The 230,686-nt window shown below is 37.2% G+C and carries 163 protein-coding genes, 1 tRNA gene and 16 pseudogenes (2 of these 180 only partly in view); 108 read left to right on the top strand and 72 right to left on the bottom strand.

Annotated features, from left to right (window positions below; translation table 11 throughout):
• Both BWD162_RS07520 and pncB read left to right on the top strand, forming a co-directional pair.
• Positions 1-6,675: the 3' portion of a GH36-type glycosyl hydrolase domain-containing protein gene (locus BWD162_RS07520; RefSeq protein WP_078706078.1), read on the top strand. 1,917 nt of this gene lie to the left of the window's left edge; 6,675 of the gene's 8,592 nt are visible here — the last part of the coding sequence; its start codon lies beyond the left edge, outside the window; the stop codon is at positions 6,673-6,675.
• 115 nt (positions 6,676-6,790) lie between these two features.
• Positions 6,791-8,101, top strand: coding sequence for a nicotinate phosphoribosyltransferase (gene pncB, locus BWD162_RS07515; protein ID WP_078706077.1), 1,311 nt, complete (start codon positions 6,791-6,793; stop codon positions 8,099-8,101).
• A gap of 373 nt (positions 8,102-8,474) precedes the next feature.
• Here the strand turns inward: pncB and BWD162_RS07510 are convergent, their stop codons facing one another.
• The 10 genes from BWD162_RS07510 to nth form a co-directional block, all read right to left on the bottom strand.
• A complete protein-coding gene (locus BWD162_RS07510) occupies positions 8,475-8,891 on the bottom strand; it encodes a YbaN family protein (protein ID WP_078706183.1) in 417 nt (138 codons plus the stop codon).
• A 387-nt stretch (positions 8,892-9,278) separates the two neighbouring features.
• Positions 9,279-10,190: a metal ABC transporter permease gene (locus BWD162_RS07505; protein ID WP_078706076.1), complete on the bottom strand. Its 912-nt coding sequence runs from the start codon at positions 10,188-10,190 to the stop codon at positions 9,279-9,281.
• Entirely contained in the window at positions 10,187-11,041 is an 855-nt protein-coding gene (locus BWD162_RS07500; protein ID WP_078706075.1) for a metal ABC transporter permease, read from the bottom strand. The genes BWD162_RS07505 and BWD162_RS07500 overlap by 4 nt, the downstream gene beginning before the upstream one ends.
• Positions 11,038-11,868 (bottom strand): manganese/iron ABC transporter ATP-binding protein, encoded by an 831-nt coding sequence (locus BWD162_RS07495; protein ID WP_078706074.1) that lies wholly within the window; start codon positions 11,866-11,868, stop codon positions 11,038-11,040. The genes BWD162_RS07500 and BWD162_RS07495 overlap by 4 nt, the downstream gene beginning before the upstream one ends.
• The gene (locus BWD162_RS07490) at positions 11,865-12,773 is read right to left on the bottom strand and encodes a metal ABC transporter substrate-binding protein (RefSeq protein ID WP_078706073.1); all 909 of its coding nucleotides are present in this window, start codon (positions 12,771-12,773) and stop codon (positions 11,865-11,867) included. Before BWD162_RS07490 ends, BWD162_RS07495 begins: the two co-directional genes overlap by 4 nt.
• Positions 12,774-13,077: 304 nt before the next feature.
• Positions 13,078-15,492, bottom strand: a complete 2,415-nt coding sequence (pheT, locus tag BWD162_RS07485; protein ID WP_078706072.1) for a phenylalanine--tRNA ligase subunit beta — start codon at positions 15,490-15,492, stop codon at positions 13,078-13,080.
• Positions 15,493-15,523: 31 nt separating this feature from the next.
• Positions 15,524-16,609 carry a phenylalanine--tRNA ligase subunit alpha gene (gene pheS, locus BWD162_RS07480; protein WP_078706071.1) on the bottom strand — a complete coding sequence of 362 codons (1,086 nt, stop codon included), beginning with the start codon at positions 16,607-16,609 and terminating at the stop codon, positions 15,524-15,526.
• A gap of 91 nt (positions 16,610-16,700) precedes the next feature.
• Positions 16,701-17,102, bottom strand: a complete 402-nt coding sequence (gene rplT / locus BWD162_RS07475; protein ID WP_078706070.1) for a 50S ribosomal protein L20 — start codon at positions 17,100-17,102, stop codon at positions 16,701-16,703.
• A gap of 33 nt (positions 17,103-17,135) precedes the next feature.
• Positions 17,136-17,339 carry a 50S ribosomal protein L35 gene (rpmI, locus tag BWD162_RS07470; RefSeq protein ID WP_078706069.1) on the bottom strand — a complete coding sequence of 68 codons (204 nt, stop codon included), beginning with the start codon at positions 17,337-17,339 and terminating at the stop codon, positions 17,136-17,138.
• 136 nt (positions 17,340-17,475) lie between these two features.
• The gene (gene nth / locus BWD162_RS07465; RefSeq protein ID WP_078706068.1) at positions 17,476-18,216 is read right to left on the bottom strand and encodes an endonuclease III; all 741 of its coding nucleotides are present in this window, start codon (positions 18,214-18,216) and stop codon (positions 17,476-17,478) included.
• Between the two features lie 534 nt (positions 18,217-18,750).
• Here nth and BWD162_RS07460 point away from each other — a divergent pair.
• Positions 18,751-19,002, top strand: a complete 252-nt coding sequence (locus tag BWD162_RS07460; RefSeq protein ID WP_078706067.1) for a DUF1150 family protein — start codon at positions 18,751-18,753, stop codon at positions 19,000-19,002.
• Positions 19,003-19,348: 346 nt separating this feature from the next.
• On the opposite strand, the pseudogene BWD162_RS07455 reads toward BWD162_RS07460, so the two are convergent.
• Both BWD162_RS07455 and BWD162_RS07450 read right to left on the bottom strand, forming a co-directional pair.
• Positions 19,349-19,935: pseudogene (locus BWD162_RS07455) on the bottom strand (transglycosylase SLT domain-containing protein).
• A gap of 113 nt (positions 19,936-20,048) precedes the next feature.
• The gene (locus BWD162_RS07450; protein ID WP_078706066.1) at positions 20,049-21,215 is read right to left on the bottom strand and encodes a DNA recombination protein RmuC; all 1,167 of its coding nucleotides are present in this window, start codon (positions 21,213-21,215) and stop codon (positions 20,049-20,051) included.
• Between the two features lie 89 nt (positions 21,216-21,304).
• On the opposite strand from BWD162_RS07450, the gene def reads away from it, so the two are divergent.
• Genes def through truA form a run of 3 tightly spaced genes read left to right on the top strand, consistent with a single transcriptional unit; the run spans position 21,305 to position 23,509 of the window.
• Positions 21,305-21,835, top strand: coding sequence for a peptide deformylase (gene def / locus BWD162_RS07445; RefSeq protein ID WP_078706065.1), 531 nt, complete (start codon positions 21,305-21,307; stop codon positions 21,833-21,835).
• Positions 21,835-22,764, top strand: a complete 930-nt coding sequence (gene fmt, locus BWD162_RS07440) for a methionyl-tRNA formyltransferase (RefSeq protein WP_078706064.1) — start codon at positions 21,835-21,837, stop codon at positions 22,762-22,764. Before def ends, fmt begins: the two co-directional genes overlap by 1 nt.
• Position 22,765: 1 nt before the next feature.
• Positions 22,766-23,509: a tRNA pseudouridine(38-40) synthase TruA gene (truA, locus tag BWD162_RS07435; protein WP_078706063.1), complete on the top strand. Its 744-nt coding sequence runs from the start codon at positions 22,766-22,768 to the stop codon at positions 23,507-23,509.
• A 27-nt stretch (positions 23,510-23,536) separates the two neighbouring features.
• On the opposite strand, the gene BWD162_RS07430 is transcribed toward truA, so the two are convergent.
• A complete protein-coding gene (locus BWD162_RS07430) occupies positions 23,537-24,352 on the bottom strand; it encodes an LOG family protein (RefSeq protein WP_442855931.1) in 816 nt (271 codons plus the stop codon).
• A 157-nt stretch (positions 24,353-24,509) separates the two neighbouring features.
• On the opposite strand from BWD162_RS07430, the gene dapD reads away from it, so the two are divergent.
• Entirely contained in the window at positions 24,510-25,358 is an 849-nt protein-coding gene (gene dapD / locus BWD162_RS07425) for a 2,3,4,5-tetrahydropyridine-2,6-dicarboxylate N-succinyltransferase (RefSeq protein WP_078706062.1), read from the top strand.
• A gap of 86 nt (positions 25,359-25,444) precedes the next feature.
• Here dapD and lepA read toward each other — a convergent pair whose 3' ends face one another.
• The 5 genes from lepA to dnaK form a co-directional block, all read right to left on the bottom strand.
• A complete protein-coding gene (lepA, locus tag BWD162_RS07420; protein WP_078706181.1) occupies positions 25,445-27,250 on the bottom strand; it encodes a translation elongation factor 4 in 1,806 nt (601 codons plus the stop codon).
• A 262-nt stretch (positions 27,251-27,512) separates the two neighbouring features.
• On the bottom strand, positions 27,513-28,427 hold the full coding sequence (locus BWD162_RS07415) for a DMT family transporter (protein ID WP_078706061.1): 915 nt from the start codon (positions 28,425-28,427) through the stop codon (positions 27,513-27,515).
• Between the two features lie 35 nt (positions 28,428-28,462).
• Positions 28,463-29,368 carry an acetylglutamate kinase gene (gene argB, locus BWD162_RS07410; RefSeq protein WP_078706060.1) on the bottom strand — a complete coding sequence of 302 codons (906 nt, stop codon included), beginning with the start codon at positions 29,366-29,368 and terminating at the stop codon, positions 28,463-28,465.
• Between the two features lie 1,201 nt (positions 29,369-30,569).
• Positions 30,570-31,700 carry a molecular chaperone DnaJ gene (gene dnaJ / locus BWD162_RS07405; RefSeq protein ID WP_078706059.1) on the bottom strand — a complete coding sequence of 377 codons (1,131 nt, stop codon included), beginning with the start codon at positions 31,698-31,700 and terminating at the stop codon, positions 30,570-30,572.
• A 159-nt stretch (positions 31,701-31,859) separates the two neighbouring features.
• Positions 31,860-33,755, bottom strand: coding sequence for a molecular chaperone DnaK (gene dnaK, locus BWD162_RS07400; protein WP_078706058.1), 1,896 nt, complete (start codon positions 33,753-33,755; stop codon positions 31,860-31,862).
• A gap of 773 nt (positions 33,756-34,528) precedes the next feature.
• Between dnaK and BWD162_RS07395 the strand changes: the two genes are divergently transcribed.
• The 4 genes from BWD162_RS07395 (at position 34,529) to thpR (ending at position 39,933) form a co-directional block, all read left to right on the top strand.
• A complete protein-coding gene (locus BWD162_RS07395) occupies positions 34,529-35,041 on the top strand; it encodes a copper chaperone PCu(A)C (protein WP_078706057.1) in 513 nt (170 codons plus the stop codon).
• A gap of 900 nt (positions 35,042-35,941) precedes the next feature.
• Positions 35,942-36,664 (top strand): response regulator transcription factor, encoded by a 723-nt coding sequence (locus tag BWD162_RS07385; RefSeq protein WP_078706055.1) that lies wholly within the window; start codon positions 35,942-35,944, stop codon positions 36,662-36,664.
• Between the two features lie 39 nt (positions 36,665-36,703).
• Positions 36,704-38,488 carry a sensor histidine kinase gene (locus tag BWD162_RS07380; protein WP_078706054.1) on the top strand — a complete coding sequence of 595 codons (1,785 nt, stop codon included), beginning with the start codon at positions 36,704-36,706 and terminating at the stop codon, positions 38,486-38,488.
• A gap of 905 nt (positions 38,489-39,393) precedes the next feature.
• Positions 39,394-39,933: an RNA 2',3'-cyclic phosphodiesterase gene (thpR, locus tag BWD162_RS07375; protein ID WP_078706053.1), complete on the top strand. Its 540-nt coding sequence runs from the start codon at positions 39,394-39,396 to the stop codon at positions 39,931-39,933.
• A 137-nt stretch (positions 39,934-40,070) separates the two neighbouring features.
• On the opposite strand, the pseudogene grpE reads toward thpR, so the two are convergent.
• Positions 40,071-40,709: pseudogene (grpE, locus tag BWD162_RS07370) on the bottom strand (nucleotide exchange factor GrpE); the annotation flags it as partial.
• Between the two features lie 121 nt (positions 40,710-40,830).
• Complete coding sequence (hrcA, locus tag BWD162_RS07365; protein ID WP_078706180.1) at positions 40,831-41,901, bottom strand: heat-inducible transcriptional repressor HrcA; 1,071 nt, start codon at positions 41,899-41,901, stop codon at positions 40,831-40,833.
• 611 nt (positions 41,902-42,512) lie between these two features.
• On the opposite strand from hrcA, the gene rdgB reads away from it, so the two are divergent.
• Together rdgB and hemW are read left to right on the top strand one after the other, a co-directional pair.
• The gene (gene rdgB / locus BWD162_RS07360) at positions 42,513-43,157 is read left to right on the top strand and encodes an RdgB/HAM1 family non-canonical purine NTP pyrophosphatase (protein ID WP_078706051.1); all 645 of its coding nucleotides are present in this window, start codon (positions 42,513-42,515) and stop codon (positions 43,155-43,157) included.
• Positions 43,157-44,356, top strand: a complete 1,200-nt coding sequence (gene hemW / locus BWD162_RS07355; protein ID WP_078706050.1) for a radical SAM family heme chaperone HemW — start codon at positions 43,157-43,159, stop codon at positions 44,354-44,356. The genes rdgB and hemW overlap by 1 nt, the downstream gene beginning before the upstream one ends.
• 92 nt (positions 44,357-44,448) lie before the next feature.
• Here hemW and dapE read toward each other — a convergent pair whose 3' ends face one another.
• The 3 genes from dapE to BWD162_RS07340 form a co-directional block, all read right to left on the bottom strand.
• On the bottom strand, positions 44,449-45,621 hold the full coding sequence (dapE, locus tag BWD162_RS07350) for a succinyl-diaminopimelate desuccinylase (protein ID WP_078706049.1): 1,173 nt from the start codon (positions 45,619-45,621) through the stop codon (positions 44,449-44,451).
• A 1,077-nt stretch (positions 45,622-46,698) separates the two neighbouring features.
• Positions 46,699-47,427, bottom strand: coding sequence for a M48 family metallopeptidase (locus tag BWD162_RS07345; protein WP_078706048.1), 729 nt, complete (start codon positions 47,425-47,427; stop codon positions 46,699-46,701).
• A 3-nt stretch (positions 47,428-47,430) separates the two neighbouring features.
• A complete protein-coding gene (locus BWD162_RS07340; RefSeq protein WP_078706179.1) occupies positions 47,431-48,240 on the bottom strand; it encodes an alpha/beta hydrolase in 810 nt (269 codons plus the stop codon).
• A 208-nt stretch (positions 48,241-48,448) separates the two neighbouring features.
• On the opposite strand from BWD162_RS07340, the gene infC reads away from it, so the two are divergent.
• Entirely contained in the window at positions 48,449-48,967 is a 519-nt protein-coding gene (gene infC, locus BWD162_RS07335) for a translation initiation factor IF-3 (RefSeq protein WP_078706047.1), read from the top strand.
• A gap of 213 nt (positions 48,968-49,180) precedes the next feature.
• Positions 49,181-50,947, top strand: a complete 1,767-nt coding sequence (locus BWD162_RS07330; RefSeq protein ID WP_078706046.1) for an ABC transporter ATP-binding protein — start codon at positions 49,181-49,183, stop codon at positions 50,945-50,947.
• A 27-nt stretch (positions 50,948-50,974) separates the two neighbouring features.
• On the opposite strand, the pseudogene BWD162_RS07325 reads toward BWD162_RS07330, so the two are convergent.
• Together BWD162_RS07325 and BWD162_RS07320 are read right to left on the bottom strand one after the other, a co-directional pair.
• Positions 50,975-55,620, bottom strand: a pseudogene (locus tag BWD162_RS07325) (translocation/assembly module TamB domain-containing protein).
• A complete protein-coding gene (locus BWD162_RS07320) occupies positions 55,620-57,584 on the bottom strand; it encodes an autotransporter assembly complex protein TamA (protein WP_078706045.1) in 1,965 nt (654 codons plus the stop codon). The pseudogene BWD162_RS07325 and the gene BWD162_RS07320 overlap by 1 nt, the downstream one beginning before the upstream one ends.
• 404 nt (positions 57,585-57,988) lie before the next feature.
• On the opposite strand from BWD162_RS07320, the gene BWD162_RS07315 reads away from it, so the two are divergent.
• The 14 genes and pseudogenes from BWD162_RS07315 to trxA all read left to right on the top strand — a co-directional run bounded on the left by BWD162_RS07315 (position 57,989) and on the right by trxA (position 83,990).
• Positions 57,989-59,521: a YifB family Mg chelatase-like AAA ATPase gene (locus BWD162_RS07315; RefSeq protein ID WP_078706044.1), complete on the top strand. Its 1,533-nt coding sequence runs from the start codon at positions 57,989-57,991 to the stop codon at positions 59,519-59,521.
• 658 nt (positions 59,522-60,179) lie between these two features.
• Complete coding sequence (gene gyrB, locus BWD162_RS07310) at positions 60,180-62,609, top strand: DNA topoisomerase (ATP-hydrolyzing) subunit B (protein WP_078706043.1); 2,430 nt, start codon at positions 60,180-60,182, stop codon at positions 62,607-62,609.
• A gap of 116 nt (positions 62,610-62,725) precedes the next feature.
• Complete coding sequence (gene ubiE / locus BWD162_RS07305; RefSeq protein WP_078706042.1) at positions 62,726-63,508, top strand: bifunctional demethylmenaquinone methyltransferase/2-methoxy-6-polyprenyl-1,4-benzoquinol methylase UbiE; 783 nt, start codon at positions 62,726-62,728, stop codon at positions 63,506-63,508.
• Positions 63,509-63,511: 3 nt separating this feature from the next.
• On the top strand, positions 63,512-65,107 hold the full coding sequence (gene ubiB / locus BWD162_RS07300) for a 2-polyprenylphenol 6-hydroxylase (protein ID WP_078706041.1): 1,596 nt from the start codon (positions 63,512-63,514) through the stop codon (positions 65,105-65,107).
• 63 nt (positions 65,108-65,170) lie between these two features.
• A complete protein-coding gene (gene coaBC, locus BWD162_RS07295; RefSeq protein WP_078706040.1) occupies positions 65,171-66,565 on the top strand; it encodes a bifunctional phosphopantothenoylcysteine decarboxylase/phosphopantothenate--cysteine ligase CoaBC in 1,395 nt (464 codons plus the stop codon).
• Between the two features lie 219 nt (positions 66,566-66,784).
• Positions 66,785-67,504, top strand: coding sequence for a sulfate transporter family protein (locus BWD162_RS07290; RefSeq protein WP_078706039.1), 720 nt, complete (start codon positions 66,785-66,787; stop codon positions 67,502-67,504).
• 933 nt (positions 67,505-68,437) lie between these two features.
• The gene (accD, locus tag BWD162_RS07285) at positions 68,438-69,358 is read left to right on the top strand and encodes an acetyl-CoA carboxylase, carboxyltransferase subunit beta (RefSeq protein WP_078706038.1); all 921 of its coding nucleotides are present in this window, start codon (positions 68,438-68,440) and stop codon (positions 69,356-69,358) included.
• Between the two features lie 3 nt (positions 69,359-69,361).
• A complete protein-coding gene (locus BWD162_RS07280; protein ID WP_078706037.1) occupies positions 69,362-70,669 on the top strand; it encodes a bifunctional folylpolyglutamate synthase/dihydrofolate synthase in 1,308 nt (435 codons plus the stop codon).
• Positions 70,670-70,711: 42 nt separating this feature from the next.
• On the top strand, positions 70,712-71,713 hold the full coding sequence (locus tag BWD162_RS07275; RefSeq protein WP_078706036.1) for a complex I NDUFA9 subunit family protein: 1,002 nt from the start codon (positions 70,712-70,714) through the stop codon (positions 71,711-71,713).
• Positions 71,714-72,439: 726 nt separating this feature from the next.
• A pseudogene (locus tag BWD162_RS07270) lies at positions 72,440-74,904 on the top strand (PAS-domain containing protein).
• 54 nt (positions 74,905-74,958) lie between these two features.
• Positions 74,959-76,452 (top strand): tRNA (adenosine(37)-N6)-threonylcarbamoyltransferase complex ATPase subunit type 1 TsaE, encoded by a 1,494-nt coding sequence (gene tsaE, locus BWD162_RS07265; protein WP_078706035.1) that lies wholly within the window; start codon positions 74,959-74,961, stop codon positions 76,450-76,452.
• A 521-nt stretch (positions 76,453-76,973) separates the two neighbouring features.
• Positions 76,974-80,104, top strand: a pseudogene (addB, locus tag BWD162_RS07260) (double-strand break repair protein AddB).
• Positions 80,101-83,556 (top strand): double-strand break repair helicase AddA, encoded by a 3,456-nt coding sequence (addA, locus tag BWD162_RS07255; RefSeq protein WP_078706034.1) that lies wholly within the window; start codon positions 80,101-80,103, stop codon positions 83,554-83,556. Before addB ends, addA begins: the two are co-directional and overlap by 4 nt.
• A gap of 110 nt (positions 83,557-83,666) precedes the next feature.
• On the top strand, positions 83,667-83,990 hold the full coding sequence (gene trxA, locus BWD162_RS07250; RefSeq protein WP_078706033.1) for a thioredoxin: 324 nt from the start codon (positions 83,667-83,669) through the stop codon (positions 83,988-83,990).
• A 90-nt stretch (positions 83,991-84,080) separates the two neighbouring features.
• Here the strand turns inward: trxA and BWD162_RS07245 are convergent, their stop codons facing one another.
• From BWD162_RS07245 to BWD162_RS08180, 3 genes and pseudogenes are all read right to left on the bottom strand, one after another.
• Entirely contained in the window at positions 84,081-85,658 is a 1,578-nt protein-coding gene (locus tag BWD162_RS07245; protein WP_078706032.1) for a peptide chain release factor 3, read from the bottom strand.
• A 9-nt stretch (positions 85,659-85,667) separates the two neighbouring features.
• A pseudogene (locus BWD162_RS07240) lies at positions 85,668-87,315 on the bottom strand (lysine--tRNA ligase).
• A 350-nt stretch (positions 87,316-87,665) separates the two neighbouring features.
• Positions 87,666-88,879, bottom strand: a pseudogene (locus BWD162_RS08180) (argininosuccinate synthase).
• 198 nt (positions 88,880-89,077) lie between these two features.
• Between BWD162_RS08180 and BWD162_RS07230 the strand changes: the two are divergent.
• Positions 89,078-89,716 carry a LysE family translocator gene (locus tag BWD162_RS07230; RefSeq protein ID WP_078706031.1) on the top strand — a complete coding sequence of 213 codons (639 nt, stop codon included), beginning with the start codon at positions 89,078-89,080 and terminating at the stop codon, positions 89,714-89,716.
• Between the two features lie 2 nt (positions 89,717-89,718).
• Here BWD162_RS07230 and rlmN read toward each other — a convergent pair whose 3' ends face one another.
• From rlmN to lptC, 6 genes are all read right to left on the bottom strand, one after another.
• Positions 89,719-90,936, bottom strand: coding sequence for a 23S rRNA (adenine(2503)-C(2))-methyltransferase RlmN (gene rlmN / locus BWD162_RS07225; RefSeq protein ID WP_078706030.1), 1,218 nt, complete (start codon positions 90,934-90,936; stop codon positions 89,719-89,721).
• A 53-nt stretch (positions 90,937-90,989) separates the two neighbouring features.
• Entirely contained in the window at positions 90,990-91,493 is a 504-nt protein-coding gene (locus BWD162_RS07220; RefSeq protein ID WP_194284883.1) for an invasion associated locus B family protein, read from the bottom strand.
• 875 nt (positions 91,494-92,368) lie between these two features.
• Positions 92,369-92,833 carry a PTS IIA-like nitrogen regulatory protein PtsN gene (gene ptsN, locus BWD162_RS07215; protein ID WP_078706028.1) on the bottom strand — a complete coding sequence of 155 codons (465 nt, stop codon included), beginning with the start codon at positions 92,831-92,833 and terminating at the stop codon, positions 92,369-92,371.
• A 1,139-nt stretch (positions 92,834-93,972) separates the two neighbouring features.
• The gene (lptB, locus tag BWD162_RS07210) at positions 93,973-94,767 is read right to left on the bottom strand and encodes an LPS export ABC transporter ATP-binding protein (protein WP_078706027.1); all 795 of its coding nucleotides are present in this window, start codon (positions 94,765-94,767) and stop codon (positions 93,973-93,975) included.
• A 13-nt stretch (positions 94,768-94,780) separates the two neighbouring features.
• Positions 94,781-95,383: an LptA/OstA family protein gene (locus BWD162_RS07205; protein ID WP_078706026.1), complete on the bottom strand. Its 603-nt coding sequence runs from the start codon at positions 95,381-95,383 to the stop codon at positions 94,781-94,783.
• Positions 95,384-95,466: 83 nt separating this feature from the next.
• A complete protein-coding gene (lptC, locus tag BWD162_RS07200) occupies positions 95,467-96,111 on the bottom strand; it encodes an LPS export ABC transporter periplasmic protein LptC (RefSeq protein WP_078706025.1) in 645 nt (214 codons plus the stop codon).
• Positions 96,112-96,305: 194 nt separating this feature from the next.
• On the opposite strand from lptC, the gene BWD162_RS07195 reads away from it, so the two are divergent.
• From BWD162_RS07195 to BWD162_RS07165, 7 genes are all read left to right on the top strand, one after another.
• The gene (locus BWD162_RS07195) at positions 96,306-96,584 is read left to right on the top strand and encodes an integration host factor subunit beta (RefSeq protein WP_078706178.1); all 279 of its coding nucleotides are present in this window, start codon (positions 96,306-96,308) and stop codon (positions 96,582-96,584) included.
• A gap of 8 nt (positions 96,585-96,592) precedes the next feature.
• Entirely contained in the window at positions 96,593-96,904 is a 312-nt protein-coding gene (locus BWD162_RS07190; protein WP_078706024.1) for a LapA family protein, read from the top strand.
• Positions 96,905-97,056: 152 nt separating this feature from the next.
• A complete protein-coding gene (locus BWD162_RS07185) occupies positions 97,057-97,989 on the top strand; it encodes a class I SAM-dependent methyltransferase (protein WP_078706177.1) in 933 nt (310 codons plus the stop codon).
• A 2-nt stretch (positions 97,990-97,991) separates the two neighbouring features.
• A complete protein-coding gene (locus BWD162_RS07180) occupies positions 97,992-98,828 on the top strand; it encodes a TrmH family RNA methyltransferase (RefSeq protein ID WP_078706023.1) in 837 nt (278 codons plus the stop codon).
• A gap of 9 nt (positions 98,829-98,837) precedes the next feature.
• Positions 98,838-99,326, top strand: a complete 489-nt coding sequence (gene lspA, locus BWD162_RS07175; RefSeq protein WP_078706022.1) for a signal peptidase II — start codon at positions 98,838-98,840, stop codon at positions 99,324-99,326.
• 950 nt (positions 99,327-100,276) lie between these two features.
• Positions 100,277-101,050 (top strand): Bax inhibitor-1/YccA family protein, encoded by a 774-nt coding sequence (locus BWD162_RS07170; RefSeq protein WP_078706021.1) that lies wholly within the window; start codon positions 100,277-100,279, stop codon positions 101,048-101,050.
• Between the two features lie 133 nt (positions 101,051-101,183).
• Positions 101,184-102,104 carry an endonuclease/exonuclease/phosphatase family protein gene (locus BWD162_RS07165; protein ID WP_078706020.1) on the top strand — a complete coding sequence of 307 codons (921 nt, stop codon included), beginning with the start codon at positions 101,184-101,186 and terminating at the stop codon, positions 102,102-102,104.
• On the opposite strand, the gene polA is transcribed toward BWD162_RS07165, so the two are convergent.
• The 6 genes from polA to BWD162_RS07135 all read right to left on the bottom strand — a co-directional run bounded on the left by polA (position 102,058) and on the right by BWD162_RS07135 (position 108,892).
• Positions 102,058-104,964 (bottom strand): DNA polymerase I, encoded by a 2,907-nt coding sequence (polA, locus tag BWD162_RS07160; RefSeq protein ID WP_078706019.1) that lies wholly within the window; start codon positions 104,962-104,964, stop codon positions 102,058-102,060. The two genes, BWD162_RS07165 and polA, sit on opposite strands and share 47 nt — an antisense overlap.
• Positions 104,965-105,281: 317 nt before the next feature.
• On the bottom strand, positions 105,282-105,986 hold the full coding sequence (gene dnaQ, locus BWD162_RS07155) for a DNA polymerase III subunit epsilon (protein WP_078706018.1): 705 nt from the start codon (positions 105,984-105,986) through the stop codon (positions 105,282-105,284).
• Between the two features lie 4 nt (positions 105,987-105,990).
• On the bottom strand, positions 105,991-106,593 hold the full coding sequence (coaE, locus tag BWD162_RS07150) for a dephospho-CoA kinase (RefSeq protein ID WP_078706017.1): 603 nt from the start codon (positions 106,591-106,593) through the stop codon (positions 105,991-105,993).
• The gene (locus tag BWD162_RS07145) at positions 106,590-107,468 is read right to left on the bottom strand and encodes a shikimate dehydrogenase (RefSeq protein ID WP_078706016.1); all 879 of its coding nucleotides are present in this window, start codon (positions 107,466-107,468) and stop codon (positions 106,590-106,592) included. The genes coaE and BWD162_RS07145 overlap by 4 nt, the downstream gene beginning before the upstream one ends.
• Positions 107,461-108,057, bottom strand: coding sequence for a Maf family nucleotide pyrophosphatase (locus BWD162_RS07140; RefSeq protein ID WP_078706015.1), 597 nt, complete (start codon positions 108,055-108,057; stop codon positions 107,461-107,463). The genes BWD162_RS07145 and BWD162_RS07140 overlap by 8 nt, the downstream gene beginning before the upstream one ends.
• Positions 108,058-108,067: 10 nt before the next feature.
• Positions 108,068-108,892, bottom strand: coding sequence for a pyruvate, water dikinase regulatory protein (locus tag BWD162_RS07135; protein WP_078706014.1), 825 nt, complete (start codon positions 108,890-108,892; stop codon positions 108,068-108,070).
• A 706-nt stretch (positions 108,893-109,598) separates the two neighbouring features.
• Between BWD162_RS07135 and rho the strand changes: the two genes are divergently transcribed.
• From rho to BWD162_RS07105, 6 genes and pseudogenes are all read left to right on the top strand, one after another.
• Positions 109,599-110,864, top strand: a complete 1,266-nt coding sequence (rho, locus tag BWD162_RS07130; protein WP_078706013.1) for a transcription termination factor Rho — start codon at positions 109,599-109,601, stop codon at positions 110,862-110,864.
• 32 nt (positions 110,865-110,896) lie between these two features.
• Positions 110,897-112,204 carry a tRNA uridine-5-carboxymethylaminomethyl(34) synthesis GTPase MnmE gene (mnmE, locus tag BWD162_RS07125; protein ID WP_078706012.1) on the top strand — a complete coding sequence of 436 codons (1,308 nt, stop codon included), beginning with the start codon at positions 110,897-110,899 and terminating at the stop codon, positions 112,202-112,204.
• 45 nt (positions 112,205-112,249) lie between these two features.
• On the top strand, positions 112,250-114,118 hold the full coding sequence (mnmG, locus tag BWD162_RS07120) for a tRNA uridine-5-carboxymethylaminomethyl(34) synthesis enzyme MnmG (RefSeq protein WP_078706011.1): 1,869 nt from the start codon (positions 112,250-112,252) through the stop codon (positions 114,116-114,118).
• Positions 114,118-114,765: a 16S rRNA (guanine(527)-N(7))-methyltransferase RsmG gene (rsmG, locus tag BWD162_RS07115; RefSeq protein WP_078706010.1), complete on the top strand. Its 648-nt coding sequence runs from the start codon at positions 114,118-114,120 to the stop codon at positions 114,763-114,765. Before mnmG ends, rsmG begins: the two co-directional genes overlap by 1 nt.
• A 6-nt stretch (positions 114,766-114,771) precedes the next feature.
• Positions 114,772-115,568, top strand: a pseudogene (locus tag BWD162_RS07110) (ParA family protein).
• Between the two features lie 50 nt (positions 115,569-115,618).
• Complete coding sequence (locus tag BWD162_RS07105) at positions 115,619-116,527, top strand: ParB/RepB/Spo0J family partition protein (RefSeq protein ID WP_078706009.1); 909 nt, start codon at positions 115,619-115,621, stop codon at positions 116,525-116,527.
• Here BWD162_RS07105 and BWD162_RS07100 read toward each other — a convergent pair.
• The 5 genes from BWD162_RS07100 to dapF all read right to left on the bottom strand — a co-directional run bounded on the left by BWD162_RS07100 (position 116,524) and on the right by dapF (position 121,599).
• Positions 116,524-117,042 (bottom strand): hypothetical protein, encoded by a 519-nt coding sequence (locus BWD162_RS07100; RefSeq protein WP_236824114.1) that lies wholly within the window; start codon positions 117,040-117,042, stop codon positions 116,524-116,526. The two genes, BWD162_RS07105 and BWD162_RS07100, sit on opposite strands and share 4 nt — an antisense overlap.
• 498 nt (positions 117,043-117,540) lie before the next feature.
• On the bottom strand, positions 117,541-118,224 hold the full coding sequence (locus BWD162_RS07095) for a septation protein A (protein ID WP_078706008.1): 684 nt from the start codon (positions 118,222-118,224) through the stop codon (positions 117,541-117,543).
• On the bottom strand, positions 118,221-119,450 hold the full coding sequence (ftsY, locus tag BWD162_RS07090) for a signal recognition particle-docking protein FtsY (RefSeq protein ID WP_078706175.1): 1,230 nt from the start codon (positions 119,448-119,450) through the stop codon (positions 118,221-118,223). The genes BWD162_RS07095 and ftsY overlap by 4 nt, the downstream gene beginning before the upstream one ends.
• A gap of 14 nt (positions 119,451-119,464) precedes the next feature.
• Positions 119,465-120,748: a tRNA (N(6)-L-threonylcarbamoyladenosine(37)-C(2))-methylthiotransferase MtaB gene (gene mtaB / locus BWD162_RS07085; protein ID WP_078706007.1), complete on the bottom strand. Its 1,284-nt coding sequence runs from the start codon at positions 120,746-120,748 to the stop codon at positions 119,465-119,467.
• Positions 120,748-121,599, bottom strand: a complete 852-nt coding sequence (gene dapF, locus BWD162_RS07080) for a diaminopimelate epimerase (protein ID WP_078706006.1) — start codon at positions 121,597-121,599, stop codon at positions 120,748-120,750. The genes mtaB and dapF overlap by 1 nt, the downstream gene beginning before the upstream one ends.
• Before the next feature lie 303 nt (positions 121,600-121,902).
• Here dapF and BWD162_RS07075 point away from each other — a divergent pair, with 303 nt between their 5' ends.
• The 8 genes from BWD162_RS07075 (at position 121,903) to lpdA (ending at position 132,915) form a co-directional block, all read left to right on the top strand.
• A complete protein-coding gene (locus BWD162_RS07075; protein ID WP_078706005.1) occupies positions 121,903-122,436 on the top strand; it encodes an AprI/Inh family metalloprotease inhibitor in 534 nt (177 codons plus the stop codon).
• A 77-nt stretch (positions 122,437-122,513) separates the two neighbouring features.
• Positions 122,514-123,692 (top strand): cell division protein ZapE, encoded by a 1,179-nt coding sequence (gene zapE, locus BWD162_RS07070; protein ID WP_078706004.1) that lies wholly within the window; start codon positions 122,514-122,516, stop codon positions 123,690-123,692.
• A 273-nt stretch (positions 123,693-123,965) separates the two neighbouring features.
• The gene (gene mdh, locus BWD162_RS07065; protein WP_078706003.1) at positions 123,966-124,931 is read left to right on the top strand and encodes a malate dehydrogenase; all 966 of its coding nucleotides are present in this window, start codon (positions 123,966-123,968) and stop codon (positions 124,929-124,931) included.
• 81 nt (positions 124,932-125,012) lie between these two features.
• Complete coding sequence (gene sucC / locus BWD162_RS07060) at positions 125,013-126,209, top strand: ADP-forming succinate--CoA ligase subunit beta (protein ID WP_078706002.1); 1,197 nt, start codon at positions 125,013-125,015, stop codon at positions 126,207-126,209.
• 3 nt (positions 126,210-126,212) lie between these two features.
• Positions 126,213-127,115 carry a succinate--CoA ligase subunit alpha gene (sucD, locus tag BWD162_RS07055; protein ID WP_078706001.1) on the top strand — a complete coding sequence of 301 codons (903 nt, stop codon included), beginning with the start codon at positions 126,213-126,215 and terminating at the stop codon, positions 127,113-127,115.
• Positions 127,116-127,254: 139 nt separating this feature from the next.
• Entirely contained in the window at positions 127,255-130,245 is a 2,991-nt protein-coding gene (locus BWD162_RS07050) for a 2-oxoglutarate dehydrogenase E1 component (RefSeq protein ID WP_078706000.1), read from the top strand.
• Positions 130,246-130,278: 33 nt separating this feature from the next.
• On the top strand, positions 130,279-131,475 hold the full coding sequence (odhB, locus tag BWD162_RS07045; RefSeq protein ID WP_078705999.1) for a 2-oxoglutarate dehydrogenase complex dihydrolipoyllysine-residue succinyltransferase: 1,197 nt from the start codon (positions 130,279-130,281) through the stop codon (positions 131,473-131,475).
• Positions 131,476-131,508: 33 nt separating this feature from the next.
• Positions 131,509-132,915 (top strand): dihydrolipoyl dehydrogenase, encoded by a 1,407-nt coding sequence (gene lpdA, locus BWD162_RS07040; RefSeq protein WP_078705998.1) that lies wholly within the window; start codon positions 131,509-131,511, stop codon positions 132,913-132,915.
• A 135-nt stretch (positions 132,916-133,050) separates the two neighbouring features.
• Here lpdA and BWD162_RS07035 read toward each other — a convergent pair whose 3' ends face one another.
• Together BWD162_RS07035 and BWD162_RS07030 are read right to left on the bottom strand one after the other, a co-directional pair.
• Positions 133,051-134,289: a saccharopine dehydrogenase family protein gene (locus tag BWD162_RS07035; RefSeq protein WP_078705997.1), complete on the bottom strand. Its 1,239-nt coding sequence runs from the start codon at positions 134,287-134,289 to the stop codon at positions 133,051-133,053.
• Positions 134,290-134,346: 57 nt separating this feature from the next.
• On the bottom strand, positions 134,347-135,444 hold the full coding sequence (locus BWD162_RS07030) for a carboxynorspermidine decarboxylase (protein ID WP_078705996.1): 1,098 nt from the start codon (positions 135,442-135,444) through the stop codon (positions 134,347-134,349).
• A 798-nt stretch (positions 135,445-136,242) separates the two neighbouring features.
• Between BWD162_RS07030 and BWD162_RS07025 the strand changes: the two are divergent.
• From BWD162_RS07025 to mnhG, 6 genes and pseudogenes are all read left to right on the top strand, one after another.
• A pseudogene (locus BWD162_RS07025) lies at positions 136,243-139,162 on the top strand (monovalent cation/H+ antiporter subunit A).
• Complete coding sequence (locus BWD162_RS07020; RefSeq protein WP_078705995.1) at positions 139,162-139,503, top strand: Na+/H+ antiporter subunit C; 342 nt, start codon at positions 139,162-139,164, stop codon at positions 139,501-139,503. The pseudogene BWD162_RS07025 and the gene BWD162_RS07020 overlap by 1 nt, the downstream one beginning before the upstream one ends.
• The gene (locus BWD162_RS07015; RefSeq protein WP_078705994.1) at positions 139,500-141,125 is read left to right on the top strand and encodes a monovalent cation/H+ antiporter subunit D; all 1,626 of its coding nucleotides are present in this window, start codon (positions 139,500-139,502) and stop codon (positions 141,123-141,125) included. The genes BWD162_RS07020 and BWD162_RS07015 overlap by 4 nt, the downstream gene beginning before the upstream one ends.
• On the top strand, positions 141,122-141,604 hold the full coding sequence (locus BWD162_RS07010) for a Na+/H+ antiporter subunit E (RefSeq protein ID WP_078705993.1): 483 nt from the start codon (positions 141,122-141,124) through the stop codon (positions 141,602-141,604). Before BWD162_RS07015 ends, BWD162_RS07010 begins: the two co-directional genes overlap by 4 nt.
• Positions 141,604-141,885: a K+/H+ antiporter subunit F gene (locus tag BWD162_RS07005; RefSeq protein WP_078705992.1), complete on the top strand. Its 282-nt coding sequence runs from the start codon at positions 141,604-141,606 to the stop codon at positions 141,883-141,885. Before BWD162_RS07010 ends, BWD162_RS07005 begins: the two co-directional genes overlap by 1 nt.
• Positions 141,882-142,274, top strand: coding sequence for a monovalent cation/H(+) antiporter subunit G (gene mnhG, locus BWD162_RS07000; RefSeq protein ID WP_078705991.1), 393 nt, complete (start codon positions 141,882-141,884; stop codon positions 142,272-142,274). Before BWD162_RS07005 ends, mnhG begins: the two co-directional genes overlap by 4 nt.
• Before the next feature lie 31 nt (positions 142,275-142,305).
• Here mnhG and BWD162_RS06995 read toward each other — a convergent pair whose 3' ends face one another.
• The 4 genes and pseudogenes from BWD162_RS06995 to BWD162_RS06980 form a co-directional block, all read right to left on the bottom strand.
• The gene (locus BWD162_RS06995) at positions 142,306-142,710 is read right to left on the bottom strand and encodes an MliC family protein (protein WP_078705990.1); all 405 of its coding nucleotides are present in this window, start codon (positions 142,708-142,710) and stop codon (positions 142,306-142,308) included.
• Positions 142,711-142,794: 84 nt separating this feature from the next.
• Complete coding sequence (locus BWD162_RS06990) at positions 142,795-142,995, bottom strand: hypothetical protein (RefSeq protein ID WP_078705989.1); 201 nt, start codon at positions 142,993-142,995, stop codon at positions 142,795-142,797.
• 131 nt (positions 142,996-143,126) lie between these two features.
• A pseudogene (aroB, locus tag BWD162_RS06985) lies at positions 143,127-144,261 on the bottom strand (3-dehydroquinate synthase).
• Positions 144,227-144,863, bottom strand: a pseudogene (locus BWD162_RS06980) (shikimate kinase). Before BWD162_RS06980 ends, aroB begins: the two co-directional pseudogenes overlap by 35 nt.
• 255 nt (positions 144,864-145,118) lie before the next feature.
• Between BWD162_RS06980 and BWD162_RS06975 the strand changes: the two are divergent.
• The 3 genes from BWD162_RS06975 to BWD162_RS06965 all read left to right on the top strand — a co-directional run bounded on the left by BWD162_RS06975 (position 145,119) and on the right by BWD162_RS06965 (position 147,885).
• The gene (locus BWD162_RS06975) at positions 145,119-146,057 is read left to right on the top strand and encodes a site-specific tyrosine recombinase XerD (RefSeq protein WP_078705988.1); all 939 of its coding nucleotides are present in this window, start codon (positions 145,119-145,121) and stop codon (positions 146,055-146,057) included.
• 74 nt (positions 146,058-146,131) lie between these two features.
• On the top strand, positions 146,132-147,088 hold the full coding sequence (locus BWD162_RS06970; RefSeq protein WP_078705987.1) for an acetyl-CoA carboxylase carboxyltransferase subunit alpha: 957 nt from the start codon (positions 146,132-146,134) through the stop codon (positions 147,086-147,088).
• A gap of 47 nt (positions 147,089-147,135) precedes the next feature.
• Positions 147,136-147,885 carry a L,D-transpeptidase family protein gene (locus BWD162_RS06965; RefSeq protein ID WP_078705986.1) on the top strand — a complete coding sequence of 250 codons (750 nt, stop codon included), beginning with the start codon at positions 147,136-147,138 and terminating at the stop codon, positions 147,883-147,885.
• Positions 147,886-148,118: 233 nt separating this feature from the next.
• Here BWD162_RS06965 and BWD162_RS06960 read toward each other — a convergent pair whose 3' ends face one another.
• From BWD162_RS06960 to BWD162_RS06950, 3 genes are all read right to left on the bottom strand, one after another.
• A complete protein-coding gene (locus BWD162_RS06960) occupies positions 148,119-149,201 on the bottom strand; it encodes a D-alanyl-D-alanine carboxypeptidase family protein (protein WP_078705985.1) in 1,083 nt (360 codons plus the stop codon).
• A gap of 97 nt (positions 149,202-149,298) precedes the next feature.
• On the bottom strand, positions 149,299-150,105 hold the full coding sequence (locus BWD162_RS06955; protein ID WP_078705984.1) for a lysophospholipid acyltransferase family protein: 807 nt from the start codon (positions 150,103-150,105) through the stop codon (positions 149,299-149,301).
• Between the two features lie 548 nt (positions 150,106-150,653).
• Positions 150,654-150,728: transfer RNA gene (locus BWD162_RS06950), tRNA-Gly, on the bottom strand.
• 760 nt (positions 150,729-151,488) lie between these two features.
• Here BWD162_RS06950 and holA point away from each other — a divergent pair.
• On the top strand, positions 151,489-152,532 hold the full coding sequence (holA, locus tag BWD162_RS06945) for a DNA polymerase III subunit delta (protein WP_078705983.1): 1,044 nt from the start codon (positions 151,489-151,491) through the stop codon (positions 152,530-152,532).
• A gap of 534 nt (positions 152,533-153,066) precedes the next feature.
• Entirely contained in the window at positions 153,067-153,909 is an 843-nt protein-coding gene (locus BWD162_RS06940; RefSeq protein WP_442855930.1) for a YihY/virulence factor BrkB family protein, read from the top strand.
• Positions 153,910-154,416: 507 nt separating this feature from the next.
• On the opposite strand, the gene BWD162_RS06930 is transcribed toward BWD162_RS06940, so the two are convergent.
• Positions 154,417-155,106, bottom strand: coding sequence for a TlpA disulfide reductase family protein (locus BWD162_RS06930; RefSeq protein WP_078705980.1), 690 nt, complete (start codon positions 155,104-155,106; stop codon positions 154,417-154,419).
• Between the two features lie 59 nt (positions 155,107-155,165).
• Between BWD162_RS06930 and argH the strand changes: the two are divergent.
• The 5 genes and pseudogenes from argH (at position 155,166) to BWD162_RS06905 (ending at position 161,632) form a co-directional block, all read left to right on the top strand.
• A pseudogene (argH, locus tag BWD162_RS06925) lies at positions 155,166-156,491 on the top strand (argininosuccinate lyase).
• A 98-nt stretch (positions 156,492-156,589) separates the two neighbouring features.
• Entirely contained in the window at positions 156,590-156,769 is a 180-nt protein-coding gene (gene lptM, locus BWD162_RS06920) for an LPS translocon maturation chaperone LptM (protein ID WP_078705979.1), read from the top strand.
• Positions 156,770-156,777: 8 nt separating this feature from the next.
• On the top strand, positions 156,778-158,052 hold the full coding sequence (gene lysA / locus BWD162_RS06915; protein ID WP_078705978.1) for a diaminopimelate decarboxylase: 1,275 nt from the start codon (positions 156,778-156,780) through the stop codon (positions 158,050-158,052).
• 113 nt (positions 158,053-158,165) lie between these two features.
• Positions 158,166-160,595 carry a TIGR02302 family protein gene (locus tag BWD162_RS06910; RefSeq protein WP_078705977.1) on the top strand — a complete coding sequence of 810 codons (2,430 nt, stop codon included), beginning with the start codon at positions 158,166-158,168 and terminating at the stop codon, positions 160,593-160,595.
• Between the two features lie 272 nt (positions 160,596-160,867).
• The gene (locus BWD162_RS06905; protein WP_078705976.1) at positions 160,868-161,632 is read left to right on the top strand and encodes a class I SAM-dependent methyltransferase; all 765 of its coding nucleotides are present in this window, start codon (positions 160,868-160,870) and stop codon (positions 161,630-161,632) included.
• A gap of 38 nt (positions 161,633-161,670) precedes the next feature.
• Here BWD162_RS06905 and BWD162_RS06900 read toward each other — a convergent pair whose 3' ends face one another.
• On the bottom strand, positions 161,671-162,354 hold the full coding sequence (locus BWD162_RS06900; RefSeq protein ID WP_078705975.1) for a response regulator transcription factor: 684 nt from the start codon (positions 162,352-162,354) through the stop codon (positions 161,671-161,673).
• Between the two features lie 66 nt (positions 162,355-162,420).
• Between BWD162_RS06900 and BWD162_RS06895 the strand changes: the two genes are divergently transcribed.
• Positions 162,421-162,984, top strand: coding sequence for a L,D-transpeptidase family protein (locus BWD162_RS06895; RefSeq protein WP_078705974.1), 564 nt, complete (start codon positions 162,421-162,423; stop codon positions 162,982-162,984).
• On the opposite strand, the gene BWD162_RS06890 is transcribed toward BWD162_RS06895, so the two are convergent.
• Positions 162,976-163,410, bottom strand: a complete 435-nt coding sequence (locus BWD162_RS06890; protein ID WP_007476384.1) for an EVE domain-containing protein — start codon at positions 163,408-163,410, stop codon at positions 162,976-162,978. The two genes, BWD162_RS06895 and BWD162_RS06890, sit on opposite strands and share 9 nt — an antisense overlap.
• Before the next feature lie 83 nt (positions 163,411-163,493).
• A complete protein-coding gene (tsaD, locus tag BWD162_RS06885) occupies positions 163,494-164,588 on the bottom strand; it encodes a tRNA (adenosine(37)-N6)-threonylcarbamoyltransferase complex transferase subunit TsaD (RefSeq protein WP_078705973.1) in 1,095 nt (364 codons plus the stop codon).
• Between the two features lie 665 nt (positions 164,589-165,253).
• Between tsaD and BWD162_RS06880 the strand changes: the two genes are divergently transcribed.
• The 3 genes from BWD162_RS06880 to BWD162_RS06870 all read left to right on the top strand — a co-directional run bounded on the left by BWD162_RS06880 (position 165,254) and on the right by BWD162_RS06870 (position 168,824).
• A complete protein-coding gene (locus tag BWD162_RS06880) occupies positions 165,254-166,441 on the top strand; it encodes a COG4223 family protein (RefSeq protein ID WP_078706174.1) in 1,188 nt (395 codons plus the stop codon).
• Positions 166,442-166,453: 12 nt separating this feature from the next.
• Positions 166,454-167,986, top strand: coding sequence for a heme biosynthesis protein HemY (locus tag BWD162_RS06875; RefSeq protein ID WP_078705972.1), 1,533 nt, complete (start codon positions 166,454-166,456; stop codon positions 167,984-167,986).
• A gap of 112 nt (positions 167,987-168,098) precedes the next feature.
• Positions 168,099-168,824 carry a glutamine amidotransferase gene (locus tag BWD162_RS06870; protein ID WP_078705971.1) on the top strand — a complete coding sequence of 242 codons (726 nt, stop codon included), beginning with the start codon at positions 168,099-168,101 and terminating at the stop codon, positions 168,822-168,824.
• Between the two features lie 822 nt (positions 168,825-169,646).
• On the opposite strand, the pseudogene BWD162_RS06860 reads toward BWD162_RS06870, so the two are convergent.
• Positions 169,647-174,358, bottom strand: a pseudogene (locus BWD162_RS06860) (NAD-glutamate dehydrogenase).
• A 257-nt stretch (positions 174,359-174,615) separates the two neighbouring features.
• On the opposite strand from BWD162_RS06860, the gene BWD162_RS06855 reads away from it, so the two are divergent.
• From BWD162_RS06855 to rpsP, 4 genes are all read left to right on the top strand, one after another.
• Positions 174,616-175,275 (top strand): carbonic anhydrase, encoded by a 660-nt coding sequence (locus BWD162_RS06855; protein WP_078705969.1) that lies wholly within the window; start codon positions 174,616-174,618, stop codon positions 175,273-175,275.
• A gap of 241 nt (positions 175,276-175,516) precedes the next feature.
• Positions 175,517-177,079 carry a signal recognition particle protein gene (ffh, locus tag BWD162_RS06850; protein WP_078705968.1) on the top strand — a complete coding sequence of 521 codons (1,563 nt, stop codon included), beginning with the start codon at positions 175,517-175,519 and terminating at the stop codon, positions 177,077-177,079.
• 22 nt (positions 177,080-177,101) lie between these two features.
• Positions 177,102-177,380: a chorismate mutase gene (locus BWD162_RS06845; RefSeq protein ID WP_236824113.1), complete on the top strand. Its 279-nt coding sequence runs from the start codon at positions 177,102-177,104 to the stop codon at positions 177,378-177,380.
• A gap of 59 nt (positions 177,381-177,439) precedes the next feature.
• Positions 177,440-177,856 carry a 30S ribosomal protein S16 gene (rpsP, locus tag BWD162_RS06840; protein WP_078705967.1) on the top strand — a complete coding sequence of 139 codons (417 nt, stop codon included), beginning with the start codon at positions 177,440-177,442 and terminating at the stop codon, positions 177,854-177,856.
• Between the two features lie 136 nt (positions 177,857-177,992).
• Here rpsP and BWD162_RS06835 read toward each other — a convergent pair whose 3' ends face one another.
• The gene (locus BWD162_RS06835) at positions 177,993-178,223 is read right to left on the bottom strand and encodes a DUF1674 domain-containing protein (RefSeq protein ID WP_078705966.1); all 231 of its coding nucleotides are present in this window, start codon (positions 178,221-178,223) and stop codon (positions 177,993-177,995) included.
• 81 nt (positions 178,224-178,304) lie between these two features.
• Between BWD162_RS06835 and htpX the strand changes: the two genes are divergently transcribed.
• From htpX to BWD162_RS06810, 5 genes are all read left to right on the top strand, one after another.
• Positions 178,305-179,360, top strand: a complete 1,056-nt coding sequence (gene htpX, locus BWD162_RS06830) for a zinc metalloprotease HtpX (RefSeq protein ID WP_078705965.1) — start codon at positions 178,305-178,307, stop codon at positions 179,358-179,360.
• 32 nt (positions 179,361-179,392) lie between these two features.
• A complete protein-coding gene (locus BWD162_RS06825) occupies positions 179,393-180,760 on the top strand; it encodes an RsmB/NOP family class I SAM-dependent RNA methyltransferase (RefSeq protein ID WP_078706173.1) in 1,368 nt (455 codons plus the stop codon).
• 49 nt (positions 180,761-180,809) lie between these two features.
• Positions 180,810-182,534, top strand: coding sequence for a heparinase II/III family protein (locus BWD162_RS06820; RefSeq protein WP_078705964.1), 1,725 nt, complete (start codon positions 180,810-180,812; stop codon positions 182,532-182,534).
• Between the two features lie 161 nt (positions 182,535-182,695).
• Complete coding sequence (gene purH, locus BWD162_RS06815) at positions 182,696-184,312, top strand: bifunctional phosphoribosylaminoimidazolecarboxamide formyltransferase/IMP cyclohydrolase (protein WP_078705963.1); 1,617 nt, start codon at positions 182,696-182,698, stop codon at positions 184,310-184,312.
• Positions 184,313-184,471: 159 nt separating this feature from the next.
• Entirely contained in the window at positions 184,472-184,624 is a 153-nt protein-coding gene (locus BWD162_RS06810; protein WP_078705962.1) for a DUF1127 domain-containing protein, read from the top strand.
• 297 nt (positions 184,625-184,921) lie between these two features.
• Here the strand turns inward: BWD162_RS06810 and BWD162_RS06805 are convergent, their stop codons facing one another.
• Positions 184,922-185,692 carry an SURF1 family protein gene (locus tag BWD162_RS06805; protein WP_078705961.1) on the bottom strand — a complete coding sequence of 257 codons (771 nt, stop codon included), beginning with the start codon at positions 185,690-185,692 and terminating at the stop codon, positions 184,922-184,924.
• Positions 185,693-186,038: 346 nt separating this feature from the next.
• Between BWD162_RS06805 and rpmB the strand changes: the two genes are divergently transcribed.
• Entirely contained in the window at positions 186,039-186,332 is a 294-nt protein-coding gene (gene rpmB / locus BWD162_RS06800) for a 50S ribosomal protein L28 (RefSeq protein ID WP_078705960.1), read from the top strand.
• A 120-nt stretch (positions 186,333-186,452) separates the two neighbouring features.
• The gene (locus BWD162_RS06795) at positions 186,453-187,103 is read left to right on the top strand and encodes a VUT family protein (protein WP_078705959.1); all 651 of its coding nucleotides are present in this window, start codon (positions 186,453-186,455) and stop codon (positions 187,101-187,103) included.
• A 161-nt stretch (positions 187,104-187,264) separates the two neighbouring features.
• On the opposite strand, the pseudogene cobT reads toward BWD162_RS06795, so the two are convergent.
• The 3 genes and pseudogenes from cobT to BWD162_RS06780 all read right to left on the bottom strand — a co-directional run bounded on the left by cobT (position 187,265) and on the right by BWD162_RS06780 (position 191,000).
• Positions 187,265-189,171 (bottom strand): annotated as a pseudogene (gene cobT, locus BWD162_RS06790) (cobaltochelatase subunit CobT).
• A 34-nt stretch (positions 189,172-189,205) separates the two neighbouring features.
• Positions 189,206-190,195 carry a cobaltochelatase subunit CobS gene (cobS, locus tag BWD162_RS06785; RefSeq protein ID WP_078705958.1) on the bottom strand — a complete coding sequence of 330 codons (990 nt, stop codon included), beginning with the start codon at positions 190,193-190,195 and terminating at the stop codon, positions 189,206-189,208.
• Between the two features lie 194 nt (positions 190,196-190,389).
• Positions 190,390-191,000: pseudogene (locus tag BWD162_RS06780) on the bottom strand (J domain-containing protein).
• Between the two features lie 123 nt (positions 191,001-191,123).
• Here BWD162_RS06780 and BWD162_RS06775 point away from each other — a divergent pair.
• Positions 191,124-191,402, top strand: a complete 279-nt coding sequence (locus tag BWD162_RS06775; RefSeq protein ID WP_078705957.1) for a BolA family protein — start codon at positions 191,124-191,126, stop codon at positions 191,400-191,402.
• On the opposite strand, the gene BWD162_RS06770 is transcribed toward BWD162_RS06775, so the two are convergent.
• Both BWD162_RS06770 and BWD162_RS06765 read right to left on the bottom strand, forming a co-directional pair.
• Positions 191,399-192,397: a tyrosine recombinase XerC gene (locus BWD162_RS06770; RefSeq protein ID WP_078705956.1), complete on the bottom strand. Its 999-nt coding sequence runs from the start codon at positions 192,395-192,397 to the stop codon at positions 191,399-191,401. The genes BWD162_RS06775 and BWD162_RS06770 overlap by 4 nt on opposite strands.
• Before the next feature lie 2 nt (positions 192,398-192,399).
• The gene (locus BWD162_RS06765; RefSeq protein WP_078705955.1) at positions 192,400-193,227 is read right to left on the bottom strand and encodes a SapC family protein; all 828 of its coding nucleotides are present in this window, start codon (positions 193,225-193,227) and stop codon (positions 192,400-192,402) included.
• Between the two features lie 131 nt (positions 193,228-193,358).
• On the opposite strand from BWD162_RS06765, the gene rimM reads away from it, so the two are divergent.
• The 7 genes from rimM (at position 193,359) to BWD162_RS06730 (ending at position 199,736) form a co-directional block, all read left to right on the top strand.
• Entirely contained in the window at positions 193,359-193,886 is a 528-nt protein-coding gene (gene rimM, locus BWD162_RS06760; RefSeq protein ID WP_078705954.1) for a ribosome maturation factor RimM, read from the top strand.
• A gap of 57 nt (positions 193,887-193,943) precedes the next feature.
• A complete protein-coding gene (gene trmD / locus BWD162_RS06755) occupies positions 193,944-194,642 on the top strand; it encodes a tRNA (guanosine(37)-N1)-methyltransferase TrmD (protein WP_078706172.1) in 699 nt (232 codons plus the stop codon).
• 235 nt (positions 194,643-194,877) lie between these two features.
• Complete coding sequence (rplS, locus tag BWD162_RS06750; RefSeq protein ID WP_078706171.1) at positions 194,878-195,315, top strand: 50S ribosomal protein L19; 438 nt, start codon at positions 194,878-194,880, stop codon at positions 195,313-195,315.
• A gap of 970 nt (positions 195,316-196,285) precedes the next feature.
• Complete coding sequence (sdhC, locus tag BWD162_RS06745) at positions 196,286-196,687, top strand: succinate dehydrogenase, cytochrome b556 subunit (RefSeq protein ID WP_078705953.1); 402 nt, start codon at positions 196,286-196,288, stop codon at positions 196,685-196,687.
• Between the two features lie 18 nt (positions 196,688-196,705).
• A complete protein-coding gene (gene sdhD / locus BWD162_RS06740; RefSeq protein WP_078705952.1) occupies positions 196,706-197,092 on the top strand; it encodes a succinate dehydrogenase, hydrophobic membrane anchor protein in 387 nt (128 codons plus the stop codon).
• Between the two features lie 5 nt (positions 197,093-197,097).
• On the top strand, positions 197,098-198,942 hold the full coding sequence (gene sdhA, locus BWD162_RS06735) for a succinate dehydrogenase flavoprotein subunit (RefSeq protein WP_078705951.1): 1,845 nt from the start codon (positions 197,098-197,100) through the stop codon (positions 198,940-198,942).
• Positions 198,943-198,956: 14 nt separating this feature from the next.
• Positions 198,957-199,736 (top strand): succinate dehydrogenase iron-sulfur subunit, encoded by a 780-nt coding sequence (locus tag BWD162_RS06730; protein ID WP_078705950.1) that lies wholly within the window; start codon positions 198,957-198,959, stop codon positions 199,734-199,736.
• 287 nt (positions 199,737-200,023) lie between these two features.
• Here the strand turns inward: BWD162_RS06730 and BWD162_RS06725 are convergent, their stop codons facing one another.
• Complete coding sequence (locus tag BWD162_RS06725) at positions 200,024-201,256, bottom strand: ubiquinone biosynthesis hydroxylase (protein WP_078705949.1); 1,233 nt, start codon at positions 201,254-201,256, stop codon at positions 200,024-200,026.
• Positions 201,257-201,478: 222 nt separating this feature from the next.
• Between BWD162_RS06725 and BWD162_RS06720 the strand changes: the two genes are divergently transcribed.
• From BWD162_RS06720 to BWD162_RS06695, 6 genes are all read left to right on the top strand, one after another.
• Positions 201,479-203,965, top strand: a complete 2,487-nt coding sequence (locus BWD162_RS06720; protein ID WP_078705948.1) for an FtsK/SpoIIIE family DNA translocase — start codon at positions 201,479-201,481, stop codon at positions 203,963-203,965.
• Positions 203,966-204,115: 150 nt separating this feature from the next.
• Positions 204,116-204,751 carry a LolA family protein gene (locus BWD162_RS06715; RefSeq protein ID WP_078705947.1) on the top strand — a complete coding sequence of 212 codons (636 nt, stop codon included), beginning with the start codon at positions 204,116-204,118 and terminating at the stop codon, positions 204,749-204,751.
• Positions 204,751-205,566 (top strand): exodeoxyribonuclease III, encoded by an 816-nt coding sequence (locus BWD162_RS06710; protein ID WP_078705946.1) that lies wholly within the window; start codon positions 204,751-204,753, stop codon positions 205,564-205,566. The genes BWD162_RS06715 and BWD162_RS06710 overlap by 1 nt, the downstream gene beginning before the upstream one ends.
• Positions 205,567-205,625: 59 nt before the next feature.
• Positions 205,626-207,128, top strand: coding sequence for an efflux transporter outer membrane subunit (locus BWD162_RS06705; protein ID WP_078705945.1), 1,503 nt, complete (start codon positions 205,626-205,628; stop codon positions 207,126-207,128).
• Complete coding sequence (locus BWD162_RS06700) at positions 207,125-208,333, top strand: efflux RND transporter periplasmic adaptor subunit (RefSeq protein ID WP_078705944.1); 1,209 nt, start codon at positions 207,125-207,127, stop codon at positions 208,331-208,333. Before BWD162_RS06705 ends, BWD162_RS06700 begins: the two co-directional genes overlap by 4 nt.
• A gap of 3 nt (positions 208,334-208,336) precedes the next feature.
• Complete coding sequence (locus tag BWD162_RS06695) at positions 208,337-210,319, top strand: MacB family efflux pump subunit (protein ID WP_078705943.1); 1,983 nt, start codon at positions 208,337-208,339, stop codon at positions 210,317-210,319.
• Between the two features lie 489 nt (positions 210,320-210,808).
• Here BWD162_RS06695 and BWD162_RS06690 read toward each other — a convergent pair whose 3' ends face one another.
• From BWD162_RS06690 to BWD162_RS06675, 4 genes are all read right to left on the bottom strand, one after another.
• Positions 210,809-211,504: a YdcF family protein gene (locus BWD162_RS06690; protein ID WP_153301018.1), complete on the bottom strand. Its 696-nt coding sequence runs from the start codon at positions 211,502-211,504 to the stop codon at positions 210,809-210,811.
• Complete coding sequence (locus BWD162_RS06685; protein ID WP_078705942.1) at positions 211,491-212,465, bottom strand: cell division protein FtsX; 975 nt, start codon at positions 212,463-212,465, stop codon at positions 211,491-211,493. Before BWD162_RS06685 ends, BWD162_RS06690 begins: the two co-directional genes overlap by 14 nt.
• Complete coding sequence (ftsE, locus tag BWD162_RS06680; protein WP_078705941.1) at positions 212,458-213,117, bottom strand: cell division ATP-binding protein FtsE; 660 nt, start codon at positions 213,115-213,117, stop codon at positions 212,458-212,460. The genes BWD162_RS06685 and ftsE overlap by 8 nt, the downstream gene beginning before the upstream one ends.
• Positions 213,118-213,335: 218 nt before the next feature.
• A complete protein-coding gene (locus tag BWD162_RS06675) occupies positions 213,336-214,025 on the bottom strand; it encodes a YggS family pyridoxal phosphate-dependent enzyme (RefSeq protein WP_078705940.1) in 690 nt (229 codons plus the stop codon).
• Between the two features lie 159 nt (positions 214,026-214,184).
• Here BWD162_RS06675 and leuS point away from each other — a divergent pair, with 159 nt between their 5' ends.
• The 11 genes and pseudogenes from leuS to BWD162_RS06620 all read left to right on the top strand — a co-directional run bounded on the left by leuS (position 214,185) and on the right by BWD162_RS06620 (position 229,674).
• Positions 214,185-216,809 carry a leucine--tRNA ligase gene (leuS, locus tag BWD162_RS06670; RefSeq protein WP_078706169.1) on the top strand — a complete coding sequence of 875 codons (2,625 nt, stop codon included), beginning with the start codon at positions 214,185-214,187 and terminating at the stop codon, positions 216,807-216,809.
• The gene (lptE, locus tag BWD162_RS06665; RefSeq protein ID WP_078705939.1) at positions 216,796-217,419 is read left to right on the top strand and encodes an LPS assembly lipoprotein LptE; all 624 of its coding nucleotides are present in this window, start codon (positions 216,796-216,798) and stop codon (positions 217,417-217,419) included. Before leuS ends, lptE begins: the two co-directional genes overlap by 14 nt.
• A gap of 1,268 nt (positions 217,420-218,687) precedes the next feature.
• Positions 218,688-220,889: a primosomal protein N' gene (locus BWD162_RS06660; protein WP_078705938.1), complete on the top strand. Its 2,202-nt coding sequence runs from the start codon at positions 218,688-218,690 to the stop codon at positions 220,887-220,889.
• 72 nt (positions 220,890-220,961) lie between these two features.
• Entirely contained in the window at positions 220,962-221,618 is a 657-nt protein-coding gene (locus tag BWD162_RS06655; protein ID WP_078705937.1) for a hypothetical protein, read from the top strand.
• A gap of 185 nt (positions 221,619-221,803) precedes the next feature.
• Entirely contained in the window at positions 221,804-222,388 is a 585-nt protein-coding gene (gene atpH / locus BWD162_RS06650) for an ATP synthase F1 subunit delta (RefSeq protein ID WP_078705936.1), read from the top strand.
• Positions 222,388-223,923, top strand: coding sequence for a F0F1 ATP synthase subunit alpha (gene atpA, locus BWD162_RS06645; RefSeq protein WP_078705935.1), 1,536 nt, complete (start codon positions 222,388-222,390; stop codon positions 223,921-223,923). The genes atpH and atpA overlap by 1 nt, the downstream gene beginning before the upstream one ends.
• Positions 223,924-223,945: 22 nt before the next feature.
• Entirely contained in the window at positions 223,946-224,857 is a 912-nt protein-coding gene (locus BWD162_RS06640) for a F0F1 ATP synthase subunit gamma (protein ID WP_078705934.1), read from the top strand.
• A gap of 19 nt (positions 224,858-224,876) precedes the next feature.
• Positions 224,877-226,486, top strand: a pseudogene (gene atpD / locus BWD162_RS06635) (F0F1 ATP synthase subunit beta).
• Positions 226,487-226,578: 92 nt separating this feature from the next.
• Positions 226,579-226,995, top strand: coding sequence for an ATP synthase F1 subunit epsilon (gene atpC, locus BWD162_RS06630; RefSeq protein ID WP_078705933.1), 417 nt, complete (start codon positions 226,579-226,581; stop codon positions 226,993-226,995).
• A gap of 22 nt (positions 226,996-227,017) precedes the next feature.
• Positions 227,018-228,694 (top strand): MFS transporter, encoded by a 1,677-nt coding sequence (locus tag BWD162_RS06625; protein ID WP_078705932.1) that lies wholly within the window; start codon positions 227,018-227,020, stop codon positions 228,692-228,694.
• Positions 228,691-229,674 (top strand): HlyD family secretion protein, encoded by a 984-nt coding sequence (locus BWD162_RS06620; RefSeq protein ID WP_078705931.1) that lies wholly within the window; start codon positions 228,691-228,693, stop codon positions 229,672-229,674. The genes BWD162_RS06625 and BWD162_RS06620 overlap by 4 nt, the downstream gene beginning before the upstream one ends.
• A 192-nt stretch (positions 229,675-229,866) precedes the next feature.
• Here the strand turns inward: BWD162_RS06620 and BWD162_RS06610 are convergent, their stop codons facing one another.
• Positions 229,867-230,157, bottom strand: a complete 291-nt coding sequence (locus tag BWD162_RS06610; protein WP_078705929.1) for a hypothetical protein — start codon at positions 230,155-230,157, stop codon at positions 229,867-229,869.
• 256 nt (positions 230,158-230,413) lie between these two features.
• Here BWD162_RS06610 and ispG point away from each other — a divergent pair, with 256 nt between their 5' ends.
• Positions 230,414-230,686 carry the beginning of a flavodoxin-dependent (E)-4-hydroxy-3-methylbut-2-enyl-diphosphate synthase gene (gene ispG, locus BWD162_RS06605; protein WP_078705928.1) on the top strand. 969 nt of this gene lie beyond the right edge of the window, so 273 of the gene's 1,242 nt are visible here — the first part of the coding sequence; it begins with the start codon at positions 230,414-230,416; its stop codon lies beyond the right edge, outside the window.

Here is a 230,686-nt window from a genome sequence, read left to right as displayed (position 1 = left end):
GTTGGTAAGCTCAACCACCCACTCAATCATCCCGTTTTTGACCCCAACAATGGAACAATTGTAAAAGGCTACAGCATTTTACAACCACGTATTACACCTTCTCTTACAACAGGAAAAGAAACATCAATTTTTCAACAAATTTTTTCTACTAATCGTGGAATTGATCCTTATGTCTTTGCTGTCTCTGATACTTATCAAGACCTTTGGGGAGAAGGAACTTTTACCGGCAAAGGTCTTTATAATATCAATGCATTTGAGCAAGCACTTAATGGAAAAATCAAAGAAAATACTGTTCTTAGCCATGATCTTTTAGAGGGTAGCTATGCACGTGCAGCACTCGTAAGTGATGTGGAAGTAATCGAGGATTATCCAACAGCCTATAACATTGACGTTGCTCGTCATCATCGTTGGATTCGTGGTGATTGGCAATTATTACCTTATCTTTTTAAGCGCTGTCAAATTAATCTTATGAATCGCTGGAAGATCCAGGATAATCTACGCCGTTCTCTCACACCACTTATATGGCTAATTGCAGCAATCATGGGATGGTCTATTTTATCATTAAAGATAGCAACCATCTGGCAAATATTTTTGCTGATCAGTCTATTTATCTCTCCAATTCTAAGTATGCTTCAGACATTCATGCTATTCAGTCTTGATCATTCTTTGCGTGGACAGCTGCAATTAATTTTGAGCAGTATTACTTCAACGACAGCAGAAATACTTCTTAAAACTACTTTTATTGCTCATTCAGCTTATTTTACAACCGATGCAATTATCCGCACTTTCTATCGTATGCTGATTTCAAAACAGCATCTGCTTGAATGGAAAACCTCTGCTGCAACAAAATTAATTCCTAATAGTTTAAGCTTCTATATCCTCACAATGTGGCCAGCATCATTGATTGGTTTAATTGCCATAGCGCTACCTATATCCTTCTGTAGCCCAACAATCTTCATTGCTTTGCCCTTTGGACTAGTTTGGTTTTTCTCACCACTCATCGCGTGGATTGTGAGTCAACCAGCAACATTTCAAGATATGCTTGATATATCCTCAGAAGATGAAAAAGCACTTCGGTGTATTGCACGACGAACGTGGCTTTATTACGCAACTTTTGTCAATGCGCAAAACAATTATTTGCCACCCGATAATTTTCAAGAAGATCCCGAACCCCTTGTTGCTCAGCGTACATCCCCTACCAATATTGGAGTTTATCTTCTCTCTACTATTGCCGCACGTGATTTTGGTTGGATTAGTTTTGAAGATGCTATTACACGCATCAAGCGTACATTAAGAACCCTTGAAAAAATGGAAAAATTCCGTGGTCATCTCTATAATTGGTATGAAACAGACACACTTAAACCTCTATTGCCAACTTATGTTTCAACAGTTGATTCAGGTAATCTCGCCGGTCATTTAGTGACACTCTCTTCGGCTTTAAGTGAATGGGCTGAAACACCTGACATGTTTTTACAAAGTGATCCAGAAGGTTTACTTGATGTTAGTGATATTCTTGAAGAAACTTTAAAAGAGATTCCTGATAATCAGCATTTTTCACGCTCCCTATACCAACAGATCGAAGAACGCATTGCTCACTTTCGTCGTGTTATCAATATTTTCAAAGAAAAGACAGAAACTGTAACTCTCCGCACTACTAATCTTCCACTCTTAGCTCGTGATATTATGTTCTTAACAGAGGAACTTGATAAAAAAATTCAAACTGTAGAATCTGCCCACGCGTTGTCTTGGGCTAAATGTCTTGTAGAAACCTGTGAAGCACATCACCACGATATTACCTATAACTATGATATAGAAAAACTGCGCAAACAATTAAATACTTTAGCGACAAAAGCACGACAAATAGCTTTTGATATGAAATTTGACTTTTTAGAACAACCTGAACGACAACTTTTGTCTATTGGCTATCGTGTTCAGGAAAATAAACTTGATGAAAGCTGTTATGATCTTCTAGCTTCAGAAGCACGTCTCTCAAGTCTTTTCGCCATTGCCAAAGGCGATATCAAATTCAAACATTGGTTTCATCTCGGTCGTTTACTCATCCCAATTGGTTGGAAAGGTGCTTTATTATCATGGTCGGGATCTATGTTTGAATATCTTATGCCTTCTTTGGTCATGCGTGAACCCCTAGGATCCATACTAGATCAAACCAATCGATTGATTATTCGTCATCAAATACAATACGCCCATAAACGGGGACTGCCATGGGGTATTTCAGAAGCTGCATTTAATGCACGCGATCATTTAATGAATTACCAATACTCCAATTTTGGAGCTCCAAGCCTTGGACTTCAACGCGGTTTATCACGCAATGCCGTTATTGCTCCTTACGCTAGCATTTTAGCTGCGCAATATATGCCAACTCAAGCTCTCATAAATTTAAAACGTTTACGTGATCTTGGTGCTTTAGGAGCCTATGGATATTATGATTCTATTGATTTTACTCCTTCGCGTATACCAAAGGGAGAACAATATGCTATCGTGCGTAATTATTATGCGCACCATCACGGCATGTCAATTCTTGCAATTAATAATGTCATTTTTGAAGGACGAATGCGTAATCGTTTTCATTGTGATCCCGTCATTGAAGCAGCACAATTATTGTTACAAGAAAGAGCCCCCCGTCAAATTCCTATCATTCACACCAAAGTTGCCAACCCAATGCGCAGTGATTCTGGAGAATTTGATGATGCCCCTTTGCGCATTATCACAAACCCGCTTCTCAAACCCCGTGAAACTTTGCTTTTATCTAATGGTCGTTATTCCACAATGCTAACAGCCAATGGTTCCGGCTATAGCCGTTGGCATGATTACGCTATCACACGCTTTATCCCTGATGCATCAGAAGATCAACAAGGTACTTTGTTTTTCCTACGTGATACCCAAAATGGGCGCTGGTGGTCTGCCACCGGTGAACCAACACGCATTGTTGAAGAAAAATCAGTCACCATTTTTACAGATGAAAAAGCTGAATATACAAAAACGGTTGATGGTATAAAATCAACTCTTGAATGTCTTGTAGCATCTGAAGGTGATGGTGAAGGCAGGCGCCTTCAGCTTATGAATACAACCAATAAAGATCATCTGATTGAAGTGACATCTTATGGTGAACTAGCATTAGCAACCATGGATAATGTTTGTGCTCACCCTGTTTTTTCACACATGTTTGTAGAAACAGAAATTGCTGATTCAGGTGGAACGATTTTTGCTAAAAGGCGCAAACGCGCCCCTAGTGACGTGGATATTCATATTGCCCATTTTGTCACTGACCCATCTGGAACTATTCCAAAATCAGAAGCTGAAACTGACCGTTATATTTTTATTGGTCGTGGTCGATCTATTCATCGTCCAGCTGCATTTGATCAAAATGCCCACTTTAGTAACCGGCAAGGCTGTGTTCTTGACCCGATTATCTCAATCCGCTGTTATTTAAAAATTCCAGCACATGAAAAAAGAGAACTTATTTTTTGGACATTTGCAGCTCATTCAAAAGAAACGCTGCAAAATCATATTGAACGTTATCGACAACCTAATATGTTTCAGCGGGAATTTTCTATAACATGGACACGCTCGCAAGTTTCACTATTTCAAAACAATATCCGTCCCAGAGAAGCTATTGCTTATCAAAAATATGCAACACCACTTATATATCCCGACCGAACATGGCGTCTTCCCTCTAAAACGCTCGCTAATACTCTTGGAAAACAATCTGATCTTTGGCCAATGTCCATCTCAGGAGATTATCCTATTTGTCTTCTCAGAATTGATAGTAAAACGAATATAACTGTACTACGCGACCTGCTTAAAGCACATGAATATTGGCGTATGCGAGGGTTAATTGTTGATATGGTTGTTTTGAATGAACAGGCATTTTCTTATATACAAGACACTCAACGCGCTATTGAATGGACATGTGAATCCTATCGTCGTCATGCCAACGAAATAAATGAAAATAAACACATTTTCACCCTTCAACGTGATCAAATGAATGAGCAAAGTTTCAAGACACTTCTTGCATCAGCCCGCATCATACTTCATGCCCAAAATAGTTCCTTATCTGAACAGCTTAAATGTACAGAAAATATTGATTCCGATCTAATAACTCGCAATAGTAGGCAAAATTTTAATCACAAACTAAATCACAGCAAACATGACAAAAAAAGACAAGTAGAAACGCAAAATGAACAAAATTCACCCACTTCTATTGGTCTTATAGCTCAACAAAAACAATCATTTCCTCTTATTAATGGAAAAGACCTGCGTTACTGGAATGGTTATGGAGGGTTTAATCAGCATAATCATTATGTGGTGCATCTCAATGGACATACCACCACACCACAACCGTGGATTAATGTAGTTGCTAATCACAGTTTTGGCTTTTACGTATCAGCTGAGGGCGCAATTTTCACCTGGGCTAACAATAGTCGTGATTATCACTTAACCCCTTGGACTAATGACCCCGTTTCCAACCGCCCAGGAGAAGCATTGTATCTTGTTGATCGTCTTTCCTTTAAACGTTTTTCTCCAGTCTCTGCTGTTGAATGTAATGATAGTGTTGTTTACGAAGCTTGTCATGGTTTTGGATTTTCAACTTTTAAATCCACACATTCCAATATTGCATTAGAACTTACCCATACACTCGATCGAGAAAGGCCTGTTCGTTTTTCACGCCTTATTATTAAAAATGAAAGCAAAAAACCACGCAGCTTACGTCTTTATAATTACGCTGAGTGGGTTTTGGGTAATGCACGTACAAAATACACTCCCTTTATCATCCCCTCTTACGATCCCAAACGTGGTGCACATTTTATTCAAAATCCTTATCATATAGAAAGATCTCAACAGGTCACTTTTTTATCAGCATCCGAAATACCAACCAGTGTTACGACTGATCGCACTGAGTTTATTGGTTCAATAGGAACAGTTAAACACCCTCATGCTATTTACAAAGCTGAAGAACTTTCAAATACAGTAGAAGCAGGTCATGATCCTTGCTCAGCATCAGCTTATGATATTTATCTATTACCGGGTCAAACAAAAGAGATTACCTTTTATCTTGGCAGTGCTGAAAATAGACAAGAAGCTGAAAAATTGCTGGACCAAGTGCGTATGAATGATTTTCAAGTTATTCTTGCGCAACAAAAACAGCAATGGAATGATTTTGTTTCTCCTTTGCAAGTTAAAACTCCTGATCCCTCTTTTGACATTATGGTCAATCATTGGCTTCCTTATCAAATTTATGCATGCCGTATGATAGCACGTGCAGCTTTCTACCAAGCCAGTGGTGCATTTGGCTTTCGCGATCAGTTACAAGATAGTTTATCTTTGTTACTACTTAAACCACAATTAGCGCGTGAACAATTGTTAAGCGCTGCAGCCCGTCAATTTGTTGAAGGTGATGTACAACATTGGTGGTTTCCTGATACTAAAGCTGGTGTTCGTACACTCATTTCTGATGACGTAGTCTGGCTTGCTTATGGAACAGCCCTTTATGTCAATACTACTGGTGAGCATACATTTCTTGATACTCCTATTGCTTTTATTGAAGGAGCTCCTCTCAAAACAAGGCAACACGATGCTTATTTTCACCCCACACAATCATCAAAAATTGCAACACTTTATGAACATTGTGCTCTAGCTTTAGATCTTACTATCAAACGTTGTGGTCCACATGGCCTCCCACTTATTTTAGGTGGTGATTGGAATGATGGTATGAATTTGGTGGGCGTGAAAGGAAAAGGTGAAAGTATTTGGTTGGGCTGGTTTCTTGGTACCACATTACAAGCATTCATTCCCATTGCTAAAAACCGCGGTGACGATAACCACGTTAAAGCATGGAGCACACACCTTAAACGTTTAACAAAAGCTCTGGAAAAAAATGGTTGGGATGGCGCTTGGTATCGACGTGGTTATTTTGATGATGCAACCCCTCTTGGTTCTCAAATAAATACTGAATGTCAAATTGATACCATCGTTCAATCTTGGGCTGTAATTTCTAAAATGGCATCTCCCAACCGCCAAAAACAAGCAATGATGTCAATGCTTGATCACTTATGCGATGAACAAAGTGGGCTTATTCGTCTTTTCTGGCCACCTTTCAATAAAAGCACTCTCGAGCCCGGCTATATTAAAGGATATCCACCGGGAATTCGAGAAAATGGTGGCCAATATACTCATGGTGCTATTTGGAGCATTATAGCACTTGCAGAAATAGGTGAAATAGATAAAGCATACAACTTATTTTCCATGATAAACCCTATCACCCATGGTCAAAATCCTGAAGTTTACCGTGTTGAACCTTATGTCATGGCCGCAGATATCTATGCTGTTGAACCACATCGAGGACGAGGTGGTTGGACATGGTATACGGGTTCAGCAGGTTGGTTTTATCGTGCAGCGACAGAAACTATTCTTGGGATTCACATCCAAGCCAATCAGTTATTTTTACGTCCACATTTGCCTTCTTGCTGGCCTGAATATGAAGTAAAAATTAAATTTTATGAAGCTGTTTATATTATTAAAGTTAAATGGGCTTCAAAAGATACACTCAGTGTTAACAGCAAAGAATATGCTAACATTGATACAGGTATAGAACTACAAAAAACAGGTGTTCATGAGATCATACGTACTCTTAAATCCCCAACTCCAAAAAAATGAAAAACTTTTTTACACTATTCACAGTTATAAAGCTGTTATAGTTTTTGCATCTCTTTTGATGACTATATTGATACACAACAGTTTTAGATTTCACTCAGCTTGAAAGAAAAGGGTTATGAATCATACAGATATTGCTAGACGCGTTTATAACCGCACATGGAAACTTGACCCTATTATTCGCTCGCTTCTTGATACGGATTTTTATAAGCTTCTTATGGTGCAAATGATTTGGGGACTTTACCCAAATATTCATGTCACCTTTTCACTCATAAACCGTAGTAAAACAATTTGCCTTGCTAATGACATTGATGAAGGTGAGCTACGCGCGCAGCTTGATCATGCCCTTAGTTTACGCTTTACCAAAAAAGAAATAATCTGGCTTGCTGGTAATACATTTTATGGTCGCAAACAAATTTTTAAACCGGATTTTCTTCATTGGCTTGAAAAATTTCAACTGCCCGAATACGAATTAACCCACAAAGACGGCCAATATATTCTACATTTTCATGGTCCATGGGCTTATAGTTCTATGTGGGAAATCCCTGCCCTTTCTATTATCAGTGAATTACGTTCACGCGCTGCAATGAAAAACCTCGGTCGTTTTGCACTCGATGTCCTTTATGCCCGTGCTAAAGCAAAAATGTGGAGTAAAATTGAACGCCTTAAACAATTGCCTGACCTTAACATCGCTGACTTTGGCACTAGACGTCGTCATTCTTTTTTATGGCAACGTTGGTGTGTAGAAGCGTTAAAAGAAGGAATTGGCACCTCCTTGGTGGGATCTTCTAATATCCTTCTAGCAATGGACACAGACTTAGAAGCTCTTGGAACAAACGCACATGAACTACCTATGGTTATCGCAGCCCTTACCAACAATGATAATGATTTGAGCCAAGCACCTTATAAAGTTCTACAAAATTGGAACCGCTATTATGGTGGAAATCTTTTGATTGTTTTACCCGATGCTTTTGGAACAGAAGCATTTTTACGCAATGCACCAGACTGGGTAGCAGACTGGACAGGTTTTAGAATTGACAGCGCTCTACCCATTGAAGGAGGTGAACGCATTATAAAATGGTGGCAAGAAAAAGGAAAAAACCCACGAGAAAAATTATTGATTTTTTCCGACGCGCTAAATGTAGACACAATTGAAAAAACCTATCATCACTTTCATGGTAAAATACGCATGAGTTTTGGGTGGGGAACAAATCTCACCAATGATTTTGAAAATTGTGCGCCTCAAAGCATTGCAAACCTTGCAGCTGCTTCCCTTGTTTGCAAAGCAACCCACGCCAACGGTAGACCAACTGTAAAACTTTCAGATAATCCTGAAAAAGCCATTGGAGATGCACAAGAAATACAACGTTATTTGAATTTTTTCAATCCTGAAATATCCGTTTCAAAGCTATCAAAATTTAATCGTTAACTGATTAAATAAAAAAGAAACCAACTATGAAATAAATCATTACCCAACTCAAATAGTGGGTATTATTTCTATTTCTCTTAATATGCAAAAACAATATCATTAAACGAGTGCCTCTTATTGCTTATAAAACGATTTGGTCAGCACCCAATAAAGCATTTATGCACATTCCACCAATAATAAATGATTTTAACTAGCGTATCATTCTATCTAGCGGACATACCATTTACTACTTTAGAAAATCCGACATACTGGTGTGCGTATTGATATTGATAGATGAAAACCTTATCTTAAATATTTTTTAACTAGACAATTCTCTGAAAATAGCCTCAATAAAATAAGAAAAATGCAAGACAGACTCAATTAATAAAATTTTTTATTTTGGTAATGATGAAGATGACGACGTAGATGAGGATGGGCGCGTCATAATATAAATAGCGATTACCAGCAAAATAATTGCAGCTGATAAAGCGAACCATAAAGCAGGATGTACAATTATTAAAAATGATAAAAAGCCACCGGTCATACTTACCACTGCAAAAATTTTAACAAAAGGCGAGATGATTCTCTTTTCTTCCCATTGCTTAATGGGTAGACCAAAAATTCGATGATTATGCAACCAACAATGAAACCGCGGTGATGAACGGGCAAAACACCATGAAGCAACCAACAGAAAAGGTACGGTTGGCATAATAGGTAAAACCACACCTATCAAACCTAATAAAACCATCACCCCACCCAATATAGAATAAAAAACTCGTAAAGGGCGAGATATCTTAAAATTTTTTTCTATCATTTATCGCTGTTTCTTTTCTCACTTAAATACCATGACGTGAAATTTTGCCTTTTATATATTTAGCACATAATCTTACTGAATACTCTCCATCAACAAACATATTTTCAAAAATGACCATTGCCTAAAATGTAGAACAATTTATGCAATATGATGATCATTTAAAAGTTTTCAAGAAATGAAAATAAGCTTTTAGGACATTCAAAAATAAAAAGGCTGCACGATAAATCAATGCAGCCCCTTAATTACGAATGCAGTGTTGGGAGGAGAAAATACTGCATTCATTGGCTAGATATTAGGAGGAAAATAACCCAGCACTCTTCCATTTAATAAAAAGAAAAATTTAAAACAACATATAAAAACGCATGGCTGCTATGCAAGGATTTATTATACTTGTGTTTCCCGAATTGCAGCCTGTTGAACAAAAATCCATATAAAAACAGCAGCAAAGATTAGTGTCAAAATCAATACAATTGTAGAAGCAGAATCAGAACCAATGAATAAGCTTAGATAAATTCCTAAAAAACTAGAAAAAACAGCAATCAATACAGCAATCAAAAGCATAGAAAAAAAACGCTTAGTAATAAGATAAGCAATTGCTCCTGGTGCAATCAACAAAGAAATAACCAAAATAATTCCAACTGCTTTTAAAGCCGCAACAATCGTGAGAGAAATCATTGTCAACAGAGCATAATGGAGCACTGATATCTGTAATCCTATTGCACGTCCTTGAATCGAATCAAAAATATACAGCATAAAATCACGCCATTTTGTCCCCAAAATTAAAGTGACGATAATAGAAATTATTGCTGTCTGCGTAATATCAAGCCAATTAACGCCCAAAAGATTACCGAATAAGATGTGATTTAAATCTAAATTACTATAAATTGCCGTTGCTAAAACAAGCCCCAAACCAAACATAGACGAAAAAACAACACCCATGACCGTATCCTGTTTTATACGGCTATTGCTCCCTAAAAAACCTGTCGTGATGGCACAAATCATACCAGCAATAAAAGCACCAAAAACAATTAAAATCATCGTAACATTAGCGGGATGTAGATGATGAAACCAAGAAAACGGCAAAGAAGCTAAAAATGTTATCACCCACGGTGTTGTCATATAACCAACAACCACACCAGGAAAAACTGCGTGAGAAATCGCATCTCCTAAAAGCGCCCACCCTTTTAAAATAAGAAAACAAGAAAGCATAGCCATTGGAATGGACAGAATAACGGTAATAGCCATACCCTTAATCATAAAAGAAAGCTGAAAAGGGAGTAGTAATTGATCTATCATATTTTTTTTGCCACTCTCACACGCAAACGGGCAGCGAGAAAACCGTATTTTGGAGAAAAAATAAAAGCTATAATAAACAGAAACGCCTGAAAAAGCACAACAACACCACCGGTATGCGCATTTAAAAAATAACTCACATAAACACCCAGTACACTCGTAAATGTTCCAATTACTACTGCAATTATCAAAAGATTTAAAAAGCGATCATTTAAAAGATAAGCCGTAGCCCCTGGTGTCACCACAAGACAAATAACCAAAAAAGCTCCTACCGTTTGCATAGCAGCAACAGTACAAGCAGCAAGCAGCGTAAAAAAGAGAATTTTCAATAGCTTTACATTCAATCCAAGAGCACGTGCATGACTTTCATCAAATAAAGAAACTAATAAATCTTTCCACTTCGCACATAATATCAACAAAGAGAAAACACTAATACAAACTAACTGCATAATATCTGATGAACTAATTGCTAAAACATTTCCAAGAACAATCGTATCAATGTTAACAGCCATTGGTTTTAATGACTTTAAAAACAATCCAAGAGCAAAAAAGGAGGAAAAAGTTAAACCAATAATCGTATCTTCTTTCAGTTTTGTTCGATGGTTAAGAAATAACATCGCGGCAGCCGCAGCCCCACCAGAGAAAAAAGCTCCAAGCGAAAAAGGCAATCCTAAAAGATAAGCCCCAGCAACCCCAGGCACAATCGAATGAGAAAGTGCATCACCAATCAACGACCAGCCCTTTAACATTAGAAAAGCCGAAAGAAACGCACAAACACACCCAACTAACCCCGAGACCCACATTGCATTGACCATATATTGATAGTTGAATGGCTCAAGTAACCAAGATATCATGAAACGTGCTTTCGCTCTTGATTGTAGTCAAAAAATAAAGGTTCTTCACCATCTGCAAAAATATTATCTTTTTTTCCACCTTGGAAATCAATATTATGACGGTGTAATGCACCACCAAAAGTTCGTTCAAGATTTTTCTGCGTGAAAACCATTTGTGTCAATCCAGAAGCTAAAACAGTTCCTTTTATTAAAACCGTACGATCACAAAATTCAAAAACAGAACTTAAATTGTGGGTAGAAACTAATATTATCGCACCTTCTTTACGCAGGTCTTGCAACAAAGCAATAATTTTATCTTCCGTTTTGACATCAACCCCCGTAAACGGTTCATCTAATAAAATAGCTTTTGCCTCCTGTGCTAAAGCACGGGCTAGGAAGACACGTTTTTTCTGTCCGCCAGAAAGCTCCCCAATTTGGCGCTTAGCAAACGCTAACATATCAACACGCTCTAAAGCAGAACGAACGGCTTCGCGATCTTGCGCGCGCGCATAGCGAAAAAAATTCATATGGCCGTACCGCCCCATCAATACAACATCCTCAACAAGAACGGGAAAATCCCAATCAACATCTTCACTCTGAGGTACATAAGCAATGAGATTTTGTTTCAAAGCCTTTTTAACTGGCAAACCTAAAATACGAATTTTCCCCTTTGAAGGCTGTACAAATCCCATAATAGCTTTAAATAACGTTGACTTTCCTGATCCATTAACTCCGACTAATGCTGCAATCGAACCAATTGGATTCTCAAAACTTACTTCGCGCAAAGCCATATGCCCATTGCGATAAATCACTGTTACATCTTGAACAGATATTCCAGATTCACTCATTGACCTTTCACCCCATCAGATAACCCCTGGGCAATACGTGTACTCGTAACACGTAACAAATCAATATAGGTTGGAACCTCACCGCTTTTTTCACTTAGTGAATCAACATAAAGAACACCGCCATACCGAATGCCTGTTTCTTTTGCAACTTGTTTGGCGGGTGCAGCAGAAATGGTGCTTTCAGAAAAAATGACTTGAATATGATATTTACGAACCATATCAATAACATGCTTAACTTGCTGTGGTGTTCCCTGTTGATCAGCATTGATTGGCCATAAATAAAGCTCTTTTAGACCAAAATCACGAGCCAAATAGCTAAACGCACCTTCACTGGTTACAAGCCAACGCTTATCTTCCGACAATGCTTCCAATTCAGCTTTGATCGGGTCAAGACTTAAACGAATTTTTTGCTTATAGATTTCAGCATTTTCCTTATAAATACTAGCATGCTCAGGGTCATATTTTACAAAAGCATCGCGAATATTATCAATGTAAATCAACGCCAAAGTCGGTGACATCCACGCATGAGGATTTGGTTTACCACTAAAAGGCCCCTCACCAATTGCGATCGGTACAACACCTTCTGAAACAACAACACTTGGAACATTTTTAATATTTTGAAAAAATTTTTCAAACCAAAGTTCTAATTCTAGTCCATTCCACAATATAAGATTGGCACCTTGCGCACGCATAAGATCGCGCGGTGTAGGCTGATATTCGTGAATTTCAGCACCTGGTTTAGTAATGGATTCAACATCAGCAACATTACCTGCTACATTACGTGCCATATCAGCAATAATAGTAAACGTTGTAACAGCTTTAAACTTGTTAGCACTCAAAGCTAAGTTAGGAATTAAAAGGATTAAACCTAAAAAAAATGCAGTAAAAAACGCTTTTACTTTCATCGATCTACTTTCTATTGCAAATGATTTGCATTATCAATTAACAGTTAATTTCTACCTTTGCAATGAAAAATTATCCAAAATAATGGTTTTTTTCTGTTATTTTCAGTTATTTAAAAAATTCTCTTTTACACCTAAAAATGTTTATAATTTCAATTAATAGCCTACTGATATGAAAATCAATTTCGAAAAATTCTAGTTTAATGGCCATGTTTACTGCTCTAATACTCAAAAAAAATACTTAAAAAGCGCTTATTATAAAATAATTCATACAACAGAATAGTAACAAACTCTGCAAACCATAAGATCAGCAACGCAAATATGCACCCGTCGCTTTAATAACATTTTCCACTACCTTCAAAGCAAGTTCTTCGAGATCTTCATCTGTTAAGGTTCGTTCAACGGGTTGAATAGCAACTTCAATCGCTACAGACTTTTTATCCTCACCAAGACTTGGATCTTCAAAAAGATCAAAAATCTGTACTGAATGAATAAGTTTTTTATCTGCCCCACGTGCAGCATTAACAATTAGAGAAGATGTTATTGTTTTATCAACCACAAATGCAAAATCGCGTCGTACCATTTGAAAAGGCGATAGTTTTAAAGGAGAACGAATTTTTGTTGCTTTTTTCTTTGGTTCCGGAATTTGGTCAAGGAAAACTTCAAAACCGCATAAAGGATCGCTAACATCTAATTTTTCTAATGTATCAGGATGAAAAACACCAAAAAAACCAAGAATAACCTTTGGTCCAAGCTTAATAACACCTGAGCGACCAGGATGATACCAATCAGGTGTTTCAGTCCCAATTTGTACTTTGCTAATATCTACACCACACGCTTCTAAAACAGCCAATACATCTGCTTTGGCATCAAAAACATCAACTGCCTTTGCATTTCCACTCCAAAAACGTCCAGAACCTTCAAATTTTGCTGTACCACGGCGAATACCACCAGCAACACACTGTTGTTCATCAGATGCATTACCTTTATAGATGCTTGAAACTTCAAACAAGGCAAAATCCGGGAAACCACGATCAACATTTCGCTGTGCAGCAATAAGCAAACCAGGCAAAAGAGAAGGGCGCATCACCGACATATCAGTTGCAATAGGATTTACCAATTTAAGCTGCGCTTGACCACCTCCAAAAGTAAGCGCCTGATTTTCAGAAATAAATGACCAAGATACAGCTTCCACCATGCCTCTACACGCTAAAGCCCGACGAGCAACACGTGAAACAATTTGCGAAAACGTTAGAATTTTATTATTTCCCCCAGTAAAATCTTTCAATGGTATAGGTTTAATTTTATCCAGCCCATAAATTCGTATCACTTCTTCTACTAAATCAGCTTTGCCCATAATATCAAAGCGCCATGTTGGCACTTCAACCGTAACGACATCTCCTTCCCCTTTAATACCAAATCCAAGCTGTTTTAAAATAACAACGGCTTTTCCACGTTCTATTTCTAAATTAGTTAAACGTTTAATTTCAGAAAATGGAAAGCTGATCTGTTTAACTTCTGGCTTCTGATAGCCAACAACCTGCGCTTTTGATACCTCACCACCACAAAGATTCAACACCAACTGTGTGGCAATCTCAAGCCCTGATTCCATAAAAGCAGGATCAACACCCCGTTCAAACCGATAACGTGCATCGCTAACAAGGCCTAATGCGCGACCGGTCTGTGCAATACTGCGTGAATTCCAAAGAGCTGATTCAATAATAACACGGCGTGTCATTTCATCACAACTCGTTCTGACACCACCCATAATACCAGCAATAGCAACAACCCCTTCTTCATCCGCAATGACACAATCCTTAGTACCTAAATTATAGATTTTACCATTCAGAGCTTGAAGTTGTTCACCTTCACAACCACGACGTACTCTTAAAGCCCCTTTAACCTTATCCGCATCAAAAACATGAAGTGGACGACCAAGATCAAAACTTATATAATTTGTTGTATCAACCAGCGCATTAATCGGTCTTAAACCGATTGCATTCAAACGTCTTTGCATCCATTGTGGTGATGCATTATTTCGCACATTACGCACTTCACGCCAAGAAAAGCCTAAACATAGTGAGGTACTTTGAAAAAAATCCAAAGTAACTTGGACCGATGTTCCAAAAGAGGTATCAAATTGCGGTATCGATAATTCTTTTAATCGCCCAATGCCAGCTGCAGCTAAATCACGAGCAATCCCACGAACACCCGTGCAATCAGAACGATTAGGCGTCAATCCAATATCAATCACAGGATCATTCAAACCTGCATAATCTGCATACGGCACTCCAAGAGGAGCGTCCTCTGGCAATTCAATAATCCCATCATGTTCATCTAACAACTTAAGTTCTGCTGATGAACACATCATACCAAAACTATCAACACCACGGATTTTCCCCACAGATAATGTCACATCAAGCCCCGGTACATAAGTGCCTGGCAATGCAAGAACACTAACAAGCCCAACACGTGCATTTGGTGCTCCACACACAACTTGCACAGGTGCACTAGATCCTGTATCTACTGACAAAATTTGCAATTTATCCGCATCAGGATGTTTTACAGCTGTTAAAACCTTTGCATTCACAAAACCCGCTAAAAAAGCGTAATCTTCAACATGATCAACCTCAAGACCAATAGCTGTCAGTTTATTACAAATTTCATCTAAAGATACATCTGTTTCTAAGTGATCTTTCAACCAAGACAATGTAAATTTCATCTTAAAACCTCACATGAAAACCGTGACAAAATTATACACTGCTCAAGCCAGTAAAAAGGGCAGGCACATCAAAACAACGAAAACCATAATGATTTAACCAACGTAGATCAGTCTCAAAAAAAGCCCGCAAATCAGGCATGCCATATTTTAACATAGCCATACGATCAATCCCCATACCCCACGCAAATCCTTGATATTCATCCGGATCAAAGCCAGCATTCTTTAACACATGAGGATGCACCATGCCACATCCTAAAACCTCCAACCAATCACGACCTTCTCCAAACTTCACTTCTGAACCGGAACGATTACATTGAATGTCTACTTCCATAGACGGTTCAGTAAAAGGAAAAAAAGATGGGCGAAAACGCATTCTTACCGAAGATACTTCGAAAAAAGCTTTACAAAAAGTTTCATGAAGCCACATCATATGTGCAATAGTAGAAGTTTTATCAACCACCAATCCTTCCACCTGATGAAACATTGGTGAATGCGTTGCATCAGAATCCATACGGTAAGTTTTTCCAGGAATAATGATGCGTATTGGTGTTTGTTGCTTTTCCATCACGCGAATTTGTACTGGCGATGTGTGCGTACGCAATAATTTCCGATTTCCCGTTTCATCCACATCAAAAAAGAAGGTATCGTGCATTTCGCGCGCTGGATGATTTTCAGGAAAATTCAATGCAGTAAAATTATAATAATCCGTTTCAATATCTGGCCCCTGCGCAATAGAAAAGCCCATATTCGCATAAATAGCTATGATTTCATCAATCACTTGCGAAATAGGATGGATACGACCACGCTCTATAGGTGAAGAACGAACAGGCAAAGTTACATCAATTGTTTCCTTAGAGAGACGTACAGCTGTTGCGTGACGTTTGAGAATATCGCGCTTTTGCGACCATAACTCTAAAATACGATTTTTTAACCCATTAAGTATCGGTCCGACTTTGTGGCGTTCATCAGCATCCATCTTCCCTAATGCTTTTAATTGTTCAGAAATGCTACCCTTTTTACCCAATGCCGCAATACGTATCGCTTCAAGTGCCTGTTCATCATTGGCTGCTTCTAAAGCTAAACAAATTTCTTGTTCTAGACGTTCAATATCGTTCATATTTCTGCCTATTTTACATTAAAAAAACCGCACCAGTAATAACCAGAGCGGAATCTCAAATAAATAAATGCTTTAAGAAAACGCAACTGGCTTACTTGACAGCGCCTTCAAAAGCATTAGGCGTCGTATCTTTTAAATATTCTAAAGCTTTCTTTGCAGAAACCACTAAAGCAGCAAATGCTGCGGGCTCATAAATAGCTATATCAGACAGAACCTTACGATCAATTTCAATACCGGCCTTTGATAGACCGTCAATAAAACGTCCATAAGTTAAACCTTCTACACGAACAGCTGCATTGATCCGCTGAATCCATAAAGAGCGGAAAGTACGCTTGCGGTTTTTACGATCACGATAAGCATATTGCTTTGAACGATCAACCGCTGCTTTAGCTGCACGAATGGTATTTTTACGCCGACCACGAAAACCTTCAGCTTCTTTAAGAACTTTTTTATGTTTAGCGTGAGCTGTAACACCTCTTTTTACACGTGCCATATGATAATCTCCTATGAATCAAAAGTGCAAAGCTTAAATGCCATTCGGTAAATAATACTGAGTAATTTTTTTAGCATCTGATTCAGCTAGAATCATTGTTCCACGTGCATCACGAATAAACTTATTAGAGCGTTTAATCATACCATGACGTTTGCCTGCTGCTGCTGCTTTCACCCGACCTAGTGCAGTAACCTTGAACCGTTTCTTAGCAGATGATTTGGTCTTCATTTTGGGCATTTTGCTACTCCATATGTTTAAATTTGATCAAACTGATCAAAACTTGAATAAGCTATTTAAACAGCCACGGCATGCCCTGCCGGGCGGTTCTAACCATGTTTTCATAAGCCAGTATACATAAAATAGCAAGGCCGTATTAAAAAAAAACAGGAGCTCTATTTCCTTTAACCTCAACCAAGGGTGCTGGCATGGCATTTGTTTTGATTACTGCTTTGCAAAGATCAGCAATAATGCACTGTGTACAGAGTGCTTTACGCGCCTTGCAAATGTAACGCCCATGTAAAATGAGCCAATGATGAGCATAATGCATATAACAAGCTGGTATAATTTTCACTAACTTCTCTTCAACTACCTCTGGTGTTTTACCTGGTGCTAAACCAAGACGGTTTCCAAGGCGCAAAATATGCGTATCTACAGCTAGAGTAGGTTGACCAAAAGCAACATTCAAAACAACATTAGCCGTTTTGCGCCCTACACCAGGTAATGCCATAAGTGCTTCGCGACTATCAGGCACCTGTCCATCATATTGATCAATTAAAAAACAACAAAGTGCGTAAATATTTCGGGCTTTTGCACGCCAAAGACCAATGGTTCGGATATAAGATGCGATCCCTTTTTCTCCTAATGCAACCATTTTTTCCGGTCTATCCGCAAGGGGAAATAACTCTTGTGTAACCTTATTAACACCAACATCTGTAGCCTGAGCTGAAAGAATAACTGCAATCAAAAGAGTAAAAGCATTCGTATATATAAGATCGCTTTTGGGAGTAGGGCGTTGAATAGAAAAACGGCGAAAGATTTCTGCAATTTCATCTTTTCTATATAATGTTTCGACAACTTTTTGCGCTTTTCTCAATTGCCTTGTCTTTTCAGTCATTAACCTTCTTTCTCATTTCCTTTGAAGTTATTGCTCACGCTTTTAGCCCACATAAGAGAAATATGAAAAATGCTTTTTAAAGATTTGTCAATTAATCACTTTAAAGTATAATTATTACAATGATACATATTCTATCCTTTTCTTTTTGAATTTGAAAAAAATAAAACATCACAATACATTGATATAACTAATAAGTTATAAATAGTGAGTATTTTCATAAAAATAATGAGAAGAATTATACGTGCAAACTCTAGCTATTATCGCCACTAAGGCTTAATAAGCTTAAACTTCCTCTGGAAGGAATTAACCGGCTATTCACAGTAAACAAACAGTTAAAGCTATATCAATATTTCTATCATGGTATAACTTCGCATAAGCTCCAACACGCTTTTCCTCTCATTAAAGATATGTATAGCATAAGTACTAAGTTGAAAAATAATCTTTTATCAATTATTCTTTATTCATTAAATGCAATAGATCTAATTCAAGTCAGCAGCGAAAATAACAAAAGTCAATGCATAAAGGACCAATGAAATGAGTGAGCATAAACAAATCTTGTCGTTACAAGACACTGCCTCTTCTAATGAAGGACAGATTGCTTATTTAAAAAAAGTTTGTACAGACGATCTAGCTAAAAATTTTCCAGATCTTCCGCCAATGACTCCAGGAATTACAATATGGGCTCTCTTTGGCGAAACAGGTCATCCAATCATTTTGTCCGATGAACGCTCTATCGCTCTTGCAGGTGCCAATGAACACGAGTTACAAATTGTCACACTGCACTAAACTATTTTAAGAAAAATTATGAAATCATCTAATCTATGAATTTAGTATTGTAGCTATTTTATAATCTTAAATCCTACTACAAAGATTATGTAGATATATTATCTCTTTTAGAAATGAGAAAAATGAACTTATTTTTGTAATATTATATTACTGTGGCATCAGGGGATATAACTGTATTTTCCCAACTAAGTATGAGCTTTAAAACTTAAAAAGCTTCAACTAAACAAAATAAATCTAACCTACAGAAACAGAAGTGATCAATCATTTGCTCGTACATCATCCGCAACAAATACAAATTTCCCAAAATATTTAATGACTCTTTTGTCCGTTATTTGCGCAACCCTTTCTAGCGCCATCCACACGTTCTTAATTGCTGATCATAACGTCTCGCCATTTTATCCATACGTCGTGCAACTTCTGTAATTGCTGGGGTAGAACGACCTCTATTGCGGGCATAAGCACCATGCCCCATGTAATAATTTAAATAAAGATTATACGCATCATTGGGTTTAACACCATTGCGTCTAACACTTTGGCGGTGATACCAAGCAACAAAATCAGCAGAATCAGCAAAATTAGTCCGTCGTGCAGAAGATCTTCCTGTAGAGCGGATATAGACTGCCCATGTATTATCAAGCGCTTGAGCATAACCGTAAGCTGTTGAACGACGCTTCCACGGAATAAAACCAAGAAGTTTTTTACGTTTAGGACGCGCATTATGACGAAAACCCGATTCTGTATTAATCGTTGCAAGAATAATAGATGCAGGAATTCCATGACGCATTTCTGCATTTCTAGAAGCTTTTTTCCAATTATCAAAAAAGCCATTTTTTGAGCTAAAATAGCGCAAGCATTATCTGTATATGTGGGAGGCTTTGTTGCACAACTGCCCAAAAACAATGCAAATGTCCCCAATAATAAAAGGTGCCGCATCACCCTTTGTCCCCTTATAAAAAGATAAAACGTAATATAAATACTCCCAAATTCTTACTAAATTAATAAAGGATAAAAAATTATCCTATATTTACTTGAGTAACTTTATTTTACTACTCATCACCCAAACGCAATGTTTGCGACTGAACGTGCGCTGTTACTGGTTTTGATATAAAATCATCTTCTTTTAATTCGAAAGCTTCAATTCGACTAGCACGTCTCATAATTTTAGAAGACGATGTTAAAATTGCCTCAATATCTTCACCTGTTTTGTAAAAATGTTTTTGCAAAGCGCGAATACGCATGTCCATCCGCCCAAAGTCTTCCATCAATTTTGCTACCTCTGATTGAACCAAATGCGCTTGTTCACGTATTTTTGCATCTTTCATAATGGTTTGTACAACTTGAACAGATAACATTAACAAAGATGGCGATACAATAATTACATGCGCACGATTGGCTTTTTGTACCAATTGTTCAAAATCTTCATAGATTGTTGCAAAAATTGATTCCGATGGCACAAAGAGAAAAGCTGTATCATGTGTTTCTCCGGGAATTAAATATTTTTGTGCAATATCACGAATATGTACATCCATATCAGTGTGAAATTGGCGTTCAGCTCTTTTTCGTTCTTCAGAAGATGACGCCTTACGCATAGCATTCCAAGCTTCTAAAGGAAATTTAGCATCCACAACAAGAGCTGGTGCTTTATTAGGCATATGAATGAGACAATCTGGTTGTTTTCCATTTGAAAGAACCGCCTGAAAAACATAAGTATTAGCTGGTAAAGCGTCAGAAATAATAGCTTCCATTCGTCCTTGACCAAAGATACCGCGTGTCTGCTTATTATTTAAAATAGCTTGCAGCTGAATAATCTGCCCAGTAAGCGATTGAATATTATTTTGTGCCGCATCAATTACTGCTAAACGTTCTTGCAAACGAGTCAAATTTTCATAAGTAGATTTGGTCTGCACCTGAAGTGTTTGACCCAAATTAGTTGTCATCCCATTGAGCTGTTCGCGAATAGACTGATTTAATTCAGCCTGTCTTTGACCAAAAATTTCTGCCATTGTCTGCATACGCCCTTGCATTTCGGCTTGGGTTTTTAACAATGCAGCCATCTGCATTTGCATTTCATGCGCATGTGTAGTCGCTTCAATAGCCTTTTTCCGGTTACTGCGCATAATCATCATAAGCACAAAACCGGCTAGTAAAAATAAAACTATAAATTCATAAAAACGCTCATTTAAGAGTATCAAAGAAAAAAACGAATCAAACATAACAGCAATATAGCGATTTTATTACGAAAAAGCGCGTAAATCTCCCATTCAATATTGACCAGTAATAAACCATTGATTAATTTATTTCTATGTCAATGAAATCTTTAGTTACTTTACCTGACCCTATTCTACGTGAAGTTTCAAAACCTATCGAACATATTGATCTAGCCATTCAAAAGCTAGCGGATGATATGTTGGCAACCATGTATCACGCTCAAGGCATTGGTCTTGCTGCTATTCAAATTGGTGTACCATTACGTATGCTGGTTATAGATATTGCTGAAAACAATACCCCTAAAAATCCGCTTGTTGTGATCAACCCAGAAATCTTATGGCTATCAGATGAACGCAATATTTACAAAGAGGGTTGTCTTTCTATTCCTGAATATTACGCACAAGTTGAACGTCCTAAACGTCTTCGTGTTCGTTATAGAGACCGTGAAGGAAAGCAAACAGAAATTGAAGCAGATGATCTCTTGGCTACTTGCCTGCAACATGAAATCGATCATTTGAATGGCTGTCTTTTTATTGATCACATTTCAAAAATCAAGCGCGATATGGTAATTCGAAAATTAAAAAAACGCGCAAAAGAAAAAAACACACAGAAAGTAATTGTGTGATGGTATTACGATTAGGTTTTATGGGAACACCTGATTTTTCTGTACCCATTTTACATGCTTTATTAGATGCTGGTCATGATATTGTAGCAGTCTACAGCCAACCTCCCCGTCCAGCAGGACGGCGTGGTCTTAAATTAATCCCTTCTCCTGTTCAAAATGCCGCACAAGCAAAATCCATCCCCGTTTTCACCCCTCAAAGTCTCAAAACATCTGAAGAGCAAGATCGGTTTGCAGCATTGTCTATTGATGTCGCTGTTGTTGCAGCTTATGGATTACTTTTGCCAAAAGCTATTCTCGAAACACCGCGTTTTGGTTGTTTAAATGTTCATGCCTCATTATTACCGCGTTGGCGTGGTGCAGCCCCTATCCAACGTGCGATTATGGCTGGTGACCAAGAAACTGGAATAATGATTATGAAAATGGATGAAGGACTAGATACAGGGCCTATCGCTTTGTCTCGCTCAATCGCTATTACCGATAATATGACAGCTCATGAACTTTCAAATAAGTTGTCACACATCGGAGCAAAGCTCATAGTAGAAGCTCTATCAGATCTTGAAAGAAACCAACTCAAACTTACCCCACAACCCTTGGAAGGGGTAACCTATGCCGCTAAAATTAAAAAAGAAGAAACCCGAATTGATTGGGCGCAATCTGCACAATCCATCCACAAACGTATCTGCGCTCTGTCTCCCTTTCCTGGTTGTTGGTGCGTCATGGATATTGGTGGAAAACAAGAACGGGTGAAAATTCTTGGAAGTCGCGTAGTGGAAGACCTCTCACTTGAAATTGGCCGGATAGAAGAAAAAGATCTGATTATCCATTGCGGAAAAGGACAAATAGAAATAACTCACCTCCAACGATCTGGTGGTAAAATTCTTGACAGTCCAACATTTTTGCGAGGAACCAACATTTCTGCAGTTTTTTGATATGGTACGCTTTAAACTCACTCTTGAATATGATGGTTCCAATTATGCTGGCTGGCAACGTCAAGCAGGGCTTCGCACTATCCAAGGTGCTATTGAACAAGCTATTTTTAACTTTAGCGGCCAAAAATTAACCATCGTTACAGCTGGTAGAACCGACGCTGGTGTTCACGCTATAGAACAAGTTGCGCATGTTGATTTTACAAAAAACTGGCACGCTAATACTATACATAATGCACTTAATGCTCATTTGCAGCAACAAGGTGAAAATATTGCCGTTTTAAATGTACAAAATGTCCCAGATAATTTTCATGCACGATTTTGTGCAACCAAACGCTATTATCTCTTTAAAATTCTCAATCGTCGCTCACCACCAGCTTTAAACGTTAAACGTGTGTGGTGGCTACCAAAACATCTTAATGCCGATGCTATGCATGAAGCAGCCCAAAAGCTTGTAGGACAGCATGATTTTACTACTTTCCGCTCAGCTCACTGCCAAGCTAAAAGCCCTATTCGCACCCTTGAACGCTTAGATGTGCACAGAAAAGGAGAAGAAATTTTCCTTTATGCACAGGCTCGCTCTTTTCTTCACCATCAGATCCGTTCATTTGCAGGAAGTCTTGTGAAAGTTGGTATTGGACAATGGACAGCTCAAGATCTTGAAGCAGCTCTCCATGCCAAAGACCGTGCACGCTGTGGTATGGTCGCACCTCCTTCAGGCCTTTATTTAATGAAAATTGACTATTAACTATTTTAAAAATGTATTCTTAAACTATCAACCCAACTTATAAAAAGAACGAATTATTTCAAAAGCTTGTTCTGCTGTATTGACAAACGTAAAAAGATCAACATCAGAGGGAGAAATCATACCTTGAGCGGACAAATAATCAAAATTGATAACATTGTTCCAAAATTCCTTCCCAAATATTAAAATAGGAACCCGTTCCATACGACCTGTTTGCATTAAAGTTAATGCCTCAAACAGCTCATCCAAAGTGCCAAATCCTCCAGGGAAAATTGCTAATGCTTTTGCACGCATTAAAAAATGCATTTTTCGTATTGTTAAATAATGAAAATTAAAACACAAATGCGGTGTCACATAAGTATTAGGCCATTGTTCATGAGGCAAAACAACATTCAAACCAATCGTTGGTGCACCAACATCACCTGCACCACGATTTCCTGCTTCCATCACCCCAGGTCCTCCCCCTGTAACAATTACAAATTCGCGATATTTTGTGGTGGCAGAATAGCGTGAGCATAAACGTGCAAACTCTCTTGCCTCATCATAATAATGAGATATACTTTGCAAATTCTTTTTTTGTTGTTGATTTTTCGCTGCCCATGCTTCTTGTCCAGGCTCAGGAATACGTGCTCCACCAAATAAAACAACAGTTGATTGAATGCCACATTCCTGAAAAACTATCTCCGGTTTTAAAAACTCAAGCCCAAGACGCTGTGAACGTAATTCAGGGCGCATCATAAATTCTTGATCCATATAAGCTATACGGTAAGTAAGTGAACGCATCTGTGGTGTCTTAGATATTGCATTCACCTGTCGTTCAACTTCCTTTGCAGAGGAAGATAGCATATAATTTTTTTCTTCCCTTTTTACCATGCTCCTATAGCCTTTTTCTATATACCTATTACACTTTTTTAAAATCCTTTTATTGACTACACACATTTCTTCACGTAGGCCATAAACAATAAATCTTTATGCTTTTAACTTGCTTAATGGAACTTTGGCAATGAGCAATCTCACACAACTTGAAACAATTATCGAAAAAGCATTTAACAATATCGATTCTATTAATACCTCTACAAAAGGTGAAATTCGTGACAGCGTTGAACACGCATTAAATCTTCTAGACAAAGGTGAAATCCGCGTAGCAAAACGCCAAGAAGATGGTCAATGGCATATTTATCAATGGTTAAAAAAAGCTATTCTTCTATCATTTAAACTCAATCCTATGCGCATCATTTCTGGTCAAACAAATGAATCGTGTTGGTGGGATAAAATACCTTCAAAATTTTCTGGATGGCAAGAAGCTGATTTTAAACAAGCCAATTTCCGCTCAGTTCCTGGAGCGATTGTACGCCACTCTGCTTATATTGCGCCCAACGTTATTTTAATGCCATCTTTTGTTAACCTTGGTGCTTATATAGATGAAGGAACAATGATTGATACGTGGACCACTGTTGGTTCCTGTGCCCAAATTGGTAAGCATGTTCATCTTTCTGGTGGCGTGGGCATTGGAGGTGTGTTGGAGCCACTGCAAGCAGGTCCAACAATTATTGAAGATCATTGTTTTATTGGTGCACGTTCTGAAATAGTTGAAGGTTGCATTATTCGTGAAGGTGCTGTTTTAGGCATGGGAGTTTTTATTGGAAAATCTACAAAAATTATTGATCGTACAACAGGCAAAATTTTTATAGGTGAAGTACCGGCCTATTCAGTTGTTGTTCCAGGCTCACTCCCTGGAAAACCGCTACCCAACGGTGGAATAGGTCCCAATCTTTACTGTGCTGTCATTGTCAAACGAGTAGATCAAAAAACAAGAGAAAAAACATCCATTAACGATCTCCTACGCGACTAAAAGTGCTGTTTAAGGATCTTTCTTTCTCGGTAAGCATTACTATCAAAGCTAAAATAATCAAGAAGGCAAATATTTTCCTTTTTAAATTATTTACTCATTTTAAGTGCTTGAATAAAAGCTGACTGCGGAATTTCTACCTTCCCAAACTGACGCATACGTTTTTTGCCTTCTTTTTGCTTTTCTAACAACTTGCGCTTACGGGTAATGTCACCACCATAACATTTAGCTGTCACATCTTTGCGTAAAGCACGAATTGTTTCACGCGCAATAATTTTACTACCAATTGCTGCTTGAATTGGAATCTGAAACATATGTTGAGGAATAAGATCTTTAAGTTTTTCGCACATAGAACGCCCACGCTTTTCTGCTATAGTGCGATGTACAAGCATCGACAATGCATCAATAGGTTCTCCATTGACTAAAATAGACATTTTAACCAAATCACCCTCAGAATAATCAATCATCTGATAATCAAAAGAAGCATATCCCTTTGAAATTGACTTTAATCGATCATAAAAATCGAAAACTACCTCATTTAGGGGTAAATCATACGTTACTATGGCACGTGTCCCAACATATGACAAACTAACTTGTACCCCACGCCGTTCTTGGCAAAGTTCCAAAATCGCTCCAAGATAATTATCAGGTGTCATAATTGTTGCGCGAATCCATGGCTCTTCAATGGAAACAATTTTAACACTATCAGGCATATCAGCTGGATTGTGCAATTCCTCAATAGAACCATTAGTCATATGCATACGATAAACAACAGAAGGTGCTGTTGCAATTAAATCTAAATTAAATTCACGCTCCAATCGTTCTTGAATAATTTCAAGATGAAGCAGCCCTAAAAAACCACAACGAAAACCAAAACCCAAAGCAGCCGATGTTTCCATTTCAAAAGAAAAGCTCGCGTCATTTAAGCGCAATTTCCCCATAGCTGCACGTAAATCTTCAAAATGAGCTGCATCAATTGGAAAAAGACCACAAAAGACAACCGGTTGAGCAGGTTTAAAACCAGGTAACATATCTTCACAAGGGTGGCGTTCCTCAGTAATAGTATCCCCAACACGTGTATCAGCAACTTCTTTAATAGAAGCGGTTATAAAACCAATCTCTCCTGGCCCTAATTCATCAACCTGTATCATTTTTGGAGTGAATACTCCAACTCGCTCAACGGGATATTTTGCTCCCGTGCCCATCATACGAATGATTTGACCTTTTTTTAACACACCATCAATTACCCGCACCAAAACAACAACACCAAGATAAACATCATACCAACTGTCAACTAGCATTGCCTTTAATGGTTTTGTAACATCGCCAACGTGGGGAGGAGGTAGTTGCATAACAATTGCTTCTAAAACATCCACAACACCTAAACCTGTTTTTGCCGATATTTCCAACGCCTCAGATGCATCGATACCCATCACATCTTCAATTTGCTCTTTAATTCGTTCAGGCTCTGCTGCTGGAAGATCTATCTTATTAAGTACAACAACCAATTCGTGATTATTATCAATGGCTTGGTAAACATTTGCTAACGTTTGCGCTTCTACCCCCTGACTTGCATCCACTACCAATAATGAACCCTCACAAGCCGCCAATGAACGCGATACTTCATAAGCAAAATCAACATGTCCAGGTGTATCAATAAGATTTAAGATATATGTGTCACCATTCTTTGCTTTATAGCGCAAACGTACTGTTTGCGCTTTAATAGTAATCCCACGTTCGCGCTCAATATCCATAGAATCGAGCACTTGATCTTTCATCTCTCGTGTTTCAAGACCACCTGTCATTTGAATCAAGCGATCAGCCAAAGTTGACTTTCCATGATCGATGTGTGCCACAATGGAAAAATTACGAATATAATTGCGATCTATTGTCATACAGGGCGATTTAGCAAAGAATAGCACAAAACGCAAAGACCAATTATATACTCTTGAAAACCTTTAAAAGAACAGAGATGAAGATCGTTCGTAAAACCCCATTAAACTTGAACAAAGATTAAATCTTTATTTGCTTAATCACAATGACAATCAATATGAAATTCTCTATTTTGATTTTTACCAATTAATAAGATTCTAAGCATTTTCAATAACCTAGCTGTATTAAGCAAAATCGTCATAAAAAATTGTTAAGAAGAAAAAGTTAATTGATTTTTTTATTCACTATGCCTTTTTTACACCATTGTGCAGGCTGTAATTCAGCTATCACAATCCCAATTAGAATAAGTAAACCACCTAATAAAGCTGAAGCAGATAAACGCTCGCCAGCCAAACGTCCAACAATACCAGCCCAAACAGGTTCACCTGCATAAATGAGTGTTGCACGAGTAGGTGAAACAGATTTTTGTGCCCAGTTCATAGTCAATTGGATTACCGCACTCATCAAAGCTAAACTTAAACCCACATTTAACCAAACCCATGAAAATTCAGGAATATTTTCCCCCATTAAAGGCATACAGAGAAATGAAAAAACACCACCAAAAAATAATTGTATAACCGTTATACGCCGACTATCCACCTTATTTGCAAAAAAACCAATAAGAATAATTTCCCCAGCAATCGCCAAAGCTCCTAGCAAAGTAAAAATTTCACCTTTTGAAAAATTAACACCTTTAAACCCTTGTCCAGAAACCAGCAAAAGCCCAACAAAAGCAAAAATAATACCAATCCAACTGGCAAAATGAGGCGGCTTTTTAAAAAAAATCCATTGCAATATTGGAACCATCGGCACATAAAGTGCCGTGATAAATGCTGACTGACTACTGATAATAGTTTGAAGTCCCGCTGTTTGCAGAGCGTAACCAAAAAACATTCCCAAACCAATACTCATACCAGCAAAAATTTCATAAAAAGTTATGCCTTTCATAGAGCGCAAAAAAATCAGACCAGATATGAATGCTGCAACAATGAAACGAAATCCCACAAAAAAAAGCGGTCCACTATATTGTACTGCAATATGAATAATTAAAAATGTAATACCCCAAAGTATTGTCGCAGCAAATAATGCCAATTCTTGCTTACTGAACAAAAAGCGTCTTAACTGCTGCATTTCAGCCATGAAAGGTTCCATCCCTAAATTGATTCCGATACATTTTATGAAACGATAAGCGTCCCAACTCCATGTTCGGTAAATAATTCAAGCAAAACAGAATGAGGTGTTTTACCATTTAAAATAACTACACCTTCCACGCCATTTTGAATAGCTTCAATACAAGTTTCTACCTTTGGAATCATACCATCTGAAATTATTCCATCTTTGATAAGATGTTCAGCCTCAGAAATTGTCAATTCTTTTAAAATCTTACCCTCTTTATTCAACACACCAGAAACATCAGTTAGAAATAAAAGGCGTTTAGCTTTTAAAGCACCAGCAATTGCGCCAGCAAAAATATCAGCATTAATATTATAGGTTTTGCCGTCACGGCCCGGAGCAACCGGAGCAAGTACCGGAATCATTTCAGAACGTGCTAACAGATCCAACAATGTCCGATCAATTTCAACAGGCTTACCAACAAATCCTAAATCCAAAATACGTTCAATGCGCGAATCAGGGTCAATTATAGTCTTATAAGCTTTTTCAGCAAAAACCATATTGCCATCTTTACCACAAAGACCAATTGCCCATTCTCCTTCAGCATTGATGAGAGCTACAATCTCCTTATTGATGGAGCCTGCTAAAACCATCTCAACTACTTCAACGATTTTTTCATCAGTTACGCGTAAACCATTTTCAAATCGCGATTCGATACCCATTTTCCTCAAAATATCAGCGATTTGAGGACCACCCCCGTGAACTACAACAGGATTAATGCCCGATTGTTTCAGTAGAGCAATATCACGTGCAAATGCCTGCCCCAAAGCAGGATCACCCATAGCATGTCCGCCATATTTTACAACAACCGTTTTATTTTCATATTCTTGCATGTAAGGCAAAGCAGATGACAAAAACGCTGCCTGTTTTTCGAAAATATCTGCGGCAGTATTTGCAATATCACCCATCAAAAGAATCTCCTCACCATTTTTTGCCCTCTTTTATAAAGTTTAGGGAAAGTGAAAACAGATTTGAAATACATTTTCTCTATTCAACTCCTTAAAAATCATCTGATTTTTTCAAAATTGCGTTTAAAACAAATGAAACTAGATAAATACACCTTAAAGCAATTATTGACACTGGAGTACTTAAAAAAGAGAAACAAAAAATATCACTGCTTTATAAGCTTACTTTATCAAAAGTGCTAGGATAGTATAAAAAATTTTTTGGGGAATGCTATAAAATTACTGATTAAACTATACAATAACGCTTTAACAAAATAGGTTTTAAAAGATCAACGGTTTTATGGAAAAAATATTTTTCTATAATATAATTAATTGCCATATCTCTAGTAAATGGAACAATTTAGTAAGTTGTAATAATCGTCTAATACATAAATGCATTATCATTACTAATTAAACATTGTTTAATAGAATCCAAGCCTTAGCAATTTCTGCGTAAAAGTTAAGCACTCATAAAAGCGATTGTATTTTGATCTCTATGTCTATCTTTTAAGGTTTTTACTTTTATCACGATCTGTACCATATTGGACCAATCCGTTCTATTTTTTTTGAAGAACTAACTATCAAAAATTTCACCTTAATAAGTTTCCAATAAAATTAATTATCATCACAGTGCAATATCGAAACTTGTTCGTTATTTTTCCTTCACAATCCATAGCTTTACAAACTACTGAAATTTAAACACTAATTCATTACTCAACTATCATTGCTGTAAAACCGAAGCTATAAAACAAAAATTTGCTTTCAAATACAAAAATTAAATGTGATTTGAGTTTTTCTACTAATATCTTACAATAAATATGATAAAAAACGTTGAATATATTGAAATTTATGCAACCAATTCACAACCCTTTCATACTATAGAAACTACAAAAAACTGAAAAACAAATACATGAAATCTATAGTTACTGATTACTCTGATTGCGCCCAATGGAAAATATTTTATACATAAAGCTTAAAAAACTATGTTGATTATCCAATCTTAGGCAGAGAATTGACCATTCTGATACTTTCTACCACAATCTTCTATAAGTATTTTAAAGATTATACTTTAAGAAGAACCTGTTAGGCTATTTGATTTAAGAATATTCTGATAGATTTAGCAGATATTCATGTGTACTTTTTTTCATTCCTTGCTGTGTCTATTTTATGAATTTTGACCAGCAATATTTTCAAAAAACTCTTTCATACGCGAAAAAAAACCGTGTGATTGCGGTGAATTTTCATGATTGGAAAGTTTATCAAATTCTTGCAATAATTCACGTTGTTTTTGCGTCAATTTTTGCGGTGTTTCAATAGTGATATGTATATAAAGATCACCTCTTGTTTGTTGGCGTAACATAGACATTCCTTTACCTCTAAGGCGGAATTGATGCCCATTTTGTGTACCTTCTGGAACTTTTACTCGCGCTTTGACACCATCAAGATCAGAAACTTCAAACTCTCCTCCTAACGCAGCCGTAATCATCGAAATAGGCACACGACAATGAAGATCTGCCCCATCCCTCTGAAAAAATTCATGCGGTTTAATGGAAAGAAAAATATAAAGATCACCCGCAGGACCTCCACGAGTTCCAGCATCACCTTCACCAGAAAGACGAACACGGGTACCATCTTCAATACCTGCTGGAATATTGACACGCAACGAACGATTTGCTTCCACCCGTCTTGTACCAAGGCATTTTGAACATGGATCTGTAATGATTTCACCACGGCCATGACAGAGTGGACATGTTCGTTCAATAGAAAAAAAACCTTGCGCAGCACGCACACGCCCAGCCCCATAACAAGTTCCACAAGTTTGTGGTTTGGAGCCTTTTTTTGCACCCGATCCCTCGCAAACATCACATACAATGGAACTTGGAATATTAATTTGCGCCGTTTTACCTGCAAATGCTTCTTCTAATGTCACTTCCATATTATAACTTAGGTCTGCACCACGTTCACGGCCATCACTACGTTTACGATGTCCACCGCCCATGATTTCGCCAAAAAAATCTTCAAAAATATCAGCAAATCCACCACCAAACGGACTAGCCCCCTCACGATTACCACTTTCAAAAGCGGTATGACCAAATCGATCATAAGCAGCCCGCTTTTGAGGATCTTTCAGAACTTCATAGGCTTCACCAATCTCTTTAAATTTTTGTTCTGCTTCTTTATCCCCTGGATTACGATCAGGATGATATTGCATTGCCAGCTTACGAAAAGCAGATTTCAGCTTTTTATCATCACATCCACGCGTTACGCCGAGAATTTCATAATAATCAACTTTCATCATGTATTCCTGATAAATTTTCCGTCATCCATCTCAAGATAAATTTGTTTTAATCTATATTCTTTAAGCAACAAAGTTATAAAATTGTTCCTAAGTAACAAAACCCAGCCTTATATTTCACAGGCCGGGTTTATTAACTTATAAATACATTTGCTTCAACTATTTCTTTTGATCATTAACTTCTTCAAAATCAGCGTCAACAACATCATCATTTTTTGTATCTGTTTTAGCATCAGCCTTTGCTGCTGTTTCTGAAGCTTCATACATAGCTTGCCCAAGCTTCATGCTAACTTCTGCTAATTTTTGCATCTTTACTGTTACCTCTTCAGTATCAGTACCCTCAAGTGCAGTTTTTAAATCAGCCATTGCTGTCTCAATCTGACCTTTATCCTCAGGTGATACTTTATCACCATATTCAGCTAAAGATTTTTCAGTTGAATGGACAAGAGCTTCTGCTTGATTTCTCGTTTCAACACTTTCACGACGCTTTTTATCTTCAGCAGCATGTGCTTCTGCATCTTTAACCATATTTTCAATGTCAGCATCACTCAAACCACCTGACGCTTGAATGCGAATCTGATGTTCCTTACCAGTACCTTTATCCTTGGCTGAAACATTCACAATACCATTTGCATCAATATCAAAAGTGACCTCAATCTGAGGAACACCACGTGGTGCCGGTGGAATACCAACAAGGTCAAACTGAGCTAATAACTTGTTATCATTAGCCATCTCACGTTCACCTTGGAAAACACGAATAGTGACAGCATTCTGATTGTCATCAGCCGTTGAAAAAGTTTGCGATTTTTTAGTTGGAATAGTGGTGTTGCGTTCAATTAGACGTGTAAATACTCCACCTAATGTTTCAATACCTAAAGATAAAGGTGTAACATCTAAAAGCAATACATCTTTTACATCACCTTGCAACACACCCCCTTGGATAGCAGCACCCATAGCTACAACTTCATCGGGATTAACGCCTTTATGTGGATCTTTACCAAAAAAGCTTTGTACTACTTCTTGAATTTTAGGCATACGGGTCATACCACCCACCAAAACGACTTCATCAATTTCACCAGCGCTTAAGCCAGCATCTTTTAATGCAGCTTTACAAGGCTCAATAGTGCGCTGAATCAAATCTTCTACTAACGATTCAAATTTTGCTCTGGTTAATTTCATCGTTAAGTGTTTAGGACCAGATTGATCAGCTGTGATAAATGGCAAATTAACCTCAGTCTGCTGTGAAGAAGATAACTCGATCTTTGCTTTCTCCGCTGCTTCTTTCAAACGTTGTAAAGCCAGCTTATCATTTTTCAGATCAATCCCATGTTCTTTCTTGAATTCATCCGAAAAATAGCTAACCAAGCGCATATCAAAGTCTTCACCACCTAAGAATGTATCTCCATTGGTTGACTTAACTTCAAAAACACCATCCCCAATTTCAAGAACAGAAATATCAAATGTACCACCTCCAAGGTCATAAACTGCAATAGTTTTACCGTCCTTCTTATCTAAACCATAAGCTAAAGCAGCAGCTGTAGGTTCATTAATGATTCGTAAAACTTCAAGCCCAGCAATTTTACCAGCATCTTTGGTCGCTTGACGTTGTGCATCATTAAAATAGGCAGGAACAGTAATAACCGCTTGTTCAACCTTTTCACCTAAATAAGATTCTGCAGTTTCTTTCATTTTTTGCAAAATCATTGCTGAAATCTGCGATGGAGAATATTTCTTACCCGCTTCTTCAACCCATGCATCCCCATTGTCACCTTTAACAATTTTATAAGGTACAAGCACTTTATCTTTTTCAACCATAGGATCATCAAAGCGGCGTCCAATCAGACGTTTAACCGCGAAAACTGTCCCTTCAGGGTTGGTAACCGCTTGCCGTTTAGCAGGTTGCCCAACAAGCCGTTCACCATTATCGGTAAATGCAACAACAGAAGGTGTTGTCCGTGCTCCTTCTGAATTTTCAATGACCTTTGCATTTTTGCCATCCATGACAGCAACACAGGAGTTGGTCGTCCCCAAATCAATACCAATTACTTTTGCCATATTTTAATCTCCATTCAGCAAGCTGCCTAAACCTTTATCAAGCATCTTTCCAAGACAGCTCCTTATCACATTTAAGCCTGCTTTTGATTTCAACACTATAAACGATAACTTGAGAATCATAACAAGTCTTGTTAGTTGGTATATAAGAACAGCTTTTTACCCCTACAAGAGAATAACGAAAGAAACATTTTCTAAAATAAAAATTTTCTTTAAAATAAGCATTCGTACTTTATAATATCTTTGTTAAAATATATTTCTAAAACTAAGCAAGTACAATAGCATATCTCCCACAAAGCTGTAAATTACGCCTATAAAACTTGAAGGAATAAGAATAATTGTTTCCCTTTTCCTTAACTTTTATTTCTCACAATGACTAAAAATATTCAAGGCAAAGTTTGTAAAAATATCGTTCGCGCACAATAAGTTTATCTAAATATTTCCAATCGCACTTAAATAGACTTTATATTGGCTGCAATAGAGCAACTTAATTTCTAAACATAAGTATTTCTACATCGCTTATAAAATTAAACCCATCTTTGAATGGAGCAAAACTCTTAATTCTTATGTACTCCCTAAATTATTTTCTTTCTGATCATTTTAAACTTTTCTCATTTCTTTAACTAATATGCATATGCCCTTCCCTTTTTAATCATTTACACCAACATAATTTGTGCAATATTACCTTTTATTGATATGTATAAGAATTGCACTTAAAATTAACATGAGTTTAACAAACTAAAAATAAACCAATCCGCTCTAAAATGGAGAGTTTTATGGACACACACACTACTTATACGCAATATGCATTTAAAACTATTATCACTTGTATCTTGTGTACTTTTATAACCCTACCTGCAATTGCAAATGTTAACCAATATAAACTTGGCGACTTAGAAATCATCTACCCTTGGACACGAGAAACACCTAAAAGTGCAAAAGTTGGTAGCGGTTATCTCCATATTATTAATCATGGTAACACCCCTGATCGGTTAATTGCTATTTCAATGGACGGAGTACAAGAAACAGAAATTCATTCCATGGCAGCAGTTAACAATATTATGCAAATGAAAAAACTGTCTAATGGCATTGAAATTCCCGGTAATGGTGAAATCATATTGAAACCTGGTGGTAATCACATTATGTTTATAGGACTTTCACAGCCATTTCAACAAGGCAATAAAATCAATGCAAAATTAACATTTGAGAAAGCTGGAGCAATTAATGTTGACTTTTCCGTAGATGCTATAGGAGCAACATCATCTTCTAAACCAAATACCTCTCAATAAACTTTTAAAACTCTTACAGAGCCATATGATACGATAAAAGCAGGATTTTACGTTTTTCAATTTTTCTTAAGGGCCATTAATGGTCCATAACTTATCTAAAAATAGAGAGTTACCTATCACTCTTATCATATTTGGCCAATGTCAGAAATACACAGTATTTATTCAAAATAGTTTATCAAGCGGCTTTAACATTGATTTCAAAAACGAGTGTATTGTAGCTTTTTTCTATAAAACTCTCTTTAGTTTTTTAAACCTTGTACAGCAGCAGACTTGTAATCTTTATGATCAGATTGCAAACATTAATAAAAGAAATATCATACGAATTATTAACGATTAAAACCACTCCTTCAAATATTTCTTTAATTTTGAACTTCTCTACTCAAAACAATTTCGCAATTTTCAATTTAAAATCGATTTTGTCTGTGCCAAACTGAAAATTATTAAACGCAGCTTTAAGGTTGTTTTCTTTTTGTTTATAATTGCCTATATTAATTGGCTAATTTTAGAAAAATTTAAAATCCTTTTATAATTTTCTTTCGTACAATAACAGCGTATCTTTAATAGCGCACCTATTCCCCCTATATCACCATACTGTAAAAATAGATTAGGTGCACTTTATAAACTCCAACCATTAAAAATGAACTCTTTTTCTTCTTTATTATAAACAATGGTAGATTTTGTAAAAAATACCTCAATGAAAACCTACACTAAGCGAGGGAATCCTAATTAAGCAAAAACGCATTACAAAACTGCAAAGAAAAAATAGTCTTTACCATTAAGACGAAATGTATTTTACTTTGCTACAATTTGTACCATATTTGTTTTGCAAAAAAAATATGAACTCTCATATAACAGCTATGGGCGATTTTCTGCCACAGCGATAGAAAGGTCTAAGAAGCTATGAAGGATACTCCAGCAATCACCCAAACGATTGTACTTGTCGATGATGATCGCAATATTTTGACATCCTTATCTTTTGCACTTGAAACAGAAGGCTATCGGGTTGAAAGCTATACAGATGGAGCATCTGCGCTTAAAGGCTTAACGTTACATCCCCCTCATTTAGCTATTTTTGATATTAAAATGCCACGAATGGATGGAATGGAACTTTTGCGTCGACTACGTCAGAAGTCTGATATCCCAGTTATTTTTCTTACATCTAAAGACGATGAAATTGATGAACTTTTTGGGCTTAAAATGGGTGCTGACGATTTTATTACCAAACCTTTCTCTCAACGTCTTCTTATTGAGCGAGTAAAAGCTATTTTACGCCGTTCAAACGCTCGCAATCAATCGCTTCTAACAGGGACACCACCTGCCTCTTCTCTTAAACGCGGAGATCTCGTTATGGATCAAGAACGTCACACCTGTACATGGAAAAATAGACCTGTTATATTAACAGTTACAGAATTTTTAATTCTGCAAACTTTAGCGCAACGACCAGGAGTTGTGAAAAGTCGTGATGCTTTAATGGATGCCGCCTATAATGATCAAGTTTATGTAGATGATCGTACCATTGATAGTCATATTAAACGTTTGCGTAAAAAATTTAAACAAGTGGATGATGATTTTGCAATGATTGAGACGCTTTATGGTGTAGGTTATCGTTTTCATGAGGTTTAAAGTTATTGTGTTACAACAGTTTGAACAATAATCAAATCAATGACAACAAATACTCAATCAAGCACTGTATCAAATAAAACACCCAATAACGTTTCCCCTGCACGATTTCGTATGCTTACTCATTTGCATTTTCGGGGACAGCGTTTATTTAGACAATTGTTTTTTTCTAGTCTTACACGCCGCATTGTCATTTTAAATCTCGCTGCCCTTTGCATTTTGGTTACAAGTATTTTGTATCCTAAACAATTTCGTGACGGTTTGATTGAAGCAAAAATTGAAAGTTTGCGCACCCAAGGAAAAATCATTGCTGGAGCCATTGCTGCCTCTGCAACAGTAGATACTAACTCTATTTTAATTGATCCCCAAAAACTTTTGGAATTACAAGCTGGAGAAAGTGTTACACCAACACCTCAATCAACTGACACTTGGGATTTTCCTATTAACCCGGAACAAATAGCTCCACTTTTACGCCGTCTTATCACACCGAAAACAACAAGAGCACGTATTTATGATCGGGATGCTACTTTGCTTCTTGATTCACGTGTTCTTTATTCCAGTGGAATAGTTTCTAGCTATGATCTTCCCGCCATTGAAACAAAACAAAGTCCCTGGAAACGCTTATATTCATGGTTTTCATATGCACTTTATGGTGGTGGCCTTGCTCTTGATAGAGAGCAAACAAAAAATAATGGTGATATCTACCCAGAAGTTTATCAAGCATTAAATGGCTCTTCTGCTACCGCTCAACGACGTAACAAGCACGGGCAATTGATTGTCTCGGTTGCTGTTCCTGTGCAACGCTATCGTGCAGTAGTTGGTGCTCTTCTTCTTTCAACCCTCAGTTCAGATATTGATAATATTGTGAAAGCTGAAAGACTTGTTATTTTTAAAGTTTTTGCGGTTGTTGGCAGTGTACTTTTGGTACTTTCTTTGTTTTTAGCCTATACAATTGCTAATCCATTGAGCAAATTATCTGCCTCTGCCAATCGTGTGCGTCATGGCAACAATAAGCGGGTGGAAATTCCTGATTTTTCAGAACGTGAAGATGAAATTGGCCATCTCTCAACTTCTATACGCGATATGACTAATGCCCTTTATACACGTATTGAAGCTATCGAACGCTTCGCTGCCGATGTGAGCCATGAACTAAAAAATCCTCTTACTTCACTGCGCAGTGCTGTCGAAACGTTACCATTGGCTAAAAACGAAGCAGCACAAAAACAACTATTCGAAATTATCCAACATGATGTCCGTCGTCTTGACCGTTTAATTACCGATATTTCTGACGCTTCACGGCTAGACGCAGAACTTGCCCGTGAAACTGCGCAAATTGTTGATATGAGTCAGCTTTTGGAAAGTCTTATTCACGCTGTTCGTGAAGTATATCGTAATAAGCAAACTATTAATATAAGCCTTAATATTATACCGCGCCCTTACGGTAAACCCTATCTTGTTTTGGGGCATGAATTGCGTTTAGGTCAAGTCATTTCTAATCTTATTGAAAATGCGCGTTCCTTCATTCCCCGTAACAATGGTGAAATCCGTATTACAATGAAAAATAATGCTTCAACTCTTATCTTAACTGTTGAAGATAATGGCCCTGGCATTCGTTCAGAGAGTATCGATCACATTTTTGAACGTTTTTATACTGACAGACCAAATGAAGATACATTTGGACAAAATTCAGGACTTGGTTTATCTATTAGTCGGCAAATTATTGAAGCCCATAATGGAACACTCACAGCTGAAAATATTATTGACCCCATACTTGAAAATAGCAAAACTGGTGCTCGGTTTATTATTGTTCTTCCCCTCGCCAAATAGAACCTCCTACTCACAATACACCATGGTGCAAAAAAAGATAAAATATTGCTATGCTAACTATCTCTAACTAAAAAATAAAAAGCTGGCGATTATCAATTTTCCTGAACAAAGAAAATTATCCCTCTCTCTTACCTTATTTGACTGTATGAGCCAACCACAACATAAAGTAAAACTGATTAATGATCAGAGCGTGATATTGTGTGCAAAAAATAAAAAATTCCGTAAACAATATTTCAGAAGACTTAAAGAACAGTGCTTAAATTTGCGAAGTTAGCTTTTGCAATAAAATTTAGAAAACGAATTTACTAGCTGCATTATTCTCTTTAGTCTTGAATATGAACGTTTTTCCATTAATTAAATTTTTTAATTTATGAATTAACACATCCTTCTTTTGAAATTTTTTAGCTTTCATAAAATACAAATTATAGCCATTTGTGAAACTACCAAAATATTCTTTTTAGAAACATTACTCTTAGTACATTGGTAATGTTTTGTATAATAATAAAAATTTCCGAAACCAGAAAAGCTTACTTTTTAGTTAGGTACGCTAGAACGTAATCTTTTTGCCACTTTTTGAGTCAATAAAGATTATTAAGTAACAAGAATTTTCAAATTCCCCTTATTTTAAGCTGCATTCAGTGCAATTAAAATGGATAGATATTTTATCTTTTCACAAATCATATATCAAATTTGCCATTCTAATGTTCACCCAAAAGTTTCTTTTATTGGTAACAGTACTTCCCCTTTCAACACAAATAATCTTATGAATTCAATTGACAATATAGGGGTTAGTTATTTCTGTCTACGTTATTATCTATCTTGTAATAATCAGCTCTATCTTAGTTTACCCATCACCACATTCTTAAGCGTCAAATAAATTATCTTCTAACCAATAAGGAGGCTCCATGCCACGTCTATTTGCTGCTATTAAAATTCCTCAAGAAACAACAAAAGCACTTATATCACTGCAAAATGGCTTACCAAAAGCCCAATGGATTAACCCACAAAATTTTCATATCACCTTGTCTTTTTTGGGTGAGATTGCGGACTCCGTTACTGATGAACTTATTGAAGCTTTTGATACAATAAAATGCCCCCCTTTTATGCTCCAACCTAATGGCTTTGAAATTTTTGGTTCAAAAACTTCCCCTCATTCCTTAGTTGTTCATATAAAACCTTGTGAACCCCTCACCCTTTTACATGAGAAAATACTATGCATTCAAAAACGTTTAGAACTAACTCCTGATGAGATGCAATACACCCCGCATATTACCCTTGCACGACTGCTCGATATTCAACCTGATGACCTTTCTTTGTATTTATCTACTCGGAGTGACTTTTCTTGCCCTCCCTTTGCAGTTGATCACTTTGTTTTACTCCTATCGAAAGACCCCTCAAGTGACGCCCTTTATATTGTAAAAGGAAGTTGGCCGCTTCAAGTATAAGAGCACTTTAACAAAGTACTCTTTAAAGTTGTTCTAAAAATTGCTTTAATAATGTAAAGTCTAATATAAAATAATACGCCGCTACAGTTTAAAATATCTTTTTTACTGATGTGCTGAGGCTGGATCAATTTTAATAGAATCTTCTTTAAGCCCCCCTTAGCTACACCAACCATGGCCGGACGCAAAACACGCTCACCAATAATATAACCTGCCTGAACAACTTGCTGTACAGTATTATCAGGAACATCAGTATTAGGAATTTCAAACATTGCTTGATGAAAATGAGGATCAAATTTTTGTCCTTCTGGGTGAATCTTTTTCACTCCATGGCGTTCTAAAGCTGTCATCATAGCCCGCTCTGTCATTTCAACGCCTTCTGCTAACATTTTCAAACCAGTATCATTTTCGCGTGCACCTTCTGGAATAGCTTCCAAAGCACGATTGAGATTATCAGAAACAGATAACATATCGCGGGCAAAATTAGCGATCGCGTAAGCCCTTGCATCAGCTACATCACGTGTTGTACGACGTCGAAGATTTTCCATATCAGCGGCAAAACGTAAAAGTTGATTTTTTAGTTCCTTATTTTCATTCTGTAAATCAGCTAAGGGATCCGTAGACTCACTTTCTTTTTCTTCAACGTTTTCGCAAACCTCTTCTTTATTCATTTTTAAAAGCTCATCAGCAGCTTTTTTAAATGCCTCGTGATCGTTTGGATTTTTTAGATTACAATTTTCAAATGAAGCATCAGTAAATTTGTTTTTTTCGTCAGACATAAAAGTTCCATTCCTTCATAAGATTTGTTATTTTCGATATCGAAATTTTGCAGATAAAAATCAAGAGATATTTATTCACCTTAATATAATGAGTGTCTACAATAAAAATGCCTAATACAAACTAACGCAATAACTGTGACATAAGTTGAGCTGTATAATCAACCATAGGGACGATTCTTGCATAATTAAGCCGTGTTGGCCCAATAACACCCAAAGCACCAATTACCCTTTGTTGTGAATCGCAATAAGGTGCTACCACTAAGGAAGAACCTGAAAGCGAAAATAGCTTATTTTCCGAACCGATAAAGATACGAACCCCCAAACCTGCATCTGCTAAATCAAGTAATTGCGCCATACTTTCACGCGTTTCAAGATCATCAAATAAATGCCGTAACCGCTCTAAATCTTCTTCTGCTTTTACATCTTCAAGTAAATTGCTTCGCCCACGGACAATAAGATGCATCTTATGATCTGAATCTTCTCCCCCCCAAAGAGCTAATCCAGTTTCAACAAGATGATGGGATAATTGATCAAGTGCAGCTCGCGTTTCCACACATAAACGTGCAATTTCCATTTTAGCTTCATTGAGCGTACGCCCTTGAATATGAGCATTAAGAAAATTTGTTGCTTCCGTCAATTGCGAATGCGTAACACCTTCTGGTAAATGAATAATGCGGTTTTCAACTTCACCTTGTTGCGTCACTAAAACTGCAAGAGCATGCTCGCCATCAAGACGTACAAATTCAATATGCTTTAATGTACCTTCATATTTCATTGCTAAAACCAATCCCGCCCCACGTGAAAGGTCTGAAAGAATTTGGCTAGCTTGGATTAAAAAGTGTTCAACTGATTGTGTATGACCTGCCTCTTTGACTTGAAATTCAATATTCTCACGTTCTTCAGATGGCAAATCGCTTACTTCCATAAACGCATCAACGAAAAATCGTAAACCTGATTGCGTTGGCATTCGCCCTGCAGACACATGAGGTGCATAAATCAAACCAAGGTGTTCAAGATCACTCATTACATTACGAATTGTCGCAGGTGATAATGTTTGTTGTAAAAGCCGCGACAGATTACGTGATCCTACCGGTTCACCATCATTAAGGTAGGCTTCAACAATATGGCGAAAAATATCACGCGATCGTTCATCAAGCCCTTTAAGCTCATCGGTAATAGATGCCTGTTTTATCACAATTATTTCACCACTTCAAAAACACTTTTTTCTTATATAAGCTTTATTAAGGTTTGGTCAAATACTCTAAAGCAACGTAAAAAGAATATTACATATTTATTGCCAAAAGTACTATATGTTTTATCATCAACGGTACTATCATTAAAAGAGAGGCTATTTTATGTAGCACTCTAATCTTCATCCTTCTCAAATGCAAATAACCTTCTTTGAATAAGATCTCAAAAAATTGTAGAAGGATCAAATTCCGCAAAATTTGGCAATGCTCACATTTTATAATTATTTAAGCTGGACACCAATATAAAAAATTTTCTCACGATAAAACCCTTAAAGGTCATAATATTGTTATTTCTTGTCATATCTATAAAAATATACTCATGATTAACTTTAACTATGATGTAAACTTACAAACTAAATCTAATACTATTTTTTCGTTATAATAAGTCGCAAAACTTTTATGGACGTGAAAACAACCACCACAAATAAATCTCTTAAGCTGTATTGATCACTTTATTTATTAGAATTTACAAAACCGGTATTGTCAAATTTATCCTCCTATAACAAGTTCTCACCCAAACAAATAACCTACCCCTCATATCGGAGAGATACGTATGAAACGTATAGTAAATAAAAAACTTGTTATTGCTACACATAACACCGGAAAATTGCATGAAATCACTGCATTAATTGCTCCTTTCGGCTTAACAACACTCTCAGCAAAAGAACTCAATTTGCCTGAACCAAAAGAAACAGGAACAACATTTGAAAAAAATGCCTATATCAAGGCCTTTGCAGCAGCAAAAACTACACAACTTCCTGCTTTATCTGATGATTCTGGTTTAGAAATAGACGCATTAGGTGGTGCACCAGGCGTCTATACAGCCGACTGGGCCATTCAGCCTGATGGTACACGTAATTTCTTAAAAGCTATGCAAAAAATAGAAGATGAATTACAAAAAATTGGAGCCCTTGAAAAAAGCCAACGCAAATGTCGGTTTATATCAGTCATCTGTATTGCATGGCCCGATGGCTATGCAGATTATTTTCGTGGCAGCATTGAAGGCACATTCATTTGGCCACCACGTGGAGATAAAGGTTTTGGTTTTGATCCCATTTTTCTACCAGATGGATATGAAAATACCTTTGGTGAAATGTCAACAGAGCAAAAACATGGCTGGACACTTAATGATAAAACACCACTTTCTCATCGCTCACGCGCTTTTAAACTTTTTGTGGAAAATTTTTTGGCACCCTAATGGCTGAACCTTTCGGTATTTACATTCATTGGCCTTTTTGTGTTGCTAAATGTCCTTATTGTGATTTTAATTCGCACGTTCGCAAAAGTGAGGTGGATCAACAACGTTTTGTAGCCGCCTTTAAACGCGAAATGGCAACACAATATCTTATGATAGGCCCCCGTCATATTACAAGTATTTTTATAGGCGGTGGTACACCTTCCCTTATGACGCCTCAAACTGTTGATGCATTACTACAAACTGTTGCTAAAAATTGGACAATTGATGATAAGACTGAAATCACATTAGAAGCTAATCCCTCCAGTGTAGAAGCAGAGCGCTTTCGCGGCTATCGTGCGGCAGGTATTAATCGCTTATCTTTAGGTGTACAAGCACTCAACGATAAAGCCCTGCGACAACTTGGCCGTCTTCATGATGTTAAACAAGCTCTTAATGTTATCGCTTTAGCGCGTGAAATCTTTACACGTTTATCTTTTGATTTAATCTATGCCCGCCCTGAGCAAACACTCAAACAGTGGAAATATGAACTTTCTCAAGCTATTGATCTAGCAGCAGACCACCTTTCCCTTTATCAACTAACCATTGAAGAAGGGACCGTCTTTAAAAAACTTCATGCCGCAGGAAAACTTATTCCTCCAGTACCACAGCTGGCAGCAGACCTTTATAACCTTACCCAAGAAATAACGACTATGCATGGCCTTCCTGCTTACGAAATCTCAAACCATGCAATGCCTGGCGCTGAATCTCGTCATAATCTTCTTTATTGGCGTTATCATGAATATGCAGGTTTTGGCCCAGGAGCACATGGACGCTTTATACAACGCCCGATGGAAAATTTTCCTATTTTTTCCAAAATACCACTATCCAAAACTAAAAAACTTGAACGTTATGTCACAATGAATGAAAAACATCCCGAACGTTGGCTTGAATTGGTAGAAACCACAGGCCATGGCTGTACCGAAACAGAACAATTAACAAGAAGACAACAGGCCAACGAAATGTTGCTCATGGGTTTGCGTCTTTCAGAAGGTCTTGATCTTACACGTTACGAAACCTTAAGCTTAAAAAGTTTATCACCAGTCAAACTTGCCAATTTACAACAACAAGGCTTGGTAGAAATGTCAGACAACCAGCGCTTAAAAGCTACAACTAAAGGATATATTGTTCTCGATTACATCATTAGTCAATTGGCAAATTAACATTTCTGTTTCAGGTGAAAAATTACGAATAGTGATCCTAGTTATAAAATGCTTCTATAATCTAACCTATTTTATGTTTATAGTGACCGTTTTTATGCAAAAAAATCAACAATGAAACGCTCATAAATCGAAGTGAGACTTTCCAATGCATCAAGGGTTACGCATTCGTCCACCATATGCATGGTTTGCCCTGGTAAACCGAATTCAACAACGGGACAATAATCCTTAATAAACCGTGCATCTGATGTGCCGCCAGAAGTTGAAAGTTCTGGTCTGTTTCCTGTCACGCTTTCAATAGCGTTCGATAAAGTTTCAATCAGTTTATCATTTTGAGTTAAGAAAACACTACCCAAATTCTGTACCCATTCAAGTTGATAAAATGGAAGCTCATTATGATTATCTTCTGATTGTACCAACGCAAGACGATTTTCAATTTCAGCAATAAGCGTTTCTCTTGTCCAAAGATCATTGTAGCGTATATTAAAACGGATTACCGTGTGCATAGGAATAATATTGACAGCACAATTACCCGTATCGATACTTGTTAATTCTAAATTACTTGCTTGAAAATTTTTTGTTCCTTGATCCAGAGGAGTTTGTATCAGTGCTTGGATAAGCTTATTTGCTAAAGGTAATGGATTGGCTGCTCGCTCAGGAAAAGCGACATGACCTTGCCGACCCTGCACTCTAATAATACCGGAAATTGACCCCCGACGACCAATTTTGATCATATCGCCAACAACTTTTACACTCGTGGGTTCACCAACAATAGCCGCAGTCCATTTTTCGCCTTTTTGTACTGCCCATTTTAAAAGTTTTACCGTACCGTTAAGGGCAGGACCTTCTTCATCACCAGTTATCAAAAAACTTATTGTCCCTTTAATTGGCTGTTTCTCAACAATCCGCGCTAGCGCCGCTATAAAGCACGCTATGCCTCCCTTCATATCAACAGCACCCCTTCCATATAGTTTCCCTTGATCTATGACCCCCTTAAAAGGAGGATAAGTCCAATTGCCCAGCTCACCAGGTGGAACTACATCACTATGACCCGCAAACATAAGATGTGGACCTTTATTTCCAATCTTTGCGTAAAGATTCTCAACATCTTCTGTATTTTTATCTACAAAAACAGGGCGTTCAACAGTAAACCCCAGTTTTGTCAAAAAGTGTTCCAAAGTCGATAAAGCACCTGCTTCATGAGGTGTAACAGAAGGACAACGGATAAGTGCCTGTAATAACTGAATAGGATCTGTAAGGACAGGCATAAGCGTTATTCCAATCTGGAGCACAAAGAATGATTTAAAAATGTTAAGTCAAATCATAAAAAAGATAAAGCAAAAATGTTAAAAACCCTTACTAAACGAAAAAAGAGAAAACAACTGCACTAAAGGTTCAACAACTTCTATCACTATATGAAGTACTCTATTACAAATCTTATGAAAGACATTCTTTTTTCGAAAATTTTTGATCACATTCTAAAAAAGATATCATAATTGCGTTTTATAATCGTACCCATTGTTCTCTACTAAATATTTTAAGTTTATATGAAATGGATATTTTACACGTTTTCTGGATAACAAACTTATCTAAGAATATATAAAAATCCACTTAAAATCTGATAACTACAAAACAATGTTATAAAATATCACTGCGTAAAAATTGCAATCAATGCAACGCATTTTCTTATTATAATTTTCAATATATACTAAAAACACTACTCAAATTATGAAAATAAAAAGAACAGGAAATGTTGCTTTAAATACAATCGTGTGAAGTATCATTATCAATTCATAAAGAACTTCAAAAACAAAACTAGCTTATCAACTAAGATATATAATAAATGTTATATATCCATCAGAGTACGCACAATGAGAACACAACAGAAAGAACAAATAATTTCAATAAAGTGACTTAGTGATCCCTTTATTAAAATATCGATAACATAGCCGGACATTAAACTCACCCTAAACACAATTTCTGTACAAAAGGCAACGCTTAAAACGCGCTGCAAATATCAACGAAACAATGATTTCAACGTACAGCTATTTTTGATTTAATAATTAGTACTTCAAAAATCACAAACCAATCCCACAAAAAAACAAGAATAATCAAAAATAGTAAAAGGATCTGGTTTTTTCATTCGATATATTCAATAATGATGGCATATTTTGATCAATGCTTACAAAATAATAGCTGTTACAATAAGCCTATTAATCGATAGGTATGCATCCATAAAGGACAATAAAAGCTTTTATACAAAGGGGAGATAGTATCGCACACAATAACAAAAAATAGTAGATAATTACCAATAAAAATGTATGAAACTAAAAAAACTCTTTGTGTTAGTGAAAATTGATTGCATGCAATGTATGACCATTCTTCTTCAACCAAGCATGATAAATTTTACTATCTGGACAAAGCTTCTCACAAAGATTCCAAAATTGTGATCCATGATTCATCTCGATAAGATGAACCACCTCATGCGCAACAACATACTCAACAACTTCTCTTGGTGCCATAATAAGACGCCATGAAAAAGATAGATGCCCATTTACTGAACATGATCCCCAGCGGCTTTTCATATCTTTATAGCGGATTGATTTAACTTTACGTTCTACTTTATGTGCATAATGTTCTACTAGTGGTGTTATAATGATTTTAGCTTGCTTTTTTAAAACATCAGCAATTCGCCTTGGCAGATATTCTAACCGACTATAGATAACAATTTGCGGTTTTTGTTCCACATCACCTGTAATGATTTCATCCACCCCACGTCCTTCTTTATGTTTTATAATGTGCGCAACACCCAATAAAGGAATTGTTGCACCTTCCTTGAGATAAGAACTCTCACGGGAAATGAGGGCATGAGTAAGATGTGTTTCTATCCAACAACGATGTTTTTCAAGAAAAGACTGAACCGCATTAAGATTCATCACCGGTGGTATTGTTAAACAAATCCCCTGTCCATTCGCATCAATGCGTAACGTAAAACGACGTGCATGTTTATATTCTCGCACCCGTAGAGGCACAACACGATCAGAGAGAATAAAATCTTGCTCATAAATAGCCATGTATCATGTCTCTACAATCAATGAACCAGATTTTGATGGTTCATTGATTCGATCAATTAATGACATCAACACTTTTTCAAAACAATCCAAATCTTGTGGACGTGAAAACCGGTGGTTTGCATCACGAACAAGCGTTAATGTTACATCATGCAAAGGCAAATGATCAAGTAAAGCTAATGCATGCTGATAGGGAACTATTTCATCTTCCATCCCTTGCAGAATATGAACTGAGCACCCAATATCAATACATCCTTTCATAACGCAGTTATTTCGCCCATCTTCAAGTAATGTCTTTGTAAAAGGTGTTGGTTCTAAATCATGCATTGAAGAACGTTCAAAATAACCTTTTTCTTCCAAAGCTTTCCATTCTACCGTAGTTAAAGTTGGTTCAATCAAAGCTTGTGTAAAATCAGGAGCAGGTGCAATCAATATTATCCCGGCGAGTGGTTTATTTTTCTGCGCAAGTATCATAGCAAGCCTTAAAGCAATCCATCCACCCATAGAGGAACCAATTAAAATTTGTGGTCCTTCACAATAAGCTTCAAAAACCGCTAAACTTTCTTTCACCCAGCGTGAAATCGTACCTTCAAAAAAATCTCCTTCTGATTCCCCATGACCGGAATAATCAAAACGCAAACAAGACAAATTATTTTTTTGAGCAAAAGCATCAACCACCATTGCCTTGCTTCCTAGCATATCAGATCGATAACCAGATAACCAAACTAACCCCGGAGAATGACTACCTTTACGATGACGCACAGCAAGAGCTGTATCTTCAAACGAAAAAAACTGACAAGGGATATTTTGATCTATCATCATTCTTCCTCAATAAAATATCCTTTACTATAAGAGAAAAACCTCTTTTTTCAAAACTAAACTCAAAACAATGAATAAATAGTCTGTATTAAGGATAGTGAAAAAACATGAATTTTTATTGTTTTTCTGTATAGATATTGTATATTAAGGCATTCTATAAATAAATTAAAATTAAGGAGCATAGACCATTCGTCGATCATTTAAAATGACACCTAGTCAAAAGGACGGGCCACGTTCAAATCAAGATATTCGTGTTCCTTGCGTTCAACTTATTAACGATGAAGGACAAAATCAGGGGATTATTGCAACACAAGAAGCACTTGCTATGGCTGCAGATGTTGGGCTTGATCTGGTTGAGATTGTGCCAAATGCAGAACCGCCTGTTTGTAAAATTATTGATCTAGGCAAACTGAAATATCAAAATCAAAAAAAAGCAGCTGAAACACGTAAAAAACAAAAGACTATTGAAGTCAAAGAAATCAAGATGCGACCAAATGTTGATGTCCATGATTATGAGGTGAAACTTAAAGCCGTTCACCGTTTTATTGATCATGGTAATAAAGTAAAAATTACTTTGCGTTTCCGTGGTCGTGAAATGGCACACCAAGATCTTGGAATGAAGCTTCTTCAGCGAGTTAAAGAAGATACAAGTGGAATTGCTAAAATTGAATCTGAGCCCAAACTTGAAGGTCGCCAAATGATGATGGTCATAGCGCCTAAATAATTTTAATTGAGGAAGCATGTTTCATGCAACTCATTTTGGTCAAGTATGAATATAATCTTAAAATATTATAGAGTGCTGATGTGATGTTTTTGAAAACAAAAAGATTGGCGCACTCAATCTCTCTAGAGAGTATTTCTTATAGAAGAAAGTTTGATCTTCTATAAGGAATACTTTAATCTTGTGTGAAATAATGAGAGAAAATAAAAGTATTTCATGGCCAAAATACAAACATCCCTTTCTGGTAAATACCTTATCATCCGTCTTTTACGAGAGAATTTTCATAAACATGTGTATTGGTATAGCGCAGCTATTGTTTCAATGATCATTATTGCATTGACTACTGCAATTAGTGCATGGATGATGCGTGATATTGTTAATCATATTATTGATGGACACAATTTTAATATGATTGTTTTCATCTCTAGTATTTTTGCTTTTATTTTTATTCTCAAAGGGGTTGCAACTTTTGCCCAAACCTATTGTCTAAGTAAAGCAGGCAATAGTATCATTGCTGAACAACAGCGTAAAATTTACGCACGTCTTATGAAGCAAGGCATCTCTTTTTATCAAAATAATGCTTCATCCGATCTTCTTGTTCGTGTAACTCATAATACAACAGCAGCTCGTAATATCATCGATATAATTATCACAACCTTTGTGCGTGATTTACTTTCTGTCATTGGCCTTTTGGTTGTTATGTTTATTCAAAATTTTACGTTAATTGTCATTACCTTAACGGTAGGACCTCTTGCATTTTTAGGAGTGCGAATGGCCTTAAAACGTATTCGTGGTCTAATGGAAAAAGAACTTCTCTCGCTAGGAGAAATCATCAAAGTTATGCAAGAGACTGCTGTTGGTATTCACGTAATTAAAGCTTTTTCACTAGAAGAATTAATGAAAAAACGCATGAATAAAGCTATTTGTGACGTTGAAAAACAAGCAAACAGTATTGCACTGCTTGAAGCTGCTACACATCCAATTATGGAAACGCTTGCCGGCATCGCAATCGCAGTTATTATTTGTTTTTCCGGCTATCTTGCAACCCAACGTACCGGTGTTCAAGGTGAATTAATGTCTTTTCTTGTAGCTTTGCTCCTTATTTATGAACCTGCTAAAAGATTGGCGAATGTGCGTGTTAAAATTGAATCTGGTTTAGTCAGCATCCGCGCAATGTTCGAAATACTTGATCATCCACTTACTGTTATAGAACATAAAGAAGCTAAAGACTTTAATAAAACTCACTGCTCTATTCGTTTTAAACATGTCTCTTTTGCCTATATGGACAATCAACCTGTCTTAAACGACATCAACCTGGAAATAGAAGCAGGAAAAATGACAGCATTAGTGGGACCATCCGGTTCAGGGAAATCAACCCTTATCAATCTTATCATGCGCCTTTATGATCCTACACAAGGATCTATATTTATTAATGATCAAGACATTCGCTTTATCACATTTCGCTCCCTTAGAAACCTCATAGCTTATGTAGGACAGGATACTTTTTTGTTTCAAGGAACTATTAAATATAACATCGAACTTGGAAAAAAAGGTACCAGCGACAATGATATTATAAAAGCAGCAAAAGCAGCCAATGCTCATAACTTTATCATGGATCTACCTCAGGGTTATGATACACAAGTGGGCGAGAATGGAAATAATCTTTCAGGAGGTCAAAAACAACGTATCGCTATTGCTCGTGCAATATTTCACAACAGTAAAATCTTGATTTTTGATGAAGCCACAAGCGCATTAGATTCACACGCTGAAGCCCAAATTAATGAGACACTTCAAAACCTCACTAAAAAGTGTACAATTCTTGTGATTGCTCACCGCCTTTCAACAATTGCGCATGCTGATAAAATTATTGTAATACAAAATGGGCAATTAGTTGAACAAGGTACTCAGATAGAACTTTTAGCAAAGAAAAAAGGCATTTATAAAAAGCTTCATAATACTCAATTTAAAAAACAAGAATTTTAGGCGATTAGCTTTTAAAAATTTTTGTATTTAATACTCTCTTTCATAAAACAAACCAAAACTAGAATTGTTCTCATTCCCTATAGCGCCTTTTGCCTTGAGATGGCGTGAAAGATCTAAATCAATTGTTCCTTTCGTTTTGCCATCTAATCCTGCCTCAAAACCTAAGTAAATATTATCGCGAACATAACGCCCAACACGTAAACCTGTATTGCCATCTTTATCAACAATAACGTCAAGATTATCAAGACCAACCTTAGCACGTAAAGTATTCAATAAAGATGTATTAGAAGCACCAGCAAGCTCAGCTACAGCTGCTGCAAGCTGAGCAATCTGAAATGGTGATAATTCATTAAGAGAGCGCTTAAAAATCAAGCGTGCCAATATCTCATCTTGTGGTAAAACAGGTTGTGAAGCAAATTGAATATCGAAGTTATTAATAGTTCCACTCACTGTTACAGTAACATGAATGTCGCCATTACTACTGTTAGTAACAAAATAAATAGCTGGATTGAAATCACCACTAAAACTTGTCTGTCCTTTATCAAAATTAAGACGCTGTGATAGAATATCAAATCGTCCACGAATCATCTGAAGCTCTCCAACTGGATGTACATCATGCAACGGGCCTGTTAAACTAATACGTCCCCCCAACTCAGCATCTAAACCTCGACCACGAACAAAAATTTGATTGTGTGCATTAATTTGCATATTCAACTGCACAATAGAAGAAGGTTCTTTAGAAATATTATGATTGATTTTGTAAACTTTAGCATCAGCACGTTCAAGTGTTTGTAGAATTAATTTAGTTAAATTATTATGTCTAATATCAAGGAATGTTGCATTTCGAAAATGATCAGGAATAAGAATTTCAGCTTTTTCAACTGTAACCTCACCACCAATGACAAGATTGCTCAACAAATGACCAGTCATGGTTGTTTTGCCTGTTAGCGTCGCAAAAATCATAGATCCATCATTATAATTGATATGATCAAGGTGAATGGATAAATCTGTTTGCAGATCTGTAGAAATACGGCCCGAAACAGAAACAGATCCTCCACCAGATGAACGAGCAGAAGCATGCTCTAAAATTATGTGATCACCATTCAATTTGCTTTTAAGCATTATATTGCTTAGTTCCAAATTTGTTTGCGAATCAAAAAAACCACCATTTATTATTGAAAAAGATCCTATCAACTGTGGTTGAGATAATGTTCCATTCAGAATAGCATCAATTTTTGCTATTCCTGTTACATGTGCACCACGTTTTGCTAAAAATTGATCAACAAAAGCAAGAGGCATTATACCCTTAATACTCAGTTCAGTTGGTGAATTATTTAAAGAAAGACGCCCATTTACGGACAAATCCCAATTTTTAGATCCAGTTGCTGTTATATGCTGAACATGAAGTATTGATTTTTCATAAAAACCACGAGCATTTATGTTAATTGACGATGCATTTTTATGAAGAAGAGAATTAATTGTTAAATTTTGACTAGAAAATTCAAAATGCGCAGATGGATTTTTTAACGTTCCCCCAATATCGACCTTACCAGTTACCACTCCTCTTAAAGCTTGCCCTTCAATAAAACTGTTAGCCAAAAGTGCAGATAAATTTTTCAAATTAATATGGAGATTAAGTTCGCCTTTATCTAAAGATACAGTTCCTTGTGTTTGCACTTGTAACCCTTCTCCAGCTAAATTCGCATCCAAAGTAAAAGTTTTATTTATCACTTTACCACTAGCAGAAAGCATAAAAGGTTTTATTTTTCTCTCTTGAAGGGCCGCAATTGTCAGCTCATAACCTTTTATATCATAGGTTACATTAGGATCTTCAAAGCGGCCATGAATCATAACTTGCCCTGACAAAGTACCAACAGCCCCAAGATTTGGTTTCCACAGATTAGCTAAAGCTACAGGAACAGCACTCATAGTGAGATGCAAATTGAAAACATCTTGAAAAGTACCATTAAGTACGACCTTACCTTGATCGACAATAAATCCTAATTCACTTATTGTTACCCCATTCTCATCAAAAATAATTGTTGCTGGAGTGAATAATTTTGTATGAAAATTAGAGTATCTTATATCCATAGCGTCGAACTGGATTTTTTCTCACCGGTCGATAGTCCTGCTGTAATCACACGACCAGAAAACTGTGTATTTGTATTGTTAGGTAATACCGCCTGAACATTAAAAACCGTCCGCTCACTGTTACCATTAGCGCGAAATTTTAAACGATCGGCCACCATAAATGATGTCTGAACACGCTCTGCATTAACAAAACCTTTAAATTGCATCACATTGAAAGGATTGAATATATCAGCCTGTATTGCTAATTTTTTGATTTCATTTTTTGCAAATATTAAATGATCACTCTTGATTTGCAGATTAGTTTTTTGCTTACCATTGTGTTCATCAAAAACAAATTTTCCTTTTACTTTTCCGCTACCTTTCTGCGAAAACAACGCGGAAAACGTTGAGATATCATCAACATCAATATCCAAGGTTCCCTTTATAAAACCTTCAGACGTTTGAAAAAGACTACCTGTTATTTTTGTAGATGCTCCTTCAATATCGATATCCTGAAGCTTCCAAATATGGTTAAAATTTTTAAAAGAAGCAGACAATTGCAATGGTTGTTGAGCAAAAATCCCTTTACCTTCTATAAAGCCAGTTATATTAGAAGAAACTGATGTATTATCCACCAATACATTGACATTTAATATTGTATTTTGGAGTTTTTTACCCATAAAAAGTGCCTCAATATCAGCGTGCGTACTAACCATTATAAGACTATTATGCCCTCTAGCAGCACCCTTTATAGTGATCGCACCCTCCATCCTTGGATCCAACATGGCAAGGTCAGATACTTGAGCATAAAAATCCATCTCAGCACTCACACTTGAAAGATGACCATTAGCCGTTACACTGGCATAGTCATTTTTCAACCGTAAATGATGTAAAATTAAGCCCGTCGTATTTCGAACAATATTACCTAAAAGGACAAACCTGCCTTTTAATAAAGAATCGACAACCTTAGTACCTATCAGCACATTATCAACAGCTCCTGACAATTCAAGATCAAAAGCGCTACCAAGTAAACTCATGGTACCTTTGGCTTTAATATCTGCGTTGCCAGACATTGGTCGCCCAATTAATATACCCAGAGGGGTTAATGTTTGTGCTTTTAAACCAAGATCCCCTTTAAAAATAAAATGATTCACTTCTCCCTTTAACCAAACAGAAAAACCTTGAGCCACAATGCTAAAATCATGAACTAATATCGGTTTTCCAGAGACAATATCTGTATCTATATGGAAATGAATCGCCCGATCTAAACCATCCTCAAATGCATCCTTAGTATTTACAATCCCTTGAAGAGTACCATTAACCTGAATACCAACATGACGGGAAGCCGGATCGTCCAGATTTTCGCTCACACCTCCCATATCAAAAACTGCATCACGAATACGAATATTTTCATTGCTCAAATGATGTACAATAAGCCGTCCTTTCCAAGCTTGTTGATCTTGGCGACCATAATCAATGGTTAAAGTCAAATTATTCACACGTGCTTGACCTTCTAACGGTAATAAATGAGCAGATTCATTTGCTTGATCAAAACCTATGTTGCCATCAACAAAAAGACGCCGCAAAAATCCATCGGCTGTTATCTCAGCATTGGCTACAACATTAATTGCTTCACCCTGAACAACTATATGATCAAGACGTGTAGTACCCTCCTTTGTTATCACCGCCTCTATTCCTAATGTTACATTAGATTCAAAAAAGCTACGATACTGAGAAGGTATTAAAAGGCCAATTGCACCTGCCAACTGTGCAGAAAGGTTATGACCATCTAAAACTCTTGCAAGAACAACATTGCCATTTAAAATAGGCTGACGATCAACTTCTACCTGAAGTGCGACAACCAAGTCATCAAAAGTGCCATTACCTTTAATGACAAAATTTAATGCAGGGTGTTTTTCAATGTTAAAAACATTAGCCAATATACCATTTTGTGGCTCGTTAGCGATAATATCAATTTGAGCTGTACGACTTTTTTTGGATATCTTGGTTAAAATAGAAAAATAACCTGATGCATTTAAACGATGAGCCTTTACATCGGCATCAATAGCATCATTAGCTAAAGCTAAATGTCCTTCTAATGATATATCAGAAGCAAGACCAAAAAAGTCTTGTCCAAAGGTCACATGTTCAGCCTTAAACGCATTGACAGAAATAGACAAAGGTAATTTGGGTATGGAAAACTGACCAGCTTCCAAAAAAGAAACAGATGTAGAATTGTATGGTTTGCGTAAAAACGTAACATGCCCTACCAAAAGTTCGTTAATTTTAATACGCCCCCTTAACAGCACTAAACGATTCCAATTCATTTTTGCATTGGTAATCGTAAGCCAAACACCTTTATGATCACTTACTGTAATGGCGTCAATCGATGCTTCAGACGATAATATTCCTTGTATATTATGCAAACGAATTTGACGATTAGGCGTTGAAAGTTTATGTTCAATAAAAGAAATAAACCATGAACGTTCACCTCCTATTATGTTTTTAAAAAGTGAATCATCTTTCTGTACAAAAACAAAAAAGCTTATTACAAGAAAAGAAAATCCAAATAAGACAGCCAAAAAATACAATATTTTTTTCATTAGAATGCTTGCCCTATACCTACATAAAAACCTACACGTGGATCACCTTTCTCCCGTTTAAGAGGCCAGGCCAAATCAAATCGTAAAGGACCAAGACCTGTCATGTAACGCCCTCCAATGCCTACTCCCCATTTAATATCTTGCGAAAAATCAAAATGTGCCCTTGCTTTTACAAGACCGCCATCTATAAAACTGACCAATCCTATTACATTATTAATAGAAAGACGTAATTCAGCTGAACCTTCAACAAGTGCACGTCCACCAATAATAGTGTCATTTTTTGCCTTTATGCCAATATTGTGATAAGCATAACCACGAACAGACCCTCCACCACCAGCAAAAAAAAGCATATCTGAAGGCAACTTCGTCTTATCGCTCCCAATAATTGTACCAAGTTTCGTTCGTGTTGCAAAAACAAAACGATCCTGTTCATCAATTACCCAATAAGAACGACCTTCTATTGTTATTTTCGTCACAAAATCATTAGCATGCGCTTCATACAATGGTTCAACTACCGTTTCACCATACAAACCTTTTGTCGCATTGAATTTATTATCACGACTATCATAAATCAAACCATTCTGTAACCCAACCATCGTAAAATTACCGCTTCCAAGATAATCATCACGCGAATGACCATCAGAAGCTACCATAGCAAACTGCCCCGATAAATTATCATTAAAAATATGGGTAAGACCAAACTTTCCTTTGATAGCTTGCGTTGTGTAATTATTTAAGCTATCTCGTTGCATTTTTAATTCTGCTTCAAAGTCTGTATCAGGAGTGATTATACCAGGCTTGGTTAATGTTGTTCCAAAAAGATAATTAAAATTCTTTGGATTATAAGATTTCGTTTTATGATCGCCAATACCGCTTATCTTAGTTTCAATTTTAAGGCGTTCTGCACGACCAAAAAGATTGTTATGCATCCAATAAGCTTCAAAGCCAGCACCATCCAATGTTGAATAGCTACCACCAACGCCAAAACGTCGTGGTTTACGTTCTTCTAAAACAAGCGTCAGAGGTAAACTTCCATCAGGGTTAATTGCATCAGCCTCTTGTATATTAACAGCGCGAAAGACATCAAGCCGCGTAAGCCGTTTATTAGCTTTAGCTAATGCATCAGAATCATATTGCTGACCTGGATTTAATGCTGTTATCCATTTAACATATTCTGAATCCATGCGCGGTTGTTCACTCACATTGCGCACACTTAAAGAACCATAATAAGTTTTTTGCCCAGGATTAGTTACAATCTGCGCATCAATGAGATGCGTAGCGTGGTCAGCAACCACATCACGACTCACAATGTTAACTTTAGCATGTCCATGTCGACGCCACCCCTCAATTACCCATCGTTCCGCCTTAAAAATAGTTTCAGATTTTGCAACAGCCCCAACCTTATAACCTAACTCTTCAATTGAAGGCATTGAACCTTTTTTATGTTTTATAAATGGGGCAGCTTCTGTGATACCTGCAGCACTAAAAACATACTGTGGCCCAGCATCAACTGTAATAACAATGGTAGATTGAGTTGGCAATTGAGTCATAGGAGACAAATCAGAAACTTCCAACCCATTAATTTTAATACTAATGACGCCCCCGTAACGTCCGTCAGCATAAAAAGCAGAAAGAATGGCCTGATAATTCGAACGGGCTTTAGCCAATAAACCAGAAGAGCTGGAAATTGCCTTATCCTGATCAGCAACAAGAGAAGATACGTCTTTAACTATTTGAGCCCCCACTTGCGGCGCACCTGGTGGTACAATAACTTCAACTTGATAAAATTTTTCCGTATCATTGATATCATCTGAAGAGAGATTTGGCTTTTTTTTACCCCACAAATGAATGCCAAAAAGCTCAAATGCTGCAAGCGATTGCGGAAAAGCAAAAACTAAACATAAGCTTATAGATATGCTGCGTATAGTTTTTAATTTCAACAAAACCTTTTTCTGACATATCACCAAATCAGATACTCTTAAAATAAATATTTTATAGTGTGTTTTTTATACATAACATCTAAAAAGAAAATAAATATGTCTGTTTTTTAAATTCTTCATGCATTTGATCACATCAAATAATATTTTATGGTGATATCATATCATTTTCCTATGTTTATAAGCCTCTGATATTATAAAAACAAATAATCTCCTTTTTCTTTTTTTAAATATCCTTATTAGCTCATCTTATAATATCCTGAGCCATAATGTTATCATAGTAAAATTTATGTAAATCATCACATTTGTAACTACACCCATAAAATTTGTATATATAAATTTCTCCATAAAACACCATACACAAACCCTGCTTGATTTTCATGTGCAGATATGATTGTTTTTCTACAATCAAAAAAGGGGAAAATAAATTTATGGTTGCGCGCGTTACAACAGTTGCTTTTCGTGGCTTAGAAGCAATCCCTGTTGATGTGCAAGTTATGATTGCCCCTGGTAGAATAGGAATGGCTATTGTTGGATTGGCAGATAAAGCTATTGCAGAAAGCCGTGAACGTGTGCAAGCAGCTCTGCATGCTTGTGGACTTTCCATGCCTAACAAACGAGTTACGATTAATCTTGCACCAGCTGATTTACCTAAAGAAGGTTCACATTATGATCTACCTATTGCAATAGGCTTAATGCTCGCTATGGGGCTTCTTCCCCCTAAAATAGCACAAAATTACATCATTTTAGGAGAATTATCACTGGATGGATCTATTACTGCTGTCAACGGCGTTTTACCAACTGCAATGACAGCTTTATCACTTAATAAAGGGTTAATTTGTCCCTACAAATGCGGACCTGAAGCTGCATGGGCAAATGCAGATATGGATATTCTCGCGCCTGATACACTTCTTGCTATTGTTAACCACTTTAAAGGAACACAAATCTTAAAGCGTCCACAACCACGCCAATACACAATCCAAACTGAATTACCAGATCTTTGTGAGATAAAAGGACAAAAAGCCGCCAAACGTGCTTTAGAAGTATGCGCAGCTGGACGGCATAACCTTTTATTTGTAGGTCCTCCTGGCGCAGGAAAATCTATGTTAGCTCAATGCTTACCGTCTATTTTACCGCCTCTTGATAGCCATGAGCTTTTAGATGTTTGTTTGATTGCCTCTATTACCGGAGAAACAGTACATAATACCATTTCACATCATCGTCCCTTTCGCTCTCCTCATCATTCTGCTTCCATGGCAGCAATAATTGGTGGTGGACTCAAAGGAAAACCAGGAGAAGTAACACTTGCACATAATGGCGTTTTATTTCTCGATGAATTGCCTGAATTTTCTCCACAAGTCCTTGATTCTCTTCGTCAACCCTTAGAAAGTGGAGAATGTATTATTGCCCGAGCTAATCACCATATCAGTTATCCCGCTCGCATCCAGCTTATTGCTGCAATGAATCCTTGTCGATGTGGCATGGCAGGCGAAGAAGGCCATGTTTGTGCTAAAGGCCCACGCTGTCAGAGCGATTATCAAGCTCGTATTTCTAACCCTCTACTCGATCGAATTGACTTACGTATTTGTGTGCCTGCCCTAACAGCTACGGATCTCATGCAATCAGAACAGTCTGAAAAAAGCTGTGATGTTGCAAAACGCGTTGCGCGAACTCGTGCTATTCAAGCCAAACGTTTTGCAAAATTGAACCTTGGTCATATTCGCACCAACGGTGATTGCCCTGGCAAAATTATTGAACAAATTGCTATTCCAGATCAAAGTGCGACCACATTACTACAGAATATTAGTGAAAAAATGTGCTTTTCTGCACGCGCTTATCACCGTATCCTCAAAGTTGCACGCACTATCGCTGATCTTGATGAAGCAGATCAACTTTCACGTCATCATCTTGCAGAAGCCATTTCCTATCGATTAAACAATGAAAAATTAACAACTATTGGTTAAAGAAGCTATTCGTCAATAAAAATTAATCGGAAAATAATATAAACAAATTATCATCATGCTCTAAAATTTTAGAATATAAATTAAGTGCAATTATAAGTTTGTATTTTCTGTAAAATATTTTGTATTTTTATCTCTAGTAACTGTAAAGCTATACAAGTACCACCCAAAATAGTAACAATCAACTTATTAAGCCATTCAGCCATCAAGATTAAGGCTTACATATCATCAAAATACTACTTCCTTTAACTATAACTTGATCGAAATAGTGGGATTTTTATAGGTTAAAATGTCTGATGTTTTCTAAAATTGTAAGAGAAAATATAATAATTCCTACATTTATCCAAAACACTCGGGGGTAGAATGTAAATTTCATTGTAAATATTTTTCAGACATAAACACAAAGAAAAGATCCCCCTTGAGTACAAAAAATATCATCAAACCTTCCTGCTCTTCTTTTAACCAAATAAATGCAAAAATAAAAGTTTGACACCATTTACGTATGGAAAAATTAATCCACCCAATTATAGAGTAACAAATGTTGAATATATATTTTATATACGGTAAATGTTCTAATGCAGCTATATTGTAAATAGCGCATTAGAATATTAAACCTGAAAAGAGCCAAAAATTGATATCAAATACAGAAATGGATTGACTTATGAGTGATGAAACAACCTCATCATCAAGTAGTGAGTATGGTGCCGCTTCCATCAAAGTTCTCAAAGGTCTTGATGCTGTACGTAAACGCCCCGGTATGTATATCGGTGACACTGATGATGGTTCTGGTTTGCACCACATGGTTTACGAAGTTGTAGACAACGCTATTGATGAAGCTTTAGCTGGTCATGCTACCCTTGTAAATGTCACGCTCCATGCTGATGGATCCTGTTGCGTTCGTGATAATGGACGTGGAATTCCAACTGATATTCACCCAACAGAAGGCGTTTCAGCAGCTGAAGTCATTATGACACAACTTCATGCTGGTGGAAAATTTGATCAAAATTCTTATAAAGTGTCAGGAGGATTACACGGCGTTGGTGTTTCTGTTGTCAATGCGCTTTCAGTTTGGTTGCGACTACAAATTAAACGTAATGGCAAAATCCATGAAATGTCGTTTACCCGTGGAGTGGCCGATTCTCCACTTAAAATTGTTGGTGATTGTGATGCAGAAAGCGGAACAGAAATTAGCTTTTTACCAAGTTCTGAAATCTTTACTAAAACTAAATTTGACTTCGAAACTCTAGAACGTCGTTTACGAGAATTAGCTTTTTTAAATTCTGGTGTCCATATTCTTCTCACAGATCAACGCCATGCTGATGTTCAATCCGTAAAATTACATTATGACGGTGGATTAATTGAGTTTGTAAAATATATTGACCAGTCTAAAAAAGTGCTCATTGATAATCCTATTTACATCACAAATGAGAAAGATGGGATGAGTGTAGAGGTTGCTTTATGGTGGAATGATTCTTATCACGAAAAAGTATTATGTTTTACCAATAATATTCCACAGCGTGATGGAGGAACTCATTTAGCAGGTTTTCGCAGTGCCTTAACACGTCAAATCAACGGTTATGCTGAATCTTCAGGTATTGCAAAAAAAGAAAAGGTCAACTTAACTGGTGATGATTGTCGTGAAGGATTAACGGCTATTCTTTCAGTCAAAGTTCCTGATCCCAAATTTTCCTCCCAAACAAAGGATAAATTGGTTTCTTCTGAAGTGCGTCCTATTGTTGAAAATTTAGTGAATGAGGGTCTTTCAGCGTGGCTAGAAGAACACCCTAATGAAGCGAAAATTCTCATCAGTAAAGTAGTAGAAGCTGCAGCAGCCCGTGAAGCAGCACGTAAGGCACGTGAACTCACACGGCGAAAAGGAGCTCTTGACATTACTTCACTTCCAGGAAAGCTTGCTGATTGTCAAGAACGTGATCCTACAAAATCGGAAATTTTTATCGTTGAGGGAGATTCAGCTGGTGGTTCAGCTAAAAGTGGGCGTTCACGTCAAAATCAAGCGATTTTACCTTTGCGTGGTAAAATTCTTAACGTTGAACGGGCACGTTTTGATCGAATGCTCTCATCTGAGATGATTGGTACACTTATCACTGCTCTTGGAACTTCTATCGGTAAAGATGAATTTTCACCTGACAAATTACGTTATCATAAAATCATCATTATGACAGATGCAGATGTTGACGGAGCCCATATTCGCACTTTGCTTCTCACTTTTTTCTTTAGGCAAATGCCTGAATTGATTGAGCGTGGTCACCTTTATATTGCTCAACCGCCCCTTTATAAAGTATCACGTGGTAAGTCTTTTCAATATATTAAAAATGAAACAGCATTTGAAGAGTTTTTGATCGATACAGGATTGGAAGATACAACACTAGAATTATCAACAGGTGAGATTCGTGCAGGTGCTGATTTACGCCAACTCGTTCAAGATGCTTGTTTGTTACGCCAACTGTTAAATGGTCTTCATACCCGTTATGACCGCAATATTGTTGAGCAAGCAGCGATTGCTGGTGTTTTTAACTCTGAAGTTTTTACAACACTAGAGAAAACCCAAAAAACAATAGATAATGTCGTGCATCGCCTTGACTTAATTGCTGATGATATGGAACGTGGCTGGAGTGGGTATAGTACGCCAGATGGAGGTTTGTGTTTTGAGCGCATTTTACGTGGTGTTAAAGATGTTGTTGTGCTCGACACAGGACTTATAAATTCAGCAGATGCACGTCAAATTGATCGTGTTTGTCAAAATCTCATAGAAATATATAATCCTCCCACTCTTCTGCGTCGCAAAGATAAATCAGAGCATATCTTTGGACCAATGAGCTTATTAGAAAGTATCTTTGTAAACGGTAAAAAAGGCATCACTCTACAGCGTTATAAAGGTCTTGGAGAAATGAATGCTGAACAGCTTTGGGAGACAACCCTTGATCCTGACGCGCGCTCTCTTTTACAAGTTAAAATCAATGATGCAACTGACGCAGATTCTCTCTTTTCCCGTTTAATGGGTGATGAAGTTGAACCACGGCGAGTTTTTATTCAAAATAATGCTCTAAGCGTTGCCAATCTTGATATTTAAAAGTACTTTTTTGTTTTTAGCTTAAGCACCATAGTTTTGCGTATTACTTTTTTGTATGTGAGAATTTTCTCTATTCTTCATTTACAATAAAAGAAAAATAAGAAAGGTCGTCACATATGGCAGCTGAAATGAAACGTGTAGGGGCTGACGGTGGCATGGAATATTCTTTTGGTTTCACAAAAGTTGATGAAATGCAAAAACAGTCTATGGTCGATAATGTATTTCATTCTGTCGCGACAAACTATGACAAAATGAATGACATTATGTCTCTTGGACTGCACCGTGTGTGGAAAAATTCCATGGTTGCATGGCTCTCTCCGCCACCGATTCCTGGTTGGAAAATTCTTGATGTAGCTGGTGGTACCGGTGATATTGCTTTTCGTATTCTCAATGCTTCACGCAAACAAGTTCACGCTACAGTACTTGATATTAATAATTCGATGCTCAACATTGGTAAAGAGCGTGCGCATAAAAATGGTCTTGCTCCTTTTATTGATTTTATTGAAGCCAATGCAGAAGATCTTCCCTTTGAGGATCAAAGTTTTGATGCTTATACCATTGCTTTTGGAATTCGCAATGTGCCACATATTGATAAAGCTCTTAAACAAGCTTTTCGTGTTTTAAAACCGGGTGGGCGTTTTTTATGTTTAGAGTTTTCAAATGTCGAAATGCCTCTTCTTGATAAAGTTTATGACCTTTGGTCTTTTCATGCCATTCCCCAACTTGGTCAATTCATTACCGGTGATGGCGACGCTTACCGTTATTTGGTTGAATCCATTCGTAAATTTCCCAAACAAGATGATTTTGCCCATATGATTAGTCGTGCAGGTTTCTCGCGAGTATCTTATCGCAATCTCACCGGTGCTATTGCAGCATTACATTCAGGCTGGAAAATCTGAAAAATGGTACAAATTTCTGCTTATTTTCAACTTATGCGTGCAGGATGGATTTTAGCGCGTGAAGGTGTCCTTAGTGCTCTTCCCAGAGACGGTCTTCATGGTCCTCTGGCGACATGTCACCATATAGCAAGAATTTTAGCACGGCGTAAAACAAAAAAGAAGCACCGATCTGAAAATATGTCACACGCCATTAATAAGCTTGGTCCCTCTTATATTAAGCTTGGTCAATTTCTTGCCACCCGACCTGACATTGTAGGGCGTGATATTGCTAAAGATTTGGCACAGTTACAAGACTGTGTCCAAACATTTCCTTGTACTGCAGCTATTGCCCAAATTGAAAGTTCGCTAGGTCGTCCCATGAATGATTTATTCATAGACTTTTGCCCACCTATTGCTGCTGCTTCTGTTGCTCAAGTTCATCCAGCTGAATATTATGATGAAACAGGTCATAAAAAAAAATGTGCCGTTAAAGTTATTCGCCCTAATATTAGAACTCGTTTTGCTAAAGATCTTAAAAGTTTCTACCTTATTGCCCGTCTGCAAGAGCGTTATATTCCCGCTTCTCGACGTTTACGCCCTGTTCGTGTTGTTGAAACTTTGGCACAAACTACTCGTATTGAAATGGATCTACGCTTAGAAGCAGCTGCCCTATCAGAAATGGCTGAAAATATTCAAAATGATGTAGGTTTTCGGGTACCTTTAGTTGATTGGGAAAGAACAGGACGCGATGTTTTAACGATGGAATGGATTGATGGCATAAAAATGTCTAATATTCCAGCACTTAAAGAAGCAGGTTTTAATTTGAAAAATCTAGCAACTACGCTTATTCAATCTTTCCTTCGCCACACACTACGGGATGGTTTCTTTCATGCTGATATGCATCCTGGTAATTTATTTGTAGATCAACAAGGATGTATTGTTGCAGTTGATTTAGGAATTACAGGGCGGCTTAGTAAAAAAGAAAAATATTTCCTCGCTGAAATTCTTTATGGTTTTATTACTCGAGATTACTATCGGGTGGCACGTGCTCATTTTGAAGCAGGATATGTACCACCTCATCACAGTATTGAAAGTTTTGCTCAAGCCAACCGAGCTATTGGTGAACCTATTCACGGACAATCAGCACAAAGCATTTCCATGGCCAAATTACTCACACTTTTGTTTGAAGTTACTGAATTATTTGACATGAAAACTCGACCTGAACTTTTGCTGCTGCAAAAAACTATGATTGTTGTAGAAGGTGTAGCTCGCACATTGGACCCAGCTTTTAATATGTGGAAAGCCTCTGAACCAGTTGTTAAAGAATGGATTGGCAAAAATTTAGGACCTATGGGACTTATCCAAGATTTTAATGAGGGAGCACAAGCGCTGTTTTCGCTGGCACGTCAAACACCAAAATTAGTGAAAAACCTTCAGCGTATAGAAGAAAATCTCAGCAAAATAACAAAAACAGGACTGTATCTTTCCCCTCCCACCTTTAAGCAGTTTGTTTTCGAACAAAATCGTAACCACCATTATAGCCGTTATAATTTATTTATCACAACTCTTTGTCTCATTATTCTAGCCTTTTTTCTTTTTCATTTTTTCTCATTTACTTAATATGCTAAAAAGAATAAAGTTTATGAAATCATTGAAATCACTTTATTCCTTTGAAAGCATTTTATGGCCAGTATTACTATCCGTAATCTTTCACCTGAAGCCAAAGCAATGTTGCGTACACGAGCAGCACAAAATGGTGTTTCTATGGAAGAAGAAGCGCGTCGTTTGTTAAGTAATCCCACCACATTATCCACGCCATTATTACAAGCAAGTGCTATTGAAATGCAATCATTGCAATCAAAATCTGTGCTTCTCATTATCGGTGGTGGAATTGCTGCCTATAAAGCGCTTGATTTGATTCGTCGTTTACAAGAACGTGGAGCGCATTTGAACATTATTATGACAAAAGCGGCTCAAAAATTTATTACCCCTTTAGCAGCTGAAGCTCTGAATGGTGGCGCTGTATATAGCGATTTATTTTCACGTGAAAAAGATCATGATATTAGCCATATTCGGCTAGCACGTAGTGCTGATTTAATTATTTTAGCACCAGCTACTGCCGATCGTATTGCAAAAATGGCTGTTGGCATAGCAGATGATTTGACTGGTTGTGTGCTTTTAGCAGCACGTTGTCCACTTTTGATTGCGCCAGCTATGAATCCAGCTATGTGGGCTCATCCTGCAACTGTACGTAATGTCGCACAATTGCACGCCGATGGAGTTCATATAGTAGGACCAGAAAGTGGTAAAATGGCTGAACGAAATGAAATAGGTTATGGACGTATGAGCGAACCCTTAACCATTGTAGCCTCAGTAGAAACTCTTTTGAGGGAACAAGAAAAACCTCTTTCTGGTCGTCATTTCATTGTTACTTCTGGCCCCACGTACGAACCAATTGACCCGATACGTTATCTTGCCAATCGCTCCTCAGGCAAGCAAGGTCATGCAATTGCAACAGTTTTAGAACACTTGGGAGCTACAGTAACACTTATTTGCGGACCTGTTGATATTCCTGATCCACAAAACGTAAAAACCATTCACGTGGAAACGGCTTGTCAAATGTTAGAAGCTGTTCAAACTGCATTGCCTGCTGATGGTGCTATTTTTGTTGCTGCTGTTTGTGATTGGCGTAGTCAAACACAATTTTTACAAAAAATCAAAAAGGAAAACAACAAAATCCCACCATTTTTGCATATGGTCGAAAACCCTGATATTTTGGCAACTATCGGTCACGCCTCAAACCGCCCCCCACTTGTGATTGGTTTTGCTGCTGAAACATGTGACATTATTGTGAACGCACAAAAAAAATGTGTTCAAAAAGGAGCAGATTTCATTCTTGTAAACGATGTTTCTCCTCATACTGATGGAACAAGTGTAATGGGTGGAGATACAAACAAAATTTGTCTGGTTAGTAGAGAAACTGTTGAACAATGGCCATGTATGAGTAAACAACAAGTAGCTGAAAAATTAGCAAAGATTATTGTGTCATTTTTTCATTCTCTTTGTCCCACTGATTAAAAGAAGAAAGAGCTTATTGTTTCAATAAAATAAAAATTTTTAAAAGTTAATGACGCTTTAAAAACACAACATAAAATAAGAGATAAACTTTAATTAATACCAATTTACGCAAAACTATATGATTTACAAAACAGATCTTATATAAAACATTATTAATATGGGCATGATGCTATTTAATCTATCTCTTGTTTTCTATTCTTTTCTTCTTATCTATCGTTTATGATTTTTACTGCTATCTATCTGGCTCTAAAACGCCTTTTTACCCTGCAATATTGCACCATGATGTTGAAAATTTTGGGACTTACTTGTGTTGTTTTCATCATTATATGGCTATTCATACACAAGCTTTTTATGCCTTATCTTTGGCTTTGGATTACGCATTTTTTTCCCATATTAACAGATTGGATAGGATTATTAAAACTTAGCACATTAATCATTTTTAACTTTGGTCTAGCTTTCTTGGCGCCCTTTCTAATTGCTCCAACTACTGCTATAATTGGCAGTTTTTTCGTTGATGCCGCCGCTGAAATTATTGAAAAAGAAGATTATCCCAATGAACCTGTTGGACAAACTATGTCGTTTACGTCTTCGCTTATTCTCTCTTTAAAATTTGCTGTCATAAGCCTTTTAGGTAACGCAATTGCCTTTATTTTATTTTTCATACCAGGTGTTAATTTGATCGCTTTTTATGTTATTAATGGCTATATGTTAGGTCGTGAATATTTTTTGCTCTCTGCTTACCGTTTTCAATCCCAGAAAGAAGCCCATAATTTCTTACGCATCCATCATATGACAGTATTCTGGGCTGGTTTAGTGATTGCGTTTTTCGTTTCTATTCCCATTGTTAATTTAGTAACACCACTTTTTGCGGCTGCCTTTATGACATATTTATATAAAATGCTCCCCCATAATCACTCTACACTTATTACATTAAAATAATTTACACTCAACTAAATAATCGACCTACGAAAGAAGCATTTCATTCCAGAATTAATTTTATATTTAATATAATCTGACGATACTAAAAAATACAAAATTACATATTTAAAATATGATAATCTATTGAAATAATTAATTTTATTAATAAAACGTATTTATTCTATTGGTTTTATTTTTCTTATAAAGGCACTACTTAAGTTAGTAATACTTGTAATTGAGATTATCATGCCGCTTTTAAAGCCATATATTTATAAAATCACCCCATCATGTATTCATAAATTGAAGCAGATTTTTAAAAAATTCATTTTTATGGACAGTATTTTCCCATATAAATTTTTGCTCTCATTATTTATAAGTTATTATAATGCTATAGTATTAAAGTTCTTTTGGTTGAAAATTTACATTATTCGGTTGATAATTTAATTATTGTTGACTTATCACAAAAAATAGATGAAAAAATTTGCCTGCTAAAATGAATAATGAACTTTTATTTTAGCTATTAATATCTCAACAGCCAGTAACAAACAGATATCAAAATTTTGCAAAATAGTTTAAATTTTGTCTATTATATTTTTGCAGTAAATGTCACTAATCAAATATTAAAGGAAATATCTTCGATTACCAGAGTGACTTTATAGTTAAAGTGATAAAACAATACATCCTTACTTATTACAATAGGATTTAATATTCAAATAAATAAACAAGCAAACTATATTGCTAAAATTGTTAATAGATTTATTAAAGGAAATACTCTCAACTCATGCCATTGTTGCTTTATTAAATAAACAAGGGAAGCTAAAATGATATATTGAAAGCCAACACTGGTAAAAATAAAACAAATAGTTGATTAATCAGTCAAAAGAATCCGACTATTCAATCCCAATATGCCCTTAAGCCACATAAAGTGTATAACATCTAAAGGGAGATTACCAAATGAATTGGATTACAAATTATGTTCGTCCTAAAATTAATTCTATATTAGGTCGTCGCGAAATTCCAGATAATCTATGGATCAAAGATCCTACTAATGGTGAAATGGTATTTCATAAAGATTTAGAAGCTAATCAATATGTGAGTCCTTCTTCCGGTCATCACATGCGCATTAGTGCCAAAAATCGTCTCATGCATTTTTTTGATGATGGTGTTTATACATTACTTGAAAATCCAAAAGTTGTCACAGACCCATTAAAATTTCGCGATACAAAACGCTATACTGATCGGTTAAAAGAATATCGCTCCAAGCTTGGTGTTGATGATAATATTTTAAATGCACGAGGAACTATTGAAGGCTTACCAATTATTGCCACCGTTCAAGACTTTGCCTTTATGGGTGGATCACTTGGCATGGCTTCAGGGGAAGCTATTATCAAAGCTTTTCACACCGCCATTGAAGATAAATGTCCTTTGGTTCTTTTTGTTGCTTCTGGTGGAGCACGAATGCAAGAAGGAATATTGTCACTAATGCAAATGCCCCGCACAACAGTAGCAATTGAAATGATGAAAGAAGCAAAACTTCCCTATATTGTGGTTCTCACCAACCCTACCACTGGTGGTGTAACTGCTTCTTATGCTATGTTAGGAGATATCCACATTGCCGAACCTGGAGCTATGATTGGTTTTGCGGGGCCACGTGTTATTCAACAAACCATTCGCGAAACTTTGCCAGAAGGTTTCCAAAGTAGTGAATATCTACTTAATCATGGTATGATTGATATGGTTGTATCGCGCTTGGAAATGAAAACTACTATTGCGCGGCTTTTACGTTTGATGATGAAACACTCTGTACCTCAAAAACCTTCTTACCCACCATCTCAAGATCCTCAAACAGTATTTTCTGAAACAAATGCTGCTTAAATTATGAAAAAAAGCCGCACACAAAAAGTGATTGATGATTTACTGGAAAGCTATCCAAAAAAAATTGCTCCTTCTTTAGAACGTATTTTTCGTCTTTTAGAGTGTCTTGGCAACCCACATTTAAAGCTTGCACCCACTATTCACATTGCCGGAACAAATGGTAAAGGGTCTGCTGCAGCTATTTGTCGAGCTTTGTTGGAAAGTGCAGGCTACCATGTCCATGTATACAGCTCTCCTCATTTAGTGCATTGGAATGAACGCTGGCGACTAAGCGGTCAATTTGTCACAGATGACCAACTAGTCAAAACAATTCATCAAATTATAGAAGTGAACCGTAACGAACCAATCACTATTTTTGAAATTCTTACAGCAGTTGCTTTTATGTTGTTTAGCACAAATCCTGCCGATGCAATAATTGTAGAAGTTGGATTAGGAGGGCGTTTTGACGCTACCAATGTAATTAAAAAACCAGCTGTATCCCTTATTATGCCCATTGACTATGATCATGAAACCTTTCTTGGTAACACTATTGAAAAAATCGCTTTTGAAAAGGGGAGGATTATTAAACAGACTGTTCCTGTGGTCATTGGCAAGCAAAATTATGATATAACTCATTCTATTTTAAGTACCCTTGCTGAAAAAAATAAAGCACCTTATTTTATTTTTAATCAGGATTATCAAAGTTATGAAGAATATGGACGTATGGTATTTCAAAATAATCAAGGTTTAATGGATCTACCACTTCCCAATCTTATCGGTGCTCATCAAATTGCTAATGCTGGTGCTTCTATCGAAGCAATCTATCAAGCAGGATTTCAACTTTCAGAACAAACAATAAGCAAAGCTTTACGCAATCTTTACTGGCCAGCACGAATGCAACATCTCACCCATGGACGATTAGTTGATCAACTTCCTCTGAGTACTGATTTATGGCTAGATGGTGGCCATAATCCTGCTGCTGGAAAGGTTGTTGCAGCGCAACTTAAACAATGGAAAAAAAAATCAAACCGTCCTATTATTATGATTGCCAGTATGCTTAAAACTAAAGACACTATTGGTTATTTTCGCCCTTTATCCAATATCGTAGATAAAGTTTATACGATCCCACTAAATTCCAATAATGCAAGCGTCTGTCCTATAATTTTAGCCCAATCAGCTCAAAAAGTAGGACTTATTGCTAGCCCACAAGCTAATCTACAAGCTGTTTTTCACAAAATTAGTTTAGAACATAAAGATGCAATTATCTTTATTGGTGGCTCTCTCTATTTTGCAGGTGATATTTTACGTGACAATGAAACACCGCCATGCTAAAAATTTTCCTTCATAGAGCTTTAATGAATAGAATTTTTTATTATGAAACTTGATTGCACTCTTTATCAACATCCTAAACTTATCACTGTTTTCGGTGGATCAGGTTTTGTAGGACGACATATCGTTGAAACTTTAACTAAACAGGGGTATCGCGTTCGTATTGCTGTTCGTTATCCGCAAAAAGCTTACTATATGTTACAGGTCGGCGAAGTGGGCCAAATCCAAATGCTTGCAGCTGATGTTAAAAACCGTGCTTGTGTTGCCCGTGCATTGCTAGGAGCAGACGGTGCAATTTTTCTTCCCGGAAGCTTAACACAAGCAAGCCAGTCGAATTTTCAAAATGCACAAATTGATGGCGCAAAAAATGTTGCAGAATTATCAGCTCAAGCGAATATTCCACTCATTCATATGTCCACACTCATCGCCAATGATGAAAACACCTCATGTTCTTATGCTCATGCTAAATTTACAAGTGAACAAATTGTGCGTGATAGCCATCCTCAAGCAATTATTATGCGCCCATCGGTTATTTTTGGGCCGGAAGATTGTTTTTTTAATACCTTAGCAAATTTATCTCGCTTTTCGCCTATTGTACCACTTTTTGGTGGTGGACAAAGCAAATTTCAACCTGTTTATGTTGGTGATATCGCTGAATTTGTTACACGCGCTTTGGAAGGAAAGGTTGCTTCTGGAAAAAGTTATGATCTTGGTGGACCTTTAGTTATGACATTTCAGAACATCGTTGAAAATGTACTAAAAATCATTCACCGCAAGAAAATAATTTTATCTATGCCTCTTTCTACTGGTCTTTTTATTGGAAATATTTTAGGAAATATCGGTAAAATACCCTTATTGCCAGAACTTATGACTGCTGATCAAATACGCTTTCTACAAATAAACAATATTGTCTCTCAAGAGGCTATTAAAAATGGACAGACTTTAGAAGGAGTCGGAATTACTCCTAAAACAATGAGCGCTATTTTACCCAGTTATCTATGGCGGTTTCGTCCTCAAGGGCAGTTTTCTAAAGGTTTATCAGCTTAATGCCATTTTTTTGTGCTTAAATTGGATTAATGCTTACACTTAAAAATAGATATACTGCTGCTCAAATTTATATTTATATGGCATTTTTCAGAGAATATAATTTCATAAATAAATTCTTTGGCCTCTCTTTACAATATTAAAACCACCGTAGACTATGAATGTTTTATTTTATCAATAGAATTTACGATATTTTTTATTGCCTGTTGCGGGTATCATCATTCAACATATCAATATATTGCCTATAAGCACAGGCTCATGAAAATTTAAAAAAGATTTTTTATATAAATATATAAAGAAATCTTTATATATGCGTGCATTTTTTAATCTTCTTTAATCACTTTGAACAAAATAATTTTAAAGAAACAAAAATGATAGCTATGTTATCATAGGATATCTAACTTGCTGTTTATAGCTAGCAAAAAATTTGGTATTTTTTGTCAACAATGGAAATATTCAATCTAATGATTTGCCGTAAAAAATTTTCTTCTAACTAACTTTTAAGTGAGGCATATGTTTCTTGTATAGAAAACTATAAAATAAAGTAACCGTTTTACCTAAATATTATAATGAAAAAGTTGTATACCTTTATCTTCATCGGTTAGAAATAAAATCAAATGTTCTATCGGAAGATATAAGTTATCTATATTGGAGTTGCCTACAAAAACCTTATAACCCAAACCATCACCTTTATTAGAACATTTCCCTGGTTAAAAAAGGAGATGCATCGTGCACAACTTTGGTGACTATACCTCCAAAGAAAAAACTCAAAAAATCATTCAAATTTATACCTGTATTTTTTGCTTCTTATTCTTTTTTCTCCATTACCAGCTGTTGCTCAATCGTTAGCATTCCCCTCTCTTTCTACCTTCACTTGGCCAGATAGTTCATGGCTTATTTTAGCACTTTTTGGGGGTATTTCTTGTACCTCACCACTCATATGTATAGCGGTTATTATGGCTATAAAAAGAGCTTCATGGAAACCGTTGAAAATGATTCAGGCAGATTTTTTTGAAAAGCTTAAATATTATGAGTGGCTTTTTGAAGAAACAGGGCAGTGCCTTCTGATTTGGGAAAATCCAACAGCCTTACCGCATATAGTTGGTAATATTTCTGCATTACAAAAAATGGAAATTAACCAGAAAAATTTTCAATGTTTTGGGCGTTGGCTTGAAGAATCATCTCTAAGACAACTTGATCAAGCACTGATTCAATTGCGCTGTAATGGTTGTCCCTTTGAACTTTCTATTACTACGACAAATAAAACATTGTTGCAAGTTACAGGTGTCATCGCAGGAACAGCGGCTATTGCGCGTTTTCAAGATATTTCACCTCAGCAAAGTGAAAACATTCGTTTACAGGAAAATATCGCCGAATTACTTAAAGAACTGAACCTACAACGTAACCTTCTTGATCATATTCAAGAACCGGTGTGGATCCAAGATTGTGAAGGGAAAATCTGTTTTATTAATCGCGCTTTTCGAGAAATAACAAGCTTTCAAGAAAGCAGCAATCATATAACTGACCTTTTCAATGAAACCACACAGCGTAAAACAGATGAAGCAGAAACAGTTTTTCAAGAACACGTTCATACAGTTATTGATGGAGAACGGCACCACTTTCACCTCACCCGTGTCACAACAGCAGAAGGGATGGCAGCTTTCGCCCGTGATGATAGTGCATATGAAAATCTTACCAAAGAAATGAGACGAATTCTTCAAAACCATTGTGAAACACTCGACCAAATTTCAACAGCTGTGGCAATTTTTGATACTCATCAAAAGTTAAAATTCTGCAATCATGCCTTTAAAGTTTTATGGCCGCTGGAAAATTCTTTTTTAGAAAGTGAACCAAGTCATTCATTGCTTCTTGAACAGTTGCGTGAAAAAGGACTGCTTGGTGAACATCCTGATTGGCGTGCATGGAAAGAAGAGCTTTTTAAAGCTTACCAGCAAATAGAATCGGACCAACAAATTTGGAATCTTCCCGATGGACGTACAGTACGCGTTATTGCTAGCCCTCATCCACAAGGAGGTGTTACTTGGTTTTACGAAAATCTTACTGAAAAAATTGATCTTGAGCGACGTTATAATACATTAATCAAAATACAAGGTGAAACACTTGATAAACTTTCCGAAGGTGTAGTGGTTTTTGGAACTGATGGACGCCTTCGTTTATCAAATCCAGCCCTATCAAAATTGTGGTCTTTACCTTATAATTTACTAGTAGAAGGAACCCACATTACACAATTACAAACCCATTGTTCAACTTTAACAGTAGGACAAGAATGGGAACAATTTACTAAATTCATCACTGGTTTTGCTGAAAAACGTGATGCATATTCAGGTCGCATAGACTTAAAAAATGGAACGATTATTGATTATACATTGGTACCATTGCCTAACGGACAAATAATGCTAACGTTTGTTAATGTTACCGATAGTGTTCATATTGCGCGCGCACTACAAGAAAGGAATGAAGCTCTAGAAAGTGCTGATCGTTTACGCAATGAATTTGTCCAACATGTTTCTTATGAATTACGTACACCTCTTACCAATATTATTGGATTTTCTGACATTTTACGCGACCAAATTTTTGGCTCTATCAATGAACGCCAACGTGAATACCTTGGCCATATCCAATCAGAGTCAAATGCCCTTTTGAACATTGTTAATGATATTCTTGACCTTGCGACTCTTGATGCAGGCATTATGGAATTGGACATTAAACCAGTTAACATTACCGATGCTATGGCACAAGCAGTTGCCCGAGTAGAAGAACATCTTAATGGGCGCTATATCACATTTTCACAACAGATTTCTTCTTCTTTAAATTTTATTTTGGCTGATGCAACACGTTTGCACCAAATTTTTGTTAATATACTCAGTAATGCTGTTAATTTTGCAACGGAAGAAAGCACGATTGAATTTTGTGCAAATAAACAAAGAGACAATATTGTTTTCAGTGTCCATAATGAAGGATCTGATATCCCAACTGATATTCTGGATCGTATTTTCAAACGTTTTTCTTCTCGTCCTCATCATGGTGGACGTGCAGGAGCGGGTCTTGGCCTCTCTCTTGTTAAAAGTTTCGTTGAACTCCATGGTGGACATGTTAAAATTTTAACCGGTACGGGCCAAGGGACAACAGTTAAGTGCTTTTTTCCAGTGCAAAAAGAGGATATAATTTCTTAATCTTACTTTTAGTTATTATAACAATTTTTTTCTATAAATTTCATGGAATTCTTTATGAATTTTAGTTTTTTTCTCGAAAATGAAGAAGCAACTAAACTTTTTGCGCAAGATTTAGCCCTTGCCTTAAAACCAGGCGACCTTGTAACACTCCAAGGCAATCTTGGGGCAGGAAAATCAACACTTGCCCGCTCACTTATCCGTGCACTTGCTAACGATAACACATTGGATGTCCCCAGTCCTACTTTTACTCTTGTTCAAGATTATCAGCTTCCACAGTTTGAAGTTATCCATGCTGATTTTTACCGCCTTTCTATGGTAGAAGAAATTGACGAATTAGGGCTTCATGAAGCACGTGAACAAAGTGTTTTATTGATAGAATGGCCAGAAAAAGGAGCAGATCTTTTAGGGCCTGCTACCTTTGCTATCACCTTACAACACGAAAATTGTGGACGTTACATCACTGTTGCATCAGCAGCACATTCTGCCAAGCGTCTGCAACATTCTTTTGCCATTCGTTCCTTCCTAACAACTCATGGCCGTGGTCATGTCCATCGTTATTTTTTAGCAAGTGATGCTTCAGCACGTTCCTATGAACTTTTAGATGATGGTCACCATCAAGAAGTTCTCATGGATGCAGCAATTATGCAAACAACACATGATGTCAATTCCTCTTATTCAGAAATAACACATCTTGCAAAGGATATCCGTCAATTTGTAGGGATAAGTCGGCTTATTTCGGATAATGGATTTTCTGCTCCTCGTATTTTTGTTGAAGATTTTGAAAAAGGCTTCTTAATTTTAGAAGATCTAGGGCGTGAAGGACTTTTAGATCAAACAGGCAATCCTATAGAAGAACGTTATCTTGCTTGTAGTGAATTATTGGCAACTTTCCACCAAAAGTCATGGCCTTCAGAAAAACAATTTGCGACATTTTTGCTTCAAATTCCCTATTATGATTACCAAACTATGCAAGCAGAGCTTTCTTTACTGCTGGACTGGTATATACCTTTTCAAAAACAAAAATCTTTAAATGAAAAACAACGTAAAGCTTTTTTTACCTGTTGGCACCCTTATCTTGACATGTTAACTCAAGGAGAAAATACCTTTGTTATGCGCGATTATCATTCGCCTAACATTCTTTGGCGCGCTCATAAAAAAGGAATTGATCGTATTGGTCTTATTGATTTTCAGGATGGTTTGAAAGGTCCAACAGTTTATGATCTTGTTTCTTTAGCACAAGATGCACGTTGCTATATTTCACCAACATTGGAAGCAAAAATTCTCGATGCTTATTGCAATGCACGTCGTCAAGCACCACGATCTTTTAATGAAGACAAATTGCGTAAACTTTATGCGCTTGCTGGTGCTCAACGGATTTCAAAAATTTTAGGAATTTTTATACGGCTTCATCAACAAGATGGAAAATCATCTTACCTTAAACATTTACCCTACCTTCAAGATTATCTTGCCCGTAATCTTTCACACCCAACTCTTGCTGATTTACAAAGCTTTTATCAAGAAATGGGCATACTTGCAGATACACTGTAGATATATTCAGCTATTGAGCGCATTATCATATGTTTCGTACATGCTTTATGAGTAGGAAATAATTCATGAGATTTAAGCTGAAATGTTATTAAACTATCTTTTTTAAAACAAAATCGTTTTCTTATTTTTAAAGTGCAGATCTCTTCCTGATAATTACAATTTTTTTCTTCATACGATGGGATATTATTATAATTTAAACCCCTATAGATCCATTTCTTTAAATTGTTACATGCCACAACACTATAAAACAAAGTATAATTGATTGTAACTATTGATCCTCAAAATAAACTTTCTTCAGCAATTTTAGCTAATTCCAAAGTAGCTATCAATAACAATATTCTCTCTAATTAATCCAACTTTTATAACTGCAACCGCAATACTTTATTCCTCTCACTTTTACTTTAGAAAAGCTATTGTATAAACACAGTTTTTCAGGCTTTTGCTAATTGAAAATTAGTATACAATGGAAATAATCAAAAGATAACTAAGATGGAATCTTTATGCCCCAAAAACAAGGCTCAGTGACTCGTAAACCACGTGTATTTTCTATTTCTCCTGGAACTTCTTTTTTGCCTCATTTCGTTGATGCACTTCTCTCAGGCAGTCTTATTGATGATTTTGCACCAAATGGAGATATCCAAGCTGCGCTCGTTGATACTCTTATTTATGTACCAACACGGCGTGCTGCTCGTGCTTTACGTGCAGTTTTTGTTGAAAGAAGTCATACACGATCAAGCTTTTTGCCCACTATCCGCCCTTTAGGAGATATGGATGAAGAAAGTTCTTTTTTATTGAAAATCATGATAGTATTTTGACACTCAATCCCCCCATTAAAGAAAGTGAACGTCTTCTCCTTCTAGCACGCCTTATTCGTCCTTGGCGGGAAAATTTGCCAGCCCATTTGCGTGCTATATTTGGTACAGAAGATGTGCTCATTCCTGCTAATACTGCTGATGCAATTTGGCTTGCTCAAGATCTAGCATGTTTGATGGATGAAGTTGAAACAGAATCTGCAGATTGGTCAAAACTCAAAGATATTTGCCCTGATACGGTTGCTGAATGGTGGCAAATCACTTTAGATTTTTTAACTATTATCACACAAAATTGGCCTCAAATTTTAAAAGAAAAACAACGAAGTAATCCGGTTGAATGGCGCAATCAAGCACTCAAAATACAAGCAGACATTTTATACCATACACAACCTCATAAACCTATTATCGTTGCTGGTGCAACAGGTTCTATTCCTGCAGTTGCTCATCTTTCAAAAGTGGTTGCCTACCTGCCCAAAGGAGCCGTTGTTCTCCCAGGGCTTGATCTTTATATGGATGAAGCGCAATGGGATGCATTAGGCACAATGAATAAAGATACAACAACTCTTGATTGTTTTGATCATGCTCTTGGTGCTTTTAGTCACCCTCAATATCATTTAAAAAAATTTTTATCTCTTATGAAATGTCAACGCATTCATGTGAGTGAAATTGGCCAAAGAAGTATAATGCAAACAAAACGTGCTGCCCTTGTATCAGAAGCGCTACGACCAGTTTCTACTACAGATCAATGGGCACAAATTGTGCGTGATGATTATGAAAATGTTTGCGCAGATTGGTCACTGATTGAAGCCAGTAATGAACGCGAAGAAGCTTTAGCCATTTCTATTGCTTTACGTAATGCCATTGAAGAGCCTCAAAAAATTGCAGCTCTTATTACTAATGACCGTAATTTAGCACGCCGTGTTGTTACTGAATTACAACGCTTTGGGATTGAAGCAAATGATTCAGGTGGAATGCCGCTTGCTCATACATTGCCTGCAACCCTATTACGACTATTGTTAGAAAATGTGTTTAAGCCTGGTGATCCTATCGCTTTTCTATCTCTTCTTAAACACCCACTCACAATTCTAGGACAAAATCGTCAACGTTTACGTGAAATAGTAGAAAATTTTGAACTATTTGTTCTTCGAGGTAGTCCTAATCGCATCAACCTTTGCGAATGTGATCAATTTCTTGAAACATGGGTGCAAACACATTCCTATAACATGTCTGACAATTGCCCCTTTGATCCACAAAAAACCGAAGAAGCACGCTTGCTTTGTCACCTTTTGGTTAAAGCAGTTGAACCATTAGCGTCTTTGATAAAACAGGATAAAGAATATACCATTAATGAAGTTGCAAGAGCCACTGTCGAAGCATTTGAAAATTTTGGGCGAGATGATAATAATTCCTTTGTGCACCTTTATCAAAATGAAGCAGGAAAAGCTTTATCAATTTTTTTGCATGAATTGGTTAACGATCAATCAGAATTAAAATTTCATCTTTGTGAATGGCCAGCTATGTTTTTAGCACTCATAGCAACCCGCTGTGTAGGCCCTTCCCCCGGAGGGCATTCACGTTTATTTATTTGGGGCACTTTAGAATCGCGCTTACAAACAGTTGATACAGTTGTTCTTGGTAACCTTAATGAAGGATCTTGGCCTATAACAACCCGCAATGATGCTTTTTTATCGCGGCCAATGAAAATGACGCTAACTCTTGAACCACCTGAAAAGCGTATTGGCCTTTCTGCACATGATTTTCAATGGGCTATGGGAATGAATAAGGTAGTGATGAGTCGAGCTACGCGTATCAACCATATTCCTTCTGTCCCCTCACGCTGGTTGCAACGTTTAGAAACAGTAGTGGGTAAACAAGTTTGGAAACAAATCTGCTCACGGGGAGAGACATTTCTTCATTGGGCAAAAATGCTCGACAAAACAGATACGATCGGTTTTACACCACGACCTTGCCCTGTACCACCACTTGATATGCGCCCACGTCATTTTTCAGTGACTGAAATAGAAACGTTGCGCTATAATCCTTATGCCATTTATGCTAAAAAAATCTTGCGCCTCAAACCACTTAAGGCACTTATTTATAGCCCTTATGCAGCTGACCGTGGAATTTTATATCATGCTATTCTTGCCGCTTTTTGCACACAAATAAAAGACCCAAACGTTGCTCATGCATTAGCGACATTTCTGGCTATTGGGCGCAAAGAATTTGACAAATTAAATTTGCCTCCTGACATTAAAGCAATTTGGTGGTCAATTTTTGAAAATTTTGCTCCTTTTTTTATTAAATGGGAACGAAGCCTCGGCCCTCGAGAACGACATGTTGAAGTTGCTTCTCAAAAAACACCTATAGGTACAACAGGTGTCACTCTTTCAGGGCGCGCTGATCGTATTGATATTTTGCCTGGTAAAATGGTTGAAATTCTTGATTTTAAAACCAATACTCCCCCTTCATCTAAACAGGTTCGTGCTTTATTACATCCGCAATTGGCATTGGAAGCAGCTTTGTTAATGCAAGGAGCTTTTATAGACTTCCAAGGTCTTAACCCTTTAAACTTATTTTACATCCCCCTTAAAGGAAAAGGTTCAATCGAATCTCAATCGATTATTTCATACAAAAAAAAAGCAAAAGATCAGACAAATGCAGTTTCACTTGGTCAAGAAGCATGGATGCGTCTTATCGCATTGATCCAGTATTATCAAAATCCACAACAAGGCTATCTTTCACACGCACTCCCTTCACCTCATCATTATGAAGGTGATTATGATCACTTGGCTCGATTATCGGAATGGTCCAGTAATTTTTATAAAGCAGGTTTATCATGACTACTTTTTTTATTCCCGAAGCAGCCCTTGATGCACAAAAAAAAGCGACACACCCAAAAACAAATGTATGGGTTTCTGCAAATGCAGGATCTGGCAAAACCCACGTTTTAAGTGAACGCGTCATTCGTTTGCTTTTAAACGGTACACCTCCAGCGCGTATTTTATGTCTAACTTATACCAACGCAGCTGCTTCTGTGATGCAATCGCGTATTTTTCGTACACTTTCCAGTTGGAACGAACTTAATGATGAGCAACTCCAAACAGTTTTATCGCAACTTGAAAATAAACCCACAAATGCACAAAAACTCGCTTATGCACGTAAACTCTTTGCTCGTGCTCTTGAAACACCAGGTGGCTTAAAAATCCAAACCATTCATGCATTTTGTGAAGCTTTATTGCATCAATTTCCGCTAGAATCTAATATTGCTGGTCATTTTGAACTTCTTGATGATACAAATCGAACACAGTTATTGCATCAAGCCCGTTGCCAACTTTTGGCACATAGCCATATACAATCGGCTTTAAAAGAGTTATTTAAAACTATTAGCGAAAGTACATTTGATCAATTGCTCCATGAAGCTGCTCAAAAACAGCATGAACTTTCTGACTTCTTGCCGTTCATTTTATCTAAAAGTGGAGAACAGCAATTACGTGCATTTTTTAATTTAACTCCCAATGAAACACATTCACAAATACTTAAAGAAATTCAACAAACCGCTTCATTGTCTTCTTATACCTTCAAATATTTTCAAACCTACAGTAATAAAAAAGCAACAGACATTATAGCGAAATTTTCTCAGTTAGCGACTGTCTCAGATGAAGAAGATATTATAGACGTTGTATCAAGCATTTACTTTACAACTGATGGTATACCCCGTAATTTTTCATGTCTTCTTTCCAAAAAATTAAATGAGACTTCGTCTTTTATTCAAAAAGAGATTGAAGAAAAACAAAATAAAGTCTCTGTTTTATTAGACAAATATCAAGGTATAAAACTTGTCACACTCAATATGGCCGCTTTTCAAATTTGTGCTACTTATCTTAAAATCTATGCGGATTTAAAAAAAGCCAATGGTCTGTTAGATTTTGATGACCTTATTGAACGCACACTCTATTTATTGCAGCGTAAAGGTGCAAGTCAGTGGGTGCAATATAAACTTGATCGTGGCATTGATCATATTCTTATCGATGAAGCACAAGACACAAACCCTGAGCAATGGCAAATTATTCAGCTTTTAGCGCAGGAATTTTTTGCAGACTATAGTCAACACACAAACATCCGCACCATTTTTGCTGTTGGTGATGAAAAGCAATCTATCTACTCTTTCCAAGGTGCTGAACCAGAAAATTTTGCTAAAAATGGCCGAATGTTTCAAAAACAAGCGCAACGCATTAATCAAAAATTTGAAAAAATACAACTAAACTATTCTTTTCGCTCTACAGCTGATATCCTCAAAGGTGTTGATCTTGTATTTGAAACGCCGGAAAATTATAAAGGACTTTCAGCAGATAATGTAAAAACAGTGCACGAACCTGTTCGCATTAATAGCCCAGGTGAAGTTATTTTATGGGACACCATTTCCAAAGAAACAAACGAACTTCCTGATGATTGGCATTCAACTGTCGATCACTTGGATACACCTGAAATACGCTTAGCAAATAAAATTGCCGTAACCATTGCTGACTGGTTGCACTCAGGCGAAATGCTTCCAGCAAAAGGACGCCTGCTGCGCGCTAGTGATATTATGGTTTTAGTTCGTAAACGACATGATCAATTTGTACCTGCTCTTTCTCGCGCACTTAAATTACACAATGTTCCTGTGGCTGGTGCTGATCGTTTACAGCTAACCAGCCATATCAGTGTACGTGACTTAATGGCGCTTGCGCAGTTCGTTTTGCAACCACAAGATGACCTTTCTCTTGCTTGTGTTTTAAAAAGTCCACTTTTTGCATTTAGCGAAGATGCACTCTATCACCTTGCAGCAAAACGTATAGGGTCACTTTGGAAAAGTCTTCGTACCCACGCTTCATCACATACATCTTATAAAGATGCCTTTGAAAATTTAAGCAAATATCGCACCTTTGTTGATAAAATACCGGTTTTTGAATTTTATAGTCACATTCTCAACAATGACAAAGGGCGACAAAAAATCCTTGCCCGTTTAGGATCTGAAGCAAATGAAATTCTTGACGCTTTCATGGATTATACACTCACAATTCAACAAACCGGTTTGCCAGGACTACAAGCCTTTTTGGAAATATTGAATGCCAATAAACCAGAAATCAAACGTGAGCTTGATCAAAACCATGAAGAAGTTCGCATTATGACTGTCCACGCTGCTAAAGGATTGGAAAGCGCTATCGTTTTTTTGGTTGATCCGGGTAGTGCAATCTGGGATTCACATTATATACCACATTTTTTCACATTTCCTCTGAATGGAAGACAAGCTCTTATTTGGCGTCCAAATGCACAATTTAAAAAGCCTTTTGAAAAAGCACTCTCGCATTTAAAGGAGCGTGCAGAAGAAGAGTATAAGCGCCTTCTTTATGTGGGAATGACACGTGCTGAAGATCGATTGATTGTTTGCGGTTATAGCAATCAAAAAGAAAACTCTAATACATGGCTAAAATTGGTAAAAAAAGCCCTTCAACCCCACAGCGTTACCATAAAAGGCCCAACAGAAGATATAGCAGCTTGGCGCTATTCTATTACATCTTCGTCTACCCTAACAAACAAGGAAATACTTGATGAAGATAAACAAACATTGCCACCTTTGCCAGCTTTTTTTCATCATAAAATGCATTCAGAACCAGGTTTACCAAAACCGCTAAGACCTTCTATTGCTGGTCCTTCCATTGATATTAATGCTGAATCTTTTTCTAATCAAACACACTATAGCGTTTCACCCGTTTTAGGAGAAAAAAATACGAACAAAATTTTTACTATCGAATATGGTAATTTGGTTCACCGCTTACTACAATATTTGCCTGAGTGCCCTCTCCAAAAACGTTTTGATTACGCTCAGCGTTATCTCAGCATCAAAGCTTCCCATTGGCCTGAACTTCAAAGAAAAAAAGCACTCCATCAAGTTTGTGAATTGTTAGAAAATCCACATCTCAAATCCCTTTTTTCTGCTCATTCTCGTGCTGAAGTTTCGCTTATGGGTACTCTCAAAATTCATGGTAAAGAACAGATAATTTCCGGACAAATTGACCGTTTATGTGTCACTCAAGACAGTGTTCTTTTTGCTGATTTTAAAACAGGAATTCCACCAGAAAATGAAATTACTATCCCCCAAAATTATTTATTACAAATGGCTCTTTATCGAAAATTGCTGCAAACTATTTATCCAGATAAAAATATTGATGCTTTTCTTATTTATTGTAGAGAAGCGAAAATTTTTACACTTACTCCTGAAAAACTCGATACATGTTTGAATGAATTTGTCTGATAAAAAAGAAAAAACTTTTCAAAAGATCTTGTCCTCCTTTATTTTATCATTACTTGACATTAATCGAAGTCATTTTAATATGTATAAAAGAATATATAAAGGCTCAATCAATGACATGTATAAAAGCTGATAATAGCAATTTCGAAAATGAAGTTCTCACCTCTTCCACTCCTGTTGTAGTTGATTTTTGGGCAGAGTGGTGTGGCCCTTGCAAAATGATTGCACCGATCCTGGATGAAATTTCAATAGAAATGCAAGGCCAAGTGAAAATTGTCAAAGTTAATATTGATGAAAATCCAGAACTGGCTACGCAATATGGAGTTCGCTCAATCCCTACTCTCTTGATGTTTAAAAATGGAAATATCTCATCTCATATGGTTGGTGCCGTTTCTAAAGGACGCCTCTGCGAATGGATTAAAGAGGGGCTTAGTTAAATTTTCTTATAATAAACTTTTATTTATATAAAGAGAGAAGTTCTAAAGAGCTCTTTATCTTTTTAAAATGAGTTTCTTTGCTGAAAATTATTATTTAGAACGGATTTGATAATCTTTAAAAGGTGAAAATTTTATTTTTGGGACTCGTTCTGCTTCATAATTCAATGAAAAATGATTTTCTGCTAAAAAAACCGGATCACCATCTAAATCATGAGCAATAGCAGAGCGGTAGTTTGTGAGAAAATTTTGAAGTTCATCTTTATCATCTGTAAAAATCCAACGACAAATATTAAAACGCGCTGGTTCAAAGTTCACGGGTAAAGAATACTCCACCTTCAGTCTTTCTATTAAAACATCAATTTGCAAAGCACCAATAACACCAATAAGAGCAAGTGATCCATCGTCAGGAATAAAGAGTTGAACAACCCCCTCTTCAGCCATTTGTCGTAAAGCTTCTTTTAGCTTTTTTGCTTTCATGGGATCATTTAAACATACCCGACGCAAAATTTCTGGTGCAAAATTTGGTAAACCTTTAAAGAGAATATCTTCCCCCTCAGTCAGAGTATCACCAATTCGCAAAGTCCCGTGATTAGGAATCCCGACTACATCACCAGCATAGGCTTGATCAGCAATTTGACGTGAACGAGCAAAGAAAAATTGCGGTGTCGAAAGCGTCATTGGTTTTCCCGTCCGAACTAATTTTGCCTTCATACCACGCTTAAGCGTCCCCGAACATACCCGTAAAAACGCAATCCGATCACGATGATTAGGATCCATATTGGCTTGAATTTTAAAGACGAACCCTGTCATCTTGGATTCTACAGCCATTACAGTACGTTGATCAGCCACCTGATCACGAGGACTTGGACCAAAATCAACTAACGCATTTATTAAATCACGAACACCAAAATTACGTAAAGCTGAACCAAAATAAACAGGTGTCATATAACCTTCACAGAAAGCTTGAAAATCAAAATTTTTGCATGCATTGCGGGCAAATTCTATTCCTTCAACAAAAGATGCACGCTGATTTTCAGGTAGTAAATTAGAAATCTCAACAGGCCCAGAAACTACTTGTGGAGTTACTTCATCATCATGTTGACGAAAACGGTTATGATGAAGATCAAAAGTACCTTTAAAATCTTTACCTATACCTACAGGCCACGTAATTGGAGCAGTATCAAGAGCAAGTTTTTCTTCAATTTCATCTAAAATTTCTAGGGGATCACGCGTCTCACGATCCATTTTGTTAACAAAAGTAACAATAGGAATGTCCCTCATTCGGCAAACTTCAAATAGCTTTAATGTCCTAGGCTCAATTCCGCGTGCACCATCCAATACCATGATAGCACTATCAACCGCCGTGAGAGTGCGATATGTATCATCGGCAAAATCAGCATGGCCTGGAGTATCTAATAAATTAAAAATATGCCCCTCATATTCAAATGTCATCACAGATGTTACAACCGAAATACCGCGGTCACGTTCAATTTTCATCCAATCAGAACGAGTTTGAATACGGTCTTTTTTTGCTCTCACCTCACCAGCAAGTTGAATAGCTCCACCAAACAGTAACAATTTCTCTGTTAATGTCGTTTTTCCTGCATCAGGGTGAGCAATAATCGCAAATGTACGCCGCCGCTTTACCTCTTGCGCTCTATTTTCCATTATTCCCCCCTAAAATCGTGCAAGCACTTCAGCAATGAGCACACGCATTTTATCAATTCCATAAAGTGCAATAAATGATCCAAACCTTGGCCCCCGTTCTTGCCCTAAAAGGACTTCATAGAGCATTTGAAAAAAAACATTCGAAACACCAGGCCCCCTTCAGGGCTTTTTTTGCTATAATCTTGATAACGCTCGGTTAAACGTGCAACATCAAGAAGCGCATTTTGAATTGTATTTTCATCAACAGTTTCTGGAAGGCTGGCTAATTTTTCATCAATTTTAGCCAATGTTAAACGTTCATCTTCATCAGGTATGCGAAATTTCTTGTTTGGTTTTACAAAAATACCAAAATATTTAATCGCAAATTCCACTAACTGGTCAAGCATTGGATATGTTTGCGGATTTGCTCCTTTAGCATAGCGAGAAATAAATCCCCAAAGCACTTCTTTATTTTCAGCATTTGAAGCACTTACTAAATTCAATAACATAGCAAAAGATACAGGCAAACTAATCTGTGGAGGGCAACCATTATGGATATGCCATACGGGATTATTTAGCCGTTCTTTCCACAATTGACGGTTATAAGCTGAAAGATGTGTATAATATTCATCAACAGCTTTTGGAATGACATCAAAATAAAGCCTTTTTGCTGTTTTAGGCTTTAAAAACATATAGAGTGCTAGGCTCTCTGTTGGTGCATAAGCCAACCATTCATCAATAGTCAAACCATTCCCTTTAGATTTGGAAATTTTTTGCCCCTTATCATCTAAAAAAAGCTCATAATTGAACCCTTCAGGCGGATTACCATCAAGTACTTTGCAAATTTTAGAAGAAAGAGTGACAGAATCAATAAGATCTTTTCCTGCCATTTCATAATCAACCCCAAGCGCTTTCCAGCGCATTGCCCAATCCACCTTCCACTGGCATTTAACTTTTCCACGTGTGATTTCTGTTTCAATTGTTTCACCTGTTTCAGGTTCTATATAAATGACAGTACCTTTCTCAACATTACGGTCAATCATTGGTACTTGTAATACTTTTCCAGAAACAGGAGAGATAGGTAAAAAAGTGAATATGTTGCCCGTCGCTCTTCACCCAATGTTGGTAGAATAATGTCCATAACCTGGTCATAACAAGCAAGTATTTTTAAAAGTGCTTCATCAAAACGACCGGAGTTATAATAATCGGTAGAACTGACAAATTCATAATCAAAACCAAAGCGATCAAGAAACGTGCATAAACGCGCATTATTAGCTGCTCCAAAAGAAGGATAAACATCCCCAAAAGGATCTGGCACACGACTAAGTGGCTGACCAAGATAACGCTCCATCTTTTCACGGTTAGGCACATTATCAGGAACTTTGCGCAAACCATCCATATCATCAGAAAAACACAAAAGTTTTGTTTCAACTTGGTTTTCAGTTAAAATGTGAAATGCATGACGCACCATGGTTGTGCGCGCCACTTCTCCAAAGGTACCAATGTGCGGCAAACCAGAAGGCCCATAGCCTGTTTCAAATAAAATGCTCTCTGGATAACCTGTTTTTTCATAACGTTTGATAATTTTACGTGCTTCTTCAAATGGCCAGGCCTTCGACTGAGCAGCTGCATCAATTAATTCGGGTGTAAACTTAAGGGCAGCACACTGATCACGCATTTATAATTTTTATCCTTAAATTAAATTGTTTAATATCATGGTTTATGATCATTGAATTTATTCATCAATAATAGCAAAATTAAAAGTAGCAAAAATTCTTTTACCCCATTTTTATTACTTCACAATAAGCCTTATCTTTACGTTTTAATTGGCTTTTTTAGTGTCGTTATTTTAAACTTTACCCTATTACACTTACTTCAAAAGAAAACAAATCCTTTTGCGCTGAAGACAACATAAACAAATAGCGTATCTGTTGTTGGTAAAAATAAGTAAAAAAAATTCTGTTATATATCTTGTCTAAAAGTTATTTTTTCCAGAAAAATACTAAAGTAGTTTTTTATTATTTTCATTTATAACTTTGATGAACGCATCGCTAATGTGCATAAGCGTAAAGCATTTAATTTAATAAAGCCAGTAGCATCTTTTTGATCATAAGTACTTTGACTATCCTCAAAAATAACCAATTTATTGCAATTAAAGTGACTTTTCGCTTTGGCGCCTCATTACAATAACATTACCTTTATAAAGCTTTAATGTTACTTCACTTTCAACATTTTCTTGAGATAAATTTATAGCCGTCTGCAACATTTTGCGTTCAGGTAAAAACCAAAAACCTTAATAAATCAATTCTGCATAACATGGCATTAATTCATCTTTCAAATGAGCCACACCACGATCTAATGTTAAAGATTCAATTGCTCGGTGCGCGGTTAAGAGAATAATTCCCCCTGATGTTTCGTAAATATCACGCGATTTCATACCTATAAAGTGGTTTTCTACTAAATCTAACCGACCGATACCATTGTCGTACTCATACTGATTTAACTGAGCAAGTAAAATCGCAGGAGATAAAATTTTTCCATTAATCGAAACAGCATCACCTTTTTTTAAAACCAATAGTGATTATCACTGCTTGATCTGGAGTAACCTCTGGTGCAAGAGTGCACATATGCGCATATTCGGGAGTAGAAATAGTTAGATCTTCTAAAATTTTTCCTTCTGATGACAAATGTAATAAATTTGTATTCTATTGAAAAAGGTGCCTCACCTTGTTTATCCTTTTCTTCACAGAAATTTGATGCGCTTGCGCAAACTCAATTAAATCTGTCTGACTTTTAAAAGCTCAATCACACCATGGAGTGATAACTTTAATATTGGGGTTAAGAGCATAGGCAGAAAGTGCAAAACGTACTTGATTATTCCCTTTTCCTATTGTACCATGAGTAATTGTATATGTACGTGTCGCTTTAGCAATCTCAATAAGACGTTTTGAGAAATAAGTGGGCAAGCAATTGATATCCTCAAAAGATAAATCCCCGCATAAACCACATTTTCTCGAAATATCGGAAATGCAAAATTATATACAAATTCTTCACACAAATCTCTAATATAGATTTCCTTAACATCAAGCATTTTAGTCTTACAACGTGCAGGTTCTAATTCTCCCTCCTACCCCAAATCAGCGGAAAAAGTTACAACTTCAATGCTAAGTTCGCTTTGCAACTATTTGAGAATGATTGACGTATCTAACTCTCTTTAAATAAGTTAAAATAATTTTTTTAATATTTTACTATTTTTTCATTTTAAAGCTCTACATTATTCACCTTCTTTTCCTTCCCCAGAAACCAACCTCATACAAGTAGTGAAAATAAATTCCTTTTAAGTAATATTAAAAGATGCAAAAAAGAACAAAAAAGCGTAAAGAGAAATGCGTATACGAGAAGCGTAAATGTAGTAATCTCTTTATATAAAGGAAGTTTACATGTCATTTTTACCTGAATGGTCCATTTTTATACAATTTGCTCTAATATCTTTGATTTTAGCGCTTATTCCAGGACCTGATATAATGCTGTCAGTAGGACGGACTATTGCACAAAATAAAAAAGCTGGGATTATGTGTGCCTTTGGTAGTGCAACAGGTTTTGCTATTCAAATTACTGCCGTAGTTATTGGTTTATCAGCATTTATTGTTACTTCACCAAGTGCTTTTTTGCTTCTGAAAATTGTTGGTGCTTTTTTTCTTCTATGGCTTGCTTTTCAAACATTGCGAAAAAACTCGACATTTTCTCTACAACAAACATCCCCACCAAAACATCAAAGTCTCAAACGTAATTATCTTGCGGGAGTTGGAATTAATCTTTTAAATCCCAAAGTTATTCTTTTTAATATAACTTTCTTACCTCAATTTATCGATGCTAATGATCCTATGGTCAAACAAAAATTGTTTATTTTGGGACTTTCTTATATTCCTATATCTTTACCTATTACAATTTTATTGGTTCTTATGGCCAACAAACTTTCCATGAGTCTAAAGGAAAACCCTTTTTATATTCGCCTGCTCAATTGGCTTATTGCAATTATTTTCATTATTTTTGCTTTACGCTTACTTATTACCAATTAAGTTTATTCATCTCCAGTTGTATTTTCACAGTGTAATCGCTCAAATTTACGTAAGCGTTTTGAAGTTGATTTTAGCTGTCCACAGGCAGCTAAAATATCACGACCACGTGGCATCCGAATGGGTGAAGCATAACCTGCTTGATTAACAACATCAGCAAAGCGTTCAATTTGTTCCCAATCAGAACATTGATAATGACTTCCCGGCCATGAATTGAAAGGGATTAAATTGATCTTAGCAGGAATACCTTTAAGCAACTGTACTAATTGTTTAGCATCATCCAAACTATCATTCACGTCTTTCAGCATAACATACTCAAATGTAATTCGTTTTGCATTAGAAAGACCAGGATAATTACGACAAGCATCCATTAAAAGAGAAAGTGGATATTTTTTATTTATTGGTACCAATATATCTCGTAATGTATCACGTACAGCATGGAGTGAGATTGCTAACATAACTCCAATTTCTTTTCCGGCTCGTATAATTTCAGGAACCACTCCACTTGTTGAAAGAGTGATCCGACGTTTTGATAAAGAAAGTCCATCACCATCAGACGCAATCAATAAAGCTTTTTTAACCGCTTCAAAATTAAAAAGCGGTTCCCCCATACCCATCATAACAATATTGGTGACTTTGCGCCCTTCGATTGAAACGACTGCACTATCAGGTGTATTTTTCTCAGGAAAATCACCTAAACGATCACGTGCAACCAATAACTGTGCCAAAATTTCTTCAGCTGTCAGATTACGAACAAGTGTCTGCGTTCCTGTATGACAAAAAGAGCAGGTTAATGTACACCCTACCTGAGATGAAATACATAAAGTACCGCGTCCTTCTTCAGGAATATAAACTGTTTCAATTTCAACAGGTTTTCCAGCACCACGTGCTGGGAAACGTAAAAGCCATTTACATGTACCATCGTTTGATGTTTGTTCTTCAACAATCTCTGGACGCGCAATAGAAAAATGATCTCGAAGCATTTCGCGCATTGGCTTACCAATATTTAACATCTCATCAAAATGTGAAACACCACGTACATAAAGCCAATGCCAAAGTTGACGTACGCGCATACGTATTTGATGTTTTGGAACACCAATCGCCTCTAAAGCTTGCACCATTTCATCATGCGATAAGCCAATTAAGGATAGTTTAGATTTCTCCTTTATCACAGTATCATTTACTTTGAGCACTTGACATGCACCATCTAGTTGAAAAATCATATAAAATAGCCACTGATTTCCAGTTAATAGCTATTTTTAAAATTATAAGCGCTCTAATGACATTTTTGTGCCATATTTAACGCAGCCGTCACCCCTTTTAAGGAATAAGTGTAAGTAGTATGTGTTCCCCGTTTTGAGATCGCTTTCACCACCATATCTTTACCCGAACGCATAGCAGAAACAAGCTGTTTTTCCATCTCCGATGACGCTAACCAAGCTGATGAATCCTTTGTAAAAAAGTCAAAATCCTCATCTCCAACAGTTACAGTAACTTTTGACCCTTCTTTAAGGGTATAACCAGCCATAAATTGCGGCTCAAATATAACAGGTGAATCAGAACGTTTAGTTACCAAAAAGAAATTATCACCATGATTAACAGTTGTTGGAAGTGCATTTAAAGGTACTGACAACACATAACAAACTGTATTTTCTGATGATTTATAAGAATAAGCTCCCCAAGCCTCAAATTGATCTAAACGATTCGGCGTTTGTGCCCATGTTATCCCAGTAGTAGCTAGAATCATCATAGACGTAGTGATAAAAGTCTTTTTTAACATCTTCATTTAGCTCACTTCTTTATTCTCTTTAACAATTTTTTCATTAATGAAGCCTAACAAAAGCCGGCTAAATAATTTAGCATTATTGTTGTTAATTATTTAACAATAAAAATAAGACTTCCAATTAAACAAACCTTTCATTTTAGTGTAACTTTTTGGTTTTTATAGAATATAAATGTTTTTTCAATAATCAGACAAAAAAACAACACTCTGATTTCATTTCATCAAATTCGTTTTTGCATAAAAAATTTGTATTTTCGTAAATAAGTAATTTCTGTCGTTTAAAACAAAAATATAAAAAATACCTCACCTTAATTTTGTAATTCGATTGCAAAATAAGAACAAAAAGTGAACATACTGTTAAACTTTTAAGCAACAAACTGTGGAATTATACTGTATATAAATGAATTACTATATAACTTTAAAAAAATATATTTTTCGTGGAAAATTTTGAACTTTAAAATCTTATTGTTAGCATTAATTGATATCAAAAATTGGATTTACATGCTCAAAAATATAAGAGCAGTTTTGTCTCTATATTAACCAATTCCCTACCTCCACACAAATACGAATAACTTTATATTCATATATTTATTAGTGTATCTAAAAATCAAACAGTTAATAGACTCTATATTTCTTACCAATTAAAGCCGACTTTTAGCTTTGTGTGATGCTATTTATGCCTCTTCTTTTTTGTCCGTTCAAAATCAATATCGTAAAACTATCAAATACTATATCCTTAACTTTGAAATACTCCATAAAAAAGGCTAATAGAGTATTAATCTTTTCTTTTTTGGACCAATTTTTAACATAGATTATATCACATTCAGCCTTTAGCTGCCTCTACCGTAATACATATGCACCGACATTACCTCTTAGGCTGCATCTAATGTTAAATGTTGAATCAATAAAGCATCAAGCGCGTGGACATCATGTGTATTGCGTAATTTGTCAATAACATCAGAATAATGCAAAATGCGCATAATTTGTGACAAAGCCTTCAAATTATCTGTACCAGTATGCTCAGGTGCTAAAAGTAGAAAAACAAGATCAACAGGTTCATCATCAAAAGTTTCAAAATCAACTGGATGCTCAAGACGAGCAAAGATACAGATATTTCGATCAATATTAGGAAATTTCCCGTGAGGAATTGCAATACCATTTCCTACACCGGTTGATCCCAATTTTTCACGCTGCAAAATAATATCAAAAATTATATGCTCATTAAGACCTGTTAATTCATTAGCTTTCTCAGCTAAAATTTTCAGGACTTGTTTTTTTGAATTTGCTTTAAGCACCGGAATAATTGCTTCTGGTGCAATTAACTCACTTAAATTCATATTTAATTTCCTTTTTATACATCCGAATACTTATTTAAAAACTCAAAAATAGTATTAATTTTTAAGAATTGTTGCTGATTTCTGTCAACATTTTACATTGCTTTATTTACGCTATTTTTAACTCATAATAACCATGAATTAATCTCTCTAATATCACCATTAGTTTGTTTTCAACAACATTGAGAAAACAAAAATCGTTTCAATCAAATTTGATTCCTGCTTTAGCTAGTAATAGTTACCGTCATATTTATTAACCTCTCAGTCGTCATAATCGATTTATAATCTTTGAAAAATTGTTCTCTTTTTAACAATAGACTCCATAACATTAACACGCACATTGAACTAAAATGGCACTTTCACTTGAAGTCTTAGTGTATGGCTTAAAACAACTAATTTTAACAATAAAAACATATGAAATATATTTAACCATTCTATTAAAAATTATTTGTGCACTTTGTAATTGGCTTGACGCTTGTAAAAAGTGCACTTATTTTTAAATGCGCAATATAATAAGCAGAATAGTACAAATTTGATTTGATAATTGTACTTATAATCCGTAACATCACCATTAAAATATTTGGAAATAAAATTACTGATACATTGTTTAAATTGATCGTAAAAAATCTTACTGCTATCTCTATCTTTTCTAGAAATGCGCAGATTCATGACAACCCGATTATATCATCAATATAAGATCAATTTACCAATATCTTTCTTAATATACAATCAAAAACATCTCATTTTTTAAAGTGTTCGTCTAACAATATCAATAGAAGAAATTCAATTAATTGTAATTATAAAAATTCATACAAACAGAAATTTGTACACTAAAACAACGAATATTATCAGTACAAAGCGATTCTTATAGAGTGAACAAATAAGAGAAAACAAATTTAATTGTTTCTTTCTGAGCCTAAAAATAACTCAAATCACAAGGCCTTTTTATTTTGTTAAAACAGCATCATCATAGCTCATATCAATAGAGGATTCTTAAGTTATGTAATGAAATACATAAAATGACCGCCTAGTAAAAAAGCTTTATCAATATCATAAGACGCAATTGATTGAAAACAGCACATTATCCTTCATAATTATGACCTTTTAAATTTAATTTGATCTTTTATAACATATTAAAATAATCAAAGAGAAAACTGATCGCCCAAATAAATTCTGCGGACATCAGTGTTATTGATAATATCGTTCGGACAACCATCAATCAACACTTGTCCTTCATGAATAATATAGGCGCGATTAACAAGATTTAATGTCTCACGTACATTATGATCGGTTATCAACACACCGATACCACGTTGAGTTAAGTGATGAACGAGCCGTTGGATATCACAAATAGCAATAGGATCAATTCCCGCAAATGGCTCATCAAGCAACATAAAATTGGGGCGTGAAGCTAAAGCACGTGCGATTTCAAGTCGCCGTCGTTCACCCCCAGATAAAGAAATAGCTGGCGTTTTGCGTAAATGATCAATCTTGAATTCACATAAAAGTGCATCCAGTTCTTCACGACGCTTAAAGCGATCTTTTTCGATCACTTCCAAAACAGCTTTAATGTTATTTTCTACTGAAAGACCACGAAAAATAGATGTTTCTTGAGGTAAATATCCAATACCTAAACGCGCACGTTGATACATTGGCATATGGGTGACATTAAACCCATTAATTTCAATTGTCCCTCCATCGGCTTCAATTAAACCTGTAACCATATAAAAACAAGTAGTTTTACCAGCACCATTAGGGCCTAAAATACCTACAGCCTCACCGGTGCAGACATTAAAAGAAACATCCTTAACAACCTGCCTTCCTCGATAAACTTTAACTAAATGACGCGCAACTAAAGTTCCTTTTAAAGATTGTTTTAAAGCTTCACTTGCAAGATCATATTTAGTTGTTTGTTTTGTTTTTTTGATTTTAAACATAAAATCTTAATAGCTATTTTTGACTTGATTTTAAAATGATTGAAGCACGATTCTTTTTCTCAAATGCCTGACAACCTTCGAGAAAAGCTTTTCCACTTTCCATATGTACTGTCAACTTGCACCCTGTCGCAACATTATTATTATCTCTCAAGACAACTTTATTACCTATCAAGATCATCCTATTTGATTGTCTATCAAAAATACCTTTATCACCGGTAGCAATCTGCGTGGCTATCTTAATATAAACCCTTCCTAATGCTTCCATTTTCTTAATACCTGTTACATCAAAACCAATAGGCAATGTTGACTCTATGCTTTTTTTATTTTCACCAATTGCTTTATGTGCTTTATCATAATAAACAATTAATTGTGATGTTTGCATAAATCGCTCACCCTGAACAATTGAAACATTGCCACTAAAAACAGCAACCCCTTCTTTATCGCGTATTTCTAAGGAATCTGCATGCAATTCTATGGGTTCTTTACTATTTGATAAATTAATCCCGAAATGAGCCTCTTCAGCATACCCAAAAACCACTATCAGTTCTAACAATATTCCTACGATTAAAGCCAAACATAAATTCTTTTGCTTTTTATATGATGTTCTTGGCTGCACTTAATTATCCTCAATTTTTCCATTTATTTATGCGCAGATTTATCTTCCATAAACATCATTTAAAGATTCGTGTTGGTCTTAATTTATTGTTTATCGATCACCAAATGCACATCACCTTGAAAATATATCTTTTGTCCTTTTTCACGAACTTGCAAAGCATTTGCTTTAAGAGATAAGCCTGCACGTTTAATATGTACACATTGATTGGTCTTCAATTGGCCTTCAGATAAATTGATATCGGCAGCTATAAACTGTGCGACTATATTGTTCTGTGTTTTGATTGTAAATGGCTTATCTAATTGCAAATGATCATTAATATGATCATAAGTCCCACTTTGTGCCTTGAGAAAAACCAACCCCAATTTGCCTGAAGGTATCTCAGCTGTAATACCTTGTAATCCAACAACATCAGAATGCGTAGAATCTTGAAAAGCTTTTTGTGCTTCAAGCCAATAAAGCTTATGAGAACTCGTATAGCTTTCTAATCTTGGATTGACCATCATCAATTTTACTATCTCATCATCTTCACTCTTTAAAACTACATTACCAGAGGAAGCAGAAAGGGAAAAAAATATAAACAAAGAAAAAATCAACGCTATAATCAATGCAACGAGAGGTAAAAAGATTTTTAACAAATGGATTCGATACGAATGATGGTACGCTTTTTTAAAAATATCATCAGAAGATGATTTTATTGAAAAAGCTTCATGGTAATTGTATATAGTCATATTTGTTTTTCTCTCAAATACTCTACTTTTTTCAATCTGTAGTATCTCTTAAGATGTATTTTTAAATTTTGCTTCTTGCAATCTGACTGCTCTTAGTTTTATTCTGTTTTTATTAATCTACTATGTGTAACGTGCGCATATGGAATGCATAATTGGTAAAATATAATCTTTTTTGTGTAAATAGAGAGGCTATTTTGATCAAATCAGAGCTCATACAAATTATTGCTCGTTATAACCCACATCTTCTTCAGCGTGATGTAGAAAATATTGTAAATGCTGTTTTTGAAGAAATCTCAACAGCACTCATTAATGGTGACCGTATTGAACTTCGTGGTTTTGGAGCTTTTGCCGTCAAAAGTCGTCCAGCACGTAATGGTCGTAATCCACGAACAGGTGAAACCGTTGTAGTTGAAAAAAAATGGGTTCCTTTTTTCAAGACAGGTAAAGATTTACGGGATCGACTGAATAAATGAATAAATTAATGACAACTAAACGTATTCTTTTGGCAATTATTTTAGTGCCTCTTACAATTTTTTTGATTGCTTTTACTGTAGCTAATCGTCAAATTGTTACTTTAACGCTTGATCCTTTTCGAACTAATTCTGAAAGTTTTACTTATCAAGCTCCCTTTTTTGTTTGGCTTTTTATTTTTCTTGCTCTTGGCATTTTGTTGAGTAGCGCAGTGCATTGGTTTATACAACGTCAATACCGTAAAGCTCTTAAAAAAAGTAAAGCAGAGTTTGAGAAATTAAAAACATCGATCGCTAAAAACCTTAATATAACGACACCTTAATGAATTTTACCCTTATTATGTTTGACAATGAATCTCAAAGGTATGCTTGTTTTTTATAATGTTTCATTAACTTTAAATTTTCACATTGTTCTAGAAATTCTATAGTTTTTCATAATAAATCTTCTTGCAAAGAAAGTACTATGACACCAAATATGTCTGCAAAATGCTTTCAACCACATTTCAATGGTGTGTATCCGCAAGAAAAAATACCTCTTATTTTAGAAACAAGTGCCAGTGCAGACTATGCCTTGATTGACTCTGGTAATGGACGGAAATTAGAACGTTACGGCTCTTACCGCATTATCCGACCAGAAGGTCAAGCACTATGGAAACCCGCTTTACCGAAAGAAAATTGGACTAATGTTGATGCTATTTTTAAAGGCAATCAAGGTGAAGAGGGTATTGGTCGCTGGCATTTTCCAAAAAAACAGCTTGATGAAACATGGCCACTTTTTTGGAATGGTTTGCCTTTTTGGGGGCGTTTTACTTCTTTTCGTCATGTAGGTGTTTTTCCTGAACAAGATGTTCATTGGCGTTTGATGGAAGAACAAATTATTAAAGCCAAACGCCCTATTAAATTACTCAATCTTTTTGGCTATACGGGTGTTGCTTCTTTGATTGGTGCACGTGCAGGTGCAATTGTCACCCATGTTGATGCTTCTAAAAAAGCTATCACTTGGGCAAAAGCTAATCAGGAAAAAGCAGGATTATCAAATCGCTCCATTCGTTGGATCTGCGACGATGCTGTAAAATTTGTTGAACGCGAATTACGTCGTCAAAAAACTTACGACATAATTCTTCTTGATCCCCCTGCTTATGGACGTGGGCCTCATGGTGAAGTTTGGCAATTATTTGATCATTTACCAGAAATGATTAAAAACTGTCGCAATCTTTTATCTGACAGACCATTATCTATCGTACTGACAGCCTATACTATTCGTGCTTCTTTTTATGCACTTCATACTTTAATGCGTGATGAATTCATAAATTTTGGTGGTACAATTGAATCAGGAGAGTTAATTTTGCGTGAAGAAATTGCTGGACGTGCTCTTTCTACTTCTCTTTTTAGCCGTTGGATTGCTTGAATATGGGTACACAAAAAACAGGTCAAGTTAAAGAAATCACTTCCCTTAGCAACCCTATCATTAAAAACCTTAAAGCACTCAATCAAAAAAAGAACCGTAATCGAGACGGAGTCTTTATGGCAGAAGGGCTTAAACTGGTTATTGATGCTTTAAACCTTGGCTGGACAATCCAAACACTTATTTTATCCAAAAATAAAGTCGGTAACACTATCATTGAAAATATTGCTGCACGTACTGTAGCTTGTGGTGGTTTTGTCATTAAAGCTTCACAAAAAGTTATGGAATCTATTACCCGGCGTGATAATCCGCAAACAGTTGTTGGCGTTTTTAAACAACAGTGGCATCCTATTGAAATGATAAAAGGATTAGCTCAAGATGTCTATATCGCACTTGATCGTGTACGTGACCCTGGAAATCTTGGTGCTATTATCCGAACTGCAGATGCAGTGGGAGCAAAAGGGGTTATGTTGATTGGCGAAACGACAGATCCTTTTTCACCCGAAACAGTACGTGCAACAATGGGATCAATTTTTTCCGTACCACTCTACCGTTTTGGTGAAAGTGCTTTTTTGAATTGGTCTACACACTTTAAAGGTATCATTATTGGAACACATCTTAAAACATCTGTTGATTATCGTAGCGTTGATTTTAAAAAAGGCCCTATTATACTTTTAATGGGAAATGAACAACAAGGTCTACCAAATATTCTTGCTGATCGCTGTGATCAACTGGTGCGTATTCCGCAAAATGGACGTGCTGATTCACTTAATTTGGCCGTAGCTACAGCTATTATGCTTTATGAAATCCGGCGTCCTTATTTAACACTTGAACCCATGTGAGACCAAAATATGATACACAAATCATTATCCTTTCTTTTTTCTGGTTTGATTATTACAGTTTTACTTGATCAAATGATAAAGTTTTGGGTTATACAGACCATACCTTTAGAAACAAAAATTCCACTTCTTCCTTTTATTTCGCTTTATCATGTACGCAACTCTGGCATTGCATTTTCATTTCTTTCTTCTTTTTCTCACTGGGGACTCATTGCTTTTACACTCATCATTATTGTTTTTCTTTTATGGTTTTGGAAAAATGCCGAATATGATAAAATTTTAACACATTTTGGTATTGTCTTGATCCTTGGTGGAGCAATTGGAAACCTTATTGATCGTATTCGTTTCCACTATGTTACTGATTATATATCATTCCAGATTGATGGTGTTTTTTCCTTTGCTATTTTCAATCTTGCTGATACTTTTATAACACTTGGATCCATTGCCGTGTTAGTTGATGAATTTCGTATCTTGTTTCAAAAAAAAACGCTATCCCAATAATACTTCTGCGAAATAATGCATTACTTCATTTGTAAATATAACCCTTATTTCAACTCTTATAAGGTTAACTCACAACGTATTTACATTCTACCTGCTATTGTTTTTTCATTACAGAGTTTATTAAAATTATAGCCCTAATTTACTATAGAAAAATTTAATATTCACTTGTGATATTATTGAAAAGCTTCTTCTACTTTTATGTGATATTCTTCAATATATAATGATGCATTATAAAGCTGTACTGTCAGAAAAACTAACACAGGATTTAACATCAAGGGTTTAAACTAATAAAAAAATGCTTTTAGATTAAAATCTAACATCTCATAGGCTATTTTTAACGTGCCTTATTGGCTGTTAAATGAATGGTACAATCGAAGATATTAATCAAAGCAGACTTTTGTTATTGTTTTAGATTATACTGATTTTTTGTAACACTAATGATATAAATATTACTGCTTTCGGCTATTGAAGTACTGACAAATTTGGCTTGATAGGACTTCGGTTGTGAATTATTGTTAATCACTCAAAATAGAAAAATTCTTAGTTGTTTATAAAACAAAGTGTTTAACTAAACTTTTGAAATTGTGCGCATTAACTAAATATCACTGAAATAACTAATTTCTTTTTAGGTTTATTTAAACAAAATTATTTATTCTAGCTACCGACAAAATAAACTACCTAATCTTTCTAAAAAATATTATTGAAAAGATTAAATATTTCCAGTTAAAATGTGCTCTTTCATTACAAACTTGTAAGTTTTCCTTTCAATAAAAGTCTCTTGTAATTTTTAAATAAATCTCCATAATAGAGGAAGGTGTACTGGAAGTTTACCAGCAGCGTTTAGGGTTGTTATATGAGCTTAATAATAGTTTATATAACGTTATAAAAAGGGATTTATATCTCTTTAAATCCTAACTCGTGACGGAACATATGCTAAAGGACTTTTTATTATGGCTGATTTCAAAAATTTACGTTCGGCGTCTGTTTCTCATGCCGATGCATCAATTGATCAAGGATTGCGCAGTTATATGCTGGGCGTCTATAACACAATGGCTATTGGTTTACTTATTACAGCTTCTGCTGCTTATATAATTGCATCATTGGCCACAACAGCAGATATAAATCAAGCAGCTGCACAAATTAATGGTAGCGTTTATTTAACATCATTTGGAGTGACATTTTATACGTCGCCTTTATCTTATGTTATTATGTTTTCGCCGCTTGTTGCTGTGTTATTTCTCAGTTTTAAAATTAATATGCTTAGTACTAATGCTGCTCGTAGTCTCTTTTTTGGTTATGCAGCACTTGTTGGGCTTTCATTGTCGTCAATTATTTTGCGTTACACACCTGAAAGTATTGTGCAGACTTTTGTCATCACCTCTGCAGCTTTTGGCTCTCTTTCGCTTTACGGTTATACTACAAAACGTGATCTTACAGCGATGGGGTCGTTTTTGTTTATGGGATTAATTGGTCTGTTACTTGCTATGATCGTTAATATTTTCCTGGGATCAAGCGCCTTGCAATTTGCTATTTCAGTAATTGGTGTTCTCGTTTTTGCTGGTTTAACAGCTTACAACACACAGACTATCAAACTAATGTATTATGAAGGTGATGCGGATGATACCCGTGGTCGTAAAATTATTATGGGTGCGTTAAATCTCTATCTTGATTTCATTAATATGTTTGTTTTCTTGCTGCAATTTTTGGGTTCAAATCGCAATTAACTATATAGTTATTGTTTTTATTGAAAAGCCTTGTTTCACACAAGAAACAGGGCTTTTTGTTTTCAATATAAGTTCATATTCTTTAATCTTTTAGCATTATATTCATACGTACCAAACCCAACTCAAACGTAAAATGATAAAGAAGCCTCATAAACCAAAACTTCGCTGGCCTACTACATTTATCCAGCAAAAGCTTCATAAACCTTTCTTAAATGTTATCCGTAATCATTCTGGTCACCGACCAAATACTATTAATTATGATAACGATTATGATCTTATTGTTGCTTCTTATAATGTTCATAAATGTGTAGGTGTTGATAAAGTTTTTAACCCTACTCGTATTGTACGCGTTATTGCAGAATTACAAGCTGATATTCTCGCACTCCAAGAAGCAGATAAACGTTTTGGTGAACGCGTTGGTTTGATTGATCTTAAATTGTTAAAAGCTGAAACAAATTTGATTCCTGTGCCTTTGAATACTATGTCACCCAAGGGCCATGGTTGGCACGGCAATGCTCTTTTTGTGCGTCAGGGGCGGGTGCATGATATTTTACAAATTTCCCTACCTGGTATTGAACCACGAGGTGCTATAATGGCAGAATTAGAAATGGAGACAGGTTTTATTCGCATCATTGCAGCTCATTTTGGCTTGTTACGTCATTCTCGTAATCAGCAAGTAAAAATGCTTCTTGCACTCTTGCAAAAACGTTCTTTTATGCCCACACTACTTATTGGTGATTTCAATGAATGGCGAGTAGGAAAAAAATCGTCATTAAATCATTTTTTTCCTTATTTTGATATCACACTAGGAACTGTGCCAAGTTTTCCCTCTCGCTTTCCCTTTCTAGCCCTTGATAGAATTTTTGCTTTTCCTCCCTATTTGGTAACAAAAGTTGAAAGCCATTATTCACCATTAGCACGTGTCGCATCAGATCACTTACCAATTAAAGCTCATCTTAATCTTGCCAATGTAATGACTACGCTCAAAGACCAAATAGGTGAAAAAACTAATGTGCCTCATTCCAGTTTTGAGCAGCCGCGACTTTTACTTTAAGAGGAACAGACAAAGATAATGCCGGCATTGTAGCATTTTCCATTACCTTTTTAACAAGGACTTTTGTTTTTTCACTCTCAATTTCTGGTACTTCAAAAATCAGTTCATCATGAACCTGTAGTAGCATTTTTGCTGATAATTTTTCTTTTTTCAAAGCAGCTTCCATTTGGATCATAGCGCGACGAATGATATCTGCAGCTGACCCTTGAATTGTTGCGTTGATAGCAGCTCTTTCATTGAAAGTGCGGATTTGTGAATTAGTCGATTTTATTTCAGGGTAATGAATACGACGTCCAAAAATTGTTTCTACATAACCATGTTGGCGCGCAAATGATTTAGTCGTTTCCATATAATCTTTAATTCCTGGAAACCTTTCAAAATAAATATCAATATAGCGACTTGCTTCGTTTCGTGAAATACTTAATTGGTTTGCCAATCCAAAAGCTGAAATACCATAAATAATACCAAAATTAATCGCCTTTGCACGTCGGCGTATATCTGAAGGCATTCCTTCTACCGCAACTCCAAATATTTGCGATGCAGTTATAGCATGAATATCTTGATCTTGTGCGAACGCTTCTTTCAGTGCAGTGATATTGGCAATATGTGCAAGAATGCGCAATTCAATCTGACTATAATCAGCTGATAATAGTACATATCCCTTTGGAGCAATAAAGGCTGTTCGAATTTTACGCCCTTCTGGTGTTCGTATTGGAATATTTTGCAGATTGGGTTCTGATGAAGATAATCGTCCAGTTGATGTTGTTGCTAAAGAATAATTAGTGTGAACACGCCCTGTCTTAGGCAAAATATAATGAGGTAAAGCATCTGTATAAGTGGATTTTAATTTTGCAAGTTGGCGCCAATCAACGATTTTTCGCGGTAAGGTATGACCTTCAGCAGCTAATTCTTCTAAAATTTGTGCAGAGGTTGACCACTGACCACTTTTGGTCTTAATACCCCCGGGTAAACCCATTTTACCAAAAAGAATATCGCTTAATTGCTTTGGTGAGGCAATATTAAACCGTTCACCGACCAACTGGTAAATTTCCTCTTCCAGAGAAAGGGCAATCCGCGCTAACTCACATGAAAGACGTGAAAGAATTTGCCTATCAACAAGAATCCCTCGTTCTTCCATTTTTGCAAGAATTTTTATCAGTGGTCGATCAAGACGCTCATAAATTTTAGTCACTCCTTGTGCAACGAGTTGTTGTTTTAGAACTTGCCATAACCGTAGCGTTATATCGGCACCTTCTGCCGCATAAAAAGTCGCTTGTTTTAAATTTACTTGTGCAAAAGAAGTAATTTTTTTTCCGTTATGCGTTAAATCTTTGTAAGAAATTGGTGTATGCTTAAGCCATCGCTCAGATAAAATATCCCTATCATGAGTCGAAGTTCCGGCATCTAAAGCGTATGATATTAGCATTATGTCATCAAAAGGCTCTATCACAATGCCGCATTGTTTCATAATCAACCAATTATATTTCATATTATGGCCAATTTTTAACACAGCTTGATCTTCTAATATTGGCTTTAAAAGCGCTAAAATTTTTTGTGTCTCAATTTGTGTGACTACACGCCCACCTCCTAAAAGGTCGCATCCTCCTTCAATGTGTTCTAATGGTATATAAGCTGCTTTTTCTGGCTGTAATGCTAAAGAAAAACCAATAATTTCTGCTTGCATAGGATTCAGTGAGGTTGTTTCTATGTTAAAAGCAAAATAGCCTTGTTCTTGTGCTTCAAATAACCATTCTCTCAAGATTTTTTCATCAAAAATGGTTTCATAAGAGTCTCCTATATTTTTTTGGACAAGAGCCTGATCTTTACGTTTTTGTGCTAAAATCTGTGGTGAATTTTTACAAAAACCACGGGTTAATATTGGATCAGCTCCTTCACTATCCAAGTCAGGCCCATGAATATCTTGTGTCCACTCAACATCTACATCAAGTGCATCAATAACCTCTGCATCACATTCCGTTGCTTCTGCTACACGACGCGTTAACGTGGTAAATTCCATAGCTTTTAAAAAAGCAATTAAACGCGGGCCATCCTGTGGTTCTAAAATAAAATTATCTAAATTACTATCTATCGGTACATCCGTCTTAAGTTTTACCAATTCGCGAGAAATTTCTGTTTGCTTTCTATAAGCTTGAATATTTTCACGCCGTTTTGCTTGCTTGATTTCTGTCGCGTTCTGCAACAAGAAATCGAGAGTACCAAATTGATTCAATAATTGTGCTGCAATCTTTGGACCAATACCTGGAACCCCTGGAATATTGTCTGTAGAATCCCCAACTAAAGCTTGTAAATCAATCATTTTTTCAGGCGTTACGCCCCATTTTTCTACGACTTCAGAAACACCGATATGTTTATCTTTCATTCCATCATATAAAGATACATGCCCATTTACCAATTGCATTAAATCTTTATCCGAGGAAATAATCGTTGTTTTTGCTCCCGCTTGAGTTGCCAATCGTGCATAGGTCGCAATTAAATCATCTGCTTCAAATCCTTTTTTTTCAACACAAGGCAAATTAAAAGCTTTTGTAGCTTGCCGTATCAGAGCAAATTGAGGAACAAGGTCTTCAGGAGGAGCTACACGATTGGCTTTATATTGAGGATAAATTTGTTTACGAAACGTATCAGACGAATAATCAAAAATAACAGCAAAATGAGTTGGCACAATACCAACAGCTGTATTGCGAGCATCACAAAGTAATTTCCATAACATGTTACAAAAACCGGCTACAGCCCCTACAGGAAGTCCATCCTTTTTGCGTTTTAAGGGTGGCAAAGCGTGATAAGCACGAAAAATGTAACCTGATCCATCGACTAAAAATAAGTGATCTTTTGTTTCCATGATAATTTCATTTCTTTATTTTAGCGCAAAACAAATTTATTTTTATATTTTTTTCGATCTCATTTCAAAATTTACAGAATTGCCTCTGAAAAGCCATTTTTTTGTTTTTATAAGGTATAAAGCTGTTGCGTTTTATAGTTAGTACCGAGAGCTTTTCTTTGTTATTATAGGATATGATAGCTTTCATTTTACTCCTTCTATGATAGCTGAGGTACAACGTAGCGGTGAGGTCGTTGTGGTGTTCCCCTCCCCACAACGGCCGTATTTTTAGGAGTTGTATTATTTAAATATTTTTTCAAGAAAACCTCAAATTTTTATTAGAAAATTTTGAAGTTATTCCATAAAGCTTTGTTGCCTATTTTTTTAACTAAATCAGCATGCATATCTTTTTCTTGTGCGCTTAATCTTGAAGGTAAAATGTGGGGGCGAGCTTTAATTTTATGAGGAATATTTTCACCATTTTGAACATTTTCATCAAGGTTGTTACTATTATCAAAACTAAGTACACCTTGTTTTCCACCAATTAACTCAATATAAACATCGGCAAGAATCTCTGCATCGAGTAGAGCACCATGAAGAACACGATTACTATTATCAATTCCAAAACGTTTACATAAAACATCAAGAGAATTAGGCCCCATAGGGAATTTTTGTCGCGCTATAGCTAGTGTATCAATAACATTATCAACACTGATAAGCGGTTTATTGATCCGTCCTAATTCTGCATTAAGAAAACTTATGTCGAAACTTGCATTATGAGCAACCATTGTTGCACCATTGATAAATTCTAAAAACTCATCAGCAATATCTTCAAATTTTTTTTCATTTTTTAAACGTTCATTGGTTAATCCATGAATTGCTACAACTTCATCAGGGATAATGACTCCTTGCGGATTTAAATAAACATGGAATTGACGTCCTGTAAGATAACGATCAACCATTTCTACACAGCCAATTTCGATAATACGGTCGCTGTCTTTATCTAACCCTGTTGTTTCGGTATCAAAAATAATTTCACGCATTTCTTTAATTCTTTAAAGATACATCTTTTAGTAAATTCTTTATTATATGAAAAACTTGTTGACGTGTATTATCTAAACTTTTTCCCGTATCAATCACAAAATCTGCACGTTCTTTCTTTTTCTCATCGGATATTTGTTTAGCATTGATCGCTGCAAACTTTTCCTCACTCATATTTGGACGATTCATTACACGCTTCTTTTGTATTACTGATGGTGCAGATACAACAATTACACTATCTACTCGATTTTCACTATTTGTTTCAAAAAGAAGCGGAATATCAAGAACTATTAGTTTTTTTCCCTGTTGTCGTGCTCTGTTAACAAATTCTTTCTCTTTTTTCCAAACTAAGGGATGAATTATTTTTTCTAAAGCTTTTAGTTTTTCGTGATTATTTATCAAAACTTTAGAAAGTTTTAAACGATTAACTTGACCATTTTCAACAACACCTGGAAAAGTACGTATAATAAGTGACAAGACCGGCTCATTACAATAAAGTTGGTGCACTACTTCATCAGCGCTAAAAACAGGAACACCTGCTTGTTTAAAAAAACGAGCAGTTGTTGATTTGCCCATGGCAATTGATCCGGTCAATCCTATAATTTTCATATTTTATTTTCACTCATATCCTCTACAATCGCTGTTCGCAATGCCTTTGTTACAAGCGGTCTTGTTCCAAACCATCGCTCAAAACCAGGTACAGCCTGATGTAAAAGCATACCAAGTCCATCGACTGTTTTCAAACCATGAGCTTTTGCTTGTTGCAAAAAAGGGGTTATCAATGGAGTGTAAACAACGTCTGTTACCAATGCTGTTGGTTTTACTTTATGAAAATCAAAAAAAACATCTTTTTGTTTGTTATAAAGATTTATCATATCTACAGAAGTTGCATTAACAATGAGATCAACCTGATAAAGTATCTTATAAATATTATGCCAGTCATAAACCTCAATAGGTTTTCCAAAATACTCAGCCAAATCGTCTGCATGTTGTCTTGTACGATTAAACAAGAAAATACGTTCAAACCCACGTTTTTTTAAAATATATAAAACAGCGCGCGCAGCGCCTCCTGCGCCAAAAACAAGTGCTGTTTCTTTAACCCAATCAGGAGTAAACTCATCAAGATTAGCACTAAAACCATATGCATCAGTGTTTGTGGCACAAAGCTTTTGCCCTTCAAACCATAATGTATTAACAGCACCAATAGCTGTTGCTACCTTATCCTTACAAGTTACTAAATGAAAAGCTTCCCTTTTATAGGGTAAGGTAACATTACCCCCACAAAAACCCCTTTTTTGTGAAGACATAAGAAAACTCTTAAATTCTTCAGTTTTTACCTCTTTTGCAAGATACTTACCTTGTAAACCATATTGTTTGAGCCAAAAATTGTGAATCTTTGGTGATTTTGAATGATGAACAGGATAACCAACAATAAAAGCACACGGATACTCTTTTTTTTTGCAATTTATTGCAAAATTAACCATCAATAACTCCCAAATGACGCAATTTAGCCAACAAAGGTAATAACGGTAAACCAATAATAGTAAAAAAATCTCCTTCTATTTTTTCAAAAAGGTGAATTCCTTCTTTTTCAATTTGATATACTCCTACACTTTTTAAAACATCCGTTCCTACACGCATTAGATAACGTTCAATGAATTCTGATGAGAGAGAACGTACCGTCATATGAGCACTAAAAGCCTCAACCCAAATTTCTTGACCATTTTTGACTAAAGCTATTGCACTATGAAGAGAGTGTGTTTTCCCTGATAAAACACGTAATCGTTGATGTGCTTCTTTAATATTTGTAACTTTATGAAAAATCTGATCTTCCAAATCAAGTATTTGATCACAACCAATAACTAATGCATGAGGAAAGCGCTTAGAAACATCTTTTGCTTTTGCACTTGCAAGGAAACAACTTGTTTCTTTAGGAGTTTTAGTTTTTATTTTTTCTTCCACTTTTCGTTCATCGAAAGAAGCTCCTTCAACAGAGAATTTTAAACCAGCTTTGTCTAATAACTGTGCGCGATAGGAGCTAAGAGATGCTAATATTAACATATTTTCGTTCATAAAATTTCTCTCATTTTTTTTCACGAAACTGTGATAAAAGTTTAAATATTGCCGCTGCAGTTTCTTCAATAGAACGTCTTGTTACATCAATGACAGGCCAACCAAAGCGTTCACAAATACGTTTTGCATAAATTAATTCTCTAGCTATGCTGGCGCGATCAGTATAATTTTCAATAGCAAAATCTTCTCCCAAATCTCGATTTTGGCGAATATGTGAAATTCTTTCAGCTGAAGCAATTAAACCAACAACTAAAACATTTTTTTTTTCTAAAAGAGTTTGTGGTAAATCAATTCCTGGAATAAGAGGTACGTTAGCAGTTTTTATTCCACGATTTGCTAAATAGATACTTGTTGGTGTTTTAGAAGTTCTTGAAATTCCTACAAGAATTACATCTGCATCTAACATGCTATCAGGAGATTGTCCATCATCGTGCTCTATTGTAAAATTCAACGCTTCAATACGACGAAAGTAATCTGCATTAAGATCATGTTGTGCACTAGCACGTAAATTTGTTGGTGTTCCAAGATAAGACTGAAAAACATTTAAAATAGGATCTAAAATAGCAACACAAGGAGTACCTATTTTTGCACATAATTTACTGAGAAATTTCTTAATTTCTTTATCAACAATTGTGTAAAGAACAATACCCGGCTCTTTTTGAATCTCATCAAGAATCTTTTGCAACTGCGCTTTATTACGAATCATAGGGTAAAGATGTTCTATTGCCTGATACATCGTGTATTGTGATGAAACAGCTCTTGCAGCAGAGATTAATGTTTCTCCTGTTGCATCAGAAATCATATACAAATGAAAGCTTTTTTTTTCTTTTTGCATAGAATTTTTAACTTCTTGTGAATAAATGTGTATAGACCTTCACACTTATTCATAAAATAGAAATTTTAAAAAAATATTTTGTTATTACGCACAAACTAGATGACTGTGATAAATAAGTTTCTCTTATAAAAAAGAACGGGGATAATATTTTTAAAGTACTTTTATTCTTTACTTTTTTTTTCTCTTCTTTGTGAATAAAACTGAGGATGAATAAGTATAACTAATAATCCACATTAAACACAGGTTTTAATAAAAAAAATCTCTCTTTTAAAATGTTTTTTAATTTCAAAAAAATTTTTGGAAAAATTTAATTATAACAACGAATACTTTATTACAATTAATAATAAGATACAAATTCTTTCATTTTTTACAAACTTATAATAGTTTTTAAGTTATTATAAAAAATAAAAAGAATATATTTAAATAATAATTTGAAGAATAAAATTTTAAATTCTTAAATTACATAGTATAAGTTATTTACAATATTATTTATTTTATTTACAAACTTAATTATAAGTATAATTTTTACTATAACTAATTTTATTAAACACAAATCCAGACTAATAGAGTAATGCTTGCGGTTTAAAAGAGTTAAGTGTATAATATTCATTTCTTAATAGGAATGTTTCATTCTTCAAATTTCCCACAAACTCATTGAATTTTTTATTTAGAGATAATTCCCCATTCTAATTAAAGAGAATATTTCATGCAAGAAATGAAACTACAAGAACTTAAAAGTAAAAACCCGGTTGAACTTGTTACTTTTGCTGAAACATTAGAAGTTGAAAACGCTTCATTGATGCGTAAACAAGAGTTAATGTTTGCTATTTTAAAAAAACTCGCCTTGCAAGATGTAGAGATTATTGGGGAAGGTGTCGTTGAAGTTTTACAAGATGGTTTTGGTTTTCTGCGGTCTGCTGATGCTAATTATCTTCCAGGGCCTGATGATATTTATCTTTCCCCTACACAAATTCAATCTTTTTCTTTAAAAACAGGAGATACGGTTGAAGGTCCTATTCGTGGGCCAAAGGAAGGAGAACGTTACTTTGCTCTTCTTAAGATTAATACAATTAATTTTGAAGATCCTGAAAAAATTCGCTATAAAATTCATTTTGATAATCTAATACCTCTTTATTCAAACGAACGTTTCCAAATGGAAATACAAGATTCTACAAATAAGGATATGTCATCCCGGGTTGTTGATTTAATATCTCCACTAGGAAAAGGTCAGAGAGGATTAATTGTAGCGCCTCCTCGAACAGGAAAAACGGTTTTATTACAAAATATTGCTCATTCTATTACAACTAATCACCCTGAATGTTATCTTATTGTTCTTTTGATTGATGAGCGTCCAGAAGAAGTAACAGATATGCAGCGTTCTGTAACAGGGGAGGTAATTTCTTCTACCTTTGATGAACCAGCTATACGTCATGTACAGGTAGCTGAAATGGTTATTGAAAAAGCCAAACGCTTAGTTGAATATGGACGCGATGTTGTTATCCTACTTGATTCTATTACACGTCTTGGGCGTGCATATAATACGGTTGTTCCTTCATCAGGTAAAGTTTTAACAGGTGGTGTTGATGCAAATGCTTTACAGCGTCCTAAACGTTTTTTTGGTGCAGCGCGCAATATTGAAGAAGGTGGATCTTTAACTATTATAGCAACGGCTTTAATTGATACAGGTAGCCGTATGGATGAAGTTATTTTTGAAGAATTTAAAGGAACAGGTAATTCAGAAATTGTTCTTGATCGTAAAGTTGCTGATAAGCGTATTTTTCCAGCTATGGATGTTCTAAAATCAGGAACACGTAAAGAAGATCTTTTAGTAGCTCGTCAAGATTTACATAAGATTTTTGTACTTCGTCGTATTTTAGCGCCTATGAATGTAACAGATGCAATTGAATTTTTAATTGATAAATTGAAACAGACAAAAAATAATAGTGAATTTTTTGATTCAATGAACACTTAAAAATATCATAGTTTTAAAATAGGATTAGTCCTGTGGATACAATCTTTGCACTTTCAAGTGGATTGTTACCTTCAGGGGTTGCAGTTGTTCGACTTTCTGGTCCTCACGTTGTGAACATTGTTAAAACGCTTTGTGGTTGTTTACCTAGGGCGCGATTTATGTATTATGGAAATCTCATTGCACGTGATGGTAGCTTTTTAGATTCTGCTTTGACTGTTTTTTTTCCTGGTCCACATAGTTTTACAGGTGAAGACTGTGCAGAATTCCATTTACATGGGGGTAAGGCAGTTGTTAATCGCTTTTTAGATGAATTATCTACATTTCCTGAGTGCCGTGTTGCTGAGGCGGGTGAATTTTCTCGTCGAGCATTTATTGAAGGGAAAATAGATTTAGTTCAAGCAGAAGCTCTTGCTGATTTAATAGAGGCAGAAACAGAAGGTCAAAGGCGTTTAGCTGTTATAGGTACAAGTGGACATTTAACAAAACTTTATCGTAGCTGGCGTGATGAACTTATAAGAGCACGTGCTTTAATAGAAGCAGAAATTGATTTTTCTGATGAAGATGATATTCCAGATTCTATATCTGATGAAATTTGGAAAAATATGAAAAAGCTTAGTTGTTCTCTTTGTGAACATATTGCTTCAGGAGAGCGTGCAAATGTTTTACGTGATGGGTTAAAAGTTGTTATTGTAGGTGCTCCAAATTCTGGAAAATCAAGTATTATTAATCGTTTGGCTGGGAAACCTGTTGCTATTGTAACAGAAGAAGCAGGAACGACACGTGATGCTTTAGAAATTAGATTAATACTTGGTGGTTTACCAGTTTTTTTAACAGATACTGCTGGTTTTAGAAAAACAGAAAATAAAATTGAACAATTAGGTATCAAAACTGCAAAGCAACACATTATAGATGCTGATTTAGTTATTTTGGTTGATGATATGAACAATCCTCAAGAAATTCATTTACCAAAAACATCAGCTGAAATATGGCGTGTTGGTAATAAACTTGATCTTTATAAAGGAGATAAGACACGTTGGTCTATACAATTTTCAGCATTAAGTGGTTTAAATTTTGATCATCTTATAAAGAAAATAGAATTATTCTGTCTGCGTCGTGTTTCTGAAATTGGTAATGTTGTTTCAGCGCAAAAAAGACAACTCCAATTATTAAAAGAAGCTGTTAAGGAAATTGATGCTTCAATAAATCATATTTCTCTTGATTTAAGTTTACGTGCAGAACATCTTCGTCGTGCAAGTGATGCACTTGGACGAATCACAGGTGACATTAATGTTGAAGATTTACTTGATGTTATTTTTTCACAATTTTGTGTTGGTAAATAAATGATTCACGTGAAACTTTGAAATAGTTTGATATGGAAAAAACAAATGCAACTATATGATGTTATCATTGTTGGAGGAGGTCATGCTGGCTGTGAAGCTGCTTCAGCTTCAGCACGTGTTGGAGCGCGGACAGCACTTGTTACGTGTCAAATATCAGAAATTGGTACAATGTCATGTAACCCTGCTATTGGCGGACTTGGAAAAGGACATCTTGTTCGTGAAATAGATGCTTTGGGTGGTTTAATGGGGCAGGCTGCAGATGCTGCTGGAATACAATTTCGACTTCTTAATCGACGTAAAGGACCAGCTGTTAGAGGACCACGTACACAAGCTGATCGACAATTATATAAAAAAGCAATTCAAGAATTTCTGCAAAAGCAAAAAAATTTAACATTCATTGAAGATGAAACAATTGATCTAATTGTTGAAAATGGCCGTATTTCAGGTGTTTGTTTAAAAAAACAAGGGAATATTTTTTCTAAAGCTGTGGTTTTAACGACAGGTACATTTCTGCGTGGTCTTATTCATATTGGCAATAAAACGTGGCATGCCGGTCGTATGGGTGAACAATCAAGTGTACAACTTGCCGAGCGCTTGAAAGAATATGATATAAATCTTGGACGATTAAAAACAGGAACTCCTCCTCGTCTTAGTAAAAAGACAATTCGTTGGGAATCACTTCCTAAACAACAAGCTGATGAATATCCGGTACCTTTTTCTTTTTTAACAGAAAAAATAGAACAACCTCAGATTGAATGTGCAATCACACGTACAAATACACAAACACATCAAATTATTCGTGAAAATATACATCAGTCTGCTTTATATTCTGGAGCTATTGAAGGACTGGGGCCGCGTTATTGTCCTTCAATTGAGGATAAAATTATTAAATTTGGTGAACGGGATGGACATCAAATTTTCTTAGAACCAGAAGGATTAGATAGTGATCTTATCTATCCAAATGGTATTTCTACTTCTCTTCCTGAAAATATACAAATTTCTTTCTTGAAGACTATTGAAGGTTTGGAAAATGTAACGGTTTTACAACCAGGTTATGCTATTGAATACGATTTTGTTGATCCTAAACAACTGACCAGAACCTTAGAATTAAAATCTTTACCAGGATTATTTTTAGCAGGTCAGATTAATGGTACAACAGGATATGAAGAAGCTGCAGCACAGGGACTTTTGGCAGGGCTCAATGCTGCCCGTCAAGTAGGTGGTTTAAAGGAAATTATTTTAAGCCGTTCGATAGCTTATATTGGAGTCATGGTTGATGATTTAGTTTCACGTGGGGTTTGTGAGCCTTATCGAATGTTTACATCACGAGCAGAATTTCGTTTATCTTTACGCGCTGATAATGCTGATGCTCGTTTAACTCCTTTAGCACAACAATGGGATATTATTAGTGATACTCGATGGAACTTCTATCAACATAAACAAAAATGTCTTGATCAAGCACGATCAATTTGTCAAAAACTCTTTTTAACTCCCAATGAAGCATCTGCTCATGGATTACATATAAATCATGATGGAATTCGGCGCTCAGCTTATGATCTTTTGGCTTATCCTGGTATGAGTATAGCACGTCTTTCATCTTTTTGGCCACAATTACAATCAATCGATGCTAAAACCGTTGAAGCTCTAGAAATTGAAGCACAATATGCAGTTTATTTAGAAAGACAAGCACAAGATATTGCTGTTCTTCAACGAGATGAACGTTTAGAAATTCCTACTTCCCTTGACATTCAAGCAATTTCTGGTCTTTCAAATGAATTAAAAACAAAAATTCAACAAGCATCACCGCGCTCAATTGCTGATGCACAAAAAATTGATGGTATGACACCGGCAGCATTATCATTAATTATTACATCTATTCAGCGTCAAAGACGTGAAAAGGCAAAATCAGCTTAATGACTTTCTTGATAGAACAAAAATATCAGGATCTCTTAAACATAATTCCTTCTGTTTCACGTGAAACGGTAGAAAATTTAATGAGATTCGAATCTCTTGTGATTCAATGGAATAAACGCATTAATTTAATATCTTCTGCAACAGTACCAGTTTTATGGACGCGTCATATTTTAGATTCTGCACAGATTTATCCTTTACATAATCAGTGTTTGCATTGGTGCGATTTCGGATCAGGAGGAGGTTTTCCCGCAATTGTTATTGCTATTTTTCTTAAAAGTAAAAAAGGAGGACATATTGATTTGGTTGAAAGTAATGGAAAAAAAGTAGCTTTTTTACGAACAGTCATTGCTCATCTGGATCTTCCAGCAACAGTTCACCATTGTAGAATTGAAAATATATATCAGAAAATAAACAAACCAGAGGTTATAACTGCAAGAGGTTTAGCTTCATTGGATGTTCTTTTACAACTTTTATCTCCTTTTTTAACACAAAAAACGATTGCTCTTTTTCAAAAAGGTCGGGATTATATGACAGAAATAAAAAATGCCTCTGCCAATTGGCGTTTTGATCTGCTAAAACATCAAAGTAAAATTGATACAAGCTCTGTTATCTTAGAAATTTCTCATGTTCGATCATGTAAAGGGTAAAGTAAAATGAGCGAAACACGAATTATCGCTATTGCAAATCAAAAAGGTGGTGTAGGTAAGACAACAACAGCTATTAATCTTGCAACAGCTTTGGCAGCTATAGGTGAAAATATTCTTATTATGGATATTGATCCACAAGGTAATGCAAGTACAGGACTGGGAATTGATCGTAATAGTCGTCCTTTATCCTCTTATGATGTTTTAATTTCCGGAATCCCTGTGGTAGATGCTGCTTTAAAAACAGTTGTGCCTAATTTGCATATTGTACCTTCTACACTCGATCTTTTAGGTGTTGAAATGGAAATTGCTTCATCGCAAGATCGTATTCAACGGTTACGCAAAGCTCTGTGTGATGATCAGATAGTGGCTCAAAAATTCAGTTATATTTTGATTGATTGTCCTCCTTCACTTAATCTTTTAACATTAAATGCTATGGGGCGGCAGATTCTGTTTTGGTACCAATGCAGTGCGAATTTTTAGCGCTTGAAGGTTTAAGTCAATTGCTTGAAACGGTAAAACAAGTACGGTATGCTCTAAATCCATCTCTAGAAATTCAAGGTATTGTTTTAACAATGTATGATGGACGTAATAACCTTTCAAATCAAGTTGTTGAAGATGTACGCTCTTTTATGGGAGAGAAGGTTTATCGTACTGTTATTCCACGTAATGTACGTGTTTCTGAAGCTCCTTCTTTTGGTAAACCAGCGTTGCTTTATGATCTTAAATGTGCTGGCAGTCAGGCTTATTTACGATTGGCAACAGAAATTATTCAACGTGAAAAACAAGCAAAAACTGCTGCTTAAAAAGTGTGAGAAAAGTAATTTATTGTGAAGTTAGTTCAAAGAGTAAAATCATGAATGATGATCAATCAAAAAAAAGACTAGGTCGTGGATTAGCAGCATTGATAGGGGATGTCAATTTAAATAGTGATTCTGCACATCTATTAAATCCTGCGAGATTTACAATGAAGTCAAATATGGATTCTATTATTTCTGAACAGCTAGTATCCATTGAACTCATTTCACGTAATCTCAATAATCCACGACGTCACTTTACAGATTTAGAACTTGAAAATTTAGCTCAATCAATTCGCCAACATGGTATTGTTCAACCTGTTCTTGTAAGGCCTTCACCTCATCATCCTGGTCGGTTCGAATTAATCGCTGGTGAACGGCGGTGGCGTGCTGCACAACGAGCAAATTTAAATCAATTGCCCGTTATTATTCGCGATGTAGACGATAAGACAGCTTTGGAATTAGCTATTATTGAGAATATTCAACGTGCTGATCTCAATCCTATTGAAGAAGCAATGGGATATGAAATGTTGCTCAATGAACATGGTTATACTCAGGCAGATTTGGCACAAGTTATTGGAAAAAGCCGAAGTTATGTTGCAAATACTCTTCGTTTGTTAAAACTTCCACCAGAAGTACAGAAATTTTTGATTGATGGCCAACTTTCAGCTGGTCATGCACGCTGCCTCATTACTGTTAGCAATCCACAAAATTTAGCTGAAAAAATTATTCGTGAAGGACTCTCTGTACGTCAGGCAGAAGTGCTTACAAATGAACAGGCAAATCCTAAAATTAAAAAACGAACTTTAGTGGAAAAAGATACGGAAACAAAATCTTTGGAAAAATTGTTGACGGATATGATCGGAATGAAAGTACTCATTCGACACGGTAAAGAAGGTGGTGATTTAAAAATACATTATTCTTCATTAGAGGAATTAGATGATATTTGTCGACGTCTACAAAGTTAATCAGTAGTCCATAAAAGGGCACGAATTCGGTTGATATGTTTTTGACCAAATTCCAGATTGCTTTGAGATAAAGTAATTTTTTCATCAAAATTATCATTGTCTTCAAGTGCTGATATTACAGCTAATGTTGCTTGAAGTGCCATAAAACCAATAACATAATCTTTTGGTGTAATATTATTTTTTTCTAAAACACCAGCTAATTTAGGCCGACTAGATACAGAAGCAATAAGCCCTTCAATACTGTTATCATTTCCAGTACCAGGTGCATCTGGTTCTATGGGTAATTTCGCAACTTCTATTTTAATTTGTTCCATTTTTACAAGGAAATCTTCTGTTAAAGGGTAATTTGTAACGATATTTGAGGGAAGGATAGGTATTAAAACAGAATGATAATCTGTTTCATTTGTTATTGTTTTTTGGGCATATGTTGCAAAAGGAAAGAGTAAAATAAAAAACACATATAATGCAAATTTCAACATGGTTAAAATATTCCCTTCTTTTACAAGTTTTAGCAAAAACTTTCTTTATTTGCTTTTTTGTTGGCAGGATTTTTCTACAAAGCACTATCATCCAAATAATGAAAAGAATTTATAATTTTTCTTGTTCTAAAATTATTAGTAAAATCATAACATTTTGCATTGTAACGAAAAGATTTCTTTCACTCTTTGATTATAAGTATGGCTCAGTAATTAATAGAAAAGGAGCGTTAGTTTTGATATGTGATTACAATAAGAAAATGTTTTATCAAAAAAACTGACAGGTCTTTCTTTAAATTCTAGTATTTAAAACTGACGCTTTTTAGGAAAAATAGATACTAATAAACTATACTATAGTTTTTTTTGCTTCAGAAAATCAAGTTAAGCTATATTTTTTTTATGAATAAATGAGTAAGCTCATCAAAAATTTTTCCTATAAATAAATTGCTCGATTAACATAAGCAACATAAGTTCTTTTTATAAATTAATACTGGGAAAAAGTTTTATAAAGCCATTCATAATAATAGATATACTTTACTAAGAATTAGATTGGTCCTTTTTTATCAAAGGATTCGTTGAATGTTTCATAATAATAGTTACTTGTGATAACATAAATATGACTGTTATAGACATAACACCAAATACTTTGAAACTAGCCCAAAAATTATCACTAAAGTTACGCCAAATTACTTCATTTAGAATAGCAAGAAAAACGAAAAAAAATGCCCACCGATAAGTCAGTTTTTGCCATCCTATATCGTTCATTTTAAGAGTAGAATCAAAAGCATAACGCAATAGTGATTTTTTGAACAATAGGCCACCCAAAAGAATAAGCGCAAATAAGCTATTGATGATTGTGGGCTTCATTTTGATAAAAGTATCATTATGAAGCCAAAGAGTTAAAAATCCAAAAACCAGAACAAATATCCCTGAGATAAGTGGCATTATGGGAACTTTGCGCATAATGAACCATGATAAACTCAAAGCAATAATAATCGCTATCATAAAAACAGCAGTTGCAGGAAAAATAGGTTTGTTAAAGCTTTTAAAAAGCCCAATATTATTAATCAGCCATTGCCCTTTATAATTAGCAAGAAAAAAAACAACCAATGGACCCATTTCTAAGAGAAGTTTTAGTGTTGGTGAACAAGATATTTCTTGACTGTTATTGGTATTTTTCAAATTTGGGTTATTGGATGAACTGGATTTAGAATGTTTCATGAAGATTTTCCTACAATAGCTTTAGAAAAATCAGAGGCAGAAAAAGGTTCAAGATCCTCAATCTTTTCTCCGATACCGATAAAATAAACGGGTAATTTATATTTATTTGCAATGGCAACTAGAATTCCTCCTCGCGCAGTACCATCAAGTTTTGTCATAACTAAACCATTAACACCAGCAACATTGTGAAAAATATCCACTTGATTGAGTGCATTTTGCCCAGTTGTTGCATCAAGTGTTTGAAGGACTGTGTGGGGTGCTTGAGGATTATGTTTCTTTAAGACACGGATAATCTTTGCTAATTCATCCATTAATTCGCTTTTATTTTGTAAGCGTCCAGCTGTGTCGATGATCAAAACATCACTCTTTTCCTTTTTGGCTTTTTCATAAGCATCAAAAGCTAAACTAGCGGCATCTGCACCAAGTTTGGTTGAAATGACGTTAGCTCCTGTACGTTCACCCCAAATATGTAATTGTTCAATGGCTGCAGCGCGAAATGTATCACCAGCAGCCAACGTAATTTTCAATCCACCTTCTGCTAATTTGGCGGCTAATTTTCCAATAGTTGTTGTTTTTCCTGTTCCATTGACACCTACCAGCAAAATAACATGAGGTTTATGACTGAGATCAAGTTCCAGCGGGATCGCAACAGGTTCAAGAACTTTTTTGATTTCATCAGCCATGATAGTATACAGATCGTCTGGAGATAAGCCCTTCTCGTAACGACTGGATGCTAAGGTGTCAGTAATACGTATGGCAGTTTCCACACCAAGATCCGCTTGGATAAGAATATTTTCTAATTCTTGCAATGTGTTTTCATCAAGTTTCTTTTTAATAAAAAATGCACCAAGAGAGTCACTTAATTGCTGCGAAGAAAGAGATAACCCTTTTTTAAGACGCTCAAACCATACCACCTCTTTTTGTTCAATAGATAAGGGAGGTAAGTGTTCTTCAATTTTCTTTTCTTTAATTGTGTCAGCGACAATCACTTTTCCAGAAAGTGGTTCAAAAGATGAAGATTTTTCACTATTCTGTGTCAGTGTTTCTCTTAGTTTTTCTCTTTCAATATTGGTATTTTCAGATGTAGAGGTGTGATTGTTTTTTGTGGTTTGTTCAGCTGGATCAGCTGTATAAGTTTCATAAGGGACAGGAGCTTGTTTTTGCTTGATAGTTTGCTTTTTAGGTTTACGGAAAGAGAATATTTTTTTGATAAAAGATTGTGTCATAAGAGCTTTCCTATTCAAGCTGCATTCCATTTAGTGTGTTCAGCAATTAATTTATTACCATCATGACCAACAATAAGAGCTTTAATGATTGTTCCGGCTTTAGTACCTTTGATATGTGTGAGTGTGTAATCTTCAGTTCGTCCAATCTCATCTTTTTCAACAAGGATTGTTTGTTGAGTATTTTTTAAATGAGCAAGATGTTTTTGATAGGCTTTTTTTCCTGCATTACGAAGCTTTTCTGCACGAATTTTTATTATTTCACGATTAACTTGAGGCATACGAGAAGCAGGTGTCCCTTCTCTTGGGCTAAAGGGAAAGACGTGAAGATGTGTTAAATTACACTCATCAATCAAAGTTAAACTATTTTTAAACATTTCTTCCGTTTCGGTTGGAAAACCAGCAATGAGATCGGCACCATAAACCATTGTAGGACGTTTAGCACGTAAGTCTTGACAAAACTGGATTGCATTTTCACGCAAATGTCGCCGTTTCATTCGTTTTAGAATCATATTACTGCCAGCTTGTAAAGATAAATGCAGATACGGCATTATTCTTTTTTCACAGGCTAGGAGATCGATTAATTCTTGATCTATTTCAATAGAATCAATTGATGAAAGACGCAGTCGTGGTAAATCAGGTACATGATGTAAAATGGCTGAAACTAATTTTCCTAATGAGGCTTTTCCTGGCAAATCGGCGCCATAACTTGTAAGATCAACGCCTGTGAGGACTACTTCTTGGACGCCGTTTGCTATGAGTTGTTTAATTTGTTCAATGATAGTACCCATAGGAACTGAACGTGATGGTCCACGGCTATAAGGAATAATGCAAAATGTACAGCGATGATCGCATCCATTTTGCACTTGTACAAAAACACGTGTACGCCCTTCTATTGCACCAACTAGGTGTGGAGCAATCTTACGCACTTCCATAATATCATTAACACGCAATTTTTCATTGTTATTTATGCCAAAATCAGGAAATTGACGATAAGAATGGGTATTAAGTTTTTCTTCATTCCCTAAAACAAGATCCACTTCTGTCATAAGAGCAAAATTTTGTGCTTCTGTTTGAGCTGCGCATCCTGTAACAACAATATGAGCATGAGGATTTTCACGTTTAGCTTTCCGAATAGCTTGTTTGGCTTGTCGCACTGCTTCAGCAGTGACAGCACAAGTGTTAAAGATAATGGCATCATTTTTGAGCTTATTAAGACCAGCAAAAGCACTTTTTTCACGGATGATTTCTGATTCATAGCTATTAAGTCGACAACCAAATGTTACAATTTTTATAGCCATCAGGAATAATCCTTTTCATAAGCCCCTGTTAAGGGATCAAAAAGACCATTGAATTCATATTCTACTTGGCCTGTCATGACAATATGGTTATCTTTTCGATAATGAATGGCCAGTGTTCCTCCTGGTAGGTTTACATCAATATGGCGTTCAGTTAATCCACGTCGGTTTGCGGCTACAGCACTAGCACAAGCAGCACTCCCACATGCCTTTGTTAATCCAGCTCCCCGTTCCCAGGTGCGTAAAGTTAGACTTTTTTGTGATGTTACAAAAGCAATAGAAATATTACATCGTTCTGGAAAAAGTGGATCATGTTCGAGCTTTGGTCCATATTTTTCTAATGGAATAGATTGAATATTTTGATCAACGAAAAAAATAGCATGCAGATTTCCGAGAGATACAAGACAGGCATCCTGTAGGAGGCCAGCAGTTATTTCTACGTGATTAGTATCGGCTATTTCGCGTGAAACAGGCATGTCTTTTGCATTAAGATGTGGACACCCCATATCAACGCAAATAAGACCATTACTTTGGCGTTCACCTTCAACAATTCCGGCAGGTGTTTCTAATCGAAAGCTTTTATTAAGGGTATGCTTTGAAAGCCACTCGATAACACAACGTGTACCATTACCACAAGCTTTTGCCATTGAACCATCAGCGTTCCATATTTCGATGCGAAAGTCAGTATCATTTTGAATTGGTGAATGAATAGCCATAATTTGATCAAAATGTGTTTGAGGATCTACAGCTAAGGTAAGGATTGCTTGTGGTGTGATATTATGCATGCTTTCACGCATATCAGCAACAATGATTTGATTTCCAAGACCATTCATTTTGCTGAAAGGTATCTTCATAAGATTTCTCTATTTTGAGTGGTAAATGATAAGCACAATAGGGCAATATATGACCGAAAATCTTTCAGATTACTAGTGTTTATTCGAGATAAAACTAAATAGAAAGAGGCATTATCATTCGATAATTGACAATTTTCATTGTACTTTCATGTTTTTTGCTTTTATTTCACGAGTTTTTTTTATTTATTAATTTATCTTAATATAATTGGTACATATAATTGGCACATGTAAAAGTACTTTCACATCTTTTGAGTACGTTTATTATTATTTATGGGAGGTTATTATTATGGGAAGGAGTAAAATATGATCTTTTCAAGAATTTCAGCTTTCGTTGCACTATCAGCTATAACTATTTTAAGCGGTTGTTCAACATCCCGATTTGGGAATAGTAATGGTGGCAACACACGAGAAGTTGTTTATCCTGTTCAGCAGATGTCAGAATCTGTAACAGCATCTGATCTTCCAGAACTTGAAATATCTGTTTCTTCAATGAATGAAAGTGAATATCCTAGTAATGAAGTACAAGAAGCGAGTATTGAGCTACCAAGTAATACTGTTGATTTATTTCCTGCTAGTATTGCCGGCGTGTGGAACTTGTCTGTAAACGGTAAGGTTTGCCGAATTGCAACTCCACAAACAAAATTTGGTCAAGGATACCGTGCTGGTCCTTTACTTTGTCCAAAAGTATTTTCCGGAGTTAAATCATGGGCTGTCAAGGGAAAAAGATTGTATTTCTATGATGGTTCAGGATACGCTGTAGCTGCTTTTTATTCCACCAGTGGAAATTATTTTGAGGGGCGTACATTTGATAACCAGCTAGTTTTTTTAAGCCGTTGATAAAAAAGAAATATTATTCATAAATATATGTGTGAATTTTTCTTTTATTGAAAATAATTTGCAAAGGGGATGCTTGGATGGTTTTAGTTTCGACGCGCTATGAAAGTTTAGTTTCCAAAGGAGAAATTAATTCGGATCCAGCTCAATTAACTTTAATAAAATATTTTGATTGTTTACTGCAAGAAATTTCAGCACAAAATACTTTTCAGTTTTGGGCATTCTGGCGTCGCTTTAAAAGAAAAAAACAACCCTGTTTACGTGTTTCAGAACAAAATGGTAATCACGGTCGTATTCGGGGTCTATATATCTATGGTGAAGTAGGGCGCGGCAAAACCATGTTGATGGATTTGTTTTTCTCTTGTTTACCGCAAGGCAGCAAAAAACGCGCCCATTTTAATGATTTTATGACTGATGTGCATGAACGTATAAAGATACATCGTCAGATGTTTAAAGGTACAAAAACTAAACAAGATGATCCTATTTTAGCTGTTGCAAAAAATCTTGCACAAGAAACATGCGTGCTTTGTTTTGATGAGTTTAGTGTAACAGATATTGCAGACGCTATGATACTCTACCGCCTTATTACCGCTTTATTTAATCATGGGGTTATTTTTGTTGCTACTTCAAATGTTGCTCCTGACGATCTTTATCATAATGGTTTGAATCGAGAGCTTTTTTTGCCTTTTATTCAAATTTTAAAGACCCATGTTAATGTTGTTAATCTTGATGCGAAAACAGATTATCGTCTTGAAAAGTCAAATTTACACCATGTGTATGTAACACCGTTAGGGCCTGCAGCGGATGCAAGCATGGATCAGGCATGGGCGTTAGTGCTACAGGGTCAAAAAGAAGTGTCTGATACTTTATCTATAAAGGGGCGCTTTATTCATATTGCACGTTCTGGTGCAGGGTGTGTACGTTTTGATTATCGAGACTTGTGTGCAAAACCTTTGGCAGCGGCTGAGTATTTAGCGTTAGGAGAGCGTTATCATACAATTTTTATTGATAATGTTCCGGTGATGGATGATACACATCGCAATGAAACAAAACGATTTATTTTACTTATTGATACCCTTTATGAACGTCATATAAGATTATTTATGTCGATGGCAGTAGGGCTTGAAGATTTATATCAAGGGCACTGGCAAACAACAGAAACATTTGAATTTCAAAGAATACAATCACGTCTTTTTGAAATGCAAAGCCAAGATTATTTAGATGTTTGGAAAAAACAGTTTTTGGATAAAAAAGAATGATTATTACTTTGTCTTTACGTAAACTATAAAAGGTACTAGCTCTTTGAATTTAAAAGTATTGTAATAATCTATTGTATTTTTTTAAGATTCATCTTATCGATAAAATACAATAAATTTCTAATTTTCGATTTATGGAGGGATTTTATGTTAATGAAGAGATAAATGTGATTAATTTCACACTTTCCCATTTTTGATAAATTTAGGGGAAATATTCAATATTGTTGGCGCTGAGAATTTTGCGTTTGGTTATCTGATAAAAATTGAGAAAGAAAAATGGCACGAAAGAAAATAGCTCTTATTGGCTCCGGTATGATTGGGGGTACTTTAGCACATATGATTGGGCTTAAAGAACTTGGTGATGCCGTCTTATTTGATATTATGGAAGGAATGCCGCAAGGTAAAGCTCTCGATATAGCTGAATCCTCACCGGTTGATGGTTTTGATGTTGATTTAACAGGTTCTAATGCTTATGAGGCAATTGAAGGAGCTGACGTTATTATCGTAACTGCAGGTGTTGCGCGCAAACCTGGTATGAGTCGTGATGACCTTTTGGGAATTAATCTAAAAGTTATGGAACAGGTTGGTGCAGGAATTAAAAAATATGCACCCTCAGCGTTTGTTATTTGTATTACGAATCCTCTTGATGTGATGGTTTGGGCATTACAAAAATTTTCAGGTCTTCCAGTACAAAAAGTTGTTGGTATGGCCGGTGTTCTTGATTCGGCACGTTTTCGTTATTTCTTATCTGAAGAATTTAACGTTTCTGTTAAAGATGTAACGGCGTTTGTTTTAGGAGGGCATGGTGATTCGATGGTGCCTTTAGTGCGCTATTCGACTGTTGGTGGTATTCCTTTGCCTGATCTTGTCAAGATGGGTTGGACAACCCAAGAAAAGCTTGATCAAATTGTTCAACGTACACGTGATGGCGGTGCAGAAATTGTAAGTTTGTTAAAAACAGGTTCTGCTTTTTATGCACCGGCTTCTTCTGCCGTCTCTATGGCTGAAGCTTATTTGAAAGATACTAAGCGTGTTGTTCCTGTTGCTGCTTATCTTTCAGGTGAGTATGGCATCAAAGGTATGTATGTCGGTGTTCCTGTTGTTATTGGCGCTGGTGGTGTTGAACGAATAATTGAAATTGATCTTAATAGAGATGAAAAAGATGCTTTCGAAAAGTCAGTTGATGCAGTGCAAAAGCTTTGTGAGACCTGCGTTTCTATTGCACCTAATCTTAAAAAATAAAACTCAATTCTACACTTAAAATAAGGAGTTTTAAGTGTTTGAGGATTAATTTAGTGATCCATAAAAGAAAAGGGAAAACGAATGAATATTCATGAGTATCAAGCTAAACGTATACTTCACGAATATGGTGCACCAATTGCAAACGGTGTAGCTGTTTATTCTGTAGAACAAGCTGAAAAGTGGGCGAAAAAATTACCAGGACCACTCTATGTAGTAAAAAGTCAAATTCATGCTGGAGGTCGTGGTAAGGGGAAGTTTAAAGAGCTTGGTCCTGACGCAAAGGGTGGTGTTCGGCTTGCACAATCGGTTGAAGAAGTTGTTGCTAATGTAAAAGAAATGCTTGGTAAAACTTTGGTAACCAAACAAACGGGTGCAGAAGGTAAGCAAGTTAACCGCCTTTATATTGAAGATGGTGCTGATATTGAACGAGAGCTTTACCTTTCACTTTTAGTTGATCGTACAGTTGGTCGGGTTGTTTTTGTCGTGTCAACAGAAGGGGGCATGGACATTGAAACGGTTGCTGAAGAAACACCGGGAAAGATACTGACTCTTCCTATTGATTGTGCAAAGGGTGTTACTTCTGTAGATTGTATGAAGCTTTGTGATGCATTAGATTTACATAATAGTGCGCGTGAAGATGGCGAAAAACTCTTTCCTATTCTTTATAAAGCTTTTTGTGAAAAGGATATGAGTCTTCTTGAAATTAACCCGCTTATTGTCATGAAAGATGGTCATTTGCGTGTTCTTGATGCGAAAGTTTCTTTTGATAATAACGCTTTGTTTCGTCATCCAGATATTTTAGAATTACGTGATATTTCAGAAGAAGATCCAAAAGAGATCGAAGCATCAAAACATGATCTTGCTTATATCGCTCTTGATGGTACGATTGGCTGCATGGTAAATGGTGCGGGTCTTGCTATGGCAACAATGGATATCATTAAGCTTTATGGAGCTGAACCAGCTAATTTTCTTGATGTTGGTGGTGGCGCTTCAAAAGAAAAGGTTACTTCTGCTTTTAAAATTATTACCGCTGATCCGAATGTTAAAGGTATTTTAGTCAATATTTTTGGTGGAATTATGCGTTGTGATGTTATTGCTGAAGGTGTTGTTGCTGCTGTTAAGGATGTTGGTTTAAAAGTTCCTTTAGTTGTTCGTCTTGAAGGTACCAATGTTGAGCGCGGTAAGGAAATTATCAATAATAGTGGTTTGAATGTTATTTCTGCTGATGATTTAGATGATGCTGCTCAAAAAATTGTTACAGCCGTGAAGGAAGCTTAAGTTATGTCGATTCTTGTCAATAAAAATACAAAAGTTTTAATTCAAGGGCTTACAGGGAAAACGGGAACGTTTCACACAGAACAGGCACTTGCTTATCATGGTACGCAAATGGTTGGCGGTATTAACCCTAAAAAAGGGGGTGAAATGTGGGAGGGGTCAAAAGGAGAAACTCTCCCTATTTTTGCCAGTGTTGCAGAAGGTAAAGAAAAAACAGGTGCTAATGCTTCTGTTATTTATGTGCCCCCTGCAGGGGCTGCAGCAGCTGTTATAGAGGCTATAGAGGCTGAAATCGGTTTAATTGTCTGTATTACAGAAGGTATACCGGTTATGGATATGGTTGAGGTTAAGGCTAAATTAGAACAATCACAATCACGCTTAATTGGTCCTAATTGCCCAGGTATTCTCACGCCTAATGAATGTAAGATTGGTATTATGCCTGGTTCTATTTTTAAGAAGGGTTCTGTTGGTATTGTTTCGCGGTCGGGAACTTTAACCTATGAAGCAGTGTTTCAAACAAGTCGTGAAGATCTTGGGCAAACAACTGCTATTGGTATTGGAGGTGACCCTGTTAAGGGAACTGAATTTATTGATGTATTGGAAATGTTCTTAGCTGATGATGAAACAGAGTCTATTGTTATGATCGGAGAAATTGGTGGTTCCGCTGAAGAAGAAGCGGCACAATTTATCAAAGACGAAGCCAAAAAAGGTCGTAAAAAACCGATGGTTGGTTTTATTGCTGGTCGTACAGCTCCTCCAGGGCGTACAATGGGGCATGCTGGTGCGGTAATTTCCGGTGGTAAAGGTGGTGCAGAAGATAAGATTTCTGCAATGGAGTCTGCTGGAATTCGAGTTTCTCCTTCACCGTCACAAATTGGTAAAACTTTGGTTTCAGTTTTGAAGGGATAAAAGAAGATTTTATCTGGGTGGGTTTTTGTGCTCATTCAGATAAAATAAAAAGTAAAAACTTTTTTACAATGTCCCGACTCTTCGTTAAAAGTAATGCGGGTATATTAAGGAGACGGAACAAAATGTTCCGGGAAAATATATGACAAGGCAGAATGAGATAAATGGTCTTTTTGCGCAAACGTCGTTTCTGTATGGTGGAAATGCAGATTATATAGATCAGCTTTATGCCGAATACGAAAAAAATCCTACTAATGTGGATGAACAGTGGCGTACTTTTTTTGAAAGTTTTCAGGACAATAAAGAGGATGTTCTTAAAAATGCTGAAGGAGCAACTTGGCAACGCGACCATTGGCCTTTAAAAGCAAGTGGAGAACTGGTTTGTGCTTTAGATGGTGATTGGTCTTCTCTTGAAAAGCATTTAGGTGATAAGTTAAAAGAAAAAGCCGCTGTGCAAAAAGGGGCGGCTTCTAGCAAACAAGATATTGTTCAGTCAACTCGAGATTCCATTCAGGCACTTATGATGATTCGTGCTTATCGAACACATGGGCATCTTCGTGCACGGCTTGATCCGCTCCAATTAGCAGAAAAACCTGAGGATTATAAAGAACTATCTCCAGAAACTTATGGTTTTAGTTCTGCAGATTATGAACGCCCGATTTTTATTGATAATGTGTTAGGGTTAGAATACGCAACCATTCCACAAATGCTTGAAATTCTTAACCGTATTTATTGTTCAACAGTTGGTGTAGAATATATGCATATTTCTGATCCTACTCAAAAAGCGTGGATTCAAGAGCGTATTGAGGGATCAGATAAACAGACTGTTTTCACACAGGAAGATAAAAAAACTATTCTCAACAAGCTTATAGAAGCAGAAGGTTTTGAACAGTTTTTGGATACAAAATATAAAGGTGCAAAGCGTTTTGGTCTTGATGGTGGTGAGGCACTTATTCCTGCTCTTGAACAAATTATTAAGTGTGGAAATGCTTTAGGTGTACAGGAGATTCTTGTTGGAATGGCTCATCGTGGCCGTTTAAATGTTCTTTCACAGGTTTTGGCAAAGCCGCACCGCGCTATTTTTCATGAATTTAAAGGTGGTTCTTATAAGCCTGATGATGTAGCAGGGTCGGGTGATGTAAAATATCACCTAGGGGCTTCGGCTAACCGTGAAGTTAATGGTCAAAAGGTTCATTTATCGCTTTTGCCTAACCCATCTCATCTTGAAATTATTGATCCAGTTGTTATTGGGAAAGCGCGTGCTAAACAAGATCAACTTATTGGTCCTACACGTGCTGACGTTATTCCATTACGTGAGCGTTCAAAAGTAATGCCTGTGTTAATTCATGGTGATGCAGCTTTTGCAGGGCAAGGAGTTCTTCAGGAAACTTTTGGTCTTTCAGGTTTAAAAGGTTATAGTGTTGCGGGCTCTATCCATATAATTGTCAATAATCAGATTGGATTTACAACTAATCCACGCTTTTCACGCTCTTCATCTTATTCATCAGATATTGCAAAGATGATTGGTGTACCAATTTTTCATGTAAATGGTGATGATCCTGAAGCGGTTGTTTTTGCAGCAAAGATAGCGACAGAGTTCCGTCAAACTTTTCATAAGCCGGTGGTGATTGATATGTTCTGTTATCGCCGTTATGGACATAATGAAGGTGATGAGCCTTCTTTTACGCAACCTCTTATGTATAAGGCGATTCGTAATCACAAAACGACAGTTCAACTTTATAGTGACCAGTTGGTAACACAAGGAGTTGTTGATTCAGAAGAAATTGAGCGACAAAAGAAAGAATGGCGCGATAAACTTGAAGTTGAGTTTGAAGCAGGTGCTTCTTATAAACCTGATAAAGCAGATTGGCTCGATGGAAGTTGGTCAGGCTTGAAAGCTGCCGGTGATTCTGAAGAACAGTGTTGTGGTGCAACAGGCGTTGAGTTGAAAACTTTAAAGAAAATTGGGCAAAAACTTGTCGAAATTCCATCAGATTTTCATGCTCATAAAACTGTTCAGCGTTTTTTAAACAATCGCGCTAAAATGTTTGAGACCGGTGAAGGGATTGATTGGGCAACGGCTGAGGCTTTGGCTTTTGGTTCACTTTGTTTGGAGGGAACACCAATTCGCCTTTCTGGTGAAGATGTTGAGCGTGGGACCTTTTCGCAACGTCATTCAGTTCTTTATGACCAAGAAAATGAAACACGTTATATTCCTTTAAACAATTTACAAAAAGAGCAAGCTATTTATGAAGTTGTAAATTCCATGCTCTCTGAGGAAGCAGTTCTTGGTTTTGAGTATGGATATTCACTTGCTGAACCACGTGGTTTAACGCTTTGGGAAGCACAATTTGGTGATTTCGCTAATGGCGCACAGGTCATTTTTGATCAATTTATTTCATCTGCAGAACATAAATGGCTTCGTATGTCTGGTCTTGTCTGTTTGTTACCTCATGGCTTTGAAGGTCAAGGACCAGAGCACTCTTCGGCACGTTTGGAGCGTTATCTTCAACTTTGTGCGGAAGATAATATGCAGGTTGCTAATTGTACAACTCCTGCAAATTATTTTCACATTTTACGTAGGCAGATTAAACGCGATTTCCGGAAACCATTGATTTTGATGACGCCTAAATCACTTTTGCGTCATAAGCGAGCAGTTTCTTCTTTGAGTGAAATGGGGCCAAAAACAAGTTTCCACCATTTGTTGCTTGATGATGCGCAATGTCTTAAAGATTCTGTGATTAAATTACAGAAAGATAATAAGATCCGCCGTGTTGTTCTTTGTACAGGTAAGGTTTATTATGATCTTTATGAGGAGCGTGAAAAAAGGGGAATTGATAATATTTATTTGCTTCGCGTTGAGCAGCTTTATCCTTTTCCAGCGAAAGCGTTAATGGATGTGCTATCACGCTTTTTACAAGCTGAGATTGTTTGGTGCCAAGAAGAGCCCAAGAATATGGGAGCATGGTCGTTTATTGAGCCTTATTTAGAAGGGGTTTTAACTCATATTAATGCAAAATATTCACGTGCGCGTTATACTGGGCGCCCTGCAAGTGCATCGCCAGCTGCTGGATTAATGTCTAAACATCTTGAACAACTTGCCGCGTTTCTTGAAGACGCGTTGGGTTCTTAACTTAATTATTACTCTGACGTATGGAAAAATATTATGGCTAGTGAAATCCGTGTTCCTACTTTGGGCGAATCGGTTACTGAAGCAACAATTGGCAAATGGTTTAAACAGTGTGGTGAAGCTGTAGCTGTAGATGAGCCTTTGGTTGAGTTGGAAACTGATAAAGTAACGGTTGAAGTTCCTGCACCTGTTGCGGGGAGATTATCAGAAATTCTTGCAAAAGAGGGCGACACAGTTGAAGTGAATGCTCTTTTAGGGTTGATTGAAGCGGGAGCTGTTGATGCCTCGTCATCGTCTGCGTCTTCTCTTTCTGCACCAAGTCCGATTGCAGCATCTGGACCAGCTTCATCTTCTTTGGGTAGTGCAATGCCTCCTGCTCCTTCGGCAGCAAAGTTGATGGCTGAAAATAATATTGAAAAAGATAAAGTTTCAGGTTCTGGTAAGCGTGGACAGATTCTCAAGGGAGATGTTCTTGATGCATTAACGCAAAAAACAGGAACAGGTGCTTCTACGCTGGTTTCTTCATCTAATGAAGTGCGTGAAGAGCGCGTTCGTATGACGAAATTGCGTCAAACAATTGCTTGTCGTCTTAAGGATGCACAAAATACAGCAGCTATGTTAACGACATTTAATGAAGTTGATATGTCTGCAGTAATGGATTTGCGTAAACGTTATAAAGACCTTTTTGAAAAGAAACACAATGTTAAGCTTGGTTTTATGGGTTTTTTTACCAAAGCCGTTTGCCACGCATTAAAAGAGCTTCCTGCAATTAATGCTGAGATTGATGGGACAGATATTGTTTATAAAAACTATGTCAATGCTGGAATTGCGGTTGGAACAGATAAAGGGCTTGTCGTTCCGGTGGTTCGTGACGCAGACCAAATGTCGATTTCAGAGATTGAAAAAGAAATTGGCCGTTTAGGGCGCCTTGCTCGTGAGGGAAAATTGGCCGTTTCTGATATGCAGGGTGGAACATTCACTATTACTAATGGTGGTGTTTATGGATCATTAATGTCGACGCCAATTTTAAATGCGCCACAGTCTGGTATTTTAGGAATGCATGCGATTAAAGAACGTGCAATGGTTATTGGCGGTCAAGTTGTAATCCGTCCAATGATGTATTTAGCGCTTTCTTATGATCACCGTATTGTCGATGGGCAAGAGGCTGTAACTTTTCTTGTACGTGTCAAAGAAAGTTTAGAAGATCCGGAACGTCTTGTTCTTGATTTGTAGAAGTGCAGTTTTTGGGGATGAAAGGAAAAACGGATGTCTTATGATGTTGTCGTGATTGGGGCGGGCCCAGGTGGTTATGTTGCAGCGATTAAAGCGGCACAATTAGGTCTTAAAGTCGCGATTATTGAAAAACGTGCGACATTGGGTGGCACCTGTCTCAATGTTGGTTGTATCCCTTCTAAGGCATTATTACATGCTTCGGAGGTGTTTGCTGAAACGCAGCATGGTTTTGAAGAACTTGGTGTTTCTGTCTCCAAACCTAAACTTAATCTTAAAAAGATGATGAAGCATAAAGAAACTGTTATAACAGCTAATACGAGTGGTATTTCTTTTTTGATGAAGAAAAATAAAATTGATACTTTTTTTGGTACAGCAAAAATTTTAAATGCAGGCCAAATTGAGATTACCGCTAAAGATGGTAGCCAACAAACAATTGCAACAAAAAATATTGTTATTGCTACAGGTTCAGATAGCTCGAGTATTCCAGGTGTCAATGTTGAAATTGATGAAAAGGTTGTTGTATCTTCCACAGGAGCACTTGCACTTGAAAAAGTTCCAACACGTATGGTCGTTGTAGGTGCAGGTGTTATTGGTTCAGAACTTGGTTCAGTGTGGAGCCGTTTGGGTGCAAGGGTTACCGTTGTTGAATTTCTTGATAAAGTTTTAGGATCAATGGATGGTGAAATTTCGCGTCAGTTCCAAAAATTGATGGAAAAACAAGGAATTGAATATAAGCTTGGTGCGAAAGTTAAAGCTGTTACTAAATCTAAATCAACTGTTAAGGTAATTTTTGAGCCAGTTAAAGGCGGTACAGAGGAGGTTTTAGAAGCAGATGTTGTTTTGATTGCAACTGGGCGTCATCCATATGTTGAAGGGCTTGGTTTAGCAGAGGTAGGTGTTCAATTAGATGGACGTGGTTGTGTTATAACTAATGAGCATTGGCAGACCAATGTTCCGGGAATTTATGCAATTGGTGATGTCATTAAAGGTCCGATGTTAGCACATAAAGCTGAGGAAGAAGGCATTGCTGTGGCTGAGATTTTGGCTGGTCAAAAAGGTCATGTTAATTTTGATGTTATTCCCGGTGTTGTTTATACGCAGCCAGAAATTGCCAGTGTAGGTAAGACAGAAGAAGAGCTTAAGGCTGCCGGAATTGACTATAATGTTGGAAAATTTCCTTTTATGGCTAATGGACGTGCACGCGCGATGCAAAAAAGTGATGGTTTTGTTAAGATTCTTGCTGATAAAAAGACAGACCGGGTATTGGGTGGACACATTCTCGGATTTGGTGCAGGTGAGATGATTCATGAAATTGCGGTGTTAATGGAATTTGGTGGTTCATCAGAAGATTTAAGCCGTTGTTGCCATGCACACCCCACTTTATCGGAAGCGGTACGGGAAGCGGCTTTAGCAACATTTTCTAAGCCATTTCATACTTAAAAAAATTTTTAAAAGAGTTTTGTGATGTTTCTTAAAAGAAACGTCTGTTTTAAAGATTAATCTATATCCTGTGTTTTGTTAAAACCGCCTCTCTAAAAAGGGACGGTTTTTTTATGTTTTTAGTGTATTGATGGATTAAAATTGTAATTGTTTATCTTCTTGTTTTTCTCTTATACAAGTTGGAAGCCCCATATGATCAAGCTGTTTAAGAAAGGGGAGTGGTGGTAATTCTTCTACATTAACCATGGTTTTCACATCCCATGTTCCTGTGGCGATAAGAATGGCAGCAGCTGCTGCAGGTACACCGGCTGTATAGGAAATTCCTTGTGCGCCTGTTTCATTAAAAGCTTGTTTATGATCGGCTATATTATAGATAAAAACTTCTCTCGGATTTCCGTTTTTTATACCTTTAATGAAATTTCCAATACAGGTTTTCCCTGTATAGTTTGGCGCTAGAGAAGCTGGATCAGGTAAAACAGCTTTTACGACTTTCAAAGGAACAACTTCTTGACCTTCTGCTGTTTTAATAATTTGTTCTGATAAAAGTCCAAGATTTTTTAAAACGGTAAAAACAGTAATATAGAGTTCACTAAAACCCATCCAAAAACGGATATTTTGAACATCGAGATTTTTAGATAATGAATGAATTTCATCATGTCCTGTCATGTAAGCTTTTTGTTTTCCAACAACCGGTAAATCCCATTCATGGTTGATTTCAAACATTTGATTGGAAACCCACTTTTTATTTTGCCATGACCATACTTGTCCTGTAAATTCTCGAAAATTGATTTCTGGATCAAAATTAGTTGCAAACCAACATCCATGTTTTCCAGCGTTAATATCAATAATATCAATATCAGAAATTGTGTCGAAGTAGGTATCATATGTTAACGCTGCATAAGCATTAACGACACCAGGATCGAAACCTGCGCCTAAAATAGCTGTTATACCAGCTTGTTCACATTCTTTACGTCTAGGCCATTCGTAATTGTTATACCAAGGTGGTGTTTCACAAATTTTTAAAGGGTCTTCATGAATCGCGGTATCAATATAAGCGCATTTTGTTTTGATACAGGCTGAAAGAACAGACATATTCAAAAAAGGAGAACCAACATTGATGACGATCTCACATTTGGTTTGCTGGATAAGCTTTACAGTTTCTTCGATGTTCATTGCATTAAGCGTATGGCTTTTAAGAATACCTGTTACTTTCATTGCTTTTTTATCTTTAATGGAAGCAATTATTGCTTCACATTTTTTGAGCGTTCGTGAAGCGATGTGAATTTCTCCAAGTATATCATTGTTTTGGGCGCATTTATGCGCGACAACTTGTGCAACACCGCCAGCACCAATAATGAGAACATTTTTTTTCATTGTAGTTTGTCTCCTTTTTAATATCGCTGCATAATAGTTTTTTGTATGTTGTTTTGATTATGAAAGACTGTTTTTATAGTCATTATAATTGAATTGGCGTTGGATGGTTAGATTTCCGTTGCATTGTTTGATAACAATGGCAGGCATCGCAACGCCATTAAACCAGTTTTTCTTAACCATTGTATAGCCTGCGGCGTCTTGAAAAGACAATCTATCACCTATTTTAAGTAGTTCAGGAAATTGGAATGTTCCAAAAATATCGCCAGCAAGACAAGATTTTCCGCAAACCATGATTTCATGTGGTCCTTGATTTGGTTCTAATTTGGCATTTTCACGATAAATGAGAAGATCAAGCATATGTGCTTCAATTGAACTATCAACAATAGCGAGATTTTTTTCATTATACAATGTATCAAGAACACTAACTTCTAATGTGGTACTTTTTGTGACAGCAGCTTCTCCTGGTTCTAGAAAAACAGTTACATTGTAGGTTTGAGAAAAACGTTTTAAACGTTCTGCAAGAGCTTCTAGAGGATAATTATCAGCAGTAAAATGAATTCCACCACCAAGGCTAATCCAGTCAACAGCGATGAAAAGTTTTTTAAATTTTTCTTCAATACGGTTAAGTATTTGATTGAAGAGATTAAAATCAGCATTTTCACAATTATTGTGGATCATTAAACCATTTATAAGGGGTAAGACTTCTTCGATCGCACTTTGGTTGGTTTCACCCAAACGACTAAAAGGGCGAGAGGGATTTGCGAGATCAAAATTTGATACACTAATCCCTGGATTTAGCCTTAATCCTCGTTGAATAGTTTTGGTAGTGCTCGCAAAACGTTGAAGTTGTTGAATTGAATTAAAAATAATTTTGTCTGCATAAGTACATACTTCATCAATTTCATTATCTGCCCAAGCAACTGAATAGGCGTGGGTTTCTTTTCCAAATTTTTCTTTTCCTAAGCGTAATTCATAAAGAGATGATGAGGTACTTCCATCCATATATTCAGACATGAAATCAAACACGCTCCATGTTGCAAAACATTTCAAAGCCAGCAAGACTTTTATTCCCGACATTTCTCGTAAACGAGCAATAATTTCCATATTCTTTATGAGTTTGGATTTATCTATAAGATAATAAGGGGTTTTAATCATTGCTCATCCATTCTCTTTTGAAGAATCTTATTATTTCTATCGATGTTTAGTACTTATAGAAATAGGATGTCTCAAGGGAAAAAGTATCATGAAGGAAAATCTACTGTATCTAGTTATAAAAAGACTATCTGTTATCTTATTTTGTTTTAAGTTATTTTGAGATTTGTGCTATATGCACCGATTTAAAAATTTGTACTATTTTTAAACTTCTATATCTGTAGGAAATGTTTTCATAATAACAGAAAATGCCGGAGATTTAGCATAAAAATGGTATTGAAATGAAAAAGTTCCATCAGCTGTTTTTCTTTAGAGATTTTAACAGTTACAAGATGTTAGGAGCTCAAAAGTTTTAAGATTATCATCATTATCAGTGTTGTTATTGTAAATGTAGTGATAAGTGATAATATTTCGGCAATGATATTTGTTGTGTTTGCACATTCATATGTTAGATAGACGGCTATTAAAGGCATTATTAATTCAAAGAAAGATTTATGAACTATCTTTAGAAAAGAAGACTACGCCCTTTAAGATGTATATGATTTTGTTTTGATCATTTATGATCCAGATAATCATAATTATTCAATTTTATTGTGTCATCAGCTTTGTAAATAAGTGTTTTTTAAAAGTCGCAAGACTCTAACATGATGTGTTGTGTATGGTTTTCTTTCGAAAAGCAGTTATTTTCTAAAAAATTTGCGACATTTTTTAAATTTTATTTAAATTTTATTATCATAGTTGTGAAATAAAGGAGTTTTTATTTTACCAATTAAGTGTTGAAGATAGGGTGGAGCTTGGATAATGACAATACGGGAAGCAATGTTGATATTGCTAGTTTTGCTTCCCCTTGGTGGTAGCGCTATTATCGGTTTTTTTGGTTCAACTGCCAAAATAACGAAGCATGGTTTGCTGGGGCGATAGCGTTTTTAAGTCTTCTTTTCACACTGATACTTTACCCGACGCTTTATGGAAATCATGTAGTACGTTTAGATATTTTTTGGTTACCTGAGTGGGGTGTTAATTTAACTCTACGCATGGATGGTTTATCGTGGCTTTTTTGCCTTTTAATTACAGGGATAGGCCTGCTTGTTGTTGTTTATGCCCGTTACTATATGAACCCGGCAGATCCGGTTCCGCGGTTTTTTTCTTTTTTCTAGCTTTCATGGGGTCAATGACAGGGGTGATCTTGTCAGGAAATCTCATATTTTTAGTCATTTTCTGGGAATTGACCAGTATTTTTTCCTTTTTATTGATTGGTTATTGGTATCATAATGCTAGTGCGCGTGATGGGGCTCGTATGGCTTTAATAGTTACGGGTTTTGGAGGTTTTGCGCTACTTTTGGGAGTTTTGCTTATTGGTCATATTGTTGGCAGTTTTGATTTGGATGAGGTATTGCAATCTGGAGATCTCATCCGGTCGAATTCTCTTTATACACTCGTGCTTATTTGTATTTTATTAGGAGGATTAACAAAGAGTGCACAGTTTCCCTTTCATTTTTGGCTGCCAAACGCCATGGCTGCTCCAACACCTGTATCATCTTATTTGCATTCGGCAACAATGGTAAAAGCTGGGTTATTTTTGCTTATTCGTTTGTGGCCAGTTTTATCGGGAACAGAATCTTGGTTTTTTCTAATAGGTTTTGCAGGACTCACGACATTGCTTCTTGGGGCTTATTTTTCAATATTTCAGCAGGATTTGAAAGGTCTTCTTGCTTATTCAACCATTAGTCATCTTGGTTTAATTACGACACTTTTAAGTCTTAGCAGTCCACTTGCATGTGTTGCGGCAATTTTTCATATTGTTAATCATGCTACCTTTAAAGCGTCTTTATTTATGGCAGCTGGTATTGTTGATCATGAAACAGGAACGCGTGATATACGCAAATTAACAGGTCTTTTTCGTTATATGCCTATTACAGGAACTCTTGCTTTAGTTGCGGGTGCGGCAATGGCGGGTGTCCCTTTATTGAATGGTTTTTTATCAAAAGAAATGTTTTTTGCGCAAGCAGTTGAAACGCATATGGAATCGTGGTTGGATTGGATTGCACCTTATGTGGCAACACTTGCCAGCCTGTTTAGCGTGACCTATTCTGTACGTTTTATTCATGGTGTCTTTTTTGGGCCGAAACCTGTCAATTTACCCAAAATACCACATGAACCACCACGTTTTATGCGCTTTCCGATAGAATTTTTGGTTTTTATTTGTTTGGCAGTTGGTATTTTTCCCAGTTTAACAATGGGATTCATTTTGGATAATGCAGTTACGGCTGTTTTAGGGCCTGCGACAGTTTCTTATAATTTGGCTATTTGGCACGGCTTTAATACTCCTTTGATGATGAGTTTGATCGCTTTATCAGGAGGGGTGCTGCTTTATATTTTAGGACGTCGTTATTTTCTATCTTGTGATGAAGGTCCTCCTTTTTTTCGTTATTTAAAGAGGCAGCGTATTTTTAAACGAATTCTCATGATAATTTCTTGGAAATGGACACGTACGGCAGAAGTTTTTTTATCAACACGCCGTTTACAAGTTCAATTGCATTGGGTGCTTTTGGTTTGTTTTGCGTTTGTTGGTTTTTTATTGTGGTATGATGGTTTGATTTCAGCTGGTCCGTTATTGCTTTTTCCGCTTGATTTACCTTTCATAGCTATTTGGTTGATTGGTGGGGGTTGTGCTCTTTTAGTCGCTTTGTATGCAAAGTTTCATCGTTTTGCGTCATTAATGCTCTTAGGCGGTGCTGGTTTGATGACTTGTGCATCCTTTTTATGGCTTTCTGCGCCCGATTTGGCGTTGACACAATTAGTTGTTGAAGTTGTAACGGCAATTCTTTTACTTCTTGGTTTGCGGTGGTTGCCTAAGCGTTTGTATGATTCTGCTCCACTGCCTGTTGGTTTTGGTGTGCGTTTGCGTCGTATGAGCGATTTTATCATAGCGCTTGCGGGAGGAGCGGGTATGGCGTGGTTATCATTTGCGATGATGACGCGTTCCCAAGGGATAACAATTTCTGATTTTTTTCTTACTCATGCTTATTCTGACGCCGGTGGTCGCAATGTTGTGAATGTGTTGTTGGTTGATTTTCGTGGCTTTGATACAATGGGAGAAATTGTTGTTTTGGGTATCGTTTCGCTCACTGTTTTTGCTCTTTTACGACGTTTTCGCCCTGCTCCTGAAAGTGTTGATGCACCTTTTCAACAACGCATTCAAACAGCTTTTGATACAGCGCAACCTGATCGTGAAGTTGGAGATACTTTATCGGATTATTTAACTATTCCTTCTGTTATTATGCATTGGCTTTTTCCTGTTATTATCGCTATTGCAGTTTATTTATTAATGCGTGGGCATGATTTTCCAGGAGGTGGGTTTGCTGGTGGTATTACTTTAGCGGTTGGATTTATTCTACAGTATCTTGCTACTAATATTCGCTGGGTGGAAAGCCATTTACGTGTTTTACCTGTTCGTTGGATTGGTTTTGGCTTATTATTATCAGTAGCAACAGGGGCAAGTTCTTGGTTTTTTGGATATCCTTTTTTAACATCGTTTTTTCAATATACTCATCTCCCTTTAGTTGGAAACATTCCGATAGCATCTGTTTTGTTGTTTGATTTTGGTGTGTTTTCTGTGGTTTTGGGAGCGAGCGTTCTTATTTTAATTGCGCTTGCACATCAATCAATTCGCTTTTACCGAATTAGTAAGAAACTTATTGCAAAGAAAAAGGAAAGTTAATGGAGGTTGTTCTTTCTTTAGGCATTGGTATTTTTATTGGGTCAGGCATTTGGCTTCTTTTGCGTCCGCGAACTTTTCAAGTTATTCTTGGTTTGTCGTTGCTTTCTTATGGGGTTAATCTTTTTATATTCTCAATGAGCAGACCACGTAATAATGCGGCGCCTATTGTTGACCCTTCTATTGTGATTAATCCAGCAAATTATGTTGATCCTTTACCTCAGGCTTTAGTTTTGACCGCAATTGTAATTGGTTTTGCAACGACAGCTTTATTTTTAGTCATCCTTTTGGTTTCACGCGGATTAACAAATTCAGACCACGTTGATGGACATGAAGTAAAATGACAGAAATTTGGCTGCATCATTTACTTATTTTACCTATTCTTGTGCCATTAAGCACTGGAGCGATTCTTCTGTTTTATGATGAACGTCGTTCACAACTTAAATCACGTATTAGCCTTTTTTCTGCGGGTTTATTGGTTGTTATTTCTATTGTTTTGCTTGTGCGTACTCTTGAAATAGCTCCAGCTTCAGATGTATATCGGCTTGGAAATTGGCCTTCTCCTTTCGGTATTGTTTTGGTTCTTGACCGCTTAAGCGCTATGATGCTTTTACTTTCAAATGTATTGATTTCTGCTTGTTTGATTTTTGCACAAGCTTATTGGTATAAAGCAGGCCCTCATTTTCAGTCGTTAATGCAATTTTTTATGGTGGGGATAAATGGTGCTTTCTTAACGGCTGATTTATTTAATTTATTTGTATTTTTTGAAGTTATGTTAACCGCCTCTTATGGGCTTGCGTTACACGGTTTGGGTCAATCACGGGTGCGTGCAGGTATGCATTACGTGGTCATTAACCTTGTTGCTTCATTGTTTTTCTTAATTGGTGCGGCACTCATTTATGGGGTGGTTGGTACGCTTAATATGGCTGATTTAGCTATCAAGATGAAACATATAACTGATGCGGATATTGTTTTATTTAAAGTAGGTGCAGCATTTTTAGGTATTGCGTTTTTGCTTAAAGCCGGTATGTGGCCACTTAATTTTTGGTTGGTACCAGCTTATAGTGCGGCAGCAGCACCTGTTGGTGCTTCTTTTGTGATTTTAAGCAAGGTGGGTATTTATGTTATTTTGCGGTTAACGCTGTTATGGTTTGGTTCTGAAAATGAATATTTAGCTCATTTTGGTCATACAGTTTTATTTTATGGTGGGCTTGCTACGCTGACTTTTGGTGTTATTGGAGTATTAGCTAGCCAAGTTTTAAGACGTTTGGCATCTTACAGTATTCTTGTGTCTTCTGGTACAGTGTTAACGGCGATTGGAACAGGTAATGTGGCACTGACTACGGGTATACTTTTTTATATTGTTTCTTCGACTTTAGCGCTCGGAGCTTTTTTTCTTTTGGTTGAATTGGTTGAACGCAGTCGAGATATGGCTACTAATGTTTTGGCTGTTACGATGGAATTATATGGTGAAGATGAAGAAGAAAAAGAAGATGAAATTGGTACTTATTTACCGGTAACATTAGCTGTTCTTGGGGCTTGTTTTAGTATCTGTGCAATTTTGATTATTGGATTGCCTCCTTTTTCTGGTTTTGTTGCAAAATTTATGATGCTTACAGCCGTTTTAAACGCAAATGAGGGAAATTTTTCTACTTATGTACCAATTTTACGTGATTGGTTTTTTATAGTTTCTGTTATTTTATCTGGTTTTGCAACTTTGGTTGCAATGATACGCATGGGCATTCGGACTTTTTGGATTTCTTTTGAAAGCAAAGTCCCACGTATACAAGTGATTGAATTTGCGCCTATCGCTGTTCTTTTTTCTTTATGTTTTATTATGACAATTATAGCTAGCCCTGTGAGTCATTATATGTCTGAAACCGCTAAGACTTTGCATGATCCTAAAAATTATATTGAGAGTGTTTTATTTGATTTTTCTCTCAAAAACACTGAGAGGAATCAATGAAGCGCTTTTTTCCTCATCCTTTTCTAAGTGGTGCGATTGTTTTTATGTGGCTTATTTTAAACGGTTTTAGTTTGGGCCAATTCCTTTTAGGAAGTATAATTTCTTTGTTTGGTGGTTGGATGATGCAGCTGCTTGAACCAGAAAAAATCACAGTTAAAAGTTGGAATGCAGTTTTTCGGTTGGTTTTTCGAGTATTGGTAGATTCTATTTGTGCAAATATTACGATGGCTTGGTTGATTTTAACAAAAAAACATAAAAAGCAGTGCTCTGGTTTTATTGTTGTGCCTCTTGTACTTAAAAGTCGTACGGCTTTAGCTATTTTAGCATGTATTTTTTCGGCAATTCCAGGTACTGTTTGGATTGCGTATAATAGCAAAAATAGTGAACTTCTAGTTCATGTTTTCAATTTAACAGATGGGAATGATTATCAACAGTTAATCAAACAACGATATGAGCAATTGCTTTTGGAGATTTTCTAATGAGTATGGTGATCCTTTATTGGGGAATTTTCCTCTCACAGATTTTCTTAAGTTTGGCGATGATTCTGGCGTTTTTTCGATTAATCTATGGTCCAAGAGCACAGGATAGAGTTGTGGGGCTGGATACTCTTTATATGACGACTGTCCTTTTATTTCTTATATTTGATATTCGTTCAGGGACAAATATTTATTTTGATGTTGCTCTTATGATTGGGTTGTTAGGTCCTATCTCAAGTGTTGCTTTAGCAAAGTTTCTGATGCGTGGAGAAATTATTGAATGAAAGATGACATTTCGCTTTGGATTGCCATTATTATTACTATTTTTTTAGTGCTGGGATCTGGTCTTACACTTATTGGAGCAATGGGGCTTATGCGCTTTTCTTGCTTTTATGAGCGTCTCCATATGCCTTCATTGGGTGCAAGTTTAGGAACTGGAAGTATTGTTATTGCTTCAATCCTTTATGCGATATTTGTAGATGGTCATTTTGTTGTGCATGAAGCTTTGTTAGCAATTTTTACGCTTGTAACAATACCTGTTACGACTATGCTTCTCTCACAGGCTGCAGCACACCGAGACCACTCAGAAGATTGGCTGCAAAAGCCGCCAACCTTTTTGTTAAATGAGACAGAAGAAAAACTGCCTACATTGGAAGATAAAACATCACATTGAAACCAGTGTGATTTTTAATATAAAATCTATTTTAGTTTGTATTTCTTTCTTCTTCACACATAATGGGTTTTTCTTCATCGGGGTCATTAATAAGGTCATAAAGTGCAGCTTCATTTTTAGTTGTCCACCAGATATATTGGGCTCCCGCATATTTTGAACCTGAAGCTGAAATTACATTTGCTCCAACAATACGTTCACCTTTCCATGTGAAATCGACTAACGAAATATTACCAGCGTTGAGATAAGTAACTTCAATGCGCTCTCTATTGGTTTGTGTGCCACATTGATAGGCAATTGTTTCTTTAGTGGGATTTGAATTGCTTGGTATTTTAATGACTAAAGAACTGGAAAAAATATTAGTTTTATTGAACAAGAAATAAAAAATAACAAAAGCTCCTAAAGCGAAAAGTCCTAAAATAGGTAGAATTTTTTTCATTGACGCTTCCTTCTTACTCATAAATGATAACCTTAATTGATGAAATGGTGTCTACGGCGGGATTCGAACCCACGACCCCAGGATTCATACCACTTCGATTTTCATCGCCAGTCTTTGTTGTTGTAAGCTGTTTGTGGTCTGGACTGTCTCTTCACCTTGAAGTATACACTTTTTAGATGCTGCCCGTTCAGTCTCTACACCTTCCTTGTTTTCTTTTAAACAGGCTTGGCTCGGGATTGGCATACAGTCTCCTGTGAAGCTTTCCCCGAATTTGAGCAAATCCACTTTAAGGATTTCTCCTCAAAGCGCCCAATTTATTTAGGAATCCTGTGCTCTATCCTACTGAGCTACGCAGACTCAAATCACATTTGTTCTTTTAACTAAAGTATAAAAATTAATCAATTAATAAATAGAAATTAATTAGGTTTCCCTAATTTTTGTTTCAGGAAGGTCAGGACTGCATTTGGTGAAACATTTTTAGCGATAAATGATTGGCCCAGTCCACGTGTTAGGATAAAAGTTAAATTATTTTGCGAAACTTTTTTATCTTGAGCAATAAAGGTCATAAGTGTTTCGGCATCTGGAAGTTTGCCGGGGATATCTTGTAGTTGTGTTGGTAAACCAACGGTTTGAAAATGTGCTTCAATACGCTGTGTCACTGTGGGGCTGATTAAATTTAATTTTTCAGAAAATTGGTGGGCTAAAATTATTCCGATAGCTACAGCTTCACCATGGATTAAACGGTTTGAATCGTAAGTGGTTGCTGTTTCAAGCATATGTCCAAATGTATGACCAAGATTTAGCAATGCGCGTTGGCCTGTTTCATATTCATCGTGAGTTATGATGTCAGCTTTAAATTGACATGAGCGAGCAATAGCTTCTATTTGTATTGGACCCTTGGAAAAGACTTTTTGCCAGTTTTTTTCAAGCCATTCAAAAAATGAGGCTGATTAATGAGGCCATATTTAACCATTTCTGCGTAACCAGCGCGAAATTCACGTAAAGGTAATGTATTGAGAACATCAGTGTCAGCAATAACGCATTGAGGTTGATAAAAAGTACCGATGAGATTTTTACCATACGGGCTATTGATTCCGGTTTTTCCACCAACGGATGAATCAATTTGTGCTAGAAGTGTTGTAGGCATTTGAATCAAATGCATACCTCGACGTACAATACTTGCCGCAAATCCTGCAAGATCACCAATAACACCACCCCCAAAGCAATAACGCTATCGCTTCTTTCTAAACGAGCGACAAGAATTTTATCGATCACATTTTGCAAAATTGGAAACGACTTTGATTGTTCTCCTGCTTCTACGATAATAGGGACAGTGTAGATTTCATTTTCTGCTAATTTTGTCTGCAATGTGTTCAAATGAAAAGCAGCAACATTTTTATCTGTAACAATAGCTAAACGTATTTTTTGATGAGAACTCTTTTGATGCAAATAATGCTTAATCTTTGAAACTGCTTGTGCAATTAAACCTGAGCCGATAACGATATCATAACAATATTTATTCAGTTTGACAGTAATAATTTTGGTTTGCATGCCTTTTATCTCTATCGTTATTTTATGGATAAATAGCGTTGTACAGCCTGTATTACATTATATGCTACTACATGATAATGTTCTTCATGATTGTTAATTGTTAAATTTGCTTGTGCGTAAATAGGGTAGCGTTGTTCCATGAGTTTTTGCATCGTTTCCTTAGGATTTGCTGTTTGAAGCAATGGTCGTGCACAACATCCTGAAATGCGCTCTATGAGGACATGAAGATCTGCTTTAAGCCATATGGATATACCATTTTGATGAATGGCTTTTCGGATGTCTTCATTCATATAAGCACCCCCACCTGTCGCTAAAATGAGAGGACCTTTTTTAATGATGTTTAGAATAATTTTCTGTTCAAGAGTGCGGAATTTTGATTCGCCATACGTTTCAAATAATTGGACGATTGTCATCTGTGCAGCTTTTTCGACTTCTTGATCAGAATCATAAAATGGTAAACTGAGTATAGTAGCGACATGTTTTCCAATAACGGATTTTCCTGAACCCATAAGACCGACAAATACAAGTGCTTTTTGATTAAGACTTGATAATAATTGGTTTTTTATTTGTGTTATTGGAATATTTTGCTGCTTATTTTTCATGATTTTATTTCGATATTTATCTGCTTTAAAATCAATTTCTGTTAATCTTTGTCAGGCATAGTAAGTTAGGTAATGTTTTTGGAATAGTTTATTTTCTTATGCTAATATTAACCCGATTTTGATGAGTTTCTTCAATTATGATCGGCTATTTTTCAGTCTTATGATAATGTTTATAATTTAGGTTGAATTCATAATAAAAAATATACGTAACGATGTTCCTTTTAATTTATGCAATGTGTTTTTGAAAGCAGATCCATGAAAAGTAGTGCTGTGATAGATCGTTTTCTTGAAATGATGAGTGCTGAACGAGGGGCTTGTGCTCATACACTTTCTGCTTATCAAAATGATTTACAATGGGCACATGGCCAATTGTGTTTACGCTCTGTTTCACTTTTTTCGGCAAAAAGAGAGGATTTAATCAATCTTTTGTCGCTTATGCATACTGCTGGTTTTGCGGCTACTTCACAAGCACGTCGTTTATCAACTTTGCGTCAGTTTTATCAATTTCTTTATACTGAAGGGTTAAGAACAGATGATCCTTCTCATGATATTGATACGCCTCGTCAAAGACGTCTTTTGCCAAAAACTATGAGTGAAGATATGGTAACAAAATTACTTGATCGCGCGCAACTAGAAGTGGATCAAGCAGATTATGGATCGAAGAATCATCTGCGCGCGTTGCGTCTTCAGGTATTAATTGAAATGCTTTATGCGACAGGATTACGCATTAGTGAGTTGGTGAGTCTTCCGGTTCAAGCAGTACGCGGAAAGGAACAATTTATTGTTGTTCGTGGTAAGGGAGAAAAAGAACGTATGGTTCTCTTATCAGTTAAAGCGTGCCAAGTTATTTCTCAGTGGTTAGTTTTGCGTGATCAGGGCAAGGATGTGGCAAGCTTTTATCTTTTTCCTGCTCGCTCATCAACAGGATATGTCGCCCGCCAGTTTGTTGCACGAGGGTTAAAAGACCTCGCTAAAAGAGCAGGAGTGAAAAGCAGCAGTTTTTCTCCCCATGTTTTGCGTCACGCTTTTGCTAGTCATCTTTTGCAAAATGGTGCTGATTTACGTGTTGTTCAACATTTATTGGGGCATTGTGATATTTCTACTACCCAGATTTATACACATGTATTGGAGGAAAGGCTGTATTGTTTGGTTAATGAGCATCACCCACTTGCCGATCAGCAGAAGGCCGGGTAAAGAAAAAATAATATTTTAAAAAATATTTAAAAAAATTATAGATATATAAGTTGTACACGAGTAAATTAGGAACAATGTATAATTATCTTGATTTTGAAAAACCTGTTGCTGATCTAGATGTGCAAATTCTTGAATTGAAAAAGATTGCTCAAGAAAAAGGTAGTCTTGATATGAAGGATGAGATTACACGTCTTGAGATGCGTTCTCAGATGGCTTTGCGCGATCTTTATAAAAAATTATCACCGTGGCAAAAAACACAAGTAGCACGCCATCCTAATCGACCTCATTTTATGGATTATTCAGCATATTTATTGAGTGATGTTACACCTTTGGCAGGTGATCGCAAATTTGCTGAGGATGAAGCTATTCAAGCCGGCTTTGCACGCTTTAAGGGTGAAGCGATTGCTTATATAGGTCAAGAAAAAGGTCATGATACACAAACTCGTTTACGTCATAATTTTGGTTCTGCTCGCCCAGAGGGGTATCGCAAAGCTGTACGGATTATGGAGATGGCTGATCGTTTTGATTTGCCATTGTTAACTTTTGTTGATACAGCCGGTGCTTATCCCGGTGTAAGTGCTGAAGAACGTGGACAGGCAGAGGCAATTGCACAGTCAATAGCGGCAACTTTACGTCTACGCGTTCCTGTTGTTTCGGTCATTATTGGAGAAGGTGGTTCTGGAGGGGCAATAGCGATTGCTGCAGCTAATAAAGTTTATATGCTGGAGCATTCAATTTATTCGGTTATTTCACCAGAAGGGGCGGCTTCTATTTTATGGCGTGATTCAACTCGTGCAAAAGATGCAGCAACCAATATGCGTATTACTGCTCAAGATCTTTATAAGCTAAAGGTTATTGATGGCATTATTCCTGAGCCTTTGGGAGGGGCACATCGGGGAAAGGAAGCTGTTATGGAAACGACAGGTAATATTATTTCTGTTGCTTTACATTCTATGGCTGGTAAGGATGGTGAAACTGTAAGGCGAGAGCGTTGGGAAAAATATCTTCAAATTGGCCGTTCTTTGGCTTAATTGAAGTGATTTGTGTGAGGTTTTTTATAGATTAGAGTTTTATTTCAATGAAATTAAATTGGTATTTTTCATTGTTTTTTTTATTGGCAATTGGGATATTGACAGCGTGTCAAAAGAAATTACCTCCCTCTATTCAAGCTAAAGTTAAGCAGCCATTGCCAAAAGAAATTCACCATAAAATGATTACACATAATGTCGATCAATATGCACCGATTATGATGCGTTTTTTTAAGGAAGAAAATATAGCTGAAGTTTGGAAACAAGATCGTACCGGACGTTTTATACTTGTGGCAAGTTATGACATTTGCAAATGGTCAGGTAAACTTGGGCCTAAATATAAAGAGGGAGATTATCAAACACCAGAAGGCTTTTATACCATTAACGCAAGTCAAATGAATCCTTATTCGCGTTATTATCTTTCTTTTAATATCGGTTTTCCTAATCTTTACGATCAAGCACATGGTCGTACAGGTAGTTATCTTATGGTTCATGGGGGGTGCACTTCTGTGGGTTGTTATGCAATGAATGATGGCAATATGGGACAAATTTATGCTTTTGCACGGGATGCTTTTAAAGGTGGGCAAAAAGAATTTCAGTTACACGCTTTTCCTTTTCGCATGACCGATGCTAATATGGAGCGTCATCGTGATAATCCCCATTATCAATTTTGGATGATGCTCAAAAAAGGTTATGATCTCTTTGAAACCAGGCGTGCGCTTTCAAAAATTGATGTTTACGGAAAACGCTATGTTTTCGATCGTTTTACCAAGGAAAATTTAAGTGCGGTAAAACCATAAAATATGGATTTTATTATAAAAGATACTGTGCCTTTTATAAGTTATTAAAAACCAGAAAAATGGTTAGTATTCGTTTTGCTAAATTCATTTTACGATGGATAATATTATCATGCTTTAGTAAAAAATTTAAGCAAAATTACCGGAAATCTGAAAAACTGATCATGAAGGTAATGAAAACATAGGCTATGTTCCTATGTTCCACGTGAATCATTGATAATCATTTATTATTATCATTATAGAATATAGGTAGGTCGTTTATACGGGATGGGGATTTTGCGCGGTATTCTTGTATTAGTTTTATATGTCTGTGGTATGGCAATGAGTTGTACTGGCAAAGGAAGAACGAAAGAAGGTAAAGCTTTGATTAAAGGAGAGGTAAGGATAATATTCCCTTTCTTATCGAAGGTGTCTTCTAGGCGTTTTTTCACAATTTCAGGATCGCATATTTGTTCTTCCATATCAGTGATTTTCGTCATTTTAGTGCCATAAGGCTTTAAGGTGGCTAATGTTGCTTGTGGAGAGCCTTGAAGAGAAAAACCTGTTTCAAGCAAATGTGCTGCTTTTCCTTCTCTTGCATTAATGTTATCTGCCCCTAAAACAACAGCGATAATCGTGCGTTTATTGCGGGTTGCTGAAGCGACAAGATTGAAACCAGAAGCACAAGTAAAACCAGTTTTCATGCCATCTATTCCGTTAAAACGGTTAATGAGGTTATTTGAGTTCAATTTGATTTTTCGTCCATCACCAAAATCAATAGCTGGAATAGAAAAATAATGAGCATATTGGGGAAATTCTCGACGGATTTGAACAGCAAGAAGAGCAATATCACGTGCTGTGGTATAATTATCTGGATGTGGCAGGCCACTTGCATTGGCAAAATGAGTTCCAAACATGCCTAAACGTTGGGCTTGAACATTCATTTGTTGCACAAAAGCTTCTTGAGAACCAGAAACAGCTTCACTTAAGGCAATGGCCAAATCATTGGTTGATTTAACTAAAGTGATGCTTAAGGCTGTCTCAAGTGTAAGGATGGAACCTGCTTCATAACCTGAGTGAGAGGGAGAAGCTTGTGTTGCATTTTGGCTGATGGTGATGTGTTTTTGTGGTGAAATTTCTCCTGTGCTCATGGCACGAAAAATGACATAGGTGGTCATTAATTTTGTTAGAGAAGCAGGGTACCATCGTTCAAAAGCTTGATTATGTTCTAATATTCGTCCAGTTGTAGCGTCAACAGAAATAAAGGGATAGGCTAGAGTCAAAGTACTTGTCATACTTAAAATGAAAGATAAACAGAGTCTGTATAAAAGTTGACACATACAATTTAAGTCCAATTATTGTTCAGTTTAAGTAACTTGAAATTGTTTTAGCTTAGAATACAATAGATTTGAATGTATAAGGTAAAGAAAGGAACATTTAGTTACGTATGGGTCCCTTCCAATGATGGCCAAGCGTTTGAAGTCTTTTAACAGCAAAGGGCGGCATAGGTGGGGGAGTGGGATCTTGAGCGGCCAATAAGAGCAATTCATCACAAGTTTTTTCTGTTTTTTCGATTAGTTGATCTAAAAAATCACGTTTACTTAAACCGATTTCGATAGGAGGGAGAATACGCACACGAATTGTTCCTGGATAGCGGCGAAAATTATTACGTGGCCAATATAAACCAGCGTTGTGGGCAATGGGTACAACTTGGAGCTTCAATTCGTTGTAAAGAGCAGTAATACCTGGTTTGTAATCTGGTTCTTGACCGGGTTGTCGGCGTGTTCCTTCGGGGAAGATTAGGATTTGGCGCCCTTGTTTTGCTTTTTGTTTTGCTTTTTGTATGATGATTTTGAGAGTTTGAATAGGGGTTGCTCGGTTAATTGGGATAACTTGTGTTTTGGCCATATACCAGCCGAAAAAAGGAATCCACATCAGTTCACGTTTTAAAATAAGGGCAGGATCATCAAAATAAGGCACAAGGCTAAAAGTTTCCCACGCAGATTGATGTTTTATAGCAATAATATATGCGCCTTTTAGTAGGTTTTCTACGCCTTCAATTTCATAGTGTGTTCCAACAATATATTTTTGTAAAAATAATGTAACACGTGCCCATGTTTTAGGAACAATCCACGCTTTTTTGCGGGGCATTAAAAAATAAAAGGGGGCATAAAGAATCATTTGCACAAAAGTGGTTGTATAAAAAGCAAACGTAAAGAGAAGAGAACGAAAGATAAGTACCATATTTTATTTATATTTACTGAGACTTTAGTTGTAACACTCTATGTGTGGAAAATATCGTCATTATGATATACTTAATTTTTAGGTATTTTAAACTATAAAGCAAGAGGCTAATAATATCACACGTTATTAGAAGCAGACTTTTCTCAATAAGTTTTATCTATTAGTTGATCTTGATCTTTTATCAGATTGGAATCCAAAGAAATTTAGAGTTTTTATTAAAAATAAAAACCTAAATTAAATGTGGTAGTTAGTTGTGACTACATTAAATGCGTAAGATAGTCTTATGTTTTTTACGCAGACGGTACCCCTTTTATAACCGATCGAATTAGATTTGATTTGATACAATAATTTAAGTAAATATAGCTTAAAATGTCCGGATAATATAAATCATTATAAAGTGTTTTGCTTAATTATCAAATTTACTTAATTATTTTTATAAATATTTAAATCAAGAAACAATTCTCAAAAAATAAGAAATCACTTGGAGAGGTGTTTTGCATTACTTTGCATTACAAAGTGAATTTCAGTAGAAGTAAAATATATTTTATTGGAGCGGGCGATGGGATTCGAACCCACGACCCCAACCTTGGCAAGGTTGTGCTCTACCCCTGAGCTACACCCGCTCACACATTCTCAAACGCTTTTTGTATGGCGTAGCCTTGTCTGAATTGCAACAAAAAAATAACGTTTCAGTGAAATTTATTTTCATGTTAGTGAAATTTATTTTTCAAGGTTAAAAAAGTATTATTCAACTAGTGATTCGAGTAGTGCTAGATAATTGACTTTACTTTATATTTTAACGAAAACATTTTTCTCGTGGAAGGGTTGAGTGATTATGAGTTTAAGCAAAACATTCTTTTGTCTATCAATAAATGAGAAAATTAGTAGCGTTGTTTGTATTTTTCCAAATTGGGTTAGCTGGTCATGGTTGTTTTTTGACGATTGAAAAAAATTGATATTTGTGATTCTTTGGAAAGCATTGAAGTTTTATCCGATTTTAAATCATAAAAATCGGCAGTTTTTGCCAAATAATAGAGGTACTCAATGAGGTTTTGAGTTTCCAGAGTATTTTCATAATTGTATGGATAGTTTATTGAGTAAGCAATAGTAATTAGATCTAGTAACTATTTGGTTTTGTAATACATTTAGCTGAAAAAATTATTAAAGAGAATAAATTAATCACAATTATAATGATGCATTCTATATATCAAGTTTTGAATGTAAGAGATCAGTGTATAGATATAATGTCTGGTGGGACAATGATTTTGGACATGCACTAAAAAGCAATGTAAACTGCATGTTAGGATTTTTGGCATGATTGGCATGCTTTAAAAAAGTTTACGGTAAAGTTTTTGAAATGATACACTATAATGGATTGATATTTTGGCTATAAAAAAAGCGCATGAAGTTGACCATTTTCTAACGCATTTTTCGCGTTCTTTTCCTATTGTTTTAATTTACGGTCCTGATCGTGGTCTTGTTTGTGAACGTGCACAGCGTTTTGCTAAGCTGACGCAAGTAGCAATAGAAGATCCTTTTTCTACGATTCGTCTCAATGCATCTGAGATTGATAAAGATCCCGTACGATTGCAGGATGAAGCACACACTTTATCACTTTTTGGCAGTGATCGTTTGATATGGATATCCAATGGTGCAAATCAAAAAGGTTTTCTTGCGGCTCTTAAGCTTTTAATTAAAGAACCACCAAAAGCATGTTTCATTTTAATTGAAGCAGGGGATCTGAAAAAGGGTGTGGGGTTGCGTAATATTGTTGAAACGGCATCAACAGCTCTGGCTTTACCCTGTTATACGGATGATATCCGTTCTCTTGATAGAGTGATTGATGAGGTTTTGAATAATTTTAAAATGACTCTTTCTTTGGAGGCGCGCAAGTGGTTATACGAAAGTTTGGGGGCGGACCGTCTTGTTTCGCGTGGTGAATTGGAAAAGCTTTGTCTTTATGCTCTAAAGAAAGATCAAATTACTCTTGAGGATGTGAAGGCTGTGGTAAGTGAGGCTGGTGCTCTTTCTCAAGATGATGTTATTGATGCTATTTTACTGGGAGATGTGGCGGGTTTTGAAACGCATTTTAATCGATATGCGACTATGCAAAATACACTTTTTTTTGTTTTGAGTACAGCGCAGAGGCATTTTCAACAATTACAGCTGTTGCGCTATCAGGTGGAAGTTGAAGGGAAAGCTCCTTTTGCAGTCATATCTCAAGCACGGCCGCCGATTTTTTTTCGTAGAGAAAAAATAGTTGAAAAAGCCCTAAAATATTGGGGGTTGGAACAAATTGCTTATGCTATGGAAAAAATTCAGTGTGCTGTTTTAGATAGCCGTAAAAATCCATTTTTGGATGCAGCTATTGTTCATCAAGTTTTGTTAGGATTGGCAGTTAGTGTGCGAAAACGCATTTCTTCTTAAAATATTGGCTCCATATCGGTATTGAAGAGTTTTTATGACTTGGTAAATTTATGAGATATGTTTTTCCTTTATGGTGATCTTTTTGTCAAAAGACAAAGAACGATAATTCATAAAGGTTTTTAATCATGAGATTATAGTATTACGTGTAAAACTAGCAAGCATTGTTTGTTTTGAGTAATTACCAAATTTGCATCAAGATTAAAAAGGTCATTGTAAAACATGATTTAAGTATAAAATACAAGGTTACTTAATATTTCGGGGTACGGTATATGAAGAAGTACTTCTTTATCAATGATAACATGGAAGTTAAGCAGTAATCTTAACAATTTGAGATGTCGGTGAAATTTATTAATTTATCATTGTCAATTTTAGTATAGTTTTTTTAAAATTTGGCTATCTATAATTGTTATCTTTAAAAATGTATCTGTTTTTATACGAGAACAACTTTCATTTATGAGGTAACCATTTTTATAAAGTTTTAAAGAGACTTAAAAGGGAAAAGTCATCAAAGAGTATGAAGATTTGATAAGAAATATGTTATACTATGGTTATTGTATTCTCATTAATGCAATAAGTCATTATGTACGTGATGATGGCAGTGCTTTTGCAAGTCATATCGTACTCTCAGGGCTTTTAGCATTTTTTCCTTTTTGTATTTTTGGAGCGTCTCTGGCCAGTTTTTTTTGGGATTTTGCGTATACACCGCAAAAAATTGAAGCGCTTATGCATTTATTGCCAGATGCAATTGCAGAACCTTTTTCTAAAGAAATCGTTAATGTTTTGGTAACACAGCGAAAAGGCGTATTAACACTTTCTTTTGTTGGGGCAGCTTATTTTGCTTCAAATGGGGTAGAAGCTTTACGTGCTGCCTTAAATAAGGCTTATCGTGTTGTTGATCAGCGAAGTTTGTTTTTTTGTCGTTTTCAAAGTTTGTTTTTTGTGATCATTGGGACAATCGGTATTAGTGTTATCAGCTTTTTATTAGTTTTAGCACCTTTGCTGATAAAAATTACACGAAATCATTTTCCTTTTATTGTTGAATATATTGGTGTTATTCGTTTATGGCGTTACACAATTGCGGTGGTTGTTTTATTTATCAGTCTTTTGATTGTTCATAAATGGCTGCCAGCAAAGCGGAGGAAATTGATAGATATTTTACCAGGAATTATAGTAACGCTGTTTTTGTGGTGTGCAGCATCAATTACTTTTGCACATTATTTAACAATGTTTAATTATGCATCCACTTATGCCGGGTTAGCATCTATTATGATTGCTATTATTTTTCTTTATATGTTGAGTGCGATTTTTATTTTGGGAGGTGAAATAAACGCAGCAATTATGTTTTATCGTACTCGTTTACAACATTCAGATCCATAAAAAGATTTTTTATTTAAGGCAATTAAAGAATAAAAGGGTGTGCATTCTACTATTGCTGTTTAGTGATTGATAAGGATGCTTGTGCTTAAAGCCAAAGTTAATCGTATTATGTGCCATTATCAGTTTCAAATATATATTATGGCTTTCTTTTGTTTTTTCTCAATGAAACACTTAATTTAAAAAAAAGGATTGTTTCTATAGGGGTTAACGGTACAAGGTTTGGAATGCAAATTATAGGTATGAGGGGAGAGATGTATTTTGAAAACAAATCACAGCTCTTGGGTGGATAATGCGGATGGGAATAGCACAGTGAAGTTTACTTTACACCAGTAGTGCATGTTTTTATTTAGCAAGCTCAATCGACTAAACTTTAATGATAGGTATTCTGATAGGAGGTTTATAGAGATGAGGCAATTTGCAAATGGATTTTACTCTTTTTGTTATCAAAGATTATTTCTGCCTTGGAGTCGTTTTGTGAGGTGTCGTTATTTGTGGTCATTAAAAGCGTTATTTTGTTTCTTTAATGATAGCTTTTATGAGTGCTTTAGCATCATTATTGGCCCATGGAGCTATACCATTAAATGAAGCAATGAGGTCACCATCTTGATCAACCAGGAGTGTAATGGGTAGCCCTAAAGCTAGTCCTTGTTTGCGGATATCGGTAAAAATGTTCATTTTTTCGTCGCGGTAATAGGTCAAATTATCAGCATACACTTCACGTAAAAATTGTTGAATTTTTTCAGGAGAAGCGACTTTATCAATATTAATGGCTATGACATCAAAATTTTCTCCCTTCATATCGTGTTTTAATTGTGCCAATTCTGGCATTTCTACACGACAAGGAGCACACCAAATTGCCCACAAATTAATAAGCAGTGGTTTTCCAGTAAATTCAGAGAATTTATGGTCTTTTCCCTGAATATCTTTAAAGGAAAATTGGCTTACATTATAAAATGTGTCAGCAAATCGGATGTGCTTAAAAGAGCCTTTGGCTTCTTTTTTGATCGCTATTATCTTTTCTGCTTTTATTTTGTTGGTGTTTGTTTCTTGTGCTTTTGCAACTGAAATAAAGTGAGGAAAGAGAGATGCTTTATGATCATGGTTTATTGTTGCGTATAAACTTAAGGCAATGATAAAAGATATGAGGAAGTATTGTGTTTTTTTATCTTTCCAATTGATGAAAATTTGAGAAATCATAATTTTTGTCCTTTGAATGGGCCTTTTTAAGGTATGACAGATAATAGATTGAGCAATAAATGTGGGGTAGCTGTTTTGCACAAGGTCCTGCTGCGATTATGGAAAACATTAACGCTTCCATTGATTGTGATCAAAAACTTTATCGGCAAGATATTGAAAGTTCACTTTCTCATGTGGCAATGCTAGCACAAACGAAAATTATTTCACACTCTGATTATGAAAAATTGTGCATGGTTTAAAACTTATTCTCTAAAAAATTGAAGAAAGCATGTTTACTTTTTCACGAAAGTTTGAAAATATTCAATGAATATTGAGGGGCGGTTGAGCCAATTGATTGGTCCTATAGCAGGCCGTTTGCACACAGCGCGTTCGCGTAATGATCAAGTTGTAATTGATTTTCGTTTGTGGGTACGCGACGAAACGCAAAAATAGCGTAAGCATTAAAACAGCTTATAGAGCAATTACTCATTCGAGCAGAATAACATGTCGATACCTTTATGCCAGGTTTTACACACTTGCAAACTGCCCAGCCAGTAACATTTGATCATTATATGATGGCTTATGTTTAGATGTTTGGTCGGGATTTATCGCGTATGTGTGATGCGTTGAGCGAATACATGAGTCGCTTCTAGGGGGTGCTGCATTAGCGGGAACGGGCTTTCCAATCGATCGTTTTATGACAGCACAAGCACTAAGGTTTCATGAATCGATGCGCAATTCAATGGATAGTGTTTCAGATCGTGATTTTGCGTTGGAATTTTTAAGCGCTGGTGTGCTTTGCGCAATGCATCTTTCATGTTTAGCAGAAGAAATTATCCTGTGGTCGAGTGCACAATTCTAGTTTATTTATCAGATGTTTTTTCAACGGGGTCATATTATGCTACAATGAAAAAATCCCGATACTGCTGAGCTTATATGAGCCAAATCGAGACGGTTGATTGGGTGCATTTATTGGATTTTACAGTGATGAAAGGTTCACCTCTTGCTTATTTAAAAGATATGCAAAAACATGAAACTTATGTGTTTGATGGGGTTTTGAGTTTTGAGTTATCGGCTAGCAGCAATGACAGGCATCATTGGTGATTTTGAAGGTGAATAAAACAGTCATGAAACAAGAAGCAGACTCTGATTATGCAATAGCAACAGATTTAACTGATTGGCTTAATGCGAATTAGGGCTTCCCTTTCGTGAGGTTAATCATATTACCGAGTGCATTTAGCATTGGCAGAAAAAAAGAAATGTCATCTTAATGATTTATCATTAGCTGAACTTTAATAATCTATTCAGATATAAGCGCAGCTGTTTTTGGTGTTTTGGCAGTTGAAAAATCAGTTGAAGGTCGTAAAAGTTTTGGTGGAACAGCGCTTTCAGAAGTATTTTGCTAAATTGCTTATTGGAAAAAGCATCTTGTGAGTGCATAAGTAGATTTTATTGTAAAGGCAAAAGAGTACAACAAAATATCGATATAAGAGGAAAAGGACGTATGAGAACTATTTTAAAGAATTTAATAATTGTCCTTTTTTTTAATGTTGTTATACTTGGGTGTGGGCGTAAAGGGGCACTAGAATTACCTTCTTCAATAACGGTTAAGTCTTCGCAAGGAGCTTTTGGTTCTGAAAGAAAAACGGATAAACCTTTTATTCTCGATCGATTGATACAATAGAGGTTTTTATGCGTTTTTTTCCTTATCATCAAGACGTGCTTTATGCTGAAGGTCTTTCGCTTTCTACAATTGCAGATAAGGTGGGAACACCTTTTTATTGTTATTCAGCCAATGCACTTATTGCTCATTTTCAAGACTACCAAAATGCATTTCATGATATACCTAGTCTTATTGCTTATGCGGTTAAAGCAAATTCCAATCAGGCTATTTTAAGGCTTTTAGCACGCGTTGGGGCAGGAGCTGATGTGGTGTCAGAAGGTGAATTACGACGTGCTTTAGCTGTTGGTATTCCTGCACATCGTATTGTTTATGCTGGTGTTGGTAAAACGGTTAGAGAGATAGATTTTGCCCTTGCACATGATATTTGTTGTTTTAATGTCGAATCAGAGCAAGAGCTTGAACAATTATCAGCACGGGCTGTTGCACTTTCAAGAAATGCACGCATTTCGTTGCGCCTTACTCCAGATGTAGATGCAAAAACCCATCAGAAAATTACAACTGGTAAATCTGAAAATAAATTTGGTATTCCACTGGTATTGGCGTATGACGCTTATAAAAAGGCAGCGCAATTGCCTGGTCTTGAAGTGTGTGGTGTGGCTATACATATTGGCAGTCAGATTTGTGATTTAAAACCATTTGAAGAGGCGTTTGTAATTGCCGCAGATTTTGTGCGCCATTTACGCAATGATGGTTATGTCATAACTTATCTAGATATTGGAGGTGGGCTTGGGGTTTCTTATGGTTGTGAATCATGTTTAGTGCCTTCTCCTTTTGATTATGCGGCACTGGTAAAAAAACATATTGCACCTTTAGGGATCACTGTAATTTTAGAGCCTGGACGCGGTATTGTTGGCAATGCTGGTGTGTTGGTAACGTCTGTTGTGTATTTCAAAAGAGGCAAGAGGCGCAATTTTGTTATTGTTGATGCTGCGATGAATGATTTTATGCGTCCAACACTTTATGAAGCTTGGCATGATGTGATACCAGTGAAGAAAACACCATTAAATGCTGTGATGATCAATGCAGATATTGTTGGTCCTGTTTGTGAAACTGGTGATTATTTAGCATTAGACCGTTATTTGCCAGTGTTAAAGGCGGGTGATCTGTTGGCAATTACTGGAGCAGGCGCTTATGGTGCGGTGATGGCAAATACTTATAATAGCAGGCTTTTGGTACCGGAAGTTTTAGTTCAAGATACGCGTTATGCTATTATTCGTCCACGTCTTGATTATGCACAATTGATTGGTTTTGATCATATTCCAGATTGGATTGAGAATTTTTAAATGTCTTTGACATTGTTTCTAATAAACTTTTATGGAATGATTTATATGGTGCAAATTATTTTTATAGGTCTTATGATCTTTAGCTTATTATTAAAAAGGACAAATAATTGTCTATGAAAGACGAAAACATCAAAGGTTTTCTGAAAATAAGGCTTCTATTTGCGCGCCTTCTTGCTTGGTGTTTCTTATTTTTTGAGCAGATATGGCCGCGGCTATTACCATTTTTTTTAGCGTTAAGTCTTTTATGTTCGCTTAGTTGGTTTGGTGTTTTTAGCCTCTTAAGTTATTGGTGGCATTTATTTTTTCTTTGGCTCATACTTTTTGTTATTTTAGGAAGTTTATTTCTACTATTTGGTTTTCGCTTTCCTACTGCAAGAGATGTTGATTGTTATATTGAACAGACAAGTGGGTTTAAAAACCAGCCTTTAAGTGTTCAAAAAGATCGTTTATGTGTTGAAGATAATGATGGTTCTAGTGTGGTTATTTGGCGTGAACATCAACGCCGCATGGCAGAACAATTGCATCATGTTCAAATCGGATTTGCTTACTCTAATAGTGCTGCCTATGACCCTATAGCTCTTAGAGCACTATTTATTTTGTTATGTGTGTGTGCTTTTAGTTTTTCTTTTGGCTCGTCTGGAGGGCGTTTATCAGACGCGTTTGATCTGCGCCCTGTGGTTGATGAATCGTCAATACGCATTGATGCTTGGGTAACACCACCTGCTTATACGGGCATTGCACCTATTTATTTAACACGAGGTGACACAACACAGCTTACCGTTCCTGAAGGGAGTGATGTCGTTGTGCGCGTTGTTAATGGTGCTGGTGTTAAGGTTAAGGCTGTATCTGAAGATGGTGGACACAAAATTGCGCTTACTGAGAAAAGTGAACAAACAACTTTAAATGACCCAATGACTCGTTTTGAAACACGCTTAGATCGTTCAATGCGTTTGTCTGTATCATCGCGTCGTAGGCAGCAACAATGGCACTTGCATATAATTAAAGATAAAGTGCCGACGATTCATTGGCTTGCAAAACCAGAGCGGATTTTAGCTGGTTCATTAGAGTTACGCTATGAAATGGATGATGATTATGGTGTAACAAAGGCTTTTGTTGCAATAGAACCTCTTTTTGATCAGAACAAAAATGCTTCTCCTCTTTATAAAGCGCCTGAGATAAAGCTTCTTTTAGCGCGTGGTGGAAAAGGTAAAATGCGCACAGTCCAAGATATATCTGGTCATCCATGGGCTGGTAGCGAGGTTAAAATTACTTTGGTAGCAGAAGATGGGGCTGGTCAGCAGGGGCGTAGTAAAACTTTTATCATGATGTTACCGCAACGTATTTTTGCTAACCCTATTGCTCGTGCAGTGGATGAGCAGCGTCGTTTATTAGCACTTGATGCATGTGCACGAGAACGTGTACTTGATATGCTTTCTGCTTTGCTTGTGCGCCCGGAAGATGGTCTTCAAAATGTAACACATTTTCTGGCATTGCAGAGTGCATGGATAAGGCTTTCTGCTGCAAAAACAGATGATCAATTGCGTGATGTAGTTCATTATTTATGGCAAATTGCCTTAGGTATTGAAGGTGATCAGTTTGAATCTGCTCAACAAAGGTTAAAACAAGCACAGGCTGCTTTGCGTGATGCATTGCGCTATGGCACTTCAAGTGAGGAAATTGAGCGACTAATGGCAAATTTACGCCAAGCTGTGAATGATTATATTAGTACTTTGCCTGAAAAAAAATCAAAAGATGATAATGAGCGTAAGACTACACTTTCTAAAGATTCATTATCCAAAAAGCTGGATTCAATTGAAGAAATGGCCAAATTGGGTTCTTCTTCAGCTGAACAGCTTTTAGCTGAAATTGAGCAGACACTTGATCATTTGCAGAATCGAAAAAGTAGTAATCAAGCTAAAGAGCAAAATGATCATCAAGAAACACAAATGAAAAAAAAGCTAGATCAACTTGGTGATTTGATGCGTCGACAGCAAGAAATTCTTGATGATACGCACTATTTAGAAAAGAAACAACGTCATGATGGAGAAGATGTTACAAGCAATGAGGAAAAGCAAAGCAAAGCTTTGGAAGATCGTCTGGTTGAATTACAGTCTGAGTTATCAGAATTAGAAAAGGAACTCTCAGCACAAGGTCTTAAACAAAATGATGCGTTAAAAGAGGCAGAAAAAAAAATGAATTCTGCAAAGACCGCTCTTGGTAATGGAGACTATGAAATGTCGATGCAAAATCAGTCAGAGGCTTTAGAATCCTTACGACAAGGTGCGCAAGATGTTTTAAAAAAAATGCGCGAAGTACTGAAAAAAGAAGGAAATAATCACGATGATGCTCGTGGTCCTCAAGATCCATTAGGACGTCCGCTTTCTTCACAAACAGGTCAAGGTCAAGAAGGTGTAGGGGGACAACAGAAAAATGATCAAATGCGTGCACGAGAGATTTTAGAAGAAATTCGCAAACGCCTTAATAATAATCGTATTCCTGAAGCAGAAAAAAGCTATCTTGAAAGATTGCTTCACTTTCGTTAGTCAAATTTAAATCAATATGAGAAAAAACGTATTAAAGATTTTTATAAAGTAAGATACACTCAAAATAAAGAACAAAGCGAAGTAAACCGCGCTTTTGGTGAAGTGATAATAATAGTGATGTTATTTACTTATGTTACTTTGTTTTTGAATTATTTTTGTTAAAAGAGTGGAAAGTGGAGATTTTTGCTCTTGAGGGGAAGGGGTGTGAGCCCATATAAATTGACTATAGAGGGCTGCAACGTTTGATATTTGTTTCTACATGGTAATGTAAATTGGATATAGTTACACTCAAAGATTTTTATGCTTCTGCACTTGGTCTTCGAGTGCAAGCGACAATTTGTGAGCAATTGAATTTGTATTGGCCAAATCTTGCTGATAAGCGAGTAATGGGTTTTGGTTATGCAGTTCCTTACCTTTCTGTATTGTGTACACGTGCACAACACTGTTTTGCTTTTATGCCCGCTAGTCAGGGTGCTTTACCTTGGCCTTGTACTGATAGGGTGGCTACAGCGCTTGTTTTTGAAGAAGATTTGCCTCTTCCTGATGCTTCGATTGATTGTATTTTATTGGTACATGCACTTGAATATACAGAAAATTCACGCGAAACTCTTAAAGAAATATGGCGTGTTTTAGCGCCTAATGGCCATTTGATTGTTATTGTTCCCAATCGCAGCGGTTTTTGGGCACGCAATGATCGTACACCTTTTGGCTATGGCGAACCTTATAGCCGGCAACAAATTGTTTGTTTATTTGAAGAAACAAATTTTATATCCGGACCTGTGCGAGAAATTGTGTATTATACGCCTTCTTTAAATTATACAACGCGGTTGTTTTCATTTTTTTATAGACCATTTGTACGCCATCTTTTTCCTTATTTTGGTGGACTTTTAATGTGTCAGGCGCACAAACGTATTTATCAAGGCATAAGTATACAACGCCGCCAATCACGACGTGTGTTCATTCCTGCATTATCACCACAGGCTCGGGAGAAATATATCTTATCCGGATCTGATTTTGTTTCAGAGAAAAATTGGTGATGTTAGAGTTATTTTAAAAGCGATTATTGCTCATAAAATCAAAGATTAAGGCGATAGCCATTGTGATCTGTAATGAGAATCTGGGCATTAGAGGGATCTTTTTCAATTTTTTTGCGTAAACGATAAATATGGGTTTCTAATGTATGGGTGACAATGTGTTTATTATAGCCCCAAATATGCTCTAACAATATTTCGCGGCTAACAACTTTGTTACGCGTGTTATAAAGATATTTAAGAATTGCTGCTTCTTTTTCGGTAAGGCGGATTTTATTACCATGGCAATCAATCAGAAGTTTTTGCCCAGGTTTAAAAGTATAAGAACCAATACGAAAAAGTGCATCTTCATGGTGTTCGTATTGATGTAATTGGGTTCGAATACGCGCTAACAATACCGCAAAACGAAAGGGTTTTGTTACATAATCATTGGCACCTGCTTCAAGGTTTAAAAAAGTATCACAATCTGTGTCATGATCAGTTATCATAATAATGGGAGCGCGAAATTTTTGATCACGTAATTTTTTAACAGCTTCGCGGCCATCCAGATCAGGCAGTTTAATATCAAAAACAGCGAGATCGATTTTTTCTTTATGAGCTATTGCGATTCCTTCTTCGGCTGTTTTTGCTTGAAGCACTTCAAATTCTTCATGAATTTGCAATTGTTCTAGCAGAATAGAGCGCAGGTCATCCTCTTCCTCAACAATTAAAAGGGTGTAGCTGTTCATTTTTTTCCTTATAAAGCTTATGTGCGCTATACTTTGTGGAAAGTAGTTTCATGAAATAAAGATTTTATGCAAGTAGAATTAAAAAAGAAATGCTATAAAAAACAAACTTTTGTTGCTTTTATGGTCATCCGTCGACAAGCAGGTGTGCGTACACGGGGTATTCTTTGTGCTGGTCAGCATCGTTTTCTTTGCGCTTTAGGGCGAGGTGGTATTTCCTCTTATAAGCGCGAAGGTGATGGTGCTACACCTTTGGCAAATATGCGTTGTTTGGGAGGATTTCGCGATAATTTTTATCGCCCTTTTGTGCGTTCAGTTTTGCCTTTTCATCATATTCGCGCACAAGATGGTTGGTGTGATGCTAGTGGTGATGCCAATTATAATCGTTTAGTGCGCCTTCCTTATTCTAGAAGTGCTGAAAAAATGCACCGTGAAGATGGTCTTTATGCAATTGGTCTTATTCTAGATTGGAATATCACACAACGCAAAATGGCAAGAGGAAGCGCTATTTTTATGCATTTAACACGGGACAATTATACTCCAACAGAAGGATGTATTGCACTTTCCCGTCGTGATATGGAACGCCTTTTACCCTATATTAATTTGCGGACAAAAATTATTGTTTTAGGTTAAAAGCATTTCTGGTTTGAGCCCACCCATAGAGCAAACTTCTTTCCACTCATCTTCTGTGACAGGTTGTACTGATAAGCGTATAGTTTTGACCAGTGCCATGTTTTTCAATTTTGGATTAGCTTTGATTTGTTTTAGTGAAACAGGGTTTGGCATGTCACAAAGGGCGCGAATATCTACACATTCCCAGCGTGGATCAGAAGTTGTAGAATCAGGATGTGCTTGTGCACATACTTCTACAATGCCTACTATTTCTAACCCTTTGTTGGAATGATAAAAGAATCCTTTATCACCATATTTCATGGCACGCATATTATTGCGCGCTTGATAGTTGCGTACACCATCCCATTGTTCGCCATGTGCGCCTTTTTGTTTTTGCATAGCCCACGACCATTTTTGAGGTTCAGATTTAAAAAGCCAATAAGCCATTTAGTCTCCTTGTTATATGCGCTGTGTTTAATTTTATAAAAAATAGATGTTGAAAGGATTTTAGCCATAGAGGATTTATATTCTCATACTTTTGCTCCTCGCTGTCCTGTACCAATTAAAGGAGTTGCTTTTTCGTCTAACGGCCAGCGTGAGCGAGGAGCAATATCAAGAGAGCTTGTTTGCCCCTGTTCTATACGTTTTGCACCGGCAAAAGCAATCATTGCAGCATTGTCTGTGCACAAAGAAGGAGGGGGAGCAATAAATTCAAAACCATGTTGAAAAGCTAGCTCTTGCAAACTTAAACGAATGGCTTGATTGGCTGATACTCCGCCTGCGACAACCAAAGCAGGGGGGCGACATTTTTTCTGATGAGAAAGGGGGTAGTTGTGGGTAAAATATTGCAAAGCTAAACTAACACGATCTTGCAATGTATCAATGACTGCTGCTTGAAAACTTGCGGCGATGTCAGCAATATCGCGTTGTGTTAAAGGAGCCATTGTTGTTGCGGCTTTCCGAACAGCAGTTTTAAGGCCGGAAAAAGAAAAATCCAACCGTTTTTCACCTTTTAAAGGTCGTGGGAGAGAGATACGATTTTTATCTCCTAATAAAGCAGCTTTTTCAAGAGCTGGACCACCAGGGTAAGGAAGACCTAAAAGAGTTGCAGTTTTATCAAAGGCTTCTCCCAAGGCGTCATCAATGGTTGTACCTAAGCGTTGATAATTTCCTATCCCGTGAACAAGAATGATTTGTGTATGACCACCTGAGACTAGGAGCAATAAATAGGGGAAATTTATATCATGAGTCATGAGCGCTGTTAAAGCATGCCCTTCTAGATGATTGACAGCAATAAAAGGTTTTCCGGTAGCAAGAGCTAATGCTTTTGCACTCATGAGTCCTACTAAAAGCCCCCCAATCAGACCAGGGCCACTTGTGGCTGCAATAGCATCAATATCTTTCAACTTTATATGAGCTTGTGTAAGCGCTTTAAGAATCAAGCTATCAAGAATTTCGACATGAGCACGTGCAGCAATTTCAGGGACAACGCCACCATAAGGTGCGTGATCTTCAATTTGGCTCCAAACGATATTGGAAAGAATACGATTTTTTCCATTACTGTTGTACTCAATAATAGCAGCAGCAGTTTCATCACAACTTGTTTCTATGCCCAGCAGACGCATTGCAGGATAACCCTATGTTGAAGATTTTTGCATGTAGTGGGTATCACGGATCAAGAGGGATGCAAAGAGTTCTCTTAAAATTAAGGTATATGAGAGACAATGCATCTAGATGTGGTTTATGAGGTGTGTAGTCAGAGGTGGATATTAAAAATTCAACGAAAAAAGGCAAAATGTGTAGCATAGGATGCATTTTTAATATGTTAAGCTATGTTTGGTGATTGGTTCTTGGAAGTTTTTGTAATCAAGCAATATAACATGCAACTGTAAGAAGTTAGCAGCGTTTAAATCTAGAAAGTTTTTTGGGTACAATTAGATTTTTAACTCATTTGATGTGTTTATCCGCAAATTGATGTGTTTTTTACTTTTTTGACAATGAGTGACTGCGTCATTAGAGTTGTTGCATTTACTGTCTATAATCAACAATTTTAAGGATTTTTTAGCATCGGTTTTAATGTACTTCCAAGGCTTTTTGTATAAAACATCTAAGTGCACTCAAGGAAGGTGGGCTATTAAAATGTTTGATTTAATTGGAATATCTAGTTTGAGTTAAGAGGAGTTGAGTAAAAATACTTAAAAACGAGATGTTTAATCAATGCTTAGCTTTTTTTAAAGTTTCTTTCATTTTGTTATTTTATAATAAAATGAGCGGGAGAAAAGAGACATTTATGGTAAAATTTTCAAAACCTAAAGCAAAACCATATTATACCGGAACTAACCATAAAACATCTGTAATTGAATGTGATGTAATAGATTGTGATTTAGAGCAAGAAACACAAAACTCGGCAGAATCAATGACAAAAGAAACACAAGGCAAGCAAAAAGCAAAAGGGAAAAATGCATCTGCTATTGCTTGGCTTCATTCGTTGATTTTAGTAATTGTTGGCAGTTTTATCACTTTAAGTTTTTGGATAGGAATGCAATGGGCGGGTTTTCTTTCTCCTTTTTTAGGAAGCGAGCGTATTAAAGAAGAGCAAGCTTTACAGATTGCTGAAATTGCAAAAAGCCAAGCTGAAGAAACAACGAAACAATTGCATCATATTATCCAAGAACTTGATACATTAAAGATGGCTTTTTCTACTTTTTCATCACAAAGTGATAACTCTTTTCAAAGGGGTGGGGTATCGCAAGAAGAAAGTAAAGAGGTTTTTTCGGCTTTAGAGAAAAAGGTCAGTACTCTTGAAGAGAATATACAAAATTTAGTTGCAATCTCCCAGGGTATTCATGAAGCTTTATTAGCTGGGCAAGGCAATACAAATGATTTTGCTGCATTAAAACAACAAATAAATACTCTACGGGAAGAAATTGCTGCTAGAAGTAATATGAAAGAAGGGATAGACCCTGCATTTTTAATGGCGATTAATGCCTTAAAAAACGCCGTCGATCGGGGTAAACCTTATGCCAATGAATTGGAAATAATACAGCGTTTTTCACCTTCAGTTTCTGGGCTTGATCTTTTGCAAGAAACGGCAAATACAGGTCTTCCAAGCTCTGCTAAGCTTGCAGCTGATTTTTCTAGTATTGCAGATATAGTTGTTGGGCAACAAAATACTGTTGCACCAGATGCTGGTTTTTTTGCACGGATTTGGGCCTGGATAAAAAGTGTATTTGTTTTACGACCAGTTGGAAATGTGGACGGTGTGACAGTAGGTGCGATTGTAGCGCGGATGGAAATGGCCATTCAAGTTGGAGATTACGAAAATGCTTTAGTAGAGTGGCGAACATTACCCCAAAGTGCTCAGGATATTTCAGTAGATTTTATGCAGCAGTTAAAGCGGCATTTAGCTATTCAACGTGTTTTTCAGCAATTACTGATTTTTGCGCAGCAAGGATCTTCTAAGGCTATAAAAATGTAAATGGAGCCAAGAATGATACGCGTTTTTATTTATATTTTTGTTGTTTGTATTCTTGGTGCAGCTTTTGGGTGGGGTGTTAGTCATAATAGTGTTGTGACCATAACATTTATGCAAACGCGATTATCTATTTCATTATTAGCTTTTTTAAGTGCGTTTATTATATTTTTGGGAATTTTATGGGGGCTTTTGTACATTTTTTGTTTTGCAGCTGGGGCTTTTTACAATTACTTTTATACACGCCGTCAAAGATACGGTCGTGAAGCTCTTTCACAGGGTCTTCTTGCAGCTTTTGTTGGTGATCATCTAACAGCGCAGAAAATGGGAACACGGGCGTTAAAATATCTTGAAGAAAATCATGAGCCGTTGATAAAACTTTTACAAGCTCAAACTCTAGTTTTACAAAAAGATTCTATTCGTGCTATTCATCTTTATGAGGAGATGAGACAAAAGAAATCAACAAAACTTGCTGGGCTTTATGGTTTATTTCGTGAGGCTATGAATACGAAAACTTATGAAGCAGCACAACACTACGCACAAGAGGCGTTTACTTTATCACCATCACTTGTGTGGGCTCACAAAGCTGTGCTTGATCGATTAAGTGCTGAGGGGCAATGGGACGAAGCACTTGATGTTTTTGAAAAAACCCAAAAAACTTTACCACGCTCTGCCCGTTTGACTGCAGAACGCAATCATATACATGCTCTGTTATTGAGTGGTAAGGCACTTCATGTCTTTAAGGTCCATCCTGTAAAAGCACGTACCGCCATTTTAAAAGCACATAAGTTGGTACCTGATTTTGGACCGATAACAGTTATAACGGCTGGTATTCTTTATAAATTAAATGAAACCCGGAAAGCTGATAAAATAATCATTGAAGCTTGGAAGAAAGATCCTCATCCTGATTTTGGTGCACTTTATCTTGGGAGAGAAAAGAGGGCTGTTGGACGTTTGAAAAAAGCTAAAAAACTGGCTTCTTATAATAAAAACACTTTTGAATCAGCTTTTCTTATTGCTAAAGCTGCTCTAGATGCAGGTGAGTTGACATTAGCAAGAGAACAAGCACAAAAAGCACTAAATTATCATCCTCGTGAAAGTGTGTATTTATTACTAGCAGATATTGAAGAGGTGCAAGGAAATGATCAGCGGTTAGTCCATAAGTGGCTTTCTTTAGCACGCAATGCAGAACGTGATCCGACGTGGATTTGTGATAATACTCTTTTTTCTTCTTGGTCAGCGGTTTCTCCAATAAGTGGACGATTGGGTTGTTTTGAATGGAAAGCACCTCCTCGTCGGTTTCCTTTAACATTAGAAGCTGATGACATTGTACTCAAAAAGGAAGACAAACAAAATATTGCTGAAATAGCTTTTAAGGATAATCTTTTAGATGAATGTCTGTCTAAAGAAAGTGATAATTCCTTTAAGGTTTACACAGGCAGGCAGGATGAAGAAATACTCAATCAGATCCATTTAGATGTTAATGACTCAAATATTAAAACAACGGAAAAAAAGATTTCTACATCAAAAAAGAAATTTCAATTATTTTAAAGAGAAAAGTTTAAAGTAAACTTTGTTGACAAAAATCATTTGTTTATGCTTTAGAAGCGCGCAGTTAAACTATATTGCTGCAATAATAACTAAAAAGAAATTTTTGGCAAAAATGTATTTTGGTAAAAAACAGAAAAATAAAAAGCCGAGAATTGCAGTGGTTTTACATCGTCAATCTTCATGCACTGGTCGCTTGGGACAATTTCTGCAACAAAATGGTTTTATTCTTGATACTTATTGCCCTGTTGCGGGACAAAAGCTTCCCGATACATTGGAACATTACGCAGGTGTTGTCATTTTAGGTGGTCCTATGAGTGTCAACGACAAGCAAGCATATATTCGTGAAGAAATTAATTGGATTTCTTTGTCTATGAAAGAGGATAAACCTTTTTTAGGCATTTGTCTTGGAGCGCAAATGTTAGCGCAAAATCTTGGTGGGCGCATTTGTGCGAGAGGTGACAAAGTTGTTGAAGTTGGTTGGTATCCACTAGAAGCAACGCCCCAAGGTAGAGCGATTATGGATTGGCCTGAAATGGTTTATCATTTTCATGATGAAGGTATTTATGATTTACCTAGAGAGGCAGTTCTTTTAGCAAGTGGTCAAACATACCCTGTACAAGCTTTTCGTTATGGAAATAATGCGTGGGGTTTGCAATTTCATGCCGAATTGACACAAGCTATGATGCAGCATTGGGTGGTACGTTCAGCTATGAAATTGACTAAAAAAGGTGCTCAGCCTGCTTATGCACATTTGCAAGGTCGCTTAATGTATGACAAAGCTTTACGCCAGTGGTTTAAAAATGCATTGCAGAAAATTTTTGGTGTTCCTGCTATTTAGATAATAAAGATTATTTTTGAAAATGATTTTTAAAAGGGACAATTTCGTTTTGTTGGTATTCTATCAATGGACATTAAAGTAAGAAGTTTTTTGATACTACTGTGATACGTTTGGCTCTTCAAAACAGGTCTTCATGAGGAAAGGTAAGGGAGAGAGGCTTATAGTTGAAAGGCTTGGAATTGCTATCATTTCATTATTTTTAAAGATCAAGGGTTTAAGGAAATATCTGTATGCAAGACAACCGAGGAAAATTTTAAAATTCAGATATTTTTGGGGTAATGCTGATAACAAGATTTCGGCATCTATTGGATCAAAAAATATAATAATAGTATTTTAATATTAAACGTGAGAATAATAATTTATCAAAGTATATTACTTTTGAGTTTTTTATTTTTACGATACCTTATTTGGTGGACCTTCTCAAAGCTGATAAGGCTTTATAGTGGAGTTTTAATGATGTGCCTCATATCTTAAAGAAGATATGGCAATAGATCATAAAGTTGATTAGAAACAGTGTTTATACGCAAGAAATGTTTTTTAAGTACAGCCAATTGATTTTCATGCAGAGTGGACGTATCTGGTGTAAATAGCTTTTTTCTTTTGACAATTAAGGATATTTGACAGCAAAATTTAAATTTCTGTTTTTTTGCATGCAAAATCCTTTTCCACTATGCAGTGTTTGCTTTCTTGTGCATAGTGCGTTCTTTAAGCTTTTTTTAGTTGATAGTTCAAAAATGAAAGCAGCCAGCTTATTGTCATTGTTGTAAGTCACGTGAGGGTGAATAAAACTATGTTTTTAGCCTGGCTGCTTTGCACACCACTTTAAGTTTGGAAAGCAGTGTTTTTGAGTTGTGTAATCATATTGGCTGCAAAGGTGAAGCGAGAAATATTGAGATCATTTTCAATAAGAGCACCAATTCGGTTTGTTGCATTGCAAATTTGATTTTCTTCTGTTTTGACCCATGCTGCAAATGGATCATTTTTATCACCGTAGTTTTTTAAGATTTTTATAACAATTTGTCGCACATTTTCAGCAATATTTTCTTTAGCTTGGCTTAAGACCATACCATCATAATAATCAAGAACAGGGATTGTTCGACTGGCATCATTAATGCGGTTTATGCGAATAATTTGAGTCAATGAAAAATAGATTTTTGCAGTTTTAGTAAGGTCACTTTGGCTTTGTTTTGCAATTAAAGAAATATCACAAATCATTGGAGCAGCTTCAAGAAGAGCTAATTGTTTTGCTAAAGTATTTGGTATTCCTTCTTCGCTATATAATGCTACTTTTTCTGCAATTTTTTCATGTATGTCTTTATTGTTGGAGTGCGTAAGCTGTTTTTCAATGGCTTTACGTGCTTGTTGAATTGTTATCACAAGTTCTTCTAGTGGCACGGATAAATCGATATTGAGCAATCCCCAATTGGTTGTTTCAAAGAGCATCGAGGTAATTGCTGCATAAAATTTATTTTGAACAACACCGGGTATTTTATTGTCAAAATTATCAATTTGGTCAGAAAGCTGAGGAATTTCAAATCCATCACGAATAGCAATGAAGACACGAATAATATTTTCAACTTTTTGTCCTGTTTTATCTTGCAGGCGACTAACAAAAGTAGGTCCTCCACGATTAACAATATCATTGGCAATAAGAGTGGCAATAATATCGCGACGCAATTGGTGATTAATAATTTCGTTTTTAAAACTTTTTGAAGTTGAGTTGGAAAATAGTTTAACAAGGTTGTATCGAAATAGTGATTATCAACAATAGAATTGTTAGTGATCTCTTCTTGCAACGTTAATTTAGCATAAGCCAAAATAACAGCTAGTTCTGGGCGTGTAAGGCTTTGACCTTGGGCCATCCTTTGGCGCAAAGTTTGATCATCAGGCAAAATTTCAACCCTGCGATCGAGTAGCTTTTTCTGTTCTAAATCGTGTATAAAGCGTGCTTGGTAAGGCAGGTCAATAATGCCACGACTTTCAGCCAAAAAAAGGGCAAGAGTTTGCAAATAATTGTTGCGTAGAACTAATTGTTCAACTTGTGGTGTCATTTGTTTTAAAAGCGTATCGCGTGCTTTACGCGTAAGTATTTGGGCACGCATTGCTGATGCAAGAACAATTTTGATGTTAACTTCAAGATCAGAACAATTGACTCCTGCGGAATTATCAATGGCATCAGTATTACACCGCCCACCATTTAATACATATTCAATACGACCACGTTGGGTAAGGCCAAGATTGGCTCCCTCACCAATGACTTTGGCACGTATTTGTTCGCCGGTAATGCGAAGTGCGTCATTAGCACGGTCCCCCACTTGAGCATCGGTTTCTGTTGTTGCACGTATGTAAGTACCGATGCCACCAAACCATAAAAGATCAACAGGAGCTTTTAAAATGGCTGAAATAATTTCAAAGGGTGTTCCTGTTTGTTTTTCAAAACCAATGGCTTGCGCAGCTTCAGGAGAAAGAGTAATGGTTTTTGCTGCTCGTGAAAAAATACCACCACCTTTTGACAATTTCGCCTTGTCATAATCTTGCCAACTTGAGCGGGGGAGTTGAAATAGACGTATACGTTCTGCATAGCTTTCAGCTATATTGGGTTGTGGATCAATGAAAATATCGCGGTGATCGAAAGCAGCGATAAGCTTTGTTTGTTTGGATAGTAACATTCCATTACCAAAGACATCTCCCGACATATCGCCAACGCCGACACAACTAAAGGGGGTTGTTTGAATATCATGATCAAATAATTCCCGAAAGTGTCTTTTGACAGCTTCCCACGCACCTTTAGCCGTGATTCCAATGGCTTTGTGGTCATAACCTGCTGATCCTCCCGAAGCAAAGGCATCATCAAGCCAAAAGTTACCTGCTTGACTGATTGCGTTTGCAGTATCAGAAAAAGTTGCTGTGCCTTTGTCTGCAGCAACAACAAAATAAGGATCATCACCATCATGGCGAATCACATTATTGGGGGCACTTATTTTGCCATTGACGAGATTATCAGTAATGGACAGCAAAGCTGTAATATAGTCAATATAAGCTTGTCTGGCTGCTTCTGCTACCACAGCGCGGTCGTTGGTTTGGGGAAGGTGGTGGGGATAAAAGCCACCTTTTGCACCAACAGGGACAATAACTGCATTTTTAACCTGTTGGGCTTTGACTAAATCTAACACTTCAGTGCGGTAATCTAATGCGCGGTCAGACCAACGAATACCGCCACGGGCAATAGGGCCAAAGCGCAAATGGACTCCTTCCACTTCTGGTCCGTAAACAAAAATTTCTCGATAAGGGCGTGGTTCAGGTAAGCCTTCAATTTGGCGTGGATCTAGCTTGGTTGCTAAAATACGCCGCGGGTTACCATTTGGAAGAGGAATAAAAGCATTGGTTCGTAAGCTTGCAGCGATAAGATTGCGATAGCGGCGTAAAATGAGGTCGTCATCCAAATTGGGAACCATCTGCAATTTTTCTTCGATACGCTGTTGAATGATCTGTTCGTTGTTTTGGCGTTCTTTCTCTTGGTGGCTTGGATGAAATTTTAAATGAAACAAAGCGTAAAGATCTTTGGTAATATCGGGGTAAGCATTTAAGGTTTGAGCGACACGTTTTTGTGAATAGGGAATGCCAGCTTGTTGGAGATAGCGTCCATAATGGCGCAAAATAACAATTTCACGCCAATCAAGTTGGGCAGTTTGTGTTAAGGCGTTAAAAGCATCATCATCGGCATTTTTAGCCCAAATGGCTTCGAAGGTTTCAGCGTGTTTTTGACCATTTTCATTAAGATCGATACAGGTTTGGAAAGCACTTTCCAGTTGCATATCATGAAGATACACATATTTTCCATGCCCATCTGGTAATTCAAGTGTTTGTTCTGCAATAACACGAAAGCCCATATTTTCAAGAAGTGGTACGCGTATAGATAGGGCAAGTGCTTCGTGGCGATGAAAGAGTCTGAGAGAAATATTGTGTTTTTCTTTATGATGGGTGTGATAAAAAATGACAAAAAGAGGCTTTTCATCATTAAGACTTAAAATATGATCTGCGTCTGCAATGGCATCTTCAGCTGAAAATAAGTCACGATAGCTGTTTGGGAATTGGCTTGCTAGAAGCGTTTGTTGTTCTGTTGCTTTATGGGCAAGGGCTACAGCTTGGACATTATCTTCCCAGTTTCTTGTTATTGAGCGAACATGTTGTTCAAGTGTGGTGCGTTCAATAACGGGAGCACTGTGGTTTCCTTTGCGGTGAATAATATAATGAATACGAATGAGTGTGCTTTCTAGGAAGAGCGGATAAGATTCAAAAAAATCACCTTCATAAGTTTCGACAAAATATGCACCAATTTTTTCAGGAATATTACTGCTGTATTGATCGCGTGGGACATAGACAAGTATGGAAACAAAGCGCCCAAAAGAATCAGTATGTGCAAGTACACGCAAACGTGGACGTTCATCTAATTGCAAAATAAGTTCAGCATTTTCTGTTAGTGTATCAACATCAGAGCGAAACATTTCATCTCTTGGATAAGTTTCTAAAACATTGATAAGTGCTTTTCCAGAATAGTCAGCCTGATTGTATCCAAGGCGTTGAATGATAGTTTGTGCTTTTTCTTTTAAGAAAGGAATTTGCAAAACAGAACGGGTATAAGCAGAGGATGTAAACAGCCCTACAATGCGTAATTCTCCACATACACGCTCTTCTTTGTCAAAAATTTTAATTCCAATATAATCTAACCAAATGGGACGGTGGATTTTTGAGCGGCTATTAGCTTTTGTCACAATAAGAAGGTCATTGTTTTCCATAAAGGATAAGACTTCTTGGGGGCGTTCTTCTACATGTGTATTGCCAATAATGCGAATGGAAGCATCTGTGAGAATGCCCAATTCAATATTACCGGTTTTCAAACTGTTTTGGGGCTCTTTGTTTTTAATGAAGTCATAAGTGCGCATTCCAAGGAAAATAAAATTATTATCTGTGAGCCAGTTGAGAAACTCAATGGTTTTCTCACCTTCTTTTTGGTAATTTTGCGGGAGGTTTGTTTGATAGGCATAGATGTGCTTTTTAAGTTCCTCCAGCATAGGTTTCCAGTCTTGCACAGCGGCATTGACTTGTTCAAGGACTAAGGTGAGTTCATCTTTGAGTGTTTTGGTCTTTTGTTTGCTTAATGCTTCAATATGAATTTGTATAAGGCTAATGCGTTGTCCAGAAGGGCAATCAAGAACAGGATGTGCAATTAGATAAATGTGGTTTGCTTGTTGATTAAAGACATTTAAGACAGAATCAAGCAGGAAAGGTTTGTTATCATTAACAAGTGTGATAGCAGTTATGGATTTTCCACTACGCGTCAGTTCTTTTTGTTCAAAGCAAATGGTGCTTTTTCCTGCTTGATGTAAGCTGAGTGCTTCAGCAGCAATAGCTGTAGCTTTTTCGAGTTCATCTTTTTTATAACAAGCAATATCTTCTTTATCGGTATGGGCAAAAAGGATTTTTGCTAATTGCTTTTGATTGTTCTTGATATCTAATGCTTTTTGTTTTGACATAGTTATATTCCCCTTTTTGCTCTTGGTGACCTTTTCTCCTCACAAGAGCAGGTCGTTTATGTCATCTTTATACTGTACCATTTTATTTTTGAATAAATAGTTATTTATTCAGATAATTATAAAATTTTTTTGCAGTTTAGAATGATGCTGTAAATTTTGGATAAACAATTGGTATAAGTGGAAGAATATTTTTATTGATATTTTTTCTATGAAAAAGTAGCATATCTCAAAAATATATATTAACAATAAATATAAAGATGACAGATCTCCCAGAAAGACTTTTAAATGGTTATCGGTCTTTTATGACCAGTCATTTTTCACAGCAAGCGGCGCGTTATCGGCAATTGGCAGAAGAAGGGCAGAGACCTGAGATTTTGATGATTGCGTGTTGTGATTCACGTGCGGCGCCAGAAACAATTTTTGATGCCAGCCCTGGTGAAATTTTTGTTGTGCGCAATGTGGCAAATTTTGTTCCACCTTTTTCTCCTGGTGATCAATATGATGCAACAGCAGCAGCAATTGAGTTTGCGGTACAGTCGCTGAAAGTTAAGCATGTTGTTGTTTTAGGTCATGGGCGTTGTGGGGGAATTAATATTGTTCTTGGTGAGGTGTATAAGCCTTTGTCATCAAACAATTGTATGGGACTGTGGATGGATCTTTTGGTCTCGGTCGGAAAAAGGGCTTGCTGTCGTGAATCAATGACTGAGATAGAGCAACAGGCTGCGTTGGAGCATTTTTCTATTCGTTATTCGTTGAAGAATTTAGAGACATTTCCATGGTTGAAAGAACGTAAAGATCAAGGTCTTTTGACAGTTCATGGCGCTTGGTTTGATATTTCAAACGGTGAATTATGGAGCTTAGAACAAGAAACGGAGCGTTTTGTACGCGTTGAGGAAAAATTGCTCACCCGGTCATAAATATCTTTTAGTCTTGCGTAATCTTTGCGTGCAAAGATGTGGTGTATGATCAATCTTGACAAAGAGTAGTTTTTGTTGTTTGAAGAAACAAGCATTCAGTAATAAGAATTAACTTGGAGCCACCGACTGGGACCCCACTTATTTAAGGGTATAAAAAGATCCCAGAGGTCAACATCCGATAACGCGTTGCGTCCTCGGATGCCATTTTGATTTGTTTATTATGTGGTTGATGAGGTAGATGATGTTTGAATCCTTACAGGAACGTCTTGGTTCCATTCTGTCCAATTTGACAGGGCGTGGGGCTTTGTCGGATCAGGATGTTGCAACAGCGCTGCGTGAGATTCGTCGTGCTTTGTTAGAAGCTGATGTTGCACTGGATGTGGTGCGTTCTTTTACTGATAGGGTTCGTGAAAAAGCTGTTGGCTCTGCTATTGTTAAATCTATTAAGCCCGGCCAAATGGTTGTTAAAATTGTTCACGATGAACTTGTGAGCATGTTGGGTAATGAGGCTGTCCTCAGTGATCTAAATGCACCAACACCGGTTGTTATCATGTTGATTGGTTTACAAGGTTCGGGAAAAACAACTACGACAGCAAAGCTTGCAAAGCGTTTAACCGACAAACACAATAAAAAAGTTTTGATGGCGTCGTTAGATACGCGCCGCCCCGCAGCACAAGAACAGCTTCGTCAGTTAGGAGAGCAGGCACAGCTTGCAAGCTTACCCATTATTTCTGGTCAATCTGCTGTTGATATTACTGCACGGGCAGTACAGGCAGCAAAATTAGGCGCTTATGATGTTTTGCTTCTTGATACGGCAGGACGCAATCATCTTGATGATGCTTTGATGATTGAATTGACTGAGATCAAGGCATTGTCGCTTCCTCATGAAATTATGTTGGTTGCTGATAGCCTTACCGGTCAAGATGCTATTCATCTTGCGCGTTCTTTTGATGAACGTGTAGGCCTTACAGGGATTATCTTAACACGAATGGATAGTGATGGCCGCGGTGGTGCAGCCCTTTCAATGCGTGCTGTTACAGGAAAGCCGATCAAAGCGATTGGGGTTGGTGAAAAAATAGATGCTTTGGAAGAGTTTCATCCTCGTCGTATTGCAGATCGTATCCTTGGCATGGGGGATATTGTTTCTTTAGTTGAAAAAACTGCTGAAACGATTGATCATGAAAAGGCGATGAATTTTGCTAAAAAAATGCAGGCTGGAAAGTTCGACCTTAATGATCTTGCAGAGCAGTTACAGAAAATGAAAAAACTTGGAGGTATGGGCAGCATTATGGGAATGATGCCGGGTTTGGAAAAGATGAAAGAGCAAATAGCAGCTGCAGGTCTTAATGATCATCTTTTAAACCGCCAATTGGCTATTATTTCATCAATGACATTTGCAGAGCGTGCTAATCCTGAGATTTTGAAACATAGTCGTAAACAAAGAATTGCTAAAGGGTCTGGTACAAGTGCGGCTGATATTAATAAACTTTTGAAAATGCACCGTCAAATGGCTGATATGATGAAAGCTATGGGGGGAAAAGGCAAAGGCGGTTTGATGGGAAAAATGTTAGGGGGACTTGGTTCCAAACTAGGATTTGGAGCTGGAGGTGTTCCTGGTAATATGCCTAATTTATCGGGAATTGATCCGGCCCAGTTATCGGTGTTACAAAAACAAATTAAAAATGGTAATTTAAGAGAGAAATTACCTGGTCTTCCTCAGAGTGGATCACCATTTCCCGGTCTTCCCAGTGGTCTTTCTGGGAATGGGGGGAAATTACCTCCGTTTCCTAAGAAGAAATCGTAAAGCAGAGAAAAAAGGAAGCGTGATGCAGAAGAAAATACAAGATGATTTGACGCGTTTACGAGCGTCTATTGATGATTTTGGTACGACACTAGTTCGTATTTTAGCAAAATGCTTTTGCTGTATACAAGCAGTTGGGGAGTTAAAAGCTCGTTATGCTTTACCTATAGTTTATGTGACGTGTGAGCAAAGTCAGGTTACAGGTTTGCGACAATTGGTTATGGACAATTGTCTTAACCCCAATTTTGCTGAAAGATTTTTAAATTTCACCATTAGAAGTGATTCATCATATAATTATTGCTGAAGGGCAAAGAAACAAAGAAAATGAGTTTAAATAAAAGTTAAAGTTGATCGGAGAAAAAGATGGCATTAAAAATTCGTTTGTCTCGTGGGGGCTCAAAAAAGCGTCCTTATTACCATGTTGTTGTTGCGGATGTGCGTAGTCCGCGCGATGGGCGTTTTCTTGAGCGTGTTGGTGCCTGGAACCCCATGTTGCCTAAAGATCAACAGCGCGTAAAGCTAAACGAAGAACGTATTCAATATTGGCTTGGTCAGGGCGCTCAGCCGACAGATCGTGTTTTGAGGTTTTTAGATGCTGCTGGTTTGAAAAAACGTCCAGCACGTAACAACCCACACAAAGGTGAGCCTGGTAAAAAGGCACAAGAACGTGCTGCTGCAGCAAAGCAAGCTGCTGAAGAAGCATCAGCTTCAACTGCAGAAGCAGCTGTATCAGAAGAAGCAGTCGTATTGGAAGAGGCGGCTGTATCAGAAGAAGTATGAGTGTTTTAAATCTCATCACAAGAGAAACATTGTGAAAGCTTATGTTTTAAGCAGGCAATCATTGCTTGTTTTTATCTGAAAGATGTTTGCTTGTCTTTAAAAGTGGTTTGGTTTTTGAGCCATCAATTTGAGTCTTTTAAAAATCAATAGCGCGGCCTTTGATTTCCCAGTCTCCATAGCGTGCTGGATCTTTCCCGCCGCGCCCACCATTTTCCAAAGGCATATTTTCATGGAGTACTTGTTTGCGTCTTTGTGCAGCCTCTTTGAGGGCACGTTGTGCTTCTGGGGGAAGGGGGTGCTGCTGCTTAAGGGAAGCTGGATTTTGTTTTGTTGCATTTTGTTTTGTTGCCTTGTCTTTTTGGTCCATTTTACATCTTTCTTCCATTGAAGAATCAAAAAATTCTTATCATATAGATATTATTACGCATTATCATGGAGTTTTAAAGCAATGAATATCCTACGTACAGCAATGCTTGTGGCTTTTATGACTGCACTTTTTATGGGGGTTGGTTATCTCATTGCAGGAAGCAATGGTATGGTTATTGCGCTTTTAATGGCAGGGGGCTTAAACTTTTTTTCTTATTGGAATTCAGACAAAATAGTTTTGCGTATGTATGGTGCGCGTGAAGTGGATCAGCATTTGGCACCCGTTTATTATAAAATTGTGCGTGAATTGGCGCAAAAAGCTTCTCTTCCACAGCCGAAGGTCTATATCATAGACAATGGGCAACCCAATGCTTTTGCTACAGGGCGCAATCCGCATAATGCAGCTGTTGTCGCAAGTACAGGGTTGTTAGAGCGGTTAAGTCCAGAAGAAATTGCTGGGGTTATGGCTCATGAGTTGGCGCATATTCAGCATCGTGATACATTGATTATGACTCTTAGCGCAACAATTGCAGGGGCAATTTCTATGCTGGGTAATTTTGCTTTGTTGATGGGAGGGCAGCGCAATTCTTCGGAGCATTCGCATGGTGTTGGGGTGCTTGGTGGCCTTATTGCTCTGTTTGTGGCGCCTTTTGCGGCTATGTTGGTGCAAATGGCTATTAGCCGTACGCGTGAATATGCTGCTGATCGACGTGGAGCTGAGATATGTGGTAATCCTTTATGGTTGGCTTCAGCTTTGAGTAAAATTGCAGATGGGGGACATATGGTGTATAATGAAAAGGCAGAGCATAATCCAGCAACGGCTCATATGTTTATTATTAATCCTTTAAGGGGTGAGGGAGCTGATAGCCTTTTTTCTACTCATCCAGCGACTGCAAATCGTATTGCAGCTCTTTGTAAGCAAGCCGAGGAAATGAATATATTCAAAGCCAAGAATATAGAAGAAGGTAAAAAGAGTATATTTTGTGAAAAAGGAAGTGATTTAGATTTAGAGAATGAAGATTTAAATTTTAGTGCTCAAAACAATACTCTTAATCGTCAGGAAAGGGGTACTTTTCGGCGCACAACAGATCGTCCTTCTTGGCTTCGTCATCAGAATTTTAAAAAACCTCGGTTATAATGTTTTTAAAAGGGAGGTGTAGAGGTGTTATTGTGCAAAATAAAAAAGCGGGATGTATGTCTGAAAAGAATATTCCGGGATTGGTTGTTCGCCAAGTTTGTGCTCGTCTTTTAAGTGTGGTGCTTGATAAGCATAAGTCTCTTTCTGGTTTGACGGATCATGAATATGGACATCCACATTATTTAAAGCTTTCGCATCGTGATCGCTTATTATGTCGGGCTATTTTAATAACAGCTTTACGTCATCGAGGTCAGATTACAGCTGCTTTATCACGTTTTTTAAAACGGCCTTTGCCGCTTCAAGCATTGTCACTTCAGCATCTTTTACATATCAGTGCAGCACAAATTCTTTATCTTGATATTCCTGATCATGCGGCGATTGATTTAGCGGTGCAAATAGCTAAAATTGATCCCCGTACACGCCGTTTTTCAGGATTAGTAAATGCTATTTTACGCAATTTTGCACGTGAGGCGGTGTCTTTGCGTATGCAGGAGCCAACCATTAAAGATGTTCCAGCTTGGTTTGGGCAGCTGTTGGTGTCAACATATGGAGTTGATAAGGCGCATCAGATTTTAGCAATGCAAAACAAAGCACCATCACTTGATTTGACTGTGAAATCAGACAGTGTTGGTTGGGCAAGGCAGCTTGGGGGTATTGTTTTGCCTAATGGTTCGATTCGGCTTGATGCTTTAGATGGCCCTATTGTTAATTTACCAGGATATGCGCAAGGGGCTTGGTGGGTTCAAGATTTTGCAGCAGCATTACCTGCTTGTTTATTAGGAGATATTCGTGGCAAACGAGTTGTTGATTTTTGTGCAAGTCCCGGTGGAAAAACGGCTCAATTAGCTTTGCAAGGAGCAGATGTGACAGCTGTTGAGAGTTCGGTTAATCGGTTAGAGCGTTTAAAAGAAAATATGAACCGTCTTCATTTGTCAGCCCATTATTGGGCTGGTGATATGAGAGACTTTTATTCTGAGCAGCTTTTTGATGCGGTTCTTCTTGATGCACCTTGTTCTTCTACGGGAACGATACGCCGTCATCCAGATATTTTATGGACTAAATCATCTGACGATATCATCAAATTAACGGCTTTGCAGTATGATCTGCTTTTGACGGCAATTGCTTTTGTAAAAAAGGGTGGACGCATTATTTTTTCTAATTGTTCATTGGCAAGACAAGAGGGGGAGGATCTTATTGAAAAGATTTTGTCTACGCGTGATGATATTGTTTTAGAACCCATTTTAGCAGAGGAAATGGGTTCTATGAAGCATTTGCTATCTGCTGATGGTACTTTGCGCACAACGCCTGCTGATTGTTGCTATGGTAATTGTGATATTAAAGACCCACTGTTATTTGGAATGGATGGTTTTTTTGCAGCACGTTTACGCAAGGTGGCTTAATTAACGTTTCATTTACATAAATCGCCGACATTCACTGTGTTGATAAAGAATGACTGGAGAGATAAGCGTGGCGATTGCGGCGGGAAGTCATCAGGTAAAGACATCGGTTTTTGTGTATAAGATCCTACAATCTCTAAGACGTTTATGGATGGGGCCTTTATTTCGTTGGCGATTTTTGGGTTTTCACCCGCAGAAAATTTTAGCACATCCCATTGATTTACACTTAGCTGATTCAAAGGTAGCACATGAATTTTACCATGGCCGGTTTGCTTTTGCTGGTCGGGTCGTTCATTGTGGCTCTCTGTCGCCTTTTACAGTAGTTTCACCAACGCCAGAATGGGAAACAGCCCTTCATGATTTTCATTGGTTACGGCATATGATGGCAGCACGCAATCCATTGGCTATAGCACATGCGCGTTCTTTATTAGAAGATTGGCTTAATCACAGTGGTAGGAAAATAAAAGGGCTACCTTGGAGTGGGGGGGTTGTTGCGCGACGTTTAATTGCATGGATTTGTCATTCGCAAATATTGTTAGAGGGTGCAAGTGAACAGTTTAAAAAGCGTTTTTTACATTCGCTTGGTTTTCAATTTCGTTATTTGCGTATATCGATTCGCAGTATGGAAGAAAATGATCAGCGCTTACAAGCGGTGATCGCTTTGATATTTGCTTCTTTGGCTTTGCCTGTTTGTACTGCAACAAAGAAAAAAATGCAAACTTATCTTATCCGTGAGCTTTCTCGTCAAATTCTTATTGATGGGGGGCATATTTCACGCAGTCCTGCTATTTTGCTCAGTTTACTGTTGGATTTATTATCTTTGCGTGATTTTTACAAGCATAGCAATGAAGTACTGCCACGTATTTTAATTGATTCAGTTGAGCGTATGTTGCCAGCTTTGCGGTTTTTTATCCATGAGGATCAAACACTTGCACATTTTAATGGGGTTGGTCCTGTTATGTCGCAGAACCTATCAGCTATTTTAGATTTTGATGAAACAGGGGGAAATCCTTTTAGTCATGCGCGTTATTCTGGTTTTCAGCGTTTACAGGCCAATCAAACAACTGTACTTGCAGATACGGGAAAATTTCCACCACATTTTGCTTCAGAACATGCTTGTTCGGGATGCCTGTCATTTGAGATGTCTTCTCAAGGAAACCGTTTTATTATCAATGCGGGTATTGCTTCTTATGGGGGTGAAGAGTATCGGCATTTCGGGCGTATCACAGCGGCACATTCAACGGCAACAGTCAATGATTGTTCGGTGGGTGTCTTTCGCAAAAAAAAGGGCCAAAATACTTCCCTGTTACTTGAAGGACCGACGGATGTTAAAATACAACGTATAGAAGATGCAGAAAGGATTGGTTTTATTGCATGCCATGATGGGTATGTGCGGTCCTTTAATCTTATTCATGAGCGCGGTCTTATTTTAACGACAAACGGAGCGATTATTGAAGGATTTGATCGCTTTTTCACGCCGCACACTGCTCGCTCAAATGGACGTAAGGCTGATTGCAATGAGTCTAATTGTGTCGCAGTTCGGTTTCATCTTCACCCCAAAGTGGAGGTCATCCATAATGGAGACAGTGTGCATTTGGCTGTGGAAGGTAAAAGGATGTGGCATTTTATGTCGTCTGATGCGGATATTTATTTAGAAGATTCGATTGATTTTGCTGAATTAGCAGGTCCGCAACGCACGCAACAAATTGTTTTATATTTCCGCCCTGCATTGACGGAAAAAGTTCATTGGCGCTTTGTCCGCCTTGAATCAGAGTAGGAGTATCCTACTAGTAGTGGAATGAAGATGGTTTTATTATTTGTGAATAAAAAGATTTAAGCGTTATATTATTCCAGTTTTTTGGGAGGAAATATATATTCTATAATAACATATTATAAATTTGCTTGAATTTTAATCCTTTTATTTTTAGAATCTTCATTATGGCCGCTATTTCAAAAAACTATTCTGTGCCTGATTTTCATCAGGTCCGTCGTACTCTTCTTTCTGTTTCTGATAAAGCTGGTTTGGTGGAGTTTGCACAGGCACTTCACGCTTATGGGATTGAGTTGATTTCAACGGGGGGAACATCCAAAGCGTTAAAGGATGCCGGTTTACCGGTAAAAGATGTTGCTGAAGTGACAGGATTTCCGGAAATTATGGATGGGCGTGTTAAAACACTTCATCCATTGATTCATGGTGCTTTATTGGGTGTGAGAGAAGATCCAGACCATGCAGCTGCTATGAAAGAACATGGTATTTGTGGAATTGATCTTGTTGTGGTTAATTTATATCCTTTTGAAGAAACAATTCAATCTGGAACAGATTCGCAAACGATTCTTGAAAATATTGACATTGGTGGTCCAGCGATGATTCGCGCGGCGGCTAAGAACCACGCTTATACTGGTGTTGTAACAGCAGTTTGTGATTATAATTTGGTTTTGGATGAATTAAAGAAACATAATGGGTGTTTAAGCTTTTTATTGCGTCGTCAATTGGCAGCACGTGCTTATGAGCACACAGCTTCCTATGATGCAGTAATAGCGGCTTGGTTTGCACAAGATTTAAAAATTGAAATGCCATCTTGGCAGAGTTTTTCCGGTCATCTTGATAGTGTGATGCGTTATGGGGAAAATCCGCATCAACGAGCAGCATTTTACCGCACTCGTGATAAACGTTTTGGGGTTGCAACCGCAACACTTTTACAAGGCAAAGAGCTTTCTTATAATAATATGAATGATGCAGATGCAGCATTTGAACTTGTGGCAGAATTTAATCCTTGCAGAACTGCTGCTGTTGCTATTATTAAACATGCCAATCCTTGTGGGGTTGCAGAAGGGCAGAGTTTAAAAGAAGCTTATTTAAATGCTTTAAGATGTGATAATATATCAGCGTTTGGAGGGATTGTTGCTTTAAATCGCCCCTTAGATGAAGAGTGTGCAAAAGAGATTGTTAAACTTTTTACGGAAGTGATTATTGCTCCTGATGCGACAATGGAGGCACGTGAAATTATTGCACAGAAAAAAAATCTCCGCTTATTGATAACGGGTGGTGTGCCTAATCCACGTTCTGAAGGGTTGGTTTTTAAAACACTTGCAGGGGGGGTTTTAGTGCAGTCACGTGATAATGCGGTAGTTGAGGATTTGAAACTCCAGGTGGTAACGAAACGGGCACCCAGCCAAGATGAGATGCGTGATCTTCAGTTTGCGTTTCGTGTTGTTAAACATGTCAAGTCAAACGCTATTGTTTATGCAAAAAACAGTGCAACAGTGGGTATTGGTGCTGGTCAAATGAGCCGTCTTGATTCAGCTAAAATTGCAGTTCATAAAGCTGAAGAAAACGCAAAAGGAATGGGTTTAACAGAACCTTTAACCAAGGGGTCTGTTGTTGCATCAGATGCGTTTTTCCCCTTTGCTGATGGTTTATTATCAGCTGCTGAAGCTGGTGTAACTGCGGTTATTCAACCAGGCGGGTCAATGCGCGATAAGGAAGTTATTGCAGCGGCTGATGCACACGATTTGGCGATGGTTTTTACAGGTGTGCGCCATTTTCGCCATTAAAATGTATGGTTTTTTATTTGTCAGCCGAATGAGAGAAATTTGGCAACATGCTCCTATGCCATAAATGCACGCCAGTTATGTGATTATAGCACAACTTATTTGTGAAATTTGCTCTATCTTATGAGTTTCAAGGGTTTAACGTAAGATTTGGGTAAAAACATGAATATTCTGCAGTCTTTTGGTTCTTGGTGCCGTTATCGTCGGACAGTTAAGGCATTAAATAATCTTTCAACATATGAACTTAATGATCTTGGTATTAATCGGGGTGATATTCATTCAATTGCGTGGCGTTTTTCGCGCAAATCTCTTTAATATTTGTCTTTGATAAGCACTTGCACTTGACCACTTGGGTGTGAAATTAAGGGGGGTGTTTTGATGAGGGGTTTGTATTTTCCTCTATTGTAGAAATAGGGGAAGAGAGCGAAAAAGAGGGTGTTTTCGTATCAACTTTGCAAGTTTATGAGGGGTGTTTCATTGAAAAAATAAATAAAGTCTGTAAAATTTTCAGCGCAATATTTGATGATATTTTAAGTGATGTATGCCCTTCTTAAAAGGAGGGCTGTTTTAGTATTTATTCATGAAATGGTAATATTTGAAGGTGTGTCTTTTTTAGTTATTATATTTTGAAAGTAGAAAAAAAGATGCACCCAAAACGCCAGCTGCTAAAATGAACCATGTTAGAGCATAGCTCAGGTGATTATTGTTAAAATGCACAACCGTTAGACCGACAATGGGAAGATTTCCTTGTGTAGTTATTTTTTGTGTGACGTCAATAAAATAAGGGGCCACATTGGAGAGCTCTAATTTTTGGGCCATGGCGGGGAGTTGGCGTGTATACCAAAGATTTTGACCAGGGTTATTTTTGCGTGGAAATATTCCGTCTCCCTCGCTCATACGTAAAAGACCAGTGACTGTAGTTTGCTCTATGTTCGTGGAAGAATGGGGATAAGGCGGGGAATTTTCTTGCTCAAAGTGGTGACGTGCATCCATAGGAATAAAACCACGATTTACAAAGGTCAAAGTATTATCGGCTGTTTGTAAAGGGGTCAAAACCCAATAGCCCGTGGTCTCTTGAGTGAGGGCTGTTATAAGAATATTTTTGTCTGTTAAGAGATTTCCGGTAAGTGTGACAGGGCGATATTCATCTTTATCAAAAGTAACGTGCTCCCATTGATCTTGGGGTGGTGCTTTGATGGGGGATAAGTGGATGCGCTGATTAACACTGGCGATGAGATTCGTTTTCCAGTTTAGTCGCTGTACTTGCCAGATGCCTAGTGCACTGAAGAGCAAAAAGAAGCCTATACATAAAATGCCAAGCAAGATAGAAAAAAAACTTATATTTTTCTGGGATTTTGTCGGAGATTGATTCATCTTGATCATTATTAATGCTCTTTAACATGTTCAACATTTAAAGAAAATATTTTATGCATTTTTTACAAAAGTTAAGTAATATATTTGTCAAAAAAGGCAGCAATATAAGGCAGTAATATTTGGTAATCGAGCGAAAAAAATATACCTGATATTGGTGATGGAACTGCAAAATTGACAAAATAAGTATCAATAAGCACCAATGAGTATCAAAATACTTGACCTTTTAGTGTTAACATCTTATAAACCCGACATTTCCAATGATGCTTGTTCAAGGCTGAGTTTGGTGCGCTTGGCGCCCGTTTTGTATCGCTGGATTTGGAATTTAAAAGTTTCTTAAAGTTTAAAGGTGAAGTCTATGTCTCGTACCTGCGAATTAACAGGAAAAGCAGTCCAGTATGGGAATAATGTGAGTCATGCCAATAATAAAACGCGTCGTCGTTTTTTGCCAAATCTTTGCAATGTGACATTAATTTCGGAAGTGCTTCAGCAAAGTTACCGTTTGCGTATTTCAGCGTATGCTTTACGTTCAGTTGAGCATCGTGGTGGTCTTGATTGCTTTTTGGTGAAAGCTGATGATAAAGAATTGTCGCAACGTGCGCGTTTATTAAAGCGCCAGATCATGAAGAAAAAGGCTGAACAAGCAGCTTGATTGATTTTGGTTCAAAGCTGAATTAAATATTTGTTCTTGTTTTTTAAGGGTAAGTTTTAAGTCTTTGGTTGTTTAGCCACACTGTTGATTAATTCGAGTTTATACCTCAGGTTACAAGGAATGTTTTCAGCCTGTAAATCTTTAGCAGAGCAAAGAAAAAAGCATATTGTTTTTGCAAGTTTTGCAATGTGTTTGGCGGTGACTGCTTCCAATATTTTGGTTCAATATCCTATCTATTGGTTTGATTTGAATGAGATCTTGACCTATGGGGCTTTTACCTATCCAATTGCTTTTCTGATTAATGATTTAACGAATCGTTTTTATGGTCCATCTGCAGCGCGGCGTGTGGTGTATACTGGGTTTATAACGGCTTTTTTTGTTTCTTGGGTATTAGTTATGCCACGGCTTGCAATTGCTTCTAGTATGGCGTTTTTATTTGCGCAATTACTGGATATTTTTGTTTTTACACCTTTGCGACGTAAGACATGGTGGAAGGCACCTTTAGCAGCAGCATTGGCTGGCTCAGCTTTGGATACAGTATTATTTTTTGCTATTGCTTTTTCTAGTCATTTTAGCTTTGTTGATCATATGACAGGTTATGTTGATGGTTCTATCGTGGATAACACAATGTTTTTTGGGTTTGACGTTCCAGTTTGGTTCTCACTTGCTTGTGGTGATTTTATGGTCAAAATAGTGATGAGTTTGGTTATGCTTGTGCCTTATGGTACAATTTTGAGAAGTTTTAGGGCTTCACTTTTATCAGAGCAGTAAAAAAAGCTTCTCTTTAGTTTTTTAAAATTTATCGTTAATTTATAAAAATGGTAAAGTTTTTAGTGTACTTGCTAAAATAAGAGCATTTGAAATGCATACTTATTGAGATGTTTGGTGCATGTAAATCATTTATCGTGGTTATTATTTTTTTAAAACGATGTTTATCTTTTGAAAATATTATGTGAGCGGCTAAGTTTTTTGGGGTCAAAGAGTGTTGCTAATTGTTTTGTCATGGCATCTGCTAGTTCCTCAGCGTTGACGATTGTCACGGCGCGTTGGTAATAACGTGTGACATCATGACCAATGCCAATGGCAATTAATTCTATAGGTGAATGTGTTTGGATTTCTTGAATGACAGCGTGCAAATGCTTTTCAAGATAAGAACTAGGATTAACAGAAAGTGTTGAATCGTCAATTGGTGCACCATCAGAAATGACCATGAGGATACGGCGAGATTCGTGTCGTAATAGAAGGCGTTGATGCGCCCAAATGAGTGCTTCACCATCGATATTTTCTTTGAGCAATCCTTCTTGCATCATTAGGCCTAAATTACGTCGAGCACGATGCCATGGTGTATCGGCGCTTTTGTAGATGATATGGAGCAAGTCATTCAAACGTCCTGGATTATCAGGTTTATTTTGGTTGTTCCATTCTTCTCGGGCTTGACCACCTTTCCAAGCTTTAGTGGTGAAACCTAAAATTTCAACTTTGACTTTGCAGCGTTCAAGTGTTTGCGCTAAAATGTCAGCACAACTTGCTGCAACAGTAATTGGTCGTCCTCGCATTGATCCTGAATTATCAATGAGCAATGAAACGACTGTATTACGAAAGTGTGTATCGTGTTCTCTTTTAAAAGAAAGCGATTGCATTGGGTCGATAATGAGACGTGCAAGTCGTGCTGTATCAAGGTGTCCTTCTTCAAGATCAAAATGCCAAGAACGATTTTGTTGAGCCATAAGACGGCGTTGCAGACGGTTTGCTAAGCGTCCGACAATGTTTTGGAGATGATTTAATTGTTTATCAAGACAGTGACGTAAGTGATCTAATTCGCTTTCCGAACAAAAATGAGTCGCTTCTAAAATTTCATCAAATTGACGCGTGAAAACTTTGTAATCGGCAAGTTTTTCCATTGGCTGGCAAGTATTGGAAGAATATTTGAATTTTCTTTGTTCTTTCTGCCAAGTATTCTCTTGCTTTTTTTGGGATGTATCATCATCGCTTAATTGAGTAGTTTGTGTTTTCTCTTTATCATATCTATCATTATTTTGGTCAGTTGTTTTTTGTTCTTTATTTTGAGAATATTTTGCGCTTTCGCTTTCTTTTTTATCTTGATTTTTTATTTCAAGATCATTGTCTGGTTTTTTATTGTGTGCTCCCTTAGAGTTTTCTGTTAATTGGTTGGCAATTTTCAATGTAATAAGCATTTGATGAGCAATATGTGCAAAAGCTTTTTGGTTATAAATATGATATGTAAGCTCATGCAGTTCTATTGCAGCTTTTTGTTCAATTGATTGACGCCATAATTCCAATATGGGTTCAGCTTCTTGTGGGGGGGGCGTTTTGTTATTTTTTCACGCAGTAAAAGTACAAGTGCATCTTCTAGGGGAGCTTCACTTTGATGGCGCACCATCTGGTAGTGGGTTTTTTGGTATTTATCGGCGAGCATTGTATCAAGATTTTGAGCAATTCCTTCCATTGCTAAGGTGCCGATTGCTTCAATGCGTGTTTGCTCAAGAGCGTCAAAAATAGCACGTGCTTCTGGTTGTGTTGGAGCAAACTGGGCATGAATATGGGGATCATGCCATGCTTTGTGCAGTGCTATGCAATCCCCTAGTGCACGGGTAATGGCGACATCTTTTTGTGTTATGTGTGGTGGTAACATTGGTGGATGGACATAATTGTCATCCATAGATGACTTGTTTTTGTTAAAAGTAACTTCAAAATTGCATGTGCTAGAAAGTGTACGGATGCAGACAGAAACGGCTTTTTTAAAAGCTGCAATGTCAAAGTTACTGTTGGGAAAGTGGTTTATTGGATGTTTGCTGTGGTTACCAACTTCTGCCGCCATAATTGACGCATTCCTATTCCTTAAAGATCAGACATTATAGATTGAGTGATTTAGATAAATTGAATGCTTTGGTAAGCTCTTTTCCAAAAGAACGTTGGTAAAATTCTGCAACAATTGAGTGTTCGAGTTCATCACATTTGTTAAGAAAGGTTAAGCGGAAAGCCAAGTCAACATTTTGAAAAATTTCAGTATTTTCTGCCCAAGTGATTACAGTGCGCGGGCTCATAACCGTTGAAAGGTCACCATTGATAAAGGCTTGGCGTACCATATTGGCGACATGCACCATTTGTGAAACTGTTTTTTTTCTTTGAGGTGTTTGGAAATGTTTGACTTTCGAACAGACAATGTCAACTTCATGGTCATGGGGTAAATAATTTAATATCGTCACAATAGACCATCGGTCCATTTGGGCTTGGTTAATTTGTTGTGTGCCATGATAAAGCCCTGTTGTATCGCCAAGGCCAATGGTATTTGCAGTTGCAAAAAGACGAAATGCTGGATGAGGAGCGATAACGCGGTTTTGGTCGAGTAGGCTCAATCGTCCTGAGGCTTCAAGTACCCGTTGAATGACAAACATAACATCAGGTCTGCCTGCATCATATTCATCAAAAACAAGGGCAATGTTATTTTGATAAGCCCAGGGCAAAATGCCATCTTTAAATTCAGTAATTTGTAGGCCATCTTTCAAAACGATGGCATCTTTTCCGACAAGGTCAATGCGACTGACGTGACTGTCAAGATTAATTCGAATACAAGGCCAGTTAAGACGTGCGGCGACTTGTTCAATATGTGTTGATTTACCAGTGCCATGATAGCCAGAAACCATAACACGACGATTAAAAGCAAAGCCTGCTAAAATGGCTAAAGTTGTTTGCTGGTCAAAAAGATAATCGGGATCTAAGTCAGGGACATGTAGGCTTTTTGCACTAAAAGCGGGTACTGTCATATCTGTATCAATATGGAATATATCGCGAGCGCAGACTGTGATATCAGGAACATCGATAGCGTGATTTGGTTTTGTCATTGTTTTTTGGCAGGATATCCACTCTTTATTATTTGAGTTGAAAAACAATACAAGACATCAATTGTTGATGCAATGCTCTGTACAAAGAGAGGGGATGGGGGATAAGGAGATCTATCACTTTAATATTTCATGATGTTTTTTAAATAAGAACAGCTTGCACTAAAGTAGATTACTTTGAACATGATGATCCTCCTTTAGCACAGGCCGGATTTCTTGAGTAAATTGTAGGCATGTAAAACATCACGGAAACGTTCTTCTGAAGAACGGTTACCACCATTGGCATCAGGATGATGTTTTTTGACCAATTCTTTATATTTTGTTTTAATATCCTCAGCTGAGGCATTTGCTTGTAACCCTAAAGTATCAAAAGCTTTGGCTTCCAAAGGTTTTAATTTTCGTGAAGTCGTACTAGTTGAGTGACGTTTGGTAAAAAATGAAAATGGGTCACGCATACGGTTTTGATAAGCTGCTGTTCCAGAGCGGATTGTCGCGTAGTAAGGAGACGTTTTTTTTGATGCACTATTGCTCCCAGCAGACCACGTAGGGCGGTGTCCTGTGAGGGCGTCTTTCTGAAAATTGGCGATATCTTTATCGCTAAAACCTGAGAAATAATTAAAATCTTTATTATAAGCACGTACATGATCAAGGCAAAAGTAAAAATATTGTCCTTCACGATTACGGCCTGCTGGTGCTTTGTGCACCCCCGTTTTTTCACACCCTTCCCATTGACACTGTCGGGCTTGTGGTTCTTTTTTTTATTGGAGCTGATACGAATTGAATCAAATAATTTAGATGTTGTAGCCATGTTTTTGGTTTATGCAAAATCGGTGCGTTTGACAAGGATTGACTTTGAAAATTTATTTTCATACTTAATGTAGTATCGAAGATAGCTAATTACACTATCCATTTTAGTGGAGAGTAAAAAAAAATGTCTACTGTGATTCAAACAGTCATCGAGACAAAGCTGTGTGATGCTTTTTGTCCGCAAAAGCTTGAAGTGATTAATGAAAGCAGTCTTCATGCGGGGCATCGTCATAAAGATGGTGTTTTTGATAGCCACGGGGAAACGCATTTTCGGGTGAAAATTCTCTCTTCTTCTTTTTCAGGCATGTCGCGGGTAGAAAGACACCGGGCAATTTATAAAGTTTTACAGCAAGAATTAGCGACACATGTTCACGCTTTAGCTCTTGAGGTTGAAGCTGTTTAAGATATTTTTTCTGATTCAATAATTTTTGAAGCACGAGGGTGTGCTTTTTGATAAACTTCTAATAAGCGGTCTGTATCAATATGGGTGTAAACCTGTGTTGTCGATAAACAGGCGTGGCCAAGTAATTCCTGAATGGTACGCAAATCTCCTCCACGCGACAAAAGGTGGGTCGCAAAAGAATGACGCAATGCGTGCGGTGTAGTCGTTTCTGGTAAACCAAGACGAGCACGTAAGTTTTGAACAAGACGTTGAATAATAGCCGGTTGTAAAGGGCCACCTCGAACACCACGAAACATTGGTTGAGTATTCACTAAAGAATAAGGGCAGCATTTAAGATAAGTCTCTACCATGTCATAGACGGTTTTAATTAATGGAACTAGACGTGTTTTCCCCCCTTTTCCTATTACAGATAGACTTGTTATCTCTGGATCAGAAAATTGTTCCGGTGTAAGTGCTAAGGCCTCTGATATTCGCATTCCGCAGCCGTAAAGGAGCGCTAAAACAGCAACATTACGAGCAATAATCCACGGTTCATCTTCTTGTTGATTTTCTGGTTTGATTATATGCAGTGCTGCTTGTACGTTCAAAGGCTTAGGCAAAAGCTTTGGGTGTTTTGGTGTACGAATAAGTTTAGCAGCTAGGGTATCAACGATCCCTTCACGCGATAAGTAATTGAAAAAAGAGCGCAAACTCACCACACTTCGGCTTAAAGAGCGCGCACTTATTTTTAGTGTACGACGATAAGCCAAATAAGCACGCAAATCAGCAACACACAAATTAGCAAGATCTTTGCAAGTTACTTCATGCCCGAGGTGATGACATAAAAAAATCAAAAACTGCCGCGTATCGCGTTCATAAGCTTCTGCTGTGCGTGCAGCTATACGACGCGTTTTTACAAGAGTCTCTAGCCAGTTTTTTCTTGCAACTAAAAGACCTTGCTCCGCTGGGATCAGAGGAGCATTTTGGCTTTTTTTATTATCATTATTGGGAGACATTCTTAGTTAAGAGTATTTTTCCCTTTTTTAGGTTTTTCAGGACTAGCTTGTCCATTTGTTTTTTCTTTCTGTTCCACAGAATTGGCAGCGGCTTGACTTGCACCTTTTAAAGAGAGAACCTTTAGAAGATTATTCATTGACAGAAGATGCGCAAAAATCCGCCCTAAAAAGCCATTTTTATGCAATTTAGCGAGTTGATGAGCGGGTAATTTATGAAGTTTTTCTTCATCAACAATCCAGAAGTCTTCTAATTGAGCTGAAAGACCTTGGTCATTTTTGACATTAATTGATTTTTGACTAAGAAGATCCATCTTGACAAGGGTATCAATAAATTCAACTGTTCTTTCCATACCAATTTTAAAGTGCTCGAGGAAATTAATACGCTCTTCCATGAAGGGAGAAATAGATCCATCGGAATTAAAAAGTTCTATGCCTGTTACATCATTAAACATACCAGACTGTTGGTCAAAACACACAGAAAGCTCTTTTTGATCTTGTATTTGCGCAAGAACAAAAGGATAACGACGAATAAAGGCGGGAATATAAGTGTCACGTTGCCAACTTTTATCAGCAGTAATGTAATTATTTACATCATTAGAAAGACCTACAAGAGCGATGGATGTGTAGTGACGCTTTTTTTGTTCATCTTCTGCACTCATAAACAAAATAGGGTAGTCTAGAGCAGCTTGAAAATATTCATCACTTGCTAGGGGAACCCAATGAGTATCTTTTGCAAAGGACATGTCTTGTGAGGGATTAAATTTAAGACTTCTGTGAAAAGTTTTGTTGATTGGGGTAACATTTTTATAGAAAAGCATAATATTCGCCATCAGACTTCTCCTTTTTCATTCACTATATGCCATAAAATATATTTTTATAGGATTTTTATATGGCAACAAGCTCTAATGGACAATAATTAAGTATATAATGATTCTTTCTTTTAGAAGAGATAATATTATACATGAAACAAGAGAGAAAAAAACTTAAAAAGGCAATTTGTCTTGCCGTTATTGGGGCTGCCCATGGAATTAGGGGGGATGTTTGGGTTAAGGTATTGGGAGGTGAACCCCAGCGCTTAAAGACTTACGGTGTTTTTTATGATGAAGGAGGGCGTTGTTATGAAATTGCAACATTTCGGGTGCAAAAAAACGATGCAATTGTGCGTTTTAAAGGGGTGGAGGAACGAAGTGCTGCTGAAGCTTTAAAGGGAATTAACCTTTATATTAAGCGAGATCAATTGCTTGATGATTTGACTGAGGATGAATTTTATCAAATCGATTTGATTGGACTTTGCGTTTATGATGATGCAAACAAGCTTCTTGGTGAGGTAAGTGGTTTTTTTAATTTTGGTGCTGGTGATTTGCTTGAAATCCGTTTAGATGGTGGCAAGAGAGAACTCATTCCGTTTAGCAAGGCGGCTGTGCCGAAAATTTGTGTTGCTTCTGGTTTTATTGTGATCAATCCAGTGGCAGCTGGTTTGGTTGCGTGAAAGAAGAACAATAAACAAGTGAGATTTGAACGAAGAGAGTGGGATGAGAAAATGAACATGGGGTTTCAAGCACATATTTTAACACTTTATCCTGAAATGTTTCCAGGATTATTGGGTTATTCTTTAGCAGGGCAGGCTTTAGAGCGAGGGATATGGTCGCTCAATACAGTACAGATTAGAGACTTTGCTTTTGACAAACACCACAGCGTTGATGATACACCGGCTGGTGGGGGTGCTGGTATGGTGATGCGGGCAGATGTGTTAGCTGCTGCAATTGATAGTTGTCCTCCTGATTTACCGAGGTTTTTATTGAGCCCACGGGGACGTCCTTTTAATCAAAACTACGCTCGTTCTTTAGCACGTGGTTTAGGTGTGATATTAATATGTGGTCGTTTTGAAGGGGTTGATGAACGCGTAATAAAAGCGCGAAAATTAGAAGAAATTTCGATTGGTGATTATATTCTTTCAGGTGGAGAGGTGGCTGCATTGGTTCTTATGGATGCAATTGTGCGGCTTTTACCTGGTGTTATGGGCAATAAAGCTTCTGGGGAATGTGAAAGTTTTGAGAATAATTTGCTTGAGTATCCCCATTATACGCGTCCTTCAATTTTTGAAGGGCTTACTATTCCACCGGTATTGATATCAGGTCATCACAAAGCTATTGCAAATTGGCGTCAAGAACAAGCCGAGTGCTTAACACGTCAACGTCGACCTGACCTTTATGCTCTTTATACCGAAAATCTTCGAAAGGCTTGATTCATTTTTAAAGATGGTGTATTGCACAACGCACTTTTAAGAGAGTTTTCTGAAAAGCGCTTTTCTATGGATTTAAAAGAATAAATTCTAAAAAAATAGTGTATTCGCTCTTTTTTAAAGCAGAGCTCAGGTGTTTAAAGCAGAGCCCGAGGACTATCTTTTCTGCATGAAAGGCAGCTTTGTGGTAAGAGTTGAACGCTCTGACTGTTCGAAAAGAACATGAAGGATGAAAGAAATGAATATTATAGCGCAGCTTGAAGCTGAACAATGCGCGAAAATTGAAGAAAAACGCCGATTTCCAGTGTTTCAGGTAGGAGATACGTTGCGCGTTTTGGTGCGTGTAACAGAAGGTACGCGTACACGTGTTCAGGCTTATGAAGGGATTTGCATTGCACGTTCGGGTGGTGGTTTGAATGAGAACTTTACAGTGCGCAAAATTTCTTATGGCGAAGGTGTTGAACGTGTGTTTCCAATGTATTCTCCCTTGGTTGAGGGTGTTGAGATTGTTCGTCGGGGTAAGGTTCGTCGTGCAAAGCTTTATTATCTTCGTGGTTTAAGAGGAAAGGCTGCACGTATCGCTGAAAAGAGAGATTACCGTAAGAATGCTAAGGTTTCTGAGGGAGAAGAAAAAACAGTCGTTGCGGAGAAAATTGAAGACAAAGCTGCTGAATAAATATTTCTTGTTCAAGTTTAAGAAAAAGACGGCTGTTATGCCGCTTTTTTGCTTTGTAAGGGATGATTGCGATTAAAAAAGAACTTCTTTATAAGGGATTTTATAAAAAACAAGAGAGATTCCTATAGAGGTGTTTGGTGATCAAATTTTAGAGAATCACTTTGTTTTATATTAACCTTACAAAATATTTGTAGTGGTTAACTTTAACAATATTTTTTGTAATGAATTGTTTGTTATTTTTTTGATGCAGAAATTTGCTATAAAAAACTATCAAGAAATTGATATGCTCTTATAAAAATGGGACTGGAGGAGGTGTAGGGATAGCGCTCATTGGTCGTGTGAATTAAAAATTATTCCAATAATTTTCGTTATAATGAGTGTTTCAATGTATTTTTATGAAGAAAATGCGGTTTTGATGAAGGAACAAGTGTAAGCAAAGAGCTGTAATATTGTTATTGAAGTTGAATTGGGTATGTGTGGATTATTTGGGTATTCAATCTATTGGATCTCTTGAGAGAGAGTAGTTTGTCTTTAAAAGAGAAGCTTATTAATAAAAAAGTTTGTTTTAATGTTAAGCGTAATTTGAAAGCTTCTCTATCAAGAAGAGCGATATTTGTTTTTCATAATAATTTAAGCTATAGCTAATGATTTAAACCGTCATTATTGTGAAGTATTTCGTTACTATTTAATGATGAAATTTGAGTGCGTTTGAAAAAAATACATGTTTACGTTGAAGAAACAATGTTTAAACCTTTGACGTGAAGATAAAATTGTACTAAACAAAGCAGGCTTTGTAGTTTATTGCTATGAGCTAATCGGTTTTTTTTATGCGCGACCTTTAATCCGTTATTTGAGATAACCGACCTGTATAATGTGCGCCTTTAGGTATCAAAATTGAAATGTGCTTGATCGTTTATACGAGCTTTCTCGTTTACGATGAAGTTGCAATAAAAGTCAGGTCAGAGTTTTTATGATAGAGACATCTAGGATAAAAGATCGCCCTCATTCTCCCCATTTGAGTATTTATCGTTGGTCGATTACTATGGCGATGTCAATTGCACATCGTATCACTGGTGTAGCGCTTTATTTTGGAATGATATGTTTTGCCATTTGGTTGGGGTCAATCGCTTGCGGGGATGATACGTTTAAAACAGTTAATAGGATTTATGGATCTTTCCCGGGGCTTTGCGTTTTATTTCTTTTTACACTTGCGGGGGTTCATCATATGGTTGGCTGTATTCGCCATCTTGTTTGGAATATGAAGCCTTGTCTTTTAGCTAAAGAAAAAGCAACTACAACTGCTTGGGCAACTGTGTTTATTACCCTTATTGTGACATGCGCAATTTGGGTTATTGGATACGGGTTGTTTTGATAGGGGATGGAGAAAAATATGAAAAAAGATTTTCGAACAGAGTTTGGAAAGGTGCGCGGTTTTGGAAGTGCGCATGAGGGAACAGGACATTTTTGGTTAGAAAATCTGACAAGTTTTACCAGTGTGTTGCTTTGGATATTTTTTATTGTTCTTATCATTTCGCTTGCGGGGGAAGACTATGATGTTATTTATACACGACTTTCGCACCCTGTTGTGGCGGTTTTAATGGGGTTAATGACTTTTTCGAGCCTTTATTATATGAAACTTGGAATGCAAGTTGTTATTGAAGATTATATCCCACATGGAAATTTGCGGGTATTGTTTTTAGTATTAAACACCTTGTTTTGTTGTGTTCTGGGTGGCTTCATTATTTTTGCTCTTTTAAAAATCGTATTGGGAGTTTAACCGACATGGTGGCTACAGTATCGTCTTTGGGCCCTAAAGCGGGTCATGCTCCTTATCATTATGTGGATCATAAATTTGATGTTGTTGTTATTGGCGCTGGTGGTTCAGGTCTGCGTGCAACCCTTGGCATGGCTGAACAGGGGTTGAGGACAGCATGTATTACAAAAGTTTTTCCCACTCGTTCGCACACAGTTGCAGCACAAGGCGGTATTGCAGCGTCTCTTGCAAATATGGGGCCTGACAATTGGCAATGGCATATGTATGATACAGTGAAAGGTTCTGATTGGCTTGGCGACACTGATGCGATGGAATATTTGGTGCGCAACGCTCCTGCTGCTGTTTATGAATTAGAGCATTACGGGGTTCCTTTTTCACGTACACAAGAGGGTAAAATTTACCAGCGGCCTTTTGGTGGGCATACGACGCAGTTTGGAGAAGGACCGCCAGTTCAACGTACTTGTGCAGCAGCTGATCGTACTGGACATGCTATTTTGCATGCGCTTTATGGGCAAAGCTTAAAACATAATGCGCAGTTTTTTATTGAATATTTCGCACTTGATTTGATCATGACCGATGGCGTGTGTACAGGTGTTGTGGCATGGAATTTAGATGATGGTACAATTCATCGTTTTTCTGCTAAGATGGTTGTGTTGGCAACAGGTGGTTATGGACGTGCTTATTTTTCCGCTACATCAGCCCATACATGTACAGGTGATGGCGGTGGAATGATTGCACGTGCTGGGTTGCCGCTTCAGGATATGGAGTTTGTTCAATTTCATCCCACGGGTATTTATGGTTCTGGCTGCTTAATCACAGAAGGAGCACGTGGAGAAGGTGGTTATTTGATCAATTCTGAAGGTGAACGCTTTATGGAGCGTTATGCACCTTCTTTTAAAGATTTGGCTTCACGTGATTTGGTTTCACGTTGTATTACGCTTGAAATTCGTGAAGGGCGTGGGGTTGGTGCCAAGAAGGATCATATTCATTTGGTTCTCAATCATATTGATCCTGCTATATTGCATGAGCGTTTACCGGGGATTTCTGAATCAGCGCGAATTTTTGCAGGTGTTGATGTGACAAAAGATCCTATCCCGGTTTTGCCAACGGTCCATTATAATATGGGTGGTATTCCCACCAATTACTATGGGGAAGTTTTAAATCCGACGAATGATTCGCCTGATTGTGTTCAACCGGGGTTGATGGCTGTGGGTGAGGCGGGGTGTGCATCTGTTCACGGTGCCAATCGCTTGGGTTCCAATTCATTGATTGATCTTGTGGTATTTGGGCGTGCGGCTGCAATTCGTGCAGGAAAAGTAATTGACCGCAATGCAGAAATTCCGGCGATGAATGAAACAGCTGTTGATGAAATTATGGCACGTTTTGATCGTTTACGTTTTGCTCAAGGGCATATACCAACGGCGGTGTTGCGTGAAAAAATGCAGCGGACTATGCAGGAAGATGCTGCGGTGTTCCGTACGGCAGATTCTTTAGAACAGGGATGTCAACGTGTAAGTAAACTCTGGAATGAGCTTTCTGATCTTAAAGTAACAGATCGTTCGTTGATTTGGAATTCTGATTTAGTTGAAACATTAGAGCTTGAGAATTTGATGGCGAATGCGATTGTGACAGTTCATTCTGCGGCTGCGCGTTTAGAAAGCCGTGGGGCGCATGCGCGTGAAGATTATCCTGAGCGTGATGACAAAAATTGGCGCCGCCATACACTTTCGCATTTGTCAAAAGATGGGAAAGTAACATTATCCTATCGGCCTGTTCATGTGGATCCATTAACATCTGAGGCGGATGGCGGCATAGACTTAAAGCGCATTGTGCCTAAAAAACGTGTTTACTAAGGGGAGAATGAGTCATGGTTCAAATTAGGCTTCCTAAAAATTCTCGTGTGAAGGCCGGGAAGATTTGGCCTAAACCTGAAGGTGCGACACAGCTGATAGAATTTCACATTTATCGTTGGTCGCCTGATGATGAGGATAATCCTCGTCTTGATACCTATTATGTGGATCGCTCAGCATGTGGTCCGATGATTCTTGATGGTCTTTTGTTTATTAAGAATCATATTGATCCAACTTTGGCGCTTCGTCGGTCGTGTCGTGAGGGCATTTGTGGTTCATGTGCGATGAATATTGATGGGGTCAATACGCTGGCTTGTACTAAAGGGATGGATGATGTGAAACATCCTATCCAGGTGTATCCTCTTCCTTCTATGCCGGTTGTTAAAGATTTGATTCCTGATTTGAAACGTTTTTATGCGCAGCATCGTGCTATTGAACCTTGGTTGCAAACTGTTTCACCTGAGCCTGCAAAAGAGTGGTTACAAAGCTATTCTGATCGTCAAAAAATTGATGGTCTTTATGAATGTATTCTTTGTGCATGTTGTCAAACATCATGTCCAAGTTATTGGTGGAATGGTGACCGTTATTTAGGGCCTGCTGTTTTACTTCAGGCTTATCGTTGGATTGCTGATTCGCGCGATGAAATGAGCGGTGAGCGTCTTGATAATCTGGAGGATCCTTTCCGGCTTTATCGATGCCATACAATTATGAATTGTACACAAACTTGTCCAAAGGGTTTAAATCCGGCTAAAGCGATTGCTGAGATTAAAAAACTTATGGTTGAACGCCGTCTTTAAAAATTTATTAGCTAGAAACAAAAGAAATAGGAGGAAGCGGGGGCGTATATATGCCCCTGTCTTTTTTTATGTTTTGTAAGATGTAGTCATTCAATTTTTTACTGTACGTTTGCTTTTGTGTTGTGCATCTTTGGAATGTATTAGCGACTTAAAATTATGCTTGTGTTTTTGAGATGTGTTAGCATCTTGAGATGCATTTGTGTTTGTGAAAGATGTGTATAGGTGTGGTGCGTAAATAAAGGCTTTTACGGTTAAAAAGAGGGAGTGAGAGGTGCTTTGTATTTAATTTAGAGCGGGAGTCCGCGTAAAAGACGTGGGGCATTTGGGGTAAGGCCGGAAGCTTCTTGAATGAAATATTTTTTTATTTTTGGCCTCTGATTGACAAGTCCAAGACCAACGTCACGCAATACTCTCAAAAATAGGATATCATTAGAAAAGAGCTTGTTGATCCAGTCATTACTCAAAGCCATACGCACAGTTTCGAAGCGTCGCCAGCTTTGGTAGCGTTCAAGAGCGATGATTGATCCGATATCAAGACCTAATCGTGCTGTTTTAATGATAACTTCAGCTAAAGCTGCACTATCACGCAGCCCTAGGTTAAGACCTTGACCTGCAATGGGGTGAATTGTATGGGCAGCATCTCCCACAAGAGCAAAACGAGGTTTTATGCAAGAGTATGCTAGCGAAAGAACTAAGGGAAATCCTTGGCGTTTGCCATCCCAAGTTAGTTTTCCGAATCGGTAACCGATACGTTTTTCGAGTTCTGTTTCAAAAATAGGACGATCAGCTTTAAGGTAATATTGAGCGGTTTGATGGTCTTCATTCCATACAATGGCTGATCGATTGCCTTTAAGAGGCAAAAGAGCAAAAGGCCCGGCAGGCAAAAAATGTTGAATTGCTTGACCATGATGGGGTTTTTCATGCTCGATAGTACATATGATTGCTGTTTGTTTATAAGGGTGCACAAAGTTCTTAAGGTTTGCTTTCTCGCGTAATTTGGAACGTGTTCCGTCGGCTGCAATCAGCAACTGTGTTTGCCAAATTTCTTTATTGCTCAAGGTAACAGTTGTATGGTGGTCTTCTTGGTGAAAATCAACAACACGTGCAGTTTTGATAAAAGAGATATTCAGTTCTTTTACACGTTTTTTTAAAGCAGCAGTAAGCTCTTTATTTTCAATCATAGCGGCAAAGGGCTCGCCAGGAGTAACATCTCCTTCAAAGGTTAAAAGGGTTGGTTTGAAAGGATCATTAATGCGTGCATCGGTGATGAGCATTGAATGAATAGGTTGAGTATGAGGCTTGATATGTTCCCAGCATTGTAATTGCTTCAACATACGAATAGAGGCAGCAGAAATAGCGAGTGCTTGTCTCTTTTTATTAGGTGTATTCTCTTGAGGGGGAGAGTCGACAATGTTTATTTTCAACTCAGGCGCGGCTTGTTTGAGTGCTACTGCAAGTGTTAGGCCAACAATTGCTCCCCCTGCGATGAGAAGATCACATTGTTTTATATTTTGATTCATATTAAAAGACACTACATTTCTTTCTACTTTTGTGTAGTTTATTAGCTCTTAAATGAAATTAATACCCTTTTAAAAAATTATTTTTACAGTCTTAAGTAAGAAATTGTTGTAATAAGAATGGTTAAAATGGCATTAACATTTTAAAACTATAAGCTGTAATGTTTTTAACTATAAACTGTGAAACCAGTTTTTTTATGAAAATTTTATATTTGGAATTGATTGATGCGCCAAGGTTTGCCTTCTGATCATTTATCAGAAAGACGTGATTATCAAAGTCCACGTCTTGTGAATTTATTTTTGCGTCAGATTGGTGCCTTTATTGGGCTTGGGCTTTTGGGTCTTATTATTTTTTGCGTTTTAGCCTTGGCAACATGGAACGTTGTAGACCCATCATTGACTTATGCAAATGCTCATAAGGTTACAAATCTTATGGGCTGGCCTGGTGCAATTTTTTCAGATTTTGCTATACAGTTTTTTGGTTTGGCGAGTTTGTGCATTTTATTGCCTCCATTTTTTTGGTCACTTTTATTGCTGGTACAAAAAGATATTCATAATTTTATATTTCGTCTTTTTTTGTGGGTGGTATCAGCGATTTATTTTTCAGCTGTTTTTGCTTTGTTGACACATTTTGCGTCTTTTACACGTTGGCCATTACCGATTGGCTTTGGAGGCGTTGTGGGTGATAAGGTTTTAAATACTGCTTATTTGTTTTTTCCTTCCTTTTTTGCTTCTTTTTCTTCCTTGCAAATTGCTTTTATAGGTGTTTTTCTTGCTCCTTTAGGTTTTGTGATGGCTGCTGTTGCTGGCAATGTGGCGTGGCGGGGCAAGAATGATGATAAAAAGAAACAAAAAAAGAAAAAGATTAAAATAACGGATTCAGTCGTTGATGAGGTGGAAGAGACTCATCACTCTATCTATGAGGTGCTATTTGGTTCTTTTGCTACGGTTTTTGGAGCAGTTTTGCATTTTCTTTATTTTTTACAAGCTCATTTAGGGCGCTTTTTTTTATGGAGCAAGAATTCTAAGAAACAAGATGATCCTTCTGAACAACAAAATTGGCTCTCTGAGGAGGGGGGAAATGTGTTTGGTCGTGTTGAGCCAGTTTTTTTTGAAGAGGAAGGAAAGCAGGAGTCTTATCACCATAAAGAATCTGTTTCTTCTTCCAAGAGCCGTATTTTAAAGCCATCAAAAGTTGTTTCAAAAAATGGCTTTACGCTTCCACTTTTGGATTATCTTTCTGTTTTTCCACCAGCTGAGAAAGATGAGAGATTGTCTCCTACTGCTTTAAAGGAAAACTCTCGTGAACTTGAGACAATCTTATTAGATTTTGGTGTTAAGGGTAAAATGATTAATGCACGCCCTGGACCAGTTGTGACTTTATATGAATTTGAGCCAGCAGCTGGTATTAAATCTTCACGTATTATTGGTTTAGCCGATGATATTGCCCGTTCAATGCGTGCAATTTCAGCACGTGTTGCTGTTGTTCCAGGACGCAATGTAATTGGCATAGAGTTGCCCAATGCAACACGTGAGACGGTTTATTTGCGGGAAATTTTGCAAGCTCAGGAGTTTTTCCATGACAAAGCAAATTTAGCACTTGCTTTAGGTAAAACAATAGGTGGTGAAACGGTAATTGCAGATTTAGCAAAAATGCCGCATCTTTTGGTAGCAGGTACCACTGGGTCGGGTAAATCTGTTGCTATTAATACAATGATTTTATCGCTTCTTTATCGTATGACACCTGAGCAATGTCGTTTAATTATGATAGATCCTAAGATGCTTGAACTTTCGATTTATGACGGTATTCCGCATTTATTAACGCCGGTGGTAACAGATTCTAAAAAAGCAATGATTGCTCTTAAGTGGGCTGTGCGTGAAATGGAAGAACGCTATAGTAAAATGTCGAAAGTTGGTGTTCGTAATATTGATGGGTTTAATGCACGTTTAAAAGAGGCACAAAGTCAGGGTGAGACATTGACACGAACAGTTCAGGTGGGATTTGATCGCACAACTGGTGAGCCTCTTTATGAGACAGAAACTCTTAATTTAAATCCTATGCCCTATATTGTTGTTATTATTGATGAAATGGCAGATTTGATGCTTGTTGCGGGGAAAGATATTGAAGGGGCAGTTCAACGTTTAGCGCAAATGGCACGCGCTGCTGGTATTCATGTGATTATGGCTACGCAGCGTCCTTCGGTGGATGTTATTACGGGTACGATTAAAGCTAATTTTCCTACACGTATTTCTTTTTCTGTTAGTTCAAAAATTGATAGTCGGACAATTCTCGGTGAACAAGGAGCTGAACAGTTGCTAGGGCAAGGGGATATGCTTTTTATGATGGGAGGGGGGCGTATTCAGCGTGTTCATGGTCCTTTTGTTGCTGATAATGAAGTTGAACAGGTTGTTGCTCATCTGAAAGCTCAAGCGCAGCCTGATTATTTAGAGGCTGTTACACAAGAAACGGCAGATCATGGCGTTGATGTTTCGCTTGTCTCTCCTGCGGAAAATGATCCTTATAGTCAAGCTGTTGCAGTTGTTTTGCGTGATCGTAGAGTTTCAACTTCTTATATTCAGCGTCGTTTAGGGATTGGATATAATCGTGCTGCTTCACTGATTGAGCGAATGGAAGAAGAAGGAATCATTAGTTCTGCTAATCATGCGGGAAAACGAGAAATTTTAGTACCTGCTGAAGAAGAGCCGTGCTAAAGTGAAAATCTTTAAATGGAATTTTTCAAGTAATACCTTTAATGAATATTCACGGATTAAAGGCGTTGTTGGGTGCTTATATTTTGAAGTTTGCTGCTTATATTTCAAGTGAGCATGTGGCTATTTAGGCGATTAGGAGCGTTGTCTGTGATGACAGATTATTTATCATCAAGAAGAACATTTATTGTTTTTGGTTTTATTATTTGTGTGCTGTTGGCTTTGCCTTCTTTTGCACAGTCATCTCGTCAGATAGCGCGAGCTCAAGCTATTGCTAATCATTTTTCCGAGATAAAAACGATGACAGGGGATTTTATTCAGTTTAGCCCAAAGGGCAAAATGAGTGAAGGGACATTTTATTTAGAACGTCCTGGTAAGATTCGTTTTGGTTATAAAGGAGTGCCTTTGCAGATTATAGCAGATGGCAGAACGGTGGGTGTGAACAATCGTGCGCTTAACACTTGGAACCTTTATCAACTTTCTCAAACACCGATGAAATTTCTATTGGATGATAAAATTAATATATCATCAGAGAATTTATTAGCGCTTCGTGAAGATCCAGGGGTGATAACGATTGTTCTGCATGATAAGAGCATTGGCAAAGGGCAGATAAGAATGATTTTTGATTCTAAAACCTATAATTTACGCCAGTGGACAATTGTTGATCAGCAGAATTTGGAAACAACGGTTCAAATTATAAACGTGCGCACAGGGATTCGATTTGCTGATGGAATGTTTACGATTCCTTATAAAAATATTGCAATATCGCGCAATCGGAATGGAAATTGATGTTTTTTCGTATTGCTACTTGGAATATTAATTCTATTCGTTTACGCCTTGCGCAAGTTCTTCAATATTTGGATCTTTTTGCTCCAGATATTTTGTGTTTACAAGAAACAAAATGTCCAGATCATTTATTCCCACGTGAGCCTTTTGAAGCGGCGGGTTATGAGCATATTGCACTAAGTGGTCAAAAATCTTACCATGGTGTGGCGATTGTTTCGCGTTTGCCTTTGTTAGATGTTAAAAAGCGTTTTTTTTGTCAAAAGGAAGAGTGTCGCTATCTTTCAGTGGTTGTTCAGCCCTGTGGTAGGACAATTCGGATTCATAATTTTTATGTTCCTGCTGGGGGTGATGAGCCTGATGTTAATGTGAATGAAAAATTTCGTCATAAGTTGGATTTTTTAGAAGAAATGTCTTCTATCCGAGCTGATCAGGGTGATGGTTTATCTTCTCTTTTGCTGGGTGATTTAAATATTGCTCCTTTAGAAGATGATGTGTGGTCTCATAAAAAATTATTGAACGTTGTCAGTCATACGCCAGTTGAAACAGAGCGTTTACAAGCATTATGTTGTGAAGGAGGGTGGGTTGATTTGATGCGCATTAAATTTCCAGTTCCTACTAAGCTTTATACATGGTGGAGTTACCGCGCACGTGATTTTGCTCTTGCTGACCGTGGGCGGCGGCTTGATCATATTTGGTCTTCGCCAGATTTAGCGCCTTTTATGGATGATCTTTCGATTTTTCGTGCTGCACGAGGGGAACCTCAACCTTCCGATCACGTTCCAGTACAGACAGTATTTGATTTTTCACGTGAAGTTTGAAATAAATACTTGGAAAAGAAACATAGCTAGGTTTATTTGAAGACCACGCAAGAGGATGGATGCGGATGAGTACTTTAAAGTGGATTGCTTCAAAGAGCTTTTACTATAGTTTCTTCTCTGCATTTTTGATATTGTCAGGATGTGCTGTTGGCCCTGATTATCATAAGACATCTTTTAGTGTTCCAGCAATTTGGGGCAAGCAATCTTCTCAAATATCTAATCATCCAGTTGCACTTGCGGGATGGTGGCGGCGTTTTAATGATCCTGTTTTAGATGGACTAATCGATGATGCGATATCTGGCAATAATAACGTTGCTATTGCAAAAGCACGTGTTCGTGAGGCTCGTGCCAGTGTGGGGCAAACAGCAGGGTATCTTGCACCAAGTATTTCTAGTTCAATTTCGGGCAATCGTTTTTCTGAACAACCTGATGTACTTTTAAGTCAATATCGTGGTGGTTTTGATGCTAGCTGGGAGCTTGATCTTTTTGGGGGTCATAAGCGAGCAGTTGAGGCAGCCCGTTATGGTCTTGATAGTGCTGTAGAAGATATGCGAGCAACCATGGTAACATTGTTGGGAGATGTGGCAACAAATTATGTTGAGATGCGTGGTTGGCAACAAAAACTATTGATTGCACGCCGGATCGTTGTGTCGCAGCGTGAAACTTTTGAACTGATGCGTACCAAATTGGCTGCTGGTGAGGCTTCAGAACTTGATTTTTCAAATGCACAAGCACAAATGGCTAATACAGAGGCTGATATATTTCAAATGGAAGCTAATTTAGCGATGAGCATTCATCGTCTTTCTGTTTTGACTGGTCGTGTTCCTACGGCTTTGGAGGCTTTTTTACAAAAGAGCGCTAAAAAAGAGGGAGCAATTCCACAACCGCAGTGGCCGATACCTGCAGGAATTCCAGCTGATATTTTGTTAACACGTCCAGATTTACGGCGTGCAGAGCGCCAATATGCCCAAGCTACTGCACGCATTGGTCAACGTGAGGCAGATCTTTACCCATCAATCACCTTAACGGGTCGTATTTCAACAGCGGCAACACAGATTGGTCATTTGGGAAAAAAATCAACCATTGGTTGGTCTTTTGGTCCTGGTCTTAATTTTCCTTTTTTTGATGGGGGGCAGAGAGTAGCATCGGTTGAAATGGCACGTGCACAGCGTGATCAAGCGTTTATTACTTATCGGGCAGAAGTGCTAAGTGCTTTAGAAGATGTAGAAAATGCACTAGTGAGACTTTATAAGGAACATCAGCGTTTAGAAAAACTGGTAGTTGCAAATGCAGCTGCTTTGCGTTCATTAAAACTTTCTCAGCTCCTTTTTGAGAGTGGGAATATTAGTTTCTTTGAGTTTTTAGATGCGCGTCGTTCATATTATTCTGCGCAAATGGCACTTAAAAATAGCTATGTTACTGTTGCTTTACAGTATATTGCGCTGATGAAAGCATTAGGTGGTGGTTGGGATGGTGTGGTTGATGTTTCACGTTCGGAAATAGTGGATGGAGTGACCGGGTTACGCGTGAGAGTAAATGAGGGAGAAAAAATTCAATCATGATGAAATACAGCCTGAAACGCAAAAAGCTTATTTTATGTATTGTGGCTTTTCTTGTCGTATTTTTAGGGGGTATTCGTACTCTTTTTTTTGGAAATTCCACACAAGCTTACATCACAGCGGTGGTGAAACGTGGTGATATTGAAGAAAGTGTTTTAGCTTCTGGTATTGTACGTCCTTATCGGCTTGTTGCTGTTGGTGCACGCGCGACAGGGCGCGTTATTGCGGTGCATGTTTCGCCTGGAAGTATTGTGAAAGAAGGAGATTTATTGGCAGAGATTGATCCTACAGATCAGAAAAATGATCTGAAAAGGAAAAAAGCTGTTCTATCTCATTATTATGCCAGTTTAGTCGAACAAGAAGCCCACCTTACTTTAGCACAAAAAAATTTAGCACGTCAAAAAGAGATGATCAAAGCACATGCGATTTCACGTGCTAACTTTGATGAAGCGGCAATACAAGTAAAAATACGTGAAGCCCAGATTGCTCAGCTTCGAGAGCAAATTGTGCAAGCACAAATTGATGTTAAGAGTGCAGAGGTTAATTTAAGCTATACACGGATAACGGCGCCTTCGTCAGGCACAGTTTTAGCAACAGTTGTTGAAGAAGGACAAAATGTTAATGCAGTTCAATCCGTGCCAACAATTGTTATTTTAGGGGATTTGTCAAAAATGACAGTGAAAGCACAAATTTCAGAAGCTGATATTTTGAAGGTTCACGCTGGACAAGCACTTTATTTCACGATTTTTGGTGATTCACAGCGCCGTTATAATGGGATATTAGAGACGGTAGAGCCTGCACCTGAAGCTATTCGTAATGATATTAGTATTCATCCTGAGATGTCTGGAGGGAGTAGTGCTTTAGCATCATCAGCTATTTATTATAATGGGCTTGTGCATGTGGACAATAAAGACAATTTTTTACGCACTTATATGACAGCTCAAGTTCATATTATCTTAGGTCGTTCGCGCAATGTATTGTTGGTGCCAAGTGATGCCTTACATGATGAGACAAAAGAACATAAAGCGTGGGTTTGGCTTTTGGTTGGTAAAAATAAGGTAGTTGCAAAACAAGTGACTATTGGGCTCAATAATAAGGTAATGGCTGAGGTTGTTTCAGGATTAAATGAAGGTGATGTAGTGATTACTGGTTCAAATGATAGACTGAGATTAGAAGATATCGATTGGCAAAACGAAGACGAGATCTAAAACATGGAAACAAAGCAGACAGATGCTGTCCTTGTCTTGGAAAATATCACGCGCGAATTTCGTGCAGGCGAAACGCTGGTTCCTATTTTAAAAAATATTAATTTAATCATTAAACGTGGTGAAATGGTAGCTATTGTAGGGGCTTCTGGTTCAGGAAAATCCACGTTGATGAATATTTTAGGTTGCCTTGATCGACCAAGTGGGGGACGTTATTGGGTTTCAGGAAAAGAGATCGCTTCACTTTCAGCTGATGACTTGTCAGCTTTACGGCGCAATCATTTTGGATTTATTTTTCAGCGTTATCATTTGTTGCATGAATTAACAGCTCTTGGGAATGTTGAAATGCCAGCCATTTATGCACGGTGTGCATCGGCGATACGAAGAAAGCGTGCACAAAGTCTTTTAACACGTTTAGGGATGGGTGAGCGCATGAATCATCTCCCTAATCAGCTTTCAGGGGGTCAACAACAACGTGTGTCGATTGCTCGTGCTTTAATGAATGATGCTGATGTTATTCTTGCAGATGAACCAACAGGTGCACTAGATAAACATAGTGGCCAAGAAGTTTTGCGTATTTTAGACGAGCTTCATCAAGAAGGGCGCACCATTGTTATTGTGACTCATGATATGGATGTAGCTCAAAGAGCACAGCGCATTGTTGAGATTAGTGATGGGGAAATTATTTCTGATAATGTATCACAAGTTAAAAAGGTAAGAAGTGATATTGAGCCTCTTCATGGGGGACAAGGTCTAAAAGATCATCAACAACTTGGAGTTTTTCGTTCTTTTATGGATCGTTTCTATGAGGCATTTACTATGGCTTTGTTTGCTATGAATGCACACCGGATGCGAACTTTTTTAACAATGCTTGGGGTGATTATCGGCATTGCGTCAGTTATTGCGATGGTGTCTTTGGGTAATGGGACTCAAAAGAAAATTCTTGAAAATTTTAAGAGTTTGGGCACAAATATATTAACAATTTTACCGGGTAAGAGTTTTTCTGATCCACTAGCAGACAAGATAACAAGTTTGGTTGAAGATGATGCACAAGCGTTATCGGGACTACCTTATGTTGATGGTGTAACACCTCAGATTTCAGTGAGTTCGACAGTTTATTATGGTGGTATTGAAGCCAATGCTGTGATTGTTGGTGTGGGAGAACAATTTTTTCAAACACACGGGTTTAGCGTTGTTGAAGGACAATTGTTTAATCGACAAAGTGTGCGTGATCGAGCAGTTGATTTGGTGATTGAAAAGGAAGCCATTGCTTCTCTTTTTCCTCATAGTCATGAAAGTCCTGTTGGGAAAGTGGTGCGTGTGGGTAAGGTGCCTGCGCGTATTGTTGGTGTGGTGGCTTCGAACAATGAAGCAGGTGTATCAAATACACTCCAGGTTTATTTGCCTTATACTGCTGTGCAAACCCGTTTTCTTGGAACAACAATTGTTCGTGCAATTACTGTAAAAATTGCTGATGATGTCGATTCAAAGTTAGCAGAAGCTGAAGTACGGCGTTTTTTAATTACGCGACATGGTCAGGAAGATTTTTTCATTAGAAATTCAGAATCATTTCGTCAACGTCTTATGCAAAGTACACAGATTTTAACGCTTTTAGTGACTTCAATTGCAGCAATTTCACTGATTGTGGGGGGCATTGGGGTGATGAATATTATGCTTGTGACTGTTTCTGAACGGATCAGTGAGATTGGCGTGCGCATGGCGGTTGGTGCACGTCAGAGTGATATTTTACAACAATTTCTAATCGAAGCAGTTTTGATGTGTGCAATTGGTGGGAGTTTTGGGATTCTTTTAGGGCTTTCTGTTGGCAGCTTGTTTTCACTGTTGTCTCTACCTATTCAATTGGTTTATACGATAAATTCAATCGTTATAGCCTTTGTTTTTTCAGCCTTTATTGGAGTGTGTTTTGGTTTTTTTCCAGCACGCAAGGCTTCACAGCTTGATCCTGTGATTGCTCTGGCACGTGATTAAGAGGCCAATCTAAAGAAGAATTATGATTGTCATAATAGGTTTGCAACAGCGTTGATGGGTATGTTTTAATGAACATAAAGCTGATGATGTTGCGTTGAGTTTTATAGTTTGGCTTTTTGCATATGATTAAGGGATAATGGGATTTAGGTTAATACCGTTATGGTTGAGTGTTCATTATTCTCGCGTGTTTTTAATTGACCTTAAAATTAGAAGGTTTCTTGTATTTTGCAAGATTCATAGCAGAAAGATATGACTGTATATGAAGGGTATGGCTATATTGATTAGCTTATAAGGGTCTTTGAACTGAGTTAATGAAAGGGGGGATGTTTTGATGTTTGTCAAAAGAATCAGGATATGGAACCGTGCTTATAGATAGCACAAAAGTATAATAGGGTATAAGAAGAAGAATCTTGTGTGATCTAAGATAAAAGCAAGAGCTTAAGTTTTTCAATTAAGAAAATTTATGACAAGTGAAGTGGTGTGTGAAGATCAAAACGCGGTTCTGATATATACTCCAATGTTTTTAATATATTCAGAAACAAGAATGCGCATTTGATTGATTTGTTTGACCCAACTGCCTGTTGTATTCTCTTTAATGGGATATGCGATGAAATGTATATGGGGCATTAAATATTTAAGTTCGAGCAAAGAGCGCACCATATGATAATCATGTGTGACAATATAAACTGTCTTATAATTGTGTTTTTTGATCCAGGCAGCGCTTTCTTGAGCATTGCCTTTGGTATTGGTTGCTTCATATCCAAAATCAATACGAGAAGACAAAAGGTGCGAATTGATATATGTAGCGTCAATCAGTTTATTAAGGTCAATTGTTGTGTTGACTCCGCTGATCAATAGTTGAGAACCAAGCCCTTTTTGCAAGAGTTCAACCCCTGTTTTTATTCGATTTTCTCCACCTGTAAGAACGATGATTGCATCTGCTTGTGGCAAAGGGTTTGGGGGGGTTAAGTGCTCTATTTTTTCCGAGAAAGTAACAAATGTAACACCAATGAGCAAAATTGTGATAAAAAGAACAAGGACTGTTAATGGCACATAACGTGAAAAGCGTTTATAGAACCGTAGAACATTTGTGATGGATTTTGCAATGCAACACTTTTGTGGATTATTGCCTGATGATAGTTGAGGATAAGGTGAATTGTGGAGCATGACACTAAAATAAACCATTTTCGCGCTGATCAATTTTTTTAAGTTGTGCTAAAATAGTAATCCGACTCGTTAGTGTAGTGAGAAGGGACACAAAAAGAATAAGGATAAGAATTTTTTCATAAGTGGCGAAATTTACTGAGAAATGTCCAAACAAGGCGGTGATTTGACTGCTTTGTGCTGTGCCGAGGTTATTGTTTATCCAGAAGAAAAAAGCACTAAAGAGAAGTGCACTTGTCACACCACCATACAATGCACCACGCAATGCTGTTTTGAAAAAATGCCAATCAAATTGTTTGGTAATGAAATGGGTTTCAGTACCCAGAAAATATAAGACATTGATAATATGAGAATTTTCTGCAAGTGCGTTGCGTGTTGCAAAGATAATTGTGAGCATAAGAGAGCTTAAAACCAGTGCTAAAATTGAAAAGCCAATAAGAACAGTTGTTTGTGCCATTGTCGCAAAACGATTGACCCAGAAGCGATGATCATCAAACTGACCACCTGGGATATGTGTTTTAATGGCTTGATTAATGGCGTGAAAATCGGTTTTTTCATTCTTGTTTAAAGTGACAATAATGAGCCGGGGAATGGGCAATTTGCTCAAAGTTAAGCCTGATCCAAGCCATGGTTCAAGCAATTTTTCAGTGGCTGTTTGATCAACAATTTTGGCTTCTTTCACACCATGAAATGTAGTGACTAATTGAACTGCATTGCGCAGAGCTTGCTCAATATCGACATTCTCAACGGGATGTATGTGAATTGTTGCTTCATTGTTAATTTGAGTACTCCAATTATGAGCAGCTTGGTGTACTAGATCAACACTGCTTAATGTTAAACTTGCAAGAAATGTCATAATAGCAATCACAACAACCAAAGCTTTTCCAGAAATATTGTCACTGGGAATAATAGCAGTTTTAGTTGTTTTATTGCGTGTAAAAATTAATTTTTGAATGCGAAAAATGGGGAAAGACTTAATCATAAATTGTCATCCGTCCATTATGAAGAATCATACGTCGTGCTGCGACTTGATCCATCAATGTGACATCATGGGTGGCAATGACGACAGCTGTTCCAAAGCGATTTAATTCAATAAATAAGCGCAAAAGGCGTTTTGCTAAAGGTGAATCAACATTTCCTGTGGGTTCATCAGCAAGAAGGATTTCAGGTTGATCAATGAGCGCGCGTGCAATTGCTACTCTTTGCTTTTCTCCACCTGAAAGAACAGGTGGTAAAGCATGAATATGGTTTCCAAGACCAACCCATTGTAAAAGATCTTCTACTTCACTACGATATGTTGCTTCTTCTTGTCCTTTAATGCGTAGAGGTAATGCGACATTTTCATAAGTTGTCATATGGTCAAGTAAGCGAAAATCTTGAAAGACGACACCAATGCGTTGCCGTAAAGCAGGAAGCTCTTGTCGTTTAAGTAAGGCTGTATCACTTCCAAACAGATCAATATGACCGCGCGTTGGTTTGAGGGCTAGAAACATAAGACGCATCAAGGATGTTTTACCCGCGCCCGATGCTCCAGTTAAAAATTGAAATGATCCATGCGGAATGTGAAAGCTTATATCATGGAGAATTTCAGGCCCCATCCCATAGCGCAAACCGACATTTTCAAAACGAATCACTCTAAATTACCACTTTTGTTTTGAATTTAAGCCATTATCATTGACTTTTTTTATAATAGTTTCAAGTTTTTTCAGTTTGTACACTCAATGTTCTTTGTTCTTTAAATGCTCTCTTTATCATTCTTTTTAATTGATTGGTGATTTGAGAGTGGATATATGAGCCGCTTTTTGGAAAAAGGGGTATGTAATTTTTAAGCAAAAGGGTGTTTAGAGGGTGTTTAGAGTGGACGTTGCCCAAACAAAGCTGTGCCAATACGAAGGACATTTGCACCAAATTGAAGAGCGGTTTTAAAGTCATTTGACATACCCATAGACAGTTTTGAAACACCGGCTTTTTTTGCAAGTTTAGCTAGAAAAGCAAAATAAGGGCCAGAATTTTCTTCAACGGGTGGAATTGTCATCAGGCCTATAATATCAAGCCCATATTGATCTTTGCATAGGGTTACAAAATCGGCCACCTCTTGTGGTGGAATGCCACTTTTTTGTGGTTCTAATCCGATATTGACTTGAACATAACAGGGAAGATACTTTTTTTGTCTGTGCATTTCTTCAGATAATTTTTGAGCTATTTTTTCACGGTCGACAGTTTGAATAACATCAAAAATTTTGACAGCTTCTGCTACTTTATTGGATTGTAAAGGGCCGATAAGATGGAGTTTTATAGCTTCAAATTGCTGTCGTAGGTGAGGCCATTTTTGCGTGGCTTCTTGTACACGATTTTCACCAAAGAGTAATTGACCTGCTTGTAACAGTGGAACAATTTGTTCTGCAGTAACAGTTTTTGAAACAGCAATGAACTCAACACTTTCTAATGAGCGGTGATAGTCTTTACATGTTGTGGCAATGTCTTGTTGAAGATTTTTCCACGCATCAATAGTATTAATGGGGGAAGCATTGAGTGTGCTCATGTTTTGTTGTTCCTGTTTTTTGTTTAAAGTCTTGAGTCATTGTTTATAAAAGCTTTTAAAATTTCTATTGAAGAGGTTGACGATAGCTTTAATCCATGGTGAAGCATTTACAAAGCTTTTTGGTTTAATTTTGTAAAGAGTATAAAGAGTATAATGGGAATGACAATTGAGCGCTATAATCCACGTGTACGCGAACAACAATGGCAAGCAGTTTGGGATGAGAAAAAAATTTTTCAAACCTCTCATGATGATGGGCGTGAGAAATATTACGTTTTAGAGATGTTCCCCTATCCTTCAGGGCGCATTCATATGGGGCATGTGCGCAATTATACCATGGGAGATGTTGTTGCACGTTATAAACGTGCGAAAGGGTTTAATGTGCTGCACCCCATGGGGTGGGATGCTTTTGGTATGCCAGCTGAAAATGCTGCTATGCAAAATAAGGTGCATCCAAAAGTTTGGACCTATCAAAATATTGCAGTTATGCGTGGGCAATTGAAGCAATTGGGGCTTTCTTTGGATTGGTCGCGTGAGTTTGCAACGTGCGATGTGGAATATTATCATCGTCAACAAATGATCTTCCTTGACCTTTATGAAAAGGGACTGATTGCACGTAAAGTGGCCAAGGTAAATTGGGACCCCGTTGACCACACAGTTTTAGCCAATGAGCAGGTTGTGGATGGAAGAGGTTGGCGTTCTGGTGCTTTGGTTGAACAGCGAGAATTGACGCAGTGGTTTTTTAAAATCAGTGATTTTAGTGAAGATTTGTTAGCAGGGCTTGAAAGGCTTGATAAATGGCCAGAAAAAGTCCGCATTATGCAAAAAAACTGGATTGGTAAGTCACAAGGGCTTTTGATTAGTTGGGCTTTAGATAAGCCAAATATGGCTGATGATATATGCCAAGCATTTGATGAGGTTGTCTGTTATTCAACACGTCCAGATACTTTATTTGGAGCATCTTTTTTAGCACTTTCTATAGATCATCCGATTGCACAGACACTCGCACAACAAGATAAAGAACTTGCTGATTTTATTGAAAATTGTCGGTGCGGTAGCACGACAACTGCGGCACTTGAAACAGCTGAAAAACAAGGATTTTGCACAAAGCTTTTGGCTGTTCATCCATTTGATGCAACGGTGCGTATTCCTATCTATGTCGCTAATTTTGTATTCATGGATTATGGAACAGGTGCTATTTTTGGGTGTCCTGCTCATGATCAAAGGGATTTAGATTTTGCACGTAAATATAATCTTCCTGTACGAGCGGTGGTTTTGCCAAAAGATACTGATGCCAAGGATTTTACGATTTCTGACACAGCTTACAGTGGTGAAGGAGTCATGATTAATTCAGACTTTTTGAATGGTTTTACGGTGAAGGAGGCTTTTGAAGCGGTTGCTAAACGCCTTGAAGAACAGGTCTTAAATGGTCAGCCTCAGGGGCAGAGAGCTGTGCAATTTCGATTGCGTGATTGGGGAATTTCGCGTCAACGGTATTGGGGTTGCCCGATTCCTATGGTTCATTGCACTACTTGCGGGGTGGTTCCTGTAGCACGCGCTGATTTGCCAGTTGTCTTGCCTGATGATGTGACTTTTGATAAGCCTGGCAATCCTCTTACACGCCATGAAAAATGGCAAGAGGTGACTTGCCCTTCTTGTGGCCAGTTGGCAAAACGCGAAACCGATACAATGGATACATTTGTGGATTCTTCTTGGTATTATGCGCGTTTTATCACACCTCAAGCACAAGAACCAACAGACAGCCAAGCAACGGCACAGTGGTTGCCTGTTCAGCAATATATTGGTGGTATTGAACATGCGATTTTACATCTTTTATATGCACGTTTTTTTATGCGTGCGATGAAGCTTTCTGGCCATGTTAGTGTGGATGAGCCCTTTGAAGGGTTGTTTACGCAAGGCATGGTTGTCCATGAAACCTACCGAGATGAACAAGGGTGGGTCGCACCAGAAGAGGTTTCAATTGTTGAAAAAGATGGGAAGCGCCAGGCTTATAAATTGACTGATCAGAGTCATGTGACGATTGGTTCAATTGAAAAAATGTCGAAATCAAAAAAGAATATCATTGATCCTGATGATATTATTGCTTCTTATGGGGCAGATACGGTGCGCTGGTTTATGTTGTCTGATTCTCCTCCTGAGCGTGATGTTATTTGGACAGAAGCGGGAATTGAAGGAGCGCATCGCTTTGTACAACGCATTTGGCGCTGTGTGGCTTTGAGTGCCTCAGTTTTAAAGGAAGTTGAGCCGCGCACAGGCCACAAAGGTGAGGCTTTGATGCTTTCAAAAGCAGCACATCGTACGCTTTGTGCTGTGGAAGATGATTTAGAAAAGCTTGCCTTTAATCGGGCAGTTGCGCGCCTTTATGAATTATTAAATACAATGACGCCATTTTTAAATAAGGTGGAAAATATTGATGATGAGATGAAGTCAGCTTTGCGCCAAGCAATGGATTTTTTCTTTGCAATGATTGCACCTATCATGCCGCATTTGGCAGAGGAATGTCATGCTGCCTTTGGGGGGAAAACACTGATTTGTGAGCTTTCCTGGCCTGTTTTTGACCCTGCATTGATAGTTGAAGAGTTTATTACTTTGCCGGTGCAGATTAATGGTAAAAAACGTGGCGATATCACCCTTTGTGTGACAGCCAATAAAGAGGAAATTGAAGAGGCAGTTTTGGCTCTTGAATGTGTTAAAGCGCAGTTGGTAGAAAAGTCAGTGAAGAAAATTATTATTGTTCCACAAAGGATTATCAATGTCGTTATTTAAATGGGTGTTTTGTGCTGGTTTTGCTTGTTGTTTGTTCATGCTTCTTTATGGGTGTAGCGTTGAGCCTCTTTATCGTCAAAAGGTTCAAAGGGGGATACAGGTGGGATCACAAATGGGGCCGCAGGTGGGGTCACAACCGGGTGGTACTGCCTTGCATGGGAAGCATGCAGGTGTGGTTTCTCCAGATCTTGCTGCAAAATTTGCCACAGTTGTTGTTGAGGAACCTTCAGATCGTTTTGGTCAGATGGTCCGCAATCGTTTACTGTTTCTTATGTATGGCAATGGAAGCAAACCTTCAGTTCCGGTTTATCAATTATCGTTGCATACATCGGTTGCTACACACACATCTGTGCAAGTCGAGATTTATGAAGATCCAGATGGAATGGGGCGTTCTTCTGTTGGGACAGTGATAAGCAGGGCTTCTTATATGTTAAGAGATATGAACAATGTTGTTGTTGCTCAAGGAAAAGGAGCCATAAGTGCATCTTTTGACCGATTTCGTCAAGAATATGCGACAGTGCAAGCTGAAGAAAATGCGCAAAAGCGTGTAGCTGAAGAGTTGGCTGAGCAGATTTTTATGTTGCTTTCAAAGGATCTTGCAAAACTTTAAGCTCTTTTCATGCAATAGCTTATTCATATAATAATTTAAAGTTTGATTTGAGCTTAAAGTCTGGTTGGTGTTTGTTCAAGGGGGCTGAAAAATACTAATTGACTGAAAATATTTGTAATCTCTTTATCAGTTACAGGTGTTTGAGCACAAGATTATTTCTGAAAAATGGGTGGTTATATTTGTACTGCTTAATATTGTTTTTTGCATGATGAATATGCAGATGGGGGTGATTTAAGTTTGTATTATTTATGAGTGGTGCAAATTTCATAAAAGCAGCTCTATAGCATTGATTGTACAATCATTAAGCTTTCTGACAAAGGGGAAGGTAGAAGTAAAGGGGAGAAGTAAAGGTTGCTTTCTGATTTTGTAGAAAGCCAAAGTTTGCATAGTGTAAAAACGTTTTGTGTGGCGCAAAAACATAAAGTGAGATTTTTTTGAAATCCTTGTATTGTAAATGCTTTATAGGTTTTTGATCTATCAAACCTTAAGGAAGGTTTGGTACAGATATTAAAGGAAGTTTGGAAGACTAGTGTCTACAATTTTTGTTAAAATGGCAGCTTCTTTCATGATAGTTTCAAGTTTTGTTGCGGTAATTTGAAGGAAGGCAGGCCTTTTAATGAGAGCACAAATTGTTTTGGTGTTATTTTGATACCATCTTAAAAAATGTCGTTGAATTTTAAAATAAAAAGGAATTAGTGGTGGTGCACTTTAATGTAAATTATGTAAATAAAGAGTGTAGTTCTTAGATTTTTTCAGTGTTGGTGCTATCCACAAAAAATTTCATTTTCAATCTCTTTCATGATTTTTAAAAAATTCTTCATTGAAAGCTTGTGATGATTTCACTTTGTCTCTGTTTTATGGGCACTTGTTTAAGTGCAATCAAATAGGATAGGCAGGTTGGTTGATTTTTATGTAGTGAGCTATGGAATTTGTGCCACAGAAAAAGTAGAAGATAAAGTATTTAATGACCTGTAAAGTTTCGTGTGTGTGGGCAAGGTTGCGATGATTTTGAGAGATTAGAGAGTTTTAAGAGGTGGGTGCAGAACGAGGTGTGATTTGAGGAATTGAGTGATGCGGTGAGGTTGATGGTTTTAAAAAAGATTGTTTTGAGTAGCAAGGCTGTTGGCTTGAGTGAGGATAGAATGGGGATATTTGGTTGATTATTGTTGGTATGGGGAAGCGACAAAGAAGAATAAGTTAAAGTAAGACAAGAGTTGTTAAACTCAATGCAATGCCAAGAAAATGCCGTATAGAAGGGGAAATCAAACGTGACAGAAATAAAGATTGTTTCGGTTTTGGTGCCACTTCCTGTTCCCCATGCTTATAGCTATGAGGTTCCTCCTTCTATGGGAGTAGAGATTGGGTCTTTTGTTCGTGTTCCTGTGATGGGGCGTGAGGTTTGTGGTTTTGTGGTGGCCGTTGATGAGCAGACAGAAGATAAAGATGGACAGGGATTTGTTTCTATAGAACGTGAAAAATTGCGTTTGATTACGCATGTTTTTGATTGTCCACCATTAAAGGCTGAAATGATCGCATTTTTGCGTTTTGTTAGTCACTATACAATGACGCCTTTTGGTTTTGTTGCACGATTAGTTTTACGTGTGCCAACAGCATTAGAGCCGGAAGCACAAACTTTAGGTTTGCGTTATTGTGGGGGCAATGTTGGCCGTTTAACACCAGCACGTTCACGGGTTTTAGAGGTGGCGCGTGAGGGATTGGTGTGGACACACTCTGGTCTTGCTCAAGCAGCGGGGACTTCTGTCTCTGTTGTTGAGGGGTTAAAAGGGCTTGGGGTTTTTGAAGAAGTGATGATGCCAGCTCTTCCACTTGTGGCGATGCCGGATCCTGATTTTTGTGTGCCTGTTTTGGAGGAGGAACAAAAATCGGCAGCAGCTCTTCTGCGAGAGGGTGTTTTGTCTTCTCAATTTCAAGTTTTTTTGCTTGATGGGGTTACTGGGTCAGGTAAGACGGAAGTTTATTTTGAAGCTGTGGCTCAAGCATTAACGTGTGGCAAGCAGGTTTTGATTTTATTGCCAGAAATTGCTTTGACACAGCAGTTTTTAGATCGTTTTCATGCGCGTTTTGGAACATCAGCGGTTGAGTGGCATTCAGATTTGACACCGCGTCGTCGTGAACGTGTGTGGCGGCAAGTTGCAGAAGGGCAAGTGCGGGTTGTTGCGGGTGCACGTTCAGCACTTTTCTTGCCATTTCAAGATCTTGGTTTGATTGTTGTTGATGAAGAACATGATGGATCTTACAAACAAGAAGAACGTATTTTTTATCATGCGCGTGATATGGCTGTGGCACGGGGTTCTTTTGAAAAGTGCCCTATTATTTTATCTTCGGCCACACCTTCAATTGAAAGCCAGGTCAATGTTTTGTGGGGGCGTTATCAGCGGATTGCTTTGTCCTCGCGTTTCCAGGCAGCTGCACTACCACACTTACAAGTGGTGGATATGCGCAAAGGGGGGGTAGAAAAAGGGCGCTTTATTTCTTCTGTTCTTGAACATGCTCTAAGACAAACTATGGACAAAGGAGAGCAGGCTCTTCTTTTTCTCAACAGGCGAGGTTATGCACCTTTAACATTGTGTCGGGTTTGTGGGCATCGTTTTCATTGTATCAATTGCTCAAGTTGGTTGGTTGAACACCGTTTGTATGGTCAACTTAAATGTCATCATTGTGGTTATTATGAGGCTATTCCAGAGGCGTGTCCTGAATGTGGGACGCTTGATCATCTTGTTGCTTGTGGCCCGGGGGTGGAAAGGATTGCAGAGGAGGTACGCGAACTTTTCCCACAGGCGCGTTTGCTGATTTTGTCAACGGATTTAAAAGGTGGAATAGGACAGTTGCGACGAGAATTAGCAGCAATTGCAAACAAGGATGTGGATATTATTATTGGGACACAGTTGGTGGCTAAGGGACATCATTTCCCTGGTCTTTCTCTGGTTGGGGTGATTGATGCTGATCTTGGTCTTGCTAATGGTGATTTACGGGCAAGTGAACGCACTTTTCAGCTTTTATCACAAGTTACAGGAAGGGCTGGGCGTATGGGGTTGGAAAGTTTAGGATTGTTGCAAACCTATCAACCAGATCATCCGGTCATACAGGCATTGCTTTCGCAACAACGCGAGAATTTTTATACGCGCGAGATTGCCACACGTCAGCATTATCATTTACCGCCTTATGGACGGCTTGCATCTTTAATTGTATCTTCAAAGGAACGCAAGGCTGCAGAAAATTATGCACGCGTGTTACGTCAGGTTGCACCAACAGTACAGGGTGTATCACTGATGGGGCCAGCAGAAGCACAACTGGCACTTGTGCGTGGGCGATATCGTTTTCGACTTTTGCTGCACGGGCAGCGTTCGTTTGATATGCAAGGATTTATTCGTGAAATGATTGCAAATGCACCCAAAAGACCTGGTTCAGTTCAAGTTCAAATTGACATTGATCCACAAAGTTTTCTTTAAAAAATAAAGCAATAAAAAGTGAATATGTTTGTTGAAAAAAATATTGTTTGAGAGAAGGTAGTTTTGAAAAAAATGATGAGGTTTGTGGTTTTTATTGTTGCTTGGCTTTTAGGAGGAGTAGGAGCACAGTCATCAGTTATCCAATCATCGGTTACAGATGTGATTAAAAGCAATGAAATAAAAGAAATGCAAAGCATCGATGCAACAGTTTTTGTTTTTGCCTATCGCTTAATGAAAGAAAGCGAAAAAATTTTTCAACCAATGATTACTTCTCCACAACAAACAATGCAGTCTCTTTGTGGTTTTCCTGTGGTGCATTCACGCCAATTGATTTATCAATATGCAGCCTTTTATGACACGGTGCTTGAGCAAAATATTATGGCTTTTAATAAGGAGTTGAGTCTTAATGGAACAAAGAGGGAGGGTGTGATGACAGCACAAATTTTAGAGCATTTACACACCCATCGCAAATTGATGGAAAAGGCTTATATACTCAACCTTTCTGCAAATGTGGTGGAAGCTTTTTTGACAGATGAGAATTTAAAAGTAGATGTATTGTTGTCTAAATTTGGGGCTGATATTGCTGCTTTAGTGTTTGATACTTTTCATGATGCAGATATGAATCATATGAACCAGTTGAAAAATATGTCTGAAGACATCAAACAGGGCTTGAGAGAAAAATGTGGACCTGATAGCGATTTAGAAGAGCATTTTCCGGAGGTATTGTAAATATTTCATTTAAAATTTTCAAAAAGCGTTGCTTTGTGGTGTTGCGAGTCGATTGTGTCTATGCTAGGAGTGAAGAAATTTGTTCATTCTGAATTTCAAGAAGAAGATTCTTAAAATTTGAGATATTTGATCCATTTTGTTTGATCAAGATTAAAGAATCGCTAAAAGGAAAGAGGCGAGGTTTCGTGTCGGATTCATTTTCTCGTATGCCGTTGCCATTAGCGAGCCGACGTTATGCGCAAGCGCTTTTTGATTTGGTTCAAGAAGCAGGCTATGTAAAAGACTTTGAAAAGGCATTTACGTCTTTTTTAGATATTTTGAATCGCAATACAGATTTAAAGCGCTTAATACAAAGCCCATTTTTTTCAACAAAAGAACAAGTTCAAACGCTTGATTCTATTTGTGAGAGTTTTAAATTTTCTGACGAAGGGGCGGGTCGAATTATGCGCAATTTTTTGCGTGTTATTGTAGAAAATCGTCGGCTTTTTGCTTTGTCTGATATTTTACGTGCTTTTCAGTGTTATGTTGCTTCGTTTCGTGGGGAAGCGTCGGCACATATTATTTCTGCACATCCGTTGGATGTTCATCAACAAGAGGAGTTGCGTGTGGCTTTGGAAGGTGTTGTTAGGAAAAAAATTTCGCTACACTTATCTGTCGATTCAACGATTTTGGGTGGACTCATTGTCCGCTTGGGATCATGCCAGATTGATGCCTCTCTTGAGGGGAAATTGTCTTCACTTAAGCTTGCATTGGAAAAAGAGGTCAGCTGATGGATATTAGACCGTCTGAAATTTCAAAAATCCTAAAAGAGCAAATTAAGAACTTTGACCAAAAAGCTGAAGTTTCAGAAATTGGGTGGGTTTTGTCTGTAGGTAATGGTATCGCTCGCGTTTATGGTTTGGATAATGTCCAAGCGGGTGAAATGGTCTCCTTTTCAAATGGTGTGCGTGGTATGGCACTTAATTTGGAAATGGATAATGTCGGGGTTGTGATTTTCGGGTCAGATCGCGATATTCGTGAAGGTGATTGTGTTAAACGGCTTGGGTCTATCATTGATGTTCCTGTGGGGCCGGCTTTGCTCGGACGTGTTGTGGATGCATTGGGTAATCCCCTTGATGGAAAGGGGCCTATTCATACGCCGCATCGTCGCCGGGTGGATGTGAAAGCCCCGGGTATTATTCCACGTCAATCAGTGCATGAACCGATGGTGACAGGATTGAAAGCTATTGATGCGTTAGTTCCCATTGGACGTGGTCAGCGTGAATTGGTGATTGGTGATCGTCAGACAGGTAAAACAGCAATTTTGCTTGATGCGTTTTTGAATCAAAAGCCTTTCCACGAAAAGGGTGCTAAGCACGATCAGGATAAAGTTTATTGTATTTATGTGGCTATTGGTCAAAAGCGTTCAACGGTTGCGCAATTTGTTAAAGTTTTGGAAGAGCGTGGAGCTCTTGACTATTCGATTATTGTGGCAGCTACGGCTTCTGATCCGGCGCCGATGCAGTTTATTGCGCCTCTTGCTGGTTGTGCTATGGGGGAATATTTCCGGGATAATGGTCAGCATGCTTTGATTGGTTATGATGATCTTTCAAAACAGGCTGTGGCTTACCGTCAAATGTCTCTTTTGCTTCGTCGTCCACCTGGTCGTGAAGCATACCCAGGGGATGTTTTCTATCTTCACTCTCGTCTTTTAGAACGAGCTGCAAAGCTTAACGCTGACCATGGATCTGGGTCTTTGACTGCTTTGCCAGTGATTGAGACGCAAGCCAATGACGTTTCTGCCTATATTCCGACTAATGTTATTTCGATTACAGATGGTCAGATTTTTCTGGAAACCAATTTATTTTATCAGGGAATACGTCCTGCTATTAATGTTGGTCTTTCTGTGTCACGTGTTGGTTCTGCTGCGCAAATTAAGGCGATGAAACAAGTTGCTGGTTCGATCAAGGGTGAATTAGCGCAATATCGTGAAATGGCGGCTTTTGCGCAGTTTGGTTCAGATTTAGATACGTCAACACAACGTCTTTTAAATCGTGGTGCTCGTTTGGTTGAGCTTTTGAAGCAAAAGCAATTTTCACCGCTTAAAATACAAGAGCAGGTTGTTGTGATTTTTGCTGGTGTGAATGGTTATCTTGATTCATTGGCTGTTTGTGATGTTGGTCGATTTGAGCAGGGTCTGTTGGCGCTTTTACGTAGAGATTATCCAGATCTTTTGGATGCGATTGGTGATCAAAAGCAACTTACAGATGCTCTAAAGGATAAATTGGTTGATGTTCTTGATGCTTACAAGAAGAATTTTTCTTAAAATGGATTGATGGAATGTTTGGATGGCATCGCTGAAGACTTTAAGAGACCGTATCGCCTCGGTTAAGGCAACACAAAAGATTACTAAAGCCATGCAAATGGTTGCAGCCACAAAACTGCACCGTGCACAAGAGGCGGTTGAGGCTGCGCGCCCTTATGCTCAGCAAATGGCTCATGTTTTGGCAAATGTTAGCGCTGATATTGATGGAGTTGATGCGCCGATTTTAATGCGTGGTACGGGTCGCGATGATGTGCATCTTTTGGTGGTTTGCATGGCTGAGCGCGGTTTGTGTGGTGCTTTTAATGCGCATATTGCTCGTTGTGCACGTGAGCATATTCACGCTCTTCTCTCTAAAGGGAAAAAAGTTAAAATTTTAACTGTGGGCAAAAAAGGTGCTGATATTTTGCGCCGTGATTTTAAAGCTCTGATGATTGACCATATTGATTTACGTTGTGTAAAATCTATAGGTTTTGCAGATGCAAAAAGAATTGGTGAGCACATTGTTGATTTATTCAATGAGGGTGCTTTTGATGTATGTACACTTTTTTATTCTGAATTTGTTTCGGTGATTAATCAGCGCCCGACAGCTTTGAGTTTAATTCCATCTGTTGTTCAAAAGCACTCTGTTGGAAAAGTTGGTGTTGGTGAGAAGGGGGATAAGGGGGAAGCTTTGCAATCGGCTGTTTATAGTTATGAGCCTGATGCAGCTTCTCTTCTAGAGACACTTATTTTACGTAATCTTTCTGCGCAAATTTTTCGTGCTTTGCTTGAAAATGTCGCGGGTGAAATGGGTGCAAAGATGAGTGCTATGGATAATGCATCGCGCAATGCCGGTGAGATGATTAATAAATTGACAGTGACTTATAATCGTCAGCGTCAGGCGCAGATTACCACAGAGTTAGTTGAAATTATTGCGGGCGCTGAAGCGCTTTAAATTGAGAAGGTAGAGATTGATGGTAAAAGCAGTGACGTCAAAAAAAGGAGCACCAAAAGCTGAAGAAAAGAAATCAGCCGCTCGTTCAGGCGTAAAAAAGTCGCCTCGAAGTCTCAAGGGAGTTCTAAGAGTTCTGGTAATCTTACGCGCACTTCTTCTAAATCTGTTGGTGCTTCTAAGCCTGTCGGTGATAAGGGGGTGGTTGGTGAAATTAGGCAGGTGATTGGAGCTGTTGTTGATGTACAGTTTGAGGGAGAATTGCCGAATATTCTTAATGCATTAGAAACGGAGAATATGGGCAATCGGCTGATTTTGGAAGTGGCACAGCATTTAGGTGAGAATACGGTTCGTACCATTGCGATGGATACGACAGATGGTCTTGTGCGCGGGCAGAAGGTTTTTGATACAGGAGCACAAATTTGCGTTCCTGTTGGAGAGGCCACACTTGGGCGTATTATGAATGTGATTGGGGAACCGGTTGATAATGCTGGTCCAATTGTTGCGACTAAAATGCGTTCAATTCACCAAGAAGCTCCTGAATATGTTGAGCAATCAACGGAATCAGAGATTCTTGTTACGGGTATTAAAGTTGTTGATCTTTTAGCACCTTATGCCAAAGGTGGTAAAATTGGTTTGTTTGGTGGTGCTGGTGTTGGTAAAACTGTGTTGATTATGGAATTAATCAACAATATTGCAAAGGCGCATGGTGGTTATTCTGTGTTTGCAGGTGTGGGGGAGCGTACACGTGAGGGCAATGATCTTTATTATGAAATGATCGAAAGTCGTGTGAATGTGAACCCTAAAGACAATAAGGGTTCTGCTGCTGGATCAAAATGCGCACTTGTTTATGGGCAGATGAATGAACCACCAGGAGCACGTGCACGCGTTGCGCTTTCAGGTTTGACGATTGCGGAAAGTTTTCGTGATGAGGGTCAAGATGTTCTTTTCTTTGTGGATAATATGTTCCGTTTTACACAGGCAGGTTCAGAAGTTTCAGCCCTTTTAGGGCGTATTCCTTCTGCTGTGGGGTATCAGCCAACTTTGGCAACAGAGATGGGAGCTTTGCAAGAACGTATTACCAGTACTAAAACAGGTTCTATTACGTCTGTTCAGGCTATTTATGTTCCTGCTGATGATTTGACTGACCCAGCGCCTGCGACATCTTTTGCGCACTTGGATGCGACAACGGTTCTTTCTCGTGCGATTGCTGAGAAAGGTATTTATCCAGCGGTGGATCCACTTGATTCTTCTTCACGTATGTTGGACCCAATGGTGATTGGTGAGGAGCATTATGCTGTTGCTTGTCAAGTCCAGACAATTTTGCAGCGTTATAAATCTTTGCAAGATATTATTGCTATCCTTGGAATGGATGAGCTTTCTGAAGAAGATAAGGCTTTGGTAGGGCGGGCACGTAAAATTGAGCGTTTTCTTTCACAGCCTTTCCATGTGGCTGAAGTTTTTACTGGTTCCCCTGGGAAGCTTGTGCCTTTACAAGACACTATCAAGGGATTTAAAGGTCTTTGTGCCGGTGATTATGATGATTTACCAGAAGCGGCTTTTTATATGGTTGGTTCAATTGATGAAGCAATTGAAAAAGGCAAGCGTTTAATGGCGGAAGCTTCTTCATAAAAGGAGTTTTGTGGTAAATAAAAAAATTACTGCGACGGATGTTAAAGAAATTGTGTAAGGGATATTTGTCGTAGAAATGACAAGAGGTTGCTGTGGAAAACAATAGAGCAAAACGTTTTTTGTTTGAGCTTATATCGCCTGAGAAACTTATTTTTTCAGATGAAGTGGTATCGGTTGTTCTTCCTTCAGCTTCAGGTTATTTGACAGTTATGGCCAATCACGCGCCTTTAATGATTCGCCTTATGCCAGGAAGTATTCGTGTTTTATCATCTTCAGGTGAAAAATTGTTTGCTCTTTGTGGAGGGGTTGTGGATATTACACCTTCAAGATGTTCTCTTTTAGCTGAGGCTGTTGTTGCTGTTGATCATCTTTCTTTTGATGAACTTGAACAGCGGATTTTGAAAGTTCGGACAGCGTTAGAAGAGGGTTTAAATGATGGGGTTAATGACCCAGTGGAAGAATTTTTACATCAGCTGACGACTGTTGGTGGTGTGTTAACAGCGGTGTGATGCAAATGTAGGGAGTGCAGACATGAACGGCAAAAAAAGCGCGATTGTGTCTGCTAAAAAAAGTGAAGGGGATCTTTCTCAGTCTGGTCCTATTTTTGCAGGGCCTTTGCCGAAATGTTTTGTTTATATTTTTGCCTCTTTTATTTTGCAATGGGCTTATGGCTTAGGGGCAAATATGGTTCAATCCAACATTCTTCAACTTTCTGGTAATTTTCACGCGACACTTACTGAAACAACATGGTTGGTTGCTGCTTATATGGCACCCAATGTCAGTGTTGCGATTATGTTGATTAAGATTCGTTATCAATTTGGGTTGCGGTCTTTTGCTGAATTATCAATCCTTGGATTTGTTTTGGTTTGTGTTTTGCAATTATTTGTTACAGATTTGCATTCAGCTCTGATTGTTCGTTTTTTTGCTGGTATTGCCGCAGCACCAATGGCTTCATTAGCGTTTTTATATATGTTGGAAGCTTTTGCGCCGGAGAAAAAATTCACGATTGGTCTTAGTTTGAATTATATGAATGCAGCTTTAGCAGTTCCTTTATCGCGTTTGATTTCACCTCATTTACTGGAAAATAATGGAGGGTTTTCTAGTCTTTCGGCAATGGAAATGGGGCTTGTTTTAATTAGTTTGGGGTGTATTTTTTCTCTTCCGCTTGCACCTGTTGCATGTAACAAGGTGATTAAAAAGTTCGATTGGGTGAGTTATGGTTTGATTGCATTTGGGCTTGGTTTAAATGCAATGATTATGTCTGTTGGTAAGCTTTATTGGTGGCATGAGGCGCCATGGATTGGTTGGGGGCTTGCTCTTGCAATTTTGTCGTTAGTGATTGCGACCATTTTTGAGTTGAATAGAGAACACCCATTGATTGATTTACGTTGGCTGTTTAGTAAAGAAATGGTGCAAGTTGTTTTGGTATTGTTAATCTTTAGGATTCTTTTATCGGAGCAGTCGACTTTAGCAGCAGATTTTTTTGGACTTTTTGGTTTGTTAAATGGTGATATGGCACCGATGTATTTTGCCGTTACCATTGGGACGATTTTAGGAGGCGGGATTTGTGTTTGTTTTTTACGAGCTGGCCGTGAAGACTATTTTTATTTTATGTCTTTAAGCTGTTTGACGCTTGGGTCTTATTTAGATAGTTATGTAAATCACTTAACGCGCCCAGAAGATCTGATGTTGAGTCAAGGTTTGATAGGTTTTGGCTATGCACTTTTTTTACCTCCTGCTTTATTTAATGGGTTTGTGAGAGCAAATGCACGAGGTCCCAGTTATGTTTTAAGCTTTATTGCTATTTTTCTGCTAACTCAGGTGACGGGAGGATTAATGAGTGCGGCTTTTTTTGGAAGTTTGCAGTTTATTTTCACCTATAAACATTTTGAATTCTTAAAGCAAGAAATTGTTATTACAGATCCTCTTATTTTAAATGAGATAAATGCCTTATTATCGTCTTCTTATAATGCTTTAGATTCCAGTAGTGTTGAGGGTGGGCAGTTCATATCTGATCTGATTGGGCAGTTAAAGTTGACAGCAAATATTTTGGCTTATGATGATATTTTTCGGCTTTATTTTTATATTGCAGCGGTTGTATTAATTATTTTTCTTATCAAAATTATTTATCAATTACGCCCTTTTATTCTTGTGGAGCCGAACTGGAAAAATAAGGTAGTTTTAGTGAAGAAAAGTGAAAAAAGATGATAAGGGCATTGCGATCGAAAGCGACAATTGTTGCGTTTATATCAGGAGTTGCTGGAATTTTATTAATTTTATGGGCTTGGAAGCTTCCACCATTTGTAAGTGCTATTCAAATAACCGATAATGCTTCAGTTAAAGGGGACGTCACTTTAGTAAGTCCACAGATCTCTGGTGTAGTTACACAAATTTATATTCAAGATTATCAAAGAGTTGAAAAGGGAACTGTTTTATTTGAACTGGATGATACTCTTTTTCGGCAACAACTTTCCCAAGCACAGGCGATTTTTGATTCAAAGAATGCAAAGCTTGCAAGTGTTTTATTACAAACTCAGCTTTTGCAGGAAGAGATTGATGCAGCAGAGTCAGAATTGGCCCATTTGCAAAAGCTATCAAATGTTACTTCTAAAATGAAGAATTTAAGTGCTGATGACGCTTTGCATCCATCTTCTTCTCTGGCACAATTATTAGCAGCACTTGAAGTAAAACGCCGATTGCAAAAACAATTGGATCTTGAACGGCAAAGTTTACAGTCAGATGTTGCTGGGGCAAAGGTAGGGGTTGAGTTAGCAGAGCTTAATTTGGTGCATACCAAAATTGTTTCTCCTTGTGCTGGGCAAGTTGGGCTTGTTGGAGCGCGGGTTGGGCAATATGTTTTACCTGGAACGCAATTGGTGGCTGTTATTTCTGATGATATTTGGATTGTTGCTAATTATAAAGAAACACAGCTTGCTCATATGCGCATTGGACAGCCTGTTGTTTTTTTCGTTGATGCGCTAAATAACCAAAAATTAACAGGTCGTGTAGTACGTTTTGCTCCTGCGACAGGCTCTGAGTTTTCATTGTTGAAGACAAACACTGCGATTGGAAATTTTACTAAAATTGCACAACGTGTTTCAGTTCGTATTGCTTTAGATCCGGGGCAAATAGGGGCTGAACGACTTATTCCTGGTATGTCAGTGGTTACGTATGTGGATACTTCGTGACATATTTAAAAGGTTAAAGGATGTTTATTTTGGGTTTGATTTTTATATTGCTTGTTTATAGCAAATGGTTACTGATATTAGAGGATGTTGTCGGGTTTATAGTGTTTGTGTTATGGTATATGATGTGTAAGTTATTTTTAGGGTTTGGAGAAGGGGGGTGCCCGCTTTTTGGGCGGGCTTTAGAGGATCTGGTTATTTGATTTTACGTGTCAACAAGCAGCTTGCTAGAACGACGCCAGTGACAAGTGCAATCGTTGTTTTAGGGTTTTCTTTTACTTTTTTTTTCAGATCTTCAGTATGATTGTTGATGCGGGAAAGAGCGTGACGACCTTTTTGTTTCCATGTATCAAAGAGGTCGAAAATAGTATTTGAAGTATTGTTATTATGGCGCCAACTGCTGATTGTCACCAGTTCATCTTTTAATTGTGCGATATGGTTTTTAATTTTGGTATTTCTGCAACAGGGGGACTGAAATGTGCACATAGACAATTGCTCCTTCATATTGTTAGCGTCTCATAAATTAGAATTTTGTTGAAAGACTTACTTGTTATAACGACTTGAAAATTGAAAAGTTGCATGAGAAAAATGCTACTTATTGGTTTGTTGATCATGCACGAGTGTTAACCTACTTAAGTCATTTTTTGACTCATTTATTTGTTCGAATTATTCTATGATATGGGTAGTGTTGTGATAGTGTGATGATGAAAGATAGAGTGGGTTTTAAAAAATTGGGAAGTTGATGAGCACGCCATATTATTTATCTAAGCCTTTAGAGCGTCGCCGGTCTGTTGGAGTAAAAGTTGGTGATGTAATCGTTGGTGGTGATAACCCGATTGTTGTCCAGTCTATGACGAATACAGATACTGCCGATATTGATGCGACAGTTATGCAAATTAGTGCTCTTTGGCGTGCAGGTTCGCAATTGGTACGGGTAACTGTTGATCGGGATGAAGCGGCAGCGGCTGTACCTAAAATACGCGAACGATTGGAACAGTTAGGCATTTTTGTGCCG

The organism is Bartonella sp. WD16.2, from assembly GCF_002022505.1.
Classification (GTDB): Bacteria; Pseudomonadota; Alphaproteobacteria; order Rhizobiales; family Rhizobiaceae; genus Bartonella.
The sequence above is the reverse complement of the archived record's forward strand: the minus strand, read 5'-3'. Positions and strand labels throughout refer to the sequence as shown.

Coding starts and splice junctions, on each gene's coding strand:
- BWD162_RS07490 (WP_078706073.1), bottom strand. CDS start 12,773: ATGAAAGTAAAAGCGTTTTTTACTGCATTTTTTTTAGGTTTAATCCTT.
- BWD162_RS06625 (WP_078705932.1), top strand. CDS start 227,018: ATGAACGGCAAAAAAAGCGCGATTGTGTCTGCTAAAAAAAGTGAAGGG.
- lptC (WP_078706025.1), bottom strand. CDS start 96,111: ATGACTATATACAATTACCATGAAGCTTTTTCAATAAAATCATCTTCT.
- dnaQ (WP_078706018.1), bottom strand. CDS start 105,986: ATGCGTGAAATTATTTTTGATACCGAAACAACAGGGTTAGATAAAGAC.
- BWD162_RS06690 (WP_153301018.1), bottom strand. CDS start 211,504: ATGGTTTATTTTAGTGTCATGCTCCACAATTCACCTTATCCTCAACTA.
- BWD162_RS07415 (WP_078706061.1), bottom strand. CDS start 28,427: ATGGCTGAAATGCAGCAGTTAAGACGCTTTTTGTTCAGTAAGCAAGAA.
- BWD162_RS07460 (WP_078706067.1), top strand. CDS start 18,751: ATGAGTGAGCATAAACAAATCTTGTCGTTACAAGACACTGCCTCTTCT.
- def (WP_078706065.1), top strand. CDS start 21,305: ATGTCAATGAAATCTTTAGTTACTTTACCTGACCCTATTCTACGTGAA.
- BWD162_RS06965 (WP_078705986.1), top strand. CDS start 147,136: ATGAAATTAAATTGGTATTTTTCATTGTTTTTTTTATTGGCAATTGGG.
- BWD162_RS07005 (WP_078705992.1), top strand. CDS start 141,604: ATGAGTATGGTGATCCTTTATTGGGGAATTTTCCTCTCACAGATTTTC.
- rlmN (WP_078706030.1), bottom strand. CDS start 90,936: ATGATTTTTCAACTAGATGGTGCATGTCAAGTGCTCAAAGTAAATGAT.
- truA (WP_078706063.1), top strand. CDS start 22,766: ATGGTACGCTTTAAACTCACTCTTGAATATGATGGTTCCAATTATGCT.
- sdhC (WP_078705953.1), top strand. CDS start 196,286: ATGATAGAGACATCTAGGATAAAAGATCGCCCTCATTCTCCCCATTTG.
- BWD162_RS07280 (WP_078706037.1), top strand. CDS start 69,362: ATGAAAAAAAGCCGCACACAAAAAGTGATTGATGATTTACTGGAAAGC.
- lpdA (WP_078705998.1), top strand. CDS start 131,509: ATGTCTTATGATGTTGTCGTGATTGGGGCGGGCCCAGGTGGTTATGTT.
- dnaK (WP_078706058.1), bottom strand. CDS start 33,755: ATGGCAAAAGTAATTGGTATTGATTTGGGGACGACCAACTCCTGTGTT.
- BWD162_RS07330 (WP_078706046.1), top strand. CDS start 49,181: ATGGCCAAAATACAAACATCCCTTTCTGGTAAATACCTTATCATCCGT.
- BWD162_RS07185 (WP_078706177.1), top strand. CDS start 97,057: ATGTCTGCAAAATGCTTTCAACCACATTTCAATGGTGTGTATCCGCAA.
- hemW (WP_078706050.1), top strand. CDS start 43,157: ATGGCTGAACCTTTCGGTATTTACATTCATTGGCCTTTTTGTGTTGCT.
- pheT (WP_078706072.1), bottom strand. CDS start 15,492: ATGAAATTTACATTGTCTTGGTTGAAAGATCACTTAGAAACAGATGTA.
- ftsY (WP_078706175.1), bottom strand. CDS start 119,450: ATGACACAATCTTTTATCAAAAAAATATTCTCTTTCCGTAAACCTAAA.
- BWD162_RS06940 (WP_442855930.1), top strand. CDS start 153,067: ATGTTATACTATGGTTATTGTATTCTCATTAATGCAATAAGTCATTAT.
- BWD162_RS06845 (WP_236824113.1), top strand. CDS start 177,102: ATGCAGAAGAAAATACAAGATGATTTGACGCGTTTACGAGCGTCTATT.
- tsaE (WP_078706035.1), top strand. CDS start 74,959: ATGAATTTTAGTTTTTTTCTCGAAAATGAAGAAGCAACTAAACTTTTT.
- BWD162_RS07450 (WP_078706066.1), bottom strand. CDS start 21,215: ATGTTTGATTCGTTTTTTTCTTTGATACTCTTAAATGAGCGTTTTTAT.
- BWD162_RS07020 (WP_078705995.1), top strand. CDS start 139,162: ATGGAGGTTGTTCTTTCTTTAGGCATTGGTATTTTTATTGGGTCAGGC.
- BWD162_RS06695 (WP_078705943.1), top strand. CDS start 208,337: ATGGAAACAAAGCAGACAGATGCTGTCCTTGTCTTGGAAAATATCACG.
- sucC (WP_078706002.1), top strand. CDS start 125,013: ATGAATATTCATGAGTATCAAGCTAAACGTATACTTCACGAATATGGT.
- BWD162_RS07075 (WP_078706005.1), top strand. CDS start 121,903: ATGATCTTTTCAAGAATTTCAGCTTTCGTTGCACTATCAGCTATAACT.
- argB (WP_078706060.1), bottom strand. CDS start 29,368: ATGGGTGATATTGCAAATACTGCCGCAGATATTTTCGAAAAACAGGCA.
- rplS (WP_078706171.1), top strand. CDS start 194,878: ATGAATATTATAGCGCAGCTTGAAGCTGAACAATGCGCGAAAATTGAA.
- nth (WP_078706068.1), bottom strand. CDS start 18,216: ATGACTGAAAAGACAAGGCAATTGAGAAAAGCGCAAAAAGTTGTCGAA.
- BWD162_RS07095 (WP_078706008.1), bottom strand. CDS start 118,224: ATGAAACATTCTAAATCCAGTTCATCCAATAACCCAAATTTGAAAAAT.
- leuS (WP_078706169.1), top strand. CDS start 214,185: ATGACAATTGAGCGCTATAATCCACGTGTACGCGAACAACAATGGCAA.
- rimM (WP_078705954.1), top strand. CDS start 193,359: ATGAAACAAGAGAGAAAAAAACTTAAAAAGGCAATTTGTCTTGCCGTT.
- BWD162_RS06715 (WP_078705947.1), top strand. CDS start 204,116: ATGACAGATTATTTATCATCAAGAAGAACATTTATTGTTTTTGGTTTT.
- BWD162_RS06655 (WP_078705937.1), top strand. CDS start 220,962: ATGATGAGGTTTGTGGTTTTTATTGTTGCTTGGCTTTTAGGAGGAGTA.
- BWD162_RS06700 (WP_078705944.1), top strand. CDS start 207,125: ATGATGAAATACAGCCTGAAACGCAAAAAGCTTATTTTATGTATTGTG.
- lptE (WP_078705939.1), top strand. CDS start 216,796: ATGTCGTTATTTAAATGGGTGTTTTGTGCTGGTTTTGCTTGTTGTTTG.
- rpsP (WP_078705967.1), top strand. CDS start 177,440: ATGGCATTAAAAATTCGTTTGTCTCGTGGGGGCTCAAAAAAGCGTCCT.
- BWD162_RS07035 (WP_078705997.1), bottom strand. CDS start 134,289: ATGAAAAAAAATGTTCTCATTATTGGTGCTGGCGGTGTTGCACAAGTT.
- ubiE (WP_078706042.1), top strand. CDS start 62,726: ATGGCAGCTGAAATGAAACGTGTAGGGGCTGACGGTGGCATGGAATAT.
- polA (WP_078706019.1), bottom strand. CDS start 104,964: ATGGAAACAAAAGATCACTTATTTTTAGTCGATGGATCAGGTTACATT.
- fmt (WP_078706064.1), top strand. CDS start 21,835: ATGGTATTACGATTAGGTTTTATGGGAACACCTGATTTTTCTGTACCC.
- trxA (WP_078706033.1), top strand. CDS start 83,667: ATGACATGTATAAAAGCTGATAATAGCAATTTCGAAAATGAAGTTCTC.
- lptB (WP_078706027.1), bottom strand. CDS start 94,767: ATGTTTAAAATCAAAAAAACAAAACAAACAACTAAATATGATCTTGCA.
- tsaD (WP_078705973.1), bottom strand. CDS start 164,588: ATGCGTCTGCTGGGCATAGAAACAAGTTGTGATGAAACTGCTGCTGCT.
- BWD162_RS06930 (WP_078705980.1), bottom strand. CDS start 155,106: ATGATTTCTCAAATTTTCATCAATTGGAAAGATAAAAAAACACAATAC.
- BWD162_RS06770 (WP_078705956.1), bottom strand. CDS start 192,397: ATGTCTCCCAATAATGATAATAAAAAAAGCCAAAATGCTCCTCTGATC.
- BWD162_RS06810 (WP_078705962.1), top strand. CDS start 184,472: ATGAATATTCTGCAGTCTTTTGGTTCTTGGTGCCGTTATCGTCGGACA.
- BWD162_RS06675 (WP_078705940.1), bottom strand. CDS start 214,025: ATGAGCACACTCAATGCTTCCCCCATTAATACTATTGATGCGTGGAAA.
- purH (WP_078705963.1), top strand. CDS start 182,696: ATGGCCGCTATTTCAAAAAACTATTCTGTGCCTGATTTTCATCAGGTC.
- BWD162_RS06900 (WP_078705975.1), bottom strand. CDS start 162,354: ATGAACAGCTACACCCTTTTAATTGTTGAGGAAGAGGATGACCTGCGC.
- BWD162_RS07220 (WP_194284883.1), bottom strand. CDS start 91,493: ATGTTAAAAAAGACTTTTATCACTACGTCTATGATGATTCTAGCTACT.
- BWD162_RS07165 (WP_078706020.1), top strand. CDS start 101,184: ATGATAAAGAAGCCTCATAAACCAAAACTTCGCTGGCCTACTACATTT.
- BWD162_RS06895 (WP_078705974.1), top strand. CDS start 162,421: ATGCAAGTAGAATTAAAAAAGAAATGCTATAAAAAACAAACTTTTGTT.
- BWD162_RS07245 (WP_078706032.1), bottom strand. CDS start 85,658: ATGGAAAATAGAGCGCAAGAGGTAAAGCGGCGGCGTACATTTGCGATT.
- BWD162_RS07050 (WP_078706000.1), top strand. CDS start 127,255: ATGACAAGGCAGAATGAGATAAATGGTCTTTTTGCGCAAACGTCGTTT.
- BWD162_RS07180 (WP_078706023.1), top strand. CDS start 97,992: ATGGGTACACAAAAAACAGGTCAAGTTAAAGAAATCACTTCCCTTAGC.
- BWD162_RS07145 (WP_078706016.1), bottom strand. CDS start 107,468: ATGGTTAATTTTGCAATAAATTGCAAAAAAAAAGAGTATCCGTGTGCT.
- zapE (WP_078706004.1), top strand. CDS start 122,514: ATGGTTTTAGTTTCGACGCGCTATGAAAGTTTAGTTTCCAAAGGAGAA.
- rpmI (WP_078706069.1), bottom strand. CDS start 17,339: ATGCCCAAAATGAAGACCAAATCATCTGCTAAGAAACGGTTCAAGGTT.
- BWD162_RS07380 (WP_078706054.1), top strand. CDS start 36,704: ATGACAACAAATACTCAATCAAGCACTGTATCAAATAAAACACCCAAT.
- infC (WP_078706047.1), top strand. CDS start 48,449: ATGACACCTAGTCAAAAGGACGGGCCACGTTCAAATCAAGATATTCGT.
- BWD162_RS06610 (WP_078705929.1), bottom strand. CDS start 230,157: ATGTGCACATTTCAGTCCCCCTGTTGCAGAAATACCAAAATTAAAAAC.
- dapF (WP_078706006.1), bottom strand. CDS start 121,599: ATGAAGATACCTTTCAGCAAAATGAATGGTCTTGGAAATCAAATCATT.
- BWD162_RS07030 (WP_078705996.1), bottom strand. CDS start 135,444: ATGATTAAAACCCCTTATTATCTTATAGATAAATCCAAACTCATAAAG.
- ffh (WP_078705968.1), top strand. CDS start 175,517: ATGTTTGAATCCTTACAGGAACGTCTTGGTTCCATTCTGTCCAATTTG.
- lysA (WP_078705978.1), top strand. CDS start 156,778: ATGCGTTTTTTTCCTTATCATCAAGACGTGCTTTATGCTGAAGGTCTT.
- ubiB (WP_078706041.1), top strand. CDS start 63,512: ATGGTACAAATTTCTGCTTATTTTCAACTTATGCGTGCAGGATGGATT.
- lptM (WP_078705979.1), top strand. CDS start 156,590: ATGAGAACTATTTTAAAGAATTTAATAATTGTCCTTTTTTTTAATGTT.
- dapE (WP_078706049.1), bottom strand. CDS start 45,621: ATGCCTGTCCTTACAGATCCTATTCAGTTATTACAGGCACTTATCCGT.
- BWD162_RS06805 (WP_078705961.1), bottom strand. CDS start 185,692: ATGATCAAGATGAATCAATCTCCGACAAAATCCCAGAAAAATATAAGT.
- BWD162_RS06880 (WP_078706174.1), top strand. CDS start 165,254: ATGGTAAAATTTTCAAAACCTAAAGCAAAACCATATTATACCGGAACT.
- BWD162_RS06955 (WP_078705984.1), bottom strand. CDS start 150,105: ATGGTACTTATCTTTCGTTCTCTTCTCTTTACGTTTGCTTTTTATACA.
- rplT (WP_078706070.1), bottom strand. CDS start 17,102: ATGGCACGTGTAAAAAGAGGTGTTACAGCTCACGCTAAACATAAAAAA.
- rho (WP_078706013.1), top strand. CDS start 109,599: ATGCAAGAAATGAAACTACAAGAACTTAAAAGTAAAAACCCGGTTGAA.
- gyrB (WP_078706043.1), top strand. CDS start 60,180: ATGAGTGATGAAACAACCTCATCATCAAGTAGTGAGTATGGTGCCGCT.
- sucD (WP_078706001.1), top strand. CDS start 126,213: ATGTCGATTCTTGTCAATAAAAATACAAAAGTTTTAATTCAAGGGCTT.
- lepA (WP_078706181.1), bottom strand. CDS start 27,250: ATGACAATAGATCGCAATTATATTCGTAATTTTTCCATTGTGGCACAC.
- BWD162_RS06710 (WP_078705946.1), top strand. CDS start 204,751: ATGTTTTTTCGTATTGCTACTTGGAATATTAATTCTATTCGTTTACGC.
- BWD162_RS06725 (WP_078705949.1), bottom strand. CDS start 201,256: ATGAATCAAAATATAAAACAATGTGATCTTCTCATCGCAGGGGGAGCA.
- BWD162_RS06620 (WP_078705931.1), top strand. CDS start 228,691: ATGATAAGGGCATTGCGATCGAAAGCGACAATTGTTGCGTTTATATCA.
- BWD162_RS07275 (WP_078706036.1), top strand. CDS start 70,712: ATGAAACTTGATTGCACTCTTTATCAACATCCTAAACTTATCACTGTT.
- BWD162_RS06765 (WP_078705955.1), bottom strand. CDS start 193,227: ATGGCGAATATTATGCTTTTCTATAAAAATGTTACCCCAATCAACAAA.
- BWD162_RS06640 (WP_078705934.1), top strand. CDS start 223,946: ATGGCATCGCTGAAGACTTTAAGAGACCGTATCGCCTCGGTTAAGGCA.
- BWD162_RS07170 (WP_078706021.1), top strand. CDS start 100,277: ATGGCTGATTTCAAAAATTTACGTTCGGCGTCTGTTTCTCATGCCGAT.
- BWD162_RS07385 (WP_078706055.1), top strand. CDS start 35,942: ATGAAGGATACTCCAGCAATCACCCAAACGATTGTACTTGTCGATGAT.
- ptsN (WP_078706028.1), bottom strand. CDS start 92,833: ATGAATTTAAGTGAGTTAATTGCACCAGAAGCAATTATTCCGGTGCTT.
- rsmG (WP_078706010.1), top strand. CDS start 114,118: ATGACTTTCTTGATAGAACAAAAATATCAGGATCTCTTAAACATAATT.
- BWD162_RS06720 (WP_078705948.1), top strand. CDS start 201,479: ATGCGCCAAGGTTTGCCTTCTGATCATTTATCAGAAAGACGTGATTAT.
- rpmB (WP_078705960.1), top strand. CDS start 186,039: ATGTCTCGTACCTGCGAATTAACAGGAAAAGCAGTCCAGTATGGGAAT.
- BWD162_RS07230 (WP_078706031.1), top strand. CDS start 89,078: ATGTCATTTTTACCTGAATGGTCCATTTTTATACAATTTGCTCTAATA.
- BWD162_RS07015 (WP_078705994.1), top strand. CDS start 139,500: ATGACAGAAATTTGGCTGCATCATTTACTTATTTTACCTATTCTTGTG.
- mnhG (WP_078705991.1), top strand. CDS start 141,882: ATGAAAGATGACATTTCGCTTTGGATTGCCATTATTATTACTATTTTT.
- BWD162_RS06960 (WP_078705985.1), bottom strand. CDS start 149,201: ATGTGTCAACTTTTATACAGACTCTGTTTATCTTTCATTTTAAGTATG.
- BWD162_RS07290 (WP_078706039.1), top strand. CDS start 66,785: ATGATTTTTACTGCTATCTATCTGGCTCTAAAACGCCTTTTTACCCTG.
- mtaB (WP_078706007.1), bottom strand. CDS start 120,748: ATGGCTATAAAAATTGTAACATTTGGTTGTCGACTTAATAGCTATGAA.
- BWD162_RS06835 (WP_078705966.1), bottom strand. CDS start 178,223: ATGGACCAAAAAGACAAGGCAACAAAACAAAATGCAACAAAACAAAAT.
- coaE (WP_078706017.1), bottom strand. CDS start 106,593: ATGAAAATTATAGGATTGACCGGATCAATTGCCATGGGCAAATCAACA.
- BWD162_RS07345 (WP_078706048.1), bottom strand. CDS start 47,427: ATGGCTATTTATGAGCAAGATTTTATTCTCTCTGATCGTGTTGTGCCT.
- BWD162_RS07430 (WP_442855931.1), bottom strand. CDS start 24,352: ATGCTATCTTCCTCTGCAAAGGAAGTTGAACGACAGGTGAATGCAATA.
- dapD (WP_078706062.1), top strand. CDS start 24,510: ATGAGCAATCTCACACAACTTGAAACAATTATCGAAAAAGCATTTAAC.
- BWD162_RS06795 (WP_078705959.1), top strand. CDS start 186,453: ATGTTTTCAGCCTGTAAATCTTTAGCAGAGCAAAGAAAAAAGCATATT.
- BWD162_RS06855 (WP_078705969.1), top strand. CDS start 174,616: ATGACAGATCTCCCAGAAAGACTTTTAAATGGTTATCGGTCTTTTATG.
- BWD162_RS06890 (WP_007476384.1), bottom strand. CDS start 163,410: ATGGCTTATTGGCTTTTTAAATCTGAACCTCAAAAATGGTCGTGGGCT.
- cobS (WP_078705958.1), bottom strand. CDS start 190,195: ATGACAAAACCAAATCACGCTATCGATGTTCCTGATATCACAGTCTGC.
- BWD162_RS07135 (WP_078706014.1), bottom strand. CDS start 108,892: ATGCAAAAAGAAAAAAAAAGCTTTCATTTGTATATGATTTCTGATGCA.
- BWD162_RS06970 (WP_078705987.1), top strand. CDS start 146,132: ATGTATAATTATCTTGATTTTGAAAAACCTGTTGCTGATCTAGATGTG.
- BWD162_RS06995 (WP_078705990.1), bottom strand. CDS start 142,710: ATGAAAAAAATTCTACCTATTTTAGGACTTTTCGCTTTAGGAGCTTTT.
- rdgB (WP_078706051.1), top strand. CDS start 42,513: ATGAAACGTATAGTAAATAAAAAACTTGTTATTGCTACACATAACACC.
- odhB (WP_078705999.1), top strand. CDS start 130,279: ATGGCTAGTGAAATCCGTGTTCCTACTTTGGGCGAATCGGTTACTGAA.
- BWD162_RS06820 (WP_078705964.1), top strand. CDS start 180,810: ATGACTGGAGAGATAAGCGTGGCGATTGCGGCGGGAAGTCATCAGGTA.
- thpR (WP_078706053.1), top strand. CDS start 39,394: ATGCCACGTCTATTTGCTGCTATTAAAATTCCTCAAGAAACAACAAAA.
- BWD162_RS06975 (WP_078705988.1), top strand. CDS start 145,119: ATGAAAAGTAGTGCTGTGATAGATCGTTTTCTTGAAATGATGAGTGCT.
- sdhD (WP_078705952.1), top strand. CDS start 196,706: ATGAAAAAAGATTTTCGAACAGAGTTTGGAAAGGTGCGCGGTTTTGGA.
- BWD162_RS07495 (WP_078706074.1), bottom strand. CDS start 11,868: ATGAGTGAATCTGGAATATCTGTTCAAGATGTAACAGTGATTTATCGC.
- BWD162_RS07395 (WP_078706057.1), top strand. CDS start 34,529: ATGGACACACACACTACTTATACGCAATATGCATTTAAAACTATTATC.
- BWD162_RS06705 (WP_078705945.1), top strand. CDS start 205,626: ATGCGGATGAGTACTTTAAAGTGGATTGCTTCAAAGAGCTTTTACTAT.
- pheS (WP_078706071.1), bottom strand. CDS start 16,609: ATGAACGATATTGAACGTCTAGAACAAGAAATTTGTTTAGCTTTAGAA.
- BWD162_RS06875 (WP_078705972.1), top strand. CDS start 166,454: ATGATACGCGTTTTTATTTATATTTTTGTTGTTTGTATTCTTGGTGCA.
- accD (WP_078706038.1), top strand. CDS start 68,438: ATGAATTGGATTACAAATTATGTTCGTCCTAAAATTAATTCTATATTA.
- mdh (WP_078706003.1), top strand. CDS start 123,966: ATGGCACGAAAGAAAATAGCTCTTATTGGCTCCGGTATGATTGGGGGT.
- trmD (WP_078706172.1), top strand. CDS start 193,944: ATGGGGTTTCAAGCACATATTTTAACACTTTATCCTGAAATGTTTCCA.
- coaBC (WP_078706040.1), top strand. CDS start 65,171: ATGGCCAGTATTACTATCCGTAATCTTTCACCTGAAGCCAAAGCAATG.
- BWD162_RS07500 (WP_078706075.1), bottom strand. CDS start 11,041: ATGATATCTTGGTTACTTGAGCCATTCAACTATCAATATATGGTCAAT.
- BWD162_RS06685 (WP_078705942.1), bottom strand. CDS start 212,465: ATGATTAAGTCTTTCCCCATTTTTCGCATTCAAAAATTAATTTTTACA.
- sdhA (WP_078705951.1), top strand. CDS start 197,098: ATGGTGGCTACAGTATCGTCTTTGGGCCCTAAAGCGGGTCATGCTCCT.
- BWD162_RS07105 (WP_078706009.1), top strand. CDS start 115,619: ATGAATGATGATCAATCAAAAAAAAGACTAGGTCGTGGATTAGCAGCA.
- BWD162_RS06870 (WP_078705971.1), top strand. CDS start 168,099: ATGTATTTTGGTAAAAAACAGAAAAATAAAAAGCCGAGAATTGCAGTG.
- BWD162_RS06730 (WP_078705950.1), top strand. CDS start 198,957: ATGGTTCAAATTAGGCTTCCTAAAAATTCTCGTGTGAAGGCCGGGAAG.
- pncB (WP_078706077.1), top strand. CDS start 6,791: ATGAATCATACAGATATTGCTAGACGCGTTTATAACCGCACATGGAAA.
- dnaJ (WP_078706059.1), bottom strand. CDS start 31,700: ATGAAAGTTGATTATTATGAAATTCTCGGCGTAACGCGTGGATGTGAT.
- atpA (WP_078705935.1), top strand. CDS start 222,388: ATGGATATTAGACCGTCTGAAATTTCAAAAATCCTAAAAGAGCAAATT.
- BWD162_RS06910 (WP_078705977.1), top strand. CDS start 158,166: ATGAAAGACGAAAACATCAAAGGTTTTCTGAAAATAAGGCTTCTATTT.
- lspA (WP_078706022.1), top strand. CDS start 98,838: ATGATACACAAATCATTATCCTTTCTTTTTTCTGGTTTGATTATTACA.
- mnmG (WP_078706011.1), top strand. CDS start 112,250: ATGCAACTATATGATGTTATCATTGTTGGAGGAGGTCATGCTGGCTGT.
- BWD162_RS06775 (WP_078705957.1), top strand. CDS start 191,124: ATGTCTACTGTGATTCAAACAGTCATCGAGACAAAGCTGTGTGATGCT.
- BWD162_RS07315 (WP_078706044.1), top strand. CDS start 57,989: ATGGTTGCGCGCGTTACAACAGTTGCTTTTCGTGGCTTAGAAGCAATC.
- BWD162_RS07505 (WP_078706076.1), bottom strand. CDS start 10,190: ATGATAGATCAATTACTACTCCCTTTTCAGCTTTCTTTTATGATTAAG.
- BWD162_RS07010 (WP_078705993.1), top strand. CDS start 141,122: ATGAAGCGCTTTTTTCCTCATCCTTTTCTAAGTGGTGCGATTGTTTTT.
- BWD162_RS07190 (WP_078706024.1), top strand. CDS start 96,593: ATGACAACTAAACGTATTCTTTTGGCAATTATTTTAGTGCCTCTTACA.
- htpX (WP_078705965.1), top strand. CDS start 178,305: ATGAATATCCTACGTACAGCAATGCTTGTGGCTTTTATGACTGCACTT.
- addA (WP_078706034.1), top strand. CDS start 80,101: ATGACTACTTTTTTTATTCCCGAAGCAGCCCTTGATGCACAAAAAAAA.
- BWD162_RS07140 (WP_078706015.1), bottom strand. CDS start 108,057: ATGAACGAAAATATGTTAATATTAGCATCTCTTAGCTCCTATCGCGCA.